This is a genomic window from Methylobacterium sp. 88A (assembly GCF_000376345.1).
In the GTDB taxonomy this organism is placed as follows: domain Bacteria; phylum Pseudomonadota; class Alphaproteobacteria; order Rhizobiales; family Beijerinckiaceae; genus Methylobacterium; species Methylobacterium bullatum.
Genome location: NZ_AQVT01000001.1, coordinates 3,028,485 through 3,259,170, shown reverse-complemented (window position 1 = coordinate 3,259,170; position 230,686 = coordinate 3,028,485). Strand labels below are relative to the sequence as shown.

The following is a 230,686-nucleotide window of genomic DNA, read 5'->3' as shown; positions in this document are numbered from 1 at the left end:
TCCGCGAAAACTTGGATGTCGGGCAGCGGCTGCCAGATCAGTCCGAGCTTCGGGTTGATCCCCTGATAGGTCCGGTTGTCGAATTTCACCGCCGGGTTTGGGCCGAAGCCGCCCTTGTCGCTATAGGTCCGGTTCGAGGAGAACGCCTTCGCCCCGGTCATCAGGGCGACATCCGGCAGGAACCAGAACCGGTTCTCGCCATAGGCCTCGTAGTTCGAGGAGCTCTGAAGCGCGTTCAGGGTCTGCGCGCCGCGCTGTCCGGCGACGTTTCGGAACTGCAGCGCCGAGTTCTGTCCGGCGAAGGCACGAAGGCCGAGGATCGTGTCGTTGCGGTATCCGCCGATGTCGAAGGTGCCGGTCCAATGCGGGGAGATGCCGTAGGTCCACCCGTCCTGGTCAATGACCTCAAAGATCGGGTGATAGAGCGATTTGTGGATCGCCCAGGTGTCGATATCGAGCTTGCCCACATCGAGGGCGAACGACGTGCGATTGGCCACCCGCTCCGTCTCGACTTTGCGCGACTGGTTGCCCGAAATGGCGCTCGGATTGGCCATGGTCGGGTTGTCGAGCGCGTCCCAGAGTCTGAGCGTTCCGGGCAGCTTCTGATCGGTGAGGTAGATGCCGACGTAGAACCGCGTCTCGACACCGGGTGCGAGCCGGTAGCCGACATTGGCGTTGAAATTCTGGGTCCGCTGGGTTTCGTGGTCGCGAAAACCATCGGAATTGGTCAGCGTGCCACTGATGAGGAAATCGGCTGGGCCGGAGATCCGCGAGAATTGGAAGTGCTCTCGGATAGTGCCGAAGCTGCCGCCATCGACGCGCAGGATGTTTGGCGCGAAGGCCGTCTGGGCAGTGGGCGTGACAAAGTTGATTGCGCCGCCCAGGGTCGTCGCACCGAAGGTGAGCGCGTTGCCACCCTTATAGACTTCGACAGAGCGCAGAGCGAGCGGATCAATCTGGTAGAAGTCACCGCTGCCGTCCGCCGAGTTCATCGGGATGCCATCCTGCAGCAGTTCCAATCCACGCAGATGGAAGCCGCGCGAAATGCCCGAGCCGCGCACCGACAGGCGCATTTCCTGACCGTAGCGCTGCTGCACGAACACGCCGGGCGTGTCCTTCAGGACGTCGCGTAGGGTATTGGCGTAGCGATTCTGGAAGTCCTTGGCATCGACGAAAGCCACGGAACCGACAGTAGCGTTCACCGCAGCCCGCTGTGCGGCAACGCTCGGCACGGTGAGTGAACCGGGCGTTGTCCCTTGAACGCTAAGCTCGGGCAGTTCTGCATTCGCCACGCCCTGAGCGAAGGCGGATGTGGAGGAGAAGAGGATGAGCGCGAACGCCCCCGGAAGACGTGACGACGGCATGGCAGGAAGCTCCGGATCCCACGCCATGAAACACTCCGCCCTATCGAGGCAGAGGAGCGGCGGGTCCTGAAAGAGAAAGGGAGTGCGCGCGATTGGCGAAACCGCCAAAGCGCGAAGCCGGTCCGGAATCGGACGCTCAGTGCTGGTGTTGTCCGGCCGCCGGTTCGCTTGCTGCAGGCGCGTTCGGTGCCCTGGCACCAATGGGCGCGACGGCGAAGGTGACCGGTACGGTGCCCGCGCGCTCGAACACCAAGTTCCCCGAGATCGTTTCGCCGACTTTTGGCGATGCCTTCAGCCCCTCGAACATCAGGTGATAGCTGCCGGGCTTTAACTCCACGGTCTCGCCGGGCTTCAGGAGAAGTCCGCCTTCCACCACGGCCATCTTCATCACCCCGCCATCCATCGTCATGGAATGGATCGACCCGGATGCAGCGATGGAGACGGAAGCGGAGATCAACTTATCCGCCAGTTTGCCGGTATTGCTGATTCGGACATATCCACCAGCGACGGTGGCGCCGCCGGGCGTGGCGCGCATCCACGGCGTATCGATGGTGAGGTCGCCGGCCTTGATCTGGCCCGAGGAGGATGACGCCGCGCGCGACGGTGCCAGGGCCTGAGCCGCGACGATGGTGACGCCCGGTGCGGGGGATTTCAGCGCATGGGCGTCCTGCCCCGGCGCGGGGATGTCTCTCCAGCGATGATTGCCATTCGTGCAATCCTGCTCGACCGGGAAGTACACGGTCTCGCCGGGTGCGAACGCATCGGAGATGCGGGCAAGGAAGGTGAACTCGTCGACCTGATCGTCCGGCAATTGGCCACCACTCCAGGTGATGGTCTTCACCCCTTTGGAAATGTCGCCGTGATAATAGGGATAGGGCTTGGCGTAGGGTCCTATTTCCGTTGTCACACTCCAGCCCGGCTTCGGCATCGGCTTAGCGCCGATGACACCCTCAGGAATCGTGACGCTCACCCGATTGGTCGGTTCGCCGTTGCAGCCATGGGTGACTTGGAGCACGCCGCGATAGCTCGCGTTCGGGCTTGCCTCCGTCCGCTCCATCGTGGCGTGAGAGAAGGCAGCGCCGGTAGGGAGGGTGACGAGGAGCGCCGCGGCAAGCTCCGACCACAAGATCCGTTTCATGATGAATGTCCGTGTCTGAAGGAATCGAAGTATCGAATCGCTTCAGGCTGCGGGTGGACCTCGCGGATGGGGGATAGAACCCGGTGGCCCGCGTGCACCGAGGTCGGCTACGTCGCGCCAGATCAGATGGATGACGGACGGGGCCGGCCAGACGATCGCGCTCGACGCGAGCACCGGTTGATCAGCTGACACCATCGCGACTGCCGACGTGCAGCAAAGCTTGTGGCCGATGTGGGACGAACCGTCCGGCTGCTGCGCGGCGAGTTCGCCATCCATCAGGCCAGAACAGATCGGATCGGCATGACCAGCCGCGGGCAGCGGCATCAGAGTCGCAAGGAAAACCTGCAGCACGAACGCATAGAGCGCGATCACCGCCGTGATCACGCGTCCGCCGCCCGCCGCTGAATCTCCCGACATCATACCTCCAGCGCTTACCCCAACGGACATGATCCCGCCATACCGTCGACGAGGCGTGGCGCCGTGATGTTGCATGTGCGCTGCAGTACAGGACAAGCGGAGATTTAATCTGACGGCGCCACATTCTAGCCCGGACCGCATGACTTCTTAACCGTGCCCCGACACGTTCGCGGCACAGGACTTTCGGTGGCCGTTCTCAATCACGGCCATGCCCCGACGGCCTCGTGCCGCTTCACAGGTCAGATCAGAGTTTCCGTCCGATGCTGAAACAGGCTTACCCCATCCGCTCATTGGGTCTCGTACTCCTTGCCGGTGTCGCCGCCTTCGCCCAAACCGCCTCGGCACGGGAGCAGGCCGGTTTCGCCCAGGCCGAGTGGGCGCAGGATTACGCTGCACCCTCGGCTATGCAGGTGCAGCGTTCCTCGACGCCGATCCTGTCGCCGCAGACGATTGCGGCCACGGAACAGATGGTCGAGCGCTACAAGGACATCGTGGCGCGCGGCGGCTGGAGACCGGTCTCCGGCGCCGACCGCCTACGCATCGGCAGCAAGGGACCGGCAGTGGCGGCTCTGCGCCAGCGCCTCACGGTGACGGGAGACCTCGACTCCGCCTCCGGCGGATCGAACGTCTACGATTCCTATGTGGCCGCCGGCGTGAAGCGCTTCCAGGCTCGGCATGGCTTGAGCCAGACCGGCTCCATGAGCCCGGCCACCCAGCAGGCCATGAACGTGTCGGCCGACATTCGCCTGAAGCAGCTCGAGGTAAATGCCGTCCGCCTACGCTCGTATTCGGGCAACCTCGGCAACCGCTTCGTCATCACGAACATTCCCGCCGCCCTGGTCCAGACGGTGGAGAACGGCCAGGTCGTGACCCTGCACGCCGCCGGTGTCGGCAAGATCGATCGCCAGTCGCCGATCATGAACACCAAGGCGACGCAGATTAATTTCAACCCCTTCTGGACGGTGCCGGCTTCCATCGTGAAGAAGGACCTCATCCCCAAGATGCAGAAGGACCCGAACTACCTCACCGAGAACAAGATCCGCATCTTCACCGGTGAGACCGAGATCTCGCCGGCCTCGGTGAACTGGAATTCGGACGAGGGCACGCGCTACCGCTATCGTCAGGATTCGGGCGCCGACTTCAACTCGATGGGGATCGTGCGCATCAACATCCCGAACCCCCACGGCGTGTTCATGCACGATACGAACTCCAAGGGCGTGTACGGCGACGACTTTCGCTTCATTTCCTCGGGCTGCGTCCGCGTTCAGAACGTGCGCGAGTACATCACCTGGCTGCTCAAGGACACGCCCGGCTGGGGCCGCGACCAGGTCGAGCAGGCCATCGAGAGCGGCAAGCGCGTCGACGCCACCCTGAGCACTCCCGTGCCGGTTTACTGGACCTACATCACCGCTTGGGCGACCCCGGACGGCTCGGTGCAGTTCCGCGACGATATCTATAAGCGCGACGGCGTGAACGTTCCTTCGACCCTCTCGGCCCCGACCCCCGTGGCCAGCGCCGAGCAGGTGCCGAGCTTCGAGCCGGGCGACGAGGAAAACTGATTTCCCGACGCGACAACCGAAGTCTGATTATGGGCGAGATCCGGCACCGGGTCTCGCCCAAGTTGTTATGGATTGAGCAAACCAATCCTCCGAGCGTTGCGAGGCGTTCCTTGGCTCCTGCGGCGGATAACGTGATTTCGGCCGCCGCAAGGATGGCGCGGATGCAATCGAAACGAGAGCCCTTCAGCTACAGAACCGACCCGAGCGTCCCATCATTCGCGGATGACTGTCCGATCATCATTTTCGACGGGCATTGTGCGCTCTGCGTCGGCTGGATCCGGTTCGTCATGCAGCGTGATGACGCCAAACGATTCCGGCTCCTGCCGGCTCAGTCAGCACTGGGACGGGCTCTACGCACATTACGGCCTCGTTACGGACCGATTGGAGACGAACATCCTGCTGTGCGAAGGGCGGGCTTGGTTCAAGCTGGAGGGATCGATACGGATTGCGAGCAGGCTCGGCTTTCCCTGGTCCTTGGCTGCGACGCTGCGGCTCATTCCAACGCGTCGGCAGACGGCATTGTACGATCTCATAGCCAACAGCCGCTTCGTGCTATTCGGGCGGGAAGACGTGTGTCATCGGCCCGCCCGTACCGACGCGGATCGCTTCCTCGCCTGAATGACCGGCACTGGCTCGGCCAGCGCCCAATCCCCCCTTGCCAGGAGCCGGCGCGGTTGCTTCCACACTCGACACATAATCTGCGACCCAAAGCTGCAGGCCGCGACGTGGCAGACCCTGCAACGCCTTGTGCCCCCTGGCATTCACCACCGTGAATACCGAATGCACCGAAATTTTTTTGGCCGAGACTACAAATTAGCTGTGCTTGGCCTCTCTCGCTGGCCCGTGTAGTAAATTGCACATCGAGCGTCCGCCTGCTTAACGCCAGCGGATAACGGACGCCTTCGCCCGTTCAACAATCGAGGCTTTCCATGAGCGCCGGTACCGCTGCCGACAAGCACTTCTCGAATTCCTTTTTCAATGCGTCCCTGGCCGACGCCGATCCGGAAGTGGCCAAGGCCGTCAGCCAGGAACTCGGCCGGCAGCAGCATGAGATCGAGCTGATCGCCTCCGAGAACATCGTCTCGAGGGCGGTGCTGGAGGCCCAGGGGTCGGTCCTCACCAACAAGTACGCAGAAGGCTATCCCGGCCGTCGCTACTATGGTGGCTGTCAGTTCGTCGACATCGCCGAGAACCTCGCCATCGAGCGCGCCAAGCGCCTGTTCGATTGTGGCTTCGCCAATGTGCAGCCGAATTCGGGCAGCCAGGCGAACCAGGGCGTGTTCATGGCCCTCATGCAGCCGGGCGATACCTTCCTCGGCCTCGATCTCGCCGCCGGCGGCCACCTCACCCACGGCGCGCCCCCGAACGTCTCGGGCAAGTGGTTCAAGCCGGTCTCCTACACCGTGCGCCGCGACGACCAGCGCATCGACATGGAGCAGGTCGAGGCCCTCGCACACGAGCACAAGCCCAAGGTGATCATCGCCGGCGGCTCGGGCTATCCGCGCCACTGGGACTTCGCCAAGTTCCGTGAGATCGCCGATGCCGTCGGCGCATATTTCTTCGTCGACATGGCCCATTTCGCAGGCCTCGTGGCAGCCGGCGTCCACCCGTCGCCGTTCCCGCACGCGCATGTGGCCACCACCACCACCCACAAGACTCTGCGTGGCCCGCGCGGTGGTATGATCCTGACGAACGACGAGGCGCTCGCCAAGAAGTTCAACTCGGCGATCTTCCCCGGCCTCCAGGGCGGTCCGCTCATGCACGTCATCGCCGGCAAGGCCGTTGCCTTCGGCGAGGCGCTCAAGCCCGAGTTCAAGATCTACGCCAAGCAGGTCATCGAGAACGCCAAGGCCCTCGCCGACACCCTGATCACGGGTGGCTACGACATCACCTCGGGCGGAACCGACAACCACCTGATGCTCGTCGACCTTCAGAAGAAGGGTCTGACGGGCAAGGCGGCGGAGGCGGCCCTCAGCCGCGCCGACATCACCTGCAACAAGAACGGCGTTCCGTTCGATCCGCAGAAGCCCACCATCACCTCGGGCATCCGCCTCGGCACCCCGGCCGGCACCTCGCGCGGCTTCGGCGTCGCCGAATTCAAGCAGATCGGCGGCTTCATCGTCGAAGTACTCGACGGTCTGGTGGCCAAGGGCGATGCCGGCGATCCGGCCATCGAGGCCGCGGTCAAGGACAAGGTCCACGCCCTGACCCACCGTTTCCCAATCTACGGCTGAGACGTTCGACGGCGGGTGCACCCGCCGTCACCGACATGATAGAGACGGCCGCGGATTCCCATATCCGCGGCCGTTCTCGTTTTCTCACCAACCATGCAGGTATCCGCCCGATGCGGTGTCCCTATTGCGGCGGGCCCGACACCCAGGTGAAGGATTCGCGACCCAGCGACGATTCTGCTGCGATCCGACGCCGTCGGGTCTGCCCGGATTGCGGAGGCCGCTTCACGACCTTCGAGCGCGTGCAGTTGCGCGAACTCACCGTGCTCAAGCGCTCGGGCAAGCGCGTCCCGTTCGATCGTGACAAGCTGCAGCGCTCCATCGGTGTGGCCCTGCGGAAGCGCCCTGTAGATCCGGAGCGGATCGAGCGGCTGGTCAGCGGCATCACCCGGCAGTTGGAAAGCGGCGGCGAGGCCGAAATCGCCAGCGAGGCGATCGGCGAACTAGTGATGGAGGGGCTCAAGGGTCTCGACGACGTGGCCTATGTCCGGTTCGCCTCGGTCTACAAAAATTTCCGCGAGGCCAGTGACTTCAAGGCGTTGCTCGGCACCCTGGGGGAGACCTCCGGCATTGAACCGCTTCAAGAGGAAGAGGCAAGCGATGAAGCCCCTCTCAGTGAGGTTCTGCCGCCCAGCGCGAGTCCGCCGGCCAAACATCCATCGAAGCGCGCAACGCGGATGCGGTCATGAATGCACCTGAGGCGAACACTCACCAAGATCGTCGCTTCATGCGCCTCGCCCTGGCGATCGGCAGGCGAAATCTCGGGCGGACCTGGCCCAATCCGTCAGTCGGTGCGGTTGTGGTCGCAGGAGAGACGGGCAGAGAGCGCGTGATCGCACAGGGCGTAACGGCTCCAGGGGGGCGCCCGCATGCCGAGCCTCTCGTTCTCGCCATGGCCGGCGAGGGCGCGCGCGGGGCAACGCTTTACGTCACGCTCGAACCCTGCTCACATCATGGAGCCACCCCTCCTTGCGTCGACGCCATCATCGCGTCGGGGATCACCCGCGTCGTCACGGCGATAGAAGATCCGGATTCCCGAGTGGCGGGCAGGGGCCATGCGCGCCTCGCCCAGGCCGGTATCGCCGTGACGCAGAATGTGCTCCGGGACGAGGCCGCGAGAGATCATCGCGGCCATTTCACCCGCGTCACGAAAGGGCGCCCTAGCCTGCATCTCAAGCTCGCCCGCACGCAGGACGGCTTCGCGTCTGGCGCGCCGGATGAGCGCCTGCGCATCACCGGTCCCATCGCCGATGGCGCGGTCCATCTGTGGCGCGCGCATGCCGACGCGATCCTGGTCGGGATTGGTACGGCACGTGCGGATGACCCGTCCCTGACGGTGCGGCTGCCCGGCCTGTCGCAACGATCGCCGCTGCGCATTGTCCTCGATTCGACGCTGCGTCTGTCGCCGGCCTCGCACCTCGTGCGTAGTGCGCGCGACATCCCGACTCTGGTGATGACGACACGGTCGGCCCCGATTCATGCCAAGCGGATGCTTGCATCCTTCGGCGTCGAGACGATCCAGGTGACAGCGTGCTCGAGTGGCCGGATCGACCTGTCTGCCGCTCTCGCACGTCTGGCAGAGCACGGGCTGACTCGAATCTGTTGCGAAGGCGGTCCGCATCTTGCCGATTCCTTGGCAGCTGCTGATCTGGTCGACGTCTGCACCCTCGTTACCGGCCCGCGCGCTATCGGTGGAGGGGGCCTGCCGGCCGTTGGTGAGGCGTTGAAGGCCCGCCTGCTCGAGCCCAGCTTCAACGTCACCGAAACTCGCGCGTTCGGACCGGACCAGTCTGTCACCTACGAACGGAGCGTCTAGATGTTCACCGGCCTCGTCAGCGATGTAGGAACGGTCCTCAGCGTCGAGGGGGATGAGCGTCTGCGCCGCATTCGCATCCGATCCTCGTACGATCCGGCGACCCTCGCTATCGGTGCGTCGATCGCATGTTCCGGCCCCTGCCTCACCGTGGTGGCGATCGAGCCAGACCCCCAGGGTTGTATCTTTTCTGTCGATGCAGCTGCCGAAACTCTCGCGCGGACCACCGTCGTCGGCTGGGCTGAGGGCACGCGGCTCAACCTCGAACGTTCGCTGAAGATTGGCGATGAGCTCGGCGGCCATCTTGTCACCGGGCATGTGGACGGAGTGGCAGAGGTCGTCGCCCGCGAGAGCGTGACCGGTGGCACAGGCGATCCGCAATGGTCGCCGAGCGACCGTTTTCTTCTGCGCGGACCGTCGTCCGTGTCGCGCTTCATCGCGGAGAAGGGGTCGGTCTGCCTCGACGGCACGTCGCTGACCGTCAATTCCATCGATGGCGACCATTTCTCGGTCCTTCTCATCCCCCACACCCTGGAGGTGACGACCTGGGGTGAGCGCCGAATCAGCGACCGGCTGAATCTCGAGGTCGACCTCATCGCCCGCTACGCGGCCCGGCTGTTCGAGAAGCGTGCCTCATGATGCGCTATCTTGTGATACCGCACCCTTCGGTCTATCGCTCGCCAAGCGGCCGCCAAGTCGCCGACCCAAGCTCCTGATGCAGTCGGTCGCAAGATTTCGAACCGGGCCAACCCGGTCGTACTGGGTGGTGACGCCAACGATCCGCGCTCGAGGCTCACTCGTCACGTCGGTGCCGATGTCGCCCTCCGCCACTACAGACAAGGCCCACGATGGTTTCGCCTTCACCAGCCGCTCGCCCGGCCCCCCCCACCAACGTAAAGGGCGCGCGTGTCCTCGTGGTGGAAGCGCGCTACTACGACGACATATCCGATGAACTCCTCGCTGGCGCGCAGGGTGCGCTCGACGCGGCGGAAGCGGAGGGTGTCGTCGTGACAGTGCCGGGTGCTCTCGAGATTCCCGCAGCCATAGCGATCCTGGTGGAGGAGGCAGCTCGCGCGGGGCAGCCCTACGACGCCGCCGTCGCCCTTGGCTGCGTCATTCGTGGTGAAACCGGCCATTACGACATCGTGGCAACCGAGAGCGCGCGAGCACTCATGGATTTGTCGGTGATCGGGCGACTGCCCCTCGGCAACGGCATTCTGACGGTGGAAACGATGGAGCAGGCGCTCGCCCGTGCTCGCGTTTCCGACCTGAACAAGGGTGCGGGCGCCGCGGATGCGGCCTTGGCCGTGCTGGCGCTGAAACGCGCTGCAGCCGCCGCACCCGTGGGAGAGGATTGAGAAGCCCATGGCCAAGACGATCGAGCGCAGCGGCGCACGCCTCACCGTTGTGCAGGCCCTCTACGAGATGGAAATTTCCGATAAGGGCGTCATCGAAGCGCTCGCCGAGTTCGAAGCCTATTGGATCGGCCGAGACATCGATGGCATCGAGCAGCCGCCCGCGGAGATCGCTTTCTTCCGCGACCTGCTGCGTGGCGTCGTCGAGGAGCAGCGCGCCATCGATCCTCAGCTGGACAAGGCCCTGTCCAACGGCTGGCCTCTGAAGCGCATCGAGGCAGTCTTGCGCGCCATCCTCCGTGCTGGAGCCTACGAAATCATGTTCCGCAAGGACGTGCCGGCACGTGCCGCTATCTCGGAATATGTCGATGTGGCTCACAGCTTCTATGCCGGCGACGAGCCCGGCATGGTCAACGCCGTCCTCGACAAGGTCGCCCGCGAGGTTCGTGGATCGGAATTCGCCGGGCTTCCCGGTTCCGGGCGCGCTTGAAGACAAATCCCCCCGCCTCCCGCCCCACGGAAGATGGGCTGATCGCGCGCTACTTCGCGCCTTTGGCGGGGCATGGCGCGGACGGGTTGCGCGACGACGCCGCCACCCTGGCGCCGAGTCCCGGCTGCGATCTCGTCCTGACCGCCGACGCGATCGTCGAGGGCGTCCACTATCTGCCCGATGATCCCCCTGCCTCGATCGCACGCAAGGTGCTCGGGGTGAACCTGTCCGACATCGCGGCGAAGGGCGCGACGCCGCGCGGGTTCCTCCTGACCCTCGCCTTGCCCGACGATTGGACCGAAGACTGGCTTGCCGGCTTCGCCACTGGCCTGAGCGAGGCGGCAATGGCGTTCGGCTGCCCACTCCTCGGAGGCGATACCGTCCGCTCGGCCGGTCCCGCCCTCATCGGGGTCACCGCCATCGGCGAGGTATCGCACGGCGGTATGGTCCGGCGGATGACGGCCGAGATCGGCGACATCCTCTGCGTCAGTGGCACGATCGGTGATGCGGCGCTTGGCTTGCGGCTTCTCGACGGCTCCATGCCGAAATGGGGCGAGCACCTCGGATCGGCAGCGCGCGGCGTTCTCATCGACCGCTACCGCCATCCCAGGCCGCGTATTTCCCTCGCGCGGAGCTTACGCCGCCATGTGCGTGCTGCGATGGACGTGTCGGACGGACTCGCCGGCGATCTGACGAAGATGCTGGCGGGTGGTGGCCGCAGCGCCGAGATCATCCTCTCGGACGTACCCCTGTCCGATTCCGCACGGGAAGCGCTCGCTCTCGACCCTGGGCTCATCCACACCATCGTCACCGGTGGCGACGATTACGAGATCCTCTGCGCCGTGGCACCGAACCAAGTCGACGCCTTCATCGACGAGAGCCTTGCCGTCGGCATCCCGCTCGCACGGATAGGGACTGTGGTGGCCGGCGATCGGGCGCCCGTTTTCCGTCGGCCGGACGGCAGCGAACACGCCTTCACCACGCGGTCGTTCAGCCACTTCTGATCGCTCGGAGCCTGGCGGAAAGAGCGCCAATATCTGGCAAAACGCCTGCGTCGTCGCGTCGACCTTGCCAGCGTCCGGAAAAGAACGCCACACTCCGTCCTAAAGTGGCCGTCAGGCTACAAGTCCGCGCTGCTTCGATCCGGTCTGCCGGCGGAGCGGCAAACCGGGATCGAACTCATGACTTCAGGCTCCACACCGGCCCCGGCCACCTCCCTCGACGATGGCATCGTTGCCACCGCGGAGGCGTGTCTCGGCCAGGTGGGACAGGCGCGGGACGCCATTCACAAGGTCATCTTCGGCCAGGAAAAGGTCGTCGACCTCGCCCTCATCACCATCCTGGCCGGGGGCCACGGTCTCCTCGTCGGCCTGCCGGGCCTCGCCAAGACCAAGCTGGTGGAGACGCTCGGCACCGTGCTCGGGCTCGACGCCCGCCGCGTGCAGTTCACCCCCGACCTGATGCCCTCCGACATCCTCGGCACCGAGATTCTCGACGAGGACCAGGACCGCCGCCGCTCGTTCCGCTTCGTGCGCGGCCCGGTCTTCACGCAATTGCTGATGGCGGACGAGATCAACCGGGCCAGCCCGCGCACCCAATCCGCTCTGCTGCAGGCGATGCAGGAGAATTTCGTCTCCGTGGCGGGCGAGCGGCACGACCTGCCGCGCCCGTTCCACGTGCTGGCGACGCAGAACCCCATCGAGCAGGAGGGCACTTACCCGCTCCCCGAAGCGCAGCTCGACCGTTTCCTGCTCGAAATCGACGTCGGCTATCCCGACCGCGCCGCCGAGCGCCGGATCCTCATCGAGACCACGGGCGTCGGCGACCACACCCCACAGGCGGTGATGTCCACGGAGGCGCTTCTCACGGCGCAGCGCCTCGTGCGCCGTCTGCCGGTGGGCGATGCGGTGGTGGATGCGATCCTCGATCTCGTCCGCTCCGCGCGGCCGGAAGGGGGCGATCCTTCCCTGAAGGGCAAGCTCCTGTGGGGGCCCGGTCCCCGCGCGAGTCAGGCGCTGACGCTGGCGGTGCGGGCCCGGGCCTTGATCGAAGGCCGCGTCGCCCCCTCGGTGGCCGATGTGAAGGCGCTGGCCGAGCCCGTGCTCAAGCACCGCATGGCCTTGAGCTTCGCGGCGCGCGCCGACGGTGAGACCGTGCCGGGGATCATCGCCCAGCTGGCCGCGAAGCTTTAACGGTATGATCGCCACCCGGGTTCTCGACGCGGCCCAGCGCGCTCCTGGGCGACACGAGACCGAAGGCGCACTCTCTCTCGCCGAGCGGATGCCGCGTCTGATCCTCGAATCGCGCCGTGTCTCCTCGACGCTGGCGCATGGCCTGCACGGCAGACGGCGGGCGGGGCAGGGGGAGAGTTTCTGGCAGTTCCGGCCCTTCGTAGCGGGCGAAGCGGCGGCGCGGGTGGATTGGCGCCGCTCCGCCCGCGACGATAAGTTGTACGTGCGCGAGCGCGAATGGGAGGCGACCCACAACATCTGGTTCTGGATCGACCGGTCCGCCTCCATGGGATTCTCGTCGAGCCTCGGTCAGGGCCCGAAGGTCGAGCGCGCCCTCGTGCTCGGCCTCGCCGTTGCCGACGCCCTGGTCGAGGGGGGCGAGCGGGCGGGGCTTCTGGGTCTCACCAGGGCCACGGCCTCACGCCGCATCGTCGAGACCATGGCGCAGGCTCTGGTGGCCGACAAAGCCGGTCTTGAGCAGGACATGCCGCCGCGCGCCACGCCGGGCCGCTTCGACGAGGCGATCCTCGTCAGCGATTTTCTCTCGCCGCTGGAACAGCTTAGAGAGGCGGTGGGCTCCCTGGCGGGCTCCGGCACGAGAGGCCATCTCGTCATGGTGGTCGACCCGGTGGAGGAGACCTTTCCCTTCGCGGGCCAGGCCGTGCTGCACGACCCCGAGACCAAGATTAGCCTCGATATCGGCGACGCGGCGTCGTGGGGGGTGGCCTATCGCACCCGAATCGCCGCGCATCGGGACGGACTCGCCGAGATCGCCCGTGCCCAGGGCTGGACCCGGACGATCCATCGCACCGACCGGCCGGCGAGCGAGGCGGCCCTGCGTCTCCTCACGCTGGTCGCCGCCGCGCGCGGGACGGGGTGAGGAGCAGCACATGTTCGGATTGCCCCTGACCTTCGCCGCGCCGCTGGCGCTCGCGGCGCTTATCGCATTGCCGGCATTGTGGTATTTTCTGCGGGTGACGCCGCCTCGGCCGCAGCGGATCGAGTTTCCACCCCTGCGGATCATGGCCGACCTGCTGGCCAAGCGCGAGACGCCGGCGCGGACCCCTCCCTGGCTGCTGATCCTCCGGATGATCGCCGCGGCCTGCCTGATCCTTGCGGTCTCCGGGCCGGTCTGGAACCCGTCTGGCACCGGCGCGACCTCCGGGCGGACGCCGCTCATCGTCATGATCGATAACGGGTTTTCCGCCGCGCATGACTGGCGCGAGCGCATGCGGGCCGCCACCGACGAGATCGAAGCGGCCTCGCGGGACGGTCGCCCCGTGGCCGTGGTCGCCCTCGCCGACGCCCCGGCGGCGTTGGAAGCGAAGACGCCCGCCGCCGCCCTGGACCGGCTCCGGGCCGTCGCGCCGCGCTCCCATCTACCGCAACGCGACGTCCATTTGACCGCCATCGGAGCCTTCCTCGACCGCCATCCGGCGGTCGCTGTGGTCTGGATCACCGATGGCGTTGCGGGTGCCGCATCCGATGCGTTCGGCAAGGGTTTGTCCGATGCGTTGAACAAAGCCGGCGCCCGTCTCACCATCCTGCGCGCCGACCGGCCACCGGCTCTGGCCCTCACCGCGGCCGAGAGCGGCGGCAAGCTCAGCGCCCATGTGCTGCGCGCTTCGGCCAATGGCCGCGATGCCGGCTTGGTCCGCGCCCTCGACCAGAAGGGCCTGCCCCTGGCCGAGCACGATTTCCGCTTCGCCGACGGGGCCACCGAAACCGAGGTCACGTTCGAGCTCCCCGTAGAGCTCCGCAACGGCATCAGCCGGCTGGAGATCGCCGCCGAGCGCTCGGCCGGCGCGGTGACGCTGATGGACGAGCGCGGCAAGCGCCGCCGCGTCGGCCTGGTCTTCGGCGGCACCAACGATCAGGCCCAGCCGCTCCTGGCCCCGACCTACTATCTCTCCCGCGCGCTCACCCCCTTCGCCGACGTCCAAGAAGCACGCGGGGCCAAGGGGGTGGCCGAATCCGTCGGGCAGCTCCTCGACAATCAGGTCTCGGTGCTGGTCCTCGCCGATGTGGGCGCCCTCGACGAGGCGACCATGCGCCGGGTGGCGAGTTTCGTGAACGAGGGCGGCCTGCTGCTGCGCTTCGCCGGGCCGCGCTTGGCGGCCGGCAACGACACCCTGGTACCGGTGCGCCTGCGCCGGGGCGGCCGGACCCTGGGCGGCACCCTGTCCTGGGACAGCCCCAGGACGCTCGCGACCTTTGCCCCGGAGAGTCCGTTTGCCGGGCTGGTGCCACCGGCGGATATCGGCGTGCGCCGCCAGATCCTGGCGGAGCCGGATGGCGACCTGCCGGGGCGGACCTGGGCCTCGCTGCAGGACGGCACGCCCATCGTCACCGCCGAGAAGCGTGGCAAGGGGCAGATCGTGCTGTTCCACGTCACCGCAGACACGACCTGGTCGAACCTGCCGCTCTCCGGCCTGTTCATCGACATGCTGCGCCGCGTGGTCGCCCTGTCGGGCAGTGCGTCTCCGAATGGAGGGGAGGGGTCGACCCGGCCCGCCGCCGCCGTCCTGGCGCCTCGCCTCACCCTCGATGGGTTCGGGGCGCTGGGCAGCCCGCCTGCCGGTGCCACGGCGGTGCCGGACGATTACGGCGAGCGCGCCAGCCTCGAACACCCGGCCGGCTTCTATGGCCCGGCCGATGGCGGAGTCGCCGTGAACGCGCTCCGGCCCGACGACCGCCTGAAACCCCTCGACCTGTCGGCCTTCACCGACGCCCGCACCGGTTCGCTCACCGGGGGAGACACCCTCGACTTGCGCGCCACGCTGTTTACCGTGGCGCTGATGCTGCTGATCCTCGACACCCTCGCCGGCCTCTGGCTCGGCGGTCTCTTCAACCGCTCGCGCGGGGGGCTGCTCGGACGCTTCGCCGGACGGGCGGCGGCGGTGCTCATCGTGGCCGGCATCGGCATCATGGGTGCGCAGCGAGGCGCGCATGCTCAGGAGGGCGCGCGGCCGAACACGTTCGACTCCGCCCTCGCCACCCGTCTGGCCTACGTCGTCACCGGCGACGAGGCGACGGATACGGCCAGCCGCGCCGGGCTCAACGGCCTGACCCAGATGCTGGCCAGCCGGACCGCCCTCGAGCCGGGCGACCCGATCGGCATCGATCCGGGCAAGGACGAGCTCGCCTTCTATCCGATCATCTATTGGCCCATCGTCGCGAGCCGCCCCCAGCCGAGCGAGGCCGCGATCCGCCGGATCGACGCCTTCATGCGCAACGGCGGGACGGTCCTGTTCGACACCCGCGACGCGCTGACCGCGCGGCCGGGCGGCCCGCCGACACCGGAGGGGGCCTATCTGCGCAAGATGCTCTCCACCCTGGAAGTGCCTGAACTGGAGCCGGTTCCGGCGGACCACGTGCTCACCAAGGCCTTCTACCTCGTGGACAATTTCCCCGGCCGCTACGCCACCGGCCAGACCTGGGTCGAGACCCTGCCGCCCGCCGGAGACGGGGCCGAACGCCGCCCCGCGCGGGCCGGGGACGGCGTCTCCCCCATCGTCATCACGGGCAACGACCTCGCCGCCGCCTGGGCGGTGGGCAAGCGCGGCGAGGCGCTCTACCCCATCGTCGGCGGCGACCAGCGCCAGCGCGAGATGTCGTTCCGCGGCGGCATCAACCTCGTGATCTACACGCTGACAGGCAACTACAAGGCGGATCAGGTCCACGTCCCGGCCCTGCTGGAGCGGTTGGGACAGTGATGGCCTTTCAGACTGCGTATCGGGTCGGGCTCGTCCCTCCCCCCTTTGCGGGGGAGGGTGGTCGCGGAGCGATCGGGAGAAGGGGCGACCTCTCCGGAGATGGACCACACCTCACCCCAGCCCTCTCCTGTCAAATAACCATGAGCGATATCCGTCCCTCCGACCTCATCCTGAGGCCCCGGAGCGCAGCGGAGGCCTCGAAGGAGGCCTCCAGTCCACTCGGAGGGTACTGGAAGGCTCCTTCGAGGCCCGCCATGCGGGCACCTCAGGATGAGGTGGTTGGGTTGGAGACCGTGGGAAGCCGAAACTCGGAGGCCGCTAGCCCATGCTGAGCCTCAGTTTCACCCCGCTCATCCCGTGGCCGGTCATCGCGGGCTTGGGCGTTCTGGTGGCGATCTTCGTCGTTCTCGCCTTCGTGGCGCGGGGGCGCACGGCGGTCCTGCGGGCGCTGGCCCTCGGGCTCGTGCTGCTGGCCATCGCCAACCCGTCCCTGGTGCGCGAGGATCGCGAGCCGGTGAAGGACATCGCGGCCATCGTCGTCGACCGGACCGGGTCGCAAAGTCTCGGTGACCGCCCGGCCATTACCGATACGGTCCGGGCCGAATTGCAGCGGCGCTTCGGCTCGCTCACCAACATCGAGCCGCGCTTCATCGACGTGCCCGACGCCAAGGACGGCGACGACGGCACCAAGCTGTTCACGGCCCTGTCCCAGGGCCTCGCCGACGTCCCGCCGGATCGGCTCGCCGGGGTGGTGATGCTGACGGACGGCGTGGTCCATGACATCCCGGCCAACGTCGCGGCGCTCGGCATCAAGGCGCCGCTCCATGTCCTCGTCACCGGCCATCCCGACGAGCGCGACCGGCAGATCAAGCTGATCGAGGCGCCGCGCTTCGGCATCGTCGGGCGCGATCTCACCATCCGCGCCGAGGTGATGGAGCGGGGTGGCACCGGCAGCGCCACCGTCACCGTGCGCCGCGACGGCGAGGAGATCGGACGCCGCACCTTCCCCACCGGTCAGCCCTTCTCGCTGACCACCAAGATCGAGCATGGCGGCCCCAACGTCGTGGAAATCGAGGTCGAGCCGCTGCCCGGCGAGTTGACCACGATCAACAATCGCGCCGTCTTGCCCATCGAGGGCATCCGCGAGAAGCTGCGCGTGCTCCTCGTCTCGGGCGAGCCGCACCAGGGTGAGCGGACCTGGCGCAACCTGCTGAAGTCGGACGCCAACGTCGATCTCGTCCATTTCACCATCCTGCGCCCACCGGAGAAGCAGGACGGCACGCCGATCTCCGAACTCTCGCTCATCGCCTTCCCGACGCGCGAATTGTTCGTCCAGAAGATCAAGGATTTCGATCTCATCATCTTCGACCGCTACGCCAACCAGAGCGTGCTGCCCTCGGCCTATTTCGACAACATCGTCCGCTATGTCCGCGATGGCGGCGCGCTGCTCATCGCGGCGGGGCCGGAATTCGCCTCCTCGGCGAGCCTCGCCCGTACCCGCCTCTCCCAGATCCTGCCCGGCGAACCCAATGGCCGCGTGGTGGAGCAGCCCTACAAGGCGGCGCTGACGGGCACCGGCACCCGCCACCCCGTCACCCGCGCCCTGCCCGGATCGGAGGCCTCTCCCCCGGCCTGGGGCGACTGGCTGCGCATCGTCTCGGCCCAGACCAAGCCCGGCATCCAGCCGATCCTGCAGGGTCCGAATGCCTTGCCGCTTCTTGCTCTCTCGCGGGAGGACAAGGGTCGGGTCGCCCTTCTGCTTTCCGACCACGCCTGGCTCTGGGCTCGCGGCTACCAGGAAGGCGGCCCCTATCTCGACCTGCTGCGCCGCCTCGGCCATTGGCTGATGAAGGAACCGGCCCTCGAAGAGGAGGCCCTGCGGGCGCAGACGACGGGTCATGGCCGCGAAGTCCGCGTCGAGCGCCAGACCATGGCCGAGACCACCGACCCCGTCACCGTGAAGGGGCCGACCGGACCGGAGCGGACACTGACTCTCACGGCCGGGGAGCCCGGCCTGTTCAGCACGACGTTCGAGGCCACGGAACTCGGGCTTCACACCCTGCGCTCCGGCTCCCTCATCGCCTTCGTCAGCGTCGGGCCGCCGAACCCGCGCGAACTCACCGACGTGTTCAGCGATACCGAACGGCTGAAGGCCCTGGCTGAAGGGACCGGCGGCTCGATCCGCCGCCTCGCCGATGCGGGCGGGACCACCGTCGTGCCGCGCCTTCAGGCCGTGCGCAGCGGGCGTCTGGCCGGTGCCGACTGGATCGGCTTCCGCCCGAGCGACAGTGCCGTCATCCGCGGCGTCGAGGTCTACCCCCTGGCGCTCGGCCTATGGGCGCTGGTGGCGCTGGCCGGTGCGGTGCTGGCGATGTGGCTGGTGGAGGGCCGGCGCGGGCGGGCGGCGTAGGTCTCCGACCCTCCCCCCTCTGCGGGGGAGGGTGCCTGCGGAGCAGGCGGGAGAGGGGGCGACCTCTCCGAAGATGGCGCTCCCCTCATCCGACCCGCTTCGCGGGCCACCTTCTCCCGCAGAGGGGAGAAGGAGTGGCGTGCGTCTCACCCTCTGGGGAGGGTCAGTCTCGCGTCTCGCCGCTGAGGGTTGTGGGCGGACGAACGGGCCTGACGATCCCCGATACCGTCTCCGAGGCGCCGGGACGGAGTTCGAGCCAGAGGAATCGCGCGGGATCCACCGGTCCCGGCGGCAGCAGGCGGCCCGGCGGCACGGGCGTGAAGCCGAAGCGGCGGTAATAGGGCGCGTCACCGACTAGAATGACGAGCCCGTGGCCGCCGGCCCGCGCGGCATCGAGGCTCGCCCGCATCAACGATCCGCCGATGCCGCGCTTCCCGAAGCTGGGATCCACCGTGAGCGGCCCCAGCACCAAAAGCGGCCCTCCCGCCTCCGCCGGAGCGACACGGACCGAGCCGACGAGATAGGTGCCCACCAGCGCGGTGAAACAGAGATCCGCCATGGGCCGGGCGCCTTCGCGCAGTCGATAGGCGGTGCGGGCGAAACGTCCCGGTCCGAAGGCGCGGGCATGGAGGCGTTCGATGGAATCGGCATCGCCCGGCCGCTCGGGCCGGATGACGAGGGGCAGGCTCGTCATGTGGCCCGAGCGGAAAAGTCGATGCGCGGATCGATCCAGGTGTAGATCAGGTCGGAGAGCAGGTTCACCGCGAGCCCCATCAGCGAGAAGATGTAGAGCGTGGCGAAGACGATGGGGTAGTCGCGCCCGACGATGGCGGTGAAGGAGAGAAGCCCGAGCCCGTCGAGGGAGAAGATCGTCTCGATGAGCAGGGAGCCGGCGAAGAAGGCCGAGATGAAGGCGCCGGGAAAGCCCGCGACCACGATCAGCATGGCGTTGCGAAACACGTGGCCATAGAGCACCCGCCGCTCGGTGAGGCCCTTCATCCGCGCCGTCATCACATATTGCTTGCGGATCTCGTCGAGGAACGAGTTCTTGGTGAGCAGGGTCGAGGTGGCGAAGGCGCCGAGCACAAGGGCGGTGAGCGGCAGCGTCATGTGCCAGGCGTAATCGACGATCTTGCCCCAGAGGGTGAAGGTCTCCCAGCCCTCGCTGGTGAGGCCGCGAATCGGGAAGACCTGCAGGAACGAGCCGCCGGCGAAAAGGATGATGAGGGCGATGCCGAACAGGAAGCTCGGGATCGCGTAGCCGACGATGACGATGCTGGAGGTCCACAGGTCGAAACGCGAACCGTCCTTCACTGCCTTGCGGATGCCCAGCGGAATCGAGATCGCGTAGGACAGGAGCGTCATCCACAGGCCGAGGGAGATCGAGACCGGCAGGCGCTCGCGGATCAGCTGCAGCACCGACACATCGCGAAAATAGCTCTTGCCGAAATCGAAGGTGGCGTAGTCCCACAGCATCTTGGCGAAGCGCTCGGGGGCCGGCTTGTCGAAGCCGAATTGCTGTTCGAGCTTTTTGATGAAGGCCGGGTCGAGCCCCTGCGCGCCGCGATAGCGCGAACTCGCCTCCGAGCCGCCGCCGGCCGAGCGCCCGCCGCCGCCGAGGTCGCCGGCGCCTCCCGTGACGCGGGACAGGCTGCCCTCGTTCTGGCCCTGAAGCTGCGCCAGCACGCGCTCCACCGGCCCGCCGGGGGCGAACTGCACGATGACGAAGGTGATGAGCATGATCCCGAAGATCGTCGGGACCATGAGGGCGATGCGGCGCAGGATGTAGGCGAGCACGTGTGGTCCTCAATTCCTGCCGATTCGCCGGGCCTTCTCGGCCTCGTGCCACCAGATCGCCGGGGCGCCGAGATCGTAGGCCGGTCCGGGCGATGGGTGGCCGTAGACGTCCCAGAGGGCAAGGCGGTGATCGGCCTTGTACCACATCGGAATCCAGTAGCGGCCCGAGCGCAGCACCCGATCGAGGGCGCGGGCGGCGACGGTGAGATCGGCGCGGGTGGACGCATCGAGCACCCGGCCGATCAGGGCGTCCACCGTGGCGTCGGAGATTCCGGCGAGGTTGTCCGAGCCCGGCGTTGCGGCGCTGGCCGAGCCGTAGACCTGCCTCAGTTCCGGCCCCGGCGTCGGCCCGCTGCCATAGCGGCGCGAGGTGATGTCGAAGTCGAAATCCTTCAGGCGGGACTGATACTGGGAGGTGTCCACCCGCCGGATGGTGGCCTTGATCCCGATCAGGCCGAGATTGCGGATGAAGGATTGGGTGTGCGGCTCGAGGGCCGGATCGGCGTCGAGGAACTCGATCTCCAGGGGCTTGCCCCCCGGCAGCGCGATGGCGCCGCCTTCCCGCGTGCACCCCGCCTCGCGCAGGAGCGCCACGGCGCGGCTGAGGAGCGCCCGGTCCTGGCCGGAGCCATCGGACTGGGCCGGCTGCCACGCCTCGCCGAAGACCTCGTCGGGCAGGCCGGCGCGCATGGGGTCGAGCAGCGCGAGCTCTTCGGGCGAGGGCTTTCCGGTGGCCTTGAGATCGGAATTCTCGAAGAACGAGACCGTGCGGATATAGGCGCCGAACATCAGGTTCTTGTTCGCCCAGGGGAAGTCGAAGCACAGGCCGATCGCCTCACGGACCCGGCGGTCCTTGAAGGCCTCGCGGCGGGTGTTGATCCACCAGCCCTGCGTGCCGGAGGGTCTCGCATCGGGCACGACCTCCTTGCGCACGCGGCCCTCGCGGAAGGCGGGGAAATCGTAGCCCGTCGCCCAGACGCGGGCGGTGAATTCCTCGCGGAAGGTGAAGATGCCGCTCTTGAACGCCTCGAACGCCACCTGGCGATCGCGGAAATACTCGTAGCGGATCTGCTCGAAATTGTTCTGCCCGACCATCACCGGCAGGTCGGCGGCCCAGTAATCGGTCACCCGCTCCAACTCGATGAAGCGGCCGGCTTCCAGGCGCCCGACCTTGTAGGGGCCGGACCCCATCGGCGGCTCCAGGGTGGAGGCTTCGAAATCCCGGCCGGCATAATAGGCCTTCGAGAAGATCGGTAGCGTCGCGACGAAGAGCGGCAGATCGCGGCTGCGGCCCTTCTCGAAGCGCACCACCAGCGTCTCGTCACCCTCCGGCACGGCGTCGGCCATGTCGCGGATCACCTGGGAGATTTCGGGATGCCCCTTCTCCTTCAGCAGAGTCAGGGAGAAGGCGACATCGGCGGCGGTGAGGCGCGAGCCGTCGTGGAACCGCGCCTGCGGGCGCAGGGCGAAACGGTAGGTCAGGCCGTCCTCGCTCGCCTCCACGCTGCGGGCGACGAGGCCGTAGAGCGAATCGGGCTCGTCCAGCGCCCGCACCATCAGCGAATCGAAGGTGAGGTTCATGCCGGCGGCGCCGTCGCCGCGCAGGACGTAGACGTTGAGGGTGTTGAACGTGTCGCCGGCCTGGTTGCCGAGGGTGGAGGAGAGCTGCGCAGAGAACCGGCCGCCGCGTGGCGCGGCCGGGTTCACATAGGCGAAATGCGGGAAGTCGGCCGGGTATTTCAGTTCCCCGAAACTCGACATGCCGTGGCTCGCCCCGGTGGGGGCGGCCCCCGCCCGCGTCGTCAGGGCGGTGGCGATGCCGAGGGCGCCGGCCCCGGCGACGAAGTCCCGGCGGCTCGGCGCGACCCTCACCGGGGCGCCCCGGTCTTGGCGGCCAGCGCCTCGTCGTACCACCACGTGGTCGGGAAGCCGGACGAGCCGTAGAGCGGGAGGGTGGCCGGGTGCCCGAATCGGTTCCAGCGCAGGGTCCGCGACACGTTCGAGGCCCATTGCGGCACGACGAAGTTGTGGGCGAGGAGCACCCGGTCGAGGGCATGGGTGGCGGCGAGCACGCCGGGCCGGTCCTTGGCGAAGATCACCGCCTCGATCAGCGTGTCGATGGCCGGGTCCTTGATCCCGATCAGGTTGCGCGAGCCCTGCTTGTCGGCCGCAGTCGAGCCCCAATATTCGCGCTGCTCGTTGCCGGGGGAGAGGGACTGCCCCCAGGAACTCGTGGTCACGTCGAAGTCGAAGGCGCGCAGCCGGTTCTGGTACTGCGCCTGGTCGATGACGCGGAGCGAGGTCTGGATGCCGATGAGCTTCAGCTGGGCCGAGAACGGCAGGACCACCCGCTCGAACACGCTCTGGAACTCCAGAAACTCGACGGTGAGCGGCTCACCGGTCATTACATTGGTCATGCGCCCGTCGCGAAGCTCGTAGCCGGCCTCCTTGAGGAGGCGCACCGCCTCGCGCAGGTTGGCGCGCACGGCATCGGGCGTGCCGTTGACCGGGTTGGTGTAGGGGGTCGTGAAGACGGACGGCGGGACCTTGTCCTTCACGCCGTCGAGGATCGCCAGTTCCGCGCCCTGCGGCAGGCCGGAGGAGGCGAGTTCCGAGCCGAAGTAATAGGAATCGATCCGCTTGTAGAGGCCGAAGAACAGCGCCCGGTTCATCTCCTCGAAGTTCATGGCGAGGTTGAAGGCGCGGCGGACCCGCTCGTCGGCGAACTTGGCCTTGCGGGTGTTGAAGACGAACGCCTGCATGATGCCGTTGCCGCGGTCGGGGAATTCCTCCTTGATCAGGCGGCCCTCCTTCACGGCGGGGAAGTCGTCATAGGCGGTGGCCCAGTTGCGGGCGATATTCTCGGCGCGGAAGTCGAACAGGTCGCCCTTCAGCGCCTCGATCAGCACGGTGGCGTCACGAAAATACTCGTTGCGCATCGTGCCGAAATTGTTGCGGCCGACATTCACCGGCAGGTCGGCGCCCCAGTAATCGGGCACGCGCTCGTAGGTGACGCTGCGGCCGGCCTCGAACTTGGCGAGGCGATAGGGGCCGGAGCCGAGGGGGATCTCGAGGGTGGTCTGGGTGGCGTCGCGCTGGCGCCCTTCCGCGTCCTTGCCCGTCCACCAGTGCTTGGGCAGCACGCGGAGCTGGCCGAGCACCTGCGGCAGTTCGCGGTTGCCCTTCTCGGTGAAGGTGAAGGTGACCTCGCGCGGGCCGGTGACCTCGCCCTTCCCCACCGTCTGGTAATAGGCCGCGTAGAACGGGCTGTTGGCCTTCAACGTCTCGTAGGACCAGACCACGTCCTCGGGGGTGATCGGCGTCCCGTCGTGCCAGCGGGCATTCTCGCGCAGGCGGTAGGAGACGGAGGAGAGGTCGTCGGCGATGCGGACCCCTTCGGCGAGGAGCCCGTAGGAGGTGAACGGCTCGTCCAGCGACTCCGTCATCAGCGTATCGTAGATCTGCGCGACCCCACCTTCGAGATCGCCCTTCAGACCCGCCACGACGAGGTTGAAATTGTCGAAGCCGCCCTGGGCGCCGAGGCGCACGAGCCCGCCCTTCGGGGCCTTCGGGTCGGCATAGTCGAACTGCTTGAAATCGGCCGGGTATTTCGGCTCGCCCATGAGCGTGAAGGCATGGGCCCAGGGGGCACCGTCGGGGGCGGCTCTGGCACCACCGACGAAGGCGGCGATCGCGAGGGAGGCGGCGAGAAGGCGTCCGATCAGGGCTGTTCGCATCACGAGGCGGCTGTCTCCCGAATTCCGTTGCCCGTGCCGTCGAGGGCGCAGGCGCGATGTCCTTCTAGGACGTCGGGACGGGCCACGCCAAGCGGTCAAGTCCCCGGCGCGTCGGTTGAACGCGTGGGAGGATCGCCTCGCGAGGAACGGCGGAGTGCCTCGCGGTACTCCCGATCACGGTCGATACCCCCCGGTGTACGACGCAGCAGCGGGAGTTTTCCGAGGGACACGAAGATCCGGTTCGAGTTGGTAGTCCGACGCTCCACCTCATCCCGAGGTGCCGCGCAGCGGCCTCGAAGGAGGCCTCCAGCACCCACTGAGCAGACTGGAGAGCTCCTTCGAGGCCCTTCGCCGAGGCGAAGGGCTCCTCAGGATGAGGTGATCTGATTGGATGATGGACTTCAGCGGATGATCTGCTCCCGCATGAACATCCTCCGGACAAATCCGATCAACCGGATGTCAGACGATCTGGACGCTCTTCGGCGTGATTTCGGAGAGCTTAGTGGCGCCGACCTGGCGCATGATCGTCTCGAACTCGCGCTGCATCAGGGTGAGCACCATCTCGACGCCGGGCTGGCCGAAGGCGGCGAGGCCCCAGACATAGGGGCGGCCGACGCAGACGGCGGTGGCGCCGAGCGCCAGTGCCTTCAGCACGTCGGTGCCGCGACGGAAGCCGCCGTCGATGAGGACCGGGACCTTGCCGTTCACGGCGGCGACCACTTCCGGCAGGGCGCCGATGGTCGATTGCAGGCTCTCCTCGGCGCGGCCGCCGTGGTTGGAGACGATGATCGCGTCGACGCCGTGGGTCAGGGCGATCTTGGCGTCTTCCTGGGTCACGATGCCCTTGAGGACGAGCTTGCCCTTCACGATGCCGCGCAGGCGCTTCACGTAGTCCCAGGTCATGCCGGTGCCGTAGAGGTTGGTGACCTTCGACACGTCGATCTCGTCGAACATCGGCTTGCGGCTGACTTCGTTCTTGAAGCCGGGCGTGTGGCAATCGGTACAGGTGCGGGTGTCGGCGCGGCGCTCGCGGAACAGCGTCTCGGTGTTGCGGCCGCCCTGGCGATCGACGGTGAGCACGATGGCCGGGGCGCCGGCCGCCTCGGCCCGCTTCACGAGCTTCTCGGTCACGGACCAATCGTCGGTCGGGTACAGCATGTACCAGACGGGGGCGCCACGCTCCTTGATGACGGTCTCGATGGAGGTGCTGCCCACCGTGGACAGGATCATCTGGTGACCCTTCACCTTGCAGGCGCGGGCGGCGGCGGCCTCGGCCTCGGGGTGGAAGGCACCCACGCTGCTGACGGGAGCGAGCGCGATCGGGCTCGCCCAGGTCTCGCCGAAGATCTTCACGGTCGTGTCGATCTTTCGCACGTCGATCAGGCGGCGGACGCGGATATGGATCTTGTCGAAATCGTCCCGGTTGGCCTTCAGCGTCTTGTCGGCATCGACGCCGCTGGCGAGGTAGCCGTAATGCGCCGGGGGCAATTCCTTCTTCGCCACGGGCTCGAAATCGAACACGTTGAGGGCCTGCGCCGGGGAGGCGATGAGGTCGCCGTTCATCACGGGGGCGGCGCGCAGGACGTCGTAGCTCTGGGCCACCGCTTCCGTGGTTCCGAGGGCGGCGATTCCCGCCAGGGCGCGTGCGGCGCTCGGCGCGAACAGCGGGCTGGACGAGAAGTAGGCCAACAGTTTCCGGCGGTGGATCGATGCGTGTTCACCCATGGCAGACTCTCCCTCGACACCGTTCGACATACGTCTCGCTCTCGCTTGCTTCGATTTGCCGAACCTTCCTGCACCAATTCTATTGTGCGATGCAATAACTGTTATAATTCTAAATCGTAGCGTGCATGCCTTCCGCCGCCAACGCGATGAGGTCGGCCGATGCGGTACTTCAACGGGATTCGGGCTCAAAATCGCAGATCGGCGGCGATATATGTCGATTTGCGTCCTGCGCCGCGCTTTCACGATGGCGCGATCCGCTGGATCTCAGAGCTGAGCAGGCGACGTGATTCGCGCGGCACTACCGCACCGCAATATGAAAAGGGCCGGTCGACGGGTCGTTCGGAACAGGAAAGGCGCGGACATGCCGCGCCTTTCCGTCGAGCCGATGAAAACGTGTCGGCAAAGCCGAAATTTACTGCGCCGGCTTGTCCTCGGCGGCGGCCTTCTCGACGGCGGGAAGCGGCGCCGGGGTGTCGGCGAGCGAGCGCAGATAGGCGATCACGTCGGCGCGCTCCTGCGGGGCCTGGATGCCGGCAAAGGCCATCTTGGTGCCCGGCACGTAGGTCTTCGGGTTGGCGAGGAAGTGATCGAGCTCGTCGTAGGTCCAGGTGCCGCCCTTCTCCTTCAGCGCGGCGGAATACTCGAACCCGCTCTCATGGGCGCGCTGGCGGTCGACCACACCCCAGAGATGCGGACCGACCTTGTTGGGGCCGCCCTTCTCGAAACTGTGGCAGGCGGCGCACTTCTTGGCGGCGCCGGTGCCCTTCTCGACGCTGGCGCTGGCGAGGCGGACCGGAAGCGGCTCGACCTTGGCCGCGGCGGCGGCGCCGCCGCCGGCCGCCTCGGGCTGAGGCTCGGGCAGGGCGTAGCCGGCACTTCCCGCCGGCTTGGCGCTGTAGATCAATTCGGCGACGAAACCGGAGCCCATGGCGAGAAGAAGAGTGCCGAGTACGGCGCCCGCGACCTTGTTCAGCTCGAAAGAGTCCATTCTCGACAACTCCGGGGGCGTCCGCCGGTTGCGGCGGCAGGCGTGGCCCGGTGAGCGGATGCCCCGGACTCTGGAAATGTTCGAGGGTGAATAGCGGTTAAGGGCCGACCTTGACAATGGCGGAGCGGGCGGCCGTGTAGTCGCATAGCGCCGGATGTCATTCTCCCGCAGCCGCGACCGTGCGCCGATGACAACGCGCACCGCCCCTGCTACTCCCCCGGCTCACTGCGGAGATACGCCGGTCGATGTCGGATCCCCTCGTTCTCATTCCCGCCCGCATGGCCGCCACCCGGCTGCCGAACAAGCCGATGGCCGACATCGCCGGTGAGCCGATGATCGTCCATGTCTGGCGCCGCGCCGTGGAAGCCGGGATCGGACCGGTGGTCGTGGCCACGGATGCCGTCGAGATCGTCGAGGCGATCGAGCGGGTCGGCGGCCTCGCGACCCTCACCCGGGCCGATCATCCTTCCGGGTCGGACCGGCTGGCCGAGGCCCTCGACATCATCGATCCGCAGGGCAACCACGACGTGGTGGTCAACGTCCAGGGCGACCTGCCGACGATCGACCCGGCGATCATCGGCGCGGCGATCACGCCGCTGGCCGATCGCGCCGTGGACATCGCCACCCTCTGCGCGATCATCACCCGCGAGGAGGAGCGGCACGATCCCAACGTGGTGAAGCTCGTCGGCCACCATGTGGGGCCCAACCGCCTGCGCGCGCTCTATTTCACCAGGGCGCAGGCGCCCTGGGGGGAGGGGCCTCTGTTCCACCATATCGGCCTCTACGCCTATCGCCGCCGGGCGCTCACCCGCTTCATGGCCCTGCCGCCCGGCGAACTCGAGACCCGCGAGAAACTGGAACAGCTGCGGGCGCTGGAGGCGGGCATGCGCATCGACGCCACCATCGTCGACGACCTGCCGCTGGGCGTCGACACCCCCGCCGACCTCGAACGGGCGCGGGCGGTGCTCCTGGCCCGGCGCCTCAACTGACGAACCGAGTTGTTTCTCCCATGTCCGACACGACCGAATCCCGCACCACGATCTCCTACCAGGGCGAGCCGGGCGCGAATTCGCACATCATCTGCGCCCAGGCCTATCCCGACTGGACGCCGCTGCCCTGCGCCTCGTTCGAAGAGGCCTTCGCGGCGGTGAACGACGGCCGGGCCGCCCTGGCGATGATCCCCATCGAAAACTCCATCGCCGGGCGTGTCGCGGACATCCATCACCTGATTCCGAGCTCGAACCTGCACATCGTGGCCGAGCACTTCCTGCCGATCCATTTTCAGCTGATGGCGCTTCCCGGCACGCCGATCGAGGCGATCCGGACGGTGCACAGCCACGTCCACGCGCTCGGCCAATGCCGCAAGATCATCCGGCGGCTCGGGCTCAAGGCCATCGTGGCCGGCGACACGGCGGGCGCGGCGCGGGAAGTCGCCGAAGCCGGCGATCCGAGCCGCGGCGCGCTGGCCCCGGCCATGGCGGCGGGCGTCTACGGTCTCGACATCCTCGCCCGCGACGTGGAGGACGAGAGCCACAACACCACGCGCTTCGTGGTGTTCTCGCCCGAGGCGGCGGAGATCCCGGCCGCATCGGGGCCGACCGTGACGAGCTTCATCTTCCGCGTCCGCAACATCCCGGCCGCGCTCTACAAGGCGCTCGGGGGATTCGCCACCAACGGCGTCAACATGTCGAAGCTCGAGAGCTACATGGTCGAGGGCCAGTTCTCGGCGACGCAGTTCTATGCGGAAGTGGACGGCCACCCCGAGGATCCGGGCCTCGCCCGCGCGCTGGACGAACTCGCCTATTTCTCGCGGGAACTGCGCATCATCGGCACCTACCCGGCCCATCCGTTCCGCGAGACCACGCGGCTGGCGGCGGAGTAGCGCGCGGAACCCGCGCCTATTCCCGCTTGATCACCCGGTCGACCACGAGATCCGACCAGAAGCCCGGCCGGAACTCGCGCTTCAGGGCCTCGGGGTCGTAGACCGTCTCGACCCAGGTGAGGAAATCCAGCCCCTTGGCTTCCCCCTCGCGCAGGTAGAGATCGAAGAACGCGTCGAGGATTCCGGTCTTGGCGAAGCGGAAATGGCCGTACCGGGCCGAGAGCTGACCCATCGCCTCCGAGACGGGCACGCCTTCGTGCAGGATGAGGAAGAGGGCGGCACCGAGTCCGGCCCGGTCCGCCCCGGACTTGCAATGCATCACGGCGGGATACTGGACCCCGTCGAAGAAGGCCTTCGCGCCGAGGATCGTCTCCTTCGACGGCGCTTCACGCGAGCGCAGGACGAACTCCACGAGGGTCAGCCCCTGCTGCGCGCAGGCCTCGCGCTGGAGCGGCCAGGAGCCGTGCTCGCGGCCGCCGCGCAGGGAGATCACCGTGCGCACGCCCTGCCGCCGGAACCAGGCGAGCTGGTGCGGCGTCGGCTGGGCCGAGCGCCAGACCTTGCCGGTGCCGATCTTGTGGCGGTTGAGATAGGCCAGCCGGAACACGCCGTGATCCACGAGCAGCATGTTGGCCCAGGCCCGCATGCGCGCACCCCGGCCGGCGATCGGCTGCTCGAAGCGGGCGATCCGCGCCATGCGCCGGGCATAGCGGATCTCGGGCTTGATGAATCTGTTGAACACGGGTGGCGGCGGGAACCTGTCGAGAGGAGCGTGCGGCGGCTCTAACAGCCGGGACAGCGTCGGGCAAACGGATGTCGCAGAATTGCGCCACTCACGCTTCAGGAAGCACACTTTCCGGAACTCGGCATCCGGCTTGCCTTCATCATGCCCGTATCGTGCATTTCGATGCGAGATCGTTCCCGTTTCCACCAAGCGTAGGGACAGTCATGAAGACGAGCACCACCAGCATCCGCCGCGCCCGTCCGGGAGACGCCGATCGGTTGAGCGACGTCTTCGACGAAACCTGGCGGGAGGCCTATCGCGGCGTCATCCCCGGCATTTCCCTGGAACGGATGATCTCGCAGCGCTCGTCGCAATGGTGGGTCGGCGCGGCCCAGCGCAACCGCCCCCTGGTCGTGGTCGAGATCGGCGACGAGGTCGTCGGATACGCGATCTACGGGCAGGCGCGGGGCGGCGCCCTGAAGGCATCGGGGGAGGTGGACGAGCTCTACATCCTGCCGGCCTACCAGGGCCTGGGCCTCGGCCGGCGCCTGTTCCGCGCGGTCCGAAACGACCTCGCCGATCACGGCTTGACGCGGATCGGGGTCTGGACCCTGGCGGGCAACGAGCGCGCCTGCGACTTCTACGCCGGTCTGGGCGGCATCAAGGTGGCCGAGGCCGTCGACCGCATGGCCGGCGCCGTCCTCTCCAAGGTGGCCTACCGCTTCGAGTGAGGCCCGATCCCGTCATCAGGGAACCCGGAAGGCGGAGTGGTACGTTGATCCTGAGCCCGGACGTCGCCGTTCCCATATGGGGGAACGCGTCGCGACGTCCTCGCGCCGGATCCAGGGACCACGATGACCGCCAGCCAGCAGGATCTGCCACGCCGTGAGTGCACGGCGCAGGATTGGGACGACCGCGTCACGCGCCTTACCGAGAAACTGCCCGATCGGTTGCGGCGCGCCATCGAGTGGCTGCGCGAGCCCTCTCGCCGCTGGGTGAGGATCGGTGCGGCGATCCTGTTCATCTTGGGCGGCGTCTTCTCGATCCTGCCCGTGCTCGGGCTCTGGATGCTGCCCGTCGGGCTCGCCCTCCTCAGCCAGGACATCCCGGCCCTCAAGGTCCCCCTCGAACGCTCGGCCCGCTGGATCGAGGGCGTCTGGCGGCGCTGGTTCGGATCGGGCGATCAGAAATCCTGATCCGTGGCTCCGGCCCGACCGTATGGGCCGGGGCTTACAGCGCGGAAAGGGCGTGTGGCGGTTACGATAAGCCGCAAAAGCCCCGCGCATCGGGCCAAGGTCGATTTCCTTTAACGCGGAAGGGATTTAAGAGACGCCGAAACAGCGCCTTGGATTGCTGCAGGCTCGAGCGAGGACCCCATGATCATCGACTCCATCTCGATCGGAAAGAACCCGCCGGACGACGTCAACGTCATCATCGAAGTGCCGATCGGCGGCGATCCGATCAAGTACGAGATGGACAAGGAATCCGGTGCCCTCGTGGTCGACCGGTTTCTTTATACCGCGATGCATTACCCGGGGAATTACGGTTTCATCCCCCACACCCTCTCGGGCGACGGCGATCCCTGCGACGTTCTTGTGGCGAATACCCGCGCCATCGCTCCCGGCGCGGTCATCAGCGTCCGCCCGGTGGGCGTCCTCGTGATGGAGGACAATGCCGGCGAGGACGAGAAGATCATCGCCGTGCCGTCCCGCCACCTCACCATGCGCTACGACCGGATCGAGAACTACACCGACCTGCCGGACATCACGATCCAGCAGATCCAGCACTTCTTCGAGCATTACAAGGATCTGGAGCCCGGCAAGTGGGTGAAGATCAAGCGTTGGGGCGACAAGGCCGAGGCCCAGCGCCTCATCAACGAGGGTATCGAGCGCGCCAAGGCCGAGAAGGCCTGAGAGCCTTCGTCGATCGGATCTTTCCGCAGCGTGTGATTCCAAGGCGGCCCGCCTGCGAAAGTCGGTCGCCCAGACCAACCACCTCATCCTGAGGTGCCCTTTGCTTGAGCAAAGGGCCTCGAAGGAGCTTCCAGTTGCCACGCGATCCCTGGAAGCCTCCTTCGAGGCCGCTACGCGGCGCCTCAGGATGAGGTAATGTCTTGGAAAGACAACCCGAACAGGCGGTGAGACCGTCTCACAACGCCTCGCCCCGCATCAGCCTGGGCGAGGCGCCCCGCGAGGCCGAGGCTTCGCCGATGAAGAGCGACTTCAATCCCGGCATCCGGTCGACGAGGCCGAGCCCGAGATCGCGCATCAGCCGAACCGGCAGGATGTCGTTGGAGAACAGGCGGTTGAGCCCGTCCGTGGCGACCGCCATGGCGAAAGTGTCGAAGCGCCGGCTCCGCTCGTAGCGCTGCAGCACATCCTTCGCCCCCGGATCGAGCCCGAGGCGCAGGGCCTCCGTGATCTCTTCCGCCAGGGAGGCGGCATCGGCGAGGCCGAGATTCAGCCCCTGGCCGGCGATCGGGTGGATGACATGGGCCGCATCCCCCAGCAGGGCGAGCCGCTCGCCCCGGAAGCTCCGTGCCATGCCGAGGGAGAGCGGATGGGCACTCGGCCCGTCCTCGAGCACGAGACGGCCGAGATTGAGCCCGAAGCGCCGTTCGATTTCCCCGAGGGTTTCCTCAGCGCTGCCGCCGATCAGCGCCTCCACATCCGCTGCCCGCTCCGTCCAGACGATGGAGGAGCGGTGGCCGAGCGCGCCACCATCCACCAGGGGCAGAATGGCGAAGGGACCGCTCGGCAGGAAATGCTCGAAGGCCCGGCCGCCATGGGGGCGTTCATGGCCGATCGTGGCGACGATGCCCGTCTGCGGATAGGACCGGCCGACCCATCCGATCCCGGCCGCCTCGCGCAGCCTCGACCGCGATCCGTCCGCGGCGACCAGTAACGTCGCGTCGGTCTCGCGCCTGTCGGACAACGCGAGGGCGATGCTCCGGCCGTTCGCCTGTGCGTGGCGGATGCCGACCGGCTCGAAGGCCACCCCGACGGCTTTCGATGCCTTCAGCAGGGCGTCGACGAGGTATTCTGCCTCCACCATATGGGCGAAGGGCTCACCGACGAGCGGCGATTCGCCGTCACCGTCCTGGCCGAAAGTCAGGAAGACCGGCCTCACCGGATCCGTCAGACGGCTGTCGCTGATCGCCATGTCGAGGATCGGTTCGGCCGCAGGGGCGACGCCATCCCAGATTCCCAACCGCGTCAGCATGCGCCTTCCGCCGGCCGCCACGGCGAAGGCACGCCCGCGATGCCGCAGCGCCGCGCGGTCGAGCCCCGGATCGAAGACGGTGACCTCCAGGGCATCGCCATGAGCCTGGCGCAGGGCCAGGGCCAGGCTGAGACCGGGAATACCGCCACCGGCGATGAGCACCTTGCGGATGGCGCCACCTTGCATCGATCCGCTCATCCCCGTTCCGCCCATGCCCGTTGCCTCGTCCCCATTCCCACGGCCTGCGATGAGAGACACGTGGAGTGGCACCCCGCCGCGCCGGAGGCAACGCGCGACAGCGAAGCACGATGCGTCACCGGATCGGCCGGGGGGCGCTTTCGAAGAGTGAGCCGTTCATTCCCCGCGAGTTTTGCATTCCCGATGAGTCTTGCATTCCGGGCGAGCTGTGGCGATTCCCTCTGCCGTGACGCCGTGATGCACGGCCGCATCGATGTCCTCAGCCCGGTGAAAGGCCCGCATGACCGGATCCGTCGACGAACTCCTCGCCTGCCTCGACCTCGCGCGCCTCGACGACGACCTGTTCCGGGGCCAGAGCATCGAGACCGGATGGTTCCGGGTGTTCGGCGGCCAGGTGCTGGGGCAGGCCCTCGTCGCTGCATCGCGCACGGTCGGGGCGAGCCGGCCGCCGCATTCCCTCCATGCCTATTTCATCCTCGCCGGCGACCCGGCCGCACCGATCGACTACGCGGTGGAACGCATCCGCGACGGGCGCAGCTTCGCCACGCGGCGGGTGGTGGCCCATCAGCACGGCCGGGCGATCTTCACCCTGTCGGCCTCCTTCCACAGCGACGAGGAGGGGCTCGTCCACCAGATCGCCATGCCGGACGTGCCGGGGCCCGAGGCGCTCCTCGATGCCCCCGCTTTGGCCGCCCAGGCAGGGCCGTCGATCCCGGCCACCATGCGCGCCTATCTCAGTCGCGCCACACCGATCGCCCTGAGGCCGGTGGAGGTGCAGCGCTACATGTCGCGCGACCCGCGCGAGCCTCGCTTCCACGTCTGGCTCCGGGCCGGCGCGCGCCTGCCGGACGACCCGGCCATCCACCGCGCCGTCCTCGCCTATGCCTCCGACCTGATGCTGCTGGACGCGACGCTGATCCCCCACGGCAAGACGGTGTTCGATGCCGCGATCCAATCCGCGAGTCTCGATCACGCCCTCTGGTTCCACCGTCCCTTCCGCGCCGACGAATGGCTGCTCTATGCGCAGGAGAGCCCTGCCGCTTCGGGCGGGCGCGGTTTCGCCAGGGGAGCGATCTTCACGAGGGAGGGAGAGCTCGTGGCATCCGTCGCTCAGGAAGGCCTGATCCGGCCGACCGCGAACGGCTCGTGATGCGCTGCGAGCTTTGCTTTATGGGCTTCCATTCTGCTCACGTTATCGTCTGAATGATCATTCTTTAGGCAATGATCGCGGAAAAATCGCACGATCACGCGTCAGTGATCGATCACTTTGTGTGCAGAACGAGGAATGAAGAAAAGTTCCCTTTGGCATAGTCCTTGAATGATGGGCGCCGATCGCTTGGCCATTCCGGCTGGTGCGAAATGCCGGATTACCGGGCCGCGACGCAGATCGGGCCGGTGACCGGGGGCATCCAGAACAAAAGGGGGCGCCGCCCATGAAGATCGTGATGGCTATCATCAAGCCGTTCAAGCTCGAGGAGGTCAGGGATGCGCTGACCGGAATCGGCGTCCACGGCCTCACGGTGACCGAGGTCAAGGGTTATGGCCGCCAGAAGGGCCACACCGAAATCTACCGCGGTGCGGAATATGCCGTGAGCTTCCTGCCGAAGCTGAAGATCGAGGTCGCCGTCGCGTCCGACCTCACCAGCAGCGTCATCGACGCCATCGCCGCCGCCGCCCGCACCGGCCAGATCGGCGACGGCAAGATCTTCGTCGTGCCCCTCGAGAAGGCCGTCCGCATCCGCACCGGCGAGACCGACGTCGACGCGCTCTGAGCCATCGCCCCGGCCGGACGACGCTCCGGCCCGCTTCCCCTCCTTTTCCTCACGTCACCATCGCACCGCGACCGGGAGTTCCGTTTCCATGAAACTTCGCAATGCCCTTGCGCTCGGGATGGGAGGCGCCGCGCTGGCCCTCCTGTTCGTCGAGCCATCCCTCGCACAGTCGCCGACCCCAGAAGTCGTCGCAGCGCCGGCCGCCGCCGCGCCCGTCCCCAACAAGGGCGATACCGCCTGGATGATGGTCTCGGCCGTCCTCGTGCTGCTGATGACCGTGCCCGGCCTCGCGCTGTTCTACGGCGGCCTCGTGCGCACCAAGAACATGCTGTCGGTGCTGACGCAGGTCTTCGCCATCGCCTCCATCGTCTGCCTTCTGTGGGTCGCCTTCGGCTACAGCATGGCCTTCACCAACGGCGGCGGTCTCAACGACTTCGTCGGCGGCTTCTCCAAGGTCTTCCTGAAGGGCGTCGACCCGTCCACCACCGTGGCGACCTTCTCGAACGGCGTCGTCATTCCCGAATACGTCTACATCTGCTTCCAGATGACGTTCGCGATGATCACGCCCGGCCTCATCGTCGGCGCGTTCGCCGAGCGCATGAAGTTCTCCGCCCTGCTCGTCTTCTCGGTGCTGTGGGTCACACTGATCTACTTCCCGATGGCGCACATGGTCTGGTACTGGGGTGGTCCCGACCTCGTCGGCGACGCCGCCAAGGCCCTGGCCGCAGCCACCGACGACGCCTCCAAGGCGACGGCGCAGGCCGCTCTCGACGCGGTCAACGCCGATGCGGGCATGATCTTCAAGTGGGGCGCCCTCGACTTCGCCGGCGGCACCGTCGTGCACATCAATGCGGGTATCGCCGGCTTCGTAGGCTGCCTGATGCTCGGCAAGCGTATCGGCTACGGCCGTGACCTCCTCGCCCCGCACTCGCTGACCATGACCACCATCGGCGCCTCGCTCCTCTGGGTCGGCTGGTTCGGCTTCAACGCCGGTTCGAACCTCGAAGCCAACGGCTCCGCGGGTCTGGCCATGATCAACACCTTCGTGGCCACCGCCGCAGCCGCCGTCTCCTGGCTGTTCGTGGAGTGGATGCTCAAGGGCAAGCCCTCGCTCCTGGGCATGCTGTCGGGCGCCATCGCCGGCCTCGTCGCCGTCACACCCGCCGCCGGCTTCGCCGGTCCGATGGGTTCGATCGTCCTCGGCCTCGTCGCCGGCGGCGCCTGCTTCATCATGTGCTCCACGGTGAAGAACGCCCTCGGCTACGACGACTCCCTCGACGTCTTCGGCGTCCACTGCATCGGCGGCATCCTCGGCGCCCTGGCCACCGGCATCCTGGTGAGCCCGGACTTCGGCGGCGTCGGCATCCCCGACTACACCAGCAAGCCCGGCGAACTCGCTGTCGGCGCCTACGACATGGCGGCGCAGCTCCTGGCCCAGGGTAAGGCCGTCGGCTTCACCATCCTGTGGTCCGGCATCGGCTCCGCCATCCTGTACAAGCTCGTCGACCTGACCATCGGTCTGCGCGTGACCCAGGACGAAGAGCGCGAAGGCCTCGACATCGCCGACCATGGCGAGCGCGCCTACAACTACTGATCCCGCCTAAACACGTTCTCAACCTAACCGAGAGGCCCCGGTCGGCATGCGACCGGGGCCTTTCTCATGTCCGTGACAGCCGTCGAGAACCGCATCGACGCCCCCGACCGTGAGGCAGAGCCGGCTCCCGCGGCCGGACTGGGGCGAAAATGTGATGCGAATGCAACACCCCCATGGCAAGTCCGACGAACGGCCGTATTTGCCTATTTCCTGGGCAATTGCATCAAAGTTAGTTTTGCGAAGCTCGGCCGGATTTGGCAACTTGCAAATCACAGAATAACTGGGGCTGAACTCTAATGACACTAAAGCTAACCGCACTGGGGACTGCCGCTTCCCTCGCCGCGTTCCTGAGCGTTGGCAGCGTCAGCGCCGCCGACCTTGCCGCGCCGAAGACCATGCCGGTCGAGGCGAAGGCGCCCGATCCGCTGATCGGCTTCTCGTTCGGCTCGCGCTACCAGACGGACTACAACTTCCGCGGTGTGTCGCAGTCGAACCGCCAGGGCAGCTACCAGTCCTTCTTCGAGGCCCAGTATTTCGGCGGCTTCGCCTATACCGGCCTCGCCACCTACCAGACCCGCCTGCCCACGCAGCCGGACATGGAGTTCGATCTCGCCGCCGGTATCCGCCCGACCTTCGACAAGTTCGCCCTCGATCTCGGCGTGCTCTACTACTTCTACCCCAATGAGAAGCGCCTGTTGGGCCCGGGCGGCGCGTTCCTGACCACCGCCAACACCGACTTCATGGAATACGCCGCCAAGGGCACCTGGACCGCGACGGACTCGCTGACCCTCGGCCTCAACGTGTTCTACTCGCCGAACTTCCTCGGCCAGCACGCCAACGGCACCTACACCTCCGGCACCGCCGCCTATACCCTGCCGGCCAACTGGTTCTCGTTCCTTCCCGAGGCCTATTCCGGTGGCTTCTCGATCTCGTCCGAGCTCGGCTACTACTTCCTGACCGCCGCGAAGACCTCCGCCACCGGGCAGATCGCCTTCAACCTGCCGAGCTACCTCTACGGGAACGTCGGCCTGTCCTACACCTACAAGAACATCGTCCTCGATGTGCGCTACCACAACACCAACCTGAGCAAGACCGACTGCTTCAACTTCACCGGCGACTACCGCGGCTTCAACAACGGCGGGACCTCCAAGTGGTGCGGCGATGCCGTCATCGGCTCCATCACCTTCCAGACCTCGACTGCGGCTCCCGGCATCTACGCCGAGCCGGGCGGTCTCCTGAACCTCTTCCGCTAAGCGCCAAGCTCAGCGATGGACGAAGAAAGGCCCCGGAGCGATCCGGGGCCTTTCTTCGTTGGCGGCGCGGACCGGATTCGACGAGGCGAGTCGTGAAAGCGTCCGAAAACACGGACATCTGTGCGGGCCGTGCTAACGATCTCTAAGCCTTAAACAGCCGTTAACTCGGTCGACATAGCGTTACCGGATCGTTTCTCCCTGCGTCTGGTCCCGTATGCGCTCGCTCCGCCGTTCAGCATCGCCCTACGACACTTTCGTCGACAGCTTCAGGCCATTCCTGGCGAAGCGGATGACGGAGATGGGCGGTCTTCTCCTGTTCGCGGGCGCGACCGCGCTCACGGTCGCCCTGGCGACGTGGTCCATCGACGATCCGAGTATCAACCACGCCACCGACCATGCCGCGCACAACGTGCTCGGCACCGGCGGCGCGGTGGTGTCGGATCTGGCGATGCAGCTCCTTGGCCTCGGTTCCCTGGCCTTCGCCCTGCCGCCCGCCTTCTGGGGCGTCCAACTCATGCGGTCCCGGGAACTGCCCCGGGGCGGTCTGCGGATCACCCTCTGGATCATCGGCTTCTTCGCCGCGAGCGCTGTGGCGAGCGCGCTGCCGCCCACCGCCCGCTGGCCCCTGCCCACCGGGCTCGGCGGCGTGGCCGGCGATGCCCTGATCCACACCGCTCGGCTCATCGTCGGCGCCATCGCGTCCCCGGCCACGGCCCTCGTCGGTTTCGCCTTCGCGGCGGTGGCGATCCTGTGCCTCACCGGCGCCTGCCGCGCCGGAGCCGAGCCGGAGGAGGAATCCTACGATCAGCCCGCTCCGTCCGCGTCCAACCAGCGTCCGCAACCCTCGGCACGGCATGACGGCCGTTACGAGGAGGACGAGCCGAGCCTCGGCATCGTCTCCCTCGGTACCCTGGCGCATCTCCTGATGGGCGGCCGGACCGCCATCGCCAGACGGATCGCCGAGTGGCGTGCCGACCGGGCGGCGGCGGCCACCGAACTCGCTTATGCCGGCGCCTCGCCGGCGCTCGCCGCGCGCCGCGCCTTCTCGGACGCGGACGACGCGCCATGGTCGACCCATGTGCCGCAGGACGCGGGACACCAGCCGAGAGGCGATGCCGCCTCGGCGCGTCGCGAACCGGTCTTCGAGCCGCAGCCCGTGGCGGAGCCCCGGCCGGTCACCCGCCGTCCCCTCCCTGAGCCGATCCTGCACGACGACGAGCCGGACGATGGCGGCGAGGAGTTCTACGCTCCCGAAGAACCGGTCGCATCGGCGCCGGCGCCGCGCTCCCGCGTCGCCCCGGTGGCACCGTCCCCCGCTCCGGCACCGATCCGGCGCGCATCTCCCGCGCCGGCCTATGGCGCTGAGAGCTATTCCCATCCCCCCCTCGACCTGCTCGGCGAGGCGCCGGGCTTGTCCCTGGCGAGCCAGGTCTCGACGGAAGCCTTGGAGCAGAATGCGACCCTGCTCGAGGCCACCCTCAGCGATTTCGGCGTGCGCGGCGACATCCTCGCCGTGCGCCCCGGCCCGGTGGTCACGCTCTACGAACTGGAGCCGGCTCCCGGCACCAAGTCGAGCCGCGTGATCTCCCTCTCGGACGATATCGCCCGCTCGATGTCGGCGGTCTCGGCCCGTGTGGCCGTCGTCCCCGGCCGCAACGCCATCGGCATCGAATTGCCCAATGCCAGGCGCGAGACCGTGTATCTGCGCGAACTCCTCGCCTCGGCGGATTTCGTCGAGACGAAGCAGAGTCTCGCTCTCTGCCTCGGCAAGAACATCGGCGGCGAGCCGATCATCGCCGATCTCGCCAAGATGCCCCACCTGCTGGTGGCCGGCACCACGGGCTCGGGCAAGTCGGTGGCCATCAACACCATGATCCTCAGCCTGCTCTACCGGATGAAGCCGGAAGAGTGCCGCCTGATCATGGTCGACCCTAAGATGCTGGAACTCTCCGTCTATGACGGCATCCCGCATCTGCTCTCCCCCGTCGTCACCGACCCGAAGAAGGCGGTCATCGCCCTCAAATGGGCCGTGCGCGAGATGGAGGAGCGCTACAAGAAGATGTCGAAGGTCGGTGTGCGCAACATCGACGGATTCAACGCGCGCCTCGCCGAGGCCCGTGGGCGCGGCGAAGTCCTGACCCGCACGGTCCAGACCGGATTCGACCGCGAAACCGGCGAGGCGGTCTACGAGACCGAGGAGATGGATCTCAATCCGCTCCCCTACATCGTCATCGTGGTCGACGAGATGGCCGACCTGATGATGGTGGCGGGCAAGGACATCGAAGGGGCGATCCAGCGTCTGGCGCAGATGGCGCGCGCGGCCGGCATCCACCTCATCATGGCGACGCAGCGCCCGTCGGTGGACGTCATCACCGGCACGATCAAGGCGAACTTCCCGACCCGGATCTCCTTCCAGGTCACCTCGAAGATCGACAGCCGCACGATCCTGGGCGAGATGGGCGCCGAGCAGCTGCTGGGCCAGGGCGACATGCTGTTCATGGCCGGCGGCGGGCGCACCACCCGCGTCCACGGCCCGTTCTGCTCGGATTCGGAGGTCGAGAGCGTGGTCGCCCACCTGAAGCGCCAGGGCAGGCCGTCCTATCTCGAGGCCGTCACCGCCGACGATGGCGAGGACGACGACAAGGGTTCGAAGGGCGGCGGGAAATCGGCCAAGGGCGCGATCGACGAGATCGAGGTCGACGGCGCGGTCTTCGACCAGGGCAGCTTCGGCGAGAGCGGCGGCGATCTCTACGCCCAGGCGGTGCAGGTTGTCATGCGGGACAAGAAGGCCTCCACCAGCTACATCCAGCGCCGCCTGCAGATCGGCTACAACCGTGCCGCCTCGCTCATGGAGCGCATGGAGGTGGAGGGCATCGTCGGCTCCGCGAACCATGCCGGCAAACGCGAGATCCTGGTGGAGCCCGATCCGCACGAGATGTGACGCGTACCGTCAGGCGCGCGGCGCGAACAGGATGATCCCGGTGCCGACGAGGCAGATCGCGGCACCGGTCATATCCCACCGATCCGGCCTCTGGCTCTCGGCGAGCCAGAGCCAGAGGATCGAGGCGGCGATGTAGACGCCGCCATAGGCGGCATAGGCCCGGCCCGCCGCGTCGCTCTCCACCCTGGTGAGCAGCACGGCGAAGAGGACGAGGGACACCGTGCCCGGCAGCGCCCACCAGGCCGACCGGCCGAGCCGCAGCCAAGCCCAGAAGGCGAAACACCCGGCGATCTCGGCCAAAGCGGCGCCGGTATAGACGAGGGCGGTGATCAGGGGTTCGCTCCATCACGAAGGGGTTTGCGCGCCGCGTTCCCAGGCCGGTCATTCTCCCGCGGGGACGACGGCCCGCGAGGACCGGGCTTCCGCCTCCCGCACGACATTCCGGCCCAGAATGGATCCGAGTGCCGATTCCAGCTGGGCATGCCGGAAGGCGAACCCGCTGGCGAGCGCTTTCTCGGGCAGCACCCTCTGCCCGCCCAGGAGCATCTCCTCGGCGAAGTCGCCGCCCAGCCGGCGCAGGAGCCGCGTCGGAAGCGGGAAGATCGCCGGGCGGTGGAGCTGCCGCGCCAGGGAGGCGGCGAAATCGGCATTCCGGACCGGCTCAGGCGCGGTCCCGTTCACCGGCCCATGCAGGGTCGGTGTCGCGATGGCGTGGCAGATCAGGCGGACGAGGTCGTCGCGGGAAATCCACGACATCCATTGCCGCCCGGAGCCGATCTGTCCCCCGAGGCCGAACTCGAACGGCATGAGAAGCCGCGCGAGGAGGCCACCCTCGATTCCGAGCACCAGCCCGGTGCGCAGGAGGACGACCCGTGGGCCGAGGGCCGCGATGGCCATCGCTTCCCGCTCCCAGGCCTCGCACACCCTTTGGGTGAAGGCCGGAGCCGCCGGGCTCGATTCGGTGAGGCTCTCATCTCCGCGCAGGCCGTACCATCCGACGGCCGAGCCGCTGACGACGACGGACGGTGGCCGGTCGAGGCGGGCCACCAGTTTGGCGAGCCCGCGAGTCATCCTCAGGCGCGATGCGAGGATCGCGCGGCGCTTGGCACGCGTCCACAGCCCGTCGGCGATCGGTTCGCCGGCGAGGTTCACGATGGCATCGAGCCTCGCGTCGTCCGGCACTTGGTCGAGGGAGGTGACGATCAGCAACGGCGCGGGCAATGCCGCGGCTTTCGCCCCGTCACGGGTCAGGACCGTCACCTCGTGGCCGGCCGCCACGAGGCTCGCCACGAGGCGCTGGCCGACGAAGCCGGTGGCGCCCGTCACCAGGATCGTCCGCGTCGGAGCGAGCATGTCCGCGAGCCCGGCCGGGGCGGGCAGGCCCAGGCGCTCGGACCGCCCGGCGGCGAACCAGTCGCGCAGGCCGAAGATCGCGACGGAGAGCGAGGCCGCGAGAGCGAGAACGCTCCAGACGCCGTGGCTGACCCAGGCAATGCCCGTGGCCTCGCCGGCCCAGCCGAGCAGCACCGGCAGAATGAGGACGAGGATCGCACCGTAATTCAGCGCCAGGAGCGTGTGGTTCACCCGCTCCGTGGCCGGCAGGCGCCGACTCAGATCCTCTTCCACGAAATCCATCAGCGTGATGACGACCTCGACGATGAGAACGCCCATAATGGCCCAGGCGAGCAGCCCCTTCGGCTCGGCGAAACCGAGGGTGAGGAAGAGCAGGGCATAGAGCCAGTTGCGCACGGCATGGAGGCGCAGTTCCCCGCGCTGGGACGGGCGCCAGGCCAGGCGCTCGGTCAGTTCGTGGTGGTAGAGCGTGTCGAACGCTCCCATGGCGATCTGCACGGCGATCAGCGACCAGAGCAGGGTCGAGGTCATGATGTCGGGTCTCCCGCGTGATGGATCAGGCGTCGACGACGTCGCGGAACTCCGCCTCCTGGCGGATCAGCGTGCCGAACCAGGGGTGGCGGATCGTGAGGGTGAAGGCGAAGCGGTTCGCACCGGTCTCGCCGTGGGTCACGGTGAGGCTGCCCGGCGTCAGGAAACCGGGTAGCGGCAGTTGCCATCGCCACAGCCGGAGGAAGTAGCGCCGGCTGGAGAAAACCAGCCGGCCCTCGACGACGGCGATATCGAGGCTCATGCCGAGACCGCCGCCCACATGCTCTTCGAGGCCGGTGGGGCCGGCGAAGCGCTTGGCCGAATTGACGGTTTGGGGAAATCCGCCGGGCCTGGCGTAGAGCCGCGTCCAGACCTGCCCGCCTCCCGACCGGTCTTCGGTGACGGAGACGACGCTGGCGAGGCCGGCCCCCCTGGAGGTTGGCAGCGGACCGCCGATGAGGCGGGCGGCCTGTGCCAGGAGCCAGCCGAGGCGGCTCATCCGGGTCTCGACCACGTGGCCGACATAGACGGCGCCGGTGCCAGGACGGAGCCGCTTGGTGAAGCGCCGCCTGATCGCGGGCGACAGCGTGGTCCAGTCCTCGTCCGCGATCAGGCTGCGGAACCGCAGGTCGCGGAGGTCGGCCTCGTGCGCACGGGCGATTACCGGGCTTTCGCCGATGGGAGGCGCCGTGCCTCCCACGGAAGGCCCCCTCAATGCCGTCATGATCATGATCGCGGCTCCCCGGTTCAGCCTTCGGGCTTGGAGGGCAGGAAGCGCACGATCCGGCTGCCGAGGCGGATCAGCTTGGCGAGGGTCGCGTGCGGAACGCCCAGCATCTGGCTGTGCCAGCGGTCCATGGTCTCGGTGAATTCGAGCATCGCCTTGAGGCGGCGGGAGGCGACGGCACCGATGGTCGGATCGCCCTCGGCCTGCGCCACGCAGGTGCGCAGGGCCGCGATCGCCGGATCGATTTCGCGCTCCTTGCGGCCGGCGGCGATGCGCGTGACCATCTCCCACAGGTCGGTCTCGGCGACGAAGTAATCACGGCGCTCGCCCATTACGGGGACGCGCCGGATCAGGTTCCAGCCGGACAGTTCCTTGAGCGATGTCGAGACGTTGGAGCGTGCGATGCCCAGCGTCGCCGCGATCTCCTCCGCCGCCAGGGGCTTGTCCGACAGGTAGAGCAGGGCGTGAATCTGGGCGACGGAGCGGTTGACGCCCCATTGCCCGCCGAGATCGCCCCAGTGGAGGATGAAGCGCTCCACCGCCACGGGGAGCTTTTCGGGAGTATCCGTAATTTCTGTCATGACAGAAATTACAGACATAAAAGAACCCGAGTCAAGCGACCGCCGCGTCGGGCGATGACAAGCGGCGTGTCAGTCTGCGCTGAACCGATAGGTCGTCGTCGCCGTGAAGACCTCGCCGGGGCGGAGCGTCGTGGAGGGAAAATTCGCCCGGTTCGGTGCGTCGGGGAACCCCTGCGCCTCGAAACAGACCGCGTCGCCGGCTCGGGACAGCCGCCCGCCGGACCCGATCACCGTGCCGTCGAGCATGTTGGCGGTGTAGAGTTGCAGGCCCGGCTGGGTGGTGGCGATGGCGAGCCGTCTCCCGCTCGACGGATCGTGGGCGGAGGCCGCGTGCCGCAGGCGGCCGGGGTCGCGCAGGACGAAGGTGTGGTCGTAGCCATGCGCCAGAGCGAGCTGCGGATCGGCGTCGCGGATGCGGGTGCCCAGGGCTTCGGGCTCGCGGAAATCGAAGGCGGTGCCCGCCACGGGCCTGATCTCGCCCGTGGGAATCTGCCCGGCATCGGTGGGGAGGTAATGCTCCGCCGCGATGGCGACGCGATGCTGCATCACGTCGCCGGAGCCCTCGCCGGAGAGGTTGAAGTAGCTGTGGTTGGTGAGGTTGACGATGGTCGGCCGGTCGGTCCGGGCCGTGTAGTCGATCCGCAGGGTCTCGTCGTCGCTGAGGGAGTAAGCGACTTCCACATCGAGAGTGCCGGGGAAGCCCTCCTCGCCGTCGACCGAGCGGTAGCCGAGGACCAGGGAGATATCGTCCGCCCGGATCACCCGCCAGATGCGGCGGTCGAACCCGTTCGTCCCGCCATGCATGGTGTTGCCACCGACATTGAGCGGCAGCCGGTATTCCTGCCCGTCGAGGCTGAAGCGCCCCCCGGCGATGCGGTTGGCGTAGCGGCCGATGATGGCGCCGAAATGCGCGTCGCTCGCCTCGTAGCCCGCCACATCACGGGCGCCGAGGACGACGTTGGCCCAATTGCCCTTGCTGTCGGGCGTATCGATCCGGCTGACCACGCCGCCGTAATCGAGGATGTCGGCACGCAGGCGGGACCGGGCGAGCCTGTATCGCGAGACGGGGCTACCGTCCTTCGTCCGTCCGAAGGCTTGTCCTGCCATGCCGGCACTCGTTTCGCCTCAGAGGAATCGTCGGGCCTCAACGCGCGGGATGAGGATCAGGGGGCGAAGGCCGGTTCGTCCGCATCGCTGGACAATTGCATCCGGTGCAGGCGCGCATAGCCGCCCTGCGAGGCGATCAGAGCGTCGTGCGTTCCGGTCTCGACGATGCGGCCGGCTTCCATGACCACGATCAAGCCGGCATCGCGCACGGTGGAGAGGCGGTGCGCGATGACGAGGGTGGTCCGCCCCTGCATCAGGCGCAGCAGCGCGCCCTGGACCAGGCGCTCGGATTCGGAATCGAGGGCGCTCGTGGCCTCGTCGAGGAGCAGGATCGGCGCGTCCTTGAGGAAGGCGCGGGCCAGGGAGATGCGCTGGCGCTCGCCTCCCGACAGGCGTCCGCCGGAAGGGCCGACGCGGAACTCGTAGCCCTCGTTCAGCCGGCTGATGAAGCCGTGCGCGGCGGCGGCTTCCGCGGCGGCCTCGATCTCGGCGCGGGTCGCACCGGGGCGGCCGAACCCGATATTGGCGGCGACCGTGTCGTCGAACAGCACCACGTCCTGGGAGACCACCGCCACGGCCGTGCGCAGGGACGGGATCGTCACGTCGCGCAGATCCGCGCCATCGATGAGCACGCGGCCTCCGGTCACGTCGTAGAGACGCGGAACGAGGTTGAGCAGGGACGACTTGCCGGAGCCCGAGCGCCCGACCAGGGCGACGGTGGCGCCGGCGGGGACGGTGAGGTCGATGCCCTCCAGGGCCGGCGCGTCCTCGCGATAACGGAAGCGGACGCCTTCGAACCGGATCTCTCCGCCGGTGATGACCAGCGGCACGGCATCGGGCTTCTCGCGGATGCGCGGCGCCTCGTCCATCAGCGCGAAGTAGCGCTGCAGAGCCGCGCCGGCTTCCTGAAGGATGGCGTTGAGGGTGCCCAGCGCGCGGGCGGGCTGCGCGGCCAGGAGCAGGGCGGCGACGTAGCCGGTGAAATCGCCCACCGTCCGGTCGCCGGACATGACGCGCTGGCCCACCAGAACCAGCACCGCCGCCACCGCGACCCCCCCGCCGATCTCCATCAGCGGATCGAGGCGTCCACGGGCATTGGCCGCCTTCATCTTGAGGCGGCGGACATTGTCGAAGGCGCCGGAAGCCCGGCCCTTCAGGTAGGATTCGAGGGCGTAGGTCTTTGCGATGCGGGCGCCCTGAAGGCTCTCGGTGATGAGGCTCGCCGTGAGGCCCATCTGCTCCTGCGTGGTGGTGGAGACCCGCCTCAGCTTCTTGCCGATGCGGCCGATCGGGCCGGCGACGAAGGGCACGACCACCGCCGCCACCAGGGTGAGCACCGGGTCCATCCACAGCAGCGCGACGACGAGGGCGATCAGCATGGCGAGATCGCGCAGGAGCACCGTGGAGATGCGCGTCAGTGCCTCCTTGATGAAGGCGAAATCCGTGGTGAAGCGCTGGGTGAAGGCCGCCGGGCTCTCCCGCCCGAGCTGGGCGAGGTCGGAATCGATGAGATGCCCATAGAGTGCCGCCTGCATGTCGGCCTCGACGCGGGTCACCACCCGGTTGGTGAGCACCGTCTGGCCGAACAGGGCAAAGCCCCGGATCGAGGTGATGGCGATGACGATGATCGGCCCATAGGTGAGGGCGGCAGGGTCCTTGTGGTCGAAAGCGTCGAAGGCGCCCTTGATCAGGGCGGGATACAGCCCTGTCGCGACCCCGATGATGGCGATCAGCACCAGGACGACGGCGAGGGTCGACCGGTGGGGCCGCAGCCAGTCGCGCCAGACACGGCCGATGAGGGGAAGGGTGTCACCCCTGAGAAGCGGCCTACGGCCCATGATCATCCGTTGTCTGGCGCGCGGGCAGGCGCCCGGCATTTAGACGGGGTTTGCCGGGCGATGAGGGGAAGATCAAGCGACGCTCTCCGCCTTGGCAATGTGATACTGTTACACTAGAGAATGCAGCCGTACATCGGGTGCCGGCTGAGTACACCATCCCGCCGCTTTTCGGTCGTGTGACGCATCGCACGGCGAGCATCGCCTTCGTCGCCGGGCAGACGCGTCTCGGGGTGGGGGAGCGGATGGAAGGGAATCGGTATCCGGCGGATGTGTGGTCAAGGAGCGAGACGAATGCAATCGAGGCGCCACATCGTGACATCGGCGGCAGCGGCCTGTTTCGGCTTCCTGCTCGCCGTCGCCCCGTTCGGGAATAAGGCGGATGCCGCCGAACCGCTGAAGGCGGTGGCGACATTCTCGATCCTCGGTGATCTCGTGAAGGAGGTGGGCGGCGACCGGGTCGAAGTGTCGACGCTGGTCGGCCCCGATGCCGACGCGCATGGCTACAACCCGGCCCCCGGGGATGCGCGCAAACTCACCGCCGCCAATCTGGTCGTGGTCAACGGCCTCGGCCTGGAAGGCTGGCTCGACAGGCTGATCAAGGCCTCCGGGACGAAAGCCCCCGTCATCGTCGCCACCAAGGGTGTGAAGCCCATCGAGGGTGACGACGACCATGGCGGTGGGCATGCGGGACACGCCCATCACGACGATCCCCATGCCTGGCAGAGTATAGCCAATGTGAGGATCTACATCGCCAACATCAGCGACGGGCTGGCGAAGATCGATCCCGATCACGCCGGCGACTACGCGGCGAACGCGAAAGCCTATCTCGCCACCCTCGCGGGCCTGGAATCCGATATCCGCGCGGCCATCGCGGCGATTCCCCCCGAGCACCGCAAGATCATCACCACGCATGATGCGTTCGGCTATTTCACCGCCGCCTACGGGCTCGACTTCATCGCGCCTCAGGGCGTCTCCACCGACAGCGAGGCGAGCCCGAAGGATGTGGCCCGCATCATCCGCCAGATCCGGCGCGACAAGATCCCGGCGGTCTTCCTGGAGAACGTGGCCGACCCACGCCTGATGCAGCAGATCTCGCGGGAGAGCGGTGCCACGGTGGGCGGCAAGGTCTATTCCGACGCCCTGTCGGGTCCCGATGGTCCTGCGGCCACCTATGCGGCGATGATGCGCAGCAACCTCGCCGCCTTCAGCGCGGCTCTCGGCAGGAAGTGAGCGGGCCGCGCGGCGTTGTGAGCCTCGACCCTCTCAGCTCTCATTCTCTCCGATGACTTTCTGCAGGCAGATCGTCCGGGTGTCGCGGTAGCCGAGATGTTCGTAGAATTGGCGGGTCGCGCCATTCTCCTCGCGCACGAGGAGCTGAACCTTCCAGACGCCACGGGCGACCAGCCACCGCTCGGCCGCTTCCATGATCGCCCTGCCCAGGCCGAGGTCGCGAAGAAGCGGGTCGACGGCGACGTAATAGACCCAGCCCCGGTGCCCGTCCTCGCCCACCATGGCGGTGGCGGCGACGGCCGCCTCGCGCTCGATCAGCAGGATGGTCGAATGCGGATCGCGCCGGGCGAAGGCGATGTCCCTGGCCGGATCGTTCCACGGCCGAGAGATTCCCGCAGCGTGCCAGAGGGTCACCACCGCTTCGGCATCGCCGTCCTGGAACTCGCGAATCACGGTGGTCATCGATAGGCGCGCCCTCGCGAAAGATCCGGCGAACGGCCGCTCAGCCGCCCGTCATCGGCGGGAAGAACGCGATCTCGGTGGCGCCCGCGATGGCGGCGTCCGGCTTGGCGTGGACCCGATCGATGGCCGCCCGCACGATCCCGGCATTCTCGAATGCATAGGCGTATTCCTCGCCCCGACCGCGCAGCCAGCCGACGAGGTCGGCCACCGTCTCGGTCCCGGCCGGCAGGTCCACGGTCTCTTCGGCCTTGCCGATGCGTTCGCGCACCCAGGCGAAATACACGAGCTTCATCATCTGCCCTTCCGGCTGCGGCATCGGCGGGTCAGCGCGGATCGTCCATCACGTGCCGGATGCCGGCTCTCATATAATCGTAGCCCGTGTAGAGCGTCAGGGCCGCGGCGACCCAGAGCAGGGCGACTCCGGCAAAGACGGTATGGGGCAGGATCGTTTCCCCCGCCCTGCCGGCCACGAGGAAACCGATCGCCACGAGCTGAAGGGTGGTCTTCCACTTGGCCACGCGGCTGACGGGGAGACTGACCTTCAACTCCGCCAGATATTCGCGCAGGCCCGACACGAGGATCTCGCGGCACAGGATGACGATGGCCGCCCACAGGCTCCAGTCGTGAATCGTCTTGTCGGCCACAAGCATCAGCAGGCAGGCGGCGACGAGGAGCTTGTCGGCAATCGGATCGAGCATGCGCCCCAGGGCCGAGCTCTGATCGTAGGTCCGGGCGACGTAGCCGTCGAGATAATCGGTGATGGCCGCAGCGATGAACACGCCGAGCGCCGCGAACCGCGCCGCATGCTCGTCCGGCCAGTACAACAGCGCCACCACCACGGGGACGGCGACCAGCCGACCGTAGGTCAGGCAATTCGCCAGCGTCCAGGCCGGTGACCGGCGTCGGAGGGGGAGGACAGTCATCGACGCGGTGAAACCATGGCCGGGGGGAGGGGTCAACCGCGATGATGCAAACGGCCATACCGCTTTCATACCGCCTCTGTCGTCGCGCCGAGCGCATTGCGCTGCGAATGTGCCGGGTCCGATTCTATGCTACCGGTGGGCGGATTGAGCAGGATGTCCGCGCATGCCGTCCGCAGACGAGATCAGCATTACCATGACGCCCGAGCTCCTTCGTGCGGTGCGTGAAAGCATCGAGGCGGGAGATTACACATCGACGAGCGAAGTCATGCGTGACGCGGTCCGTCTCTGGCAACGGCAACGGATGGAAGATGCCGGGCGTCTGAGCGAGATACGGTCTCGTGTTCGCCGGTCCCTCGATGACCCACGGCCGGACCTGACGACGACGGACGCGGACCGGCACCTGGCTCGCCTGTTCGCCGACGAGGGGACCGAGACTTCGGGTGCGTAGACTCGCGGTCTACTTCCGGCCGGACGCGCTGGACGACCTTGCCGACATTTTCCGTTTCGTTCGCCAAGCGAGCGGAAACACGTCGGTCGCCGCGTCGTTCGTACGACGCATCAAGGCGCGATGTGATCGGATCGGAGATGCGCCCCGTGCCGGTCGACTCCGTGACGATCTCGCACCCGGCCTTCGCACGGTGCCGTTCGAGCGTTGCGCCGTGATCGCTTATCTGGTCGAGGACGACAGCGTTCGTATCACCAACGTCTTCTATGGCGGGAGGGATTACGAGGCTCTATATCGCCGGTCTGACGACGATTCGGATACCGGCGCAACCTGACAGGCGGGCTTCGCGCTCACCCTCCGGCCTGGAAGTAATCATACACCGCACGTGCCGTGGCGGCGTTGACGCCGGGCGTGGTCGCCAGATCCTCCAACGACGCGCGCTGGATCGCCTTCACCGTCCCGAAATGGTGGAGGAGGGCGCGCTTGCGGGTCGGGCCGATGCCGGCGATCTCGTCGAGGGGGTTCTTGATCATCTCCCGCTTGCGCTTGGCCCTGTGCGTGCCGATGGCGAAGCGATGGGCCTCGTCCCGCAGGCGCTGGACGAAGTAGAGGGTCGGGTCGCGCGGCGGCAGCTTGAACGGGGCCTTTCCGGGCACGAAGAAGGTCTCGCGTCCCGCATCGCGGTCACGGCCCTTGGCGATGCCGACGAGGGCGACGTCGGTGACGCCGAGCTGTTCCAGCGCGGTGCGTGCCGCTTCGAGCTGGCCCTTGCCGCCGTCGATGAGGACGAGATCGGGCCAGGCCGGCATGGTCTCGCCGTCCGGTTCGGGGACAGGCTCGGGCACGCCGCCTTCGCTGGCCGCCAAAGCCGCCTCGTTGGGCGTGCGCGGGTTCTCCTTGACGAGGCGCTTGAAGCGGCGCTGCAGCACCTCCTTCATCATCCCGAAATCGTCGCCCGGCGTCAGCTCCTCGGACTTGATGTTGAAGGTGCGGTAATGCGTCTTGGCAAAGCCCGAGGGGCCGGCGACGATCATGCCCCCCACCGCGTTCGTGCCCATGATGTGGGAATTGTCGTAGACCTCGATGCGGCGGGGTGCGGCGGGCAATCCGAACGATTGCCCGAGGGCCACCAGCAGCTTGCCCTGCGAGGCGGTGTCGGCGAGCCTGCGGGCCAAAGCCTCCTTGGCATTGCGCTGGGCGTATTCCACCAGCGCCTTGCGCTCACCGCGCTGGGGCTGGTGGACTTCCACCCGGTTCTCGGCACGGCTCGACAGGGCGGCCGCCATCAGCTCCGCATCCTCGATGGCATGGGAGACGAGGACGATCCGGGGCGCCGGCTTGTCGTCGTAGAACTGGCTGATGAAGGAGGCGAGCACCTCGTCCGGCGTCATGGAGCGGTCGGCCTTCGGGAAATAGGCGCGGTTGCCCCAGTTCTGGAAGTTGCGGAAGAAGAAGACCTCGATGCAGAACTGGCCGGCCTGCTCGTCAAGAGCGAACACATCCGCCTCCTCGACGCCCTGCGTGTTGACCCCTTGCGTCCCCTGGATCGCCGAGAGGGCGGAGATGCGGTCGCGAAAGCGGGCGGCGCGCTCGAATTCGAGTTTCTCCGAGGCGTCCTGCATCTCCTCGCGCATGCGGTCCTTCACCGCGTTGGACTTGCCCGAGAGGAAGCCCTTCGCATTCTCGGCGAGCGCCTGATATTCCGGCAGGGCGATCTCTCCGGTGCAGGGGCCGGCGCAGCGCTTGATCTGGTAGAGCAGGCAGGGCCGGGTGCGGTTCTCGTAATAGCTGTCGGTGCAGGTGCGCAGCAGGAAGGCGCGCTGAAGCGCGTTGACGGTGCGGTTCACCGCCCAGACGGTGGCGAAGGGGCCGTAATAGCTGCCCTTCCGCCGCCTCGCGCCGCGATGCTTGACGATCTGCGGCGCTTCCGAATCCGCCGTGACCAGGATGTAGGGAAACGACTTGTCGTCCCGCATCAGCACGTTGAAGCGGGGCTTCAGCTGCTTGATGAGGTTGGCCTCCAGCAGCAGCGCTTCGGTCTCGGTGGCGGTGGTGACGAATTCCATCGCCGCCGTCTGCGATATCATCCGGGCGATGCGATTGGAATGGGCCTGGCCCCTCGCATAGGAGCCGACCCGGGCCTTCAGGTTCTTGGCCTTGCCGACGTAGAGGACGTCGCCCTTCTCGTCGAACATCCGGTAGACGCCCGGTCCCGACGGCAGCGTGGTCCAGAACCGGCGGATGATCTCCGTGCCGGCCTTGACCGCGCCTTCCTCGAAATCGAAATCGATCTCGGGGCCGTCGTCGATGCGTTCCGGGGTCTCGTCCGCATCCTCGCGTTCGTCGAACGAATCCGGCGGCAGGTCTTGCTGGGAAGAAGGGTCTTTCGCGGGCTGACGGCTCATGCCCGAGACTTAAGCGCCGGGGATTCGAGAGGGAAGGGGCTCCCGACCCCATCGCCCCCCGAAGGCCGGCGCCTTCGCGTCTTAATCGAACAGCGCGTCGATATCGCCCTGGTCCACATGGCCCGGGTCGCTGTCGAGCTTGGGTCCGTTGAGGAGGGAGCTCTCGTCGTCGATGCTGGGGCCCTGGGGCACGACGCCGAGGATTTCGCTGAACGAATTGAGGCCGCCCCAGGCCTCGATCATGCGGTCCAGATGCTCCTCGATGAACTTGAGCACGCCCACGATCTTGTTGATGCGCTGGCCGGTGAGATCCTGAAAATTGCAGGCCTCGTAGGCGACGATCACCCGCTCGAGGATCATGTCGATGTTTTCGCCGCCGGCGGCCTGCCGCATGGCCCGCAATGCGCTGGCATTGGTCTCGATCTCTTCCAGCGCGCCGAGGATCGTGCTCGTGGCGAGCTCGGTGGATTCCACCACCGCATCGAGTTCGCCGGCGACCCGCTTCATTCCCTTCCCGGTATTCTCGGAATGGTAGAGCGTCGCGATTTCCTTCTTCGTCCGGGTGATGGCTTCCTTCATCACGTCGAGTTCGGAGCGCATGGCGAAGGCCTCGTTGAGCTCCTTCCGGCAGGCTTCGATCGTCTCGACCGTGCTGGTCTGCGTGACGCGTCGAAGCTCCTGGATCGCCGTGAGGATCTCGTCGAGCTTCACGTCATTGGCGCCGGAACGCTCCTTGGCGTGCGCGACCTCCGCGACGGGTCGCACGCTTGCCAAACCGAGGCTGTCTTCGATGCGGTAGCGCTTCATGTTCATCGGGGATGATCAGCCGGCAGGAGTAACTGGGTCGAATGGCGGGCACGCGTGGCTCGGGCGCCATCGTCCTGACGAACGACGCGGCTCCCGAGACGAGAAGCCTTCGAGCCACCATGCGACCAAGTGGTTGCCATTTCTTCAACAGACAAAAGGTCGTGTGCAGTTTTACGGACGATTCATGCTGTTCTTGAAAGCGACCAATGGAGCCGCAATGGACTGAACGATTCACCACGTTCCTTCACGCGATTCTCGTCCCGTCCGGCCAGCCTGGAGTGCAGGACGATGATGGCCCGGAGTAGTCGCGTGTTGAAGCGTATCGGTTTGTGCGTCGCCATGGCTTGCCTGGCGACGGCGGTGACGGGGGGATCCGCACAGGCTCAGAGTTCGGCTGGCCAGTACGGTGGCGGCTTCATCGAATTCCTGGTGACGGGCAATGGAACGCCGCCGCGCGCCAGGCGTCCCGGCCTCGTCGATGACGGGGTGCTCCCACGCCATCCGGCCGCGCAGGGCTATGGCGGCGAGCCCATGCCGCGAGTGCTCTACTCGGGCGACCGTGTGCCCGACATCGATCCTTATCTCGCTCACGCGCGCACGCGGCTCGCCGCCCTGCCGTCGCAGGCGGCACCCGAGATGCAGGCCGCGGCGATCGAGCGGACGCCCGACCCGCGCTTTGCCCGGCAGGTCGTCCCCTTCGATGGGCGGCAGAAGCCCGGCGCCATCGTCATCGATACCCGGACGAAATTTCTCTATCTCGTCCAGCCCGGCGGCCAGGCCATCCGCTACGGCATCGGTGTCGGTCGTCCGGGTTTCGCCTGGTCGGGAATGAAGACGATCAGCCAGAAGCGCGAATGGCCGGATTGGACGCCTCCGGCGGAGATGCTGCAGCGCCGCCCCGATCTGCCGCGCCACATGGCGGGCGGCCCGGCCAATCCGCTCGGCGCGCGGGCGCTCTATCTCGGCTCGTCCCTCTACCGCATCCACGGGACCAACGAGCCGCACACGATCGGGCAATCCGTGTCGTCGGGCTGCATCCGGATGATGAACGAGGACGTCATCGACCTGTATGAACGGACCCCCGTGGGGACGCGGGTCGAAGTCCTGTAACCGACACACATAAAAAAGGCCCGGCGCGTGGGGACACGCACCGGGCCTTCCTCGTCAATGAACCATCACGCGCGGTGACGGGTACGGGTTGGGCTCACACCCAATCGTCGTCGCCGCCGCCGCCCAGGTCGCCGCCGAAATCACCGCCCGGATCGCTGTCGAACGACGCGTCCTGGAAGTCGTTGCCGCCACCGAGGGCCGAACCGAGGTCTTCGTTACCGGCCGCGGCACCGGCCGAGGGAAGGCCTGCCGCCGCCGCGCTGCCGAGGGCCGAATGCCCGCCGGCAAAGGCGTTGGACAGGGCGCTGCCGAGCAGCATGCCGCCGGCAGCACCCGCCGCCATCGGAAGCGCCGTCGCCATGAAGCCGCCGCCGCGCGCGGGAGCCGCCTGCTGGCCGGCCCAGGGGCCGCCCTGCTGCGGTCCGCCGTAACCGGGCTGCTGGCCGTAACCGGGCTGCTGCCCATAGCCGGGCTGCTGACCGTATCCCTGCTGCGGCCCACCCTGACCGCCCCAAGGCTGGCCGGTCGGACGCTGGGGTTCCGGCTGGCGCGAGCCGCCGCCGAAGATGCTCGAGAGGAAGCCGCCGCCGCCCTGGGGCTGCTGGGCCGCCTGACGAGCCTGTTCGAGCTGCTCGTTCAGGCTCTTGATCGCCTCTTCCTGGACATAGATCAGCTGCGCCATCGCATAGGGCGCATAGGGCTGGGCGCGGAGCTTGTCCGCGATGAAGCGCTCGGCATCGGCGTCGCGGGGCTGGCTCGCGGCCTGCTCCAGACGCTGGAAAATGCCGCCGATGACCTCGCGTTCTTCGCTGTTCATGGGGTCGTCCTCCTGAGAGAAGCCTGCGGGCCAATGCCGCCCCGGCGCCTCCGAGATGGGGTGGCGCCTCAGGCTTTGTCAGGGGGTCAACGCGAACTTCGCCGTTGCGGATGCACGGGAGCTCAGGTTCGGAGCATGAAATTTCGGAAAGGTGATGGAGCCGGAGGCCACTCGTCTTCCTCACGCAACAAAAAGAGCCCGGCTTTTCAGCCGGGCTCCTTCTAGAGACCTCGTGCTCCGCCCTGAGGCGAAGCGTCGGTTCTGTAAGGCCTAGTACGAGCCGAACTTGTAGTTCAGGCCGGCGCGGACGACGGCGAACTCGGACTCGCGAGCAGCAACCGAGGGGCTGATGGTCAGGAGGCCATTGGGGGCGGCAGCCGCGTTGAACACCGAGCGACCGCCACGGTTGTTCCTGTCGTTCTCGAGGTTCACGTACAGACCTTCGACCTTCAGGGTCACGGCCGACGACTTGAAGAAGTTGAAGAACGAGTCGGTGGGGAGAGCGTACTCGATACCACCGCCGGCGGTGTAGCCGGTGCGGAAGTCGTCGCCGCCCGTTGCGCCGTCGCCGTAGGCGAAGCCGCCGGTGCCGTACACGAGAGTGCGGTCGAAGGCGTAACCGATACGGCCGCGGACGGTGCCGAAGAAGTTCATCTCGTTGCCCGGGATACGGACCGAGGTGGGGCTGACGAGAGCGCCGGCGACGGGGCTGACGGTGCCGGCCACGGTGCGGCTCTTGTTGCCAAAGTCGGTGTACTGGGCGTCAGCTTCGATACCGACGACCACGCCCGAACCCGGGGTGAACTGGTAGTTGTAGCCGACCTGGCCACCGCCGACGAAGCCTTCGAGATCGTTGCCGCCGTTGGTCGAGACGACCACCGGGGTGCGGGTGAAGGAGTTCAGCACCGAACCACCCGGCAGGGCGTAGCGGTCGCTGTTGCTACCGGCGTCGAAGCCGTAGCCGGCGTTGATACCGAAGTAGGCGCCCGTCCAGGTGAACACCGGGACCGGCACGAAGACCGGGGGAGCGGCGCGACGCGGAAGGTCGGCGGCGAAAGCGGAACCGGCGATGACGATGCCGGCGAGAGCGGTGGTGCCGCGAAGGAAGGATTTCATGGTCTGGTCCTCTACTCGTTAGCGCGGCCGCCTTTTTGGGAGCGGTCCTGCGCAATTCCCCGTCTATAGCTCAGCATCCCTCAGGAAGCTGTTGCATCGCAACCACGCCGCGTGTGTCGAACACGGCCCCTTTGTGGCAGCGACCACCTCAGCAGAGGCAACGCATAGCCAGAACACCGCCGAACGGCCAAGGTTCACTTGCGGCCACGCTTTTTCACTACCTCGGCGAATGACAGATTGTCGCAGACCCTGGCCGCCACCGTCTCGCCTGTCAGGCGGCGAGAACGATCGCTGAAATCAGTCGGCCGTAATCGGCCTCTCCCCGGTGGGTCGTGCGCCGATAGCTATAGAAGCGTTCGGGATCGGCGTAGGTGCAAAGGCCCAGTGTCGATGCCTTCTCGATGCCGGCTTCCCGCAGGCGACGAGCGATGAAGCCGGGCAGGTCGAACTGGGCGTGCCCCTCGCGCTGGCCCGGCGCGAAATGGGCGTCCGAACCCGGAACCTCTTCGGCGAAGCGGGTGCGGAAATCGTCCCCGACCTCGTAGGCGGCTTGCGAGATCGTCGGGCCGAGCACGGCGGTGATGTCGCCCCGCGCCGAGCCGAGACGCTCCATCGCCTCCACCGTTGCGGCGATCACACCGGACAAGGCGCCCTTCCATCCCGCATGGGCGGCGCCGACGACGCGGCCCACGGGATCGGCGAACAGGATCGGACCGCAATCGGCGGTGGCGATGCCCAGAGCGAGGCTCGGCACGCGCGTGACCATGGCGTCGGCACGCGGGCGGTCGGCGAGGGCCATGGGGCCGTCGATGATGGCGACCTCGGCGGAGTGGACTTGATACAGGCTCACGAGATGACTCGGCGCGACGCCGAGATGCCCGGCCATGCGGCTCCGGTTCTCCGCCACGAGGGCGGGCTCGTCCTGCGAGCCGAGGCCGCCGTTGAGACTGGCATAGAGACCGTGGGAGACGCCGCCGGCACGGGTGAAGAAGGCGTGCCTGATGCCGGGCTGTCCCACGAGGCTGGGCGCTTCGATATACATGTGCCGTGTCCGTCCTTTGGCGATTGCGCGCCGAGCTATAGCATCGGCCCGGTCCGCTGGGTGGTCGCGCCCCCTCGACGAAAGCCGATGCCGGGGCGTGGCTCGGACTCTCTTATATCTGCATGATACGGCGGTCGAAGTGACCCTTCGGCAGGGACGACCCCCCCCCACGCGGCGCGCCCGTTTCCGCAAATCGGGACGAGGAAATTTTCTTAACCTTTACGGTTCGTTAAGCATGCTTTGATCGAATGCGTCTGCACACGAGGACGCGAGCGATGTCGGAACCAGCCCGTCACTACCAGGCACAGGATTTAAGCGGACGTCCGACGCCCGGACCGCTGCGCGATTGGCTGGCGGCCATGAAGGCGGCGACCACCTCCGCCGAGCAGGCCCCCGCCGCCGACAAGGTCGCGGCGTTCGAAAGACCGGCCGCGCCTGAGAAGGCCGAGCCGCAGGCCTCGTCCTGGTCGCCCCGGGTGGTGTCGCCGCCCGCGCGGACCGAGGCTCCCGAGGCCAGCGAGGACGGCGACGTCTCGGAACTGATGGCCGAGAACCTGATGCTCAAGGCCAAGCTGAAGGTCGAGAGCGACCGCTACGACCAACTCCAGGGGATCCTCGCCCAGGAACTGCGCCGCCTGCGGTCGCATGTGGAGAAGGAGATGGCCGAGCTCCACGACCTGCGCGCCGAGCGTGACCGCCTCGCCGAACTCCAGACCCTCTTCGTCGAGAAGCTGGAAGAGGCTCGCGCGCGCTCCGAGAGCGATGCCGAGGAACTGGCCCAGGCCTGTTCCGATCGCGACCTCTGGATGGCTCGGGCCGAGGCACTGGCCCAGCCCCTGTTCCAGAAGCGCTGAACCACTCACTGACCGAGACCCCAACGACGAAGGGCCGCCCCATGAGGGCGGCCCTTCCATTGCCGAACCGCTTGTCCGTTCGGCCGAACCCGGTAAGGGGTCCTCTAACGCGCTAGGCGTGCGCGTCGGAGGCGACGTTCCAGGTCCGGTAAGCCGAGGTAAGCGGCTGATTTAGGCAATGAGACACTGGATCACCTCCTTTCGTTCGTTGCGAGAACCCCAAGCTAGTCACGGATTCGCGGCTTGAAAAGCCCCGATGCGGCAGGCGCGGCGCCTCGCCGCTGGGGAGCTCCCGACCGCCCGCGCAGGCTCGATACGCGGACATGTCGGAGGCTGAAGGCGGGCCGCCCGCGCGCGGCCCAAGGGCGTTGACGCTAAGTGTTATACCAATCGGCGCGTATCATCAGCGATAGGCCCAGTTGCGCAGTCCGAGGGACATCATGCACCGAGGCTGTGCCACGAGCTTGTTCCAGGCCGCGCAGCATCGATCGGGAATGTCCTCGTGGGAGCCGAAGATCATGTCGCCGAGCCGGTTGTCGCGCACGAACTGGCAGACAGTCTCGACCGGGTTGAGTTCGGGCGCATGCGACGGCAGCGGCGACACGGTGATGGTGTCGGGGACCACGAGGTCGCCGGCGATGTGCCAGCCCGCGCCATCGAGGATCAGCATGGCGCGCGCCCCCGGATCAACGGGGCGGCTGATACGCTCCTTGCGGGCTGGGACGGTGTTTGATGGCAGAGACGAGACGGGAGTTTACGCCCGAGTTCAAACGCGAGGCGGTGGCCCTGCGATAAAGCAGCAGCCGGCCGCAGATGCAGATTGCCGCCGAACTCGGGATCCAACACTCCATGCTGAGGCAGTGGCGCACGGCGCAGATGGGTGGCCCGCCAACGGTCGCGACCAGCAGGATCGCCAGAATCCGTGCCAATGAGCCCGGTGGCATCCCCGTCCGATCACGCGGCCGAGATCGCCCGCCTGCGGCGTGAACTCGACCGTGAGACGAACAGGCTGCTGCTACGACAACGCCCCGAGGGAAAGTCCTCATCCTGAGCCTGTCGAAGGACTTCCACACGCTCAAGGTCGACCTCGTTCACCAGCGACGATGGGCGACCCGGGACGAGGCCAGACGGGACCTGTTCGCCTACATCGAAGGCTATTACAATCGACAGCACATCCACTCGGCCCTTGGCTACATCATGCCCGGGCAGGCCGAACGGAACGCGAGCTAACCCCCGTGTCCGTGAAACCGGGGGAGGATCAGTTCTCGCGGCGGTTTAACGGAATGGCTCCAAAAGCCTGCCTCGGAAAACGAGCCCCTTGAGGTCTATAGGAGCGTCCCTTGATCGAGCTGCGCATCCATCATGAGACGACGTATCGTTACCGACAGCCAGTCAGTCTGGGACCGCACCGCCTGATGCTGCGACCTCGCGAGACACGTGACTTGAGGCTCGTGTCGAGTGTCGTCACAGTGACGCCGGATGCAACGATCAAATGGGCCAACGACGTTTTTGGAAACGCCGTGGCGACCGCCACCTTCGCGACGCCCTCCGATATTCTCGTCATCGATAGTGTGGCCTGCGTCGAGCTTTCCGCGGTGGCCTATCCAATTTTCGACATAGCGGCCTCGGCCATTTCGTTTCCCTTCCGGTACTCCGACGACGAATGGAGCGACCTGGGAGCACTGGCAATCCGGCAATACCCCGATGGAGACGACCTGCCATCTTGGGCGCAGGGGTTCGTTGCGGGCTACCCAACAGACACCCTGTCGTTGCTCAAGGACATCAACGCTGGCGTAGGCAACGCAATCGCCTACCAGGCCCGCGAGGACGAGGGCACCCAGTCACCGAGCCAAACCCTGTCGCTGGGCATGGGCTCATGTCGGGATCTAGCCACGCTCTTCGTGGAAGCGGTCCGCAGCCTCGGCTTCGGCGCCCGCATCGTATCGGGCTATCTTCACGACTCGACACGCACCCTTTTGGGCTCTGCCGATGTCGGGTCCACTCATGCCTGGGGAGAAGTCTACCTGCCGGGTGCAGGGTGGGTTACATTCGACCCGACTAACCGCAGCGTCGGAGGCGCGAACTTGATCCCGGTTGCCGTCGCACGCGACATCCGTCAGGCGATGCCGGCGACGGGCAGCTTCGTTGGGTCGCCCGACGCATTCTTGGAAATGTCTGTTGCTGTCAGCGTCGAATCCTGATCAGCGATCAAGATCGGGAGGACCAAGCCGAACTGCTACATTTGCTTCGCAAATGAACGCTTCAATAAGTCGGCGGGTAGTATTCCTTTAAATCTATTGGGTGGCGGATCGCTACATTCAGCCCAAATATTATGTGGCCTTCGTGATCGACGTCTTCGCCCGTCGCATCGTCGGCTGGCGTGTGTCCCAAACCGCTCATGCCAGCTTCGTGCTGGATGCCTTGGAGAAGGCCCTGCACGAGCGTCGTCCGGTCCGGGGTGGCGGCCTCGTGCATCATAGCGACAGGGGCTCGCAATACCTGTCGATCCGCTACACGGAGCGGCTCGCCGAGGCCGGTGTCGAGCCGTCCGTCTGCAGCGTCGGTGACAGCTACGACAATGCTCTGGCCGAGACGATCAACGGCCTCTTCAAGGCCGAGGTGATCCATCGCCGTGGCCCGTGGCGCTCCTTCGAGGCGGTCGAGTTCGCCACCCTCGAATGGGTCGACTGGTTCAACACCCGCCGCCTGCTTGAACCCATCGGGAATATCCCTCCCGCCGAGGCCGAAGCGCGCTACTATGCCCACACCAAGGTGCACGCCTTGGCCGCTTGACCCAAACCAAATGGCCTCCGGGAAACCCGGAACGGTTCACATCATCGGAGGGTTCGCAACCCTGCTCGTGGCAGGCGGGGCTCAAGCCCTGCCCGCGCCGGCCGGCGGCATCGCTCTCGACGCCCCGATTGTGCAGGTCCGCGGCGGTTGCGGCTTCGGCGCCCATCGCAATCCGTTCGGGGGCTGCCGCCTGAATCGAGGGCGGAGCGGCGCTGTGCGGCGGGCCATGACAGGCGCACCGGGCGGTTGCCCGCCCCAACCCTATCGCGGTCCGGGTGGTCGCTGCCGTCCCTGACGCCGACGGTCCGGTCGTATCCCGACCGCGCACCGCGACGCTGACAGACCTCCGCCCGGTTCCCGCACCGGGCGGAGGTCTGCGACGAGCTGTCGCCAATGGCATACCCGCACGTATCGGGCAGCTCAACGACCGCTTATCAGCCGTTCAGGAAATCGGCCTAGAGCTGCGCCCGACCACGTTGGGTCGGGGCACATCTCCAGGCCTTTGTTGTGCCGCGCTCTTTTTCGCCGAACCGGCATCCACTTCGGCGGAGAGCGCTCTAGCCTCACAGTCGCTCCTTCGGGCTTCTCGTAGCACCCGAAACACCTGCAAGCGGGAGCAGCCCAAGGCCGAACCAGCGGCATCGACGCGATCATGCAACTCCTGGTGAGAGTTTTTCTTCACAGGGAATGTTGAGCACGGTCCCGCAGGCCATTCGGCCCACATCGTAGTCATGAAGCTGAGGCGGTCACCCGCGTCGCATCCGTCATCTCAGAACACGTGTCGCAGGATGAAGAAGAGGACGCCCGCCAGGGTGATGGCGGCGGGCAGCGTCAGCACCCAGGCCAATGCCATGTTGCGGACGGTGGACATCTGCAGGCCCGAGCCGTTGGCCGCCATGGTGCCGGCGACGCCGCTCGACAGGATGTGGGTGGTCGAGACCGGCAGACCGTAAAGCTCGGCGAGGCCGATGGTGCCGGCGGCGACCATCTCGGCGGACGCACCCTGGGCGTAGGTGAGATGGGTCTTGCCGATCTTCTCGCCTACGGTGACGACGATGCGCTTCCAGCCGACCATGGTGCCGAGGCCGAGGGCCAAGGCGACGCAGACCTTGACCCAGGTCGGAATGTAGCGGGTCCCGTCGTTGAGGAGGCCGGTATAGGCCTTCAGGGTGCCGGTCTCGGCCTCCGAGAATGTCGCGCCGTTCTTCGGCAGGAGCCGGATCGCGTCGGCGGCGAGATACATGTCGTTGCGCAGGTTCGAGGTCGCCGCCGCCGGCACCTGCTTGATGGCTCCGTAGCCCTTCACGTTGTCGGCGATGTCGGTGGAGAGCGCGGCGAGCGCCCCGTACACGGCAGGCCGGTTCAGGTCCTTGGTCTTCAGGGCTTCCGACACCTGCTTGCGGGCCTCGGCGGCATCGGGCTTCGGCCCGTTCCCGGCATGGCTCGCGAACACCGTGCTGGCGTTCTGGGAGGTCTGGATGAAGGCCGGGGTGGTGTCGTCCGACATCGTGCGGTTGAGGGCGTAGGCGGTGGGGGCCGCGCCGATGAGAATGAGCATGATCAGGCCCATGCCCTTCTGGCCGTCATTGCCGCCATGGAAGAACGACACGAGGGTGCAGGTCAGGATCAGCAGGCTGCGGATCCACAAAGGCGGCGGGGTTTCGCCCTTGGGGGCCTCGTAGAGGTCCTTCCGGCGCACCGTGAACTTGAGGGCCAGCAGCAGCAGGGCGGCGGCGATGAACCCGATGACGGGGCTGAACAGCAGCGCCTTGAACACGCCCAAGGCCTGCGCCCAGTCGACGCCCGATGTGGCCTGTCCCTCGGGGGCCATCAGCTGGTTGGCGAGGCCGACGCCGATGACCGATCCGATCAGTGCGTGGGACGACGAGTTCGGCAGGCCGAAAGCCCAGGTGCCGAGGTTCCAGAGGATCGCGGCGATGAGCAGCGCGAAGATCATGGCGTAACCGGCCGATGACCCGACCTGCAGGATCAGCTCCACCGGCAACAGGGTGACGATGGCGTAGGCGACCGCGCCGGAGGACAGCATCACACCGAGGAAGTTGAAGGCGCCGGACCAGATGACCGCGACGAGCGGCGGCATCGAGTGGGTGTAGATCACGGTGGCGACCGCATTGGCGGTGTCGTGGAACCCGTTCACGAACTCGAAGGCCAGGGCGATGAGCAGAGCCAGGCCGAGCAGCACGAAGGCACCGATGGCGAGGGGCGACTGGCCCACCGCGTTCATGTCGGTCACGAGGCTGTAGAGCGCGTAGGCCAATCCCGCGACCAGGACGAGCAGGAACGCGATGACCCCGCCCGGATGAATGCCGTGATCGAGCTTTGGCCCTGCGGCGGGCGCAATGGCGCCCTTCGGCAAGCCAGTCGGAGCAGCAACGGCGTCGGACATGATGGCCTCAGGACCCTAGGGATCAGTGATCCTGCCAGTAGGTCGCGCTCATAACAGTCCTGTGACACGTATTCGAAATTCTCCTCCCTCGACGGATTACGGCAGAGACCTCGAACGTAAGGCGCCGGCATTCCTCCCGAGCCTGGACTGGCGATAGGCCAGGTGACATTCGCATGAAGCCCGACCAGGCAACCGGCATGGCCTGCTCCAGCCGGACCGTCAGGATTCGCGAAGCACCCGATGAACCTGCATGCGGGAGCGGCCCAAGGCCACAGCGGTCGCTGCTGCTCCATTGCCGGCCTTCGACAACGTCATGATCCGGCAGCGGTCGACGCGGCGCTTACCGCCGGCATACACACCGCTGCCCGTCGCGCGCTCGATGCCCTCACGCTGGCGCTCCTTGATGAACCGCCGCAGGAACTCAAGCACCGTCGCCAACTCGACCCGGCCGTCGCGGCTGCCGCCCGAGATCTTCTCCGAACGGATGACCCCGCAGCCTTCGGCCTTCAACCGGGCGACTTGCCCATCAAGATCCTGTCGAGGGTGCTGACGCGAGCGTAACCGATGCGGGCAATAGCTTGTAACCTCAGGCTTTAGGCCTGAGGTTACCTTGTCATAAATAGCCGGTGTCACCCCAGATGTTACGATGACCGGCGCCAGCTATGTTACGTGACGCCAGGGTGTACCCTAATGTGACAACGAGCCGTGATCCCCTTTTGATTTTCGCAAGCCACCTCAATAAGTTCGTTTCACTGGGCGACAGTTTTGCTGAAATGAAGAAGCCCTAATATGTGAAGCCACATTAACAACGCGCGACGAGTTTTCATATTTCACTCTCATGCAGATGAATCTTTAAAGATGAACTCATCAAGCACTTTTCGGCCTTAAATCGCGGCAGATTTATTGTTGTATGGGACAACCGGACTATACCGCGCAGGCGGCATAATAAATGATTGAATTGACTGTCATCTATCTGAAGGTCAAATTTTTCTATCTTTAGTCATAAACGATTTCCTAGATTCTGAGGTTGTCACTCAAACAGGATTGAAATCTTACAAAAGTCTCGCCTACCGTCGCCCTGAGTGGAAGCGATAACGCCAACCCTCCTCCAGCCTGCGCTCCTCTGCGCTTTCCTCCGGGACGGGCTCCAGACGCAGCAGGATCATCGCGAAGCCGTTCTGCTGGAGATAGACCTGCTCGGAGAGACCCGGCGCGCGGAGGTCGCGCCTTACATCGATCCAGAGATCGGGACTGCACGGGGCGATGTCGCTCGCCGTGTTCGGCCGATGCGAACTGCTATGATAGCGCGAGCGTGTCGGGACCGGACTGCCGACCCCGCAGACGATGGTTGGAAAGGAGAGGCTGCGGTAGCACCGCTGCACCCGGCCGTTGCCCGCCACGACGATGGCGATCCGCTCGGGATGGTACTGCACGTAGGCCCGAGCCGCCGCCTCCTTGCCGACCGCAAAGTCGCGCGCGAGCGCAAGTACGTGCTGCAGGTCGGGCTCGCGAAAGGCAGCCATGGCCTCCCGCAGCAGGTGCGGTGGCATCAGCACGAGTGTGGCGAAGCGGTTGGCCTCGACTTCCCTAAGCTGTCGTTCGTCGCCCACCTTCGCTGTGAGGTGCAGTAGGTCGGAACTCTTGCAGAGGAACCGGCCGGGCTGATCCGGGACGTGGTGCGCCATCAGGAAGTGGCCGAGTTCGTGCGCGATGGTGAAGCGGCGACGCGGTTCGCCCCCGCGCTTGGCGAGGATGGTTCCTTCGGACCGCTTCGCGTCGGTGACGAGGCCGCCCTCGAACCCGTCAGGGTCCAGCTCCTCGATCCTGAGGATCCCGAGGCGTGCGCACAGCTCTTGGATCGGCACGGGCACCGGAAGGTTCGGCTCGGCCTGTAGAATGCGTTTGACGAGCGCCTCAGGTGTGCCCGCGTCGGCCAGATCCTTCCTGTTGATCGGCATCCTCGAAGCCCCTTCCAGTCCTTGAGCCGATCATCAGGCCGCCACGCACCAGCTATCCCGAAACCGGACGGTAGGCAGCTCGTACAGGAAGTAATCCGATGTGCCGCGTGGCTCGAGCGGTTGCCCGCTCTTCAAACGCATCCTCCTGGCCGGAAATCAGCGCCTCCAGCCAAAAAATCGCATTGATCGAAACGCTGCCATGAACCTCGAGCGCCCGGCCTCGCGCGCGCGGCGAAGTCCAGCGAGATCCCGCCATAGCCGGAGCAAGCCGATTCGAAATGTGGGGTGGATGAGGGGTACCGAGCCAGGATCGAACGGCTTTCGGCAGCAAAAACAACTACTTAGTAAGGCTAAAATGGCGGAGACGGAGGGATTCGCCGCCACCGCACCTAATACCCTATGAACAAACGGCTTCTTCAGTCGCTCAATGCCAACTTCGTAGCAGCGTTTCGGTGCACTCGTCAAACCCGTAATGTGACAGGGAGGCATGCTTGACAACCGGCAGACCAGGGCCGTGTGGGGTCGATCTTCGTTTTTGTGGCACCTCCATTCCTCGATGCGCTCGCGAGCATTGGCCAGCGATAGGAACCACGAGGCGTTCAGGCATTCCGCTCGTAGGCGGCCGTTGAAACACTCGATATAGGCGTTGTCGGTCGGTTTGCCTGGTCGAGAGAGCCGGAGGCGGGCGCAGAGCGACCAAGTCGATCTCGACCCCGTTCAGGTAAGCCCACTGGTCGAGCATGCGCCCGGCGAACTCCGGCCCATGTCGAACCTCAGGCTTTTTGGTCGACCTCGCAGCCGGAGCAAGGCGTCCAGAGCCTCGGTCACCTGGAAGGCGCGGATGTTAGCTTTCGGTGTGAGCGAGAGCGCCTCTCGCGTGTGGCAATCGACGACGGTCAGGATCCGGAACAGACGTCCGTCGAAGATGCGGTCGGACATGAATTCCATCGCCCAGACCTCGTTGGGTCCGCCAATCGCCGGTCGCCCCTGGCGATAGCACCAAGCCCGCTTACGCTTGGGCAGCTTGGACCGGATCGACAGCCCCTCATCCCGGCAGATCCGATACGTGCGCTTGTGGTTCACCTCCCAGCCCTTCCGTCGTAGTAGGATATGCAGCCGCCGGTAGCCGTAACGGACTCGCGCGGCAGCCAACTCCTTCAACCGCATCCGCAGCGCGACCTGCGGGTCCGAGCGTTTCCTGTAGCGCTGCGACGAACGGCCGAAGCCGGTAGCCTGACAGGCCCGACGCCCGCTGATGCATCTAGCCACCTGCAGGTGGCCGGCGACCTCACGGCGAGCGGGGGGGCCTCACCACTTTTGCTGAAGCTGCCCTTCGGGTCGCTTGAGCACATCCTGCAACATGGAGCCGTCCAGCGTCAGATCGGCGACCAGCCGCTTCAGCTTACTGATCTCGTCATCCAATTGCTTGAGCCGGCGAATCTCCGGCACGCACATGCCGACGAACTGCTTCTTCCAGCGGTGAAACGTCGGCTCGGACACGCCCATCTCGCCGCACAGACCTCGTCCACCGTGGCGCCATTCTCAGCCTGCCGCAGGGCAAAGGCGATCTGTTCATTCGTGAAACGTTTGCGGCGCATGGCATCCACCCTCCTTCAGGGTTCAAGATGCCCAAAAAACTTGAGCTCAGCGCGGACCAGTTTGGTGGGTCAAGGCCACAAGGTCACAGTCAGTCAGGAATTCTAACAATCAGGCCATTTCGACAGCAAAAAACACTAGATTTGAGCCAGACGCCCGATAATTAATGTATTTATCTATCGCTTCCGGCGCTATTATTTTTTTGATTCAATCTCGCAAAATACACGAGCGAGCTCCGCCAACAAGTATCTGGCACGGGGATCCTTGATTTTATCAAATGCGTCCTTAAAATAGAAATCTTCTAATGGCACCGTAACATCATTAATTTTCCGAACTACAGCAGTAGAACCGCTTTCAGATTGCATATCATAAAAGTAGCTGACGTCGACTCCCAAAGTCTGAGCTATCCTCTGAAGCTTATCTGCGGCAATTTTACTCTGACCGCTCTCATATTTTTGCACCTGTTGAAAGGTTACGCCCAAAGCGTTTCCTAGACTGGCTTGGCTTAGACCTGCCGAACGCCGCAAGGACTTGATGCGAACGCCAATTGCACCTGGGCTTCTATCTTTGTTATCGTCCGACATAGATCCCTGCGTAATATAACTTAAAGTCGCGTTGACGCCAAATTGGGCCAGAAAATGTGGTGTACTGCATCCCGCCTCATTCCAAAAGGCCCCACCGTTGCAAGGGTGATAAGATGCCCTGTCGGGACCAGTAGCAGCAACAGGAATCACTTACGTTCTTGACACAGCAAATTGGTTCACAATAAACGGCAGATTTTTGGCCTACCCGCGTGAGGTAACCTGTATCAAATATAGTGAATATTAGTTTTTGTATTTTGCCTTGTTTGTGATCCAGGACCAATGCAAATTCTTCGGCTGCGACAGCTTCGTTGGCGAAGGCTATCGGCGTAAAGCCGCCCGGATTCATAAGAGGTCGATCTTCGTTGTAGTGGCACATACCTTCCTCGATGCGATCACGCGCATCCGCCGGTGACAGGAACCATGGGGCGTTCAGGCACTCCGCCCGGAGGCGGCCGTTGAACCACTCCATTGTTGCCGTGGTCGGTCGGCTTCCCCGGCCGGGAGAGCCGGAGGCGGGCGCAGAGCGACCCATTCGATCGCAACCCCATTCAGGTCGGCCCAAAGGTCGAGCATGCGCCCGGCAAACTCGCTGCCGCAGTCCTTTGGTTCCGTTCCATGATCCAGCCGCAGGTTCTTGGGCAGCCCCCCCCCCCCCCCCGCAGGGCTGACCAAGGCGTCGAGCACCTCAGTCACTTGGTAGGCGCTGAAGTTGGCTCTCGGTGTGAGTGAGAGCATCTCGCGCTGGTGGCAATCGACCAAGGTCAAGATCCGGAAGAAACGTCCGTCGGAGAACCCGCCCGTCTCCCTGCGCAGTTCCCACACCTCATCGGTGGTAGCTGCACGAGCCGTGTCTCGGAAAGAGCGCGTCTTGCCAGCCTTCAGGAACTCCTTGAATCAGCCACCGTATATCGAGGCGGCGATCCCCTTCCGCCGGCAAGGCTTGGCGATGCAGCCAGCGGCACACGCACGTCTTCAAGCAACGCGCGAATCTTCTCCTCCGACGAGAATCGCGGCCATGTGGTCCGGCGAATATCCTTGCTCAACGCGTCTGCCGGCTTTCTGTCTGGGGCCGGACATCTGCTTCGTCTTCGGTCCCTTAGAGAACGATGAAGCAGTCGTCCTGCTTTCGCAAAGTTGCTCAATTTGCCCCAAAGGTGACGATGTATGGCAACCTTACCGTATCGAACTCGAATTCTGGCCAAGACATTGTTCTCTTTATCAATGATAATATTTAATCCTACAGCCTCGTGCAAATCCGCCACGTGCTGTAGATCGCCCCGTTGGCCTACCATGCATATGTCTTATGGCGTACCGATTTCATTCTTCTGTCGACGAGGCCAAAATAAATTTCAGAATTTTCGAGTCATTTGAGCATATAGAGGGAAAATAACTACGATAATATGTGACGTTTTCGCTGAAATTACGTTTGGCCGCATTGCTGGACCAAAAACCTAATTTGCGCAAGCGCAAGCGAACCTGCTCAGCCCGACCATGCTGGGAAAAGCATCGCCTGATGGATAAATCGATGAACTCCCCTTAAGGGCGAGTTAGACAACTCTGATGCGAAAAATTCATCCATTCGGAACTTTTATGCGCCATCCGTTGATCGCGCTGTGATCAACCAGCGCTGCCGTCTGGAGAAAACAATGGCCACTGTCTCAATCCTTACCGATGCCGGCTTCGACGTTCGTGACTTCTTCGTTCCAAACCTAGACAACGCCGACCTGTCGTTTACAGGGCTCGTCAGCAGCGTCGGGAACCTCCTTCTCGACGGCACCCGAACCGATACGTTCAACGTTCTCACGATCGAGGCGGACGGCCTCACCTACAACTACAGCGGCAATTGGGAGATCGAGGCCTCGACCGGCCTGTTGACCGGAGCGCTCTCGGCGACGGGCGGGTATGACGGAGTCGAGGTCAAGCTCGGCGATACGGTCCTGGCAACGCTCGACCTGCCGTTTCAGCCGGTCAACCTCGGAACGGAAAACGGCCCCGGTATCCTCGGAAACGTTGGCGACTTCCTGACGGATTTCGTCGGCGGCACCGTCGACATCCTCCTCGGAACCCTGGACCAGACCGTCTCCCTGGTCGGACTCAATCTCGACGCCACCCCCGATCTCATCGACATTGTCATCGATGCCGGCGGGACCCAGACGGGCGGCAACGGCAACGACACCCTGCGCGGCGGCATCGGCGGCGATACCCTCGACGGCGGCGCCGGCAACGATACCATGATCGGCGGCCGCGGCGACGATACCTACATCGTCGACTCACCCGGCGACACCGTGGTGGAGGATGCCGGCGAAGGCAACGACACCGTCCGTTCGTCGGTGACCTACACCCTTCCCAACAACGTCGAGAACCTCGTTCTCACCGGCAGCGGCAACATCGACGGAACCGGCAACGCACTCGACAACGGCATCACCGGCAACGACGGTGACAACCGCCTCGACGGCGGGGCCGGCAACGACCGCCTCACCGCAGGCGGCGGCGACGACGTCCTTATCGGTGGCACCGGCGACGACATCATGCGCGGCGGGGCCGGTGACGACGTCTACGTGGTGGATTCCACGGGCGATCAGGTCATCGAGAACGCCGGCGAAGGCAACGACACCGTCCGCTCGTCGGTGACCTACACCCTAGGCGCCAATGTGGAGAACGTCATTCTCACCGGATCCGCCGCCATCGACGCCACCGGCGGCAGCGGCGCCGACGGCCTGACCGGCAACGATAGCGCCAACCGCCTCGACGGGGGCGCCGGCGACGACACGCTCTCCGGATTCGGGGGCAATGACACCCTTCTCGGGGGCACCGGCGCTGACACGATGCGCGGGGGCACGGGCAGCGACACCTACGTGGTCGACGATGCGGGCGATCAGGTCATCGAGTTGACACAACAGGGCAACGATACCGTGCGCTCTTCGATCGACTACACCCTCGGGGCCAATGTCGAGCGACTCGTCCTTACCGGGACCGGAGATCTCGACGGGACGGGCAACGGCCTCGACAACGCCATCTTCGGCACCGGCGGGGACAACGTGCTCAATGGTGGCGGCGGCAACGATACCCTGTTCGGCAAGGGCGGAAACGACAGTCTCGACGGCGGAACCGGCAACGACGTCCTGCATGGCGGCCTCGGCGACGACATCTACTTCGTCGACAGGGTCGGCGATAAGATCGTGGAACTCCCGGGCGAGGGCAACGACACGGTTCATGCCTCGGTGAGCTACGGCCTCGCCGACAATGTCGAGAACCTCGTCCTGACGGGGACTCGCAACTTCAGCGGCACCGGCAACGGCCTCGACAACGACATCACCGGCAACGACGGCAACAACCGTCTGAGCGGCGGCGCCGGCGACGATGTCATCACGGGCAACGGCGGCAACGACACCCTGCTTGGCGGCAGCGGAGCCGACACCATGCGGGGAGGCACCGGCAACGACACCTACGTCATCGACAATGCCGGGGATCGCGCCATCGAACAGCCGAGCGAAGGCTTCGACACGATCCGCGCGACCGTCAGCCACACGATGGAAGCCAATACGGAGAAGATGGTTTTCAGTGGAACCGCAAATCTCACCGCCAACGGCAATGCCGGCAACAACGAGATCTACGGCAATGCCGGCGACAACCAGATCTACGGCGACGACGGACGTGACCTTCTCTATGGCCGCGCCGGGGCCGACACCTTCGTGTTCAAGGACGCCACCGACAGCGACGTCGCCATCGGCGGGCGCGACATCGTCAAGGACTTCGACTTCGCACAAGGAGACCGCATCGACTTCAGCGCGATCGATGCAAATTCGGGGCTAGCCGGCGACCAGGGCTTCCAGTTCGTCGGAACCCAGGCGTTCTCCGGCGAGGCCGGCGAGTTGCGGATGAAGTTCGGCGGCGGCAACACCCTCCTGCAGGGTGACACCAACGGCGACGGGGCGGTCGACTTCGCCGTCCTCCTCCAGGGCCACCATGTCCTCGACAACGGGTCGTTCGTCCTCTGACGCCATGTCACGTCAAGAAGGGGTCGTCGTTAGGCGGCCCCTTCTATCTGGAAGTAAAAAGACGGATCAGACCGTGACGGCGCGCAAATATTGCCGCCGTCACCGTATGCTCAGCAACCGATTGTGCCCGCATGATAACTCTTCGACCTTTGACGCATAGCTTGAGTCAACCCGCTCGTTGAGAGCGACCATCCGTGATGGAACACCCATGCCGCCGCTTCCGCCAAATGAGGGCGAGCGCCTCGCGGCACTGCGCGATCTGCGCATCCTCGATACGGCGCCTGAGGCCCATTTCGATGCCGTGTGCAGCACGGCCGCTGCGTTGTTCAATGTGCCCATCGCACTCATCACGCTCATCGACAGCGAGCGACAATGGTTCAAGGCCAAGTTCGGGATCGCTGCAGAGGGAACGTCGCGTGATATTTCATTCTGTGCTTATGCCATTCTGTCCGACGAAGTTCTCGTTGTAGAGAATGCGACGACGGACCCACGTTTTGCCCACAACCCCATGGTCACGGGTGAGAGTGCCGTCCGCTTCTATGTCGGCGCTCCTCTCGTTCTTCGATCGGGCATTCGGCTTGGCACATTGTGCCTCGTCGACACCAAGCCGCGAACGTTTTCCACGTTTCCGCGAACCCAACTCGAAAGCCTCGCTCAGATTGTCGTCGCTCACATCGAACTTCATCGCGCGCGGATCGCCGCTGAAGCCACGTCGGAGGAACGTATACGATCGGAGATGCTGATGAGAGTGAGTGAAGAGCGCTATCGGACGGCCCATGCGAAACTCGAGCAGACTGCCGATCTTCTCCGGCTTGCCCAGGAGGCCGCCGGAGCGGGAATTTGGCAGTGGAGCTTCGATGAAGACGTCGTGCAGAACTCACCTGAGAGCGCGCTCATGCTTGGGTTCCATGGCGAGTCGAGCTCCACGGACTGGATCGACATCAGCATCGCGGAATGGGCCGCTCGGGTACACCCGGAGGATCTTCCCCTCGTCCAGGCAGCGCACACGGCGGCACTTCGGGACGGGACGACCTACAAGGTCGAGTATCGGGTAAGGCGCCCCGAGGGCAGTACCGGGTACCGCTGGCTCATGAGCTTTGGCCGCATCATTCGCAATGAGGCAACGGGCGAGGCGCTGCGCATCGTCGGGCTCGATCTCGATGTCACTGAACGACGCACGACCCAGGACGCTCTCATTCAAAGCGAGATGCGCCTCCGCATGAGCGAGGAGCGTCTTGCCCTCGCCCTCGACAGTGGCAGCGACGGCCTATGGGACTGGAACGTCACCACGGGGCAGGTTTGGTACTCCGACCGCTGGTACACCATGTTTGGCTATGAGCCGGGAGAGGTCGAAGCGCACATCGACACATCCCTCAGGCTCACCCACCCTGCCGACCTGAAGCAGACACTGGCCCTCATTGCGGAGCATTTCGAGGGGCGGAGTGCCGCGTACGCTTCCGAGCGCCGTATACGAACCAAGTCAGGCGACTACACATGGGTTCTGTCGCGGGGCAGAGTGGTCTCGCGGAACGAGCAAGGCGTCCCGCTGCGCATGGTTGGCACGAATATCGACATCTCCGAGCGTAAAGCGTCTGAGCACCACATCTCCTACATGGCCCGCCACGATGCGCTCACGGGCCTGCCCAACCGGACTGTCTTTTACGAGCACCTGGAGCAACGGCTGGCCGAGGTTCGCCGCGGCAGAGGCCAGGCGGCACTGCTGTGCCTTGGCCTCGATCGGTTCAAGTCCGTCAACGATACGCTCGGCCACCCTGCGGGGGACCAACTGCTGTGCGAGATCGCCAGGCGCTTACGCGCAAACTTCTGCGACGGCGATGTCGTGGCACGGCTCGGCGGCGACGAGTTCGCTATCATCATCTCGCACGTCGACCATGTGCACCACGTCAGCTCTTTCGCACAGAGTTTGATCGATGCGGTCGGCCAACCGCTCGACCTTGGCGGCGTCCTCGCGACTGTCGGCGTCAGCATCGGGATCGCACTGGCCCCTGCCAATGGCGACATGCCGGAGATTCTGTTGAAGAACGCGGATCTCGCGCTTCATCGCGCCAAGGCTGCGGCGCGCAACAGCTACCGCTTCTACGAAGCCGGTATGGATGCGGCGATCGAGACCCGGATGCAACTCGAGTTGGAGATGCGTGAGGCTATTCTATGCGGCAGCTTTGCCATGCATTACCAGCCCGTGCTGCGTCTGTCCGACTACAGGATCGTCGGTTTCGAGGCGCTGATGCGGTGGCCTCACCCGACACGTGGAATGATCGCACCCGGCGCGTTCATTCCTTTAGCCGAGGAGACCGGACTCATTGTGTCGCTGGGGTCCTGGGCGCTCCATGAGGCATGCCGGGAAGCCGCGTCCTGGCCCGGTTATCTACGGATTGCCGTCAACGTTTCCGCCGTTCAGTTCCAGCAGCCAGGGCTCGAAGACAGTGTCATATCGGCTCTGACGACCTCAGGTCTCCCGCCTTATCGTCTCGTCTTGGAAGTCACCGAGAGCGTCCTCGTCCAAGACGCAGAGGCGGTAATCGCCTGCCTGCGTCGCTTGAAGAGCCTTGGCGTTCGTATTGCGCTCGACGACTTTGGTACCGGCTACTCGTCCCTCAGCTATCTGCGCCGCTTCCCTTTCGACAGCATCAAGATCGACCGATCCTTCGTCAACGAGATCGACGACCCGGCCGCCGCGGCGATTGTCCGGGCCGTCGTGGGGATTGCGTCGCAATTTGGAGCAACCGTGACCGCGGAAGGCGTCGAGACCCGTCATCAGCTCGAGCAGGTCGGTTTGGACGGCTGTACGGACATACAGGGCTATCTGGTCAGTCGACCACTGCCAGCCGATGAAACAGCAGATTTGTTAGAAGAAGTATCGTTAGATGTCTTCGTATCGAACTTCCAGAAACGTATCGGACTGACACAAGCATAAATTAGAACATATAATTTCAGAACATACCTATGAGCCGCTCACGTTCCACGGGGCGTCCGGAGATGTGAAAAAGATTTATAGCATTAATTCGATATCGGGCGCGCTGAAACTTGCTTTGATCTTCTTACGGAAGTCATATGGCTACCGCTGATCGACACTTTATCGGGATATTTAGCGGAAGCGAATGAACGACGGAGCTTTATAAATAGTCATGCTTGCCGGCCTGGCGAATGAACTTGATAAGGTGCTCGCGCTTGTTTGGGTCAAAGACGCGCACGAAAGCCTCAATAAAATCTAAGCAATTTTGGCGCATTGCCAAATCAACTCTCCGCTCGTCACAGATGACATCCTGCGTGTCGCGCAGGCCTGGCACGGAAAGACACAGTGTCTCTGCAGTCCAGGATTTCAGTCGAGCGCTTTACGATCTCGAGACTTTGACCTTTGCAACAGGGACGCTCGAGCCTCCTGTGAGCAACGGATCGGCTTCACCGATACGCAGCTTACGACCCCTATCGCCTCCATAATAACAACCTAAAATTGAATAATAATTTCCCTTGTCCTAACCCGTGCGGTAGTAAATTTCCACCGGTATCGCTTTTATAATTTTCTGGGCTTATCGTACTCTCAGGTTGCATGGAAGCGGATCTGTGGGGCACGAGTGGGTACAATCATATCTCGCGAGGCCCAGGTTTCGCAGGTCCTGCTGCAGCAGGCGCTCGACGCGTCCGACGTGATCGGGCGATGGGACTACGATGTTCCGAATGATCGCGTTTATGCTGACGCCCTGGTGGCGCTCGTGTTCAATCTTGACCCCGCTGAAGCAGCGGCCGGCACTTCGCTCAATGCCTTTCGCGCCGGCGTTCATCCGGACGATCGTGAGCGCTTTACCCGCGAGATCAAGCAAAGCACGGAGACAGGCCTGTGCTGCACGTTTGAGTACCGAGTTTGCTCGGCTGACGGTGTTGTCCGCTGGGTCCTCGATCGGGGGCGTATTGCTCTAGACAAGGCAGGACGACCTCAGCGTGGAAGCGGCGTGTTGATCGATATCACTCAATCGCGTCTTGGCAACCAAGATGAGAGTTCTCATCTGACGTGTCAGGCCCAGCACCCGTTAGAACGCGCTGCCGAGCATTGCCTTGCTGCCAGAGAAGCCATCCATGAGCTTCCTGAACCCCTCCTCCATAGGATGAGCGATATGCTATTATTGGAGGTTGGGCGTGCCCTCGCGAAGCTGTCGGATCGCAGGCGATACAGCGAGATGAACTAGAAGCCCGTTTAAGTAATACGCTCGACAACAGGTTGTGAGGCTGATTCATTGGGCTGCTGGCCAATGTGCTTCGCTTCTCGGATGGGAATCAGGGCTGGATCCTGCCGCCAGGGCGCATGGAGCACTTCGGCCATAATACGGTGTGGGAGGCGCTCTATCTCTCTGCCATCCTAGTGCGGTGACGCATACGGAGGATTCACCTTTGCGGTGAGGTATGCGTGTCTGAGGGGATGGCTCAGACTGTCTGTATTCTCCGTGACGAAGCCGCCCGGGCGCGGCGGACGAGCATCATCGGCGACCGCTGGCGTCCGTTCAAGCACATCCAGCGTGCCCGGATCGTGCTGCTCTCGGCCGGGCGCCTGTCGGTGCTGGAAGCGGCGCGGCGGTCTGGCGCTGGCAGCAGCACTTTGCCGAGGAAGGCGTCGAGGGCCTGCTGCATGACAAGACCCGCCCGGCAAGGAACAGCTGTCGGCGCGCACCGTCGCCGTGGTATTGGCCCTGACCTGCTCCGAGCCACCGGGCGAGGTCACGCATTGGGCAGGTCGCGCCGTAGCCGAACAGGTCGGCATCTCGCTGCGGTCCGTGCAACGCATCTGGGAGGCCCACCGCCTACAACCGCACCGCGTGCGCACCTTCAAGCGCTAGAACGATGCCGCCTTCGCCGAAAAGGTCAAGGACATCGTCGGCCTCTACATGGATCCGCCGCGTCACGCGGTCGTGCTCTCCATCGACGAGAAGTCCCAGATCTAGGCGCTGGAGCGCACATGACCCGCCCCGCCGCTCGGCTCAGGGCGCCCCACCGCCCAGACCCACGGTTACACCCGCCACGGCACCACCACACTGTTTTCCGTGCTCGACGTCCTGGAAGGAACCGTGCTCGGCCGCTGCATGCAGCGCCATCGCAACGGTGAGTTCATCCGCTTCCTGAACACCGTCGAGGCCGCCGTCCCGGCTGGCAAGACGGTTCATGCCATCCTCAACAATTATGCGGCCCACAAGCACCCGAAGGTCCGCGCCTGGCTGGCGCGCCACCCGCGCTGGACCTTTCACTTCACCCCGACCTCAGCCTCCTGGCTCAATGCCGTCGAGGGCTTCATCTCCGCCCTTTCGCGCCGCCGGCTGCGGCGCGGCACCTTCACCGGCATCGTCGATCTGCAAGCCGCCATCAAACGCTACATCGCCGAGCACATCCAGCGGGCAAGGCCCTTCCAATGGACAAAACCCGCCGACGCCATCCTCAGCGCTCTCAAACGCCTCCCTGCACCATCTATCTGAGTCAGAGCACCAGACAACGATGCCAAGGTATGCGGCAACTGCCTTGAAGTGCTTGATTGTGTTCAAGAAGCGTTCGACGAGGTAGCGGTTGCACATGGGGCGGACGTTGGCCAACGCGCCCTGTTTCGCCAAACGGTCTCGCCGTTCGTCGCTGTCGTAGGCCCGGTCGCCGAGGAGGGTCTGACCCGGACCGAGCGCGCCGAGCATATCGTCCGAGGAGCGGCCGTCATGAGTTTGACCCTTGGTCAGTTTGAGTGCGATGGGGCGGCCCTCGGCATCGACCGGGGCATGGATCTTGGTGGTCAGGCCGCTGTGCGAGCAACCCATACGACGGGATCGGGGGCGATGCGGCGCACACTTTCAACGGGCGAGAGCACGAGCAGCCTCCTTTGTCGTGTCGACGGCCCATGAGACCTCGTTAATAGATTCCGAGATCGCCAGCACGCTCCGTGAAATGTCTCGAACGGCTTCGGCCGCCCCCTGCATGCTCCGTGACATCTCACGCGTTACAACGCTCTGCTCCTCAACCGCAGCGGCTGTGCTGACCACGTAGTCGCGCATGGTCTCGACCGATCCCTGGATCGTTCCAAGCGTCCCGGCGACCTGCTCCGACGCTGTTTGTACGCTGTCGATCTCGCTGGAAATTTGGCTCGTGGCACGGGCCGCCTGAGCGGCGAGGTTCTTGACTTCCTGCGCGACCACCGCAAAACCGCGTCCGGCTTCGCCAGCCCTCGCCGCCTCAATGGTCGCGTTAAGGGCCAGCAGATTGATCTGACTGGCGATAGCATGGATCAGGGCCACGATGCCGCTCATCGCCGTGGCGGCTGCCGTGAGCTTCTGGGTGACCGCACCCGCTGCCTCCACCTGCGCATGTGCATCGTCCGTTGCGATCCGTGCCTTGCTCATGCTGTGTGAGATTTCGTCGACGGAGGCGGCCAGTTCTTCGGAGGCGGCGGCCATGGTCTGTACGTTGTCGGCTGTAATTCCCGCAGCCTCCGTGGCGGACCTCGACTCCTGTGAGGAGATCGAAATGGCCCCGTCGATCTCTGCAAAATTCTGTTCGATCAGGCGCTTGAGGTTAACCAGCAAAACGACTTGCGCCGTAATGTCGTTGGCGAACTTCACCACCTTGTAGGGACGTCCGCTCGCATCAAAGATGGGATTATAGGAAGCTTCAATCCAAACCTCGCGACCGTCCTTGCCGATGCGGTTGAATTGCCCCTTCTGGTACTCGCCCTGGCGCAGCTTGGCCCAGAACGCCGCATAGCCAGGACTGTCGCCGAAAGCTGGATCGACGAATATCCTGTGATGCTGACCGACGATTTCGGGGAGCGTGTAACCAACAACCGACAGGAAATTCTTATTGGCCTCGATAATGGTGCCATCTAGATTGAAGGCGATGACTGCTTGCGCCTTCTGGATGGCCTCGATCTGCCCTTTGCAATCCGCATCGAGTTGCTTCTGATGCGTAATGTCGGCCGCGAATTTGATGATCTTGTAGGGTTTGCCCCGACGGTCGAAAATCGGGTTGTAGGACGCCTCGATCCAGACCTCGCGGCCATCCTTACCAATGCGCTTGAATTGCCCGGCCTGGAACTCGCCGGCCCGCAGCTTCTCCCAAAACTCACTGTATGCGCGACTATCCCGCACGGCCGGCTCGACAAACCCTCGGTGGTGCTGCCCAACGACCTCCCCTGCGCTGAAACCGAGCACGGAAAGGAAATTCTCGTTGGCGCGAACCACCGTTCCATAAAGATCGAATTCGATCACCCCCTGGGACCGTTCAAGCGCCGCTATCTTGGCACAATTTTCCGTCCTCGGATGAAGGGGGCGACTGAAAAGCATTCTCAAATACTTTCGGGATTTCTTGCGTGACGTCGGCGCGTCGCGCCCACAATCTACGCTCCAGCTCTGACTGAATACTCGAACAACAGATCACCACCATCACGCCGCACCCGTTAACAATGGCTTTAACTCCTTCCATAACTCAACTGAGATGCGAGTTTTTGGTCCTTCGTTGGATTGGCCCGCGACCATGAGCCTATGAGGGGTGCCCACCATGAACAGCACCCAGGCCTCGGATCATCCGCTGCCAGTCAACGTCGAGGTTCCGCCCAAGCCCGCCATCATGCCCACCATAAGGCGGATCGAGGCTGAAGCGGCGCTGCTGGTGCTGTGCGAAGCCGACACCTCCTTACAATCAGCCGTTCTCCCACGGGCTGCCGGCTCGATGTCGGCGGCGGTTGATCAACCGCTCCGATCCAGTCCTGAACGGTCTCGGCAACGCACTCCGGCCCGTTGTCCGAGGGGATATAACCGGGCAACCCCGCGGAGGCTGAACAGGTCCGAAGGCACGTCGATCACGTACAGCGCCTCAAGCTTACGAGCGATCCGGATCGCGGTCGGCGGCACCGGCTTGATGACCGTCCATTCTACATCCGTCAGATCATATCAAGCCATTGGCAACTCCTTCCAAGGAGAAAAAGATCCGAGCAGGTTCGTCCCGATCCAAAAATCGTCATGGTTTCACGGCCTAGCGTGTGTCCACACTACTCGCATGGTCGCCCGCGAGGGAAGAAATCGCCTAAAGGTTGAGCCGCGGACAAAAATGAGGCGAGTTTTAACCTGTATGCAATGATCTTGATCGAATGTTGTAAGGGAAAGCAACGAGCGAACTCGTGCTACATTCGCGCCATTAGAGCTAGCGTGCCCCTGCTTCCGAAAACTGAGAAAGGCTATCCGGCCGTTGATACTCATTTCCGGAGGCCAAAACAGGTGGGACATGAACACGATGGGTATTCTGCTCGCTCCAAACAGCAGGTTAGGCAACTTGCGTTAACAGATGACTGGGAATGAATTTTATATTTTTCTAGCAATCATCTTTCGCTCCGCCTTTGATCGGGAAAATGTTTATAATTGTACAAATAATATGATTGTCTCGCGGAGGTGAATGATGATTGATAAACTCAAGGATAAGTGGGGAACTACTTTCGAGTCCGGGGCCATTTTTCTGACCGAACATACGATGGTACCTGTGCTCGTCTGTAGCCGCAGTGAGTTGAGCGTGCGACTGGTTCTGCTGGACGCAGACGTAGTTCCAGATATATTTTTATTGAAGCTTCCGAGTTTGAAAACCTTGCGGGTTTGCAAGACTGCTTTGCGAACGTCCGAAGTCATTGAGGCTTGGTACGACGGCGAAATATAGAAACGGCGTCAAATTTCGACAGTTAGCGACACAAAGTCAAAAGCGCGACGAATAGGCTGCAGTATGCTTCGAACGTTCGGCATTGACCGCTAGCGGACACATCATCGTGCCGAATTGGGCATCCCTTCCACTTACGTTGATTGCGTATCGTGCGATTGTATCGTACGCCGGTTATGAACGGTGATATTTCACGAATTGGGAATGGCCTCAAATTTTCGTCATATCAATGACTTAAGAGGCAGAAAAATATTGCTATTGCACCAGAGCTGCACCATTGCAGCGTGTCCCGTCTACGGAGACATCGGCGGTCCCAATCTGGATCCCCAATGTCGCCAGCAGTGCGTCGAGGATGGCATCGATGCTAGGCGCGGCTAACATAAGCACCGAGCCGATCAGTTGCTGCAGGTTGAGAATACCACCTAATGGGAGACCATTCACATCGAGATACAGACTCGAAAAAAGTGAGCGAGATAAAGACGACGTCAGCTTGTCCGAGGAGACGGTTTTTATTCGTCCGGATGTGATGTCTGCATCGCCAAAATTAACACTGCGGGTGGTCTGTCCCAATTCAAATTTTGAGGAAGCTCGCACCTCGAGGAGCGGGGCGCGCAGGATGACCGCTGGCGTTAGTGGAGGACGTGGTCCTTCAGGATCGAGATACGATAAGGGCGTCTCTCCAAGGGAAAGGTAGGCAGCGCCTGTTGTCACGTCCAACGTGACCGACCTCTGATCCTGCGAGTTCCAGGGGCATGTGAGCTTTGCCAGTTTCGCTGTCGCGCGCCCGACTTCCACATAAATTGGAACTTTCAATTCTCCAAGCCCAAGAGGAGCCGCGAGGGAGACCTCTACGAGAGCACGAACCTGCGATGTCGAGAGCGTGGTGCCGGGTAGAACAAAGCCTGACGTACGCCGAGCCTCGCCAACTCGAAACGTAACCTTAGACTTAAGCAAGCCCGGTATGTTAACACCCAAGTCGGCGCTTATTTGGTTCGTCCCATTGGCGAGAACCGCCCCCGCACTCAGCATGCCAAGCGCCCCGACAGTCAGTGGCGAGCCAGGAGATGTTAGGGGTTGTTGTGCCAGGTCTCCGACTGATAGCAGGTTTCCGAGCTTCACGCGCTCGGTTCCGCCTTTCCCTGCGGCAAGACGACTCAGAATTTGTGCGGCCTCGAACCCGCCGGGTGTCGCACGAGCGGTATCGGCTAAAGCGAGAGCCAACTCGCCGACGGTGACCGAACCGTCTAGTACATCTTTGTAGGTTGCGGCCTGAATATGGCCCCGAGTGGCTGCGTTCTTCAGGAAAGTGAGCGCATCGATCTTTAGACCGGCTAGGGCATGGTAATCGAGAACGGACAAGGATACGGACGTTCCTAAAATGCTTGACAGGAGGGCGTTGCCGATTCCCCCATCTAGGGCGGCGGCGCGAGAGCCAATGCTGAAGGCAGCGAGTTCGGCCCGTATAGCCGTTGCGCTTGCCGTCATCTCCATGGATCCAGGCCCGCCGATCAGGTGAGAGAAGCTGGTGATGATCGACGAATTGGCCGTAACCCGGGTCGCATTCGGGGAGGCCCCCCCCTCCGAGAACCGGGCCTCGGGACTGATGCTGCGGTCTGCCGTGTACGTCCCAGGCGTCACCGTAAGTTTTGACGGAACGCTGAAGCCATTGTCGATCATGGCGAGGGTGGCAGCACCGACCTTATCTTTGGCGCCCGTAGCGGCCAGGGCAGCTAAGTCCACGGCGGACTGAAGCTTACGCTTGTGGTTGAAGGCAACGCCGAAATCGATGCCGAGACCGCAAAAGCCAAGCAGCGCGAAAATCGCGAGGCCAACGAGGGGAGCAATCGCACCGCTGCGGTCAGATCGTAATGCCTTTAGCATGGTCCGCTTCACAGACCTCCCCGGCGAATACTAGCTGTCCTCATCAATGTTGTTGGCAAGGGGACGAACGTTGGTACGATCTTGAGTAGGTTCGCACTCATGTCGTAGCGGAGGGTGACCGTGAAGAGATCGGGATTTCCCGCATCCGCCCCGACATTCACCGTCAGTGAATCGGGATCGATCAAGGGATTGTCGGAGATTCTACGCTTGATGGTCGCTAATGCTACAGCGGACCGCTCGCTGACATCCATGCCCGCTACAGACGCTCGTGCAGATTGGGAGGCGGCTTCCTGTAGGCTATGAGCGATTCCCAGGAACCACCCAAAACCAACGATTCCAAACAGCAAAACCATGAGGATCGGTACGAGGAGAGCGAACTCGACGGCCGCGGCTCCTTCCTCGGCGACTTGAAAACGTCTCAGTGAGAAACGACTGTTCCTAGCCATTTTTCCTCAATCTTCGAGAGAGCGACCAATCCTGAGGATGGGGCTTCAGGCGATAAGGTCACCGAGAGCGCCCGCTGGGAGCGACAGACAGCGCGGTTGCACTTATCAACTTACATGAGAAATATGCCGCTACAAGCTACGGCCGATCAAAAAGATTCGCGATTTTGAGGAGCCACAGTGCGGCGTGGGGTATTTGACGGCGCACTCAAATATGAATTATTTTTATGGAAAATAATTACCTTTTTATAAACTATGCTTGTGCTGGAACCCATGCTTTATTTGTCTGATTTTATGAGCGTCATATTTAATAAATGAATATAAAATACTTCTCTAATAATATAATATTCTATTTTTGGCATAATTGTCAGCTTCAATAATCATAAGCTTGCTTAGATAAATGTATTTGCAGGGTTAAGGCCGTCATTTTGAAGTAAGCATTATTAGATGAGGTGGGGCGAGTGAGAGGCTTGGTGGGTATTTTATGCTGGTTCTCGTGAGGGCGACGGCATGGTGGTGACCATGGGTAGTCGAAGAGCCAGAATCGGGAAAATTACAGGCACGGGCGGTCGGCGGCCCAACGAGGAATGCGGTCGGATGCGGGTGTCGATGATCTGCCAGATCTCCCTCACGATCTGCGCATTCTTCAGCGAGCAGACGATGTCTCGGCGTAGGCTTTCGTCCGTCAGCTTGCCGTTGGCCCCCCCCCATTCTCCCATGCTGAGCCTGGGACGAGGTGCTGGATCTGTAAGCCGGTTTTGGCGAACAATTTTCGTCAGGCCTTCGCGATCCTCCTTCGGCGTGGTCCTTCGGTTATCCGATCATCCCGCCGGAAGTATCGACGAAAGACTGCCGCGGAACGGGACATTGGCTCAGCCCCAGCAGATCGCCGCCTGACGCACTGTCGGAATGACGACCGCGGCCGTCACCGGAGGCGTACCCGGAAACTCTTCAAGATGCGGGCTGACCGCTTGCCGTCGCGCCAAGCGGACATCAACATCGTTCATTCGGAGGCAGTAGCAGGTCGATCTGCTCACTTGCGCAGTGGGCGACGTAGCCCTCTCACATCGGGCCTGTCGTCGAGCCTATGAGCCCCGTGCCGAGGCTGCCTATTCGGCCAACTTGACGAAGTTCGCCACGACACCCGACACTTCAGCGCCTCTTCGAGCCGTCGCCGTAAGGCGAATTCGGTAACGTGCGCCGTCCAGTCCGTCGATCGTTCTCTCGCTCGTCTGTCTTTCGACCATCACTCTATAGGCTTCATCCGGCAACCACACCAACGAGAACGGAGCCGAGAAATTACTCAACAAACGTCCATGATCGCTTGGCACTATGTTGAATATATCCGCGGCGGCCCGTGTGAAAAGGCGAATCCGTAAGCTTTTGTCGAGGAATACACTTGCGAGCTCAGTGCTCTCAAACAGAGCCTCATGATCGTCGCTCATCTGATCCATGAGGTCAATTTTCAAGTTCAGTTCTGTATTGACCGTGTGAAGCTCTTCGTTAATTGACTGGACTTCTTCCTTGGAAGCCTCCAACTCCTCGTTTGCCGATTGTGCTTCTTCGTTGACAGAATGCATTTCTTCGTTTGACGATTTCAGCTCTTCAAGAGAGGTCTCATACTCTTCAACGATCGCCAGCATACGCTCGCGCGCATCAGTCAGTTCACGCTCCAGCCGAGCGATTTCCTCGCTCTGCTCGCCATTCATCTGCGCGCGCCGGAGGGTCGGATCGATGGGGGACGCCGCATCGTCGAAAACAACGAGAAACAGTGGCTCCGCTTCGGCTGTCATCGCAAGCGGCTTGACGATCAGAGATAGCTTTCGGATACGACCATCCGGCATGGTATATTCAAGATCATCTCGAACTGCCAACCGGTTCCCCTCGATGGCCTCACTGAGGACCATGCGAAGTTCCAGGCGCAGTCCGCGACGAGCCATCGCGGCTAAATCCTGCGTCGGTTGGCCTGAGGCGATCTCCAGATAGTCACCGATCCGAGGGGAGTAATGCACGGCTTCGCCTGAGCGCGTCACAACCGCATGCGGTGGACTGAACGTGATGAGTATCTCTGCCTCTACCACCTGCCGCAGCGTCGCGTGCGTCGTCCCGCTTCGGCGCCGGCCTTCACCAGCCGCAAGGATACCAGTCCTGTCAGGGTCGAGCATGGACGGCAAACGCACCGGTCGGATCGTGTTACGGGCCTGAAAAATTCGGTGCTTCTTCTCAACGGTGGCGAATAGATTTTCGAAGCGCGTGACGTTTTCAGCCATGCCGATGAACAGATACCCGGATGGGCGCAAGGCATAGTGAAGGATAGGTAGAACCTGCTCCTGGGCGGCAAGGCCGAGGTAGATCAGCAGGTTACGGCAGGAGACGAGGTCGAGGCGCGAGAACGGTGGATCGCGCAGCACGCTGTGGGGCGAGAATGTGCACATGTCCCGCAGCTTCTTACTGATGACGACGCTCTCCGCCTCCGAGACGAAATGGCGAGCAATACGCTCTGGCGAGACGGCATCGAGGTAGGCCCGCGGGTAGCGGCCAAATCGGGCGACGGTAAGCGAGCGTTCGTCGATATCGGTGGCGAAAATCTGGATACGTGGTGGGTTGGGCAACGTATCGGCGTGCTCACGCAAGAGTATGGCGATGGAATAGACCTCTTCGCCGGTCGAGCAGGCGGGCACCCAGACCCGTACCGTATCGTCGGGGCCACGTCCCTCGAATAGCAGAGGGATCACCAGGGCGGAGAGCGCGTCGAAAGCGGCAGCGTCGCGGAAGAACTTCGTCACGCCAATGAGCAGGTCCCGGAAAAGGGCGGCGACCTCCGCAGAGTTTGCGCGCAGCAGTTCGAGGTAGGCCTGTGGCCCGGCCGAGCCGCTGACGCTGATGCGCCGGGACAGGCGGCGGAGAAACGTGCTGGGTTTGTAGCCCGCGAAATCATGCCCAACCTGTCGGCGCAGGATGGCGTAGATGTCTGCGAGCAAATCCTCGGAAACAGTGGCATCCGCCGAATCGCCGTTGTCGAAACCGCTTAGTGAAGGCTCCCGGTCACCGAGATAACTTTCAGCAATCCGGGCGCCCATTTCGCTGGCCCGTAATCCGAAATCGATGTAGCCGGTCCGCATCGCGCTGAAAGGCATGTCCGGCGTTTCGGGGCCGTCTTCGTCTCCGACCTGAGCTAGAGTGAGGCCTCCGTGCTCCCGGATCGCTTTGACTCCGATTGCGCCGTCGCCATCACCGCCCGACAGAATGACGCCCACCACCCGCTCCCCCTGGTCGAGCGCGAGTTTGGTAAAAAAGATATCGACTGGTTTCGTCTCGCGGGTTCCAGGAGGGAGTGGCGTCGTGATGAGCCGAGCGTCTTGGATGCCGAGAGTGACGCCGGGGGGCATGACGTAAACGTGACGAGGCTGAACCAACACGCCGTCGATAATGTTCTCGACCTTCAAAGCCGTGAATCGCGCCAAGACTTCGGTCAGCAGGCTTTCACGCTCGGGGTTGAGGTGCGTCACGACGATTACAGCCGCATCGAGGCTCTGCGGAAACCCATTGAAAAAGGCTCTCATAGCCTCGATGCCGCCAGCGGATGCTCCAATACCGATGATCGGGAACCGATCCTGTGTGGTCATCGCCTATCCTAACCCCGCTACGTGTCGCCTCAAGGGACACAAAGGGCTTGGCGGATCAACCCCACGAAATCGAGGATGTTGATGACGTTCCTGCCAACTAAGCCAAACTAATTTTGCCGTTCGATTTCCCTTTTCACGAAATCCAGGCAACGCTCGCGAGCGTCGGTATCTTTCAGTTTGACAAAATTTCGAAGCATCTCCGTTGTCTGGGCGAGATTTTTTAACTCGGAAGCATTCAATGAGCCAATGGACGGCGAGGGTTGCGTCTTCGAAAAGAAAGTGGTGAGCGGTACGTCAAGTGTCTGGGCGATACGGGCCAGTATTTGAGTGGCGTGACGATCCATTGGATCTTCATCAAAATCCTGAGCCATCCCATTTTTCCGTTCCGCGATGATCAATGCAGGATCATTTGGGCCGCCTTCGGTCCAACCGCCGCAGCGATGCGTCCCCCCACATCATGTAACATGCTGCCTAGCAAGGCCTGTGTCTGAACATCATCCTCATCTATGGCGAGTTCGTAAGCCTGGATCAGGCAGCGGACGAGCTTCTCCGACGGGGGCTGGTTGGTGTGATGATCACACGGCTCAATCTCAGGCCGGTTTATCATTGCGCGCGTCTGCTCTTGCGATCTCTGTACGATTTCACGCGACGCCAGGATTGTCCGCCGCGCCTCCTCGGCCGCTGCGCGCAACGCCCGAGCCGTCTCGAGGGCGCGATCTCCTGTATTGGCATCACTCATTTTTCGTCCCGACCGAAATTTTTAGCGAACCTTCCAGTGTCTACGAAGCGACCTAGACACCTTCGTAGACTGCGCTGAGAAAAAGCATGACGCAAATTAATTCCCGGCGAGTGCCGTGGTTTGCGCTCATGTGGTAGCCGAGGTGGGACGCTTGTGCACTGACTCAGAGCCCGTCCGATAAGAGGCTGAGGCAGGGTTGAGTGGCCGGGATGGCGGTGATTTAAAGAGGGTGCTGAAACCTGACTTGGATCTGCCATGTGGACTCCGACCACCCGGCGGCAGCATAACCTTTTGAAGTCCGAAGCAGACTGAGAGCAGTTGGTTCTGCTCGCGGACAGTCCACGCACCGGCAAGCCCGAAGCCCTTGCGCAGCCATAGCATTGCCTCGAAACCTTGGATCGTGCGCCGCGCCGTGTTGAACGAGCGGAAGCCGCCGACCCGCGGCATCGACCGCTTCACCCGGAAGTGGTCGCTCTCGATCCCCTGCTGAGGTGCTTGGTCACGTAATGGACCGGCGTCCGAGGCAGTAGACCCGCCTTCCGGCTCTCGGCGATGGCCGGTGGGTACGGGCCGGCGCCATCCGTGCCGATGCGGACCGATCCGCAGTGCGGCTTGCGGAACTGTCGCAGTCGCTTCTCGATCAGGGGAGCGTAGGACAAGACCCAGCGGTTCAGGGTGGAGTGGTCCACCTCAAGCCCGCGCTCCGGAAAGATCTCCTCGATGTCGCGGTAGCTGAGCGGGTAGCGCAGGTACCAGGAGACGGCCTGCACGATGAGCGACGCCTCGAAGTGCCGGCCCTTGAAGTCGGCCTTGGAGCGCTGCCTCAGCTTCACAGCGATGGCGTGAAGGATCATGGCCGGCTCCAGGGCGGAGGCGACAAGCTGGTCAGGTATGCTTAACGACCCGTAAGAGGCAGCAGATTCGTGTTTGCGACAGGCCCAGGGAAACGCGCTCCGACTCGCGCGCCCTAAAAGACCCATTTTCGAGAGCGGGGGAGGGGGCGGCATTCGGTTTTGGGAGAGGACGACCCGGGCCGATTAGGCAGGCTCATCGCTCGGCCAGCCTCGTAGCCAGCACCTAGAACTGTTGCGTTGGATGGTACATTCCAATTGACGTCCTGTTGCATTGAGTGATACGTTGTATCAACGAATGCAACACAGACGGCACGATGATCCGCAGCTTCCACGACCGGATGACGGAGGCGGTGTTCCAGGGCCGCTGCCCGAGAGGATTCCCGGCCGACCTCTTCAAGGTTGCTCGTCGCAAGCTTCGCGCCCTCCACAACGCCGTTGACCTGAAAGACCTCAAGGCGCCGCCGTCGAACCGGCTCCACGCCCTGATCGGAGATAGAGCCGGTCAGCTCGCCATTTCCGTCAGCGACCAATTTCGCATCGTCTTCGTCTGGACCGATGCAGGACCGGAACGGGTCGAGCTCACCGACTACCACTTAGCTAAGGAGGGCTCTGTCATGTCCGACACGATCAGCATCACGACCCTTCGCCAGACCTTCGAGGCCGAGGAGGACGTCGTGCGCTTGGCGCCGCTCCACCCTGGGGAAGTCCTACGGGAGGAGTTCATGGTTCCGCTCAAGCTGAGCGCGGGGTCGGTCGCGAAGGCGCTCGGCCTCCCTCGCTCGCGCATCGAGCGCATCGTGAAGGAGGAAATCGGCATCAGCACCGATACTGCACTCCGGTTGGCCCGGTACTTCGGCACTTCGCACCAGTTCTGGCTCAACCTACAGGCCGATTTTGAGAGCGAGACCCTACTTTCCGAGATCGGCCCGGAGCTGGATCGCATCGAGCCGCTGCCGGCTGTTGCGGCCTAGTCCCAATCCGGGCCGGGCTGGTTCAGCCTGCTTGTTCGTCTGCTAACCAGCTCACCGGCATCCTCTCCGTCGAGCCAAGTTGCGTACCGGCTCAGCGTGAGATGGACGACCCACCCCGCCGGCCCCGTGATCAGATCGGGGCGGCGGGGCTGAGTCCGCCTCCCTTAACGTCCGTAGCTAGGCTCATGGACGGCCTAGGCGGCATCCATGAATGCCTATCAAGCAGCGGGCGCCTTACGCGGCCGACCCGCCTTCTTGGGCTTATCAGGAGCCGGAGGGGCCTTCTCGCTGACCGTCTCCTCCTGCACCGCTGACTTTGACGTTGCCGTCTTATTCCGCTGCTGTCCAAGTCCGAGGGACCGGGCAAGCTCCGAGCGCTGCGCCGAGTAGCTCGCAGAGGTCATCGGGTAATCCGGCGACAGACCATGCTTCGCGCGGTAGGCTTCAGGGGTCAGACCTCGGAGCGTCAGATGGCGGCGCAGCGTCTTGTAAGGCTTGCCGTCTTCGAAGCTGATTAGCGCGTCCGGTGTGATCGACTTCCTGATCTGGGCCGGCGTCGCCTTCTCGATCTTGTCAGCTTCCGCCGTGGCAGATCCCCCGTTGGCAAGGCCACTGACGGCAGCATGCACGCTGCTCAGCAGTTCGCCCAGTGATCCTATCGGAACCGAGTTGTTGGAGACGTAGGCGGCGACGATGTCGGCCGTGAGTTCGATGTGGTTTGCTTGGAATTCCTGATTGATATCGGTCATGCTGATTTCTCTGAGGGCTAATAAATACCCTATAGATACTTTCGAGGAGCTTTTACAATAGGGCAGGATATCGGCGGCTTAGAGAATTAAAATGGCTGCATATCGTGAAGTGAACAATTTCAATTCGATTTGCTGGTAATTACTCACCCCCTTGCGCGGGCGGGATTTCGCTGATTCCCTCACCGGATGGGCCGGAGCGATCTTGAGCGGCTGAGCCGCGACGAGCTGATCGAGTTGGTGCTGCGGCTGCAGCGCCCGGAGAAGACTTCGCGCACCTCGTCGAAGCCGCCCGCGACGGACCGCAAGGAGCGTCGGGAACAATCCAAGCCCGGTGGTGCCAAGCCTGGGCACGAGGGTCATAGCCGCGGGATGAGCGAGGATCCCGATGCCGTCGTCGCGCATCGCCCGGATCGCTGCGTTTGCTGCGGCGGCGGACTGCACGGGGATCTTCCCGCCGAGGTCGTCAGCGTCTCCGAGCGGATCGAACTGCCGGCGGTGATGCCGGTCGTCACCCAGCATCGGCGCCTCGCCGTGCACTGCCCGACCTGCGGGGCGCGGGTCGTCGGGCCGGTGCCGGAGGTAGCGCGCGGCACCCCGTTCGGCCCACGGCTGCATGCGGTGGCGACGTATTTGAAGACCTTCCAGGCGCTGTCCTACGAGCGGCTGCAGGCGGCGCTCTCCGACCTGTTCGGTTTGAGGCTGAGCCAGGGCGGGCTGATGAACCTCCTCCGCCGTGCGCAGGGACGCTTCCGTCCCGGCCGCGAGGAGGCCGTCTCGACCCTGCGCCGGGCCGCGGTGGTCGCCTCGGACGAGACCGGCGTCCGGATCGAAGGCAGCAATGCCTTCCACTGGGTGTTCCACGCGGCCGACGCGGTGGTGCACACGGCCTCCCCGACGCGGGGCGCCATCGTGGTTCGGGAGATGATGGACGGCCACCGGCCCGCGGTGTGGATCTCGGACCGCTACACCGCCCAGCAGGGACACGCCGCCGAACATCAGACCTGCCTCGCCCATCTCGCCCGCGACGTCGCCTATGTCGTCGAGACCAGCGACGATCCGGTCCCCTGGCGCCTTCAGCTCTGGCTGCAATCCGTATTCGCCCTGGCCGAGCGCGTCACCGATCTGGCTGCGTCGACGCTCGCCGCCAAGCGCCGAAGCCTGGATCGACAACTCGGCGCCATCCTCGCCACGCCGAGCCGCTGCGACCTGACCCGCGATCTGCAAGCCAAGATCGGCCGGGCTCGCCATCAGCTCCTGGTCTTCCTCGTCCATCCCGGCGCGGTCGAACCGACCAACAACGGCTCCGAGCGGCTGCTGCGCCCGTCCGTCGTCCAGCGGAAGGTCACCAACGGCTACCGCGCGATGTGGGCCGCCGAAGGCGAGGCCGCCATCCGCACCGTCGTCGATACCGCGCGACTCACAGGCCGCAGCCCCTTCGGCACCATCCTCAAGACCGTCGGAGCCTGAACCAGGCCGTCACAGGGGTGAGTAATTACATTTGCTGAGGGCGGAAACGTCATCACCCCCGGTATCATCGGAAAATTACAGCTGGCCTCACGAGCACATTGAGCCAGTGGGATGCACGCTTCCAAAGTATGATTCGGAGCGTGTTGGATTAGGGTGTAGGCATGAGCAAAGAAGGAAGCCACCATGCCGCGCAGGAAGACAACGCTTCAGCGCTCTGCACTCCTGGCGTTGGTCGCGGGAGGCCTCTGGCTGCCCGCCGGCATCGCTTCATCTCAACCATCGCCGAGCACGTCCGATGCCGATCGGGATAAGCGGATGGAAGCTATGCACCAGCAGCACGTCCTGAATTCCGCAGGGCAGGCAAAGAAGGATAAGGATCGGGACGCCCGCACCGATCGCCTATCGAGGTCCGTTTGCATCGGATGCGGCGGTGGCGTCGTTCCGTTCGATCGATCAGGCGGCGCTGCAAAGAAGGAACCGCGCAAGGCTCAGGCAGCGAAGCCCCGTCGTATCGATCCAGCGCAAGCTGACGGCAAGAGTAGCGATTGACGGCTCAAAACAGCCGGTGAACTACCCACCCATCAGATCGAACTCAGTCGCAGCAATTATCCATGGCAAAGCTAGCGTTCAATTTGATGCTGGAGGAGCCGCGCGAAACATACATTGTCACCAGCGCCGCATTGATCGTCGGTAGGATCGACTGTATTCAGGCCGAGCCTGTGACGGATCAGCAATGGGCATGGGCTATGCACCTCGACATTGGAGTGGCGCCATTCCGGCGCGGCGGAAACGCTGGTTCTGCCGACGAGGCGGCATCCAAGATGCGTGAGGCTTGGGAGGATTGGAAGGTCTGGGCCGGGCTGCAGGATGTCGAGGGAGCCGGAGGCACCACAACAGCGGTCGTTCAGGTGCCGATCAAATCGCTGACGAGAGGTATGGCAAAGTTAGCCAGCTCGTTGCCATAGCCTCGCGCTGACCACCATACCACCATCAGGCCCTCTATATGCTCGCGAGAGGCTCTGTCGCAGTCGTTGTCCGTGTTGGTTGCCGCCGGATGTCGTAACGGGAAGAGCTTTCCGCACCCGGTCGACGCTCAAGCAGGCACGATCTCGAATTCCATTCCCCTGCCCGGTCCCTGATCGGCATAGTCGACTAGCGCATACCCGCGCTCGCCCAAGCCGGCATCGAGGATGTCACGGTGCTTGCGGACCATCTGGCCAATCGCGAGGGGCGTTAGGCGGGGGTTGCCCCGCCGCAGCTGATCGACACCGATACTGACCGGCGCGCCCTCGCGATCCGCGATCCTGACGAGGGCCGATGCCAGATCGGTGGCCTTCGTTTCCGAGGCTGATTTTGCTTTGAACGCCATGTCGTCTCCCTGATCCGGCGGTGAGCCTACCTGCCCTGGAGGCTCTCGCCGAAATCATCCGGAATCTCGCCGAACTGGCCGAGGATTGTCGCGCTCTCCAGCTCGCGGGCCTCGGCATAGGCCAGCGGCCCATGAGCGGCGATGAGAGCCGTCGCCTTGGCCTCGATCTCGCGGCGGAAGCGCCCAGGTCGCAGCCGGTCTGTAAGCCAGCGCGCCACCCATGCCGAGCGATTGCCGAGCCTGTTCACCCCCGGGGCGCCCGCCAACCGGCCGCCCTGGCCTCGTCCTCGGAGCAGAACATGCGCTCGCCGTCCTTCTCACTGATCCGGGTGCGGTCATAGTCGCGCGATCCGGGGACGTGGAAGACCCTCTCGCCCTTCCGGCTGATGTTACCCTTGATCGCGCACCCGCCGGCCTTGGGGGGCGGCTGTGCCGAAGGTATGGGGCCATCCGGGCCGCCCGGCGCGGCGAACCCCATCGTCATGGCCCGCTCGCCCTTGCGCCAGTCCCCAGGCGTCGTGAAAGAACCGGCCCAGATCCCAAGCTTCCCCGCCTTCGCGGTGTCCTCGGCGGTGATGTAGTCCTCCGAGTACCGGCGGTACGCGACGGCATGACCCTGCGCGACTAGCCACGCGTTCAGGTCCTCCGCGCCCTTCCGGCAGACCGCGACGGTGCGCCCGTACTTGTCGATATCCCTAGGATCGCAGGAGACAGGCGCAGAGCCGATCCGGTCGGCTAACGCGAGGGCAGCGGTCTGCCCGCATCGGAAGGTCTCTCCTGCCTTTCTATTGCAGAGCTGTGCGCTCTCGGGCGCATCGATCCCGTGGAGCCGGATACGGGTGCCGCCGATGTCGAGGGTGTCGCCGTCTACCACCGAGGCCCCGCCGGTGATCGGCTCGGCCGCGAACGCAGGAGCCAATGACAGGACGAGGACAAGGGCGGGAACAAGTATCGATTTCATCAATACCGGATATCGATTTGATCTGTTGGAATGATGGTGCACCGCAGCGCATATTTCTCTCATCAGACGGGGCGCAGTTCCCGAAACACCAGTGGGATAAGTACCATGACCGTTCGCAAAATCGTGCTCGCCGCTCTCGCCGCTGCCACCCTGACCGGTACGGCGATGGCTGAGGATCGCGTCAACATCACGCCGACGCTGTACCGTGAACAGGCTCGCGTCACGGCATCGGTTCGTCCGGCTTCCGAACTGACAACTACGCCGTCCCTGGCCCCGCGTGTCCCCGCGACCCGGCGCCTTGTTGCCGATGCAGAAGCCTCGGCCCGTTAAGACGGCTTCCTGGCCGGCCTGGTCCCACCACCAGGCCGGCCGGGATGCGATCCTCATTCTGCCGGATCGCGCCGTGCGCCCGTCGCCACCACCTTCATCATGGCGTCGGGCAGCGGGCGCTGTAGCTCAAGGGCGACCTCTGTCGGCGCCTCGAGCCACGTCTGCCACTCTTCTGGCGTCGTCAGCAGGACCGGCATCGCCTTCGGGTGGACCGGCCCAACGATGCCATTCGCATCGCAGGTGAGGAACGAGAACAACCGGTGCTCGGCCTCCTCCCTATCGGGGTTCTCGGCCTTCGTCCCACGCACGCCCGTCCAAGGCCGCCAGATGCCGGCGAAGGCGAAAAGCGGCCGATTGTCATCGAGGGCGAACCACGTCGGTGTCTTCTTCGGCTTGGTGTCGGCGTACTCGCTGAAGGAGGAGACCGGGACGAGGCAGCGGTATTCCGGCTTGAGCCAGGGCCGCCAGTGCGGGCTCTTCACATTTCGGACGTTCGTGACCGGGTGCTCCCCGTACTGCTTCGGACCCGGGATGCCCCATCGGAGCATCTCAAGGGTCCGCTTGCCGTCCTCGATCCGAACGATGGGCGCCATCTGGTCAGGGAAGATGCCGGGCACCCTCGGCAGGTTGCCAGCGCGGTCCTCCTCCACACCGAACGCCTCACGGATCTCCGCTTGTGACGTGACCAAGCTGTAGAGGTTGCACATCGTTCACGTCCTTAGAGACCCACAGGTCGCCATTACACACCGAGATTGCCATGTATCTCGTGTGGCTCGAACCTCAGCCAACGAGCCTCAGCATGGAGCTCTCTGGCACCGACCGGACGGTAGGATTGGTTCTCGTCCCCAGCCTCAATGCCGCGCTTGGCCCCCATGTCCTGGCGCGGTCGATCCTCACCCCCTATCCCGTCCGGCCCATCACAGCCGCCGGACCTCATGTCAGCCTCGCCAGCCTTCAAGATCGAACCCGGCAGCCCCCAGGCGTGGCGCGAAGCCTTCCTCGGCATGAAGCCCAGCGTGGTCCCGTGCCCCGGTCTGACGCCCGCTGGCTGGCAGGCCGTTCATGCCGCGTCCCTGGACTTCCTCGACAAGCACGCCGACGAGGCCGGCCGGCTCGGCTGGACGACGCTGCAGCTCTTCGGCGTGCATCCCGACCTCGGAGTGATCCGTTCCGATTTCTGCGGGGCGATGGTCCTGAGTGGCGACCACGCGTCGGCCGTCGAGGCGGATTTCATCCGGTTCGAGCGCACGCGGTACTTCCGGAACGTGCCGGGCCGACCGAAGGGCGCAGTGCCGATCTGGGCGGTGAAGAGGTAGGCGGCGGGGGAGCCAGCCCTACCTCTTCGCAGTCGCAACAGAGACCCGATCATGAGCCACGAGCGCGAAGAAGGCTACTTTATCGCCCTGGCGAACATGCGAAGCCACCTACGGCGGCGTGTGAATGAACCCGACATCACGAACGACGCAAAGCTCGAACTCCTCGATCTGCTATCGATGTTGGACGACATGCTGAAGGGCGGGACGCCTCCCGAGGAACACAACAACGACGCGCCAGAGCCGCTAAGCGGGAGCTTTTAGCCAGAGCCACCCGCACCTCATGCGGATCAAATCTAGGCTGTGAGGCGCTTTTCGTCCTTGGAAGTGAATTCCTCAGTGATCGTTATTGAGATCTTCGACAACCACGCTTCTGCCGTGCGAGCTCGCTCTTCCGCTTCCTTGACGCGCGCATCGGCGGCTTTCAGCAGCGCATCGGACCGGGTTTGAATATCCTGGGCATGGCTCTCAGCCGCCCTGATGCGGTTAAGTGCGGCCGTCATATCCTCCCGAACCCGGTCAAGAAGCTCACGAACGCGGATTTCCTGCTCTTGAGCCTCTGCCTCAGCCTCCCTAACGCGATGCGCCGCGTTCCTAACCCTATCGATCAAGTCCGGCCAATCCTGCGGCGTCGAGTGATGATTGAGGGGAAAGTCGGCGGTTTGCCTGTCAGTCGGACCGATGACACGCAGGATGCCGGCCAGTGGAGGCGTGGGAGTTTGCTTTGCGTCGAATGTCTGCCGCTCGGCTTCGAAATCCTTGGTGAGATCACGCATGATCTTTTCGATCTGATCCACCGTATGATTCCTTACAATCAACCTAAGCGCATCTTCCGGGCTTCAAAAAAAGCCGAACTGAGAGCACTCCCTGATTTTCCGTAATCGTCAAGCGCGACAAAGTCGGTCAAACATATTCCGACAGAACCGACTACTCAGTGTTGCACATATATCTCTCAGTATCAGAGACGTCACTTCCCTGTCCTGGTGTTGCCCTGCTCACATGGGGCTGCTCAGCGCTTGTGACGTAGGTCGGACGGCATGCCTCGCCTAACTGGCGCAGCAAAGCGCGGCTTACGCCTGCAACCTATCACGGTCGCGCTCGACCACGGCAAGCAGACGCTGTAGCCGTTCCACCTCCGCGTGAAGCTCCCCCGCATCCACAGCCAGCTCGACGCACTGGTCCTGAACCTCCGCGAGTTGGGCGCGCAGCTCGGCATTCTCGGTCACCAGGGCGAGCAGGAGCAGGGTGTCGGAAACGACGGACCTCCCAGGGATCGAGCAGGCCGTGGGCGTCGCCGATGAGGGTTAGCGTTGACTTAACCGCCCCGCCCGGCCGACATGGCACCGTGCCCGCCTCTCACGCTTAGCGAGTCGTGAGCCGACCACCGTTGAGGATGATAGCCGCGAGAAAGATCTAGAGCCCCCAACGCGAAACGGCCCCACCCCTGGCAGGGCGAGACCGTTTGAAATCGCAGGGCTTGTGAGGCCAGTCACTTCCCCTCACGAGCCATAGCTCCCGCTGGGAGTCAATCGAGAACATGCTTCTCAAAGCGATATTGCTTGGCCTTCTGAAAGGTGCCCCACGACAGGGAGCGGCCCGCTTTGACGCGGCCTAAGCAGGGCTGTGAACGATGTTCGCTAACGAACTCCGGCGCTCGGTAGAGGCGGCGACGAGATCGAGGCTGCCTGACGTGGCGGCGGTGATGTGGCGCGCCTATGGGGCCGGTCAGATCAGCGAGACGGAGGCCGAGGCCCTGTCCGCCCTGATCGAGGCGCGGAAGGGCCCTGCCAGCCACGCCGGCTGCCCCCAGGAGGCCCGTGGGCTCGCGGCCCCGCTCAGATTGACAGCATGGAGCGCCGACGCCGCTGGGCGGCCTCTGGTAGGCTTCCGCAGGGCATCGCGGCTCGGTTCACGCTGGCCGAGACCGCCCGCCGCGGCGATTGCCGGATGTACGTCGACCACATTGCAGCCGTGGCAGGCGTGTCCCGCTCCACCGTGAAGACCGCGATCCGACAGGCCAGGACGCTCGGCCTCATCACCGTTGAGGAGCGACCGCAGACTGCCTTCCGCAACCTTTCGAACATCGTGAGGATCGTTTCGAAAGAATGGACCGCCTGGCTGCGTCTCGCCCGCTCTGGCGGCATAGGGGTCAAATCCTCGACTGGCACGAATACTGAAGCTCTAAAACTACGAGGAAAGCGGCCAGCGGAAGGGCAAAAAAAGCTGCCGGAAACCGGCGGTTTGCCTCGGCCAAAGAGACCACAAAGGAATCGGTGCGAGCGGCAAGAAGCGTGACGCCATGCAATGAAGGTATGCAGCCGGATGATATGACGAACGCCAGCTTGGCTGACCGCAGAATCACGACCACGGCGCAGAGCCATAGGGCATGATGATGGCTGGAGCCCGAACTGAGCTGTAATCAATCCAAGAAATCCGACACTGAGAACAGGCACATCGCGAAGAACAGGAGAGCAAGGGCACACACATCGAGCATGGCGTGGTGGTAGGCTGCTCCTTAACCTGTCTGTTGACGGTGCATCCGAAGCGTGGCCGTTAGCAGATGGTGACTATGAGCTACGGTGTTGCTATTTAGCATCATCTAAGCGAAGCATTTCTTTGCGACGCTCCTCTCGTTGAGCGAGTTCCTGCCCCACCTGCCAAAGGAGAGCACGCGTCATAGCAAGCATGGCGGGTGTACCCACTTCGATGACGGCCTCGTGCGCGGCCAAGCAAGCCTCGACCATGGAATTGAAACGCTCGTCGTCTTCCATTCTTCACGAGCCTCCTGTCCGACATCTATCTAACTATCTCAAGTTAGTAAGTTACAAAAATTATTCAGGAATCAACCCTGGTTTTATCCACGAGGCCGTGATTTGATTGATGCTTGAAAAGTAGGTAATTCGATTGCGCGCAATCGGAGATATCGATGTCTGAGTGGGATGCTTCTGGGGACGGTACGAACCAAAAGGCAGCCCTGTTAAATAAGCTCGCTACGGCACTGGATTGCCCAGTTTCGGCGTTCTCCGAGTCCTCATTGGGTGATCCGACCCAGACGGCCGAGCTGTTGCGGCTTTGGGCCATGGTTGACGACGAGCAGGATCGCCTGAACGTCCTGAGCTTCATCAGAAGCCTTGCTCATGGAACCGACGCTCGACAGAGCTGCTGACGTTCCAGCGTCATCCGCGGCCTGTCTTGGGGGGCAGAAACTTTCTGGGGCGGCAGGGCCGCCTTCACGCCAGCGGCTCGCGAGGCCCGTCGCGGGTGGCGAAGACCATGCAGTGACACATGATGCCGTTCGACAAGCCGCACACTGCCCTTCCGAACCGTCTGAGGCTTTGCTCGTAGCAGAACCGTATCCGCGCGAAGGAAGAGCTCTGATCGGTCAGATGCGAGGGACTGTTGGCTAACCGGTCTGCCGGACACTCAGCCGAGATGCGGTTCGCACAATCGACAACACGTCGCGGCGAAGGTCACTCTCCTCAATGGATGCATAGGCGGCAAGGATTTCAATGGCGCCAGGCTCAGCGAGGAAGGGGAACATCTCGTCCTGTCCCTGAGGCTCGCTCTCGCCGAAGAGGGCTGACATCGGCACTTCGAAAAATTGAGCGATCTGCTGTAGGCGGCCGCTGGCAATCCGATTCTGCCCATTCTCGTATTTTTGGATCTGCTGAAACGTAACGCCGGCGACCTCGCCAAGCGCAGTCTGTGACAATCCCTTAGCTTTACGGAGGACAGCGATGCGCAAGCCGACGGCACGATCAATGTCTGTCGTAGATTTAATGGTCATGCCGCGTCCCACCTCTGTTTGGAAATCATTAATCATGACGTCACTTCAAACATGAAATATTGTGCGCTTCTGCTCGTAGCGTATTGCGTCAGCTCTTGGCGGGTAAGCCGTAGGTCTGCAGTGTTGCAAGATCGCACTATCGCCACTGACGCTTTCAGGGCTCTGTATCGTTCAAATTCATCGCACGGGCCAACGACTTCCATGTTCAAGAAGCTCCTCCTCGCCACTGCGGCCACCGCTCTCCTGGCTGGCGCCGCTTCGGCCGCCGACCTGCCGCGTCGCGCCGCTCCCCCGGTCTTCGTGCCGGTCCCGGTGTTCACCTGGACGGGCGCCTACTTCGGTATCAACGCCGGCTACGGCTTCGACGCCGGTAGCAACAGCGACCGCTACGCCCTGCCGGGTGGTTCGGTGCTGAACTCCTTCACCCGCACCCCGGTGGTCGTCTCGACCAACGGCGGCAACGATCTCGAAGGCTTCGTCGGCGGTGGCCAGGTCGGCTACAACTACCAGTTCACCCCGGGTTCGGGCGTGGTCGTCGGTATCGAAGCTGACGCCCAGTACACCGACTTTGGCAACAAGAGCCGCACCGTGGCCGGCACCGTCAGCCCCGTCGCCGGCGCTCTCGTCAGCCCCACCTCGGTCCGTATCCCGGGCAACGAGATGAACTTCTTCGGCACCGTCCGCGGCCGTATCGGTTACGCCTTCGACCGCACTCTCGTGTACGGCACCGGCGGCTTCGCCTACGGCGACGGCGCAACGGGCGGCGACGACTTCCGCACCGGCTACACCGCCGGCGGTGGTATCGAGTACGCTCTCCCCACCGACTCGTTCTTCAACTTCTTCAAGTCGTCGGCCGTGACCCTGAAGGTCGAAGGTCTGTACGTGAACCTCGAGAACGAAGGCCGTACCGGCGAACGCTCGGTGTTCAACCCAGCTACCAACGTTCTTACGCTCAGCCGTTCGGTCACCGCTCGCGAGAGCGAGTTCGCCGTCGTCCGCGCCGGCCTGAACTACAAGTTCGGATCTTACTAAGGCTTTTCGCCTTATATCATCTGCCTGAGCTGATCTCGGACCCAATGTTCCGTTCTCGGAACCAAAGTTCGGTTTCAGCCTAACCTAAAGTTTGACGAGGCCGCCTTGGAAACGAGGCGGCCTCGTTTACGTTGAAAGGGCCGCCTTCATCTAACAGAAGCCCCCAAAGGTCCTGAGGCAAGCGCGTGCCACGGTCCCATCCGTCTCCCCCTGACGATCCCATCATCGGGGTCGGCAAATCACATGGGCGGATCAGGCCAACGGGGCTGCCGGAGATCCCGCCATCCTCTCCATGATCCGGCTCAACGTGACCGGAGCCCAATCCCAGCAATCGACGCCGACGTCGAGGCTTGTCCGGGTGGCCGGAATGGCACCATGGGAATGGCCATAAACATGAAGGTCGCCGTGCCAGGCATGGGGCCACGTCACGTGCGAATAGTGGCTGAGCCACAGGGCGACCCGCCGGGGCATCCCCGGGTCCTGGACGAAGACCCTTTGGACGTCGACGACGGGTCCCGCCCATTCGAGCCGCTCGCCCAGCCCGAAATCGTGGTTGCCCCGGACGAGATGGATGCGGCCGTGCAGGCGAGCCTGGATGGAGGCCGCGTAGTCGAGACTGCACCTGTAGGCGAAATCCCCAAGATGCCAGACGATGTCGTCGGGGCGGACGGCCTTGTTCCAGGCGGCCACCAATGCCTCGTCATGCGCCTCGATGGTCTCGAAGGGACGGGGGCGAGTCATCCGCGGACTGAGCAGGCCTCGGTGACCAAAATGGGTGTCGGCCGTCAGGAGGGTCCTCGGCATTCTCAGCCTCCGAAATAGTGGAGGCCTCGTACGGGACGCAGCGCTCCGAAGTCAGCGGGAAGGGTGTAAGTCTCTGGATTTCATTGGCTGAGCGCTCCTGATGCGACGTGTCGATTGCACCGCCTGGGTCCCACGGCAAGGGGCGGTTGAATGGGATCCACCGGTGAAGGCCGCTTTCCGCCCAATCCAGTTCGAGAGCACGAATTGCCCCCGCCCTCGCATGGTTAAGGAATCGTTGATTCCGGAAGTGGGGCAGAGGAAGCGCTTCACACGTCCCGCTTCTCTCGGAGTCGAGATCGATCCCACTTCAGGTCAGGTGGATCACTCCGCGTGATGGATCGCCTCGACGACCTGGTCCGCGCTGTACGGCTTGGGCACGAACAGGCCGTGGTCGGGGATTTCCCCGTCGGCCAAGCGCTGGCGGCCCGAGGTCACCACGAGGCGGATGTCGGGCCAGGCATCGTGCACGCGCCCGGCAAGCGTCACTCCGCACATGGAGCCCGGCATGTCGACGTCGGTGAAAAGCGCGCCGATGTCGGAGCGCTCGTGGAGGATGAACCACGCCTCGTCGGCATGGCGCGCCTCGACGATCTCGAAGCCTGCATCCTCCAACATTTCGACGGCGCAGAGGCGCACGAGGTCGTCATCCTCGACGACGAGGACGGCCGAGGCTTCCATGGAGCGCTTCGTCGACATGGTTTCGCAACACAAGTTATCGCGAATGGTTGCCTTCCATGACTGCGTCATCTGGGTTTGCAAAGGCGTACAATCCCCAGCGGCATTGGGAATTCCGACCGGCAAGCAGCCCCCGAACCCCATTCGAACGGCCTGGGCGCTCCCGCATTCTTGAAGCAGGCAAAGGCCAGGCGCGGCCGCCAACGCGACACTTTCAGGAGCAAAAAGGGACGAGGGGAGTTCTTACTGCCAAGGCAGGAGAGCGCCTCCACTCATCAAGCGCTCGGTTCGGGAAGACATATGGTCGAAGAGACGAACCTGGCCGGTGACGAGTGGACGCTTGAGAGCTTCACCGGGGCGATCCACCGGGGCGGTGTCGGCCTGTGGGCGTGGTCACCCGAGCGGCGCCTGGCCCAACTCGATAGCCTCTGCCGGGAGTTCTGGGGGACCAAGGGAGCGGTCGTCACCATCGACGCCCTGTTCGACAAGGTGGCCGCCGAGGACCGCCACGGCATGATGCTCGACTGGGCCGCGAGCGCCAGCGACCCGCAGGCCTACAGCTTCGATTTCCGCATCGGCGAGGGCCCCGACGCACGCTGGATCTCTGCCCGCGGCGTCGGCGGGGATGCCGGCAAGGTCGGTGAATGGGTGCAGGCCATCTTCCTCGACATCACCGACCGGAAGCGCGCCGAGGAGGCCGAGCACCTCCTCACCAAGGAGCTTTCGCACCGCGTCTCCAACATGTTCACCGTCGCCCGGGCGCTCACCGCCATCGTCGCGCGGGATGCGAAGTCGACCCCTCTCTTCGCCGAGGACCTGTCCCAACGCTTCGGCGTCCTGCACGAAGCCACGACCATGGCCACCCGGTCGCACAGCCTCGACCAGGGCAACGTCAGGCTCCAGGATCTCGCCGAGCGCATCCTGTCACCGTACCTGAATGGCGCGAACATCGCCGTCGACGTCGAGGCGGCCGCGGTCGCGAGCCCCGACAAGGTCAACGACTACGCGATGATCTTCCACGAACTCGCCACCAACTCGGCCAAGTACGGCGCCCTGTCCGGGGGCGGCAACCTCAGGCTCGTCGGAAGCGTCGTCGACGATGCCCTGACCCTGGAATGGACGGAGGGCGCCGCGCCGTCCGGAACGACCAAGGCGGAAGGCACCGGGTTCGGGTCTCGGCTCCTGAAGCAGACCATCGAGCGCAGCCTGTCCGGCAAGTTCGAGCGCACCATCGACGATGGCGGACTGCACTTCCGGATGATCGTCCCGGCAGCCTGACCCGACCGCTACGCCGGCGCATCCCACACTTGTGTATCCGATGCCCGTGCGCATTCGTCCACCCCGAACCGTGGTTCAGCACCCATGGCGAATTTGCTAGACGGCGTCGCGTGACAGATACGCTAGCCTCTCCCATGCCGGCCGAGTCCGAGTCGGACACGGTCCTCCGGGATACCCACCGCATCCTCTCCGAGATCGCCGGAGGGTCGGACATCACCGATCCGTTCGCCGCGGCGGTGCGGGCGACGCGCATGCCAATGATCATCACGGACCCGCGCCAACCGGACAACCCGATCATCTTCGTCAACAGGGCCTTCAGCCGGCTGACCGGGTACGCCCGAGAGGAGATCATCGGCCGGAACTGCCGCTTCCTCCAGGGCCCCGAGACCGACCGGAGCGACGTCACCCGTGTCCGCGAGGCCATCGCAGCCCGACGCGGCATCGAGATCGCGCTCCTCAACTACCGCAAGGACGGCACGACCTTCTGGAACCAGTTGCTCCTGGCGCCGGTGAAAGACGCCGCCGGCGAGGTCGCGTACTTCTTCGCCAGCCAGTACGACGTCAGCGCCGACGTGCTGCAACTCGCGGCCCTGCGTGGCGAGAACGCCGCCCTCTCTGCGGCCCGCGCCAGCGACGCCGAGCGCCTTCAGTTCAGCGAGATGGCCCTGCGGCTGGCCACCGAGGCGGCCGAGATCGGCACCTGGGACCTCGACCTCGTCGCCGTTTCCCTCACGTTGTCCGAGCGCACCCGCGGGCTGTTCGGCCTCGCCCCGGACGCGCTATGCGACCTCGACACGCTTCGCGACGGCCTGCATCCCGAGGACCGGGACGCGACCCTGGCTGCATTCGATGCCACCCTCGATCCGGAGCGGCGCGCGCCGTTCGAGGCCGAGTTCCGGGTCGTCTCCAAGGCGGACGGGACCGCTCGCTGGGTGGGGGCCAAGGGGCGCTGCCTGTTCGACGAGCATGGCCATGCCTTCCGGGCCCTCGGGACCATGGTCGACGCCACCGGCCGCCGCGAGACGGAGGCGCGCTACACCGCCCTGTTCGAGGCCGTCGACGACGGGTTCTGCATCATCGAGTTCATCGACGGCCCACACGGTCCGATGAGCGACTACGTCCACACCGTCGCCAACCACGGATACGAGCGCCAGACCGGCATTTCGAACATCGTCGGACGCACCTTGCGCGACCTGGCGCCCGACGAGGCCGAGGGCTGGCTCGACCTCTACGGAGGCGTCCTGCGCACGGGAGACTCGATCCGGTTCGAGCGGGCGTTCCCCGCGGCCGGCCGGCACATCGAGGTCTCGGCCGCGCGGATCGAACCGGCGAGCCGGCGCCAGGTCTCGGTGCTCTTCCGGGACGTCACCGCCCGCAAGCGCATGGAGGCCGACCTCCAGGCAAGCGAGGCGCAGTTCCGCGCCTTCGCCGAGGCCGTCCCTAACCAGGTCTGGGCGGCCCACCCCAACGGCACGCTGTACTGGTTCAACGGGCAAGCCTACGCCTTTACCGGTGTCGAGCCTGGCCGCCTGAACCGAGTTTCGACCTGGGTCGACCTGATCCACCCCGACGACCTGCCGACGGCGCGAGAGAGCTGGGGCCGCTCCATCGCGACCGGCGAGCCCTACGAGGTCGAGTTCCGCATCCGTGGTGCCGACGGCTCCCACCGCTGGTACCTGGCGCGGGCGCAGCCGGTCAGGGACGCGGCCGGTGCGATCACCCAGTGGGTCGGCACCCACACCGACATCGACGAGCGGCGCCGCCAGGCCGAGGAGCTCGAACGGCAGGTCGCCGCGCGCACCGCCGAGCGGGACATGATCTGGCGGGCGTCGTCGGACATGCTCTGCGTCGCCAACTTCGAAGGTTACTTCGTCAGCCTCAATCCGGCCTGGACGGCGACCCTCGGCTGGACCGAGGCCGAGATGAAGGCCGGCCCGTTCCTCGACTTCGTTCATCCCGACGACCGCGCCCAAACCGAGGAGGCCGCCGCGGGGCTGGCACGCGGCGACGCCCAGATGTCGTTCGAGAACCGCTACAAGCATCGGGACGGAAGCTGGCGTTGGCTCTCCTGGAACGCCGTCCCCACCTCAGGCCTGGTCTATTCCACGGTGCGCGACGTCACAGCAGCCAAGGCCCAGTCCGAGGCGCTCGCCCGTGCCGAGGAAGCCCTGAGGCAATCGCAAAAGATGGAGGCCGTGGGGCAATTGACTGGCGGCCTCGCGCACGACTTCAACAACATGTTGGCAGGAATCGTCGGCTCCCTGGAACTGATGCAGACCCGTATGCTCCAGGGCCGGATGGGCGACCTGGAACGCTATATCGGCGCCGCACAGGGCGCGGCCCGCCGCGCCGCCGCCCTGACGCACCGCCTGCTCGCCTTCTCGCGCCGGCAGACCCTCGCGCCCAAGCCCACCGATGTGAACCGCCTCGTCGAGGGCATGGAGGAACTCGTGCGCCGCACGGTCGGGCCGGCCGTGTCCGTCGAGGTCGTCGGCGCCGGTGGCCTCTGGCCGACCCTGGTCGATCCGAGCCAGCTTGAGAACGCCCTGCTCAACCTCTGCATCAACGCCCGGGATGCCATGCCCGACGGCGGCAATATCGTGGTCGAGACGAGCAACCGCTGGCTAGACCACGCCGCCGCCCGCGAGCGCGACCTGGACCCGGGGCAGTACGTGGCGCTCTGCGTCTCGGACAACGGCACCGGCATGGCGCCGGACGTGGTGGCGAAGGCGTTCGACCCGTTCTTCACCACCAAGCCGATGGGCGAGGGAACGGGTCTCGGCCTCAGCATGATCTACGGCTTCGCCAAGCAGTCCGGCGGGCAGGTGCGGATCTACTCCGAGCTCGGCAAGGGCACGATGGTCTGCGTCTACCTTCCCCGTCACCGCGGCGAGGCCGAGGCATCCGAGACGGTCCCGGACCTATCGGCGGCAGCGCGGGCCAAGGTCGGCGAGACGGTGCTGGTGGTCGACGACGAGCCAACGGTTCGGATGCTCGTGACCGAGGTGCTGGAGGACCTCGGCTACGCGGCCATCGAGGCGGCGGACGGAGCCTCGGGCCTCAAGGTGCTCCAATCGGACGTCCGCATCGACTTGCTGGTCACCGACGTGGGCCTGCCCGGCGGCATGAATGGCCGGCAGATGGCAGACGCCGCCACGGTTTCGCGCCCAGGCCTGAAGGTGCTGTTCATAACCGGCTACGCGGAGAACGCCTCCCTGAACCATGGCCACCTCGCCCCCGGCATGGAGATCTTGGTGAAGCCCTTCGCCCTGGAAGCGCTCGCGAGCCGTATTCGAAGCCTGATCGAGGAGCGGGCATAGGAGACGATCCTCCTCGGGAGCCCGGGATGCCGTCAACGCCGGGCATGTTTCGCTAAACCATTTCGCCAATAGGCAAAACTTGACGCTTGGTACCGTGTGCTTCCGGCCTTTTGCAGAAACCGGGAACGTCCGCTTGCAGGCTGTTCGATGGGGCAATGACCTACGACGGGGTCGGGTGGTGTTCCGCCGGTCCGCTTCTCATCCCATTTGGGCTGGAAGCGGACCTTCGAATGGTTGCCGTGCGTACTGGATCCACCGAAGCAAGGTTAGGCCGCGCGGACCGTCGCGAGGAAGCGACCGACCTCGGCGCCGAGATGCTCGGACTGCCTCGACAGTTCGGAGGCCGCCGACAGCACCTGGGTCGCCGCCGCCCCGGTCTCCTCCGAAGCCTGCGCGACCCCGGCGATGTTGCCGGTCACTTCGTTGGTCCCGGTCGAGGCGAGGGCGACGTTGCGCACGATTTCCTGGGTCGCCGCCCCCTGCTGCTCCACTGCCGCGGCGATGGAGGTCGCCACGCTGTCGATCTCACGGATCCGCCCGGTGATGCCGCCGATTGCCGTGACGGCCTGCGCCGTCACACCTTGGACCTCATCGATCTGGCGTCCGATCTCCTCGGTTGCCCTGGCGGTCTGCTCGGCCAGCGCCTTGACCTCGGAGGCGACCACGGCAAAGCCCCGTCCCGCCTCTCCGGCACGCGCCGCCTCGATGGTGGCATTGAGCGCCAGCAGGTTGGTCTGCCCGGCGATGCCCGAGATCATGCCCACCATGTTGCCGATCCGAGCCGAGGTGGCCTGTAGGGCGTGGACCAGCTGCATGGTCTGATTGGCTTCGCCGACGGCCGATTGGGCCAGCCGGGTCGAACCGGAGACCTGCCGGCCGATCTCCTGCACGGAGGAGCCGAGCTCCTCGGCTGCGGCCGCGACCGTATTTACGTTGGCGGCGGCCTCCTCCGCGGCGGCGGCGACGGTGGTGGACTGGCTCGCGGTCTCCTGAGCGGTGGCGGTCATCTGCTGAGCGGTTGCCTGGAGTTCGGTGGCCGAGGACGAGACCATCCCGACGATGCCGCCGACCGCGCGCTCGAAGCCGTCAGCGAGCTCGAACATGGTTCGCTTGCGTTCGGCCGCGGCGGCCTCGTCGGCGCGGCGCTTGACCTCGGCCTCCTCGGCGGCCTTCCGGGCGACCATGGCCTTGATGCCGTCGACCGCCTTGCCGACCGCGCCGATCTCGTCGCTGCGGACCGACTCCGCAATTTCGGCATCGGTCTCACCGCGAGCCATCCGCTGCAGCACGCTGACGAGCCTGCCCAGCGGACGGGCGACCTGCACGATGACCGTATAGACGCCGTAGGCGATGCTGAGCGCCGCGATGACGAGTGCCGCGAGGAGGGCGAGGCGGGACCAGCCTGCGGTGTGCTCGGAGCGATTGAACTCGGCCTCCGCTTCGTGGACCTGCAGCGTGGTCAGCTTGCTGAGAGGCGCGTTGGTGGCCTGCATGTTCTTCAACAGGTCCGCATGCGTCGCATCGAAATCCGGAGCACCGCCTTGCGCGATACGCCTGAATATTTCGGAGATGACGACGCCGTTCTGATCGATCCGGGCCTGCAGGTCCTTGGCAAGGACCTCCTCTTCCGCAGTCAGCGAAGTCGCCTTGTAGGCGGACCATTGAGCGTGCAGATTGGAGAGGTCGCGCTCGATCCTCTCCTTTGCCGTGGTGAACGCGACGGTCTTGCCGCGCAGCATTCGCGATACATCGATGATGTCATCGTAGGCATCCCGGATGATGCTGAATTGACGGAGGCAGACGACCCGGTCCTCATAGACTGTCTTGAGGCTTGAGTGGCTCCAGTAGAGCGCGAAATTCCCCAACGCCGCCGTGCCGAGGAGGATGAGGCCCAGCACGGCCAAAACTGACATGAGCCGCTGTTTGATGGTCATCGTCGATAAACTGCCTCTTGGATCGCCAAAGCCGACCCATGCATCACCGGACCCGGAATGGTGCCCGCTGCCTGAAAGCGCAAAATAGAGGCAATTGGTTAATATGACGGCTGCTCAACGTCCGAGAGCCATGCGCAGTGTGATGACGGGCAGTCACGATCAGGACACCGCTGGCTGCTCTTGTAGTCGCATATCTCGGCTGACGCTGACGTCGCATAAGCTTCGAATGCACGCCCCGTTTCACATCACTCCGATACCGATTGAAATCAGGGCGCCTGGAGAGCCCGAGTTGGGCTGTGACCACGGAATAATTTGCCGGCGCCACCTGCGCGATTGGCAGGCCGCTGGCAACAAGGCGCCGCTGAAACAGCTCTACATCAAGCCGAGCTTTCGCCGAAGCCGCTCGGCGGCCTCCTCGTAGGTGTAGCCTTCCACCTTTTCCTCTCGCCAATTAGCATCACTCGTCACAAGCGAGCATTTCGGAAGTGATGCTGAGCAGAGGTTGCCGGACGGCCAACGAACGGCTGCTTATGAGGGCGTGCTTGGCCCTACGGGCGGCCCGGTTGGGCCGAGATCCGACCATCCCCTCTGTGAACGGATCGGGACGAGTCAAGCCTTCACCTAATGTCAGAAATACCACCGGGTATCCGGCATATTGTCCAGGTTGGTATTGACCGTTCACGGACGCTTGGAACGTCTTGTGTGGATGGCTCCCGCATTGCAAGTGACGCATTGAGGTTCTGACGCGTTGGTCGGGTGCAGTCTTGTGTCCGGCCTGTTGATGCAGTCGTTTATGTTGACCGCTGGCCCTGATGGTATCCGCGAACTGGGTCCCACTCTGCTTCGCGGGCTATGATGCCCTGGACATTCGGCGGGGTGTCCCGGCTCCCGGTCTGACCGGTTCGCCATCAACTCTCATCGTCCTCGCAACCTGGAAAAGTGCTCCGCTTCCTGCGGTCAGGCGGCCGTGGCCGCGGGTGCGCGGTAGGTGCCGCCGCGGGTCATGATCGCCCAGGCGACCCGCGCCGTGCGATTGGCCGCTGCCACGGTCACGACACGCACTGGCTTGCGTTGCAGCAGCGCCGGCAGCCGTGGGTCGACCGACGTCGGCGTCGCCTTCGCACGTCGGATCAGAGAGGTCATGCCGACCACGAGCAGGCGTCGCAGATAACGGTCGCCCATGCGCGAGATCCGGCCCAGGCGCTCCTTGCCGCCGCTGCAGTTCTGCAGCGGTGTCAGGCCCAACGAAGCCGCGAACTGCCGACCGGAGCGGAAACGCTCGGGCTCGCTCACCGATGTCAAACAGCTTTGAACATTGACCCTGGATCGGCGTCGAACTTTGACCCCCTGAATGGGTATGGCGGGACGCCCCTGATCAGCCCGGCGAAGCGGGTCGGGGTGGCGCAGCCGGGCTGATCAGGGGTCCAGCAGGCGCGACGTGTGTGCCGGCCTCAGGCGCGGTTCTTGAAGCGCCAGCTCTCGTTGCCGGTCTCGACGATCTCGCAATGGTGGGTGAGCCGGTCGAGCAGCGCCGTGGTCATCTTGGCGTCGCCGGCGAACACGCTCGGCCATTCCCCGAAGGCGAGATTGGTGGTGACCACGATGGAGGTGGTCTCGTAGAGCTTGCTGATCAGGTGGAACAGGAGTTGGCCGCCCGACTGCGCGAACGGCAGGTACCCGAGCTCGTCGAGCACCACGAGGTCGAGCCGGGCGAGATGGTCGGCGATGCGGCCCTGGCGGCCGGCACGTGCCTCGGCTTCGAGCCGGTTGACGAGGTCGACGACGTTGTAGAACCGGCCCCGCGCCCCGTCTCGGATGCAGGCTCGCGCGATGGCGATGGCGAGGTGGGTCTTGCCGGTCCCGGTCCCGCCGACGAGTACGACGTTGCGCTGGTGAGCCAGGAACTCGCCGCCGGAGAGCGCGCGTACCAAACCCTCGTTGATCGGGGTGCCGTCGAAGGCGAACTCGGCGATGTCCTTGGCCAGGGGCAGCTTGGAAGGGCACCCATGCGATCAGGATCGCATGGGACCCGCGATCGTCATCTGGTAGCGGATCGAGCGTGCCTGCTTCTCGGAGATCTCGGCCTGGAGCAAGTCGCCGACGATCTGCTGCGGCTCGTGGGTGCGCTTGAGCGCGACCTTGATGATCTCATCGTAGGCGGCCTTCATCCCGAAGAGCTTCAGCTCGCCCATGGTGGCGAGGATGTTCTGGCGTTCCATCATGGGGGGCTCCTCAGGCTGTCGTAGCGGGCGCAATCCGCGACCGGCTCGTGGCGCAGCCGCAGGCTCTCGGGGGTCAGGATGGTGACGGGCGGGGTCGGCTCGCGCTGCCGGGCGAGGATGTTGAGGACGACGTCGGCCGAGTGGACGCCCTCGCGTAGGGCCTCGGCACACGCCGCCTCGACCGCCGGCAACCCGTCGCCGAGCACGGCGGTGAGGATCTCCACCATCTGCCGGTCACCTCCGGCACTGCCGGCGAGCTTGCGTCGGACCTGGTCGAGGGCAGCGGGCAGCACCCAGTCCTTGAACGGTGCGCCGTTCCGGAGCGCGCCGGGTTTGCGGGTGAGCACGGGGACATAGTGCCAGGGATCGAACACGGTCTGATCCCGGCCGAAGGCGCGCTCGTGCTCGGCGACGACGCGCCCGTCCTGCCGGATATCGACGCGCTCGGCGTAGGCCCGCACCTCGACCGGCCGACCGATGGCGGAGGCCATGACCGAGTAGCGGTTGTTGTCGAAGCGCACGAGGCAGGTCGTGGACACCGAGGCGGTGACAGCGTGGAATCCGTCGAAGCGGCCGGCATAGGGAACGAGGGCTGCCCGCTCGGCCTCGAACCGCTCCCAGACGGTGCGTTCGCGCTCCTCGGGATGAGGATGCGCCTTGGCGTAGGCGATCACCTGATCGAGCAGGAGGGCGTTCAACTCCTCGTAGCTCTTCACCCGGACGCGCGGGGTGAAGAAGCGCTCGCGCACCAGCCCGACCTGGTTCTCGACCTGCCCCTTCTCCCAGCCCGAGGCCGGCGTGCAGGCGACCGGATCGACGAGGTAGTGCGAGCACATCTGCAGGAAACGGCGGTTGTAGGCGCGCTCGCGCCCGACGAAGATCGTCTCCACCGCGGTCTTCATGTTGTCGTAGATGCCGCGCTGGCAGGTACCTTGGAAGAACGCGAACGCCCGGTCGTGGGCGTCGAACACCATCTCCTGGCTCTCGCGCGGATAGGCCCGCACGAACAGCATGCGCGAGTGGCAAAGCCGGACGTGGGCGACCTTGACCGTGACGGTCGTGCCGCCGATCAGCACGATCTCGTGGCTCCAGTCGAACTGGTAGGCCTCGCCCGGGGCGAACGACAGCGGCACGAAGGCTTGCGCCGTGACCGAGGCGCGCTCGCGCTTCCAGGTTTTGGCATAGCGCCGAACGGCATCGTAGCCGCCCTCGTAGCCGAGCCCGCGCAGCGCCTCGTAGATCCGGATCAGCGTCAGCCGCTCGCGGACGGACCTGCCGGCGTTGATGGTCAGCATCCGATCGAGATCGTCGCGCCACGGCCCGAGCTTGGGCAGCGGCTGCACCTCACGCTCGTAGGCGAAGGCGGTGGCCCCCGATCGGATGACCTTCCGGACCGTGTTGCGGGAGACGTGCAGGTCGCGGGCGATGTCCTTGATCGCGCGGCCGCGGGTGAAGAACTCGCGCCGGATGCGCGCAATCGTGTCCACGCCCTTCATCCCCCTACACCACCCTTCCAGCCGTACCGGAGGGCAGTCTGCGAGAACGAGGTTAGGGGGTCAGAATTGGACGCCGATCCCCCGCCTCACGGGGTCAAAGTTGCACGCCGAAACACAGCCATGACGACATCGAACAAGACCACCGCCAAGAGCACCGCCAAGACCGGCCGGAAGGCCAAGTCCGCCACCAAGCGCGTGGCGAGCGGCGACACCCTCGACGACTTCCTCGGTGACATCCCCGACGACCGGACTCCCCTCGACCGGATCGAACCCGAGATCAGGAGTTCGCGCTACAACATCGCCCTGCACGCCCTGAACGAAGCCCTGACGCCCAAGGATCGCCTCCGAATGCTCCGCTTCGGCGGGGCCGGAGTCGTGATCCAGGTGCCCTCCGCCGACTGGGTCCCGGCCATGAGAATGGCCGCCCAAACCCTGGTCCGGTTCAATCATACGGTGTGCAGAACCGGTTCTGCACGCACCACCGACCGACCCGACAACGGAAATCACGAGATCGGGGACTTCCTCGGTGCGGGAGGACGCGTTCTTGGCATCTCCCAAAACCCCGAGCAGTTCCTGCCGTCCGCGCTAGTCACCGCCGCGGACATCCGCATCAGGATCGATACCCCATCCAATGCGGTCATCCGGAAGGCCATCCTGAGCCTCACGGGGCGCAAGGCCGGCCGCATGCCACCGGACATCGCCCGTGGCCTCTCCTTCGACGTCCTCGCCGCATCCCTGCGCAAGGGCACGCTGCCCTCGGCGTGCGTCCGCCGACTGATCGCAGCCTCCCAGGCCAACGCAACCATCGATCCGACCCTGGCCGACGTCCCGCTGCTCAAGGACGTCCATGGCTATGGCCGTGCCGGTGAGTACGCCCGCACGCTCGCCGAAGAATTTTCGGAGTGGAAGGCGGGTCGCCGGGAGTGGAGCTCCCTGGAGGTCTCGTGCCTGCTGGCCGGAAATCCCGGCACGGGCAAGACTACGCTGGTGAGGAGTATCGCCAAGACCCTGTCTATCCCGATCATCAACACATCGGTCGCCGCCTGGTTCTCATCGACGAATGGCTACCTCAACGAGATCATCAAGGAGATCGACCGCATCTTCCTGAATGCTTCTCAGATGTCACCGGTGGTCTTGTTCGTAGACGAATGCGATGCAATTCCAAGTAGATCCGGCCTAGGTAACCGCAACCGTGACTACTGGATGCCCTTGATCAATCACTGTCTCACGACGTTCGAGGCTGCGATTTCAGGAAGTCGCGGCAAGATCATTCTCATCGGCGCCACCAACTACCCGGAATTGATCGACCCCGCCCTGCTGAGGCCAGGTCGCCTCGGCCGGGTCATCACCATTGAGCCCCCTGATGCGGCAGGCCTAGCCGGCATCCTGCGCCAGCACCTGGGACCCAAGGTGCTCGACGGCGTCGACCTGACCGTGCCGGCAACCCTGGGCGTCGGGGCCACGGGTGCCCAGGCCACCGCCTGGGTGGCGGGCGCCGAGCGTCGCGCTCGGGATGCCGGTCGGCCCATGAAGGTCGACGACCTCATCCGACAGATCGTGCCGCCCGATCCCCGATCCCAGGCCGAGATCCTGGCATGTTCGTACCATGAGGCTGCACACGCCGTCGCAGTACAACTCCTCGGGGTTGGTGAAGTCGTCTCCCTATCCAACGTCGCGATTGCCGGCCAGGGTGGTCTGACCAAGACCAAGATCGGTCAGACCACGACCCTGTCTCGGGCGGCGACCGATGCCTACGTCGTGTCGATTTTGGCCGGTCGCGCCGGGGATGAAGTCTTCACCGAGGTCAATTCGGGGAGCGGCGGCGCCTATGCCAGCGACCTCGACATGGCCACCGCGATGCTGGCGACGGTCCATTGCTCGCTCGGCCTGGGCGGATCGCTCATCCACCGTGCCTCGGAAACCGAGGCGCGTGAGGTACTCCGCCATGACCCGGAAATGCGAAAGCGCGTCGAGTCTGACCTGACCCGCCTCTACAAGGTCGCCGTCGCCTTCGTGGAGACCCACCGGGATACCATCGAGATCCTCGCCCGACGCCTCGTGGAAGCCCGCATCATGCCGGGCGACGAGATCCGCCGCCTGATCGGCCGTGCAGGGTCGCGTCATGACATCCTCGCCACCCTGGGAGGTCACGATGCATGAGCTCGACCTCGATGATCTCACGGCCGAGATCTTCAAGCGGGTCCTTCGGATGCGCAGCACCCTGGACGAAGACGAGTTCGACGACCTTGCCGGCGAGCTCATGATCTCGATGGGGTCCGCCGCCATGCGCAAGGCCGAGGATCAGGCCTTTCGACGCCAGGCCATGCGGCGGTCGGACCGCTCCGGGACGGTCGTCGCCTTTCCGAAGCAGGGGCAGCAGACTCGCGACGGGGCGTCATCGGAAAATCGATGAGGCCCCGTCGCAAAGTTCGAGATAGGCCCGCTTTTCACCATGGCCGGTAAGCCCTGGTTAGGAGATCACGGGTAAAAAGGATCCTGCGCAGAGTTATGCGCGACGGCCGCTACGGCGGCCACCAGCAGAGGAGGCCGCGATGTACACCGAGTTCGCAAACGCCCCTCTCGCCCTCAGCACCCCGTCGCCGTCGATATTACCGATAGCCACGACCGCACGCTGAGTACCGGCGCCAGACGCGCCCTCTCGTCCTTCCCAAAATCCGACCCCAACCTTCCCGGACCCGCCACCTGGCGTCGACCGGGGCAGGCGACCCTCTTAGGGCCTCGACGTACATCCCCTCCGACCCGGCGGCGCTTCCAAAGCGATACCTCCACGCCGGAACCGACCCTGGGCCCCCCTGCGGGTGTCCCAACCTTCGCAATCATCCGAAGGCCCGCCCCTGCACGGGGCGCGGTGTCCCATGTCCGATCACCAGGGAGGTCCCCATGCCGTCCAAGAGCAGCCTCATCGCGTCCCGCCTCGCGGACCGTCGTGCCGAGCGCCTGACCGGAGCGGTCGTCGCCCCCAAAGGGTGACAGGCTGACCCTTGCCAAAGGGAGAGACCGGGCAAGCCGTGCAAGCGGCCACCGGGCTCGTCGGCTACGACTGTTCGGACACGGACCCGGACCGCACCCCCACCCCCAAGTGGCGCGGCCCCTCCGTCGGCACCATCGTCGATCCTTTCCGGGGTACGGTCTACTCCTACGAGAGCGAGGTCGAGAGGGCGGTCATGACGGTGCTGACCTCGCTCCCGGGGGTCCTCCGCATCCGCGAGCAGCGGTCGGTCCGGTATCGCCTCAACGGGGTCGCCCGCATCTACACCTTCGACATCCTCGTCGATTGGGTGGGGGGCGCCCGGGCGGCCTTCGCGGTCAGGCAATCGACCAAGGCCCTGCACTCGGACGAGACGGTCGAGATCATCCAGGCGATCTGTGCCCAGCACGGGGTCGAGTTCGCCCATGATTACCGCGCCGTCACCTACGAGACGCTGGACCCCGTCGCCGTGCTGAACGGACGCCTCATCCTCCGGTGCGGTCGCGATCACGACCACGCCGCCATGGATGCGGTCCGCAAGGCTCTTACCCGCCTTGGTCCCGCGACGAGCCTCCGACAGGTCGCCGTCGCGACCGGCCTCGGACAACGAGGGGTCAGGGCCGCGGTGGCCCTCCTCCAATCCGGCACCCTGATGAACCCGCGCGGCAAGAGGATCACCCTCGACCTGCCGCTGGAGAACCGGGCAACGACCGGCACCACCCCAGAACAATAACCATCCCTCTTAATCGGAACGCCAACTCTAGGCGGGAAGGTCACGTCAGTCGACGCCTTCCCGCCGAAGTGGCGATGGAGCTCATTCATGTCCATTCAACCATACAAGCTCGGACGTCACGACCGGGTAACCATCGACGGGATGCATTTCCAGCCTGCAGGCCGGAAGGGGCGCGTCAATCTACTGCGACAAGTCCTCAACGATGCCGTGCTGGACACGATCATCAAGCCTCTCAGCGACGAGGAGTTCACGCACCTCAACGCCAGCAAGCTCATTCGCATCGAGGAGGGCTACTACTCCCTGGCCTACCAGCTTCTCCGTAAGCGCGCGGAGGGGACCGACCTCTCTGACCTGTCCGACCTGACGGACGAGCAACTGCGCACCATCGCCTGGAAGGTCGAGTGGTGCACCCGGTTCCGGCACGCCCAGAAGGGCCTCGCCGGCCATGAGGTGCGCAGGAACAAGACCCTGGCCTGCCCCCTGAAAAGTGGTCCTCCCTGAGGTATGGCTTTGAGCCATGTGGAGGATGTCATCATGGGACGGAAGAAGCATACGGCTGAAGAGATTGTTGCCAAGCTGCGCCAAGTGGATGTTCTGGTCTCGCAGGGTCGCAAGGTTGCCGAAGCAATCCGGTCCATCGAGGTAACCGAGGTCACGTATTACCGTTGGCGCTCTGAGTACGGCGGCCTGAAGGGTGACCAGGTCAAGCGGCTGAAGTCCCTGGAGACAGAGAACCAACGGCTTCGTCGGGCGATCTCTGACCTGACCTTGGAGAAGCTCATCCTCAAGGAGGCCGCATCGGGAAACTTCTGAGCCCGGCTCGCCGCCGGGCTTGTGTCGACTACGTCGTTGCTAAGCATGGCGTGTCGCAACGCTTTGCCTGCCGTGTCCTGGGACAGCATCGTTCGACCCAGCGCAAGTGTGCTGTGATGGTCGAGGACGAGGCCACTCTGACAGCCGCCATCATCGCCCTGGCTCTGCAGTATGGGCGCTACGGCTACCGTCGGATCACGGCTTTGCTCCGGCGTGACGGCTGGACGGTAAATGTGAAGCGGGTCGAACGGATCTGGCGACGAGAGGGGCTCAAGGTCCCGGCTCGGCAACCGAAGCGAGCGCGTCTCTGGCTCAACGACGGTTCCTGTCTGCGACTACGGCCGAAGCATCCCGACCACGTCTGGTCCTACGACTTCGTCGAGCACCGCACGCACAACGGGCGCAAGTACCGAATGCTAAATGTGATCGACGAGTTCACCCGCGAGTGCTTGGCAATCCGGGTCGCTCGTAAGCTCAAGGCGCTGGACGTGATCGACGTGCTCTCGGACCTGTTCAGTCTTCGCGGGGTGCCCGGTCACATCCGCTCGGACAACGGGCCGGAGTTCATCGCCAAGGCTGTTCAGGACTGGATCGCGGCGGTTGGATCAATGACCGCCTACATCGAGCCGGGCAGTCCATGGGAGAACGGGTACTGCGAGAGCTTCAACGCGAAGCTCCGCGACGAACTCCTCAACGGCGAGGTGTTCTACACCCTCAAGGAAGCCAGTGTCGTCATCGAGCAGTGGCGGAAAGACTACAATACTATCCGACCGCACTCGTCGCTGGGCTACCAGCCACCTGCACCGGAGGTCGTTATCTGGCCAACGGAACCGAGTAGCTCAGCGCCGCTCGCTCACCCCGCCATCGTCACGCGACCGACGATGCACTAACTTCGAACTTGGGCCACCGCATGGGGGCAGGCCACCTCCACGTCCACGCTTAGGAACCAGCGGGTTAGGAAGCTCGACATTCGCCTTGCCATGCAGGACAGCGCCAACGATCTGACACCCGTCCCCATGGTGAAATACGTACAGGGTATGAGGTCCCGAGCGCAGGATTTCCTGTACGAGCGACGTCTCTGAAGGGATCGCTTGCAGGACGCGGAGAGATTCGGGCAGCCCTGTGAACTGGATGTCCATAGCTCGAAACTCGATACCGCGCGTACTCCAAACCTGCCGCAAGACAGCCGCGCTGGTAATCGCAAAAGGTGCATCGAGGAACTTGGTCGCTTCGTCCAAAACGAAGCCTGCCATCATATCCCGAGCCTCAATATAGGAGGTGCTCAAGAGTGAGGCTGCAAGCTGGCGCTTCGTAACCGGCATCAAAGACTGAACCGCTCTCAGGACCCGACATAGCGTCAAGCTCGCATAAGACCGTGTGGGAAGCGAGCCAAGGAGCGAAATGAGGGCGACGGAACGCCAAGGAGACGGTGGCTAGCAATCAAAATCTGACGGATGGAGCCGATGCCCTGGGTCCGCTTCCGACCCCTTGCTGACCCTCGGAAGGTCCGCTTCCAGGCTGTTGAGATCGAGGCCAACGACCGGGTCGGGTGGACTTCAGCTGGTCCGCTTTGGGGCAGCGATGCGAGGAAGCGGACATCGTCGCCAAGCCCACTCACGACCCTTTGCGGAAGGTCGGAATGTCTGCTTCCGGACACTTGATAGGAAGGAACTAGTCGGCTGGATCCGGTGGATTTCCTGGGTACGGCCTCGGCCTTGACGATCCGAAAAGACCCGAGCAGGCTGGCAAGATGGAGAAACTTTCACCGGGCACCGTATATGACTCAGTTTTACTTTCACCTCCGTGGCCCAGACGGCCTTGACTGCGACGATATAGGCCTGGAGCTCGTTAGCGTTGAGGCAGCTTATCTTGAGGCCTTTAAGGCCGTGCCGGGAATGAGCTCTGATCTGGCCTCCACCGCGGAGAACCCGATCCGGTATGGCTTCGAGATCACCGACGCGCATGGTACCATTCTGATGGTGGTTCCTTTCGAGGAGGTTCTGGATCACGGGCGAAAGCGTCCAAAACAATTCTCTAAGCTACGCTTCCGGAAAGGACGGGCGGAGATGAGGCGCACAGCTGGGCTGATTGTGGAGCTTCGCGATGCGCAAGCGAAGCTGAATGTGACATTGGCAGAGACTCAGCGTCTCCTCGACATGGCGAAGGGGACCCGCTGCTAGCGGCAAGGGCAAGAAGAGGCCTTACCGATTGAAAGCAGAATAGCTGCTCCCGGGAGGTAGGTTAAGGTCCGCTTCTCGGCAATTTCTGAGGTGAAGACCTCAGTGCTTAGAGCATACTTACGTCTGCTCGCTTTATGCGAAAACTGCAAAAAGTCGACCTGCGCTGGATGCTGACGTTCGATACTCCCAACACAATCGATTTCGATCTCAGGATTTCCGCCTCTAGAAATTTAGTGCACGCTCTGAACCGTCTCACATTATTAGTCCATGTGCGAACATGGGACATAAACCGGAGCGCTCCTGATGGGCCGCCTACAAGCAGATCGGTGCCTTGAGGTTGCCCGTGAGTTGCGTGCTGCGGCCGAAGAGGCGCGGCAAACGCTTCAGGTCTCGCGCGATCTCGTGCGGCGCTCACGTGAGCAGTCCGCCGCAGGGCCGCTAGCATGCAGCAAAGATGACAACCTCGGCCCGTCGAACCAATTGGTGATGTCTCTCATCGAGGCCTACGAGGCCGCCGAAAACGAGTCTGACACCCAGACCCGTCTGCTCCTCGGTCACGTGCTACATCATGTCGGTCGTCGCATTGCCGACGTGATCGGACCGCGGATGGCCGGGATCGCAGTGCATTGACCGACGGGTCACAGAGATCGGCGAAAAGCCATGGCGAACGGTGACGATCCGCAGGACGACGGCCCCGATATGCTAGGCCGCATCGCCCAGACGCTGGGTGTTCCGGTCGCGACCTTCCTGACGGCCGACCCAGCTGAGATACCGGACAACGAAACCGCCATGGCGAGTCTAGATCATACCGCTGACGCAGTGGTGTTGCTGCGTCTGTTCGTTCGGCTGAAGAGCCCCGAGGCCCGGGCCCGCTGCTTTGCCTACGTCGTGCAGGAGGCCGCGAACGAAGGCTAATCCGTAGGTCCGTCCTCGACATCGGGCAAGAACGCATGATGCTGAGACGCAACGAACGGCGCGGCATCGATCCGAAGGCTCAGAACGCAGTGATGGACCAGGACCACTTCTTGATCGTCGGCATCGGCGCGTCCGCGGGCGGCATCGAAGCGATGCAAGGCTTCTTCCGCGGGGTGCCGGCGACGATCGGGGCCGCCTTCGTCGTCGTCACGCATCTCGGCCGGGAGCACAAGAGCCTGCTCCCGGACGTCTTGGCCCGGTTCACCCCGCTTGAGGTCGAGGCTGCCGCCGACGGTGTGTCGGTCCGACCAGGCCACGTCTACGTCATGCCGCCCGGTTTCGTCATGGGAATCGCGGGCGGCCGGCTGACGTTGACGCCGCTTGAGCCGAAGGTCCGCGAGACCAAGCCGATCGACATCTTCCTGACTGCCTTGGCTCTCGACCAGAGGGAGCGCGCGGTCGGGGTAATCCTGTCCGGCGGCGACGGCGACGGCGCCATTGGCGTCAAGGTGATCAAGGAGCACGGCGGCCTGACCCTGGCCCAGACCGCGGATGGCGACGGCCCGGACACCGCCGACATGCCTATCAGCGCGCTGCGGACCGGCTTCGTCGACTTAGGCGAGACGGCCGAACGGATGGGCGACCTGATCGCCGCGCATGTCGCCGCAGCGCGTGATGCGCAGGCCGAGTCGGTCGCGCGGGAGCCTGACGCTGAGCTACTAAACGAGATCTTCGCCATCCTCCGCTCGCAGGTCGGCCATGACTTCTCGGGTTATAAGCCCAGCACCTTTGTACGTCGCCTGCAGCGGCGCATCAGCGTCGTGGGTGCGGCCGGGCCGCACGGCTACCTCAAGCTGCTGCGTTCCAATCCGGCCGAGGTTGGAATGCTGTTTCGGGATCTGCTGATCGGTGTGACGAACTTCTTCCGCGACGCCGCCGCCTTCGAGGCTTTGGCCACCCACGTCATCCCGAAGCTGTTCGACGAGCGCGCGGCGACCGATGTTGTGCGGATCTGGGTGCCGGCGTGCTCGACCGGCGAGGAGGTCTACTCCCTAGCCATCCTCCTGCGCGAGCACATGCTGACCCTGGCGGATCCGCCGCGCGTACAGATCTTCGCTACCGACATTGACGAGCGCGCGCTCACGGTCGCCCGGACCGGCCGATACCCGACGGCCTACCTGTCCGCCGTCTCGCCCGAGCGGATCGCGCAGCACTTCGTCGTCGAGGGCGACAGCGCAGTGGTCGAGAAGGCCGTGCGCGACCTCTGCACCTTCGCTCCGCACAGCGTGCTGCGCGACCCACCGTTCTCACGCCTTGATCTCGTCTCCTGCCGCAACCTGATGATCTACCTCGGCGTAGAGGCCCAGCAGCAGCTGCTGCCGGTGCTGCACTACGCTCTACGCCCGCGCGGCTACCTGTTCATCGGGATGTCCGAGAACGTGACGCGATTCGAGGACCTGTTCGAGACGACCAATAAGCGGCACCGCATCTTCCAAGCCCGTGATACGATCCCGCCGGCCCGGTTGCCGTCGATGTCCGGGCCGGACACGCCGATCTTCGCGAGTGCCGGCCAGCTGCACCGGCGCAACGTCACGACGCATGCGGCCCTGCGGCACACAGTCGAGACGTTGATGCTGTCCGAGTTCACGCCGCCCCACGCCGTCGTGTCGCGGACGGGCGAGGCCGTGCACTACTCGCCGCGGATCGGCGATCACCTGGAGGTCGTGCCGGGTCAGCCGACCCGGGAACTGGCCGCGATGGCACGCAAGGGCCTGCGGCTGGATCTCAGGACGGCACTACGCGAGGCGATCGAGGGCAACACTCGGGTGGTGCGCGACGGCATCGGCGTCGCGCTGCCAGACGGCCGTTTCCAGTCGATCTCCCTGGTGGTCAAGCCGCTGGACACGCCCGGCGCGACCGAGCCGCTGTTCCTGGTCGTGTTCAACGAAGCCGCTGCGCCCGTTGAAAAGGAGCGGCAGAGGGCCTTGGTGGCGAACGATCGGGACACGGCGCTTCAGGGCCTGGAACGCGAATTGAGCGTGACGCGCGAACGGCTCCAGGCCGTGATCGAGGAATACGAGACCTCACTGGAGGAGCTCAAATCCTCGAACGAGGAGCTGTCATCGGTCAACGAGGAAATGCAGGCCGCCAACGAGGAGCTTGAGGCTTCGAAGGAGGAGACGCAGTCTCTGAACGAGGAGCTTCAGACGGTGAATGCCGAGCTGACGTCCAAGATCGAGGCCGTCGATCAATTGAGCAACGACCAAGCCACGCTGTTCGAGGGCATGGACATCGCCAGCGTGCTCCTGACGCCGGATCTCCACATCCGCATGTTCACCAGCGCCGCGGCGCAGATCTTCGGCCTTCAGCCAAGCGACATCGGCCGATCCCTGCTCAATTTCTCGGCGCCGATCCCCCTGACGTGGCTCTCGGACGAGATCCCGACAGTGCTGGCGACAAGCCGGCCCTCCGAGCGGACGGTCGGGGGCGCAGACGGTGCTCGCTACCATGTCCGGTTGATGGCCTCGTCCCGCAAGGGCAGCCGGACGCCCGGGATCGTCGCGAACTTCACGAACCTACTGGAGCAGGGATGAGCGAAGGGTTTGGGCTCCGCGCCCAGGACCCGGGCGGTCCATCCGCGCTGGCGTGACGCGGATACGGGTAGCTACGCAAGGGTAGCGGGCGACAGCACGCCTTTGCAAAGCCCGGCCGCCTCTGCTTCATGGGAAAGCGGATCGCGGCGCCGGCCTAATCCGATGGTCAAACGGCAGCTTTCTGGCAGCTGGCCAACGTCCGATTCCCACCCCGAGCCGAAGTTGCCGGACGCTCAACGAACGGCCGCTTATGGGAAACGTGCATGGCGACCTAGGCGACTGGGTTGGGTCGAGACCCGCCTGTCAGCTCAGCTGACTGGATTGGGTGGATTTCAGTTGGTCCGCTCTGAGGCATTGATGCGAGGAAGCGGACATCGTCGCCGAGTCCGCTCACGACCCTTAGCAGGCCTTGGGAAGCTCCGCTTTCAAGCCACCTAGGGGAAGGAAATCAGACGTATGGTACCCCGTTCAGGGCTCGTAGTCGTCCACGAGCTGTGGTTCTGTCAGATACCGCATATAGAGGTAGGGGAGCGTTAAGCTGCGCAATTCATTAGAGGGAAATGATGCACGCAATCGTGAGTGAAGCCGAACGGCTCGCATGCCTCAGGAGCCTCGGCATCCTCGACACGCCGCCCGAGCATGAGTTCGACACTTTGGTGCGGACGGCCGGGCAAGTGCTGGAATGTCCCATCGCCCTTGTCACGATGGTGGATGAGAACCGGCAGTGGTTCAAAGCCGTTTGCGGATTGAGTATCGACGGAACACCGCGTGAGGACGCGTTCTGCACTCATGCACTCAAGGCCAACGACCTGCTCGTCGTGTCCGATGCAACAGTCGATTCGCGCTTTGCCCATAATCCCCTTGTGACGGGGGACCCGCACATTCGCTTCTATGCCGGCATGCCAATTCGCGTCGAACGCCCGCACGGCGCCGGCCCCATCGCCGTGGCTACGCTCTGCGTTATCGACCGTCGGCCGCGGGAACTGGATGAGGCTGGCATGACGGTTCTGCGGGACCTCGCGCAGCTTGCCGAAGCCCTACTAACGGCACGCAGCAATACCTTCGCGCTCGTCCGGCTCGCGGAAGAGCGCCGTCGGACCCTGGAAGCACTTGACCGGAGCAACCGCCAGCTTCGTCAGGCAGAACGGATGGCCAGGATCGGCTCGTGGAGACTCTGCCTTCGCACGAAGGTCATGGCCTTCTCGGATCAGACCTATGCCATTCATGGAATGCCTGTAGGCAACGAAGTGCCCTTGGAAGCAGTCCTCGATTTCTACTCGGCACAAGGACGCATCATGATCGAGACGGCGGTCTCGCGCGCAATCTCAAGCGGTGAGTCCTTCGACATCGAAAGCGACTTTTGTAATGCTCAAGGCGAGGCCTTGCGCGTGCGCTTAAAGGGCGAACTGGAATTCCGTGCTGATGAGGCAGTGGCCCTGATTGGGGTGCTTCAGGACATCACAGACCGGCACGCCATGGAGCAGGCCCTTCGCCACGCTGCTCAGACCGATGACCTTACAGGCCTCGCCAGCCGAAGCCGCCTCAACCTGTTTCTCGATGAGCGAATTCGGCTGGTACGCGAGAATGATAGCGGCTTCGTTCTTCTGCTCATCGACCTCGACCACTTCAAGGCCGTGAATGACGCTTGTGGGCATCCTGCCGGCGATGACGTTCTGCGAGTGATGGCCGAGAAGCTCCAGGCCTCCTGCGGAGCGGACGGGCTTGCGGCTCGGCTAGGTGGCGACGAGTTTGCCCTCGTCTTGTCCGAGAGCCTTGACGATGCCGAATTAGAACGGCGCCTTGGGCATCTCCTCGCCACGTTACGCCATGATGTTGAAACGGACGGACGCGTCATCACCGTGTCGGCCACAATCGGGGCCTGCCACTTCGACGTGACAATCGCGAGCCGCAGCGGCTTGATGAAACGGGCCGACGAAGCCCTTTACCGGGCAAAAAATTACCAACGTGGGTCCGCTGCGGTCGCCGGGGAGGAACGCGTAATCGTCCCGGAAGACGTGGCACACCTGAGACCAAGGATTGGCAGGCACTAGCCGGCATCATGCTGGTAGACCCCGGGTCGCCACCGCGGCTCTAGATCGAAAAGTCGCAGACCAAACCGTCTCTTCCCTGCGTCCCTACGCTTCAACCGACTACATTCGACCCTTCCCAGACCGTTGGAACGTCTGCTTGGTAGCAACTTGGTGTAGGATGACCTACGCCCGGGTCGGGTGGTAAGCGGTCGGTCAGCTTTTGTGCGCGAAGAACCAGAGTCCGGACACGAATGGATGCGCCGTATCGGCGGCGAACCATCCAAAAAACTCAGAGATCATCACCCTGCTAGAAGCTGATTGACGTTTAGTGCTGCATCTCTCGGAATTGCGAATAGTCGTATGGCATCCGAATGTCCCCGGATCGTGTGAAACCCTCGGTCGGTGAACTGTCCGACGTCAGCACCTGTGGGACAGATTGAGGGTCTTCACGAACGGAGGATGGCTGGTTCATCGTAGCCCCTAAGGAGCGAAGATGAAGCAGACATCCGGACCGGCCAAGAAGCCGGCAGAAGCGGTGATCAAGGACATTCGTCGGGCCACACGTCGGCAGTTCTCCTCCGAGGAGAAGATCCGCGTGGTGCTGGAAGGCTTGCGTGGCGAGGACAGCATCGCCGAGTTGTGCCGACGTGAGGGGATCGCCGCCTCGATGTACTACGGCTGGTCCAAGGAGTTCCTGGAGGCTGGCAAGAAGCGCCTGTCCGGCGACACGGCGCGTGCGGCAACGACGGACGAGGTGCGGGATCTGCGCCGCGAGACGGGAGCGCTGAAGGAGGTCGTAGCTGATCTCGTCCTGGAGAACCGTCTGCTTAAAAAAAGCATGAGCGGGGCTGGGGGCGACGAAGCATGAGGTACCCGGCCCCCGAGAAGCTGGAGATCATCCGGCTCGTCGAGCAATCCCACCTGCCGGTACGTACCACCCTGGACAAGCTCGGCATCACGCGCTCGACGTTCTACCGGTGGTACGACGCCTACCAGCGCGGCGGCCCCGAGGCGTTGAATGACCATCCCTCGCGGCCGAGCCGGGTCTGGAACCGCCTGCCTGCGGAGATCCGCGAGCAGATCGTTGCCCTGGCTCTGGAGCAGCCTGAACTCAGTCCGCGTGAGCTGGCGGTGCGCTTCACAGACGAGCGTCGCTACTTCGTCTCGGAAGCGACCGTCTACCGGTTGCTCAAGTCTCAGGACCTGATCACCAGCCCGGCCTATATCGTCATCAAGGCCGCCGACGAGTTCCGCGATAAGACCACCGCGCCCAATCAGCTTTGGCAGACGGACTTCACCTACCTGAAGGTCGTTGGCTGGGGCTGGTACTACCTGTCGACGGTGCTGGACGACTTCTCACGCTACATCGTGGCCTGGAAGCTGTGCACGACGATGCAGGCCAGCGACGTCACCGCCACGCTCGACCTGGCGCTGGGTGCGGCTGGGCTCGATCAGGCGCGGGTGATGCATCGGCCACGCCTGCTCTCCGACAATGGGCCGAGCTACGTCGCCAGCGACCTGACTGACTGGCTCGGCAGCCGGGGCATGACTCACATCCGCGGTGCGCCATGCCATCCTCAAACGCAGGGCAAGATCGAGCGTTGGCATCAGACGCTCAAGAACCGCATCCTGCTCGAACACGCCTACTTGCCCGGCGAACTGGAGACGCAGGTTGCCGACTTCGTCGAACACTACAACCATGCCCGAGCCCATGAGAGCCTGAGCAACCTCACGCCCGCTGACGTCTACTTCGGACGCGGCGAAGGGATCCTGGCCGAGCGGGAACGCATCAAGCGCCAGACCCTCATGGATCGCCGCTTGCGCCACCACGCGCAGGCCGCCTAACCTCTTACCCCAGATGGACCAGAGCCTCCGCTCCTGAACTTCGCAGAATGTCCCAAATCATCTGACGACGGACACGGACACTCCTTGAACGCAGCCGGGGGCAGCGCCCCGGTTATCAGAACGGAATGTCGTCGTTCAGCAATGAAACGGCCGGGATCGCGCCAGCCGGCAGGGGGATATTGCTCGCGACGAATAGATCCAAAATCGTGTTGCGATCCATGAACATGACCTGTGCACGTTGCGTCGCATCCAGTTTCTCCCCTATCCAATTACGCGCCTGCTTGGTAATTTCGCCTCCGGCAACAATGAAAGCGTGATCAACCAACACTCTCTTACCGATCTCCGGATCAAAAATCTGATGGCCAATCATCATCAGTACCTACTGATATATTTCAGCGATATTTGCATTTCCTGATTTACTCATGCCGGCTGCATCGATTTTCCCCTTTTTGGCCTGAATACCAAAATAGATTACGTGCAGAGTCGGAAGCGTAAACTTCATCCAAATGTCTTTGCCGTATTCCAGCGCTTTATCTTTATGACCGGCTGAAGTAATCCGATGAAAACCGAGCTGTCGTAGCAATGGTAGTAGGATATCATCGATCAGATCGTCCTCTGAGCACTTATCTAGGTACGCGACCAGCTGTTCGCGGCGCTTGATCTCTGCAGGGGTAAACGGCCGATGGGGGTTTGTGGGTGTTGAGATGGCTTTCGTCGCCACATGGCGCACATGAGCAACACCGTTCTCATCGTAAAATGCCTCGAATCCCTCGCGCACCAGTTGGGTATTCAGAGCGGCGAGAGCTTTGGTTCGATTATCATCGCCCTCTTTAGCATCTCCCTTATCAAGGAGCGTCCGCAGAACGCGCACAAAGCCGTCTGGTAGCGTATTCGGCGCTGGCTTCGGTTCATTCAGGAGTTCACCGAGGCAATCAGAACCCAAGCCCACCGTGTAAAGCCACCGTGAACGTAATCGAGATCGCAGTCCCGGAAAAAATCGGTTAGATAGCTGCTGGATCGATAGGGAAAGAGTACACCGTATTCATCATTGCCGCATATCATGTGGGCTATGGCGCGCACAGTTCGAGTTTTGAATTGCATCGCCGATAATTAGCGCAAAGCTGACTACGCCTCAACAATCTCGTAAATCTCGGGATTGACGGAACGGCAAACCACGGCTCGATCTCCTCCAGGTCGAGGGTGTCGATATGGGCGAACAACGACGCTACACCGCTGCCATTCATCGATGGAGTGGGCGCCCCCGTCCCCCGTCGTCAAGAAACCCTGGTTCAGTCTGGGGCTGGTCAGAGTTTTACGTTTAGGACGCGGGCGCTTCAGGGTTGGTCCGGGCTGAGAACCGGTCCCGCGCGGTGATCCGATCGACCGGCAGATGGGCGACCGGTCGCTGAAACACCTCCTGCTGCAGGAAGGCGCGCTCGCCCTCCAACTGCTCCTCATCGCAGTCCATGTACCAGCAGCGCCGCGAACCGCTCCAGCGGAAGCCGCGTGCTTTCAAGGCATCCTTGGTTTCAAAGGCAGCCCCCTGCGCCCACAGGCGCACGGTCGGCTTGCGGGCAGTCTCCAGCAGGGATGAGAGCGCTAGACGGCCTGAGGCCTGCAGCGGACGCGCCAGTAGTGCCATCAGGGCATGGCAGTCGTCGATCGCCCGGTGGCCCTTGTGGAAGAACCCGTAGTCGATCAGCAGATAGCCGAGCTTCATGCCCTCATGGCCCTCGGCACGCCACGGGATCTGATGGCATGAGCAGGCCCAGTTCTTCTCCGCGAACACCGGCCAGCGACCCTCACACATCTGCCGGTCGAAACTGGCGTTGTGAGCGATCACCACGCCCACGTCGGCGGCGAGCGCCTGCACCGCGGCGTCATCAATGCGCTTCCCGGCCACGTCGGCATCGGTGATGCCCGTGATCCGGGTGATCTCGGCCGGGATCGGTTTGCGCGGCTGATGCAGCTGGTTGAACGTCTCCAGCACCCGGTAGATGCGCCCGCTGGCGCCATACTCGAACTTGAGAATGCCAAGCTCGATCACCTCGTCGGTGGCGTAGTCGGTGCCGGTAGTTTCGGTGTCGAGGACCAAGCCGATGAAGGTCGGCTCATTGGGCGCATCCGGATCGTCCGTCAGGGGTTCCAGCCGGCGCAGCACGCGGTAATCACCCGTGCTTTCGAGCACGGCGGCGATGCTGTCGAGGGGCTGGCTCACGGTCTGGTGCGTCCTGCTTGGTTCTCCGGGGCAGACGGCACTGAAGCCGGCCGTCATCGGACCAAGCTTAGGCTCAGGTCACGCGATCTGACCAGCGTGATCATGGGAATTCACAACGGGTGGCCGGTCATCCAGCTGGAAAGAGAATGGCGTCGTAGTCCTGCGCCCCGTTGCGCACGTGCAGCACCTCGACCAACGCCTCGGCGTCGCTGAGCCGGTAGAAGATCAGGTAGTTGCCGTGGGATCGGCGACGAATGCCGGCCTGCTCTCGGCCGGGCAGCAGCGGAAAGGCCCGCGCCATGCCAGCAAGCCCCTGACAGCGCTGTTCCAGCTCCTCCACAAACGTCACGGCGCGTGCGGGGTTATCCTCCTGGATGAACCGACCGATGCGGATCAGATCCGCGATCGCCTTTTCGGTCAGGACGACCCTCACGGGCGCTTGCTTTCATCGACCATGCCGAGGGCGGCTCGGATCCGCGCGAACGCGTCCTGCACCGGCACAACCCGACCAGCCTCGGCGTCGGCGATGCCAGCGGCCAAGGCGCTGTCCAGCGCCCGCAGCTTGGCCTCATGGTCCTGCTCGGCGAGGTAACGCTCGCGCACCAGGTCGCGGATGTACTCGCTGGGGGTGGCGAAGGCGCCGGCGCGCACCTTGTCGCGCACGTACTGCTCCAGTTCGCGGGTGAGGGTGACGGTCATCTGACCATTGGGCGTTGCCATGATCGGGCCTCCTGTTTGTAACTTTATAACACACAGTGATAATCACTGTCTAACAGTGTCAAGCGTCGATCAGTCCTGTTGCGACACAGAACCAAAACCCAAATTTTTACAATTCGCTAACCCTGTTTTGGCACCTATAAGGCGAGTAGGTGAGACCCAGAAAGTGCGTAGCGTCAGCGATCTGACCACAACGCCTCAGCCGATCGCGGCCAAGCCAGTGATTATGGCGCGTACGGTGCAGGTGGCCGCTGAGGCTGCCGCTGTTCGCTGAACGACGTTCGCGGGCTGAACATCATTGATGTGATGCGGGCAGCATGCCCGCATGCCTGCAGACGGCCGGGTTGCCTATCAAGCTCGTATGGTTAAGGTTCTACGTAGGAAGTGCGCATTCTCCCCGCGCCTTCCACGGAGAGACAATTTGCTAGTCAATCACGATCGCCGCATTCTGACCAAAGCTGCGGATGCGGTAGCGGGTCGGATTTCCGTTAAACGCGAGCGGGATCGGTCCTGGCCCAGCGATCACAGTCGTCTTTGCGCCCTCCAGAGCCAAGGCGATGTGCAGTGGATCGGCGAGCAAGCGGGGCCGCACATTGGCGGCGTGTTCGCGACTTGGCAGATCACTCAGGGGGGATTGGCCCGCCTCAAGTGGCTAACCACTCTGCCGTCTGACCCTTTAGGTTCTTCGGTCGTTGCTTAGCTCCGAGCGATGGACCTGCGAGGCGTAGGTAGTGCCACCCTTCCTATCGAAGGGCCCCGAGCGTCGCTTGTAGGAAGCCGTTAGCTACAGTGGCCTGCCTCCCAAAAAGTGGTCCTCCCTGAGGTATGGCTTTAAGCCATGTGATAGGCACTATTTTTTTAGCCCACCCGGCACGGGAATTTGCTTAATCGCGGCGAACAACATCTCAACTGAATAATCATCGCCATAGAGCTCGCTCGATTCGCCTTCACTATGGCCCATCAGTCTGTTCCTGATCTCCGGCGGAATTCCACAATTTTTGCATTGGGTTGAGAAACGGTGTCTGAAGGAATGGCTTGGGCTGATGCGAGGATCCGTAATCCCAATTTTATCTCTTACCCATCTACTAATCACCTTAGTTGCGTTTCCCCCACGATTGCCGAATCGATCCGGCGTTGCGTCGGAAAATAGATCGTTTGTTTTACACGACGCAACGAATAGTAAAAATCCTTCCTCTATTAACTGAGGATGGATTGGAATGTGGCGTTTCGAACTAAAGTTTTTGAGATTTTTCTTTGCAATTCTGATTTCTTTGGATGCTGCACCTTCTCCTTCGTTGTCGTATTCAACCGTCATCCGAAAATAGTGAATTCCCATAGACGAGGCGACGTCGGATTTTTCCAACTGGCAGATCTCTGAAATGCGTGCGCCCGTGAAACAGGCGATCCAGGGAACCCACCTTCGATAGCCGTTGCGGTCACGTGCGGCCATGAGGACGCGAACGGTTTCTTCGTCGGTGAAATCGCGTTTTGCTGATCGCCGTTGCCCTTTCATGCCGGCCCGAGGCTGCTTCAGGCCCGCGAAGGGATTAACTGAGCATTTTCCATTCGCCACGGCCCAGCTGTAAATTGCTTTGATGGCGTTGAGGTCATTCGAAACGCTTTGTGCCGACCGCTTGGCAGCAGAGGCGCTCTTCCAGTCAGAAGCATCCGAGAGGCTGGCATTGTGGAATGTCAAACCTCGTTCCGTGAGAAAGGAGGTCCATCGGTGGACCTTGCTGGAGAACGTATAGAAGGTCTTCTCGGCCGGCTTATGATCACGTTTCCAACCCTGCAAAATTTCTTCCGGGGTTGGTGCACCCACCTTCTCGCGGGGAGACCAAATCAAGCGCTCCGTCCGATCATCGAGTCGAGTGATCGCCGTCAGGGCAGGCGTGGGCCGGGTGGCTCCGCCTTGTCGATCCCTGAGGATCGTCATCACCTCCAATTCTGCTTCGACGAACGCCATATAGAGGCGCCGATCCGCCGGAGAACCGTATGCGATGTTCAATCCGGCATCGATGACGGTCATCATCGCATCGTGGCTGAAGTGAGTTGCAGCGCAGTCACCGCGCGCGTTGGCATCGCGCAGCTCAGCTTCCCTGGCAGCGATCTCCTGGCTGAGGGCAGTGAAGGCTTCAATGCTGAGCGGCACGGCTCCACGACGTAGGGCTTCGTCATTCGCGAGTTTGCGGTGACGGAAGATGGCGACCAGCTTCTGAATGGTCTCGTCGTCGAGTTGTGAGATCAACGGCTGCGAGCTTAGAAGAAGGCGGCGCTTGGCGAGACTGATGAGAGTGTCTGCCTCACCATCCAGACGGCGCGCTCGGCGGCGAGCCTCATCCTCATCGCGGGTCCCAAGGCTGACCCAGAACTCGCGGCCTGCTCTGCTCGCTTTCAGAGAGACGGGAGCGCCCTCGTCGAAAATTCCATGGCCTGCGGTTCCGAGCACGGCCGGCATGTTCGCGCGCAGCGCTCGCGGTATGGTGCGACGAAAATAGAAGATGCCCCGACGCTGGACCAGACCCACCATCTGCCTCATGACTTCGTAGCACTCCTTCGTAGCAGGAGCGCGCTCAGAAGCCTACGGCATCATAAAGATGCCGTAATCGCAAGGGTTTAGGGGCTATATGGCGGAGACGGAGGGATTCGAACCCTCGATACCCCTTTCGGGGTATGCTCATTTAGCAAACGAGTGCCTTCAGCCGCTCGGCCACGTCTCCGTAGGGGTGGCTCTAGAATTTCGCGTCGGACGGGTCAACCCGCTTGGCCGGTTCAATAGGCGGCAACGGGGTGGAAATTAGCGCGCTGCGCCGTTCGTAGTGCTTGGCCACCCGGAGATGGCGGGAGATCGCGTAGTTGGCGGCTGTGAGGAAGCCGTAGACGCCCCTCACGAAATGGCGCCGGCCGAGATAGGCCTTCAGGAAATTCAGCGGCAGCTCGACGAAGATCCGCCAGGTGGGAATCGTGACGCCGCGGGCTTCGAGGTCCCGGGCCTGCTGGTCGGAATAGCGGTTGAGCTTGTCGAGCTGATCGCCGAGCGAGCGCACGGAAAAATGATGGATGACCCCCTTCAGGCGTCCGACGCTGGCGCCGGGATCGAGCTCCACCCGGTCGTGGACGGGGGAGGGCGAGTAGCGGCCCCTGTCCTTGCGGTAGAGGCGCACGGGATGCAGGGCATAGGCCCAGGGATGGGGCCTCGACTCACCGGGGAAGATTTCCGCGATGGCGATGCGATAGGCCGGGTGGGCGGGTTCGCCGGCGGCGAAGAGGTCCCGGATGGCCTGGGACAGGTCCGGGGGCACCACCTCGTCCGCATCGAGGTTGAGCAGCCATTCGTGACGGCAGACGGTCTCGGCGAAGCGCTTCTGCGGGCCGTAGCCGGACCAGGCGTTGTGGATCACCCGCGCACCGAGGGAGGCCGCCAGGGCCTGCGTTCCATCGGTGGAGCCGGAATCGACCACCACGAGGTCGTCGGTCAGGTCGCGCACCGCACGGATGGTCGCGCCGATCCGGTCTGCTTCGTTGAAGGCGATGAGGAAGATCGAAAGCGGCGGCGCGGACATGGTGAGGGCTCTACGATATCGGTCCGGCCGGCCGATACACCTTTCTCGCCACGCTCGTCATGGAACGAAGACCCTGGACTCGGGATCGGCAGGGCTGGCCCGGCGACCTCGACTTCATGCCGCGACCGGCGGGTCGGCGAGCCGCTTGCGCTGGACCTTGCCATTGGCGGTGCGCGGCAGGGCATCGAGGAACCGGACCTCGCGCGGGCATTTGTAGGCGGCCAGTCTCTCGGCGCACCAGGCCAGGATCGAGGGTCCATCCGCCTCTTCCCCGGGCTTCAGCACCACGAAGGCGGCGATGACCTTCAGGTCGGCCCGGACGGCGAGTTCGGTGACGCCGACCTCCGCCACGGCGGGATGTCCCCCGACCACGCCCTCGACCTCGTTGGGCGAGACCCGGTAGCCGAGGGCGTTCATCAGGTCGTCGTTGCGCCCGTGGAACCAGAGGTAGCCGTCCTCGTCGAGGCTCGCGAGATCGCCGCCCGCGAACCATTCGCCGCGCAGGACGGCGGCTTCCTCCTCTGGCCGGTTCCAGTAGCCGAGCATCAGGCCGGGCTCCGTGCGGTGGATCGCGAGGAGCCCCGTCTCGCCCTCCGGCAGCGGCTCGTCCGGCCCGTCCACGGGCAGGATCGCCACGCGGCGCCCGGGCTGGGGCTTGCCGGGAGAGCCGGGCTTCACCGGGATGGTGGGGCCGCTGGAGACATAGGTGGAGATCTCGCTCATGCCGAGCGCCTCGTAGAGGGGCTTGCCGGTGGCGGCGGTCCAGGCGTCCAGCAGTTCGGCAGGAAGGGCCTCGCCGGCGGTGCAGCCGTGCCGCAGGCGGGACAGGTCGTGCGCGGACAGATCGGCGTATTTCAGGATCTGGCGGTAGAGGCTCGGCACGGCGGCAAACAGCGTCGCACCGTGCCGGGCGATGAGGGCTGGCCAGACGGCGGGATCGCGGGGCCCGTCGTAGAGGACGCTCGTGGCGCCGCAGGCCCAGGGATCGGTGATGCCGACGCCGAGCGTATAGGTCCAGTTCATGGTGCCGGCATGCAGCATGACGTCGGCCTCCGTCAGCCCCAGCCAATGCGCATGCATCGGGCGGCGCCCCCAGATCGCGCGATGGGCATGGAGCACGCCCTTCGGCCGGCTGGTGGTGCCGGAGGTGTAGACCAGGGTCGCCGGATCGTCCGCCGCGGTGTCGGCGTACTCCGCCACCGGCTCGGCACGCTTCATCGCGGCGATCTCGGAGGGGCCGAGGACGATGCGGCCCTCGGCCTCGGCCGGGTCGAGACGGTGGCCCGCCCCGGTCACCACGACGGCGGCGCCGGAATTCTCCATGAGGAACGCGGCTTCCGCCGGCGTCAGCTGGGGCGAGGAGGGGAGGGCCACGAGCCCGGCGGCGAGGGCGCCGAAATACACGAGGACGTAGTCCGCCTCGTTGCCCATCCGGATCATCACGCGGTCGCCGCGGCGCAGGCCGAGGGCGAGGAGACCGGCGGCGATGCCGCGCACGGCACGGTCGGCCTCGGCGAAGGTCAGGTGAAACGCCCCGTCCTCCGCGCCCGCCATGATCAGCGCGGTCTTGTCAGGCCGCAGGCGCGCATTCTCAGCGAGACAGTGGCGGGCGGCATTGAAACGGGCCGGTGGAGGAGCGTCCGGTCGGATCATGAAACGGTTCGGGTTCTCGCGTGGCGACGCGCTCAAGCCATGCCGAAACCCGCGGCCGGCAACAAGGGGCCGATCGCGGGACTTCGGAACGTTCGAGTGCGCGCTACCCACAAGGGGCGTCGATCACGCAGCCTTGACGGCGAGCAGCTCTTTGGCCGCCGCGAGCATCTCCTTCATGGCGGCGGAAGCGGCCTGATAGGCCGGCGTGCCCACGTCCCAATTGTTCGCGGCGACGGCGTCGGTCATCGTCTTGGCTTCCTCGAGCGCCGTCTTCTCGGCAGCGGCGAGACGGGCCAGTGCCGGATGATCGCGCAGCGGGCCATTCCGCAGGTCCGTGCAGACGCTGTGATCCGCGCGGCCGAGCATCGTCGGATCGGAGGACGCGGCCGGGGCGAGGCCGACGAGGATCCGGGCGAGCTTGCGCTTCCACATGCCGACATCCGCCGGCAGGCAGACCAGGCCATGGGCCTTGACGCGCCCGCTTTCCGCCGCGAGGGCGGTCCGGCCGAAATCCTCGGCCTTCACGAGACGCGTCGTGATCTTGTCGATCTCCTCATGGGTCTTGGCGGCCTTGCCGGCGATGTTCTGCACGCTGGTGGAGATTTCGGCGGTGGCCGAACGCTGCTGGGCGAGCATCTGCGAGATCGCCTGGTTCAGGTCGCTCGCCTGGGAGATCCGCTCGTTGGTCTGCTCGACCCGCGTTTCCAGTTGCTCGACGATGGCCCGGCCGGACGTGACCGCATTCCGGCTCTCGCCGACGGCGGTGGAAATGGCCGACATCTCCGATGTCAGCGTGCTGAGAAGCCCCCGGATCTCGCCCGTGGACTTGGCGGTCTGGGCGGACAGCGACTTCACTTCGGCCGCGACCACGGAGAACCCGCGACCGGCCTCGCCGGCGCGCGCCGCCTCGATGGTCGCGTTGAGGGCGAGCAGGTTGGTCTGGGCGGAGATCGACGCGATGGCGGTCGCCATGACCTCGATCTGGGCGATGGCCCGCTCCAGCACCACGACCCGCTCCGAGATGAGCGAGGTGCGGACGTCGATCTCCTGCATGGCGGACTTGGCCTCGCGCCCGTCGCCGATGCAGGCGCTCATGGCGGTCAGGGCGTCCTGGGCGACGGTGACGACTGTGTCGGACGTCTGGGAGACCTCGGCGATGGATGCCGCCATCTCTTCCGTGGCGCCGGCGATCGTCTGCGTGGCGCGGGCGACTTCGCCGACATCGTAGGTCATCCAGCCGATGTTGATGGCCGCCTCGGACGTCTCCTTCGCCATGGCGGCGATGGAGGAGAGGTTACGCTGATTGTCGTCCTCGCCACGGCCGTTGAGGCGCTCGATCGCGGATTTGAGCTTTCCGTCGGGCAGGTCGATCGTCGACAGCCCCTGGCTCGACATCAGCGCTTCCACCGCAGCACCGAGACGAAGGTCGTCGGCCTCGGTCTGCTGAGCCGCGGTAGGCACCGCAATCGTGTCGTTGGCCGGACGCTTTCGGGAGAAGCCAATCATAAAACTACAACCTTGAGATACCGATAAGACAAAGTCATAGACGCTATTGTTTAATGGCGCCTTAGCAGTCCCCCCTTCCGCGCCGGCCGGAACGAATGGTTCGTCGACTTCCCTGGTACCGGCGCCAGCAACCAATGGTAACCGTGCGCCATGTTGCGGACGATTTCTTTTCCATGGCAGTATCGAACACCGGAGCCCCAAGACAGAAGAGCCGACCGATCTAATGACCTAGTCTTAGCATGACGCGCAGATAAAAATCCTCGGTTTCGCCTTTTGCCCAATCACACCATTGAGCCAAAAGAATTAAACTCAAGCCAATGACAAGAGATCGGTGTACTTGTAGTTGAATTATAGCTCATAGGACGCCGCAACCCCTCAAGTAAATTTGTCGCGAACGTCGCGCCGATGCCGTGGGAGACACCTCCGCGCGGACGAACGAGGCACGACGGAGTACCGACGCCCCGAAAGTGTTCGGCAGAGCGCCCATCATGACTTGCTCGGATCGCTGAAAAGATCAGGCCGAATGGGGGAGAAGCGTCGCGGGTCGCAGGGGAACGAGGCCGGCCTTGCGCTCCAGCAGGGTCGGCGGAGGCACGGGCGCTTCGATGGAGCAGACCACCCCGCTAGCCGCGAACATGAGCTGGACCTCGCCGTCGAGCTCGCGGGCGAGACTGCGCTCGATGAGGCGCGAGCCGAACCCGGTGCGTGTCGGCTTCGTCACCGGTGGCCCGCCGCTCTCGCTCCAGCGCAGGAGGAGGCGGGTGTCCGGCTCCTTCACCACGCTCCAGCTGATCGTCACGGTGCCACCCTCCTGCGAGAGCGAGCCGTACTTGACCGCGTTGGTGCCGAGTTCGTGCAGCGCCATGGCGATGGAGAGCGCGAGCCGGGGCGGCAGGCGCAGATGCGGTCCCGATACGATGAAGCGGGATCGCCCCGCTTCGGTGGAATCGAGGGGAGCGGTGGCATCGGCCACCACGTTGCCGAGTTCCGCTCCCTCCCAGCTTTCGCGGGTGAGCACGTCGTGAACGCGGGCGAGCGCCAGGAGCCTCGCTTCGAACGCGGCCTTGGCCGCCGCCGCCTCCGGCGTGTCGAGGCCGCGCAGGGACTGGATGGCGATGGATTGGACGGTGGCGAGGGTGTTCTTCACGCGATGGTTGAGTTCATGGATGAGCAGGAGCAGATGCTCTTCCGCGCGCTTGGCATCGGTGATGTCGACGTTGCAGCCGGTGTAGCCGAGGAAGGTTCCTGTATCGTCCAGGCGCGGCACGCCTTCGCATCGCAGCCAGCGCACCACCCCGTCGCGATCCACGACCCGAACCTCCGCCCTCACGGGAACGCGGCCGACGAAGGCGTCAGAGAACTTGGCGGAGAACGCCGGCAGGTCGTCCGGATGGACGATCGTCTGCCACCCGCCGGCCGCCAGCGCGCTGGCCGGCTTTCCGAACAGGTGGTCGAAATGCAGGTTGGCGAAGCTGATCTCCCCGACCTCGTCCGTCATCCAGATCAGGGCGGGGGCCGAATCCGCCATGTGCCGGAATCGTGCCTCGCTCTCGCGCAGGGCCGAAAGGCCGCGTTCCGTCTCGGCGAGCGCCGTGTCGCGTTCCTCGCCTCGGGTGCGCAGGCGCAAGGAGGCGTCCGCCAGCACGTCGCCGAGACGGCGAATCTCGTGGATCGGCGAGGTGATGCGCGGGATCGCCTCGCCGCGCGCCAAAGCCGGCCCCGTCGCCACGAGGCGGCGCAGCGGCTGCGAGACCTTCGACCAGAGATTGATGGCCAGGATCGACGAGGTCGCGAGGACGAGGAGGCCGAAGCCGGTGAAGGCCCAGATCCATCCGCGCAGTCGCGCATCCACCAGGGCCTTCGGAATCACCGCGCTCACCGTCCAGCCGGTGAGGCGCGAGCGGGCCTCCACGACCGTGACGGGGCGCATGTTGAAATCCTTGCCTTCCCAGACCCCCGGCGTCTCGGTCTGGCGCTGGCGAAGGGTCGCGAGGCGCGGGCGCCCGACGATCGATGCCGGATCGGGGATGCGGGCAAGGGCGATGCCGTCCCGGTCTGACACGCCCGTCATCCAGCCCTGGACGTATTCCCGGCCGAGGATGCCCTGCAGCCGGCTCACCGGCGCGAGGAAGCTGAGGACATAGGCGACCTCGCCCTCGGTCTGGACCGGCACGGCGATGGCATAGGTCGCGCGGTCGGGCATGGTGCCGGACAGGATGCCGGAGATCATCGCCCGCTGCGTGCCCGATGCGATCTCGCGGTCGAAGGGCAGGGCGGTCTTCGGGAGCGGCGCTCCGCGCGGGACCGAGGTGTTCACCAGTTGCTGGCCGTCCGGCCGACGCAGCAAGATGTCGAGCCCGACGGTTTCCCGGACGAGCCGTGCCTGCGCGTCGAAATTCTCGAACTCCGAGTCCTTCAGGCGAGGCGACGTCGCCAGGGTCTGCAGCACGGAGACGAGCCCCGCCGTGTCGCGGTCGATGGAGAGGGCGATCCCGCGAACGTTCTCGCGCGCATCCTGCTCGAAGCGTGCCCGCTCGGTCCCGGCATAGCGAAACAGCAGGATCGCCGTGAACAGCAATCCCGGCCCGATCAACGCCACCACGAGGGCAACCAGATACACCTGCGTCGAGAACCCGCGCTGCCGGATGCGCGCGAACAGCCGGCCCGGGGCCGTGGCCTGCCACCCACCGCTCTTCGGCCGCTCGGAAGCGGGGTCGATGTGGTTCTCGGGCTCGGCGTCGTGATGGGTCTCGGCGGTCATGGCCTGTCGATGTGACCGAGGTCGCGGGACGGCGCCAGCCGATCGCGGACACGCTGTTTCAAGGTCTTCACGTCGGGAAATCCCCCGTCCCGCGTCCGGTCCCAGATCGTCTCCGATCCGCAGACGATCAGGAAGACGCCGCCATTCCCCGGGATCAGGGCGACCTCGCCGATATCGTCGCGGAAGGTGGAGAGGAGCTCCTGCGCCATCCAGCCGGCGCGCAGGAGCCACTGACACTGCGTGCAGTAGGTGATGGAAACCCTGGGTTTCTCGACCTGTGGGGCAGGTGGCGTTTCATCCATGGCCGGCACAGCGACCCATGCACGGTGCCTTGTCAACCTGCCAGCATAACAGTCGGCCCGTCGCTTGAACCGTTCGGCCCCCTGATCGACAGGGCGTTTGACGGCAGGAGCGCGCCCACCCGACCTTTCACCCGCGGCATCGCGCCCTATCTCAACGAGCGTAGCCGGGCGGCAGGGGCCTGGACCCGTCCATACCACGCCCGATGCCGCGCCCGTCCGCGAGGAGCCACCTATGCCGTCCGTTCTGCGTCCCGCCGCCGCCACGCCCTTCGCGCGCTCGCCCCGCCCATCGCTGATCCGCCGGATGCGGTCCGCGCTCGTCGCCGTCGCCCTGGCCACGACCCTTTCGGGCTGCGGCGCGATCAACCGGGTGCCCACCCTGGAGGAGAGCGCGAAATCCTCGTGGAGCGAGGTTCAGAACCAGTACCAGCGCCGCGCTGATCTGATCCCGAACCTCGTGGAGACGGTGAAGGGCTACGCGCAACAGGAGAAGGACGTGCTCGTCGGCGTCACCGAAGCCCGCGCGAAGGCCTCGAGCGTGAAGGTCGACGCCTCCACCGTCTCCGATCCCCAGAAGTTCAAGGAATTCCAGGACGCCCAGAACCAGCTCTCCGGCGCCCTGGGCCGTCTCCTCGTCACCGTCGAGCGTTATCCCGACCTCAAGTCGAACCAGAACTTCCTGGCGCTGCAATCCCAGCTGGAGGGGACCGAGAACCGGATCGCGGTGGCGCGCCGAGACTATATCGGTGCCGTCCAGGCCTACAACACCGAGGTCCGCACCATTCCGGGCCGCTGGATCGCCGCGTGGTTCTATCCCGAATCGAAGCCGATGGAGACGTTCACGGCGACGCCCAATTCGGACAAGCCGCCGGCCGTGAAGTTCTAGCGCGGTGACGAGGGCAGCGGTTGTTCGAGGGCGCGCGCCAGCGTCCGTCATGGCACTCGTCCTCGTCGTCCTGGCGGGGATGCTGCTGCTAGCGCACGGCGAGGCCATGGCGGCGGAGCCGACCTTCCCGGCCCTTAGCGGCCGGGTCGTGGATGCCGCCGGCATCCTCAAGCCGGACGAGACGGCCGCCCTCGAAGCGCAGCTGAAGGCCTACGAGGAGAAGACCTCCGATCAGGTCGTCGTGGCGACGGTGCCCAACCTCCAGGGACTGACCATCGAGGATTACGGCAACCGGCTGTTCCGCTCATGGGCCATCGGCCAGGCCAAGACCAACAACGGCGCGCTCCTCCTCGTGGCGCCCAACGACCGCAAGGTCAGGATCGAGGTCGGCTACGGCCTCGAAGGGGCGCTCACCGACGCCCTGTCGAAGGTCATCATCACCTCCACCATCGCGCCCCGCTTCAAGGCGGGGGATTACGGCGGCGGCATCAAGGCCGGAATCGATGCCATGCTGTCGATCCTGAGCGGCGACGCCGAGGAGTGGCAGCGCAAGGGGAAAGTGCGAAGCGACGAGGCCGAGCCGTCCCACGTCGTCGGCTTCATCGTCCTCTTCCTGGTAATTCTGTTCGTCGTGTACCGGATGAATCGGGGCCGCCGTGGCGGCGGGTTCATCATCCTGCCCGGCCCATCGTCGGGGGGATGGAGCGGCGGCGTCTCCGGCGGCTTCGGCGATGGCGGGGGATTTTCGGGCGGTGGCGGCTCATCGGGAGGGGGCGGAGCCTCCGGGGATTGGTAGGATGCTGAGCGACACCGACAGGACGCGCATCGCCGACGCGATCGCCACGGCGGAATCGACCACGTCGGCGGAGATCGTCGTTCTCGTGGCCGCCCGCGCCGGCCTCTACCGGTCCGCCGCTTCGGTGCCGGCCTTGGCCCTCGGGCTCGCGGCCCCCTGGCCGCTGATCCTGCTCACCCCGTGGAGCGCCGCCTCGATCGCCCTGGCGCAGGCCGCCATCGTCCTCGCGGCGCTCGCCGCCGCCGCCCATCCGCGAGCCCGCCTCCTCCTCGTTCCCCGCTCGATCCGACGGGCGCGGGCGCACGAGGCGGCATCGCGGGAGTTCACCGCCCGCGGATTGGCCCGGACGCGCGGGCGCACGGGCATCCTGATCTACCTCGCCGTCGCGGAGGGCCATGCGGAGATCGTCGCCGATTCGGGCATCGCCTCCCGGATTTCCCCGGCGGCATGGTCCTCGGCCATCGACGCGCTGCTGTCCTCTCTTCGGCGGGGCGCGGCGGCCGACGGTCTCGTCTCCGCCGTGGAGGGGATCGGTGCGATCCTCGCGCAGCACTTGCCGCGACGGGCGGGCGATATCGACGAATTGCCGAACCGGGTGATCGTCACGGACTGACATCGCCGGCGACTTCGTATTTTTCTCTCTGGCCCCGAAAGAATTTTTGAGCGAGAAGAGCCTTGACGATCCGCCATCAAGGACGGGTCGCGGGAGCGAGACGTCGATGGGTGCTATACAGAAGCACGGGCCGTGGGCCCTTGTGGGTGCGTTGGGCGCGGCGGCCCTGGCGATCGTCGCCACCAGCCGCGGCGAATCGATCAACGCCCTGTGGATCGTCGTGGCCGCGGTCTGCGTCTATCTCATCGCCTACCGCTATTACTCGCTCTACATCTCCGACAAGGTGATGCAGCTCGATCCGAGCCGCAAGACCCCGGCCCACCGTCACAACGACGGGCTCGACTACGTCCCCACCAACAAGACCGTCCTGTTCGGCCACCATTTCGCGGCGATCGCAGGCGCGGGTCCCCTCGTCGGCCCGGTCCTGGCCGCGCAGATGGGCTACCTGCCCGGCATGCTCTGGATCCTGGCGGGCGTCGTGCTCGCGGGCGCGGTGCAGGACTTCATGATCCTGTTCATCTCCATGCGCCGCGACGGGCGCTCCCTCGGTGAGCTGATCCGGGCCGAGCTCGGCGTGATCCCCGGCGTGATCGCGCTGTTCGGCACCTTCATGATCATGGTGATCCTGCTCGCCGTGCTGGCGATGATCGTGGTCAAGGCGCTGGCCGAGAGCCCCTGGGGCACCTTCACCGTGGCGGCCACGATCCCGATCGCGATCCTGATGGGCCTCTACGCGCGCTTCATCCGGCCGGGCAAGATCGGCGAAGTGTCGATCCTCGGCTTCGTCCTGCTCATGGCCGCCATCATCGGCGGCGGCCAGATCAACGAACACCCGGTCTGGGGTCCGGCCTTCACCTTCACCGGCACGCAGCTCACCTGGATGCTGATCGGCTACGGCTTCGTCGCCTCGATCCTGCCGGTCTGGCTCCTGCTCGCCCCGCGCGACTACCTCTCGACCTTCCTCAAGATCGGCACCATCATCGGCCTCGCTCTCGGCATCGTCGTGGTCGCACCGCATCTGCAGATGCCGGCCATGACGAAGTTCGTCGACGGCACCGGCCCGGTCTGGGCGGGCTCGCTGTTCCCGTTCCTCTTCATCACCATCGCCTGCGGTGCCGTCTCCGGCTTCCACGCGCTGATCTCGTCGGGCACGACCCCGAAACTCATCGACAACGAAGCCGACACCCGCTTCATCGGCTACGGCGGCATGCTCATGGAGAGCTTCGTCGCGATCATGGCGCTGGTCGCCGCGAGCGTGATCGATCCGGGCATCTACTTCACCATGAACTCCCCGGGCGCCCTGCTCGGCACCTCCGCCGAGACGGCGGCCGCCGCCGTGACCAATCTCGGCTTCCCGATTTCCGCCGATGTGATCACCCAGACCGCCAAGGATGTCGGCGAACACTCGATCATCTCGCGCACCGGCGGCGCCCCGACGCTCGCCGTCGGCATGGCCCACATCATCTCGTCCGCCATCGGCGGCAAGACGATGATGGCCTTCTGGTACCACTTCGCGATCCTGTTCGAGGCCCTGTTCATCCTCACCGCCGTGGATGCCGGCACGCGGGCGGGACGCTTCATGCTGCAGGACCTGCTCGGCCTGATCTCGCCGACCTTCAAGGACACCTCGGCCTGGGCGCCCAGCATCCTGGCCACGGCCCTCTGCGTCTCGGCCTGGGGCTACTTCCTCTACCAGGGCGTCACCGACCCGCTCGGCGGCATCTACACCCTGTGGCCGCTGTTCGGCATCTCGAACCAGATGCTGGCGGCCGTGGCGCTGACGCTGGCCACCGTGGTGATCTTCAAGATGAAGCGCGAGCGCTACGCCTTCGTCACGATCATCCCCACCGTCTGGCTGTTGATCTGCACGCTCACGGCGGGCTGGCAGAAGATCTTCTCGGCCGATCCCAAGATCGGCTTCCTGTCCCATGCGGACCGGTTCTCGGCGGCGATCGCCGAGGGCAAGGTGCTGGGTCCGGCCAAGAACATGGCCGACATGCACAAGATCGTCTTCAACGACCGGATCGACGCGGCGCTCGCCGTCATGTTCGTCGGCCTCGTGGTGGCCATCGCCGTCTTCGGCGTCCAGGCCTGCCTGAAGGCCTACAGGGCCGACCGCTGGACGGCGCTCGAGAGCGGCGGCCCGTCCCCCGTCCCGGCGGAGTAAGAACCATGGCGCTGTCGTCGACGGAATTGCGGGACCGGCTCAAGACCTTCTCGAAATGCGTCTGCAACGGCGCCCGCCTCATGGTGGGGCAGGGCGATTACGAAGCCTATGCCGCCCATATCCGCCGGACCCATGCCGACCAGGAACCGATGACCGAGCGGGAATTCTACCGCAACCGGGAGAATGCCCGGTTCGGCGTCGGTAACCGGAATGGTTTCCGCTGCTGCTGATCGGTGCGATCTCCTTCGATCATTCGACAGTCGGTGAGACAGATCTCCCCCTCCATCGCGATCACGCGATGAAAACGCTTCTAATACAGGTCTCCGGGCAGACATTCGAAGACCGGACGGGGGCTTTGTGACCATGGCGGCGGCCCCGTACTTCATCCGGGCAAGAGCAGGCCGATCTAAAGTCACGTCGGCGGGTAGCCTCGTCTGAGACGATAGGCTTATATGTCGCCTCCCGAGAGAGGAGGTATCATGTCGCAGCCGCCAATGACCGACACGCGATCCGGGATGGACCGCTCCGGCCCGATCACCTTCGACAGGACACTCCAGGGCCTCACCGGCATCGCCGTCCGTGGCTTCCTCCTGTCCCTCGTCACCTTCGGCATCTACCGGTTCTGGTACATCACCGAGTTACGGCGCTACTTCTGGAACCGGACAATCGTCAACGGCAGCCCGGGCGAATATACCGGAACCGGCAAGGAGTTGTTCCTCGGCTTCCTCGTCGCCGTCGCCATCCTGATCCCCGTCTACGTGCTGATCTTCATCGCGACGATCTCCGCGCCCTGGCTCGCGGCCTTCGGCAGCGTGCTGTCCTTCCTCGTCCTCTACGTCCTCGGCCAGTTCGCGATCTATCGCGGCCGGCGCTACCGTGCCTCGCGCACCCTGTGGCGCGGCATCCGCCTCGGGCAGGACGGATCGGCGATCACCTACGCGCTGATGGCCATCGGCTGGTCGCTGCTGACGCTTCTGACCCTCGGCCTCGCCTTCCCCTTCATGCGCGCGAGCCTGGAGCGGTACCGGATCAATCACACCCTGATCGGGTCGAGCCGGATGGAATCCACGGCGAGCGGGCGCTCGCTGCTGCTGCCCTGGCTGGCCTTCTACGTGGTGGTGCTCCTGCCCATCGGCGCCGCGCTGATCGCCTTCCTCGTGGCCGCCGATTTCACCATCCCCGACGACCTGTTCATCCCCAAGGAGGGGGGCAAGCCCGGCGAGACGGAGTTCAACAGCGATTACGAGGGCACCCCTATCGCAACGTTCGGGGAGCTCTTCCTCACGACGCTGGGGATTACCATTCCTCTCGGGCTGCTGCTCATCCCCTTCTACCGGGCGCGGGAGACACGGCTCTTCATGAACGCGGCCAGCCTCGGCCCCGTGCGCCTTTCGTCCACCCTGAAGGCCCGCCAGTTCTACTGGCCCTATCTCGTCTATCTCCTCTCCGTGATCGGATTCGTGCTGATCCTCGGCCTCGTCATCGGCGGCGGCGGCCTGCTCCTCCAGGCGCAGGGCATGGAAAGCGGATTTCATTGGGCGCTCTTGTTCGGCATGGCATTCGGCTATCTCGGCGGCGCGCTGTTCTTCGCGGTCCTCTATGTCCGGGTCATCACGGCGCGGCTCTGGGCCGCGGTCGCCATCACGACGGTGGTCGAGAATGCCGGCGGCCTCGATGCCGTGCTCGCGTCGAGCCGGCGCGTGGGCAGCGGCCTCAACGAGGGCCTCGCCGACGCGCTGGATGTCGGCGGCGCCCTCGAAGTGGGGTTCTAGTGCCGGCACAAGCGGTCCACGGCACGTACTACGATGGCTTGAGCGCCAGGGCCCATCCGGTGACCCTGGTCCTCGAGGACAGCCTGGAGATCACCGGGCGGGACCTACGCCTCGCCTGGACACTCGCCGACCTCGCGGCCGGCGACACGGCCGCCCCGCTCATGCGGGTCGGCCCGGCGGGACGTGCCGAGCGGGTCGATTTCACCGACGAGACTCTGGCCGCCGCACTGAAGGATCGCTGTCCGGACCTGTACCGAACCGACTCCTCCGCCTCGGGCGGTCGCCTGCGCCTCGTCCTGTGGTCGATCGCGGCCGGAATCTCGGTGATCGGTCTGGCGATCTACGGTGTCCCGGCCATTGCCGTGGGTCTGGCACCCGTCATCCCGGCGGCGATCGAAGCGCGGCTCGGCGGCGCGGTGGACGGGCAGATCGGCAAGATCCTGGGCGACCCGCCGGTCTGCGACGATGCCCCGGCGCGGGCCGTCCTCGACCGTCTGATCGAGCGGATGACGGCGGATGCCGGCCTGCCGGTCGATCCGGTGATCAGCGTCCGCCGGCACGCCATCGCCAACGCCCTGACCTTGCCCGGCGGGAGGGTCGTCGTGCTATCGGACCTCATCGATCAGTCCCGGACGCCGGACGAGTTCGCGGGCGTGCTGGCCCACGAATTCGGCCATGTCGCCGCGCACGATCCCATGCGCGCGCTGCTGGCGGCGAGCGGAAGCTCGTTCCTCCTCAGCCTCGTGCTCGGCGACCTGACCGGCTCCACGATCGTCGTCGCGGTGGGACAGGCCGCCATCTCGGCCGGCTATTCGCGTGAGGCGGAGAACGCGGCCGATTCCTATTCGGTGGAGGTCATGCGCCGGTCGGGCGGGGACGCCACGGCGCTGGCGACAATCCTCGAACGCATCGCCAAGGACGACGAGAAGCCCGAGTTCGCGGGCCTGCTCCGCAGCCATCCCTTCACGGTGGAACGCGCCAACCGCATCCGCGCGATGGCGGGCTCGGAGACGGTGGGCCGCCGCATCCTCGATGAGACGGACTGGACGACGCTCAAGGGCATCTGCCGCAACGTGCCGGCCAAACCCGCGAAATAGGCGCGGTCCTGGGCGGAGCGTCTCCGCGTACCGGTTACATCCGGAAACAAATATCCCGGCCCGGTCCGCCGCTTGCGTCGCGGCGTCACGGCTACAGATCACCTCGTCGCATGCGACGAACGTGGTACACCAGCCCGAACAGGTTGCGCGGATACCGTATGGGCCTCGTCCAGTATGCTCTGAAGTTTCGCATCACGATCTACGTGCTGGCCGTGCTGATGATGCTCGGGGGAGCGGCCTCGGTGATCGTGGCGCCCAAGGACGTGCTTCCCACCGTGGACATCCCGGTGGTCGTGGTGGTGTGGACCTATACCGGCCTTTCGACCTCCGAGATGGAGCGTCGCATCACGACCTATGCGGAGTTCTCGCTCTCGAACAACGTCAACAACATCGCCCGAATGGAATCGACGACGCTGCAGGGCACGGCGATCCAGAAGGTCTATTTCGACCAGTCGGTGAGCATCGATCTCGCCATCGCCCAGACCGTCTCGGCGATGAACTCGATCCGCTCGACCATGCCGCCGGGGGTGCAGCCGCCCATCGTCCTGCGGTTCTCGGCTTCCTCCGTCCCGGTGATCCAGCTCTCGCTCTCCTCCACCAGCGAGAGCCTGACCAAGGTCTACGATTACGCGCAGTACCGCATCCGCCAGCGCCTGACCCAGGTGCCGGGCTCCACGCTGCCCTCGCCCTTCGGCGGCACGCCGCGCCAGATCATGGTCGATCTCGACCTCCAGGCCCTGCGCGCTCTGGGCCTGACGGCACTGGACGTCACCAACGCCATGACGGCGCAGAACCTCACCGTGCCCTCCGGCCTCGCCAAGATCGGCGAGCAGCAATACCCGATCCAGCTCAACGCCACGCCGGACGCCATCGAGGCGCTCAATCAGGTGCCGATCCGGGTGGTCGGCGGACAGCCGGTGCTGGTGCGCGACGTGGCCAATGTCCGCGACGGCGGCCCGCCGCAGGTGAACATCGTGCGGGCCGACGGCCTGAACTCTGTGCTGATGCGCATCTTCAAGAACGGCACCGCCTCGACCCTCGACGTCGTCAACAACGTGAAGAAGGCCCTGCCGGACATCCGCGCCGCCGCCCCCGAGGGCATGGCGCTGCGCGAATTGTTCGATCAGTCGGTCTTCGTCTCCGCCGCCATCGAGGGCGTCATCCACGAGGCGGTCATCGCCGCCGCGCTCACCGGCCTGACGATCCTGCTGTTCCTCGGCTCCTGGCGCTCCACGATCGTGGTGCTCGTCTCGATCCCGCTCTCGATCCTGACCTCGCTGTCGATCCTCACGGCGCTGGGCGAGACCATCAACGTCATGACGCTGGGCGGACTCGCCCTGGCGGTGGGCATCCTCGTGGACGACGCCACGGTGGCCATCGAGAACACCTACCGGCTGTTCGAGGAGGGGGAGCCGTTCCGCAAATCCGTGGTGGAGGGCGCGGCCGGTATCGCCAAACCCGCGCTGATCTCGACACTCTCGATCTGTGCCGCCTTCGTCTCGGTCTTCGCCCTCACGGACACGCCGAAATACCTGTTCACGCCCCAGGCGCTCGCCGTCGTCTTCGCGATGCTGACCTCCTACGTCCTGTCCCGCACCCTGGTGCCGGTGCTGATCGACGTGCTGGTGGCGCGGGAATACGAAGCGCATCACCGCAAGGGCGGGCAGGCTCCGCGACGGGGCCGCGTCGCCCGTGCGCTGGGATGGCTGTTCGGGCCGCTCTTCCGCCTCGCGGGCTGGTTCCGGCGGGGATTCGAAGCCCGGTTCGCCCGCTTCCACCGTAGCTATCTCGGACTGCTCCACGTGGTCCTGCGCCGCCGCGTCGTCACGCTGGCCACCGTGGCGGTGATCTTCGCGGGCACGGCGGGCCTGTTCGGCTTCGTCGGCCAGGATTACTTCCCGCAGGTCGAATCGAGCCAGATGACGCTGCATCTGCGCACCCGCCCGGGCATGCGCATCGAAACGGCGGTGCAGACCTTCGCCGAAGTCCAGGCCGTCGTCCGCGAGGTCATCCCCGAGGGCGAGATCGACCAGGTTCTCGACAATCTCGGCCTGCCCGCGAACAACTACAATTTCGCCTTCTCGGACGGGTCGTTCGTCGCCAACAACGACGGGCAGATGCTCATCAACCTGAAAGAGGGCCACGGCTCGGTCGCGGGCTACACCAAGCGCCTGCGCGAGGTGCTGCGCGAGCGCTTCCCCGACCTGATCGTCTATTTCCAGCCATCCGACATCATCACGCAGATCCTCAATTTCGGGACGCTGGCGCAGATCGACATCCAGGTCTCGGGCCGCAACACCGCCAAGGACCTCGCCGCCGCGCAGAACATCGTCCGTCGCCTCAAGGAGACGCGCGGGGCGGTGGACGTCCATCTCCACCAGATCGTCGGCACGCCGCAATTCTTCGTCGATGTCGACCGGCGCCTCGCCTCCGAGCTCGGCCTCACCGAGCAGCAGATCGCGCAGGGCCTCAACGTCTCCCTGTCGGGCTCCTTCCAGGTGACGCCGAATTTCTGGACCGACCCGAAGACCGGCATCCCCTACCAGCTCTGGGTGCAGACCCCGGAATACCGCAACGACAGCCTCACGGCGATCCAGAACACCCCGCTCCTCGTCAGCGGCAATTCCGATGCGCCGGGCGTGCTGACACTGCTCTCCAGCGTCTCCACCATGCGCCGCGAGGGGTCGCAGACGGTGATCAACCACGTCAACACGCAGCCGACCTTCAACATCTACGCGGCGGTGCAGGATTCCGATCTCGGTTCGGTGGCCAGAGACATCCGCCGGATCGTCGAGGAAGAGCAGAAGGCCCTGCCGGCTCCGGACAAGATCACCGTGCGCGGGCAGATCGAGAACATGCAATCGGCCTTCTTCCGCATGGGAATCGGCCTCTCCATCGCCCTGGTGGCGGTCTATCTCCTCATGGCCGTGAACTTCCAGAGCTGGGGCGACCCGCTCGTGGTGCTGGCGGCGCTCCCGCTCGCCTTCTGCGGGATCGTCGCGAGCCTGTTCATCACCGGCACGACCTTCTCGATCCCGTCGCTGTTCGGGGCGATCATGTCGGTGGGGATCGCGTCGGCCAATTCCATCCTCCTCGTCACCTTCGCCAAGGAGCACCGGGAGGCGACGGGCTGCAGCGCGGCTGAGGCGGCGTTGCTCGCCGGCGAAACCCGCCTTCGGCCCGTGCTGATGACGGCGGGCGCGATGTTCCTCGGCTTGATCCCGATGGCCCTGGGCACCGGGGAGGGCGGCGAACAGAACGCGGCGCTGGCCCGCGCCGTGATGGGCGGCATCGCCATCGGCACGCCCTCGACCTTGCTCTTCGTGCCCTTCCTCTACACCCTCCTCAGGCGGGGCGAGGTCAAGCCGCTTCAGGATTACGCATGAGCGGGAACAGCCCTGGTGACGCGATCGATGAGAAGACCGGCACGGTGACGGCTCATGGTTCGAGTCATGGATCGGGGCGAGGCCCGGCGGAGATCCCGCCGCCGCCCGGGAAGGGGCCGTTCCTCATCGCCGGGCTCATCGCCGTCGGCCTGCTCGGCTGGGGCGGGTACGGTCATTGGCAGAAGGCCGCCGCGGCGCAAGAGACGCAGCGCAAGGCCAGGGATTTCGTGCCGAAACTGCGGACCATCCCGGTGGAGCGGGCCGACCAGCCCATCGACATCACCCTGCCCGGACAGACCGACGCCTTCGCCAGGGCGTCCCTCTTCGCCCGCGCCACCGGCTACATCGCCGAGCGCCGGGTCGATATCGGCACGCGGGTGAAGCAGGGCGACATCCTCATCCGCATCGCCGCCCCCGATCTCGACCAGCAGCTGGCGCAGGCCCAGGCGCAGGTGGGCCAACTCGAAGCCCAGCTCCTCCAGGCCAGGGCGATGGTCGATCAGGCGAAGGCCAACGTGAATCTCGCAACCGCCACCAACAGCCGTACCTCGACCCTCGCCGTGCAAGGCTGGGCCTCGAAGCAGAACGCGGACAATTCCCAGGCGAGCGTGCTGAGCCAGGGCGCGAGCCTCGCCTCGGCGGAAGCGGGAGTGAAGGTGGCCGAGGCCAACATCAAGGCGCAGCGCGCCACCGTGGACCGCCTGAAGGCACTGACCGGCTTCAAGGACGTGATCGCCCCCTTCGACGGTGTCGTGACTGCCCGCAGCGTCGATATCGGCGATCTCGTCCAGGCGGACGGTACCGGCACCGCCCTGTTGTCCATGGACCGGGACGACGTCCTGCGCGTGGTCGTCAACGTGCCCCAGAATCTCGCCGTCGGGGTCAGTCCGGGCGTCGCCGCGACGATCAAGGTGCCGCAGATCCCGGACCGGACCTTCTCCGGCAAGGTCGAGCGCAGCTCGGTCGCCCTGCTGACCTCGTCCCGGACCCTGACCACGCAGGTGGACGTTCCCAATGGCGACGGCAGCCTGCGGCCCGGCCTCTACGTCTACGTGACGCTGAAGGTGCCGCGGACGGGAAGGAACGCGGTCATCCCGGCCGAGGGCCTGGTGTTCAATCAGCGCGGCACCCAGGTCGCAATTTCCCGCGACGACGGCACGGTGGAATGGCGCGGCGTCCATATCCAGCGCGATCTCGGCACCACCATCGAGATCGACCAGGGATTGGACGGGGGCGAGCAGATCGTCCTGAGCCCGCCCGTCGACCTGCGCGATGGCCAGAGGATGGAGCGCCAGGCACCCAAGCAAGAGGGAAAGCCCCTGAAATCGGCGGCGCGGTAGCACCGGCTGGCCGGGGGCGCAGCCCAGCCCAGCCGTCCGGCAGGTTCCGTGGAAGGGGGATGATGGCGTAGAGCCTCACCCTCCATGCGCCCTCTCGCGCATCCCTCGGAACGGCCCTGGATCATGCTCGACCGCCCCGCCTCGGACACGCTCGATCGCGCGCATGTGGCGGCGATGAGCGCCGCGATCACCTGCGTGGCGGTGGTCGGCATCGGCCTCAGCCTGTCGATCCCGCTCCTCTCCCTCGAGATGGAACGCATGGGCGTGTCGAGCACGGTCATCGGCATCAATACGGCGCTGGCGGGTCTCGCCAGCATCGTTACCGTGCCGTTCGTGCCGCGTCTGGCCGCGCGGATCGGCGTCGTCCGCCTTCTCATTCTCGCGATCGTCATCGGCGCGGCCTCCCTCATCGGGTTCAAGCTGCTCCACGACATCCGCTGGTGGTTCCCCCTCCGCTTCGTCTTCTCGGCGACGCTGGGCGTGCTCTTCGTCCTGTCCGAGTTCTGGATCAACGAGGTCGCGCCCCCGGCCCGGCGCGGCCTCGTCATGGGCATCTACGCCACGGTGCTGGCGCTGGGTTTCGCGGTGGGACCGACCCTCCTCGTCGTCATCGGCACCCAGGGTTACGCACCGTATTGCGCCGGTGCGGCTCTCTTCCTCCTCGGGACCGTGCCCATCGCCCTGGCGCGCGGCCTGGCGCCGGTGATCGAGGGAAAGAGCAGCCGAGGCGTTCTCGGCTATATCCGGCTGGCGCCGGCCGCCATCTTCGCGGCCCTGGTCTACGGCGCCGTCGAGACCGGGGGATTCGCCATCCTGCCGCTCTACGGCCTGCGGATCGGGCTCGACGCGGAGAGTGCGGCCGGGCTCGTCAGCATGCTCGCGCTGGGCCACGTCCTGTTCCAGATCCCGTTCGGCCTCCTGGCCGACCGGTTCGACCGCCGCCACCTCCTCCTCGCCTCGGCGCTGGGTGGCGCCATCGGCGCGGCCTTGATCCCGGCGGCCTCGGCGTCCCCTTTCTGGCTCGCCGTCCTTCTACTGATCTGGGGCGGCCTGACCGGCACGCTCTACACGGTCGGCCTGGCCCATCTCGGGGCCAGCGTGCGCGGGGCCGAACTCGCGGGCGCGAACGCCGCCTTCCTGATCTTCTACAATGTCGGCCTGATGGTCGGGCCGCCGATCATCGGCGGCGGCATGGACCTGATGCCCCCTCAGGGGTTCGCCCATGCCATGTGCGGCGTGCTCGTCGCTTATGCCTGCCTCGTCCTGTGGCGGCTTCGGACAACCGCCCCGGCCTTGACGAAGTGAGCCCGATGAGGCAATGACCGCGCGGAATTCAGCCGGTCCGTGCCGGCCATTTTGCGTTTCGCTCAAGCGGAATGCCGCCACCTTCAGGAGCACCGCGCCATGGCCAAGGCCGTCACCGTTAAAGTCAAGTTGATCTCGACCGCCGACACCGGCTACTTCTACGTCACGAAGAAGAACTCCCGGACGCAGACCGAGAAGCTGTCCATGAAGAAGTACGACCCCGTCGTGCGCAAGCATGTCGACTTCAAGGAAACCAAGATCAAGTAAGCCGCGTCTCCTCATCGAGACGGCACAAAAAAGCCGCCCTTTCGGGCGGCTTTTTCCGTTTGGGATCGGTGCCGGTATTACAGCGACGCCGTGGGGTAGGAGCGCACACCCGGACGGGCTCCGGGGACCGTGGTGGCATCGGAGGGCGTCGTGGTCGGCGCGGTCCAGCCATCGGCCTTCCAGCCTTCGGCACGCTCGGTGACGTTCACCGAACCGTGCTCTTCGAGCACGTCCATCACATGCGATGCGCGCGCATCGTCGGCCTTGACGGTGACGAGGGTACCGCCCCGGCGCACGCCCTCGCTGTAGGTATGGGCATCGGCTTCGCTCAAGCCCGCGCCGGTCAGGCCGCCGACGAGGCCACCGGCCGCGGCACCGATGCCGGCACCGGCCAGGGTGGTGACGAGCCAGCCGGCGGCGACGACGGGGCCGACGCCCGGGATGGCGAGGAGGCCGAGCCCGGTCAGGAGGCCGGCCGCGCCGCCCAGCAACGTACCGACGCCCGCTCCGGTGCCGGCACCCGTCGATGCCGTCTCGGCGGTGTCGGTGCGGGTATGATCGGCGGTGGTCACGAGTCCGGCATGCCGGTCGTTCTCGTTGCTGCTGACGATGCTGATGTCGCTGTGGCTGATGCCCGACGCTTCGAGCTTGGCGACGGCCTTGCTGGCGTCGTCATACGAATCGTAGAGTGCCGTAATGGTCTGGTATGCCATGGGATCGTTCCTCTCACTGTATCGACAGGTCGGCAGCTTCAGGGACGCGGCTAGTTGGCCGCGACGTTGCCCTTGAAGTCGACGCCGACGGTGACCGGCTTGCCGTTGAGCGTCGCCGCCCCGCGCCAGATGCCCTTGTCGTCCTTCTTGAGTTCCTTCACGTCCTTGTAGCCCGCCTGCTCGAGCCGGCTGCGGGTCTGGCCCTCGGTGAAGCTGTTGGCGCCTTCCTCGAGCTTGGCGTTGGCCGCTGTCGCCTGTGTGGTGGCGGGGCGGTTCGCGTCGGGCTTGTCGGTGTTGGGCCGCGTCACGGATTCCTGTCCGCCGGACTTGGCGCTCGTCTCGGCGTCGGTGGCGGGCTTGCCGGTCACAGTGGTCTGCGCGTAGGCCGCGCTCGAACCAAGAATCGCCACAAAGGCGAGTGTAGCCAGCTGATGTCGCATGATAATCTCCCTCATCGGACCCATTCAATTCCGATGGAAGCCAAAGCGTTCCGTAGATATCACGCGATACACGGCCGCTAAGCGTAACTGGGATCGCGGCCGTCTCGAAAAATATTTAGCGTTACCATTGCAACCATGCTTCAGGCCGCCACCCATGGCTCAGATGCATGTCGATATCGCCAGGCTCCTACCTGCGATCTTACCGGAGCGACCACGTCGAAGGAGGCTTCGTCCCGGTCCGGCACGTCGCAATTGTGTGAATGTACAACGCTCTTAGGCCCGGATACCGAGCGCCCAGGCGATGATCCGGCCATAGGCACTGTCAGGCCCAGACATCGCTGCTCGAACACGGGTGGAAACGATGGCGACGTACAGCGTCTACGACAAGGTCGATTTTCGAACGCTGGATATCTGGCAACTCGATAAGACGGGTGGACTTTATTACGATACTGGCCCGACCGGATACGAGCTCGATTTCAACGATCGCACGGCCATCCTGGTCCAAGGCCACGATCTGACTTACGCGAGGAACGGAGACCCTACATCGGGGACGACGACGGCACTCGATTACGACGACGGCGCGGGCCTCTACAGCACGCTGCGCGGCATCGACGTGACGGTCGCCCACGAGAAGACATTCTTCGATCACAACGACACGCAATACGTGCTGAAGGACATCTTCGCCGGGAACGACACGATCAACGGATCGCGGTATTCCGACTATATCGATGGATATACCGGTGCCGATACGATGAAGGGCGGCGATGGTGACGACGTCTACATCGTCGATAATTCCGGCGATCGCGTCATCGAGCGGAGCTTGAACGGCGTCGACCTCGTCAAGTCCTCCGTGTCCTTCTCCATCGGCGGCCAGTTCATCGAGAACCTCACGCTCACCGGCACGTCGGCGATCAACGGCACCGGCAACACCGGGGACAACGTCCTCACCGGTAACGCCGCCGCGAACACGCTGAAGGGCGGCGCGGGGGACGATGCGCTGATCGGCGGACGCGGCCGCGACGTTCTTCTCGGCGGGGCGGGCGACGACACCTTCCAGTTCAAGTCCATCAGGGACAGCGCGGCGGGCGCCGAGCACCGAGACCAGATCTCGGATTTCACCATCGGTGCCGACCATATCGATCTGCACCTGATCCAAGCCGTGACGGGCGCGACGGGCGATCAGCCTTTCAGCTTCATCGGCGATGCCGCCTTCAGCAAGCAGGCGGGCCAGCTCCACGCCCTCGTTTCAGGCAGTGCGACGATCGTGGAGGGCGACGTGAACGGCGACGGCAAGGCCGACTTCCAGATCTCCCTCAAGAACGTGGTGGAGACCCTGCACGCAAGCGACTTCCTCCTGTAGCCGGCACCTCGATCGGACGTCGAGCCCCGGGCTGGGCAGCCATCCCAGCCCGGCGGAATCATCTGCGACGATGGATTCTCGGCGTTCGGCAATGACGGACATCGTGTTCCTGCGATAGAGCGGACGGAACCAGCCCCGCGTTCGGCCCGGACCGCCGAACCCCTATCCGTCACTGTGAGGAATCTGCCATGACCGACGAGTTCGACGTCGATCTGTTCGTCATCGGTGGTGGCTCGGGGGGCGTGCGGGCGGCACGCATCGCGGCCGGCTACGGCGCCAGGGTGAGTCTCGCCGAAGAGTACCGGATCGGCGGCACCTGCGTGATCCGCGGCTGCGTTCCGAAGAAGCTCATGGTCTATGCCGGGCGCTTTGCCGACGAGTTCGAGGACGCGGCCGGATTCGGCTGGTCGGTGGGCGAGCCGCGCTTCGATTGGAGCGTCCTGAAAACCCGCCGGGACGCCGAGGTCTCGCGCCTCGAATCGATCTACGACACCAATCTCGAACGGGCGGGCGTCACCGTCATCGCGGAGCGGGCCGTCATCGAGGACGCGCATACGATCCGCCTCGTCGCCTCGGGGCGCCGCGTGCGGGCGAAATACATTCTCGTGGCGGTGGGCGCGTATCCGGTGAAGGTGCCGGTCATTCCCGGCGGCGATCTCGGCATCACCTCCAACGAGGTCTTCGAGCTGGAGACCTTGCCCGAGCGCATCCTCATCATCGGTGGCGGCTACATCGCGGTGGAATTCGCCAGCGTCTTCGCGCATCTCGGGTCGCGCACGACCCTGCTGCACCGGGGCGACCGCCTGCTGCGCGGGTTCGACGAGGAGGTCCGTGACGCCCTCGGCCTCGCCTTCGACAAGCGCCTGGATCTCCGGCTCGACCAGACGGTGGAGCGCCTCGAACGGCGCGACAGCGGCATCGCCGCCACCCTGGGCGATGGCAGCGTCATCGAGGTCGACCAGGTCCTCGTCGCCACGGGGCGCAAGCCGGCGGTGAGCGGCCTCGGCCTGGAGAATGTGGGCATCGAGACCGACGAGAGCGGCGCGATCCCGGTGGACGCCTTCTCGCAGACCAGCGTGCCCTCGATCTACGCGGTGGGCGACGTCACCAACCGTGCCGCCCTGACGCCCATCGCCATCCGGGAGGGCCATGCCTTCGCCGACACCGTCTTCGGCGGCAAGCCTTGGGCAGTGAACCACGACCTCATCGCCACCGCCGTGTTCTCGACGCCCGAAATCGGCACGGTGGGCCTCACCGAGGATCAGGCGCGCGAGCGGTTCGAGGCGGTCGACATCTACAAGTCGAGCTTCCGCTCGATGAAAGCGACGCTCTCCAACAGCGCCGAGCGTGTCCTGATGAAGATCATCGTGGATTGCGCCAGCGACCGGGTGCTCGGCGTCCATATCGTCGGTCACGATGCCGGCGAGATCATCCAGGCGGTGGCCATCGCCGTGACGATGGGCGCGACGAAGGCCGATTTCGACAGGACCATCGCGGTCCATCCCACCGCGGGCGAGGAACTCGTCACCATGCGGGTGCCCGCCGTGACCAAACGGCCGGAGGGAGTGGGTTAGAGCCGCACCCCGGAACAGGGACTCGGCGCTGCCGTTGGCTTGCCAACCGACCCAGTGTCAGAGGCCCTGTGAATGACCGACAAGATGGCGGAGCCGAAGATCGAGGCCTATGACGGGCCGGCCGGCGGCTGGGGCTCGGCGCAGTCCCTCACCGAGATCCTCCTGCGGGAGGAGATCCCGGTGTCGGGCGCGGCGCTGCTGATGAAGCAGAACAAGCCGGACGGCTTCATGTGCGTATCCTGCGCCTGGGCCAAGCCCGCCAAGCCGCTGACGTTCGAATATTGCGAGAACGGCGCGAAGGCGACGGCCTGGGAGCAGACCGCCAAGCGCTGCGGCCCCGATTTCTTCGCCAGGCACACGGTGACGGAACTCCGCGACTGGACGGATTACGCCCTGGAAGAGCAGGGCCGGCTCACGCATCCGATGCGCTACGATGCGGGCAGCGATCGTTACGTGCCGGTCTCCTGGGACGAGGCGACGGCGGCGATCGGCCGGGAGTTGCGCGCCGTCGATCCGAAATCGGCGGTGTTCTACGCATCGGGCCGGGCGTCGCTTGAGACGTCCTACATGTACGGGCTCCTCGCCCGGATGTACGGCAACAACAACCTGCCCGATTCCTCCAACATGTGCCACGAGCCGACCTCCGTCGGCCTCAAGGCGTCGATCGGCGTCCCCGTGGGAACGGTGGTGCTGGAGGATTTCGACACCACCGACCTGATCCTGTTCTTCGGCCAGAATGTCGGCTCGAACGCGCCCCGGATGCTGCACCAGCTGCAGGAGGCGCGCAAACGCCGGGTACCGATCGTCACCTTCAATCCGCTGCGCGAGCGCGGGCTCGAGCGCTTCACCAACCCACAATCGGTGGTGGAGATGGCGACGCGCCACGCCACCGAGATCTCGACCCAGTACCATCAGGTGAAGGCGGGTGGCGATCTCGCGGCGATCACCGGGATGTGCAAGGCGCTCATCGCCGCCGACCGGGAAGCGCTGAGCGTCGGGCGCCCCGGCATCCTGGACCGAAGCTTCATCGACGAGCACACCCACGGGTTCGACGCCTTCGCGGCCTATTGCGAGTCACAGGATTGGGCGGCCCTCGAAGGCCGGTCGGGTCTCACCCGCACCGCCATCGAGGCGGCGGCCACCGTCTATGCCCGCGCGCGTGCCGTCATCGGCGTCTACGGCATGGGATTGACTCAGCATCGCAAGGGCACGGAATCCGTGCAGATGCTGGTGAACCTCCTGCTCCTGCGCGGGAATATCGGGCGGAAAGGCGCCGGTCCCTGTCCGGTTCGCGGCCATTCCAACGTCCAGGGCCAGCGCACGGTGGGGATCACCGAGAAGCCGGAACTCGCGCCCCTCGATGTCTTGAAGGAGCAATACGGTTTCGAGCCGCCCCGCGAGAAGGGCCTCAACACGGTGGAGGCCTGCGAAGGTATCGTGTCCGGGGACGTGAAGGCCTTCATCAGCCTCGGCGGCAACTTCGTCCGCGCCATCCCCGAGACGGTTCGGATGGAGGAGGCGTGGCGGACCATGCGGCTCACCGTGCAGATCTCGACCAAGCTCAACCGCTCGCACCTCATCAACGGTGAGGTCGCCTATATCCTGCCCTGCCTCGGCCGGATCGAGATCGACACCCAGGCAAGCGGACCGCAGGCGGTCTCGATGGAAAGCTCGACCTCGTGCTTCCATGGCTCGCGGGGCAAGACCAATCCGGTGAGCGACCAGGTCCGCTCCGAGCCCTGGATCGTCGCCGAGATCGCCAAGGCGACGCTGGAGCCGAATCCGAACGTTCCCTGGGACTCATGGGTCGGTGACTATTCCCGCATTCGCGGGGCCATGGAGGCGACCTACCCCTCGGTGTTCCACAACCTCGAAGGCCGGATGTTCGAGCCGGGCGGCATCCACAAGCCGCTGGCCGCCCGCGACCGCCGCTGGGAGACGGAGACGGGCAAGGCCAATTTCACGGTTCCGGAGGGAATCGAGGCCGATCCCGACATGCCGCTGCGGAGCGAAGATGCCCTCGACCTCATCACGTTGCGCTCGAACGACCAGTTCAACACCACCGTCTACGGCTATGACGACCGCTTCCGTGGCGTGAAGGGCACGCGGACGATCCTGTTCATGAATGCCGACGACATCGCTCGCCTGGGCTTTGCCGATGCCGAGATCGTCGACGTGACGACGGTCTCCGACGATAGGGTCCGTTCGGTGGAGGGGCTTCGCATCGTCGCCTACAACATCCCGCCAGGGAATTGCGCGGGCTACTACCCGGAGCTCAATCCGCTGATCCCGCTCTGGCACCACGACGAGCAATCGAAGACGCCGGCCGCCAAGGCGATCCCGGTGACCATCGCCCGCTCGACCTCGACCCTTCAGGGTTGAGGCCGCCGCGTCCTCCGGCGCCATGAAGTCGGCGATGCGGGGCTCTCTTGTTTCGAGCGGCTTTCGCGCTCCATAACGGGGCATGGCAAAGAACGACGACGCGCACGACCGGCGCCAGGCGATCATCGACCGAATGCTGGAACAGGCGCTGTTTCCGGATGTCGATCGTCGCCTGCCGAGTCACGACGCCCTGCCGGAGGACATGCGTGAGACGGTGGATCGCCTGCTCGCCAAGGCCGAAGCGCAGCGGGCGCGCCGCCTGACCTACGAGGATCTGGAGGAAGCCCTGCCGCCGCGCGACGTGACGGCCGAGGATCTCGAGGCGATCTTCTGGATCCTGTCGGAACACGGCATCGCCGTGGAGGACGGGGAAGGGGAATAGGGCGAGGCAGCCGCTCCCGCGTAAGGAGCGAGCGTGCCGTCCTCGACAAGTCCGGAGAAACGCAGTCTTAACGGGAACTCGTCCAAACTTGGTTGTAGACCAATTTCTGGACGACTCTTCCGTGATCGAGCGGCGCACGACGATCGATGCCATCCGTGGTCTCTGCCTCGTCAACATTTTCGTCAATCATCTCGATGGCGGCTATCTCTTCCACCTCTCGCCGTCCCGCCTCGGCTTCTCCGACAGTTCGGAGGTGTTCGTCCTGCTCAGCGGGATCTCGACGTCGCTCGCTTTCTCGAAGCGCCCGCATCCAGTGGACGTCGCCGGGCTCGTCAGACCCCTGTGGGTGCGGGCCATGCGGCTGCACACGTTCAATATTGCCCTTATTCTCGCGACCCTCGCCCTGCTCGCGCTCATTCTGGAAATCCGCGGGCCAATCGGCGAGGTCACGGGCGACGCGGCATTGCTGCGCGACCACGGCCCCTGGACGATGTTCTGGCATGCGGTGACGTTCCGTCAGACCGTCGGCTATTCCAGCGTCCTGCGCCTCTACGTAGTGCTGATGCTGATCGCACCCGTCCTGCTGCGCCTGGCCGTGTGGCGCTGGTGGACCCCGATCCCGCCCGCGCTGATCACCTGGGCCATCGCCGGCCATTTCGATCTCGTCTTGCCCAACAGTCTGTCCGGCCAACCCTTCGCCCTGACCATCCTGCCCTGGACCCTCCTGTTCGCGACAGGGATCGCCCTCGGCCGGGCGATGACGCTGGACGTCCCGTTGCCCCATAGCGGATCGGCGCTTGCCCTATCCCTGGCCTACCTCGCCACCTACCCGATGCTCGCCGCGATCGTGATCCGCGTCTCGCCGGACGCCCTCGAATGGGCGGAGCATCGCAACGCGTCGTTCTGGTTCGGCGCCAGCAAAACCTACCAATCGCCGCTGCGTTTCCTGCATGTGATGGCCCTGGCCTATGTCGTCGCCGCCGCGCCGCGCGCGCCGCTCATCCGCCTGTTGTATCGGATGGGGCCCGATCACCCTCTCAGTCGCCTCGGCCGGAATTCCCTTCTCGTCTTCACCGTCGGGGCCGTCGCAGCCGTGGCGGTGAGCGAAATGCTCCATCTCGTCAGGATCCACGTCACCGACGTCCTCGCCGCGAGGATCGCCATCGAGTTGGCGCTGACAGGCATCTTCATTCGCGCCGCGCTCTGCCTCTCACCCAAGGCCTCGCGCCCAGGTCGATCCGCTCCGGCGGTCCCCGCCATGGCGTGAGGCCCGAGGAACCCGGCCGCCTTCGGTCTCGCCCCCTCGATGTCACGGGCGAGGAACCCGCTCGCCGTTCCGCCGTCTCGCCGTCTCGCCGTGGCGATGACCTCGCGCGCGGGGCAGCCCGTCGATCCGAAGCGCTCGCTTCTCTCCGAGAACCGCTCTATAAGCCGCGCTCTTCGCAAAGGATTCCCCCTTTCGTGAAGCCGGCCGAGAGGTGGACGGGAGATCATCATGGGCGAGCGTTGGACATCGAGGACCGGTTGGACGCCGACATCTTGGCGCAACCTGCCGATCCAGCAGGTACCGGCCTATCCGGATGCCGCTGCGCTCCAGACGGTCGAGACCCAGCTCGCCAGCTTTCCGCCCCTGGTTTTTGCAGGTGAGGCGCGCAAGCTGAAATCCGCGCTCGCCCGCGTCTCCACCGGGGAAGCCTTCCTGCTGCAGGGCGGCGATTGCGCCGAGAGCTTCGACGAGCATTCGGCCGACAACATCCGCGATTTCTTCCGCGTCTTCCTGCAGATGGCGCTGGTGCTCACCTTTGCCGGTGGGTCACCGGTGGTGAAGGTCGGGCGTATCGCCGGGCAGTTCGCCAAGCCGCGTTCCTCGCCCACCGAGACCATGGATGGCGTGAGCCTGCCGAGCTACCGGGGCGACATCGTCAACGGCATCACCTTCACCGAGGAAGCGCGCATCCCCGATCCGCGCCGGCAGTTGGAGGCGTACCGCCAGTCGGCGGCGACGCTCAACCTGCTGCGTGCCTTCGCCACCGGCGGCTATGCCAATCTCGAGAACGCACACCGCTGGATGCTCGGCTTCGTCAAGGACAGCCCGCAATCCTCGCGCTACCAGGACGTGGCGGAGCGGATGAGCGACGCCCTCGACTTCATGCGCGCCATCGGCATCAACCCCGAGACGCATCAGGAGGTCCGCACCACGGATTTCTTCACGAGCCACGAGGCGCTGCTGCTGGGCTACGAGGAGGCGCTGACCCGCGTCGATTCCACCAGCGGCGACTGGTACGCCACGTCGGGCCACATGCTCTGGGTCGGCGACCGCACCCGCCAGGCCGACCATGCGCATATCGAGTATGCGCGCGGGATCAAGAACCCGATCGGGCTGAAATGCGGGCCGTCGATGACCTCGGAAGGGCTGATCAAGCTGATCGACCAGCTCAACCCGGAGAACGAAGCGGGCCGCCTGACCCTGATCTGCCGCTTCGGCGCGGACAAGGTCGGTGAGCATCTGCCCGGTCTGATCCGGACGGTGGAGCGCGAGGGCCGCAAGGTCGTGTGGGTCTGCGACCCGATGCACGGCAACACCATCTCGGCCGGCCGCTACAAAACGCGTCCGTTCGAGCGGGTGATGACGGAGATCGAGGGCTTCTTCGGCGTCCACCGGGCGGAGCAGACCATCGCCGGCGGCATCCATCTGGAGATGACCGGCAAGAATGTGACGGAATGCACCGGCGGCGCTCGCGCGCTGACGGCCGACGACCTGCAGGATCGCTACCACACCTATTGCGATCCCCGCCTCAATGCGGAGCAGGCACTGGAAGTCGCGTTCCTCACGGCCGAGCTGGTCAAGCGCGAGCGCGCCGAGATCGTCCGCCCGCGCCTCGACGCCGCCGAGTAACACTGCACCGAGGCCGGCATATGAAAGAAGCCCTCTCTCCCGGCAAGGGACAGAGGGCTTTTCCATTTCATACCCGCCGCGAGGCCATCGCGCCGGTGGATGTTTCCGTCCCAATGCGGCTCAGTGCAGCCAGGACGTGAAGAAGTAAATCAGCAGAATGATCGGCAATGGGATGCCGATCAACCACAGCAAACCGCCCTTCATCATGGTCGAACTCCAACTCTATCCTCGTTTGTTCAACGGAATGTGAGCGGGTCCGGTTCCTGGATCGTCTACAGAACCTCGCGGACGTTCCTGCCGTTACGCTCGTAGAAGAACGGGATCGGCAGGTAAGGCGCGAACCCGCCGGCGATCTGCAACTCCAGCTCATCGAGGACCACGCGGGTGATTCGCGGCAGGTCGAGTTCCCGCGCCTCGGCGAAGCTCACCCAGGCGAGTTCCACGAGTTCGGATGTCGGCGTGACGATCCCCGGCTGTTCGGCGGCCACGGCCTTGCGGTCGATGGTGAAGAAGCGCGTGTCGAACCGGCGTGGCCGGCCCGGCGGCGTGATCGCCCGCGCCACGAGGTGGAGCGCTTCGAGATCGGGCATCACACCGAACTGCTTGAACGCCTGCCAGCTTCCCTCCGGCACCGTCTCGGGCGGGCCGTATTCGGTGGTGCCGAGGAAGAGGCCGGTCTCCTCATGGGTCTCGCGGATCGCCGCCAGGGCGAGCGCCCGCCCGAGGGAGTCCGAGGCGCGGGGCACGCGCTTGGCCAAGGCATCCTCGGCCCGCGTCGAGAGGGCTCCTGCCACGCTCATGCGCCGGTCTCCGGGCTCGATCCTCCCGCCGGGGAAGACGAACTTTCCGGGCATGAAGGCGAGGCCCTCATGCCGCTTGCCCATCAGGAATTTCGGTTGGCGCGCCGTGCGGTCGATGATGATGAGGGTCGCCGCGTTGCGGGGCCGCAGAGCGGCGGCGCGCCTGGGGGATTCAGGCGCGGCCGAGGCCGGGGGTAGGATTGTCGCTTGGTCCAAGCTGAACCTCCTCGGAGCGGGCAATTGCCACGCTTGGGGCCGTCGGTAGCGTGGCAAAGCCCCCCATGCCAAGGGCGTACTGCAATCCGACCACGGCGCCTTTCACCGGCTGCAGCAGGGCAAGGGCCGATCCGAGAGTGACGATCGGCCAGAACGTGAGCTGAAACCACAACGGCACGTCGTAATTCGTCTCGAGTTCGAGAATGAAGTAACCGACGATGTGGCCGATGATGAAGATCACAACATAGGGAGGAAGGTCGTCGGCCCGGTGGTGGTGGAATTCGAGCCCGCACGCATCGCAGGCCGGGCGCACCTTCAGGAACTTGCCGAAGAGCTTGCCCTCGCCGCAATGCGGGCAGCGGCACACGAAACCGCGCGCCATGGATTTGACGAGGCCGATGCGCTCACCGGGCAGGGACTCGACGCTCGCTGTCATGGCTTCCCTACTTTCTGCTTCAAATCTCGAAAGCCGCAACCTCATCCCGAGGTGCCCGCGAAGCGGGCCTCGAAGGAGCCTCCAGCCACCACTGAGCCAGTTGGAGCCCTCCTTCGAGGCCGCTGACGCGGCCCCTCAGGATGAGGGGAGCGGTAGGGAGAGATGAACGCTCAACGTTCAGTGACCCTACACCAGCCGCCCTAGCGGCGCGACCCGCGGTGGCGCGACCCGGAGTTGCGGATGCCGGCGGGCCTGCCGGGCGCTCCGGCCTTGTGGAAACTCGGCGAGCGCGGAGATCTCGCCCCCCCGGCCCCGGGCCTCGTCTGGCCTTCGGAGAGCAGTTCGAAGCGCAGCGCTCCGGCCACGGCCGCCGCCTCCACCAGCCTCACCTCCACCCGGTCGCCGAGGCGATGGGTCTCGCCGCTGCGCGAGCCGACCAGGGCATGGCGGGCCTCGTCGTGGTGGTAGAAATCGTTGCCGATGGTGGAGATCGGCACGAAGCCGTCGGCACCGGTCTCGTCGAGCTTGATGAACAGCCCGGCGCGGGTGACGCCCGAGATCTGGCCGGTGAAGGTGGCCCCGACCCGGTCGGCGAGATGATGCGCGATGAGCCGGTCGATGGTCTCGCGCTCGGCCGCCATGGCACGACGCTCGGCGGCCGAGATCTGCTCCCCGATCTGGTCCAGGGCGCCCACCGTCACGTCGGAGGACAGGCCGTCAGGGCCGAGGCGGCAGGCGGCGATCAGCGCGCGGTGAACGATGAGATCGGCATAGCGCCGGATCGGCGAGGTGAAATGGGCGTAGCGCCTGAGATTCAGGCCGAAATGCCCGAGATTCTGCGCGGCATAGACGGCCTGCGCCTGCGAGCGCAGAACCACCTCGTTGATGAAGATCGCGTGCTCGGTCTCGGCCACGGAGCCGAGGATGCGGTTGAACAGGGCGGGGCGGAGTGCCCCTTCCTTGGGGATCTTGATGCCGATGGAAGCGAGAACCTCGCCGAGCGCGCGCATCTTCTCCAGGGCCGGCTCGTCATGGACCCGGTAGATCAGCGGCTGTTTCGCCTGTTCCAGGGTCTCGGCGGCGGCCACGTTGGCCTGGATCATGAACTCCTCGATGAGCCGGTGCGCGTCGAGGCGGGCCGGCACCACCACCCGGTCCACGGCCCCGTCCGGCGTCAGCAGCACCTTCCGCTCCGGCAGGTCGAGGGCGAGGGGGCCGCGTGCCTCGCGCGCTGCCGTCAGGGCCGCGTAAGCGGCCCAGAGCGGGCGCAGGATCGGCTCCACCAGCGGCGCGGTCGTCTCGTCGGTGAATCCGTCGATGGCCGCCTGCGCCTGGGCGTAGGACAGCTTGGCGCGCGAGCGCATCATCACCCGGTGGAAGCTGTGGCGCTTCTTCACCCCGTCGGGGCCGATCACCATGCGCACGGCGATGGCGGGGCGATCCTCCTTCTCCCTCAGCGAGCAGAGGTCGTTGGAGATGCGCTCCGGCAGCATCGGCACGACGCGATCCGGGAAATAGACCGAGTTGCCGCGCAACAGCGCCTCGCGGTCGAGGGCCGAGCCGGGGCGGACATAGGCGGCCACATCGGCGATGGCGACGGTGACGACGAAGCCGCCCTGATTGGCCTCGTCCGGGTCCGGCATCGCCATCACGGCGTCGTCATGGTCCTTGGCGTCAGGCGGGTCGATGGTCAGCAGCGGCTCGGCGCGCCAATCCTCGCGGCCCTTCATCCCCACCGGCTCCACCGCGTCGGCCTCGGCCAATGTGTCGGCAGCGAAGACGTGGGGGATGTGGTGGAGATGGAGCGCGATGAGGCTCACGGCGCGCTCCGAGCCGAGCGACCCGAGGCGCTCGGTCACGCGCCCTCGCGGCAGGCCGAACCGGCTCTCGCTCACGAGGCTGACGCTGACGAGGTCGCCGTCCCGCGCCTCGCCTTCCTCGCCGGCCGGGATCGCGATCTCGCGTCCCTGCGCCCGCTTCTCCACGGGCACGATGCGACCGCCATCGGGGCCGGAGCGGTAGACGCCGATCACCTCCGCCTTGTTCTTGCCGATCACCTTGATGACACGACCGGAATAGCGCCCACTCTCGCCGGGTATGAGTTCGACGCGCAGAAGGGCGCGGTCCCCGATACCGGGGGCTGCGCGGCCCGGCTTCTTGCCGCTGCGCGGTGAGGAGACCAGGATCTTCGGAGGCGGGCCCTTCGCATGGTCCCATTCCACGGGAACCGCGAAGAAATCGCCGTCGCGATCCCGCGACTTGATATCGGCCAGCGTCACCGGCGGTAGCCGGCCGGGCGGCACCAGCCCGGCCCGCCCGCGCTCGATCTCCCCTTCCTCCTCGATCTCCTTGAGGATGCGCTTCAAGCCGATGCGGTCGGCGCCCTTGATGTCGAAGGCCGCGGCGATCTCGCGCTTGCCGACCTTCTCGGTCGCCTGCGCGATGAAGGCGAGGATCTGCTCGCGGGAGGGAAGGGCGCTCTGCCCAGGGTTGGGATTGATGCGTCTGGCCAAATGTCTCTGGGCTCGAACTCGTATAACGCGCCGCTCATGTCTTGGCGGCGAGAGGTCGAAAGGCCTCAGGCTCGGGCCTTTCCACATCCGTCAACATGGGACCGCGCGAGGCCGGGGGCAATGTTCTTCCGGTGTTCATCAACCGGTGGACGCGGAACCGGCGATCCGCTCCACGCCGAGATCGACGTCGAAGCCTGGGTCGAGCAGGTCGGCGAGAGTAAACGGGGAAGAAGCCGGCAGGCCAAACGACACCCGGCCCTCCGAAGCCTGAAATTCGGGCGACTCGGCCTCGCCCACGGCCAGCGTCCAGATCCCGTCGATCTTGAGGGATTTCGCCGCCTCGGCGTCGGAGACGAGGGCGGCATGGGCGCGCCGCGCCTCCTCGCGCCAGCGCAGGCTTTCCGCATCGTCCGAGATCAGGGACGCCTTCACGAGGCTGGCGAGAAGGGTCTGAAGAATCGTCGTCATTGCTGCGGCCTCCGGCATCATGGAGGGTCAACGCGCAAGACCCGCGCCGGGCCTCGCATCGGCGGGTTCCCGGCACGGAGCACCACCCTCAAAGCCTGTTTGAGTTGCTTTTCCAACGCTCTAGCTCATCCTGAGGTGCCGCGTAGTGGCCTCGAAGGAGGCTTCCAGACATCGTGCGCCAACTGGAGGGCTCCCCCAAAGCCCGCTGACGCGGGCTCCTCAGGATGAGGCGGTCTGCTGGGATGCTCGACTCTGGCGTGAGCATCCGCTGAGAAATCCAATCGAACAGGCTTTCAATACGGGGTGCCCTTGGCGCGCTGCGCCTTCAGCGCCTCGGCGTGCCAGACGAGCTCGTCGAGGAACCGCTTGGCGGCCTTCGAGAGCCATTCCTCCTGCGGCACGCCCTCTTCGTCGAGCGCCTTGTGGATGCGGGGGATCGGCAGCAGCGAGGCGATGCTCGGCGCGCCGAGCTCGGCCATCATCGCCCGGAGCTGCATCGCCGCCCGTACCCCGCCATATTGACCGGCCGAGTAACAGACGATGGCCGAGGGCCGCCAGAAATACTCTTCGAGAAAGTGATCGAGCGTGTTCGAGAGGGCCGGCGGGATCGAGTGGTTGTACTCGGCCGAGACGACCACGAACGCATCCGACCGGCGGTAGAGCGTGGCAAGGTCCTCCAGCACCGCCGGCGCCTCGCCCTTGGGATATTCCTTGTACATCTTGTCGAGGAGCGGAAGCTTCAACTCGGCCGGATCCACGAGCGGAGCCTCGATGCCGCGTTCCTGCATTTGCGCCACGAGGAATCGCGCTGCGCGCAATCCCTGGCGCTCGCTGCGGACGGAGCCGAGGATGATGGGGATCACGAGGGACATGACGCTGCTCCGGCGAAGATGAATGCGGTGGGTTCATCGTAACGCCACAGGTGAAGGCTGTCGCGTCCTCGCGACCGGACCCGCCGGACCTTTACGGTCCGGGCCGATCCTCACCCTTCGTCAGGCCGCGTTGAGGCAGCACTTCTTGTACTTCTTCCCGCTTCCGCACGGGCACGGATCGTTGCGGCCGATCTTCACCGGATTGCGGATCGGAAGGCCCGCCCCTTCGGCGGTCCAGGCCAAGGCCCCGATGGGATCGTCGAACGTGCCGTAATTCTGTCCGTCGAACCGCTGCAGGTCGCTCGGCTTCGCGGTCGCCCGGCGAAGGGTGGTGTGAAACCACCCTGCATCGCTGAACTCGTCGCTCAAACGCCCGTCGGCCCTGGCCGCCGTGCTCCGCAGGGCAAGGTCGGCGAAACCGAGAAGCGCGATGGTCTCCTCCCAGCCGACCCAGGCGATGTCGCCCTCGACGGCGGCGCGCTTGTCGTCGAACCGCACGAGGAGATCGTGGGTCTGGGTCCGGTCGATCCGTCCGATCTGGGTCAGGTAGGCGAGGGCGGCGAAGACTTCGTAGCGGGCAAAGCCGTCCACCGTCGAATCGAGCAGCAGCGCATGCATCGGCGCCACGTCGCCGTCGAAGAGGCTGGTGAGCATCTTCGCCATGGTGATGGTGAGGGCGTCGCCGAGGAGCGCGTCCAGCCCGTCGGAATCCTCGCGCCGCAGGATGGTGAGAAGCGGGAGGAAGGCCCGCGTCTCGCCGGCCGCCGCCAGGACGTGTACTCCCCAGAACAGCAGGTTGCCCTGCGCCTCGTCGAGCTCCTTGCCCTCCGCCGCCATGCCGAGAACGGCGAGGACCGGCTCGGCGATGTCGGCGGGGCTCGCCAGGGCCTCAAGCATCGCCGCCTTCGGCAGATGCTTGGCGGCCGACAAGACGTCGATCAGTTCCTGGTTCGCCATGTGGTCGGCTTCCTTGTCTGGAGTTCCGAGCGCCGTTTCAAAGCCTGTCTGATCGGATTTTTCGGTGGCTGCTCATGCTCGAGTCGATCATCGAAGCAGACAACCTCAGCCTGAGGTGCCTTTGCCCCGGCGAAGGGCCTCGAAGCAGGCCTCCAGAGGCCGGTGCGTGATCTGGAGCCCTCCTTCGAGGCCGCTACGCGGCATATCAGGATGAGGTAAGGCCTTGGAAAAACACCTCAAACAAGCTCTCACCCCCTCAAAGTCGCGCCGGTCTTGCGGGCGACCTCGGCGACGATCTTGGCCGTCACGGCCTCGATCTCCGTGTCGGTAAGGGTCCGCTCCACCGGTTGGAGCCTCACCGCGATGGCGACGGATTTCGCGCCCTCGGGGATGCCCGTCCCCTCGTAGATGTCGAAGACGTCGATCCCGGCGATGAGCTTGCGCTCGGCAGCTTGCGCCGCCTTCACCACGTCGCCCGCCGCCACGTCGCGCCCGACGACGAAGGCGAAGTCGCGCGAGATCGGCTGGAAGTCGGAGAGGGCCAGCGCGGGCTTCACCTTGGTGGGGCGGTATTTCGGCAGGGGGATCGTATCCAGGGTGATCTCGAAGGCCACGAGCGTGCCCTTCAGGTCCAGAGCCTTCATCACGCGGGGGTGGATCTCGCCGAAATAGCCGATCTGGTTCTTCGGCCCGAACTGCATCGTGCCGGAGCGTCCGGGATGAAGCCAGGCGGGGCCACCCGCCACGATCTGGAGGCCGCCGGTCGGCACGCCCAGCGCCGTGAGGAGCGCCAGGGCGTCGGCCTTGGCCTCGAACGCATCGACGGTGGCGGCGGCCCCCGCCCAATGGCGGCCGGCGCCCTCGTGGCGTGCCGTTCCCCGGCGAATGGCCGTGGCGCGGATCGACTGGCCCTCGGGCTGGTCGGTCTCGAAGCACTGGCCGACCTCGAACAGGGCGACGTCGCCATAGCCCCGGTCGGCGTTGCGCTGGGCCGCCCGGAGCAGGCCGGGTACCAGGCTCGGGCGCATGTCGGAGAGATCGGCGGCGATGGGGTTGGCCAGCGCCAGATCCGCCTTGCCGCCGCCGAACAGAACGGCGTCGTCATGCGGGATGAACGACCACGTCACCGCCTCAACGAGGCCGCGCGTGGCCAGCGCCCGCTTGGCGAGGCGCGTGCGCTTCTGCAGGGGCGTCAGCGTCGCCTTGGCGATGGCGGCATCGCCGCGCGTCAGCGGCTTCGGCTCGATCCGGTCGAGGCCGGCGATGCGGATGATCTCCTCCACGAGATCGGCCTTGCCTTCCACATCCGGGCGCCAGGACGGGGTGAGAACCTTCACCCGGTCGCCCGAGCCGGCCACGTGGAACCCAAGGGTCTCCAACGTCACCTTCATCTCGGCGCGGGACAGCTCGATCCCGGCGAGCCGGCGGGTCTCGGTCCAGGGGAAATCGATGACACGCTCGGTCTCGGGCAAGTCACCGGCAATCACCGCCTCGCTCGGCGAGCCGCCGCAGATCTCGACGACCATGCGGGTGGCGAGGTCGAGGCCCGGCAGGGCGAAAACGGGATCGACGCCGCGCTCGAAGCGGTAGCGGGCATCGGTGATGATGCCGAGGCGCCGGCCGCTCTGGGCGATGTTCACCGGGTCCCACAGGGCGGATTCGATGATGACGTCCACGGTGGCGTCGTCGCAGCCGGAGGCCTCGCCGCCGATGATGCCGCCGATGGATTCGGGGCCGTTCTCGTCGGCGATGACGACGATGCCGTCATCGAGCGCATAGGTCTTGCCGTCGAGGGCCTTCAGGCTCTCGCCGTCGCGGGCGCGACGGACCGTGAGAGCGCCCTTCACCTTGGCCGCGTCGAAGACGTGGAGCGGGCGTCCGCGATCGAAGGTGAGGTAATTGGTGATGTCCACGAGCGCGTTGATCGGGCGAAGGCCGATGGCGCGCAGGCGGGCCTGCATCCAGTCGGGGGAGGGGCCGTTCTTCACGCCGCGCACGAGGCGCAGGGCGAAATACGGGCACAATCCCTGATCGAGGGGCTCGAAATCGAGGGCGACCGGCACGGGGCACTCGCCCTCGCCACGCACAGGCGGCATCGACTCGCGCTTCAACACGCCGATGCCGGCAGCCGAGAGATCGCGGGCGATGCCGTGGATCGAGGTACAATCCGGGCGGTTCGGGGTGAGGTTGATCTCGATGACCGGATCGTCGAGCCCGGCATAGAGCGCGTAGGCCTGGCCGGTCGGGGCGTCCGCCGGCAGGTCGAGGATGCCGCTGGATTCCTCACCGAGGCCGAGTTCGGCGCCCGAGCACAGCATGCCGAGGCTCTCGACGCCCCGGATGTTGCCGACCGCCAAGGTCTTGTCGAGACCGGGCACGTAGGTGCCGGGGGGCGCGAACACCGTCTTCATCCCGGCGCGCGCATTCGGCGCTCCGCAGACGACCTGCACGGGCTGCCCGTCGCCGGCATCCACGGTGCAGACACGCAAACGGTCGGCATTGGGGTGCTGTTCGGCCGTGAGCACATGGGCGACGACAAAAGGCGCGAGCGCCGCCGCCTTGTCCTCGATGCCTTCGACTTCGAGGCCGATCCGAGTCAGCGTCTCGGAGATGTTCTCCAAAGACGAGTCGGTGTCGAGGTGCTCCTTGAGCCAGGAGAGGGTGAATTTCATGAGTTCGTCTCTTCGGCTCAGAGGGGCCGGGTTCTGGCGATCAGGAGAACCGCAAGCTTCTTGCGGTCGAGCGTCGTGAGAGATTCGATCAACGTCACGGTCTGTTCCGCAAGCTCGATGTAGCGCAACGTCTCGTCATGACGAACCTTCAGAGTAGGCGGCGAATAGTCGGCGGCGTTTCGAGCTTCCTGCAAACTTAGGAAGTTATTGCCGATATCGGTAACGGTCGGTCCGATCAGGTTCGCATCCCGGCTGTTGAGACGCTTCTTTGCCGTTCCATGATCGAGCAGGCGGTAGATCGGTTCGACGATGTCGTTCTCCTGGGTCCACCCGATCAATTCACTCGCGCAAATGAAGCAGAGAGCGTGAAAGACAGAATAGTAGGCCCCGCTGACCGCCCGGCGCATCGCCGCTTTGCGCAGGTTCACCCGGCCGCGCGTGTCCGCGAGCGCGCGGGATGTTTCCAGGAGATCGTAGACGAGTGGATTTCCGAGCCTCGGCATCAGTGCCGGTCCGGTATTGATTCCGATGGGTCGTCGCCGAGCACTTCGTCGTCCGGATAATCGTAGCGAATGTACGGAAATCGCTCCTCGCCCTTATCGAGCAGCCGCTTCCGCAAGGCCGAGAGTGCCCTGGTCGAAGCGTCTCCGCTGGTCACCCCTGCCTTCGGCCTGAAATGCGCCGTCACATGGAGCGAGGGCTCGCCGTCGAAGTCGGGAGCCGGACGAACATCGGCGCTCTCGAACCCGTGCGGTCCGAGCGTTTCCCGCAGCACCTCGTTGGCGACCTGTCGGATCTCCTGCTCGGTCATGCGCGATCCCTCCCTCGGCATCCTAACTCGTCAGCCCGGCCACCAAGCTCGGGATGTCCAACGGGCGGAAGCCGTAATGCTCCAGCCATCGCACATCCGCCTCGAAGAACGGGCGCAGGTCGGGCGTGCCATATTTCAGCATCGCGATCCGGTCGATGCCCATGCCGAAGGCGAAGCCCTGGACGAAATCCGGGTCGTAGCCGCAATTCCTGAGCACGTTCGGATGGACCATGCCGCAGCCGAGAATTTCGAGCCAGTCGGTGCCCTCGCCGAAGCGGATCTCGCCGCCTTTGCGCGAACACTGGATATCGACCTCCGCCGACGGCTCGGTGAAGGGGAAGAAGGACGGCCGGAACCGCATCTTCACCGCATCGACCTCGAAGAAGGTGCGGCAGAACTCCTCCAGCACCCATTTCAGGTTGGCGATGGTGGCGCTCTTGTCGATCACCAGCCCCTCGACCTGATGGAACATCGGGGTGTGGGTCTGGTCGGAATCGTGGCGATAGGTGCGGCCGGGGCAGATCACGCGGATCGGCGGCTCCTGGGACCGCATGGTGCGGATCTGGACCGGCGACGTATGGGTGCGCAGCACCTTGCGCTGGCCGTTGCGGTCGGGCGCCAGAAAGAACGTGTCGTGCATCTCGCGCGCCGGATGGCCGGGCGGGAAGTTGAGGGCGGTGAAGTTGTAGTCGTCGGTCTCGATGTCCGGGCCTTCGGCCACCGAGAAGCCCATATCGGCGAAGATCGCGGTGATCTCGTCCATGACCTGGCTGATCGGATGGATGCGCCCGCGCGCTTCCGGCGCCTCGCGCACCGGCAGGGTGACGTCGATCCGCTCCGCCGCGAGACGGGCTTCGAGGGCGGCCTCCGCGAGCGCCTCGCGCCGCGTGGCGATGGCGCCCTGGACCCTGTCGCGCAGGCCGTTGATGAGCGGACCGCGCTCCTTGCGCTCGTCCGGCGTCATGCTGCCGAGGGTCTTCAGCAGGTCGGAGATCGAGCCCTTCTTGCCCAGAGCCGCGACGCGCACGGCATCGAGGGAGGCCTCGTCGGACGCGCTCCCGACCTGTCCGAGCAGATCGCCTTCGAGGGTTTCGAGATCGGTCATCGGTTCAAACCACCGGTTGGCATCTGGCCTTCGGATCGTGTGCGGCCCCCGCGAGCGGTTTTGCGGGTAAGCGCCGCCAATGCAAGCGCGCCTGCCGACGATCCTTTGCGAAAAACGAAGGCGCGGCACCTTTCGGTCCGCGCCTTTCGCATCGACGAATGAGAGGGCGTGTGAACGCGCCTCAGGCAGCCTTACGGATCAGGCAGCCTTGGCGAGGTCCGGGAGAGCGGCCTTGGCCTTCTCCACCACCACCGCGAAGCTAGCCGGCTCGTGAATGGCGAGCTCGGACAGGGCCTTGCGGTCCACCTCGATGCCGGACTTCGCGAGACCGTTGATGAAGCGCGAATAGGTCAGGCCGTGCTCGCGGACAGCGGCGTTGAGGCGCTGGATCCAGAGAGCGCGGAACGTACGCTTCTTGTTCTTACGATCGCGGTAGGCATACTGCATGCCCTTCTCGACCGCCTGCTTGGCGATCCGGATCGTATTCTTGCGCCGGCCGTAATAGCCACGGGCGGCCTTGAGGACTTTCTTGTGCTTTGCGTGACTGGTCACGCCGCGCTTGACGCGGGCCATGGGTTCTCTCCTGGATTACGAAAACAGTATCGGCTGCGGCGAAGGATTACCGGCTGTTGGGCAGGAAATACTTCTTCACGTTGGCAGCATCGCCCTCGAACAGGGTGGTGGTGCCGCGCAGGTTGCGGATCTGCTTCGTCGTCCGCTTGATCATTCCGTGGCGCTTGCCGGCCTGGGCATACATGACCTTGCCGGTGCCGGTGATCTTGAAGCGCTTCTTCGCGCCCGACTTGGTTTTCAGCTTGGGCATTTGGCTCTCCTGAACGCGCATGCCCTCCGACCCTGGGACAGGTCGAAGGCGTGCGCTCGGTTGATGCTTCTGATGGAGCAGCACGAACCGCCACGGCAGCCCTATCGGCCGGGCGGTTCAACGCGAGGGGGCGTATGACAGAAAAGAGACGTGGTTTCAATGGCGGCCGTGCTCGTCGAGCCGTCGCCCCGCCCGCGCGATCCCGTCTCGAAACGACGGTGACCGGATTTTCCATGGAAATGCGGCGTCCGGTTGCTTGACAGGCAGGGGTGCGGAAACTAGACCCCCGACACCGCCGGAAACGGGGCGGAACGCCGTGCGGGCGTAGCTCAGTTGGTTAGAGTGCCGGCCTGTCACGCCGGAGGTCGCGGGTTCGAGTCCCGTCGCCCGCGCCACGTCCATCATCGACCTGCATCATGTGGGACGATCCGAATGCCAAGCTACCCAGATACGCGGGCGTAGCTCAGTTGGTTAGAGTGCCGGCCTGTCACGCCGGAGGTCGCGGGTTCGAGTCCCGTCGCCCGCGCCATTCACACAACCCAAATCACCGAACGCGCAGCCTCGAGACGGGTCGCGCCGGGGATACCCTCGACACGGGACGTTCGCGCCCTAGCCTTTTCCCGAGCGCAACTCGCGAAATGGGCTGTCCGAACCATGGCAGGCTTCTTCTTCCTGTATTTCACCGCCTGCATGGCGAATGCGCCAGAAACCTGCGAATCGAAGCGGCTGCCGCTCGATGTCGCCGATGCGAGGGGCTGCATCCGCGTGGCACAGCCGCAGTTGGCACGGTGGATCGACACCCATCCGGATTACCGCATCACAGCGTGGCGCTGCGGTTCGCCGCCCCGGGACCTCGGCACACGGATCTGACCGGATCGGCGACAGGTTCGAACTCCGCCTGAATCCATCCGCACGGGCATCATGCGTGGCGGATCGGACACATCCGCCCGTCCAGCGCCTCGGTTCGCGCCGCCGCCGCGATTTCGCCCCATCGGACCCGGATGGCCGAGCCGACGACACCGCAGCGCAGCGAACCGGCACCGAGCGATGATCCCCTTTTCCATGTCTCCCATTCTGGCGCGGCTATGCGCCGTCGTCCTCGTGGGGAGCCTGCTGACGCTCGGCGGCTGCGGCGGGCCGACGATCCTGCCCGAGGCCGACAACCTCACCAGCCCGGTGATCCTCGACGAGGGTGCCGCCGCCGCGGCGATCTCCCGCTACAGGGCGTCGCACGGCCTCGGCCCGGTGGTGCTGGATTCCAGCCTGATCCGGGCGGCCTCCTACCAGGCGGAATCCAATGCCAAGGCCGGGAGGCTCAGCCACGAGATCGGCGGCACCTTCGAGTCGCGCATGGCGCGGGCGGGATTTGGCCGTTCGTTCGCGGCCGAGAACCTCAGCGCCGGCTCCAACACCTTCGACGAAGTGCTCGCTCGCTGGAAAAATTCGTCCGAGCACAACAAGAACATGCTGATGCCTCAGCTGAAGCGGATCGGCATCGCCCGCGTCGATGCGCCGGGTACGCGCTACAAGCGCTTCTGGGCCCTGGTCCTCGCCGGAAACTGAAGCGCGTAGATCTTCTCCGCGCGGCTCAATCCGGGATCTGGTCCGCTTCGGTCAACCCGTCCTGGATGCTGCGGATGATCGTGCGCATCTCGGGGATCATCGCGATGGCCCTGGCGATCCGCAAAGCCTCCTCGCGGGTCATGAGGCCGGTCGCCTCCCGCTTCTCCGCCTCGTCGGAAAAGTAGGTCCAGGCCACGGCGGCCCCGTCCGCATCCTCGATGCAGAAACTCTCGACCTTCTCGACGACGAGCCAGGGTGTGGGGAAGCCGCGCGCGGTCATCGCTGGTCTCTGTAGCCGGGGAGGGGCAAGGGAACGGGAAGAGGCGTGGTGGGCGGTGACGGGCTCGAACCGCCGACCCTCTCCGTGTAAAGGAGACGCTCTACCAACTGAGCTAACCGCCCGATGCGCGCCGCATCGTTAATCCAAGCATCGTCGGGATGGCAACCCTCAGCAGGCCACAAAGAAAAGGCCCCGGAGCCTACTCCGGGGCCTTTCCTTTTCAAAGCACCCTATCGCCTAATGGGCGATGACGGTGGCGGGCTCGTCCTCGCCGACGACGGGACGGCGCGGCGAGGGGAGGGGCTCCTCCCACTCGATCGGCACCGGCTGGCGCACGAGGGCGTGCTTCAGCACCTGATCCATCCGCGAGACCGGGATGATCTCCATCCCGTTCTTCACGCTGTCGGGCACCTCGGCGATGTCCTTGGCGTTTTCCTCGGGAATGAGGACGGTCTTGATCCCGCCGCGCAGAGCCGCGAGCAGCTTCTCCTTGAGGCCGCCGATGGGCAGGATGCGGCCACGCAGGGTGACCTCTCCGGTCATCGCCACATCCTTCCTCACCGGGATCCCGGTGAGGGTGGAGATGATGGCGGTGGCCATGCCGATACCGGCCGACGGACCGTCCTTCGGGGTCGCCCCTTCGGGAACGTGGACGTGGATGTCGCGACGCTCGAACAGCGGAGGCTCGATGCCGAAGTCGACGGCCCGGGAGCGGACATAGCTCGCCGCAGCCGAGATCGACTCCTTCATCACGTCACGCAGATTGCCCGTGACCGTCATCTTGCCCTTGCCGGGCATCATGACGCCTTCGATCGTCAGCAACTCGCCGCCGACCTCGGTCCAGGCGAGACCCGTCACCACGCCGACCTGATCCTCCTCGTCGATCTCGCCGTAGCGGAACTTCGGCGCGCCGAGGAAATTCGGCAGGTTCTCCTCGGTGACGGCGACGGCCTTCACCTTGGTGATGAGGATCTCCTTCACCGCCTTACGGATCAGGTTCGAGATCTCGCGCTCCAGGTTACGCACGCCCGCTTCCCGCGTGTAACGGCGGATAAGCATGAGAACGCCCGAATCGTCGATCTCCCATTCCTTGACCGTGAGGCCGTGCTTCTTCACCGCCCCCGGGATGAGGTGCTTGCGCGCGATCTGAAGCTTCTCTTCCTCGGTGTAGCCGGCGATACGGATCACCTCCATGCGGTCCATCAGGGGCGCAGGGATGTTGAGCGTGTTCGCCGTGGTCACGAACATGACGTCCGAGAGGTCGTAATCGACCTCGAGGTAGTGATCGTTGAACGTGCCGTTCTGCTCCGGGTCGAGCACCTCGAGGAGCGCCGCGGACGGATCGCCGCGGAAATCCTGGCCCATCTTGTCGATCTCGTCGAGCAGGATGAGCGGGTTCGAGGTCTTGGCCTTGCGCATCGACTGGACGATCTTGCCGGGCATCGAACCGATATAGGTCCGACGGTGACCACGGATCTCGGCCTCGTCACGCACGCCGCCCAGCGACATCCGCACGAATTCGCGGCCGGTCGCCTTGGCGATGGACTTGCCGAGCGAGGTCTTGCCGACGCCGGGAGGTCCGACGAGGCACAGGATCGGGCCGGTGAGCTTGTTGGCGCGCTGCTGCACGGCGAGATACTCGACGATGCGCTCCTTGACCTTCTCCAGACCGAAATGGTCCTGGTCGAGCATGGTCTGGGCGCCCAGCAGATCCTTCTTGATCCGCGACCGCTTCGACCACGGGATGCCGAGCATCCAGTCGAGGTAGTTGCGCACGACCGTGGCCTCGGCCGACATCGGCGACATCTGGCGGAGCTTCTTCAGCTCGGCCGTCGCCTTCTCGCGAGCCTCCTTCGAGAACTTGGTCTTCTCGATCTTCTCCTCGATTTCGGCGAGCTCGTCCTTGCCGTCCTCGGAATCGCCCAGTTCCTTCTGGATCGCCTTCATCTGCTCGTTGAGGTAGTACTCGCGCTGGGTCTTCTCCATCTGCCGCTTCACGCGGGTCCGGATGCGCTTTTCCACCTGGAGCACGGAGATCTCGCTCTCCATCAGCGACAGGACGCGCTCGAGGCGCTCGGCCACCGTGGGGATTTCGAGGATCGCCTGCTTGTCGGCGATCTTGACCGCGAGATGCGAGCCGACGGTATCGGCGAGCTTCGAGGGCTCGTCGATCTGGGTGACGGCGGAGACGACCTCGGGCGAGATCTTCTTGTTGAGCTTCACGTAGTTCTCGAACTCGGAGATGACCGAGCGGGCGAGCGCCTCGGCCTCGACGGGGTCGCCGAGCTCGTCGGTGAGCGTCTCGACCTCGGCCTCGTAGAACGAATCCGACTTGTTGAAGTTCGTGATCCTGGCGCGACCGGCGCCTTCGACGAGCACCTTCACGGTGCCGTCGGGCAGCTTCAGCAGCTGCAGGACGCTGGCCAGCGTGCCGATCTTGTAGATCGCATCGGTGGACGGATCGTCGTCGCTGGCATTGATCTGGGTGGCCAGCAGGATGTGGCGGTCGGTGCGGACGGCCTCTTCGAGGGCGCGGATCGACTTCTCGCGGCCGACGAAGAGCGGCACGATCATATGCGGGAAGACGACGATGTCGCGCAAGGGCAGAACGGCGTAGGAGCCCGTCGAACCCGGAACGACCGGCTGGCGAGATTTCGATTGGGACATGTCGGACTTCCTCTTGATGGACTCCGGGCTCTAGCTCCTCGAAATGAGCAAGCATCCTGCCACGGGCCGACCAGGCCGCATCGCGGGGTCGGGGACATCGTTGAACTGTGAGGCTGGAGGCGGACACCGCACCTCAGAAGGTGAGCGTGCGGCCGTCGCGTCTGACAATTCAGATGGAAGCCGGGGAGGACTTTTTCAAGAATTCTCCCCGGACCGTTTCGGCGGCTAACCTCGGCCGCCGAGTCGCACCCTCAGGCGCTGACGCTCGCCGGAACGTCCTTGTTGCGGTCGCCGTGGATGTAGAGGGGGCGCGACTTGCCCTCCACCACTTCCGGACCGATCACCACCTGCTCCACGGATTCGAGGCCGGGCAGGTCGTACATCGTCTCGAGCAGGATGGTCTCGAGGATCGAGCGCAGACCACGGGCGCCGGTCTTCCGCTCGATGGCCTTGCGGGCCACCATGGAGAGCGCCTCGTCCTGGAAGGTGAGGTCGACATTCTCCATCTCGAACAGGCGCTGGTACTGCTTGACGAGCGCGTTCTTCGGCTCCTGCAGGATGCGCTTGAGCGCGGTCTCGTCGAGGTCCTCCAGCGTCGCCAGCACGGGCAGACGGCCGACGAATTCCGGGATCAGGCCGAACTTCAACAGGTCCTCGGGCTCGACATTGCGGAAGATCTCGCCGGTGCGGCGGTCGTCCGGAGCCTGGACCGTGGCGCCGAAGCCGATCGAGGTGCCCTTGCCGCGCGCCGAGATGATCCGCTCGAGGCCCGCGAAGGCGCCGCCGCAGATGAAGAGGATGTTGGTGGTGTCGACCTGCAGGAATTCCTGCTGCGGGTGCTTGCGGCCGCCCTGCGGAGGCACGGAGGCGACGGTGCCTTCCATGATCTTCAGGAGGGCCTGCTGTACGCCTTCGCCCGACACGTCACGGGTGATCGACGGGTTGTCGGATTTCCGCGAGATCTTGTCGATCTCGTCGATGTAGACGATGCCGCGCTGCGCCCGCTCGACGTTGTAGTCGGAGGCCTGGAGCAGCTTGAGGATGATGTTCTCGACGTCCTCGCCGACATAGCCGGCCTCGGTCAGCGTCGTCGCATCCGCCATGGTGAAGGGCACGTCGAGGATGCGGGCCAGGGTCTGCGCGAGCAGGGTCTTGCCCGAACCGGTCGGCCCGATCAGCATGATGTTGGACTTCGCCAGCTCGACGTCGTTGTGCTTCGAGGCGTGGGCGAGGCGCTTGTAATGGTTGTGGACCGCGACGGAGAGAACCTTCTTCGCGAAATCCTGGCCGATGACGTAATCGTCCAGAACGCGGCGGATCTCCTTCGGCGTGGGCACGCCGTCGCGCGATTTCACCAGGGAGGACTTCGATTCCTCGCGGATGATGTCCATGCACAGTTCGACACACTCGTCGCAGATGAACACCGTCGGGCCCGCGATCAGCTTGCGGACCTCGTGCTGGCTCTTGCCGCAAAACGAGCAGTACAGCGTGCTCTTCGAGTCGTTGCCGCCAGTCTTGCTCATGTCGGTCTCCGTTCGCGGGTGCGACGCCAGCCCCGGGGCGCACGCGCATCTTTTAAGATCTAAGGGCGCCCGCCTAAAGAAACAGTCACCTGCGCGCTTTCTGCCGGTAGGTCAGACTCGCGATGCAAGCATGCTGCCGCGACGGGATCAAGGCAAAGCCGCACGCGCGGCCCGCCTCTAAAGGACGCGCCGGGGCCGCCAGGCGGCCACGGCGCGGTCGAAATCAGGCGGCGGCCGGCTCGGGACGCTTCTGGATCACTTCGTCGATCAGGCCGAATTCCTTGGCCGCGTCGGCGGTCATGAAATTGTCGCGCTCGAGCGCCTGGACGATGGTGTCGTAGTCGCGCCCGGTATGCTTCACGTAGATCTCGTTGAGGCGCTTCTTCAGCGCTTCGATCTCGCGGGCATGGATCAGGATGTCCGTCGCCTGGCCCTGGAACCCGCCGGAGGGCTGGTGGACCATGATGCGGGCGTTCGGCAGCGCGAAGCGATGGCCGGGCTCGCCGGCGGTGAGCAGCAGCGATCCCATCGAGGCGGCCTGGCCGACGCAGAGGGTCGTCACCGGGCAGCGGATGAACTGCATCGTGTCGTAGATCGACAGGCCCGAGGTGACCACGCCACCGGGCGAGTTGATGTAGAAGGAAATTTCCTTCTTCGGGTTCTCGGCTTCGAGGAACAGCAGCTGCGCCACGATCAGCGAGGCGCCGTAATCCTCCACCGGGCCGGTGAGGAAGATGATCCGCTCACGCAGCAGGCGGGAATAGATGTCGAAGGCGCGCTCACCGCGGCTCGACTGCTCGACCACCATGGGAACGAGTGCGCTGTTATAGTAGTCGACCGGATCTCTCATCATTATCGTGCCCCAGGCTTCAAGGGGTCCGGCCGCGCGAATCAGGGCGCGGGCCGGACGTGTCAGCGAACTACGGCGGCGGTGAACGCCGCCTTTACATCCAAGCCCGCCGCCCTTTTGGGAGCCTCGAGCTCAATCGACCTTGGCGACGGCCGGCAGATCGTCGCCCGAAGGAGCCTGGGATTCGTCCGCCTTCGACTCGGTCGATTCGGCGCTGGCCGCATCGGCATCCTCGTCGGCGAACAAAGCATCCTTCGAGACGGGCTCTTCGACCAGCTTCACCTGGGCGAGGACATGGTCGACGACCTTCTCCTCGAACAGGGGTGCGCGAAGCTCGGCCAGGGCCTGTGCGTTCTTCCGGTAGAAGTCCCAGACCTGCTGCTCCTGCCCGGGATACTGCCGGACACGGGCGATCAGGGCCTGGTTCACCTCGTCGTCGCTGACCTTGATATCGGCGGTCTCGCCCACCTGCGCAAGCACCAAGCCGAGACGGACGCGCCGCTCGGCGATCTTGCGGTATTCGGCCGTGGCCTTTTCCTCGGTGGTTCCCTCGTCCTCGAAGGTCTTGCCGCGGGTCTTCAGATCCTGCTCGACCTGTGCCCACACGGCGGCGAATTCCTGGTGGACGAGGCTCGGGGGCAGGTCGAAGGCGTATTTGCCGTCGAGCGCGTCGAGGAGCTCCTTCTTGAGTTTGCGGCGCGACTGGGCCTCGAAATCGCCGCCGAGGGCGCCGGCGACCGCCTCCTTCAGCTTCTCCAGCGATTCCATGCCGAAGCCCTTGGCGAGCTCGTCGTCGATCTTGGACTCGCCCGGAGCCTGGATCGCCGTGACGGTCACGTCGAACTCGGCGTCCTTGCCGGCCAGGTGCTCGGCACCGTAGGCCTCGGGGAAGGTGGACTTCACGACCAGGGACTGGCCGACCTTGGCGCCGACCAACTGGTCCTCGAAGCCGGGGATGAACGAGCCCGAGCCGAGTTCCAGATCGACACCCTCGCCCTTGCCGCCGTCGAACTCGACGCCGTCGATCTTGCCGACGAAGTCGATGGTGACGCGGTCGCCGGTGGCGGCCTCGGCGCCCTCGTCCTTCGGGGTGAAGGCGCGGTTGGAGGAGGCCATGCGGGTGATGGCCTCGTCGACTTCCTCGTCGCTGGGCTTGGCCACCTGCTTCGTCAGGGTGACGTCGGACAGGTCGGCGAGCTCGAAGCTCGGCAGCACTTCGAGGGCGACGTTGAAGGAGACGTCGTCCTTGGCGGCGAGCGCCCGGTCGACGATCGAGGCCTCGCCGGGGAATTCGATCTTCGGCTCGAGGGCGAGCTTCAGGTTGTTGTCGGTGACGATCTTCTGGTTGGCCTCGTTGACCGCGTTCTGCAGCACGTCGGCCATCACCGAGCGGCCGTAGAGCTTGCGCAGATGGGCCACCGGCACCTTGCCGGGGCGGAAGCCCTTGATCTGGGCCTTGTCCTTGAGGGTGGACAGCTCGGTCGTCAGGCGCTCTTCGAGCTCCTTGGCGGCCAGAAGCACCTGGAACTCGCGCTTCAGACCCTGGGAGAGTGTCTCGGTCACCTGCATCGTCGTCTTCCCGCTGTCGTCCGTGTGATCGGTCAAAAATTCTCGCGTGGCACCGCCGTCAGGGCGTGACACCACAGGCGGCGTTTGACGAAGCGCGCCCGACCGGAGGCCGACTCCGAGCGGCAGAGCGGGCCGGCCATCGCTGTGAGCCAATCCGTTCCCGACGGCGGAGGCTGGTGCGGGCGGAGGGGCTCGAACCCCCACGTCTTGCGACACTGGAACCTAAATCCAGCGCGTCTACCAGTTCCGCCACGCCCGCAAGCGCCAACGCCCGGCGCGCCTTTTCAGCCGCCAGAGCGCGGTCCTATAGCATGCGCGCGCAAGTCCGCAGCAAAAAAATAAGACGTCGTCCATCGGGCGCGCGGCGGCGGTTGGCGCCGCGCGGGAGCGCCGTCTACAAGCATGCCGGCGGGGCGGATGCGACCGCCCGTCCATCGACTTCCGTCCGAGGTGACATGCCGAGTTCCGACCCGAAGAATGGCCGTTCCCCCTCGGAGACCGGCGGCCTGTCCCGCCGTTCGCTGATCGGCCGGGCGGCGGCCCTCGGCCTTGCCGGACCGGCTTTCATCACGGGCGCGGAGGCGCAGACGGGGCCGGGGAAAGCCGCCCCCAGGCCGGCGCCCGCACCGGCAAAGCCGGCGGAATCATTGCCGGAGCCGCGCCCGATCGTCGCCGGGCCGGGGACGAACCGCCTGAAGCCCGAGCCCGCCGCCGAGACGCCGGTCTGGACCTTCGACGGCAAGGCGAGCCTCCCCGTCATCCGGGCGAAGCTCGGCGAGACCGTCCGCCTGCGCGTCGAGAACAAGACGGACAAGCCGCTCTCCCTTCACTGGCACGGGGTCCGCAACCAGAACGCCATGGACGGCGTCGGCGGCGTGACCCAGCCGCCGATCGCTCCGGGGGCGGACTTCACCTATTCCTTCGTCCCGCCGGATGCGGGCACGTTCCTGATCCGGCCCCTCGTCGTGGGCGGTTCGAGCGAACCCTCGGGGCGGGGCCTCGCCGGCGCGTTGATCGTCGAGGAGACCGCGCCGCCCTCCCTCGACCATGACCTCGCGCTGTTGATGCAGGATTGGCGGCTGGAGGAGAACGGCGCGCTGATGCCGTTCGGACAGCCGGCCTTCGCCGCGGCCTCCGGGCGCCTCGGCAACCTCGTCACCATCAACGGCAAGCCGGTCCCCGAGGCGATCGAGGTCCGTCCGGGATCGCGCATCCGCCTGCGGCTCGGCAATGTCTGCAACGCGCGCGGAACCCGCATCCGGTTCGAGGGCGCCAAGGTCTACGTGGTGGCGGTGGACGGCCAGCCCACCGACACGTTCGAGCCCCTGCGCGCGACGCTGCCCTTCCCCCCCGGCACCCGCTACGACCTGATGCTCGACATGCCGGCGGAGGCCGGCGCCAGCGTCACGGTCAATGCCCTGGTGGGCAACGGCCTCGTCCTGGCCACGCTCGCCGCCAAGGGCCAGCCGGTGACGGAAAAGCGTCCGCCGATCGCGCCGGTGGGCGAGAACAAGCTCCTGCCCGCCGAGGTCAAGCTCCAGAACGCAATCCGCCGCGACATCGCGATCACCGGCGGCGCCAAGCTCGACAAGGACAAGCCCAACGCCGAACCGGCCTATACCGGCGATCCGAACCGGGTCTGGGCCATCAACGGCATCACGGGCGCCTCCGGCGTGGCCCCCTCCTTCACGGTGAAGCGCGGCCAGGTGGTGGTCCTGGCTATCCGGAACGACACCGCCTTCCCGCAGGCCCTGCATCTTCACGGCCACGCCTTCCGGCTGCTCCATCCCCTCGACGACGGCTGGGAGCCCTATTGGCTCGACACGTTCCAGCTGCTCGAGGGACGCACGGCCCGGATCGCCTTCAAGGCGGACAATCCGGGCCGCTGGGTCATCGGCTCCACGGTGCTGGAGCGGTTCGACACCGGGCTGTGGACGAGCTTCGAGGTGACCTGAGGGACGAAGGGCCGCCTTTTACGGCCTCGCCGACCTGCTCGGAGCCTGTTCGAGGTGTTTCCCCAAGACTTCACCTCATCCGGAGGTGGTGTGCTGGGATGAGCGACTGCGCGCCGAGACATCCAATCCACAGCCCCTCAGGCACCGAACAGGAACAGCTCGTTTTGAGCGGCCTCGACGGTGGTGACGTTCATGTCGTGCAGGATGATCTTGTTGCCGGCCGCCACGCCCTCGAACGTCACCAGCGTATCGCGACCGCCGCTCATGGGGCGAAGCAGGATATCGGTGGCATCGACACCGGCGATGTCGACGACGATGTGATCGGCGTTCAGGTCCAGGCCGTAGAGGTTGTCGCGGCCGAACCCGGCCTCGAACCGGACGCTGTCGGCACCCGTGCCCGCGAAGAGCTTGTCGCTGCCGATACCACCGTCGATCGTGTCCCCACCCGTGCCTGCGTAGATCCTATCGCTGCCTGTGCCGCCGTCGATCGTATCCCCGCCTTTGCCGCCCTTGATCGTGTCGTTGCCTGCGCCGCCGTCGATCGTGTCCCCGCCCTTGCCCGCCATGATCGTGTCGTTGCCCGCCGTGCCGACGATCTCGACGGCGTGGCCCGAGGTCGATTGCGAGACGATCTTGTTCCCGGCCAGCACGTCGGTCATATCGAGATGGGTGTCGTTGCGGACATACACGGCCTCGATATCGGCGAACCTCGTCTCGGTGAGGCTGACGGTGCCGCCGCCCATCACGATGAGGACGTCCTTGTCGTCGCCACCGCTGATATAGAGGGGCGTCGAAGACAGGACGATCCGGTCGTCACCACCCCGACCGGCGATGTCGTCCTCGCCGCCATTGCCGCGAAGGGTGTTGTCGTTGTCGTCTCCGACCAGCGAATCGTCGAAGGTACTCCCGGTCAGGTTTTCGATGTCGATGAGTGTGTCCTGGCTGGCATCGCCTTCATAACCCATCTGCGCTTCCAGGCTGGCGTAGACCCTGCCGGTGGCATGCTCGTAGCTCGCCGTGTCGACACCCAGGCCGCCCTTGATCGTATCGGCGCCCGCGCCGCCTTCCAGCACGTCGTTGCCATTTCCTCCCTTCAGGGTGTCGGCGTCGGAGCCTGCCCGCAGGATATCGCCGAAATCACCGCCCTCCAGATAGACCGACGCCGTGTTGTCGGACATATCGGCCGAGACAGAGTATTCGGTCCCGGTGATTACGTATCCGGGAAAACCGAACTCGATCCTGTTCGCGTCGACAAAGAACGTTCCGCCCAGGCTGAGGTCCGGATCGTTATTGAAGATGAACCTAACGCCGTACTGAGGCCCGAAGGCGTGGATATTGTTCGTTCCGTTCGAATCTATAGATCCGTCCTGGCTCAATGTAACTGTGTTGAGGGGATCATAATCGCTGTTGTAGGTGAAAGAAAACGTCGGCATGCGGTATTTTCAGAATAGAGGCTGACAACTCTCCCCTTTTAGTTCAGATTCGTTGATAAAACCCTCCTTATTCCAATAGTTTTACCCGCGCCGGGACAGGGCGGCTCATCGATCCGGACGAGCCGGATCGTGCTCCACCCCCGTGCCGAGGCACTCCGCCGTCACCGCAGGCCGGAGAGCACCTTCGGCATCGTCTCCGGCAGATCCTCGGCGATGAGGCCCGGCCCATGCCGCAACCCGGCATCGCCATGGAGCCAGACCGCCGCGCAGGCGGCCTCGAAGGGCGGCATGCCCTGCGCCAGCAGGCCGGCGACGAGGCCGGCGAGGACGTCGCCGGAGCCGGCGGTGCCGAGATAGGGCGTGGCGTGGTCGTTGATGGCGGCGCGTCCGTCGGGCGCGGCGACGATGGTATCGGCGCCCTTCAGCACCACCACCGCCCCGGCGAGGGAGGCCGCCCTCAGCGCCCGTTCGAGCTTGCTCGCCTTCGGATCGACGGCGTCCGTGCCCGCGAAGAGGCGGCCGAACTCGCCGGCATGCGGGGTCAGCACCGCTTGGCCCCCGCCATCCGCGATGAGGCCGGCGAGTTGATCGACCTGCCCCTTGAAGCTCGTGAGCGCGTCGGCATCGAGGACGAGGCTTCGCCCGACGCCTGCCGCCACGGCAATGCGCTCGCGGGTCGCCTCGCCGCTCCCCAGGCCGGGGCCGGCGAGGATGACGTTGAGGCGCTCGTCCACGAGGAGATCGTCGAGGTCGTCGGCGGTCTCGCACGGGGTCAGCATGATCGCGGTGAGATGCGCGGCGTTCTCGGGCATCGCGGCGGTGGGGGAGGCGATGGTGACGAGGCCGGCCCCGACCCGCAACGCCGCCCGCGCGGCGAGGCGGATCGCTCCCGTCTTGAAGGCGGGACCGGACAGGGCCAGCACATGCCCCCTGGTGTATTTGTGGCTGACGGAGTCGAGCCTCGGGAAGGCGCCGCCCCAGAGATCGGGTCCGTTGCGCCAGACCATCGGCGTGCCGGCCAGCCCCTGTTCGAGGGCGGCGTCGCCGATGCCGATATCGGCCACATGGAGATGGCCGCAATGGTCGCGGCCCGGCTGCAGCAGGTGGCCGGGCTTGAGCGCGACGAAGGTCACCGTCTCGCGCGCCCTGAGCGCCACCCCGCGCAAAGCGCCCGTATCGCCGTCGATCCCGCTCGGAATGTCGACGGCGAGGACCGGGACGTCTGTGGCGGCGACCCGCTCGACCAGGGTCTTCGCCGCGCCGTCGAGGTCGCGGGACAGGCCCGCCCCGAACAGGGCGTCGATGACGAGGGCGGCGCCCGCCGGATCGGCCTCGGTGAGCACCACCCCCTGCCATTCCGCCGCCGCCAGGGCGGCATCACCCGTCAGGCTGTCCACCGGCACGGTACAGACGAGGTCGACCGCGTAGCCGTTCCGCTCGAGGAGGCGGGCCGCGACGAGACCGTCCCCACCGTTGTTGCCGGGTCCGCAGAGGACGAGGATGCGGGAGGGCGCGACGACCATCGTCGCGGCCCTGGCGGCCACGGCGGCGCCCGCCCGGCGCATCAGCTCGATTCCGGGAACGCCCGCCGCTATGGCGGCGGCATCCATCCTGCGCATCGCGTCGACGGTGATGAGACGGTGTGACGGCATTGCGAACTTTCGCCTTGTCTCGGGTGACCATGCCTCCGCACCGCTCATGCCGCGCCGCTATTTCAGGCGCAAAGCGGTCGTGGCTGAAACGATTTGCATTCAATGCCTACCGAATGGGCAATTTAACACCCGTCTCCGGGAAAACGGCGTGGCGAAGGCCGAGCCGCGATGGTAGGAAAAGGACCCGGAGCAGCATTCAGGTCAGGCCCGTTCGGCATGAAGAAGATCGAAGCGATCATCAAGCCATTCAAGCTGGACGAGGTGAAGGAGGCCCTTCAAGAGGTCGGCCTCCAGGGCATCACCGTGATCGAAGCCAAGGGGTTCGGCCGGCAGAAGGGCCATACCGAGCTCTATCGCGGCGCCGAATACGTGGTCGACTTCCTGCCCAAGGTGAAGCTCGAGATCGTCCTCTCCGACGCCCTGGTGGAGGGTGCCGTGGAAGCCATCCGCAAGTCGGCCCAGACCGGACGCATCGGCGACGGCAAGATCTTCGTCTCGACCATCGAGGAAGCCATCCGCATCCGCACCGGCGAGACCGGCACCGACGCCATCTGACGCGTCCTCCCGGCACGGCATCGGCCGGCCGGCCGGCCGGCGGCGATGGTCGGGCGGCAAGGATCTGACGGCAAGGATCTGCCGGCATGACGGGGTGCGAAGGCGTCGACCTGTCACTATACGGTGGCGCACGGCTCTAGCCTCGCGCCGCACCAGAAGCTAAGTCCCTTCGCGCACGCCCCTTCCCAATCCGCGGCACGCCACCGCGTGGTGCGGCAAAACCACGGCCGAAACAGGCCGAGCCTCGAAGGAGACACAGGGATGGCAAAGACCGCCGATCAGGTCCTCAAGGACATCAAGGACAACGACGTCAAGTACGTCGATTTCCGCTTCACCGATCCCCGGGGCAAGTGGCAGCACGTCACGTTCGACGTGTCCCTCGTCGATGAGGAAATCTTTGCCGAAGGCACGATGTTCGACGGCTCGTCGATCGCCGGCTGGAAGGCGATCAACGAATCCGACATGCTGCTGATGCCCGACCCGGCGACCGCCTGCATGGACCCGTTCTTCTCGGCCTCCACCATGTCGATCGTCTGCGACGTGCTCGAGCCCTCGTCCGGCCTGCCGTATTCGCGCGATCCGCGCAGCACCGCCAAGCTCGCCGAGGCGTTCCTCAAGTCCACCGGCATCGGCGACACGATCTATGTCGGCCCCGAGGCCGAGTTCTTCGTGTTCGACGACGTGAAGTTCGGCTCCGACCCGTACCATACCGGCTTCCAGCTCGATTCGGTGGAACTGCCCACCAACGGCTTCACCGATTACGAGGGCGGCAACCTCGGCCACCGCGTCGCCACCAAGGGCGGCTACTTCCCGGTGCCGCCGCAGGATTCGGCGCAGGACATGCGCGGCGAGATGCTGGCCGCCATGCAGTCCATGGGCGTCAAGGTCGAGAAGCACCACCACGAGGTGGCGAGCGCCCAGCACGAGCTCGGCATGAAGTTCGACACGCTGACCCTGCTCGCCGACCACATGCAGATCTACAAATACGCGATCCACAACGTGGCCCAGAGCTACGGCAAGACCGCGACCTTCATGCCCAAGCCCGTCTTCGGCGACAACGGCTCTGGCATGCACGTGCACCAGTCGATCTGGAAGGACGGCAAGCCGATCTTCGCCGGCGACAAGTATGCCGATCTCAGCCAGGAATGCCTCTGGTACATCGGCGGCATCATCAAGCACGCCAAGGCGCTGAACGCCTTCACCAACCCGTCCACCAATTCCTACAAGCGCCTGGTGCCCGGCTACGAGGCCCCCGTGCTGCTGGCCTATTCGGCCCGCAACCGCTCGGCCTCCTGTCGTATCCCGTGGACGACGAACCCGAAGGCCAAGCGCGTCGAGGTCCGCTTCCCCGATCCGATGGCGAACCCCTACCTCGCCTTCTCGGCCCTGCTGATGGCCGGCCTGGACGGCATCATCAACAAGATCGATCCGGGCCCGGCCATGGACAAGGATCTCTACGACCTGCCCCCGCGCGAGCTGAAGAAGATCCCCACCGTCTGCGGCAGCCTGCGTGAGGCGCTCACGAACCTCGACCGCGACCGCGGCTTCCTCAAGGCCGGCGGCGTGTTCTCGGACGACCAGATCGACTCCTTCATCGAACTGAAGATGACGGAAGTGATGCGCTACGAGATGACCCCGCATCCGGTCGAATTCACGATGTACTACTCGCTCTGAGAGCAGGCCGGCCGGGCGACTCGCCCGGCCTTTCGGACAATGCGCGACGCCGGGGCCTCGAAGGGGGCTCCGGCGTTTCGCGTCTCAGCGCCCCTATTTCGTGATTGAGATTAAGCTATTATTCCTTTATAGGCATAATAGCTTGATCTAGGGGGTGAATCCGATGTCGTCGAGCGCAACGGCCCTTCTGCGGGCGAGATGGCTGATCACGTCGTGCCGTGTTCAGGTCGCGTTTCAGCGGTTGCGTCTGTCGCTCCGTGCGTACCACGCCGATCAACCCCGCGTGCCGGCCGGACATCCGGACGGCGGCCAATGGACGGACGGCGGTGCGGGCGACGGATATGATTCCGGTGACGATGCGCGGATCGTCCACGTCTCGGATGACCTCAACCGTCGGTACACGGTCGTGCTCTCCGAAGAAGAGGTGCGCGGCGCGCCATACGCTTCGCGAGCATGTCGGTAAGACGGACGCGCAGATGATGCAGCGCGTCCATTCCAGCAAAAGGAGATTTCTGTTCGTAGACTATGGCCTCAGGCGAGATGGCACGTTCGAGTCTGTGGAGACCGCAAACGATCTCATCAACCGCACCTTGGAACAGAACGCCTCCGAAGTTGATGACGTCGCAACCGGGAAAAAGGCCAATGCATTCCTAAAGTCCCGATTTGGATACAAAACTGGTCGGGAAGCCTACACGGCGGGGCAGCTTGAGCCGTACATGCGTACGACTTACGGTGTCGGAATCTTTATCCTTCACGATCCGGGCAACCCCCGCGGGTACCGCATCCATACCGCCTATCCGCGCAACGACGGAGATTGACATGCGAGCGTCCCCGGAATTCCTGAAGTTCGGCCGTTGGTTCATGCAGGACATCGGTGGCGGCGCGCCGACGCTCGACGAGATGTACGATTTCGTTCTCAACCTCTTCCGCGGCGAGGAGCGCGTCCGGTTGCGGCAGTTCATCGACCGCGCCCTCCGCGAGGCGTCCGACGAGACGCTGAAGCAGCTGTGGAAGGAGACGGACGCCGACATCTACTTCCCCACCGCGCAGGACCTGCGCGCATTCCTGACCGGCGCCCGCGACCGGCTCTGAACGCCGTTTCGTTCGCCCTGCGCGACGCCGATCCAAATCGGCCGCCGATATTCACCCATCTGGCGGGCACCTCGGGTCCCCTCTCCTGGAAGGAGAGGAAGCCCGTCGCGCCTCATGTCGAACCCCAGTTGGATAGAGCGAGTAGCCCACAAGGGGGAGAGGGACGCGCTCCGCCTGTCCGAGGAGTGGTGTGAACCCCGTCGGTCAAAAACTCCGCGTCGGCCGGTCGAGGACGCTGCGTCCCATCAGGCTGGCGGCGAGATCCGTCATCAGGATCGCGGTGCGGCCGCGCTCGTCGAGGAAGGGGTTGAGCTCCACGAGGTCGAGGCTGCGGACGAGGCCGCTGTCGTGCAGCATTTCCATGGCGAGATGCGCCTCGCGGAAGGTCGCCCCGCCCGGAACCGTGGTGCCGACGCCCGGCGCGATGCCGGGATCGAGAAAATCCACGTCGAGGCTCACATGCAGCCATCCGCCGGCGGCGGCCACCCGTTCGAGGAAGGCTTTGAGCAGGATGCCGATGCCGAACTCGTCGATGGCGCGCATGTCGTGCACGGTGATCCCGGCCTCGCGGATCGTCCGCCGCTCCGCCGGATCGACGCTGCGCAGGCCGATCATGCAGACGTTGTGCGGTTTCACCGGCGCCACGGGCGGCGGCAGGTAGGGGCCGAACCCGTCCAGGCCGAGTGCATAGGCCATGGGCACGCCGTGGAGATTGCCGCTCGTCGTCGTCTCCAGGGTGTGGAGATCGGGATGCGCGTCGAGCCAGAGCACGTGCAACTCGCTTCCCTCCTCGGCCGCCCGCCGGCTCATGCCCGAGATCGTACCGGCCGAGAGGCTGTGATCGCCGCCGAGGAAGATCGGCAGGCCCTCGCCCCCGGCCCGATAGGCGGCCTCGCTGAGCGCCGACGTCCAGCGCGCGAAGTCGGAGAGGTTGGTCACGCTCGGATTGGGATGGGCGAGGGCCTCGCCGGGGGGAGGGGCGACGTTCCCGCGATCCTCCACGGCGAGGCCGAGGGCGGTGAGGGCGCCGCCCAAACCGGCGGCCCGGTAGGCGCTCGGGCCCATGTCGCAGCCCAGCCGGCTCGTCCCCTCCTGGACCGGCACGCCGATGAGGATGCAGCGTTTCTCGTCCATGGGTTCATTCTCCGGTCCGCCGACACGATAGGGGCCGCGCACGACACCCGTGTGAGGAAGGGGCACGGCCGCGTGGCAGGATCGGGACCAGTCTCGGCATCCGTTCGATCACGCCCTCGGAGTCGTGGGAGGCGGCATGGCGCTTGCTGCCGTTAGCAAAGAAACAAGATCGGCACCCCTCGTCCCGGTCGCTGTGAGGTCGTGTAGCGATGGGGTCGGTGATCGGATCGGACGAGGGACGAAGCGACTGGCGGCGGTCGGTGCTGCGGCGGAAACCCGTCTCGCCCACTGCACAGGATACCGACGCCGGAGCCCGGCCCCTCGAACGCTCCATCGGCCTGTTCCGCCTCGTCATGCTCGGGGTCGGCGCCACGGTGGGCACCGGCATCTTCGTGATCCTGAGCGCGGCGGTGCCCGAGGCCGGCCCCGGCATCCTGGTCTCGTTCGTGCTGGCCGCCGTCACGGCCGGCCTGACGGCGCTCTGCTACGCCGAACTGGCCTCGGCACTTCCGCTTTCGGGCTCGTCCTATTCCTATGCTTACGCCACCCTCGGGGAACTCGCGGCCTTCCTCGTCGGGGCCTGCCTCCTCCTCGAATACGCGGTCTCCGCCTCCGCCATCGCCGTCGGATGGGGCCAGTATCTCAACGAGGTGCTCAGTGCGCTCATCGGCTGGACCATGCCGGATGCGATCAGTCAGCCCCCCGGCAGGGGCGGCTACGTCAACCTGCCGGCCATCGTCCTCATCGGCCTGTGCACCCTGCTGCTCCTGCGGGGTGCCGCCGAATCCACCGCGATCAACGCGGTTCTCGTGGTCCTGAAGCTCGCCGTGCTGGTTTTCTTCGCCGTGGTCGCCCTCACGGCGTTCGAGCCTGCGAACCTCACGCCCTTCGCGCCCCTCGGCTTGACCGGGATCGGCACCGCCGCCTCGACGATCTTCTTCTCGTATATCGGCCTCGATACGATCTCCACGGCGAGCGAGGAGGTGCGCGACCCGGCCCGCACGCTGCCCCTGGGCATCCTCCTCTCCCTCGCCATCGTCACCGCGATCTACCTCCTCGTCGCCCTCGCGGGGATCGGAGCGCAGCCCTGGACGCACTTTGCCGGGCAGGATGCCGGGCTGGCGGTGATCCTGCGCAACGTCACCGGGACGGCCTGGCCGGCCCTCGTCCTGTCGATCGGGGCGGTGGCCTCCATCTTCTCGGTGACCCTGGTGACGATGTACGGCCAGACCCGAATCCTCTTCGCCATGAGCCGGGACGGGCTGCTGCCGGCGCTGTTCCAGCGGGTGGACCGGCGGACCCGGAGCCCGAACGCCAACACGCTGGTGGTGGCGCTCTTCGTCGCCGCGCTGGCGGCCCTCGTCCCCCTCGACGTGCTCGCCAACCTCACCAGCATGGGCACCCTCGTGGCCTTTTCGGCGGTCTCCCTCGGCGTCGTCATCCTGCGCCGGCAGCGACCCGACTTGCCGCGAGGATTTCGCGTGCCGCTCTACCCGCTCGTGCCCCTCGCGAGCCTCGCCTGCTGCCTGATGCTCATCGCGGCGCTGCCACGGGACACCTACCTGCTGTTCGCGCTCTGGATCGGCGCCGCCCTGGTGATCTATGCCGCTTATTCCCAGCGTCATTCGCGATTGGCTCGGGGCTGAGGAGGCGCGGACGATCGTTTCGCCCTATAGGTCAGGCCGTCAGGCCTTGCGCCGCCGCGCCGCAGCTTCCAGGTGATGGCAGCTGTTCCTCGAGCGGATCGAACGCGCCGATGCCCCGATTCTTCTTTCACACCCATATCGGCCGCGAGGTCATCGCCGATCCCACCGGCACCGAATTGCGGGATGCCGACCATGCCTGGGAGGTCGCCCGCGACACGATCCAGGCGACGATGGCCGAATCGGAGGCCCAGGCCCGCCTGATGGGAGCCATCTTGGTGGTCACCGACGAAGCCGGGGAAACGGTTCTCGAATTCCCGTTCTCCGAAGTCGTCACCCTCGCGCCGGAGGAGCCGGCTCCGACCGTGCATTGAGACGCCCCGGCGCCTCACCGGCTCTTCGCGGCCTCGCCCTCCGCCGTCACGGCCTGCCGGATCGCCGCCAGCAGGGCGCCTTCGAACAGCAGGGCGGAGCCGTAATGGAACTCGAGATCGAAGGGGCGCCGCGAGTTCATGGAGAGCGAGGCGCTCTGCATCGCCACGAGACGGCCCGACAGGTCGAACAGGCCGGAGCCCGAGCCGCCGAACCCGTCGTTGCAATTGTGCCGGGCGCGGCGGATGTCGTCCTCCGTCGGCGGATCGATCTGGTGGATCGCGCAGGTCTCGGTGCTGCTCGGCCCGCGATAGTTCTCGTGCCCGCCGGGTGAGACCATCACCACCGGGATCTCCGCGATGCCCGTGGCCAGAATCGGCGCGTCGGGGACCGGCTGCGGCGGCGCGCCGACCACCGCCTCGGTGAGATCGAGCAGGGCCCAGTCGTCGGTGATGTGCAGGGCCTTGGCATCGGGCGCCGCACCGAGGCGCAGGCTCGCCGGCACGAAGCCGTAGTTCCGCCCGCCGATCTGGAAGAAGCAATCCTCCACCTCCCGCGTCACCTCCATGCGGCGGTTGCGGAAATTGTGCGCGTTCATCACCACGAGACGCGGCGACCCCACGAGCCAGGCCGCCGCCGCCTTCTGGGGGATGCCGTCCGGCCGGCGATGGCAGAACAGGACGCCCGCGCCGGGATAGCGGGTGATGTCGGCGCCCGTGAGATCGCGCCGCCCGTCATGCGGATAGAGAGCGGCCATGCGCCCTTCCTCCGCCGACGCCGCCCCCGCCACCATGAGCGCGAGGCCGGCCAGGGCCGCTCCGGGTGTCAGGCGGAACCGGGCACGGTGCCTCCGGCGGATCGCGCTGTCGGCTGCGACATGGGTCATCTGCGATGTGAACCGATGCTGATGCTGCGCCATCGCCGCTCGATCCGGGGAGGAGGGCGGTTCGGAATCCGTGGCCTCGCGCCTTGAACACGGGCCTGCGCTAAGGCCGTCTATTCCGGCGGGTCCTTCTTCACGGACACGCACATCTTCACCGCCGATTCCAGCTTGATCTCGCCCGGATTGCCGATGTTCGCGGTCTCTTCCAGGCAGCGGATGAAGTAGTTCTTGTCGAGCTCGGCGTTGAGGCTGGAGAAGGCCTTGCCCATGCGCGTGGCGAAATCGATTTTCTCGTCCGTGGAGGCACGGGGCCAGCGCGACACCTTGTCATCCATGGTCAACCGTGCCGCATTGGCAATGGATGGCAGGACAATCAGGCAAATCACCAGCGCAGTTGTTCTTCTGATCATCGGCATGTCTCGTTTTTGTTTCCTACCCGGGCTTAGTTTAGCGCCGGTCCACATTGAGTAAAGCGTGGGTTCGAGGGCACAGGACGCTTTTCCTGACGCGGAACGGTGCAAAACTCTTGCGCATTATGACCGCCGGGGCTCCGCGCCCAGGCATGATGCCCTGCCGGACGCCGGATCGCCCCATCGCGCGGATCGCCATCGCCGAGCCGGCTAAGCCCTTCGACCCGCAGGGAAAGACCGGCCCCGCCCGCATGTGGCGCATCGACGGATGCCCTCCGGATCGACCCGGAACAGCTGCACAAAGGTATGGTTCAAGTTGCCAAATCGTCCTGTAAAAAAAGGTTGAAGTGGCTAAAGACATCAGGCAAAGCAAATGATTATATAGCTAGCCGATGGATCAGTAATAAGTCTTTTATAAGAGCGGCCAGCGTCAGGTTATTCTTATAAATACGTTCATAATATCGATCGACTGACTGTTTGCTGAACCGGCGAAAGCAATGGCTGCGGCCGATCCCCCGGGGTCGAGCACGCGGCAGAAGGGCAGGAGACGCAGAATGAACAGGTTACTGAATTCAGTCTCGGTGCTGGCCGTCTTGGCCCTGGCACCGATCGGACTGTCAGGGATCGCCTCAGCCAACGACAAGCTCATCGATCTGTCGAACAGCGATGAAAACTGGGTGATGCCGGGCAAGAATTACGACTCGGACAACTACAGCAAGCTCAAGCAGATCAACACGACGAACGTGAAGGACCTCAAGGTCTCCTGGACGTTCTCGACCGGCCTGCTCAACGGCCACGAGGGCGCGCCCGTCGTCGTCGACAACAAGATGTACATCCACACCTCCTTCCCGAACAACACGTTCGCCCTCGGTCTCGACGATCCGGGCAAGATCCTCTGGCAGGACAAGCCCAAGCAGAACCCGGCCGCCCGCGCCGTCGCCTGCTGCGATCTCGTGAACCGCGGTCTGGCCTACTGGCCCGGCGACGGAAAGACCCCGGCGCTGATCCTCAAGACCCTGCTCGACGGCAACGTCATGGCGCTCAACGCCGAGACCGGCGAGACGGTGTGGAAGGTCGAGAATTCCGACATCAAGGTCGGCTCCACCCTGACCATCGCCCCCTACGTGGTGAAGGACAAGGTCATCATCGGCTCCTCGGGCGCCGAGCTCGGCGTGCGCGGCTACCTCACCGCCTACGACGTGAAGACCGGTTCCCAGGTCTGGCGCGCCTACGCCACCGGCCCGGACAAGGACCTGCTGCTGGGTGCGGACTTCAACATCAAGAACCCCCATTACGGCCAGAAGAACCTCGGCACCTCCACCTGGGAGGGCGATGCCTGGAAGATCGGCGGCGGCACCAACTGGGGCTGGTACGCCTACGATCCGGGCACCAACCTGATCTACTTCGGCACCGGCAACCCGGCGCCGTGGAACGAGACCATGCGTCCCGGCGACAACAAGTGGACGATGACCATCTTCGGCCGCGACGCCGATACGGGTGAAGCCAAGTTCGGCTACCAGAAGACCCCGCACGACGAGTGGGATTACGCCGGCGTCAACGTGATGATGCTGTCGAACCAGAAGGACAAGGACGGCAAGGACCGCAAGCTCCTGACCCATCCGGACCGGAACGGCATCGTCTACACGCTCGACCGGACGGACGGCTCGCTCGTCTCGGCCAACAAGATCGACGACACCGTCAACGTGTTCAAGTCGGTCGACCTGAAGACCGGCCAGCCGGTGCGCGATCCCGAATACGGCACCCGCATGGACCACCTCGCCAAGGACATCTGTCCCTCGGCGATGGGCTACCACAACCAGGGCCACGATTCCTACGATCCCGAGCGCAAGCTCTTCTTCATGGGCATCAACCACATCTGCATGGATTGGGAGCCCTTCATGCTTCCCTACCGTGCCGGTCAGTTCTTCGTCGGCGCCACTCTGAACATGTATCCCGGCCCGAAGGGCGATCGCCAGAACTACGAAGGTCTGGGCCAGATCAAGGGCTACAACGCCATCACCGGCGAGTTCAAATGGGAGAAGATGGAGCGCTTCGCCGTGTGGGGCGGAACGACGGCGACCGCCGGCGGTCTCGTGTTCTACGGAACGCTGGACGGCTACATCAAGGCGCGCAACTCGGACAACGGAGACCTTCTCTGGAAGTTCAAGATGCCGTCGGGCGCCATCGGCTACCCGATCACCTACAGCCACAAGGGTGATCAGTACGTCGCCATCTACTACGGCGTCGGCGGCTGGCCGGGTGTCGGCCTCGTGTTCGACCTTCAGGATCCGACGGCCGGTCTCGGCGCGGTGGGCGCCTTCAAGAAGCTCGCCAACTACACCCAGATGGGCGGCGGCGTGATGGTGTTCTCGCTGAACGGCAAGGGTCCGTACGACGATCCGAGCGTCGGCGAGTACCAGACGGCAGCCAAGTAACGGCTGCATCGGGAAACGAGCGCGTCCCTCTCCCCCTTGTGAGGAGAGGTCAGGAGTGGGGGTGGTTGGGTGACCCGCAGGCCGCGGAGGCCAGCGGAGCCACCTCCAACTCCTCCCCGCAATCTCGACGGATCTCGGGCAGGCCCGAGATCCGCTGGGGAGGAGAGCGGCGCTCCGCTCACGCCGCCTCGATCCCAACGAATCCGACCCATAAAAAACAACGGAAACGCTCTCATGTCCTTCGCCAAAGGATGTCTGTCCGTCGCGGCTGTCCTCGCCTTGGGCGGTGCCGCGTTCGCGCAGGCCGACACGAAATCCGCGCCCGACGACAGCGTCCTCCGGGTCTGCGCGGCCAACCAGCCGCCGCTCTCGATGAAGGACGGCTCCGGGCTCGAGAACCGCATCGCCTCCGCCGTCGCCGAGGCCATGGGGCGCAAGGCGCAGTTCGTCTGGTCCGACAAGGCCGCGATCTATCTCGTGCGCGACAGCCTCGACAAGAAGCTGTGCGACGTGGTGGTCGGCCTCGACAGCGACGACCCGCGCGTGCTCGCCACGAAGCCCTATTACCGCAGCGGCTACGTCTTCATCACCCGCGCCGACCGGGACCTCGACATCAAGTCCTGGACCGATCCGCGCCTCAAGACCATCGACCACATGGTCGTCGGTTTCGGCACGCCGGGCGAGGCGATGCTGAAGGATATCGGCCGCTACGAGGAGGACATGGCCTACCTCTACTCGCTGGTGAACTTCCGCGCGGCCCGCAACACCTACACGCAGATCGACCCGGCCCGCATGGTCAGCGAAGTCGTCGCCAACAAGGCCGACGTGGCCGTGGCCTTCGCGCCGGACGTCGCCCGCTACGTCAAGGATTCGAGCCAGCCCCTGCGCATGAATCCGGTGCCGGACGATACGGTGCGCAGCGACGGCCAGAAGGTGCCGCAGAGCTTCGACCAGTCCATGGGCGTCCGCCGCGACGACCAGGCCCTGAAGGCGGCCCTCGATGCCGCGATCGCCAAGGCCCGCCCGCAGATCGAGGCGATCCTCCGCCAGGACGGCGTGCCCGTCACCCCCGTCTCCAACTGATCCTCCGAACCCTGTCCCGCGTCGCCGGTGCGCTGAGCACCGGTACGCCCACCTCGGCCGCAAGTCCGGGGATAAACAGAGCAAATCGATGCGTCACACGAACCGTGTCCTCGCCGCCTTCCTCGCCCTCGGATTCACCTCCATCGGCGTGGCGGCCCTGGCCCAGCCGAATGCGGGCCCGTCAACGGGGATGACCTTCCGCAACACCGTCACCGGTGAGGAACTCAACACCTCCGAGGGCAAGGAGGGTGGCCGCGACACTCCCGCCGTCAAGGAGTTCTTCCAGACCGGCAAGAACCTCTACATCGACGACAAGTCCTGCCTGCGTAACGGCGAGTCGCTGTTCGCGACCTCGTGCTCCGGCTGTCACGGGCACCTCGCCGAAGGCAAGCTCGGCCCCGGCCTCAACGACAATTACTGGACCTATCCGTCCAACACCGAGGATACCGGCCTGTTCGCCACCATCTTCGGCGGCGCCAACGGCATGATGGGTCCGCACAACGAGAACCTGACGCCCGACGAGATGCTGCAGACGATCGCCTGGATCCGGCATCTCTATACCGGCCCGGTCAAGGACGCCGTCTGGCTCAACGACGAGCAGAAGAAGAAATACACGCCCTACAAGCAGGGCGAGACCTTCCCCAAGGACGCTCCGGGCCAGTGCCCACCGCTGGAGTAGCGGTCTTGGGAAGTCACGTCGCGCGGGGATGCCTCGCGCGGTGAGCGAGAAGCGGCGGACGCCGTAGCAATCAAAACCAGAGGAGACGACCATGCGGACACTCATCACGGCTCTCGCAATCGGTGCGGGCGCGCTGCTCGCCGTTCCCGCGCTCGCCTATGACGGCACCAAGTGCAAGGCCGCCGGCGATTGCTGGCAGCCCAAGCCCGGCTTCCCCGAGAAGATCGCCGGCACGAAATACGACCCCAAGCACGATCCGAAAGAGCTGAACAAGCAGTCGGAGTCGATCAGGCTGATGGAAGAGCGCAACAAGAAGCGCATCGAAGCCGCCAAGAAGACCGGCAAGTTCGAATACGACGTCACCAAGATTTCCTCCAACTGACGTCGTCGCCGCCCATCGCTTTGGGCGGCCATCACGGTGACCGCGATCCCCTCAGGCGCCTGGACCGCTCCGTCCGGGGATCGCGGCCGCTGTCCTCAAAGGCAAACCCCATGAACGACATCCGCTCCGGCGACGCGATGCTCACCGATTGGCGCGAGGCGGCCGGCCGTTTCGAGCGCGCGGTCCGCGGCGCCGTGGTGGGCCAGGACCGGGCGATCCGGCTGCTCACCATCGCGCTCTTCGCCCGGGGCCACGTGCTGCTCGAAGGCGATGTCGGCGTCGGCAAGACCACCCTGCTGCGCGCCGTGGCGCGGGCGCTCGGAGGCGCCTACGAGCGCATCGAGGGCACGGTGGACATGATGCCGTCCGACCTCATCTATCACACCTATCTCGCCGATGACGGCCGCCCGCGCGTGGAGCCGGGGCCTGTGCTGCGGCAATCCGAAGACCTCTCGATCTTCTTCTTCAACGAGATCAACCGCGCGCGTCCGCAGGTCCATTCGCTCCTGCTCCGCCTCATGGCCGAGCGGAGTCTCACCGCGTTCAACCGCGAATACCGCTTCCCCAACCTGCAGGTCTTCGCCGACCGCAACCGCGTCGAGCGCGAGGAGACCTTCGAGCTCCCCGCCGCCGCCCGCGACCGCTTCCTGATGGAAATCGGCCTCGAAGCCCCGCGCGATGCCGAGGCGCGCCGCGCCCTCGTCTTCGATCCGCGCTTCCACGACACCGACGCCCTCATCGCCGGCATCGACGGCGGCGTCCTCGATCACGCCGCCATGGCGGGGATCGGCGGGGCGATCCAGCACGGCATCCAGGCGAGCCCGGCCATCGAGGCCTACGTGGTCGGCCTGTGGGAGGCCCTGGTCCGCCCGCACGAGGCCGGCATCCGCCTGCCCGGCATCGACATGGCGGCCCTGATCCAGGGCGGGGCCTCGCCGCGCGGCGTCGCCTTCCTCGTCCGCGCCGCCCGCGTCCGCGCCTGGCTCGAGGGCCGCGACTGGCTCGTCCCCGAGGACATCCGCGCGATCTTTCCCGAAGTGATGGCCCACCGCGTCTTCCTCGAGCCGATCTACGAGATGCGCCGCAGCACCATCGTGCCGGAGCTCTGCCGCGCCGTGTTCGACACCGTGCCCGCCCCGTGACGGCGCCCGAGAGAACGCCCCAGGAGCCGACGCCGGACATCGTCTACCGCCCGCGCGGCCGCGTGCCCGGCACGGTGGCGGGCGCCCATCGCGGCCGCGATGCCGGCGGTCTGGGCACCTTCCGCGATCAGGTGCCGTTCCTGCGCATGCCGGATGCCCGCCGCATCGACGTGCGCGCCACCCTGCGCGATCCGTTCGAGGGCACCTATGTCCGCCGCTTCGAGAGCCGCACGGCGCTCGAAGTCTGGGCGCTGGTCGACCTCTCCGCCTCCATGCGCTTCTCCGGCGAGGCGGACAGGATGGGGCTCGTCTCGTCCTTCTGCGGCTGCCTCGCCGCCTCGGCCACGCGCATCGGCGACGCTTTCGGCCTGATCGGCTGCGATGCCGCCCTGCGGGAGGACGTGTTCCTGCCCGCGAGCCGTCGCCGCAGCATGGCCGGCGACGTGGTCTCCCGGCTGACCGACGCCGCCTGTACCGGCGACCGCGCGGATGGGATGGGGCAAGCGGCCCGCCGCCTCGTCGGCCGTCCCAAGATCGTGTTCCTGGTCTCCGACTTCCGCTGGCCGGAGGCACTCATCGCCGAGACCTTCGCGAGCCTGTCGCGTCACGACCTCGTGCCCGTCGTCCTGGCCGATTCCGCCGAGGACGACGATCTGCCCGAATGGGGCCTGATGGAACTCGACGATCTCGAAGGCGCCGGCCGCCGCGTGGTCTTCATGCGCCCCGGCCTGCGCCGCCGCTGGATCGCGCGCGAAGCCGAGCGGGCCGAGACCCTGCGCCGGATCGCCTCCACCTACGGTCGTCCGCCCTTCCGCCTCGCGGGCCGCTTCGACCCCGACGCGATCAGCCGCCACCTCCTGGCGAGTTGAGGCATCCCATGCGCCGCCTCGCCCCGCTCCTGTTCCTGCTCTGCTCGTCGCTCGCCGCCCAGTCCCAGGTGCGGACCGTCGAGGTGCGCACGCCGCGCCCGTTCGGCTACTTCCTGGGCGATCTCGTCCGCGCCCAGGTCGATATCGTGGTCGAGCCGGGCTTTGCCCTACAGGCCGCCTCGCTGCCCCAGCCCGGCGCGATCACCTATTGGCTCGACCTTCGCACCGTCGCGGTCACGCAGGCATCCGCGGGCGGCGTCAGCCGGGTGCGCCTCGATCTCACCTATCAGAACTTCTACGCCGCCCTCGATGCCCGTGCCCTCGAGATCCCCGGCTTCACCGTCACCTTCGTGAGCGATACGGACAAGGGCGCGACGACAGTCAAGGCCCAGGTCCCGCCGTGGTCGTTCAACATCTCGCCCCTGCGCGAAGTCCAGCCGCCGGCTCGGGAAGACCCGAGGAACTACCTGCGTCCGGACGGGCGGGTCGCGTCCCTCGACACGCAACCCCTCGTGGTCGGAAGCGCCGGATTCGCCGCCATGGCCCTGCTGGCCTTCGCGGGTCTCGCCTGGGACCGGACATGGTGGCCCTTCGCCAAACGCGGAGGAAGGGCCTTCGCGCCGTGCCTGCGCCGCCTGCGCGCCCTCGCCGGACGGGGGGAGGACGAGGCGGCCTACGAGACCGCCCTTCTCGCGCTTCACCGGGCGCTGGACGAGACCGACGGGCGCCGGGTTCTGGCCGACGACCTGCCGGCCTTCCTCACCCGCCATCCCGCCTATGTGCGGGAGCGTGCCGGCCTCGCCGCCTTCCTCGACGCCTCGCGTCACAGCTTCTTCGGACCCGGTCCGGCCGCCGCCATGCGGCGTCTGCCCCTGGCCGACATCGTCTCGCTGACCCGGAAACTCACCGCCATAGAGCGGGAATCATGAACGGGCCGAAAACCCGTCCGATGGCGGTCGAAGCATGGGTCTGATGGCGGTGGTCTCATGCGCCTGATGGCGGATTTTCCCTGGGTCTTGTGGCTGCTGCCTTTGGCGCTGCTGCCGCTCGCCGCGTCGAGCCAGCGGGTCACCCCGCTCTCCAGCATCGCGGCAAGCCCCGTCGACGGCCTGTCGCGCCTCATCGTCTGGGGCCTGCGCCTCGCCGGCATCCTCGCCATCGGCGGCCTCGTCGTCGCCCTGTCCGGTCCCTATCGCCAGGGCGAGACCATCACCCGCACGGGCATCGGCGCCCAGGTCTCGATCCTGGTCGATCGCTCTGGAAGCATGAACGAGACCTTCGCCGGATTGCAGCCCTCCGGTGCCGAGGAATCGAAGGCGGCGGCCTCGCGCCGGCTCCTCGGCGAGTTCGTCGGCAGCCGCGCCCACGACCAGTTCGCCGTCTCTGCCTTCTCCACGGCCCCCATGCTCGTGGTGCCGATGACCGACCGGCACGAGGCGGTCCGCGCGGCCATCGCCGCCATCGACCGGCCGGGTCTCGACTACACCAACGTGGCGCGCGGCCTCGGCATGGCCCTCTCACAGTTCGGCGCCAGTACCGCCAATGTCTCGCGCGCCCTGCTCATCGTCTCCGACGGCGCGGCGGTGATCGATCCCCGCGTCCAGGGGACGTTGCGCGCCGAATTCGCGCGACTTCGCCCGAACCTCTACTGGCTGTTCCTGCGCACCAAAGGCTCGCCTTCGATCTCCGACAGGCCGTCGGGCGAGGACACCCCTCAGGCCGCGCCCGAACGTCATCTCGACCTGTTCTTCAAGAGCCTCGGGACACCCTACCGCGCCTTCGAGGCCGAGGGCGCCGAGGCGGTGGCCGACGCCATCGGCCAGATCGAGCGCCTGGAGCGCGACCCGATCCCCTATATCGAGCAGCGGCCACGCCGGGATCTCGCGGGATGGGCCTATGGAATCAGCCTGTTGGGCTTGATCCTGCTCGTCGCGGCCAAGCTCGTCGAGGCGGATCTCAGCCTGCGCCGGCCGGTGGTTTCCGCCTCCGCCGCGCCGGCTTCCCAGCCCCAGAGGCTCGCCGCATGAAGGCGTTTCTAAAACCAATATCGCCGCAGCGCGCCAACCCTCCCCCCTCTGCGGGGGAGGGTGGTCGCGGAGCGACCGGGAGAGGGGGCGACCTCTCCGGACAGCGCGCTCCCCTCTCTCGACCCACTCCGTGGGCCCCCTCTCCCGCAGAGGGGAGAGGGGGAGTCGGTGCCACGCTCGGCAAGGCTTTGCGCCGCGCCCGCCCGCATCTCCTTGTCGTACTTCCCATATTTCTGCTCGTCATCGCCCTCGGCTTCGGCGCGGTGGCTTGGCGCGCGGCGCGCGACAACGCCGCGATCGCGGCGCTCGCCGCCGGCAGGGACGTTCCCGTTTCCCTCGACGCACCGGCTCCGCTCCTGCTGGCGCGGGTTCAGCATCTCGCCCGTCGCGGCGTGACCGAGGAGATCGAGCCGCTGATCGAATCCCTCGACCGCCGGGGCGAGACCGACCTTTCCGCGCGCGCCCGTTATGCACTCGGCAATGCCCGCCTGCGCCAAGCCTTCGACCATCTGGAACGGAGCAACCTCGATCCGGCCGGACCGCTCATCACCTTGGCCCGTCAGGATTATCGGCGCGCGCTCCAGGGCCGGCCGGACCTGTGGGACGCCAAGTTCAACCTCGACGTGGCCTCGCGCCTGCTCCGTGACTTCCCCGAATTCGACCGCAAGACCGGCGACGAGCTGAAGGCCGAACCGAAGAAGATCTGGACCGAAATCCCCGGCCAACCGCGGGGGGAGCCGTGAGCGCGCCGGGCCTCGTCCGGCGAAACCTGCGCGACCGGCGGTTCCAACTCCTGGCCGCCGCGCTGGCTCTCGTGGCGCTGACTTTCGTCGCTCGCCCCCTGCCGCTGACCCGCAACGGCGTCGAGATCCTCGCGGTCCTCGACATCACCGGCAGCATGAACGTCCGCGACTACGTCGGGGCGGACGGCAAACCGGCAAGCCGTCTGGAGACGGCGAAGGCGGCCTTGCGCGAACTCGTCACCTCGCTGCCCTGCGGGTCGCGGGTGGCGTTGGGCCTGTTCACCGAGCGCCGGCCGTTCCTCCTGTTCACCCCCATCGAAATCTGCGCCGATTTCGCCCCCCTCGACGGGGCGCTGAGCGCCCTGGATTGGCGCATGGCCTGGGAAGGCGACAGCCGCATCTCCGCCGGGCTGTTCCGCTCGGTGGAAATGGCGGCCAGTCTCGGCACCGACCTCGTCTTCATCACCGACGGCCAGGAAGCGCCGCCCCTGCCCAGCACCGGCGGCCCCACCTTCGACGGCAAGCCGGGCGCCGTGCGCGGCCTCATCGTCGGGGCGGGGGCCTACGCCCTGTCGCCGATCCCGCGCTACAACGATCGCGGCCGCGAGACCGGATTCTATGGCTCGGGCGACGTCCAGCAGGAGAACCGGTTCGGACCGCCCCCCGCCGATGCCGAGAGCCGCGAGGGCTACAACCCGCGCAACGCCCCCTTCGGCGCCGCGGCGGCCTCGGGCACCGAGCATCTCTCCTCGGTGCGCGAGCCCTACCTCAAGACCCTCGCTCAAGCGACGGGCCTGACCTACGCCCATCTCGACGGACCAGCCGGGCTCGGCCCCGCGCTGGTCCGCGCGGCGACCCCGCGCCCGCTCCCCGGCAGCCTCGACCTGCGCCCCGTCTTCGGCGGGATCGCCCTCGCGCTGATCCTCGCCGTCTTCGCCGCCCCACTGTTCGGGGCCGGCCGTTTTGTCCTGGTAAAAAAGGTCTGATCGATGCGTTTTGCCCTGCCGTCCGCGTTCCTCGCTCCCCTGGCAGCCACCGCCTTCCTCGCAACCACGGCCCTCGCGCACGGCCCGACGCCGCAGAAAGTGGACCAGTCCATCGCCATCGCGGCAAAGCCCGATGCCGTCTGGGCCGTGGTCGGCGATTTCGCCGGCATCTCGAACTGGCATCCGGACGTGGCGAAAAGCGTCGGCACCGGCGGCAACGCCTCCGGCGGTCGTCGCACGCTGACCCTGAAGAACGGCGGCACCCTCGACGAAGGCTTGGACGAGTGGGACGCGGCCAAGCGCAGCTATTCCTACCGCCTCGGCGATGCCGACCTGAAGGCGCTCCCGGTCTCGTCCTACTCCGCGACGATCACCGTCTCGCCGGAGGGCGAGGGCTCGAAGGTCGAGTGGCTCGGCCGCTTTTACCGCGGCGACACCGGCAACGAGCCACCGGAGGAGCTCAGCGACGCCGCCGGCAAGGATGCGATGAACCTCTATTTCAGCAACGGGCTCAAGGGTCTGAAGGCGCGCCTGGAGGGCAAGACGGCGCGATGACTCCTGTGCGCCCGATGCTCCTTGCCGGTCTCGTCCTCACGCTCTCCACCCCTCGGGTGGAGGCCGGGCCCGTCTATGTGGCGAGCCAGGGAGCCGGGACGCTGAGCCGCATCGAGGCCGGGGGCACCACGGTCGCGGCCACCATCGCGGTGGGGCAGGGGATCGCGCAGGTGGCGGCCGGAGCGAACGGCCGCCTCTACCTGAGTCAGCCGGACCACGCGGGGATCGACGTGGTCGACGGGCGAACCCGTGTGGTCCTGCAACGCCTGCCGTTTCCCGGACAGGCCTTCGGCATCGCGGCGGCGCCGGATGGGGCGAGCCTCTTCGTCGGCGACTGGGCCGGGGGACGGGTGGTCCGCCTCTCCGCATCGACCGGAGCCGTCGAGAGCGACTGCCCCGTGGGCAAGGACCCGGCCGGCCTCGTCCTCGACCGGCGGGGCCGCCTCTACGTCGCCGACCGCGAGAGCCGGCAGGTCAGCGTCATCGACACCGCGCGCATGGAGCGGGTGGCGACGGTGCCGGTGGGCGAGGGGCCGTTCGCCCTCGGGCTGAGCCCCGCCGAAGACAGGCTCTACGTGGCCAATGTCCGCAGCGGCGACCTCAGCGTCGTCGACACGGGCAGCCTGACGGTGACGGCCACGGTGAAGATCGGCGGGATGCCCTACGGCGTCGCGACCAGCGAGGACGGCAGCCTCGTCCTCGTCACCAACCAGCAGGCCGGCACCGTGGCAGTGCTCGACTCGGGCAGCCTCGGCCTCAAGGCGACGATCCCGGTCGGGCGCTACCCCGAAGGGATCGCCGTCGACGGGACCTTTGCCTATGTGGCGAACTGGTTCTCGGATTCGGTCTCGGTCATCGACCTGACGTCGCTGGAGGAAACCGCCCGCATCCCCGTGGCGGAGGGGCCACGCAGCCTCGCCGTCGGCTCGAACCCGGAGGCGGTGCGATGAAACGGATCAGCCACGCGATCCTGTGCCTCCCCCTCGCCCTGGCGGCCTGCGACAAGGGCGACGAGGCCGGCAGCGAGGCCGCGAGCACCGGCGATCAGGCCCTCGTCGCCACGAAATCCGACGCCGACGTTCCGACCTGGCTCTCGCATACGGACCCGACCGAGCCGGCCCGGTGGCTCGCGAGCCGCGAGATCGGCAGGCCCGCCGCGGAGGTGGGTTCGCAGACCGAGCATCTCCGCCACAGCCTCGCCCGTGCCAAGGAGGTCTTCATCGAGGATCCCCGCATGATGGCCAACCGCATCGTCCAGCTCGGCGAGATGCTGGCCGAGGCGGGAAAGCCCGAACCCTATGCCGATCTTCTCGACGGTTTGGAGGAGGTCGCCGCCGCCACCCACCGCAAGCAGCTCTTCGGCGAGATGTGCCAGCACTATTACAACACCCGCCAGCAGGGAGCCGACCGGGCCACCGCCCTCACGAGGCTGAAGGAGCGCTATTCGCTCCAGGGCGAGGGACGCGTATCGCCGTGACCGCCGTTCTCGTGGTGGACGATCATCCCGTGGTCCTGCGCGGCTTCCGGCGCCTCATGGAGGATGCCGGCGTCGAGACCATCCACGAAGCCACCGATATCATGTCCGCCTACCGGATCTTCCACCGCCTGCGCCCGCCGATGGTGGTGGCCGACCTCAGCCTGCAGGGGGAGGGGCTGTCCGGCCTGTCGCTGATCCGGCGGATCCACACCCTCGCGCGGGAGACGCGCATCCTCGCCTTCAGCATGCACAACGACCCGGTGATCGTTTCGCGCGCCCTGGAGAGCGGCGCCATCGGCTACGTCTTCAAGGATGTTCGGACAGCGGAATTCCTCAAGGCGTTCGAAGCGGTACGCGCCGGGCGAAGCTACCTCGATCACGACCTCGCGGTAGAGATCGCAGTTCTGCAGGCCGGAGCCCGCCGCTCACCCCTGGCGGATCTGAGCAACCGAGAGCGTGAGATCCTTTCCCTCCTCAGCCGTGGGACCTCGTATCAGAGCATCGCCGACACATTGTCGATCAAGTACCGCACTGTCCTCAACACCTGCTCCGCCATGCGTCAGAAGCTCGGGTTGAGGACCTTGGCCGATCTCATTCGCTTTGCCGTGGACCAGGAAAAACGGGTGCGCTGAACCGCGTTCTCGACGCCCGGCGCATCGGCTATCCTTCGCCGTTCGCGAAGGATCGGTCGGCGATATCCGAATTGCGAACCACTCCAATTCGAGATCAATGTCCGCGCGGTGAGACGGGAGACCCATTCTGCCCGGCTCCAGCGGAGCATTCCCCGCAGATGCAGGCGGCGTCCATCCTCGCAGATGAACAGACGGTTCTCGTGACCGGGATGTTGCTCGTCGTTTGCATGGGCCTGTGGGCGACCGGCATCGTTGCCGAGGTGGTCACGGCGATGCTGTTCTTTGCCGCCGCGATGCTTCTGAAGCTCGCGCCTGCATCGACTGTCTTTTCCGGCTTCTCCTCGTCGGCCTTCTGGCTCGTGCTGAGCGGGATGGTGGTCGGCCTCGCGATCACCCGGACCGGCCTCGGCACCCGTCTGGCGCGCAGCCTGGCCGGCCGGCTATCGGGCTCCTACACGGGCTTCATCGGCGCCGTCGTCACCCTGTCCTTTGCCCTTGCCTTCGTGATGCCCTCGAACCTCGGGCGCATTGCGCTGATGATCCCGGTGGTGTTGGCGCTCTGTGACGCGTTCGGCCTGGGGCCCGGTCGCCCCGGCCGGAGCGGGGCGGTCCTCGCGGTAGCCCTGGCGACGCCGCTCTTGTCCGCGGCGATCCTGCCCGCCAACGTCCCCAACCTCGTCATGGCTGGCACCGCAGAGACGCAATACGGCCTGCACCTCGCCTATCTGCCCTACCTTCTGCTCCACGCACCCGTCCTCGCCGGCGTGAAGGGCATGATCCTCGTGGCAGCCATCGTGCGCTTGTTCCCGGACCGGATGAGCGCCGCCGCCGTGGATACGGACGAGCCCGCACTGGCATTCTCGCCGGAGGAGCGGCGACTCACGATCATTCTTGGTCTGACTTTGGCCTTCTGGGTGACGGACAGCCTCCACCATATCGCCCCGGCCTGGGTCGGGTTGACGGCGGCGGTGATCTGCCTCCTTCCCCGCATCGGCGTGTTGCCTGCGGAAGCCTTCGGCGCGGTGAACCTGCGGACCTGCTTCTACGTCGCCGCGCTCCTGGGACTGGTGGCGGTGGTCAACGAGACGGGTCTGGGCTCCAGGCTGGGCCATGCTCTGCTCGCGGTCGCGCCCCTGGAACCCGGAGCGCCGGGCCAGAATTTCGGCGTGCTGACGGCCATTGCGTCGCTCTTCGCGATCGTCGTCACGGCCAATGGCGCTCCGGCCCTCTACACGGCCTTGGCCGGCGAGATGTCGCGCGCGAGCGGACTGGACCTCGCCAACGTGGTGATGATCCAGGTCGTGGGATACTCGACCCTGTTCCTGCCCTACCAAGCCCCACCCATCGTGATGGCAATGGATCTGGGGCGGGTACCGCTCCGGTCGGCGACGATCCTGACCCTCGTGGTCGGCCTCGCCTCACTCTTCGTCATCGCTCCGCTGGACTACCTCTGGTGGAACATTCTGGGCCGTTTTCCATGAGCGCGAGCCGAATGACGATCAGCTGAGTGTGTCACACCGCAATGCACATCGATACGGCTTGCGCATTGGCGCGTGGGCCGTACCCCTTTAGAGACGGTCCAATCTGAGCAGCATCCCTGCTGGCATTGGCACCACAACGCCGAGGACTTTCGCAGAATGGCACCTACCGTCCGCCCCACGGTCGCCCAGCCGCTCTCGCCCCATCTCCAGATCTACCGATGGACCTGGACCATGGCGATGTCGGTGTTCCACCGCATCACCGGCACCGCGCTGTACGGCGGCACCGCTCTGGTGGCCATCTGGCTCGTGGCGCTCGCCTCCGGTCCGGCGGCCTATGGCTGGGTAGCGTGGTTCTTCGGCTCGATCATCGGGAAGCTGGTCCTATTCGTCTACACCTGGATCCTGATGCATCACATGCTGGGTGGCCTGCGCCATTTCATCTGGGATTTCGGCTACGGCTTCGACCGCGAGCAGCGCATGGGCCTCGCCCGCGCCACTCTGATCGGCTCCGTGATCCTGACCGTCCTGATCTGGGCGCTTGCCCTCATCTTACGCTGAGGAGCGATCCCCATGGCAGACAACCGTCAGAACACGAACGTGACCATGCGGACCCCACGCGCCCGGGTGAAGGGCCTCGGTGCTTCCGGCCACGGGGCCGGTCACTTCTGGCAGCAGCGCCTCACCGCCGCCGCCAACGCCCCGCTGATGCTCGCCTTCGTGGTGATCGTCGCGATGATGGCCAACCGCTCGTACCCGGAAGCGGTCGCGCTGATGTCGCACCCGCTCGTCGCGCTCGTCCTGATCCTCGCCGTGATCTCGGTCACGCTCCACATGAGGATCGGCATGCAGGTCATCATCGAGGATTACGTCCACGCCAAGGGACTGAAGCTCGCCAGCCTGTTCGCCAACAATGCCTACGCGGTCGTCGTCGCCGTTGCCTGCCTCTACGCAATCCTGCGCGTGAGCCTCGGCAAGCTCGTCTGACCCGCCCCAGAACCCGAAGGATCTGCCCATGGCCACCAACGGAACCAACGGCAACGGCGCGCCGGCCTATTCCATCATCGACCATACGTTCGACGTTGTGATCGTCGGCGCCGGCGGCGCTGGTCTGCGCGCCACCGTGGGCTGCTCGCAGGCCGGCCTGCGTACGGCCTGCATCTCGAAGGTATTCCCAACGCGCTCGCACACCGTGGCGGCGCAGGGCGGCATCTCGGCTTCCCTTGGCAATATGGGGCCCGACGATTGGCGCTGGCACATGTACGACACCGTGAAGGGGTCGGACTGGCTCGGCGACCAAGACGCTATCGAGTACCTCGTGCGCAACGCGCCCGCAGCGGTGTACGAGCTCGAACACTGGGGCGTACCGTTCTCGCGCACCGAGGAAGGCAAGATCTATCAGCGCCCCTTCGGCGGCATGACCACCGATTACGGCAAGGGCACCGCCCAGCGCACCTGCGCGGCGGCTGACCGCACCGGCCACGCCATGCTCCACACGCTCTACGGCCAAGCGGTGAAGAACCATACCAACTTCTTCATCGAGTACTTCGCGCTCGACCTCATCATGGACGAGGAGGGCCGCTGCCTTGGCGTCATCGCCATCGATCAGGCCTCGGGTGAGATCCATCGCTTCCGCGCCCAGATGACGATCCTGGCCACCGGCGGCTACGGCCGCTCTTACTTCTCGGCGACCTCTGCCCATACCTGCACGGGCGACGGTAACGCCATGGTGCTGCGCGCCGGCCTGCCGCTGCAGGACATGGAATTCGTGCAGTTCCATCCCACCGGCATCTACGGCGCCGGCTGCCTCATCACCGAAGGCGCCCGCGGCGAGGGCGGCTACCTGACCAATTCCGAGGGCGAGCGCTTCATGGAGCGCTATGCTCCCAGCGCCAAGGATCTGGCCTCGCGCGACGTGGTCTCGCGCTCGATGACCATGGAGATCCGTGCCGGCCGCGGCGTTGGCAAGACGAGCGACCACATCTACCTGCACCTCGACCACCTCGATCCGGCGATTCTGCATCAGCGCCTTCCGGGCATCTCGGAATCGGCGAAGATCTTCGCGGGCGTCGACGTCACCAAGGAGCCGATCCCGGTCCTGCCGACAGTCCATTACAACATGGGCGGCATCCCCACGAACTATCATGGTGAGGTGCTGACCCTGAAGAACGGCAATCCCGATACGGTGGTGCCGGGTCTGATGGCTCTGGGCGAAGCGGCTTGCGTCTCCGTGCATGGCGCCAACCGCCTCGGCTCGAACTCGCTCATCGACCTCGTGGTGTTCGGCCGGGCCGCCGGCCTGCGCTGCGCCGAGATCGTCGAGCCCGGCGCCCGCCAGATGGACCTGCCGAAGGATTCCGCCGACAAGGCGCTCGCCCGCCTCGACCGCTTCCGTTACGCGAATGGCGGCACGCCGACGGCGGAACTGCGCGCCGAGATGCAGAAGACTATGCAGAACAACTGCGCCGTCTTCCGCACCGGCGAAGTGCTGGAAGAAGGCAAGGCTCTGATTCACAAGGTCTGGCAAGGCGAGTCCGATATCAAGATCACCGACCGCTCTCTGATCTGGAACACCGATCTGCTCGAGACCCTGGAATTCGACAACCTGATCGGTCAGGCCGTCGTCACCATGGAATCGGCGGCCAACCGCAAGGAAAGCCGCGGGGCGCATGCCCGCGAGGACTTCCCCGATCGCGACGACAAGGAGTGGATGAAGCACACCCTTTCGTGGCTCGACGACAAGTCCCAGCAGGTGAATATCGATTACCGCCCGGTTCATACGTATACAATGTCAAACGAAATTCAGTACATCGAGCCAAAGGCTCGTGTTTACTAGGGAAAAGACTGAGATTTCTCCCGACGATGGTACTCACGAGACGGATTTAGGCACCTCGAACCATGGCCCAATTCAACCTTCCCAAAAACTCCCAGATCACCGAAGGCAAGACTTGGCCACGGCCGACGGGGGGCAACAATCTTCAGGAATTCCGGATCTACCGCTGGAACCCGGATGACGGCGCAAATCCGCGGGTCGACGTCTATCAGGTCGACCGCGACGATTGCGGGCCGATGGTCCTCGACGCCCTCCTATGGATCAAGGCCAAGGTCGATTCGACCCTGGTGTTCCGCCGCTCCTGCCGCGAGGGCATCTGCGGCTCTTGCGCCATGAACATCGAGGGCCAGAATGCGCTCGCCTGCACCATGGGTATCGACGAATGCCAGGAGCATGCGAAGGGCAAGAAGACCGGCGCGGTGCGGATCTACCCGCTGCCGCACATGCCGGTCCTCAAGGATCTCGTCCCCGACCTCACAAACTTCTTCGCCCAGCACGCCTCGGTCGAGCCGTGGCTCCAGACCGAGACGCCTGCGCCCGAAGGCGAATGGAAGCAGACCCCGGAGGATCGCGCCCAGCTCGACGGCCTCTACGAGTGCATTCTGTGCGCCTGCTGCACGACGTCCTGTCCGAGCTACTGGTGGAACGGCGACCGCTTCCTCGGCCCAGCGGCCCTGTTGCAGGCCTACCGCTGGCTCATCGACAGCCGCGACGAGAATACCGGCGAACGCCTTGATGCCCTTCACGATCCGTTCCGGCTCTACCGCTGCCACACGATCATGAACTGCGCCAATGCCTGCCCGAAAAGCCTGAACCCGGCAAAGGCCATCGCCGAGATCAAGAAGATGATGGTGTCGCGCGAAGTCTGATGCGCGACCGCCCGACAGCGGATTGATACCAAAGCCGAGATGGCCCGCATCTCGGCTTTGGCGTCTTTCGTCCCTAAGGTCGATTACTTTGTGATCTTAACCGAGACCGGGTCGCTGGACGGGAAGGTCTCTTCCAGCGCCTCGTCCAGTCGCTGGCTCATTTCGTCCTGATGATTTTCGGGATTCGTCTTGTCATTGCTGGGCGCCGGATCCACACGGCGCTTCTCGTCGGTGTCCGACGTGGATGTTGGCTTGGGGTCTGACATGGGTGCCTCCTCTGGCTCGCCTGACCGCCGCCAGGGGCGGCGGAATCACCTTGACCAACGCGAGGAGACGATGCCCGATCCCTTCCGTCGCCGCCGTCATGGCGGCTTGCCGCTCCGTCGGTGGCGTTTACCGGACGTGAGGCGATAGCCCCTAGCGTCGCTTTCGCGGCATGGGCATGACGGGCCCCGAGGCCGGCCGAGGTTCCGGGCAGGCCATGCATATCGTGATCCTCGCAGAGTTCGCCGTGGCGAGCGGCGGTGCCGAGAAGGTCGCGGTGGAATCCGCGTACGGCCTCGCCAGAGCGGGGATGGACGTCACCTTCATCCAGGCGATCGAGGGAACGGCGGATCCGCTCCTCGATCATCCGAAAATTCGGCGGGTCTGCCTCGGCAATACCGACATCTGGAACCGCCCGGTCCTGGAGGCGGCACTGTCCGGCATTTGGAGCCGGGATTCCGCCGCCCGTTTGCGCGCCGTACTCGGCGCCCTCCCGCGACCGGTGGATATCGTCCATCTGCATCAATGGACCCGCAGCCTGTCGCCGAGCGTGTTCCCCGTCCTGCTCGACAGCGGCATCCCGCTGGTGGTGACCCTGCACGATTACTTCCTGGCCTGCCCCAACGGCGTCTATTACCGCTTCGATCAGGATCGCCCTTGCGCGCTGACGCCGCTCTCCGCATCCTGCGTCGTGGCTCCCTGCGACCCGAAAAGCCGCCTTCACAAGGCAATCCGGGTCGGGCGGAGCATCACCCAGAACCGCGCCTTGCGTCGCCGCCATCTCCACGTGGTCCATGTCTGCGATGCCAGCATCCGTCGGATGGGCGATCTCCTCGGCTCCCTGTCCATCACCCATCACCGCATCGACAATCCCGTGCGCGTGGAGAAGGGAGTGCGGGCCGATCCGGCGGCAGCGAAAGCCATCGCCTATGTGGGCCGCTTGACCCGCGAGAAAGGTGCAGATCTCGTCGCCGAGGCGGCGCGGGATGCCGGCATGCCGGCGCTCTTCATCGGCACCGGCCCGCTGGAGGCGGAATTGCGGGCGCAGCCACATGTGGAGATGCTCGGATGGCGATCACCGAACGAGGTATCCGCCATCCTCGTTCGGCGAGCGAGGGCGCTGGCCGCGCCGTCTCGGTGGTTCGAGACCGGCCCTCTGACTGTCTACGAGGCCCTGGCTGTCGGGCTGCCGGTAGTCGCGTCGGATAGGTCCGGGGCCGCGGAGAAAGTGATCGACGGCGTCACCGGCTATGTGGTCGCGCCGGAGCGGGCAGCCCTCGCGACCGCGTTCCGGAATCTCGACGTGATTAAGGCGGAAATGCTCGGGCGCGCCGCTCACGCCCATTACTGGGACACTCCCATGTCCATCGACGCCCATGCGGATGCGCTCGGCGAACTCTATCGAAGGATCGCGCGAAACGTATCGCCCATACCGACCGACGTTCTCCGAAAACCAGGATAGCTGCCGTCGCCCAAGCCCCGCGCGGTGGTGCTTTGCGGCCGGACTCCGTCGCGCGGAATCATCCTGCTTGCCCGCATTCACAACACAGCCGCCGGCGTGTCATTACTACGCGCCTTTCGTTTGACGGCCCTCGCTGTGCTTGCCGAGACTGCACGTTCAAATCCTATCGTCTTCTCGTTTGATTGCGAACGAGGGCCCGGATTGCGCAGCTACAGACGGGCACTTGCTCGAAACCCGTCTTGACTCTTATATTGCGCCGCAACATATCGATGGTGCGGCGCGCCATTCCGTGTCGCTCCCGTTGATTCAGTGAGGAACGACATGAACGCGCCGACCTATGAGATCCCGGCCGAATTGCGCGACTTCGCGGAAAAGAGCGTCGATCAGGCCCGCACCGCTGTGACCAACCTGCTCGGCACGGTGGTGAAATCCGCCGAACAGTTCCAGACCTCGTCGACGACGGCGCATGGGGCGATCCAATCCGTGATCGCCAAGGGCCTCGACCAGGTTCAGTCCAATGCGAGCACGACCTTCGACTTCGCCCAGAAGCTGGCGCGCACCCGCGATCTGAAAGAGGCATTCGAGCTGCAGAGCCAGTTCCTGCGCAGCCAGATTTCGACGCTTCAATCTCAGGTCAAGGATCTCGGCGCTCTGGCTCAGTCCGCCGCCAAAAGCGTCTGATCCTAGCCCCTCCGCGCGGACTGGCCCGGTGCCGGTTCGCGCAAATGGCATGGACGCGGTAACGTGCCTGGAACACGGGCGCACGCCGGGGCCGGGCCATGCGCGGTCGATTGTGCACGAAGGGGACGCGAATCATGGCCACACGCCGACAAGCACGCTCGATCGGTCGCGGGGGAAGCAAGGCCGGACAATCGGCGCGACTTTCCAACGCTGATGCGGCTGCCACGACTGCCGACGACCTGGTGCCGGTTTCGCAGACCCTGGCTGTGGACGATGGGACGGTCTCAGTATCCACGCTCGACGTCGCTGCCACCGAGCCTGAGGCCTTGCCCGTGAGTGAGACCTTGCGAGCGCCTGAGACCTTGATGGAGACCGTGTCACCGGATGCGCTATTGACCGGACAGGGTATGGCGGACGTCATTCACGCCGCTCCGGAAACCGCCCCCGTGGGCTACGCCCCGTCTCAGGACAGTCCACCTGCCACCGATGTGGTGACCGCAGCCACTGAGCAGGAGGCGACGAGCCACACTCCTACAGGCAACAGCCCGCAAGGCGAGAGCGAGGTGGCCGAGGATTCCCTTCTGCCCGCCGAGATCGAAAGCGCCATCGCCTCGGCCCAGGATCTCGCCTCGCCGCCGACGAACACCGTCGCCGTCACCGCCTCGGCGTTGACCGAGATCACGGCCGCCAACGACACGCTGACGACCTATGTCCGCAACGAGAGCATCGCCACGTTCGCGCATTGGCGAGCCCTGTCGACGGCGAAGAATCCGGCCGATGCCCTGCGCCTCCAAGTTACGGAGATGCAGCGGGCAGCCGATGCCTCGTTGAGCTGCATCGCGAGTCTCGCACGCCGGGCAGGGCGCATCGCCGCAACGCTCCGCCGTCCGTGACACCCCTCGCGCTGACGCCCCGGCGCGTCTAGATATCCCGGATTCTGCAGCGGCTCCGCCGCCTGCCATCCGGGAGATCGCGATGTTTCATCGGCCGCTGCTCGCCTGCCTCGTCACCGCGACCATCGCCGTCTCGCCTAGTGCCCAGGCGCAGATGATGAAGACACCGGAGGCGCATGCACCGGCCAAGGCCGTGCCGAGTTCGAAGGGCGAGGTCGATCTCTCCTTCGCACCGGTGGTGAAGCGGGCGGCGCCCTCGGTGGTGAACGTCTACGCCTCGCATGTGGAGCAGCGCGGCACATCGCGCAGCGCCATGGACGAATTCATGCGCCGGTTCTTCGGTGAGCAGGGCTCGGGCCGCGGCCAGGGCATGCCGGGCGAGCGGGCGCAGAAGTCGCTCGGCTCCGGCGTCATCGTCGATGAGTCCGGCCTCGTCATCACCAACAACCACGTCATCGACAACATGAACGAAGTTCGTGTCTCGCTCTCCGATCGGCGGGAGTTCGAGGCGAGCATCGTCCTGCGCGATCCACGAACCGATCTCGCCGTGATCAAGATCAAGAGCCCCGTCGGCGGACTCGTACCGATGCCCATGGGCGATTCGGAAGCTCTTGAGGTCGGCGACTTCGTCATGGCCATCGGCAACCCGTTCGGGGTCGGCCAGACGGTGACGCAGGGCATCGTCTCGGCCCTGGCGCGCACCCAGGTCGGTTCATCCGACTATCAGTTCTTCATCCAGACCGATGCCGCGATCAATCCGGGAAATTCCGGCGGTGCACTCGTCGATCTCAAGGGTCGGCTCGTCGGCATCAACACGGCGATCTATTCGCAATCGGGGGGGAGTCACGGCATCGGCTTCGCCATTCCCACCAGCATGGTCCGCGCCGTGGTCGAGACGGCCAAGGGTGGCGCCACCACCGTGCGTCGCCCCTGGCTCGGGGCGCGGGTGCAGAACGTCACGCCCGACATCGCCGAGAGCATGGGCCTCGACCATCCGACCGGGGTCCTGGTTGCGAGCCTGCAGCCGAAGAGTCCGGCCGAAGAGGCCGGCCTGAAACGCGGCGACCTGATCCTCACGGTGGACGACAAGGTCGTCGACGATCCGGAAGCCTTCGGCTACCGCTTCGCCCTCAAAGGCATCAGCGGCACCGCGAAGTTCGGCATCCTGCGAGGCACCGCCCCCTCCACCGTCTCGGTCAAGCTCGCCTCTGCCCCCGAGACGCGGCCGCGCGACGCGGTGAAGGTGCGCACGCGCTCGCCCTTCTTCGGGGCCACCCTGGTCAATACCTCGCCGGCCGTGGCCGAGGAGTTGCAGAAGGACTTCGCCAGCGAAGGCGTCGCGGTCTCGTCCATCGACGAAGGGTCCATGGCAGCCCGCGCCGGCCTCCAGATCGGCGACGTGATCGTCGCCATCAATGGCGTCCCGGTGACCACCACCAAGGACCTCGAGCGCCTGACCCGGTCAAGCTCGGGCATGTGGGAGATCGCGATCAATCGGGGCGGCGCCGTGCTGACGTCGGTGTTTGGTGGGTAGGGTCTGACTTCGGTTCACGCGGCCGGCATCCGGGGTCATCCGTCCGGATGCGCTCGCGGGAGAGCCAGGCGGCTCAGTTCCCGGCCTGGCTCATGCCGAACTCATGGCGGAGGGAGACGACGACATGGCCATCGCATGGCCACGACTGACCTTCGACCAAACCCTGTTCATCCTGTTCTCATGGGGAGCCAAAAGGCCGCCCAGATGCATCATCCACGGGGCGGGCGGGTCACTCCTCGACCACGGCAAGGAGCATCCGCTGCACCGGGGCAGATCCGCCGAAACGCGGGGACGGAGCCATTTGCGGATTGCGGGATGACGCAGGCCACGTCTTCTATGCGTCGATGTCCGATCTCTTCGCTTCCGCCGGCCTGCAGAACGATGCGCCGCGCCCGCTGGCCGACCGACTGCGCCCTCGCTCCCTCGCCGAGGTGGTGGGACAGGAGCACCTGACCGGGCCGGACGGCTCCCTGACCCGGCTCCTCAGCGGAAAATCCTTCGGCTCGCTCGTGTTCTGGGGGCCGCCGGGCACCGGCAAGACCACGGTGGCGCGTCTCCTGGCCCACGAGACCGATCTCAAGTTCGAGCAGATCTCGGCGATCTTCTCCGGTATCGCCGACCTGAAGAAGGTCTTCGAAGCGGCGCGCCAGCGCAGGACGATGGGGCAGGGGACGCTGCTCTTCGTGGATGAGATCCACCGCTTCAACCGGGCGCAGCTCGACGCTTTCCTCCCCGTCATGGAAGATGGAACCGTGACGCTCGTCGGCGCCACCACCGAAAACCCGTCCTTCGAGCTCAATGCCGCGCTGCTCTCGCGCGCCCGCGTCCTGCTGTTCCGCTCCCTCGACGATGCGGCCATCGCCAAGCTCCTGGTTCGCGCCGAGGCGTTGACCGAACGGCCGCTGCCGCTGGACGAAGAAGCGCGCGGCGTCCTCGTCCGCATGGCCGATGGCGATGGGCGCGCCTGCCTGACCCTGGCGGAAGAGGTCTGGCGCTCGGCCAAGCGCGATGAGATCTTCGATGCCGCGACCCTGCAGGATATCGTCCAGCGCCGGGCGCCGATCTACGACAAGAGCCAGGAGGGCCACTACAACCTCATCAGCGCCCTGCATAAGACGGTGCGCGGTTCCGACCCCGATGCGGCGCTCTACTATCTCTGCCGCATGCTCGACGGTGGAGAGGACAGGCTGTTCATCGCAAGGCGTCTCGTGCGCATGGCGGTGGAGGATATCGGGCTCGCCGACCCGCAGGCCCTGGTCGTTGCCACCGCCGCCAAGGATGCGTTCGACTTCCTCGGCTCGCCGGAGGGTGAGCTCGCACTGGCACAGGTCACCGTCTATCTCGCCTGCGCGCCGAAATCGAACGCGGTCTACAATGCCTACAAGGCCGCGACGCGGGTGGCCAAGGAGCACGGCTCGCTGCCGCCGCCCCGGACCATCCTCAACGGCTCGACCAAGCTCATGCGCAAGATCGGTTACGGCGAGGGCTACCGCTACGACCACGACGAGCCGGATGCGTTCTCGGGCCAGGATTACTGGCCCGAAGCGCTCGGCCGGCAGCGTTTCTACGAGCCCACCGACCGGGGCATGGAGACCCGCTACGGTGACCGCCTCGCCCATTGGGAAGCCTTGAGGAAGCAGCGCCGTGACGAGGAGCGCTGATCTCGTCGTCCGCTCCTGAATCCCGTGATAGGGCGGCGCTCAGTCATCCAGAAGGACAGCCACGACCATGCACGCCTATCGTAGCCTCGCTACCCGCTTTGCCCGCATCGGCGCCGTCGAGGATGCCGCAGGCATCCTCGGTTGGGACGCCCAGACGCTGATGCCCAAGGGCGCGGCGGAAGGCCGGGCCGAGCAGCTCGCCCAGTTGCGGGTCATTGCCCACGAGATCCTCACCGCCGCCGAGACCGGTGACCTGATCGCACAGGCCTCGGACGACGAGGCCGGCCTTGGTGCCTGGGAGCGGGCCAACCTGCGTGAGATGCGCCGCGCCTACCTTCATGCCTCGGCCGTGCCGGGCGATCTCGTCGCCGCGAGTTCCAAGGCCTCGTCCCGCTCCGAGATGGTCTGGCGGGAAGCGCGGGCGGCATCCGACTTCGCGACGCTGGCGCCTCATCTCGCCGAGACCCTGCGCCTGCAACGGGAGGTCGGGGAGGCGAAGGGCGCCGCTCTGGGCCTCGCGCCCTACGACGCGCTCCTCGACGGCTACGATCCCGGCATGCGCCGGGCGGTGATCGACCCGCTCTTCTCCGAGCTTCGCGCGACCCTGCCGGGCCTGATCGGGACGATCCGTGACCGACAGGCGATGATGCCGACGCCGATGCCACTGCCGGGACCGTTCCCGGTGGAGGCGCAGAAGGCCCTGGGTTTGACGCTGATGCGCGCTGCCGGTTTCGATTTCGAGCGCGGACGCCTCGATATCAGCCTGCACCCGTTCTGCGGCGGGGCCACCGACGACGTGCGCATCACCACGCGTTACGACGAGGCCGACGCCACCCGCGCTCTCATGGGCGTGCTGCATGAGACGGGTCACGCCCTCTACGAGCAGGGGCGGCCGTCTGCGTGGCTGCACCAGCCCGTGGGGAATGCCCGAGGGATGAGCCTGCACGAGAGCCAGTCGCTTCTGATCGAGATGCAAGCCTGCCGCTCCGCCGAGTTCTGTGCCTATCTCGCGCCTCGTCTGCGCGATGTTTTCGCAGGCGAGGGGAGCGCCTGGGACGCGGAGAACCTGCACTGCCTCTACACGCGGGTGGAGCCGGGCCTGATTCGGGTCGATGCCGACGAGGTGACGTATCCGGCGCACATCCTCCTGCGCTACGACCTCGAAACGGCGATGATCTCCGGCGACCTCGCCATCGCCGATCTGCCGGGCGCGTTCGACGAAGGCATGCGCGACTTGCTCGGTATCGTCGTGCCGAGCGACCGGCTCGGCTGCCTTCAGGATATCCACTGGCCCGGCGGCAGCTTCGGCTATTTCCCGACCTATACCCTCGGCGCAATGGCGGCGGCGCAGCTGTTCCGCGCCGCCCGCGAAAGTCTGCCCGGCATCCCCGCCGATCTGGCGCGAGGCGATTTCACCGCCTTGCGCGGGTGGCTGCGCGAGAACGTCCACCAGCGTGGCAGTTTCCTGGAGACGGACGAGCTGCTCGTGGCCACCACCGGCAAGCCCCTGGGTGTCGAGGATTACATGCGCCACCTGCGCCACCGCTATCTCGGGGAAGGCTGAACGCTCGCATCGGCTGGTTGCGAATCGGTTGCGGCCTGGCGATCCTTCGCGGGGTCGGACGTCCCTCGGGGTTTGCCGCTGCAGCCAGGGCGCTATGCTCACGGCCGATTCAACCATCCGACCGGCCCGGCTCCGGGGAAAGGCGCGTTTACATGGTCGTCATCGTCGCAGTGATCGGGATCGTGGGTGCCGTCCTGTTCTGGATCATCCGCGCACATGGCACCGCGACGGCGCTGAGGGAGGTCAATCGCGACACGAAGGGACTTCAGCGCCGAGCAAAGTCGACCCTGGAGGAGATCATCGGCACTCCGCTGAAGCGAGTGCGGGACGTCAGGCTCGCTGCAGTGATCCTCATGATCCAGCTGGTGCGCACGGGCAGCCCCGTCACCGCCGCCGAGAAAACCAAGATTCTGGAATTCATGGATTCTCCGCTTCAGATCGATTCGATCTCAGCCACGTTCGAGCGAGCCTGGACCTATACCGAGGCCCGGCGGCCGTTCTCGCTGGTGGCCGACGAATTGCTGCCCCTGCTGCGGGACAACCTGACCGAGGCCGAGCGCCTGCACTTCATCGACATGCTCTCGCAAGTCGCCAGCGCCCATTCCGCCGCGAGCGAGCTGCAGCGCGAAGCGATCGTGCGGCTCAAGCGCCGGCTCACCGGTGGGAGCCCTGCGTTGAAGGCGAGCCGGGCCGGCGATTTCGGTCGTTGAGACCGGTGGACCCGGGGGAGCGCAGCCTGTAGGTCGGCGGCCCCCCTTTCCAACGGACAGACCGTCCGGAGATCTTACATGGCGGCCTGTGGCCTCGATTTCGGCACGTCCAACACCACGCTCGGCCTCGTTACCGAGAGACGGCCGGCCCTGCTGCGGCTGGAGGGCGACCACGTCACGATTCCCAGCGCGATCTTTTTCCCGCCGGGTGGGACGCCCCTCGTCGGCCGCGCAGCCATGGCGGAGTATGTCGAGGGCACACCGGGCCGGCTGATGCGCAGCCTCAAATCGGTGCTCGGTTCCTCCCTGCTCGAGGAGACGACGCCGGTGGGGCGTGAGCGCATCCGCTTCCGCGACGTCATCGCCCGTTACCTCTCCGCCGTGAAAACGCGGGCCGAGGCGCAGGCCGGAACGGCCATCGACACAGTGGTCCACGGCCGCCCGGTCCATTTCGTCGACGGCGACCCGGAGGGCGACGCCCGTGCCGAGGATGCCCTGCGCGAGATCGCCCGGAGCATCGGCTTCCGCCACGTCTCGTTCCAATACGAGCCCATCGCGGCGGCGCTCGATTACGAGCAGCAGGTGACGGGAGAGGAGATCGCGCTCATCGCCGATATCGGCGGCGGCACGTCGGACTTCTCCATCGTGCGGCTCTCCCCCGAGCGCCATGCCAAGGTCGACCGGTCCGGCGACATCCTCGCCAATGACGGCGTGCGCATCGGCGGCACCGACTTCGACCGGCGTCTCAGCCTCGGCACGGTGATGCCGCTCTTCGGCCTCGGCAGCCCGATGAACCGGGGCGATCTCGACGTGCCGAGCGGCTATTTCCACGATCTCGCCACCTGGTCGAGCATCAATCGGCTCTACAACGCCAAGACCTTGCGCGAGATCGAGGAAGTCCGCCGTGACGCGCGCCGGCCGGACCTGATCGCTCGGCTCTACACCGTCGTGGAGGCCGAGCGCGGGCATTCCCTCGCGATGGAAGTGGAGGGCGCCAAGATCGCAGCCTCGGATGCGGGCCAGGGCGGCGTGGCCCTCGGCTGGGTCGAGCCGGGCCTCGCCGCCACTCTCGACCATGCCGGCCTCGTGGCTCAGACGGAGGAGCTCTCGCGGCGCATCGCCGAAAGGATCGGTCGTTGCCTGAACCAGGCGGGATTGCCGGCGGAGGGCATCGACGCCCTGTTCCTCACCGGCGGGTCGACGGGTCTGCCGCATGTCCGCGCCGCTTTGGTGGCGGGCGTGCCGAACGCCCGCGTCGTCGACGGCGACACGTTCGGCTCCGTCGGGACGGGCCTCACGATTGAGGCGGGTCGCCGCGCGGCCTGACCTCCGGTTCACGCAGCGCTTCGTTCTCGAAGCGCTTTGCCGAGAGGGGCGAGGGTGTTACGAGCACCCGATGACCACCAGACCACCATCACGCGGCAATGCCGGACGCAAAGGTTCCGGCGCCGGCAAGGGCCGGCCGCCCGGCAGCGGCGGCAAGCCCTACCGTCCCGGCAAGCCCGGCGCGTTCCGCAGGCCCGATCGCGAAGGCACCGGCCCGCGCACGAGCGCCCTCGACGCCGCCCATCGCGCGGCGCAGTTGCGCGGCGAGGCCGACAAGCGCGCGCCCTGGCGCCCCGGCGATGCCCCTGAGACGCCGGCCGACGACGAAGCCTCGGTTCCCCGCTCTCCTCGGACGCGGGCGCCCCGCAACGAGGTCGCGGCGAAAGCCTTCGACGCGCCGCGTCCGCGCCGTACCGGCGCCAAGCCCACGGAACCGGCGGTCGAGGGACCAACCCGGCGCGAGCAGCGCGCGGCCGCCTCCGCGACCCTCGCCTCCGGCGTGCAGACGCTGATCGTCGAGGAGGACGAGGCCGAGATGCGGATCGACCGCTTCCTGACCACGCGCTTTCCGCAACTGCCCTTCACCCGTGTCCAGAGCATCGTCCGCAAGGGTGAGCTGCGGGTGGACGGCAAGCGCGCCAAGCCGAACGACCGCCTCCTGCCGGGCATGAGCGTGCGTGTGCCGCCCCTCAAGCTCGACCCCGTGGCGGAACGGCCGCGCAGTGTCGCGCGTGACGCCACCGACGCCGACTTCCTGCGCTCGCTCATCCTCTACGAGGATGCGGACATGATGGTGCTGAACAAGCCCTTCGGCCTCGCGGTCCAGGGCGGCTCCGGCACCGTGCGCCACGTGGACGGGCTGCTGGAGGCCCTGACCGGACCGGACGGGCAGAAGCCGCGCCTCGTCCACCGCCTCGACAAGGACACCGCCGGCTGCCTCATCGTCGCCAAGACACGCCTCGCGGCGGCAACCCTCGCCAAGAGCTTCCGATCGCGGTCCGCCCGCAAGGTCTACTGGGCGCTCACCGCCGGTGTCCCGCGCGTACCTCAGGGCCGGATCTCGACCTACCTCGCCAAGGAGGAAGCCCCCGACGGCGACGCCCGGATGCGGGTAGCCCAGCACGGCGACGACGGCGCCGCCCATGCGCTGACCTATTACGCCATGGTCGACAATGCGGCGCAGAAGCTGTCCTGGCTTTCACTGAAGCCCGTGACCGGGCGCACGCATCAGCTCCGCGCCCATGCCGCGCATATCGGCCATCCCATCGTCGGGGATCCGAAATATTTCAGCGTCGAGAACTGGGCCTTGCCGGGAGGTATCCAGAACCGGTTGCACCTGCTGGCACGCCGCATCGTCATTCCGCATCCGCGCACGCTGAAGCCGGTGGACGTGACGGCGCCGCTGCCGCCGCATATGGCGCAGAGCTGGAACCTGCTGGGCTTCGACGCCTCGCGCTACGATCCCATCGTCGAGGCGCCGGAGGCGTGATCCGCTTTGGCCGCATCGGCGGGGAGGACCCGCGGATGCGCCTTGGCAATCGGGCGCCATGCCTTATCCTTGTGGTCGACCTCACCCGTCGTTGCAGCGAGAACCAATGCCGATGACGTTCGCGACCATGGCCAGCACCGCCCTGATCGGCCTGTTCGTGTGCTTCGGATCAGCGTCGCTGACGTCTGAGGCTGTCGCGCAGGCGACGGGTCCACAGCAGAATCCGCCGAGTCCTGCGGCAAAAGCGGCTCCCGCTCCGGCGGCCCAGAATCAGGCACCGCCGCCTCCCTCCGTAGGCCGCCATGGATCGCAGGTGCGGGCGGGCGACCGCAGGCGACGGTCCTATGCCAGCTGTAATCGGTTGTCGCATGCGCGCGGCCTGCGCGGCGGCGTGCGACGTCGCTTCCTGATCCGCTGCAAGCTCGGCTACGAGCGCCAGAAGCCCGGACAGGTTCCGGCCCAGCAATCGCCGCAGGGGCGCCAGCCGTGATGCGGCCATGCGGGACGGTCCCGTGAAACTCGTCGTCTTCGACGTCGACGGGACTCTCGTCGACAGCCAGCACCTCATCGTCGCCGCGCAAGGCATGGCCTTCGCCGAACACGGCATTGAAGCGCCCGGGCGTGCGGTGGCCCTCTCCGTCGTCGGGCTCTCCCTGCCGCAGGCCTTCCGGCGCCTGGTCGGCGAGGATGGACCCGTGGAGGGCCTGTCCGAGAGCTACAAGCGCGCCTTCAACACCCTTCGCCTGGACGCGGCCTATGAGGAACCTCTGTTTCCGGGCATGGCCGACTTGATCGAACGCCTGCGCGCCCGCGACGACCTTCGGCTCGGGATCGCCACGGGAAAATCCCGACGCGGGGTCGACCGTCTGATCGAAAGCCATGGCTGGGGCGACGTCTTCGCCACCATCCAGACTGCGGACGACGCACCGTCGAAGCCCGACCCGGCGATGCTGCATCAGGCGATGGCCGAGGTTGGCGCGTTGCCGGAGACCACGGTGATGATCGGAGACACCACCTACGACATGGACATGGCGGTGAGTGCCGGCGCGGCCGCCATCGGTGTCGCGTGGGGCTACCACCCGCCGGGTGCCTTGCTCGGAGCCGGGGCGGTGACCGTGGTGGAAACCGCCTCCGCGCTGGCGGATATGTTCTCGGGAAATTTTCGCGAGTCCGGCGCGGGCACCAGCATCGACGGCCTCGCGCCCGACTAGACGCGGTACCGGAACAGCGATCTGACCCGGCTCAGCGCTCGCGGGCCGATGCGTGATGCGCTAGAACCCCGCCCCATGAGCAACGACGATCCCGCCGGCTGGCTCGGCGCCTCCGATGCCCCTCCCATTCACGACCCACACCGGGCCGTGCGCGCGCAGACGCGTGTCGCCCTGCCGAAGCGGTTCTACGCGGAGGCCGGTCTCACAGACGACGACGGCGGGTTTCGCCTAACCCTCGATGGACGGTCCGCCAACACGCCGGCGCGCAACCCGCTGCGCCTGCCGACGCGGGCGCTGGCCGAGGCCGTGGCCGCCGAATGGGCAGCGCAGGTCGAGTTCATCGACCCATCGACCATGCCGCTGACGCGCCTCGCCAACACCGCCATCGACGGCGTCGCCCCCCGCCGCGAGGCGGTGATCGACGACCTCTCGGCCTATGCCGGAACGGATCTCGTCGCCTACCGCGCCGCCGACCCGGAACGCCTCGTGGCCGATCAGGCCCGCGCCTGGGATCCGGTGATCGAATGGGCACGCGAGGCCTTCGATGCGCGCCTCATCCTCAGCGAGGGGGTGATGCACGTCACCCAGCCCGAGACGTCGGTGACCGCCTTGCGCGGCGCGATCGAAGCGGTCGACGGGCCGTTCCGCCTGGCGGCGCTCCACACGATGACCACGCTCACGGGCTCGCTCCTCATCGCGCTGGCCACCCTGCACGGACGCCTGACCCCGCAGGAATCCTGGGCGGCGGCGCATGTGGACGAGGCCTATCAGGCCAGTGTCTGGGGAAGCGACGCCGAGGCGGAAGCGCGCCATGTCCTGCGCAAGGCCGAATTCGAGTCTGCGGCGGAGTTGGCAAAGCTTGCCCGTTAAATCCATTTTCGCTGCCTGCCCTCCGTGCTAAGGCGCTTTTGACTCTGAACCGCCAAGCCATGCCCAAACATGCGGTATGGCGCCAATTCCTCGCACCCATCTCAAGGCTCACCGCGCATGAAGGACATTCTCGAGAAGCTCGAAGAGCGGCGCGCTCAGGCTCGCCTCGGCGGCGGCGAAAACCGCGTCGTGGCCCAGCACAAGCGTGGCAAGCTGACGGCGCGCGAGCGCATCGAGCTCCTCCTCGACCATGGGTCGTTCGAGGAATTCGACATGTTCGTGCAGCACCGCTCCACCGATTTCGGGATGGAGAAGCAGAAGATCCCCGGTGACGGCGTGGTGACCGGCTGGGGCACCATCAACGGGCGCACCGTCTTCCTGTTCTCGAAGGACTTCACCGTCTTCGGCGGCTCGCTCTCGGAAACGCATGCCGCGAAGATCGTCAAGGTCCAGGACATGGCGCTCAAGATGCGCGCCCCGATCATCGGCATCTTCGATGCCGGCGGCGCCCGCATCCAGGAAGGCGTCGCGGCGTTGGGAGGCTACGGCGAGGTGTTCCGCCGCAACGTCGCCGCCTCCGGCGTCATTCCGCAGATCTCCGTCATCATGGGCCCCTGCGCGGGCGGCGACGTCTACTCGCCGGCCATGACCGACTTCATCTTCATGGTCCGCGACACGAGCTACATGTTCGTCACCGGCCCCGATGTGGTGAAGACCGTGACCAACGAAGTGGTCACGGCCGAGGAACTCGGCGGCGCCAAGGTCCACACCACCAAGTCCTCTATCGCCGACGGCTCGTTCGAGAACGACGTGGAGGCGCTGCTCCAGGTCCGCCGCCTGGTCGACTTCCTGCCCGCCAACAACATCGACGGCGTGCCGGAGATCGAGAGCTTCGACGACCCCCTACGCCTCGACAAGTCCCTCGACACCCTGATCCCGGACAACCCGAACAAGCCCTACGACATGGGCGAGTTGATCCGGCGCGTGGCCGACGAGGGCGATTTCTTCGAGATCCAGGCGACCTATGCCCGCAACATCATGACGGGCTTCGGCCGCATCGAGGGCCGCACCGTCGGTTTCGTCGCCAACCAGCCGATGGTGCTGGCCGGCGTGCTCGATTCGGACGCCTCCCGCAAGGCGGCCCGCTTCGTGCGCTTCTGCGACGCCTTCTCGATCCCGATCGTGACCTTCGTCGACGTGCCGGGCTTCCTTCCGGGCACCGCCCAGGAATACGGCGGCCTCATCAAGCACGGCGCCAAGCTGCTCTTCGCTTACAGCCAAGCCACCGTGCCGCTGGTGACGATCATCACCCGCAAAGCCTTCGGCGGCGCCTACGACGTGATGGCCTCCAAGCACGTGGGTGCCGACATCAACTACGCGTGGCCGACCGCACAGATCGCGGTGATGGGCGCCAAGGGTGCGGTCGAGATCATTTTCCGAAGCGAGATCGGCGATACCGACAAGATCGCGGCACGGACCAGCGAATACGAGGACCGTTTCCTCTCGCCCTTCGTCGCGGCCGAGCGCGGCTATATCGACGAGGTGATCATGCCCCACTCGACGCGCAAACGCATCGCCCGGGCGCTCGGCATGCTCCGCACCAAGGAGATGGAGCAGCCCTGGAAGAAGCACGACAACATCCCGCTCTAAGCGGTGGAAGGCTTCCCCCCGGGGAAGCCTGTTCCCAGCGGCCCACCGCGAAGCGGACGGTGGGCCGGGATGTAGGGTGCGGGAGCCGCGATGACGTCTTCGGTTATCCCAATCTCCACCTCATCGTCAGGTGCCGTTGCACCTGACGATGAGAAAGGCTCCAGCCGGACCTGAGCGAACGAAAGAGCTCCTCGAGGCCCATATACGCGGGGCACCTCCGGATGAGGTGGTTCGATGGGATGGATGAGCGTGCTCAGCCGACCGTCCGCTCGAAGATCAGGTTCAGCCGAGTGCGGGCGATCTGCCGATAACCTCGGCCCTCGAGCAGACCGACGAGGTCGATCTGCCATTGTGCCGTCCCATCCTCGATGACGAGCAGACGAGGGTGCAGGGAGACCGGCGCCTCGCGGAAGAACGGCTCCAAGATCAGATCCTCGGCGCCCTCCACATCGAGCTTGATCGCGTCGATGCGGGTAATGCCCTCGCCCTGGGCGAGCCCAAGCAGGGTGACCGCCGGCACGCGGATCTGCGCGCCCTCGTTGGTGCCGACGATCTTCAGGCTCGATTCGCCACGGTTGCGTGGGTCCACGAACAGCGTCAGTTCGCCGGCCTTGTCGGCTACTGCGCAGGCCACCGCCTTCACTGTGCCGAACGGGTTCTGGGCGATGTTGTAGGTCAACCGGTCGAACACGTCGGGCTGCGGCTCGACGGCGAGGATGCGAGCACCCGGACCGGCGAAAGCAGCGACGAAGAGGGCGTAGGCGCCGATATTCGCGCCGATATCGAGGAAGGTGCAGCCCGGCTTCAGGCGTGAGGCCAGCAGCGCCCGCTCTTCGGGGTCGAAGAATTGCGGGGTAAACAGCACCTTCTTCTCGCAATTGTTATTGTAGGGGTGCAGCCGCATGCGGGCGCCGAACCGCTCCACGTCGAGGGGCCGTCCATGCAGCATCGTGATGGCCAGCCGGCGCAGAAAGAAGCCGATGCGCCGCCCCGCCCAACTCTTGCCGGAGAGCGTCACGGTGCGGTCGGTGATACGCGCCACCAGCCCTCGGGGCGCGTAGGTGCCGAAAGGCTGGATGGCGGAAGATTGCGTGTCAGTCATTGTGGTGGGTGATGCCAGCCCGACAGGCGCACCGCAAGCATCGCCTGTCGTTCGACGCTGTCGGCTAGACCTGCACAAATCGGCGTCGTGCCTACAAACAACGCAGCCTCGAGATTATCGCCTGCGCAAGCGATCATCGGAGAGGCACCATCGGCAACCCTCGAGACCTCTGGAATCATAGGTGGAAACGGGACCGTCCTAGGGAAAAAACGGGATGCTGCAGCGACATCTCAGAATCATCCGACCTGGCACGCGCCGTGCGAATGCCCCGACGTGGGCAACGGCGCCCGCGAGAGACGCCTCCGAAATCGGGCGGCTCGTGCTCACTGTGGCGTGAGCGACCAATCTCTCCCCACCCCGCAATGGGGGCCACTCGCACCGAGTGCCGGGAGACATCAGATCGCCTGGAGCCTCTCCGCATGCAGTCCCAAAAAGCCACCCGAATCGATCTGTTCAGTCTGGCCACGCCTCAGATGCGCGCGTTCCATATTACCTGGCTCGCGTTTTTCGTCTGCTTCTTCGCCTGGTTCGCGGTCGCGCCGCTGATGCCGGTGATCAAGGGCGAGTTCCAGCTCACCAACGATCAGGTCTACAACATCAACATCGCCGCGGTCGGCATCACCATCCTGGTGCGCCTGCTGATCGGGCCGATGTGCGATCGGTTCGGCCCCCGCCTGACCTATACCGGCCTTCTGATCCTCGGATCGGTCCCGGTGATCGGCATCGCCTTCGCCAACTCCTATGAGAGCTTCCTGTTCTTCCGCCTGGCCATCGGAGCCATCGGGGCGAGCTTCGTCATCACCCAGTTCCACACCTCGGTGATGTTCGCGCCGAACGTGGTGGGCACCGCCAATGCCACCGTGGGCGGCTGGGGCAATGCCGGCGGCGGCGTCACCCAGAGCGTGATGCCGCTGATCCTCGCGGCCCTCGTCAGCGTCGGCGTCGAGAAGACGATGGGCTGGCGTCTGTCGATGATCGTGCCGGGCGTGATGATGCTCGTCGTCGCCTTCCTCTACTTCCGGTTCACGCAGGACACGCCCGAAGGCAACATCATGGAGTTGCGCGCCCGCGGTGTCGCGGTGGATTCCGGCAAGAAGGGCGGCTGGGCGGTCTTCAAGCAGGCGATGACGAATTACCGGGTGTGGATGCTCGCCATCACCTACGGCGCCTGCTTCGGCGTCGAGATCTTCATCCACGCGGTGGCGGCGACCTATTATGTCGAGCGCTTCAACCTCGATCTGACCCAGGCCGGCATGGCGGCGGGCAGTTTCGGCTTGCTGGCCCTGTTCGCCCGCGCGCTCGGCGGCATCGCCTCGGACCGGGTCGCACGCTCGAAGGGCCTCGACGGCCGCACCCTGCTCCTGTTCGCCCTGATGGTCGGCGAAGGAATCGGCCTCCTCGCCTTCGCCTATGCCGGCTCGGTGGTACTGGCCGTCGTCGCCATGCTCGCCTTCGGCCTGTTCACCCACATGGCCTGCGGCGCTACCTACGCCCTCGTGCCGTTCATCGACCGCAAGGCGCTCGGCGGCGTTGCCGGTATCATCGGCGCCGGCGGCAATGTCGGCGCCGTGGCGGCGGGCTTCCTGCTCAAGGGTGTCGGCAACCTGCCCGGCGCTCTGTTCATCCTCGGCATCGCCGTGCTGATCTCGTCGCTCTGCGCAATCTCGGTGCGCTTCTCGCTCACGCACAAGGAGACCGAGCAGAAGCTCTACGACGAGGCGGTCGCCCAGCGCGCCGTCACCAGCGGACAGCCGGCCTTCGCCTGAGCGACGATCCCACTGGGGG

At 65.4% G+C, this 230,686-nt stretch carries 194 protein-coding genes, 5 tRNA genes and 14 pseudogenes (1 of these 213 running past the window's edge); 117 read left to right on the top strand and 96 right to left on the bottom strand.

Annotated features, from left to right (window positions below; translation table 11 throughout):
* From A3OM_RS0115655 to A3OM_RS0115645, 3 genes are all read right to left on the bottom strand, one after another.
* Positions 1–1,364 carry the 5' portion of a TonB-dependent receptor gene (locus A3OM_RS0115655; protein WP_026176089.1) on the bottom strand. It extends 724 nt beyond the left edge of the window, so 1,364 of the gene's 2,088 nt are visible here — the first part of the coding sequence; it begins with the start codon at positions 1,362–1,364; its stop codon lies off the left edge, out of view.
* Positions 1,365–1,500: 136 nt separating this feature from the next.
* Positions 1,501–2,502 carry a DUF1775 domain-containing protein gene (locus A3OM_RS24195; protein ID WP_018044706.1) on the bottom strand — a complete coding sequence of 334 codons (1,002 nt, stop codon included), beginning with the start codon at positions 2,500–2,502 and terminating at the stop codon, positions 1,501–1,503.
* 42 nt (positions 2,503–2,544) lie between these two features.
* The gene (locus A3OM_RS0115645; protein ID WP_244478899.1) at positions 2,545–2,886 is read right to left on the bottom strand and encodes a hypothetical protein; all 342 of its coding nucleotides are present in this window, start codon (positions 2,884–2,886) and stop codon (positions 2,545–2,547) included.
* A gap of 293 nt (positions 2,887–3,179) precedes the next feature.
* On the opposite strand from A3OM_RS0115645, the gene A3OM_RS0115640 reads away from it, so the two are divergent.
* The 13 genes from A3OM_RS0115640 (at position 3,180) to A3OM_RS0115575 (ending at position 18,724) form a co-directional block, all read left to right on the top strand.
* Positions 3,180–4,478 carry a L,D-transpeptidase family protein gene (locus tag A3OM_RS0115640; RefSeq protein ID WP_026176088.1) on the top strand — a complete coding sequence of 433 codons (1,299 nt, stop codon included), beginning with the start codon at positions 3,180–3,182 and terminating at the stop codon, positions 4,476–4,478.
* 222 nt (positions 4,479–4,700) lie between these two features.
* Complete coding sequence (locus A3OM_RS24190) at positions 4,701–5,096, top strand: DCC1-like thiol-disulfide oxidoreductase family protein (RefSeq protein WP_348625450.1); 396 nt, start codon at positions 4,701–4,703, stop codon at positions 5,094–5,096.
* A gap of 311 nt (positions 5,097–5,407) precedes the next feature.
* A complete protein-coding gene (gene glyA, locus A3OM_RS0115630) occupies positions 5,408–6,712 on the top strand; it encodes a serine hydroxymethyltransferase (RefSeq protein ID WP_018044703.1) in 1,305 nt (434 codons plus the stop codon).
* A gap of 110 nt (positions 6,713–6,822) precedes the next feature.
* Positions 6,823–7,398, top strand: a complete 576-nt coding sequence (nrdR, locus tag A3OM_RS0115625; RefSeq protein WP_026176087.1) for a transcriptional regulator NrdR — start codon at positions 6,823–6,825, stop codon at positions 7,396–7,398.
* 38 nt (positions 7,399–7,436) lie between these two features.
* Positions 7,437–8,525 carry a bifunctional diaminohydroxyphosphoribosylaminopyrimidine deaminase/5-amino-6-(5-phosphoribosylamino)uracil reductase RibD gene (gene ribD / locus A3OM_RS0115620; protein ID WP_026176086.1) on the top strand — a complete coding sequence of 363 codons (1,089 nt, stop codon included), beginning with the start codon at positions 7,437–7,439 and terminating at the stop codon, positions 8,523–8,525.
* Positions 8,526–9,161, top strand: a complete 636-nt coding sequence (locus A3OM_RS0115615; protein ID WP_018044700.1) for a riboflavin synthase — start codon at positions 8,526–8,528, stop codon at positions 9,159–9,161.
* 209 nt (positions 9,162–9,370) lie between these two features.
* Positions 9,371–9,880, top strand: a complete 510-nt coding sequence (gene ribH / locus A3OM_RS0115610; protein WP_026176085.1) for a 6,7-dimethyl-8-ribityllumazine synthase — start codon at positions 9,371–9,373, stop codon at positions 9,878–9,880.
* A 7-nt stretch (positions 9,881–9,887) separates the two neighbouring features.
* A complete protein-coding gene (nusB, locus tag A3OM_RS0115605; protein WP_018044697.1) occupies positions 9,888–10,367 on the top strand; it encodes a transcription antitermination factor NusB in 480 nt (159 codons plus the stop codon).
* Positions 10,364–11,371 carry a thiamine-phosphate kinase gene (gene thiL / locus A3OM_RS0115600; RefSeq protein WP_018044696.1) on the top strand — a complete coding sequence of 336 codons (1,008 nt, stop codon included), beginning with the start codon at positions 10,364–10,366 and terminating at the stop codon, positions 11,369–11,371. Before nusB ends, thiL begins: the two co-directional genes overlap by 4 nt.
* A 177-nt stretch (positions 11,372–11,548) precedes the next feature.
* Positions 11,549–12,559 carry a MoxR family ATPase gene (locus A3OM_RS0115595; RefSeq protein WP_018044695.1) on the top strand — a complete coding sequence of 337 codons (1,011 nt, stop codon included), beginning with the start codon at positions 11,549–11,551 and terminating at the stop codon, positions 12,557–12,559.
* Positions 12,560–12,563: 4 nt separating this feature from the next.
* Positions 12,564–13,478, top strand: a complete 915-nt coding sequence (locus A3OM_RS0115590; protein ID WP_018044694.1) for a DUF58 domain-containing protein — start codon at positions 12,564–12,566, stop codon at positions 13,476–13,478.
* 10 nt (positions 13,479–13,488) lie between these two features.
* On the top strand, positions 13,489–16,314 hold the full coding sequence (locus A3OM_RS0115585) for a DUF4159 domain-containing protein (RefSeq protein WP_018044693.1): 2,826 nt from the start codon (positions 13,489–13,491) through the stop codon (positions 16,312–16,314).
* A 325-nt stretch (positions 16,315–16,639) separates the two neighbouring features.
* Positions 16,640–18,724 carry a membrane protein gene (locus A3OM_RS0115575; protein WP_018044691.1) on the top strand — a complete coding sequence of 695 codons (2,085 nt, stop codon included), beginning with the start codon at positions 16,640–16,642 and terminating at the stop codon, positions 18,722–18,724.
* Positions 18,725–18,887: 163 nt separating this feature from the next.
* Here the strand turns inward: A3OM_RS0115575 and A3OM_RS24185 are convergent, their stop codons facing one another.
* From A3OM_RS24185 to A3OM_RS0115545, 6 genes and pseudogenes are all read right to left on the bottom strand, one after another.
* Positions 18,888–19,418, bottom strand: a complete 531-nt coding sequence (locus tag A3OM_RS24185; protein ID WP_018044690.1) for an N-acetyltransferase — start codon at positions 19,416–19,418, stop codon at positions 18,888–18,890.
* A complete protein-coding gene (locus tag A3OM_RS0115565) occupies positions 19,415–20,521 on the bottom strand; it encodes a microcin C ABC transporter permease YejB (protein ID WP_018044689.1) in 1,107 nt (368 codons plus the stop codon). The genes A3OM_RS24185 and A3OM_RS0115565 overlap by 4 nt, the downstream gene beginning before the upstream one ends.
* Positions 20,522–20,530: 9 nt before the next feature.
* Positions 20,531–22,393: an extracellular solute-binding protein gene (locus tag A3OM_RS0115560; protein ID WP_018044688.1), complete on the bottom strand. Its 1,863-nt coding sequence runs from the start codon at positions 22,391–22,393 to the stop codon at positions 20,531–20,533.
* Complete coding sequence (locus A3OM_RS0115555) at positions 22,390–24,258, bottom strand: extracellular solute-binding protein (protein WP_018044687.1); 1,869 nt, start codon at positions 24,256–24,258, stop codon at positions 22,390–22,392. Before A3OM_RS0115555 ends, A3OM_RS0115560 begins: the two co-directional genes overlap by 4 nt.
* Positions 24,259–24,717: 459 nt before the next feature.
* Complete coding sequence (locus A3OM_RS0115550; protein ID WP_018044686.1) at positions 24,718–25,983, bottom strand: alpha-hydroxy acid oxidase; 1,266 nt, start codon at positions 25,981–25,983, stop codon at positions 24,718–24,720.
* A 436-nt stretch (positions 25,984–26,419) separates the two neighbouring features.
* A pseudogene (locus tag A3OM_RS0115545) lies at positions 26,420–26,971 on the bottom strand (cytochrome c family protein); the annotation flags it as partial.
* Between the two features lie 245 nt (positions 26,972–27,216).
* Between A3OM_RS0115545 and A3OM_RS0115540 the strand changes: the two are divergent.
* Together A3OM_RS0115540 and A3OM_RS0115535 are read left to right on the top strand one after the other, a co-directional pair.
* The gene (locus A3OM_RS0115540; RefSeq protein ID WP_018044684.1) at positions 27,217–27,960 is read left to right on the top strand and encodes a 3-deoxy-manno-octulosonate cytidylyltransferase; all 744 of its coding nucleotides are present in this window, start codon (positions 27,217–27,219) and stop codon (positions 27,958–27,960) included.
* A 20-nt stretch (positions 27,961–27,980) separates the two neighbouring features.
* The gene (locus A3OM_RS0115535) at positions 27,981–28,853 is read left to right on the top strand and encodes a prephenate dehydratase (protein ID WP_018044683.1); all 873 of its coding nucleotides are present in this window, start codon (positions 27,981–27,983) and stop codon (positions 28,851–28,853) included.
* Positions 28,854–28,869: 16 nt separating this feature from the next.
* Here the strand turns inward: A3OM_RS0115535 and A3OM_RS0115530 are convergent, their stop codons facing one another.
* Positions 28,870–29,595: a tyrosine-protein phosphatase gene (locus A3OM_RS0115530; protein ID WP_018044682.1), complete on the bottom strand. Its 726-nt coding sequence runs from the start codon at positions 29,593–29,595 to the stop codon at positions 28,870–28,872.
* 206 nt (positions 29,596–29,801) lie between these two features.
* On the opposite strand from A3OM_RS0115530, the gene A3OM_RS0115525 reads away from it, so the two are divergent.
* The 3 genes from A3OM_RS0115525 to ppa all read left to right on the top strand — a co-directional run bounded on the left by A3OM_RS0115525 (position 29,802) and on the right by ppa (position 31,490).
* Entirely contained in the window at positions 29,802–30,308 is a 507-nt protein-coding gene (locus tag A3OM_RS0115525) for a GNAT family N-acetyltransferase (RefSeq protein WP_018044681.1), read from the top strand.
* A gap of 123 nt (positions 30,309–30,431) precedes the next feature.
* The gene (locus A3OM_RS0115520; RefSeq protein WP_018044680.1) at positions 30,432–30,773 is read left to right on the top strand and encodes a hypothetical protein; all 342 of its coding nucleotides are present in this window, start codon (positions 30,432–30,434) and stop codon (positions 30,771–30,773) included.
* A gap of 180 nt (positions 30,774–30,953) precedes the next feature.
* Complete coding sequence (gene ppa / locus A3OM_RS0115515; RefSeq protein WP_018044679.1) at positions 30,954–31,490, top strand: inorganic diphosphatase; 537 nt, start codon at positions 30,954–30,956, stop codon at positions 31,488–31,490.
* A gap of 235 nt (positions 31,491–31,725) precedes the next feature.
* Here ppa and A3OM_RS0115510 read toward each other — a convergent pair whose 3' ends face one another.
* Entirely contained in the window at positions 31,726–32,997 is a 1,272-nt protein-coding gene (locus tag A3OM_RS0115510) for an FAD-dependent monooxygenase (protein WP_026176081.1), read from the bottom strand.
* Positions 32,998–33,277: 280 nt separating this feature from the next.
* Between A3OM_RS0115510 and tesB the strand changes: the two genes are divergently transcribed.
* From tesB to A3OM_RS0115485, 5 genes are all read left to right on the top strand, one after another.
* A complete protein-coding gene (tesB, locus tag A3OM_RS0115505) occupies positions 33,278–34,147 on the top strand; it encodes an acyl-CoA thioesterase II (RefSeq protein WP_018044677.1) in 870 nt (289 codons plus the stop codon).
* A gap of 283 nt (positions 34,148–34,430) precedes the next feature.
* Complete coding sequence (locus A3OM_RS0115500) at positions 34,431–34,769, top strand: P-II family nitrogen regulator (protein WP_018044676.1); 339 nt, start codon at positions 34,431–34,433, stop codon at positions 34,767–34,769.
* Between the two features lie 88 nt (positions 34,770–34,857).
* The gene (locus A3OM_RS0115495) at positions 34,858–36,363 is read left to right on the top strand and encodes an ammonium transporter (protein WP_026176080.1); all 1,506 of its coding nucleotides are present in this window, start codon (positions 34,858–34,860) and stop codon (positions 36,361–36,363) included.
* A 296-nt stretch (positions 36,364–36,659) separates the two neighbouring features.
* Complete coding sequence (locus A3OM_RS0115490) at positions 36,660–37,616, top strand: TorF family putative porin (protein ID WP_156465629.1); 957 nt, start codon at positions 36,660–36,662, stop codon at positions 37,614–37,616.
* 214 nt (positions 37,617–37,830) lie between these two features.
* Positions 37,831–40,557, top strand: coding sequence for a DNA translocase FtsK (locus A3OM_RS0115485; protein WP_018044673.1), 2,727 nt, complete (start codon positions 37,831–37,833; stop codon positions 40,555–40,557).
* Between the two features lie 9 nt (positions 40,558–40,566).
* Here A3OM_RS0115485 and A3OM_RS0115480 read toward each other — a convergent pair whose 3' ends face one another.
* From A3OM_RS0115480 to A3OM_RS0115455, 6 genes are all read right to left on the bottom strand, one after another.
* Positions 40,567–40,890 carry a YnfA family protein gene (locus A3OM_RS0115480; protein WP_081612684.1) on the bottom strand — a complete coding sequence of 108 codons (324 nt, stop codon included), beginning with the start codon at positions 40,888–40,890 and terminating at the stop codon, positions 40,567–40,569.
* A 48-nt stretch (positions 40,891–40,938) separates the two neighbouring features.
* Complete coding sequence (locus A3OM_RS0115475) at positions 40,939–42,441, bottom strand: TIGR01777 family oxidoreductase (protein WP_018044671.1); 1,503 nt, start codon at positions 42,439–42,441, stop codon at positions 40,939–40,941.
* Positions 42,442–42,466: 25 nt separating this feature from the next.
* Positions 42,467–43,165: a DUF4166 domain-containing protein gene (locus A3OM_RS0115470; RefSeq protein WP_081612746.1), complete on the bottom strand. Its 699-nt coding sequence runs from the start codon at positions 43,163–43,165 to the stop codon at positions 42,467–42,469.
* Between the two features lie 23 nt (positions 43,166–43,188).
* The gene (locus A3OM_RS0115465) at positions 43,189–43,749 is read right to left on the bottom strand and encodes a MarR family transcriptional regulator (RefSeq protein WP_026176077.1); all 561 of its coding nucleotides are present in this window, start codon (positions 43,747–43,749) and stop codon (positions 43,189–43,191) included.
* A gap of 69 nt (positions 43,750–43,818) precedes the next feature.
* On the bottom strand, positions 43,819–44,856 hold the full coding sequence (locus A3OM_RS0115460; RefSeq protein ID WP_018044668.1) for an aldose epimerase family protein: 1,038 nt from the start codon (positions 44,854–44,856) through the stop codon (positions 43,819–43,821).
* Between the two features lie 56 nt (positions 44,857–44,912).
* The gene (locus A3OM_RS0115455; RefSeq protein ID WP_026176076.1) at positions 44,913–46,694 is read right to left on the bottom strand and encodes an ABC transporter transmembrane domain-containing protein; all 1,782 of its coding nucleotides are present in this window, start codon (positions 46,692–46,694) and stop codon (positions 44,913–44,915) included.
* A 291-nt stretch (positions 46,695–46,985) separates the two neighbouring features.
* Between A3OM_RS0115455 and A3OM_RS0115450 the strand changes: the two genes are divergently transcribed.
* Positions 46,986–47,924, top strand: a complete 939-nt coding sequence (locus A3OM_RS0115450; protein ID WP_018044666.1) for a metal ABC transporter substrate-binding protein — start codon at positions 46,986–46,988, stop codon at positions 47,922–47,924.
* A 33-nt stretch (positions 47,925–47,957) separates the two neighbouring features.
* Here the strand turns inward: A3OM_RS0115450 and A3OM_RS0115445 are convergent, their stop codons facing one another.
* The 3 genes from A3OM_RS0115445 to pgsA are packed head-to-tail and all read right to left on the bottom strand — an operon-like array spanning position 47,958 to position 49,309.
* Positions 47,958–48,386, bottom strand: coding sequence for a GNAT family acetyltransferase (locus A3OM_RS0115445; protein WP_018044665.1), 429 nt, complete (start codon positions 48,384–48,386; stop codon positions 47,958–47,960).
* 40 nt (positions 48,387–48,426) lie between these two features.
* Positions 48,427–48,678, bottom strand: a complete 252-nt coding sequence (gene moaD / locus A3OM_RS0115440; protein WP_026176075.1) for a molybdopterin converting factor subunit 1 — start codon at positions 48,676–48,678, stop codon at positions 48,427–48,429.
* Between the two features lie 31 nt (positions 48,679–48,709).
* Entirely contained in the window at positions 48,710–49,309 is a 600-nt protein-coding gene (gene pgsA / locus A3OM_RS0115435) for a CDP-diacylglycerol--glycerol-3-phosphate 3-phosphatidyltransferase (RefSeq protein ID WP_018044663.1), read from the bottom strand.
* 163 nt (positions 49,310–49,472) lie between these two features.
* Here pgsA and A3OM_RS0115430 point away from each other — a divergent pair, with 163 nt between their 5' ends.
* Both A3OM_RS0115430 and A3OM_RS0115425 read left to right on the top strand, forming a co-directional pair.
* Positions 49,473–49,757 (top strand): ribbon-helix-helix domain-containing protein, encoded by a 285-nt coding sequence (locus A3OM_RS0115430; protein WP_018044662.1) that lies wholly within the window; start codon positions 49,473–49,475, stop codon positions 49,755–49,757.
* Positions 49,750–50,088: a type II toxin-antitoxin system RelE/ParE family toxin gene (locus A3OM_RS0115425; protein ID WP_018044661.1), complete on the top strand. Its 339-nt coding sequence runs from the start codon at positions 49,750–49,752 to the stop codon at positions 50,086–50,088. The genes A3OM_RS0115430 and A3OM_RS0115425 overlap by 8 nt, the downstream gene beginning before the upstream one ends.
* Before the next feature lie 16 nt (positions 50,089–50,104).
* On the opposite strand, the gene uvrC is transcribed toward A3OM_RS0115425, so the two are convergent.
* Both uvrC and A3OM_RS0115415 read right to left on the bottom strand, forming a co-directional pair.
* Positions 50,105–52,159 (bottom strand): excinuclease ABC subunit UvrC, encoded by a 2,055-nt coding sequence (uvrC, locus tag A3OM_RS0115420; RefSeq protein ID WP_018044660.1) that lies wholly within the window; start codon positions 52,157–52,159, stop codon positions 50,105–50,107.
* 81 nt (positions 52,160–52,240) lie between these two features.
* Entirely contained in the window at positions 52,241–52,972 is a 732-nt protein-coding gene (locus A3OM_RS0115415; RefSeq protein ID WP_018044659.1) for a hypothetical protein, read from the bottom strand.
* Between the two features lie 333 nt (positions 52,973–53,305).
* On the opposite strand from A3OM_RS0115415, the gene A3OM_RS0115410 reads away from it, so the two are divergent.
* Positions 53,306–54,076 carry a L,D-transpeptidase gene (locus tag A3OM_RS0115410; protein ID WP_018044658.1) on the top strand — a complete coding sequence of 257 codons (771 nt, stop codon included), beginning with the start codon at positions 53,306–53,308 and terminating at the stop codon, positions 54,074–54,076.
* Positions 54,077–54,170: 94 nt separating this feature from the next.
* Here A3OM_RS0115410 and A3OM_RS0115405 read toward each other — a convergent pair whose 3' ends face one another.
* The 3 genes from A3OM_RS0115405 to pgeF all read right to left on the bottom strand — a co-directional run bounded on the left by A3OM_RS0115405 (position 54,171) and on the right by pgeF (position 57,051).
* Positions 54,171–54,893: a DUF2076 domain-containing protein gene (locus A3OM_RS0115405; protein WP_018044657.1), complete on the bottom strand. Its 723-nt coding sequence runs from the start codon at positions 54,891–54,893 to the stop codon at positions 54,171–54,173.
* A gap of 270 nt (positions 54,894–55,163) precedes the next feature.
* A complete protein-coding gene (locus A3OM_RS0115400; RefSeq protein WP_018044656.1) occupies positions 55,164–56,009 on the bottom strand; it encodes a porin family protein in 846 nt (281 codons plus the stop codon).
* Positions 56,010–56,280: 271 nt separating this feature from the next.
* On the bottom strand, positions 56,281–57,051 hold the full coding sequence (gene pgeF, locus A3OM_RS0115395) for a peptidoglycan editing factor PgeF (protein WP_018044655.1): 771 nt from the start codon (positions 57,049–57,051) through the stop codon (positions 56,281–56,283).
* 275 nt (positions 57,052–57,326) lie between these two features.
* Here pgeF and A3OM_RS0115390 point away from each other — a divergent pair, with 275 nt between their 5' ends.
* Positions 57,327–57,905 (top strand): hypothetical protein, encoded by a 579-nt coding sequence (locus A3OM_RS0115390; RefSeq protein WP_026176074.1) that lies wholly within the window; start codon positions 57,327–57,329, stop codon positions 57,903–57,905.
* Positions 57,906–58,308: 403 nt separating this feature from the next.
* Here the strand turns inward: A3OM_RS0115390 and A3OM_RS0115385 are convergent.
* Positions 58,309–58,608, bottom strand: a pseudogene (locus A3OM_RS0115385) (transposase); the annotation flags it as partial.
* A gap of 29 nt (positions 58,609–58,637) precedes the next feature.
* Between A3OM_RS0115385 and A3OM_RS25375 the strand changes: the two are divergent.
* From A3OM_RS25375 to A3OM_RS24180, 3 genes and pseudogenes are all read left to right on the top strand, one after another.
* Positions 58,638–59,135, top strand: a pseudogene (locus tag A3OM_RS25375) (transposase).
* Positions 59,136–59,245: 110 nt separating this feature from the next.
* Positions 59,246–60,106, top strand: coding sequence for a transglutaminase family protein (locus A3OM_RS0115380; protein ID WP_026176072.1), 861 nt, complete (start codon positions 59,246–59,248; stop codon positions 60,104–60,106).
* 91 nt (positions 60,107–60,197) lie between these two features.
* Entirely contained in the window at positions 60,198–60,698 is a 501-nt protein-coding gene (locus A3OM_RS24180; protein WP_348625462.1) for a DDE-type integrase/transposase/recombinase, read from the top strand.
* A gap of 769 nt (positions 60,699–61,467) precedes the next feature.
* On the opposite strand, the gene A3OM_RS0115370 is transcribed toward A3OM_RS24180, so the two are convergent.
* The 7 genes and pseudogenes from A3OM_RS0115370 to A3OM_RS26395 form a co-directional block, all read right to left on the bottom strand.
* Positions 61,468–63,105: an inorganic phosphate transporter gene (locus tag A3OM_RS0115370; protein WP_026176071.1), complete on the bottom strand. Its 1,638-nt coding sequence runs from the start codon at positions 63,103–63,105 to the stop codon at positions 61,468–61,470.
* A 219-nt stretch (positions 63,106–63,324) separates the two neighbouring features.
* Positions 63,325–63,680, bottom strand: a pseudogene (locus A3OM_RS24175) (recombinase family protein).
* A 492-nt stretch (positions 63,681–64,172) separates the two neighbouring features.
* On the bottom strand, positions 64,173–65,063 hold the full coding sequence (locus A3OM_RS0115360) for an ImmA/IrrE family metallo-endopeptidase (protein WP_018044648.1): 891 nt from the start codon (positions 65,061–65,063) through the stop codon (positions 64,173–64,175).
* Between the two features lie 510 nt (positions 65,064–65,573).
* A pseudogene (locus A3OM_RS25620) lies at positions 65,574–66,661 on the bottom strand (IS3 family transposase); the annotation flags it as partial.
* Between the two features lie 192 nt (positions 66,662–66,853).
* Complete coding sequence (locus A3OM_RS25360; protein ID WP_245257799.1) at positions 66,854–67,393, bottom strand: helix-turn-helix transcriptional regulator; 540 nt, start codon at positions 67,391–67,393, stop codon at positions 66,854–66,856.
* Positions 67,394–67,523: 130 nt separating this feature from the next.
* A pseudogene (locus A3OM_RS25615) lies at positions 67,524–68,029 on the bottom strand (integrase core domain-containing protein); the annotation flags it as partial.
* Between the two features lie 9 nt (positions 68,030–68,038).
* A pseudogene (locus A3OM_RS26395) lies at positions 68,039–68,358 on the bottom strand (hypothetical protein); the annotation flags it as partial.
* 531 nt (positions 68,359–68,889) lie between these two features.
* Between A3OM_RS26395 and A3OM_RS24150 the strand changes: the two are divergent.
* From A3OM_RS24150 to A3OM_RS25350, 4 genes and pseudogenes are all read left to right on the top strand, one after another.
* The gene (locus tag A3OM_RS24150) at positions 68,890–71,241 is read left to right on the top strand and encodes a calcium-binding protein (protein ID WP_018044645.1); all 2,352 of its coding nucleotides are present in this window, start codon (positions 68,890–68,892) and stop codon (positions 71,239–71,241) included.
* Positions 71,242–71,449: 208 nt separating this feature from the next.
* The gene (locus tag A3OM_RS24145; protein ID WP_018044644.1) at positions 71,450–74,176 is read left to right on the top strand and encodes an EAL domain-containing protein; all 2,727 of its coding nucleotides are present in this window, start codon (positions 71,450–71,452) and stop codon (positions 74,174–74,176) included.
* A 658-nt stretch (positions 74,177–74,834) separates the two neighbouring features.
* Positions 74,835–75,443, top strand: coding sequence for a PAS domain-containing protein (locus tag A3OM_RS24140; RefSeq protein ID WP_018044642.1), 609 nt, complete (start codon positions 74,835–74,837; stop codon positions 75,441–75,443).
* Positions 75,444–75,673: 230 nt separating this feature from the next.
* Positions 75,674–76,718, top strand: a pseudogene (locus tag A3OM_RS25350) (IS630 family transposase).
* Between the two features lie 33 nt (positions 76,719–76,751).
* Here the strand turns inward: A3OM_RS25350 and A3OM_RS25610 are convergent.
* From A3OM_RS25610 to A3OM_RS24130, 9 genes and pseudogenes are all read right to left on the bottom strand, one after another.
* Positions 76,752–77,045 (bottom strand): annotated as a pseudogene (locus A3OM_RS25610) (transposase); the annotation flags it as partial.
* A 33-nt stretch (positions 77,046–77,078) separates the two neighbouring features.
* Positions 77,079–78,563 (bottom strand): PAS domain-containing methyl-accepting chemotaxis protein, encoded by a 1,485-nt coding sequence (locus A3OM_RS0115310; RefSeq protein WP_018044638.1) that lies wholly within the window; start codon positions 78,561–78,563, stop codon positions 77,079–77,081.
* 404 nt (positions 78,564–78,967) lie between these two features.
* Positions 78,968–79,118 (bottom strand): annotated as a pseudogene (locus A3OM_RS25900) (IS3 family transposase); the annotation flags it as partial.
* A 1,057-nt stretch (positions 79,119–80,175) separates the two neighbouring features.
* Complete coding sequence (locus A3OM_RS25340) at positions 80,176–81,801, bottom strand: pilus assembly protein TadG-related protein (RefSeq protein WP_082494148.1); 1,626 nt, start codon at positions 81,799–81,801, stop codon at positions 80,176–80,178.
* 8 nt (positions 81,802–81,809) lie between these two features.
* Positions 81,810–82,247: a TadE/TadG family type IV pilus assembly protein gene (locus tag A3OM_RS25335; protein ID WP_056161208.1), complete on the bottom strand. Its 438-nt coding sequence runs from the start codon at positions 82,245–82,247 to the stop codon at positions 81,810–81,812.
* 1,106 nt (positions 82,248–83,353) lie between these two features.
* Positions 83,354–85,870 (bottom strand): CheR family methyltransferase, encoded by a 2,517-nt coding sequence (locus A3OM_RS0115295; RefSeq protein ID WP_018044635.1) that lies wholly within the window; start codon positions 85,868–85,870, stop codon positions 83,354–83,356.
* Between the two features lie 107 nt (positions 85,871–85,977).
* Positions 85,978–86,241 (bottom strand): hypothetical protein, encoded by a 264-nt coding sequence (locus A3OM_RS25895; protein WP_156465700.1) that lies wholly within the window; start codon positions 86,239–86,241, stop codon positions 85,978–85,980.
* Positions 86,242–86,264: 23 nt separating this feature from the next.
* Complete coding sequence (locus A3OM_RS0115290; RefSeq protein ID WP_018044634.1) at positions 86,265–86,609, bottom strand: hypothetical protein; 345 nt, start codon at positions 86,607–86,609, stop codon at positions 86,265–86,267.
* A 294-nt stretch (positions 86,610–86,903) separates the two neighbouring features.
* Positions 86,904–87,463: pseudogene (locus tag A3OM_RS24130) on the bottom strand (IS6 family transposase); the annotation flags it as partial.
* Between the two features lie 314 nt (positions 87,464–87,777).
* On the opposite strand from A3OM_RS24130, the gene A3OM_RS26665 reads away from it, so the two are divergent.
* Complete coding sequence (locus tag A3OM_RS26665; RefSeq protein ID WP_018044633.1) at positions 87,778–88,434, top strand: HigA family addiction module antitoxin; 657 nt, start codon at positions 87,778–87,780, stop codon at positions 88,432–88,434.
* Positions 88,435–88,652: 218 nt separating this feature from the next.
* Here the strand turns inward: A3OM_RS26665 and A3OM_RS0115275 are convergent, their stop codons facing one another.
* A complete protein-coding gene (locus tag A3OM_RS0115275) occupies positions 88,653–89,183 on the bottom strand; it encodes a MucR family transcriptional regulator (protein ID WP_018044632.1) in 531 nt (176 codons plus the stop codon).
* 186 nt (positions 89,184–89,369) lie between these two features.
* On the opposite strand from A3OM_RS0115275, the gene A3OM_RS0115270 reads away from it, so the two are divergent.
* Both A3OM_RS0115270 and A3OM_RS0115265 read left to right on the top strand, forming a co-directional pair.
* The gene (locus tag A3OM_RS0115270) at positions 89,370–90,650 is read left to right on the top strand and encodes an IS66 family transposase (protein ID WP_018044631.1); all 1,281 of its coding nucleotides are present in this window, start codon (positions 89,370–89,372) and stop codon (positions 90,648–90,650) included.
* A gap of 611 nt (positions 90,651–91,261) precedes the next feature.
* Positions 91,262–91,615: a hypothetical protein gene (locus tag A3OM_RS0115265; RefSeq protein ID WP_018044630.1), complete on the top strand. Its 354-nt coding sequence runs from the start codon at positions 91,262–91,264 to the stop codon at positions 91,613–91,615.
* 128 nt (positions 91,616–91,743) lie between these two features.
* On the opposite strand, the gene A3OM_RS0115260 is transcribed toward A3OM_RS0115265, so the two are convergent.
* From A3OM_RS0115260 to A3OM_RS0115250, 3 genes are read right to left on the bottom strand one after another with little or no spacing between them, the layout of a single operon-like run.
* On the bottom strand, positions 91,744–92,019 hold the full coding sequence (locus A3OM_RS0115260) for a hypothetical protein (RefSeq protein ID WP_018044629.1): 276 nt from the start codon (positions 92,017–92,019) through the stop codon (positions 91,744–91,746).
* A gap of 26 nt (positions 92,020–92,045) precedes the next feature.
* Positions 92,046–92,267, bottom strand: coding sequence for a hypothetical protein (locus A3OM_RS24115; protein ID WP_157196492.1), 222 nt, complete (start codon positions 92,265–92,267; stop codon positions 92,046–92,048).
* Positions 92,264–92,980 carry a thermonuclease family protein gene (locus tag A3OM_RS0115250; RefSeq protein WP_018044627.1) on the bottom strand — a complete coding sequence of 239 codons (717 nt, stop codon included), beginning with the start codon at positions 92,978–92,980 and terminating at the stop codon, positions 92,264–92,266. Before A3OM_RS0115250 ends, A3OM_RS24115 begins: the two co-directional genes overlap by 4 nt.
* A 105-nt stretch (positions 92,981–93,085) precedes the next feature.
* Between A3OM_RS0115250 and A3OM_RS25320 the strand changes: the two genes are divergently transcribed.
* Positions 93,086–93,310 (top strand): hypothetical protein, encoded by a 225-nt coding sequence (locus A3OM_RS25320; RefSeq protein WP_081612676.1) that lies wholly within the window; start codon positions 93,086–93,088, stop codon positions 93,308–93,310.
* Between the two features lie 53 nt (positions 93,311–93,363).
* On the opposite strand, the gene A3OM_RS0115245 is transcribed toward A3OM_RS25320, so the two are convergent.
* Entirely contained in the window at positions 93,364–94,017 is a 654-nt protein-coding gene (locus tag A3OM_RS0115245) for an SOS response-associated peptidase (RefSeq protein WP_018044626.1), read from the bottom strand.
* A gap of 228 nt (positions 94,018–94,245) precedes the next feature.
* Here A3OM_RS0115245 and A3OM_RS0115240 point away from each other — a divergent pair, with 228 nt between their 5' ends.
* The gene (locus A3OM_RS0115240; RefSeq protein WP_018044625.1) at positions 94,246–94,626 is read left to right on the top strand and encodes a hypothetical protein; all 381 of its coding nucleotides are present in this window, start codon (positions 94,246–94,248) and stop codon (positions 94,624–94,626) included.
* Positions 94,627–94,677: 51 nt separating this feature from the next.
* A complete protein-coding gene (locus A3OM_RS0115235; protein WP_018044624.1) occupies positions 94,678–94,887 on the top strand; it encodes a hypothetical protein in 210 nt (69 codons plus the stop codon).
* 32 nt (positions 94,888–94,919) lie between these two features.
* Here A3OM_RS0115235 and A3OM_RS0115230 read toward each other — a convergent pair whose 3' ends face one another.
* Complete coding sequence (locus A3OM_RS0115230; RefSeq protein WP_018044623.1) at positions 94,920–95,420, bottom strand: hypothetical protein; 501 nt, start codon at positions 95,418–95,420, stop codon at positions 94,920–94,922.
* A 1,051-nt stretch (positions 95,421–96,471) separates the two neighbouring features.
* On the opposite strand from A3OM_RS0115230, the gene A3OM_RS26170 reads away from it, so the two are divergent.
* Positions 96,472–96,918 (top strand): hypothetical protein, encoded by a 447-nt coding sequence (locus A3OM_RS26170; protein WP_187273454.1) that lies wholly within the window; start codon positions 96,472–96,474, stop codon positions 96,916–96,918.
* Positions 96,919–97,208: 290 nt separating this feature from the next.
* Here A3OM_RS26170 and A3OM_RS24105 read toward each other — a convergent pair whose 3' ends face one another.
* Positions 97,209–97,394 (bottom strand): hypothetical protein, encoded by a 186-nt coding sequence (locus A3OM_RS24105; protein WP_018044620.1) that lies wholly within the window; start codon positions 97,392–97,394, stop codon positions 97,209–97,211.
* Positions 97,395–98,026: 632 nt separating this feature from the next.
* Positions 98,027–98,446 (bottom strand): helix-turn-helix transcriptional regulator, encoded by a 420-nt coding sequence (locus A3OM_RS0115205; RefSeq protein ID WP_018044618.1) that lies wholly within the window; start codon positions 98,444–98,446, stop codon positions 98,027–98,029.
* A 165-nt stretch (positions 98,447–98,611) separates the two neighbouring features.
* On the opposite strand from A3OM_RS0115205, the gene A3OM_RS0115200 reads away from it, so the two are divergent.
* Positions 98,612–99,442, top strand: coding sequence for a porin family protein (locus A3OM_RS0115200; protein WP_018044617.1), 831 nt, complete (start codon positions 98,612–98,614; stop codon positions 99,440–99,442).
* Between the two features lie 252 nt (positions 99,443–99,694).
* On the opposite strand, the gene A3OM_RS0115195 is transcribed toward A3OM_RS0115200, so the two are convergent.
* Positions 99,695–100,246, bottom strand: a complete 552-nt coding sequence (locus A3OM_RS0115195; RefSeq protein ID WP_018044616.1) for a metallophosphoesterase — start codon at positions 100,244–100,246, stop codon at positions 99,695–99,697.
* Between the two features lie 321 nt (positions 100,247–100,567).
* Positions 100,568–100,942, bottom strand: a complete 375-nt coding sequence (locus A3OM_RS0115190; RefSeq protein ID WP_018044615.1) for a response regulator — start codon at positions 100,940–100,942, stop codon at positions 100,568–100,570.
* Positions 100,943–101,221: 279 nt separating this feature from the next.
* Here A3OM_RS0115190 and A3OM_RS0115185 point away from each other — a divergent pair, with 279 nt between their 5' ends.
* Together A3OM_RS0115185 and A3OM_RS0115180 are read left to right on the top strand one after the other, a co-directional pair.
* Positions 101,222–102,199, top strand: coding sequence for a sensor histidine kinase (locus tag A3OM_RS0115185; RefSeq protein WP_018044614.1), 978 nt, complete (start codon positions 101,222–101,224; stop codon positions 102,197–102,199).
* Positions 102,200–102,309: 110 nt separating this feature from the next.
* A complete protein-coding gene (locus A3OM_RS0115180) occupies positions 102,310–105,519 on the top strand; it encodes a PAS domain S-box protein (protein ID WP_157196491.1) in 3,210 nt (1,069 codons plus the stop codon).
* Positions 105,520–105,785: 266 nt separating this feature from the next.
* Here the strand turns inward: A3OM_RS0115180 and A3OM_RS0115175 are convergent, their stop codons facing one another.
* The 4 genes and pseudogenes from A3OM_RS0115175 to istA form a co-directional block, all read right to left on the bottom strand.
* The gene (locus A3OM_RS0115175; protein WP_026176067.1) at positions 105,786–107,453 is read right to left on the bottom strand and encodes a methyl-accepting chemotaxis protein; all 1,668 of its coding nucleotides are present in this window, start codon (positions 107,451–107,453) and stop codon (positions 105,786–105,788) included.
* 957 nt (positions 107,454–108,410) lie between these two features.
* Positions 108,411–108,749: pseudogene (locus A3OM_RS0115170) on the bottom strand (transposase); the annotation flags it as partial.
* Positions 108,750–108,904: 155 nt separating this feature from the next.
* A pseudogene (gene istB, locus A3OM_RS24100) lies at positions 108,905–109,675 on the bottom strand (IS21-like element helper ATPase IstB).
* Positions 109,602–111,171 (bottom strand): annotated as a pseudogene (istA, locus tag A3OM_RS0115160) (IS21 family transposase). Before istA ends, istB begins: the two co-directional pseudogenes overlap by 74 nt.
* Here istA and A3OM_RS24095 point away from each other — a divergent pair.
* From A3OM_RS24095 to A3OM_RS0115085, 11 genes are all read left to right on the top strand, one after another.
* Complete coding sequence (locus A3OM_RS24095) at positions 111,085–113,331, top strand: AAA family ATPase (RefSeq protein ID WP_157196490.1); 2,247 nt, start codon at positions 111,085–111,087, stop codon at positions 113,329–113,331. The pseudogene istA and the gene A3OM_RS24095 overlap by 87 nt on opposite strands.
* A complete protein-coding gene (locus A3OM_RS0115150) occupies positions 113,324–113,584 on the top strand; it encodes a hypothetical protein (RefSeq protein WP_018044606.1) in 261 nt (86 codons plus the stop codon). The genes A3OM_RS24095 and A3OM_RS0115150 overlap by 8 nt, the downstream gene beginning before the upstream one ends.
* Before the next feature lie 616 nt (positions 113,585–114,200).
* On the top strand, positions 114,201–114,893 hold the full coding sequence (locus A3OM_RS0115140; RefSeq protein WP_018044604.1) for a hypothetical protein: 693 nt from the start codon (positions 114,201–114,203) through the stop codon (positions 114,891–114,893).
* A gap of 87 nt (positions 114,894–114,980) precedes the next feature.
* Positions 114,981–115,394 carry a hypothetical protein gene (locus tag A3OM_RS0115135; RefSeq protein ID WP_018044603.1) on the top strand — a complete coding sequence of 138 codons (414 nt, stop codon included), beginning with the start codon at positions 114,981–114,983 and terminating at the stop codon, positions 115,392–115,394.
* Positions 115,395–115,427: 33 nt separating this feature from the next.
* A protein-coding gene (locus A3OM_RS0115125; RefSeq protein ID WP_085984275.1) for an IS3 family transposase occupies positions 115,428–116,596 on the top strand; the annotation gives its coding sequence in 2 pieces (ribosomal slippage) (positions 115,428–115,692 and positions 115,692–116,596; 1,170 coding nt in all).
* An 888-nt stretch (positions 116,597–117,484) separates the two neighbouring features.
* Positions 117,485–117,886, top strand: a complete 402-nt coding sequence (locus A3OM_RS0115115; RefSeq protein ID WP_018044599.1) for a hypothetical protein — start codon at positions 117,485–117,487, stop codon at positions 117,884–117,886.
* A 303-nt stretch (positions 117,887–118,189) separates the two neighbouring features.
* Positions 118,190–118,516, top strand: a complete 327-nt coding sequence (locus tag A3OM_RS25890; RefSeq protein ID WP_156465747.1) for a hypothetical protein — start codon at positions 118,190–118,192, stop codon at positions 118,514–118,516.
* Between the two features lie 30 nt (positions 118,517–118,546).
* Positions 118,547–118,801: a hypothetical protein gene (locus A3OM_RS0115105; RefSeq protein ID WP_018044597.1), complete on the top strand. Its 255-nt coding sequence runs from the start codon at positions 118,547–118,549 to the stop codon at positions 118,799–118,801.
* Between the two features lie 35 nt (positions 118,802–118,836).
* Positions 118,837–121,395, top strand: coding sequence for a CheR family methyltransferase (locus tag A3OM_RS0115100; protein ID WP_018044596.1), 2,559 nt, complete (start codon positions 118,837–118,839; stop codon positions 121,393–121,395).
* 575 nt (positions 121,396–121,970) lie between these two features.
* Positions 121,971–123,446: a diguanylate cyclase gene (locus A3OM_RS0115095; protein ID WP_198290811.1), complete on the top strand. Its 1,476-nt coding sequence runs from the start codon at positions 121,971–121,973 to the stop codon at positions 123,444–123,446.
* A 472-nt stretch (positions 123,447–123,918) separates the two neighbouring features.
* Positions 123,919–125,270 (top strand): IS3 family transposase gene (locus tag A3OM_RS0115085; RefSeq protein WP_085984209.1). Its coding sequence is split into 2 segments (ribosomal slippage): positions 123,919–124,255 and positions 124,255–125,270, totalling 1,353 coding nucleotides; the frame shifts between segments, so codons are not numbered across the junction.
* 115 nt (positions 125,271–125,385) lie between these two features.
* Here the strand turns inward: A3OM_RS0115085 and A3OM_RS26165 are convergent.
* The 12 genes from A3OM_RS26165 to A3OM_RS0115030 all read right to left on the bottom strand — a co-directional run bounded on the left by A3OM_RS26165 (position 125,386) and on the right by A3OM_RS0115030 (position 137,990).
* A complete protein-coding gene (locus tag A3OM_RS26165) occupies positions 125,386–125,643 on the bottom strand; it encodes a hypothetical protein (protein ID WP_018044595.1) in 258 nt (85 codons plus the stop codon).
* A 6-nt stretch (positions 125,644–125,649) separates the two neighbouring features.
* Positions 125,650–126,219 carry a hypothetical protein gene (locus A3OM_RS26160; protein WP_198290829.1) on the bottom strand — a complete coding sequence of 190 codons (570 nt, stop codon included), beginning with the start codon at positions 126,217–126,219 and terminating at the stop codon, positions 125,650–125,652.
* A gap of 369 nt (positions 126,220–126,588) precedes the next feature.
* Positions 126,589–127,488: a 3'-5' exonuclease gene (locus tag A3OM_RS0115070; RefSeq protein WP_018044593.1), complete on the bottom strand. Its 900-nt coding sequence runs from the start codon at positions 127,486–127,488 to the stop codon at positions 126,589–126,591.
* Between the two features lie 127 nt (positions 127,489–127,615).
* Complete coding sequence (locus A3OM_RS0115065) at positions 127,616–127,921, bottom strand: type II toxin-antitoxin system RelE/ParE family toxin (protein ID WP_018044592.1); 306 nt, start codon at positions 127,919–127,921, stop codon at positions 127,616–127,618.
* The gene (locus A3OM_RS0115060) at positions 127,918–128,208 is read right to left on the bottom strand and encodes a type II toxin-antitoxin system ParD family antitoxin (RefSeq protein WP_156652631.1); all 291 of its coding nucleotides are present in this window, start codon (positions 128,206–128,208) and stop codon (positions 127,918–127,920) included. Before A3OM_RS0115060 ends, A3OM_RS0115065 begins: the two co-directional genes overlap by 4 nt.
* Positions 128,209–129,055: 847 nt before the next feature.
* Positions 129,056–130,744, bottom strand: a complete 1,689-nt coding sequence (locus A3OM_RS25300; RefSeq protein WP_081612673.1) for a DUF6538 domain-containing protein — start codon at positions 130,742–130,744, stop codon at positions 129,056–129,058.
* A gap of 89 nt (positions 130,745–130,833) precedes the next feature.
* A tRNA-Ser gene (locus A3OM_RS0115055) sits at positions 130,834–130,925 on the bottom strand.
* A 12-nt stretch (positions 130,926–130,937) separates the two neighbouring features.
* Positions 130,938–131,768: a glycosyltransferase family 2 protein gene (locus A3OM_RS0115050; protein WP_018044590.1), complete on the bottom strand. Its 831-nt coding sequence runs from the start codon at positions 131,766–131,768 to the stop codon at positions 130,938–130,940.
* Between the two features lie 114 nt (positions 131,769–131,882).
* Complete coding sequence (locus A3OM_RS0115045) at positions 131,883–133,421, bottom strand: AMP-binding protein (protein WP_018044589.1); 1,539 nt, start codon at positions 133,419–133,421, stop codon at positions 131,883–131,885.
* Between the two features lie 123 nt (positions 133,422–133,544).
* Positions 133,545–134,882: a methyl-accepting chemotaxis protein gene (locus A3OM_RS0115040; protein ID WP_245257797.1), complete on the bottom strand. Its 1,338-nt coding sequence runs from the start codon at positions 134,880–134,882 to the stop codon at positions 133,545–133,547.
* Positions 134,883–135,441: 559 nt separating this feature from the next.
* Positions 135,442–137,586: an HWE histidine kinase domain-containing protein gene (locus tag A3OM_RS0115035; protein ID WP_051074414.1), complete on the bottom strand. Its 2,145-nt coding sequence runs from the start codon at positions 137,584–137,586 to the stop codon at positions 135,442–135,444.
* Positions 137,587–137,684: 98 nt separating this feature from the next.
* Positions 137,685–137,990 (bottom strand): SelT/SelW/SelH family protein, encoded by a 306-nt coding sequence (locus A3OM_RS0115030; protein ID WP_018044586.1) that lies wholly within the window; start codon positions 137,988–137,990, stop codon positions 137,685–137,687.
* Between the two features lie 304 nt (positions 137,991–138,294).
* Between A3OM_RS0115030 and A3OM_RS0115025 the strand changes: the two genes are divergently transcribed.
* From A3OM_RS0115025 to rpmG, 11 genes are all read left to right on the top strand, one after another.
* Positions 138,295–138,876 (top strand): LemA family protein, encoded by a 582-nt coding sequence (locus A3OM_RS0115025; RefSeq protein ID WP_051074413.1) that lies wholly within the window; start codon positions 138,295–138,297, stop codon positions 138,874–138,876.
* A gap of 49 nt (positions 138,877–138,925) precedes the next feature.
* Positions 138,926–139,672, top strand: a complete 747-nt coding sequence (locus tag A3OM_RS0115020) for a YgcG family protein (protein WP_018044584.1) — start codon at positions 138,926–138,928, stop codon at positions 139,670–139,672.
* A gap of 1 nt (position 139,673) precedes the next feature.
* On the top strand, positions 139,674–140,285 hold the full coding sequence (locus A3OM_RS0115015) for a TPM domain-containing protein (RefSeq protein WP_018044583.1): 612 nt from the start codon (positions 139,674–139,676) through the stop codon (positions 140,283–140,285).
* A gap of 106 nt (positions 140,286–140,391) precedes the next feature.
* Positions 140,392–142,452 (top strand): carbon starvation CstA family protein, encoded by a 2,061-nt coding sequence (locus tag A3OM_RS0115010; protein WP_026176064.1) that lies wholly within the window; start codon positions 140,392–140,394, stop codon positions 142,450–142,452.
* 5 nt (positions 142,453–142,457) lie between these two features.
* Positions 142,458–142,682, top strand: a complete 225-nt coding sequence (locus A3OM_RS0115005) for a YbdD/YjiX family protein (protein ID WP_018044581.1) — start codon at positions 142,458–142,460, stop codon at positions 142,680–142,682.
* Between the two features lie 249 nt (positions 142,683–142,931).
* Positions 142,932–144,224 (top strand): YjgN family protein, encoded by a 1,293-nt coding sequence (locus A3OM_RS0115000; protein WP_026176063.1) that lies wholly within the window; start codon positions 142,932–142,934, stop codon positions 144,222–144,224.
* The gene (locus tag A3OM_RS0114995) at positions 144,224–145,321 is read left to right on the top strand and encodes a M48 family metallopeptidase (RefSeq protein WP_018044579.1); all 1,098 of its coding nucleotides are present in this window, start codon (positions 144,224–144,226) and stop codon (positions 145,319–145,321) included. Before A3OM_RS0115000 ends, A3OM_RS0114995 begins: the two co-directional genes overlap by 1 nt.
* Positions 145,322–145,479: 158 nt before the next feature.
* The gene (locus tag A3OM_RS0114990) at positions 145,480–148,707 is read left to right on the top strand and encodes an efflux RND transporter permease subunit (protein WP_018044578.1); all 3,228 of its coding nucleotides are present in this window, start codon (positions 145,480–145,482) and stop codon (positions 148,705–148,707) included.
* Positions 148,704–150,047 (top strand): efflux RND transporter periplasmic adaptor subunit, encoded by a 1,344-nt coding sequence (locus A3OM_RS0114985; protein ID WP_018044577.1) that lies wholly within the window; start codon positions 148,704–148,706, stop codon positions 150,045–150,047. The genes A3OM_RS0114990 and A3OM_RS0114985 overlap by 4 nt, the downstream gene beginning before the upstream one ends.
* 123 nt (positions 150,048–150,170) lie before the next feature.
* Entirely contained in the window at positions 150,171–151,352 is a 1,182-nt protein-coding gene (locus A3OM_RS0114980) for an MFS transporter (RefSeq protein WP_026176062.1), read from the top strand.
* Positions 151,353–151,451: 99 nt separating this feature from the next.
* A complete protein-coding gene (rpmG, locus tag A3OM_RS0114975) occupies positions 151,452–151,619 on the top strand; it encodes a 50S ribosomal protein L33 (RefSeq protein ID WP_018044575.1) in 168 nt (55 codons plus the stop codon).
* A gap of 77 nt (positions 151,620–151,696) precedes the next feature.
* Here the strand turns inward: rpmG and A3OM_RS0114970 are convergent, their stop codons facing one another.
* Together A3OM_RS0114970 and A3OM_RS0114965 are read right to left on the bottom strand one after the other, a co-directional pair.
* Positions 151,697–152,332: a general stress protein gene (locus A3OM_RS0114970; RefSeq protein ID WP_018044574.1), complete on the bottom strand. Its 636-nt coding sequence runs from the start codon at positions 152,330–152,332 to the stop codon at positions 151,697–151,699.
* A 50-nt stretch (positions 152,333–152,382) separates the two neighbouring features.
* A complete protein-coding gene (locus tag A3OM_RS0114965; RefSeq protein WP_018044573.1) occupies positions 152,383–152,772 on the bottom strand; it encodes a hypothetical protein in 390 nt (129 codons plus the stop codon).
* A gap of 361 nt (positions 152,773–153,133) precedes the next feature.
* On the opposite strand from A3OM_RS0114965, the gene A3OM_RS0114960 reads away from it, so the two are divergent.
* The 6 genes from A3OM_RS0114960 (at position 153,134) to A3OM_RS0114935 (ending at position 161,366) form a co-directional block, all read left to right on the top strand.
* Complete coding sequence (locus A3OM_RS0114960) at positions 153,134–154,132, top strand: calcium-binding protein (RefSeq protein ID WP_018044572.1); 999 nt, start codon at positions 153,134–153,136, stop codon at positions 154,130–154,132.
* Between the two features lie 188 nt (positions 154,133–154,320).
* Positions 154,321–155,706 carry a glutathione-disulfide reductase gene (gene gor, locus A3OM_RS0114955; protein WP_018044571.1) on the top strand — a complete coding sequence of 462 codons (1,386 nt, stop codon included), beginning with the start codon at positions 154,321–154,323 and terminating at the stop codon, positions 155,704–155,706.
* Between the two features lie 84 nt (positions 155,707–155,790).
* Complete coding sequence (locus A3OM_RS0114950) at positions 155,791–158,088, top strand: FdhF/YdeP family oxidoreductase (RefSeq protein WP_026176061.1); 2,298 nt, start codon at positions 155,791–155,793, stop codon at positions 158,086–158,088.
* 82 nt (positions 158,089–158,170) lie between these two features.
* Positions 158,171–158,470 (top strand): RNA polymerase sigma factor region1.1 domain-containing protein, encoded by a 300-nt coding sequence (locus tag A3OM_RS0114945; RefSeq protein ID WP_018044569.1) that lies wholly within the window; start codon positions 158,171–158,173, stop codon positions 158,468–158,470.
* Positions 158,471–158,591: 121 nt separating this feature from the next.
* Entirely contained in the window at positions 158,592–159,737 is a 1,146-nt protein-coding gene (gene opgC / locus A3OM_RS0114940; RefSeq protein WP_018044568.1) for an OpgC domain-containing protein, read from the top strand.
* Between the two features lie 228 nt (positions 159,738–159,965).
* Positions 159,966–161,366, top strand: coding sequence for a 3-deoxy-7-phosphoheptulonate synthase class II (locus A3OM_RS0114935; protein WP_018044567.1), 1,401 nt, complete (start codon positions 159,966–159,968; stop codon positions 161,364–161,366).
* A 272-nt stretch (positions 161,367–161,638) separates the two neighbouring features.
* On the opposite strand, the gene A3OM_RS0114925 is transcribed toward A3OM_RS0114935, so the two are convergent.
* The 12 genes from A3OM_RS0114925 to rpmI all read right to left on the bottom strand — a co-directional run bounded on the left by A3OM_RS0114925 (position 161,639) and on the right by rpmI (position 173,039).
* Positions 161,639–162,382, bottom strand: a complete 744-nt coding sequence (locus A3OM_RS0114925; RefSeq protein WP_018044566.1) for an NUDIX domain-containing protein — start codon at positions 162,380–162,382, stop codon at positions 161,639–161,641.
* Positions 162,339–162,818 carry a DUF983 domain-containing protein gene (locus A3OM_RS0114920; RefSeq protein ID WP_018044565.1) on the bottom strand — a complete coding sequence of 160 codons (480 nt, stop codon included), beginning with the start codon at positions 162,816–162,818 and terminating at the stop codon, positions 162,339–162,341. Before A3OM_RS0114920 ends, A3OM_RS0114925 begins: the two co-directional genes overlap by 44 nt.
* Before the next feature lie 200 nt (positions 162,819–163,018).
* A complete protein-coding gene (rnr, locus tag A3OM_RS0114915) occupies positions 163,019–165,331 on the bottom strand; it encodes a ribonuclease R (RefSeq protein ID WP_018044564.1) in 2,313 nt (770 codons plus the stop codon).
* Positions 165,332–165,469: 138 nt separating this feature from the next.
* Complete coding sequence (locus tag A3OM_RS0114910; RefSeq protein ID WP_018044563.1) at positions 165,470–165,799, bottom strand: hypothetical protein; 330 nt, start codon at positions 165,797–165,799, stop codon at positions 165,470–165,472.
* 293 nt (positions 165,800–166,092) lie between these two features.
* Complete coding sequence (locus A3OM_RS0114905) at positions 166,093–166,671, bottom strand: NAD(P)H-dependent oxidoreductase (protein ID WP_018044562.1); 579 nt, start codon at positions 166,669–166,671, stop codon at positions 166,093–166,095.
* A 120-nt stretch (positions 166,672–166,791) separates the two neighbouring features.
* The gene (locus tag A3OM_RS0114900) at positions 166,792–167,628 is read right to left on the bottom strand and encodes a DUF1186 domain-containing protein (protein WP_018044561.1); all 837 of its coding nucleotides are present in this window, start codon (positions 167,626–167,628) and stop codon (positions 166,792–166,794) included.
* A 248-nt stretch (positions 167,629–167,876) separates the two neighbouring features.
* The gene (pheT, locus tag A3OM_RS0114895) at positions 167,877–170,300 is read right to left on the bottom strand and encodes a phenylalanine--tRNA ligase subunit beta (RefSeq protein ID WP_018044560.1); all 2,424 of its coding nucleotides are present in this window, start codon (positions 170,298–170,300) and stop codon (positions 167,877–167,879) included.
* A gap of 17 nt (positions 170,301–170,317) precedes the next feature.
* Positions 170,318–170,803, bottom strand: coding sequence for a hypothetical protein (locus A3OM_RS24085; RefSeq protein ID WP_018044559.1), 486 nt, complete (start codon positions 170,801–170,803; stop codon positions 170,318–170,320).
* Positions 170,803–171,111: a hypothetical protein gene (locus A3OM_RS0114885; RefSeq protein ID WP_018044558.1), complete on the bottom strand. Its 309-nt coding sequence runs from the start codon at positions 171,109–171,111 to the stop codon at positions 170,803–170,805. Before A3OM_RS0114885 ends, A3OM_RS24085 begins: the two co-directional genes overlap by 1 nt.
* A gap of 22 nt (positions 171,112–171,133) precedes the next feature.
* Positions 171,134–172,216 carry a phenylalanine--tRNA ligase subunit alpha gene (gene pheS / locus A3OM_RS0114880; RefSeq protein WP_018044557.1) on the bottom strand — a complete coding sequence of 361 codons (1,083 nt, stop codon included), beginning with the start codon at positions 172,214–172,216 and terminating at the stop codon, positions 171,134–171,136.
* Between the two features lie 198 nt (positions 172,217–172,414).
* Entirely contained in the window at positions 172,415–172,789 is a 375-nt protein-coding gene (gene rplT / locus A3OM_RS0114875; protein ID WP_018044556.1) for a 50S ribosomal protein L20, read from the bottom strand.
* Positions 172,790–172,835: 46 nt separating this feature from the next.
* Positions 172,836–173,039 (bottom strand): 50S ribosomal protein L35, encoded by a 204-nt coding sequence (rpmI, locus tag A3OM_RS0114870; protein WP_018044555.1) that lies wholly within the window; start codon positions 173,037–173,039, stop codon positions 172,836–172,838.
* A 318-nt stretch (positions 173,040–173,357) separates the two neighbouring features.
* On the opposite strand from rpmI, the gene A3OM_RS0114865 reads away from it, so the two are divergent.
* The 4 genes from A3OM_RS0114865 (at position 173,358) to A3OM_RS0114850 (ending at position 174,602) form a co-directional block, all read left to right on the top strand.
* A tRNA-Asp gene (locus A3OM_RS0114865) sits at positions 173,358–173,434 on the top strand.
* A 57-nt stretch (positions 173,435–173,491) separates the two neighbouring features.
* Positions 173,492–173,568 (top strand) — tRNA-Asp (locus A3OM_RS0114860).
* A 125-nt stretch (positions 173,569–173,693) separates the two neighbouring features.
* The gene (locus A3OM_RS0114855) at positions 173,694–173,909 is read left to right on the top strand and encodes a hypothetical protein (protein WP_018044554.1); all 216 of its coding nucleotides are present in this window, start codon (positions 173,694–173,696) and stop codon (positions 173,907–173,909) included.
* 192 nt (positions 173,910–174,101) lie between these two features.
* Positions 174,102–174,602, top strand: coding sequence for a CAP domain-containing protein (locus A3OM_RS0114850; protein ID WP_051074329.1), 501 nt, complete (start codon positions 174,102–174,104; stop codon positions 174,600–174,602).
* 25 nt (positions 174,603–174,627) lie between these two features.
* Here A3OM_RS0114850 and A3OM_RS0114845 read toward each other — a convergent pair whose 3' ends face one another.
* The 7 genes from A3OM_RS0114845 to A3OM_RS0114815 all read right to left on the bottom strand — a co-directional run bounded on the left by A3OM_RS0114845 (position 174,628) and on the right by A3OM_RS0114815 (position 181,750).
* Positions 174,628–174,882 carry a hypothetical protein gene (locus A3OM_RS0114845; RefSeq protein ID WP_018044552.1) on the bottom strand — a complete coding sequence of 85 codons (255 nt, stop codon included), beginning with the start codon at positions 174,880–174,882 and terminating at the stop codon, positions 174,628–174,630.
* A gap of 46 nt (positions 174,883–174,928) precedes the next feature.
* A tRNA-Val gene (locus A3OM_RS0114840) sits at positions 174,929–175,004 on the bottom strand.
* A gap of 115 nt (positions 175,005–175,119) precedes the next feature.
* A complete protein-coding gene (lon, locus tag A3OM_RS0114835; RefSeq protein WP_018044551.1) occupies positions 175,120–177,549 on the bottom strand; it encodes an endopeptidase La in 2,430 nt (809 codons plus the stop codon).
* Between the two features lie 251 nt (positions 177,550–177,800).
* Positions 177,801–179,072, bottom strand: a complete 1,272-nt coding sequence (gene clpX, locus A3OM_RS0114830) for an ATP-dependent Clp protease ATP-binding subunit ClpX (protein ID WP_018044550.1) — start codon at positions 179,070–179,072, stop codon at positions 177,801–177,803.
* 223 nt (positions 179,073–179,295) lie between these two features.
* The gene (locus A3OM_RS0114825; RefSeq protein WP_026176059.1) at positions 179,296–179,922 is read right to left on the bottom strand and encodes an ATP-dependent Clp protease proteolytic subunit; all 627 of its coding nucleotides are present in this window, start codon (positions 179,920–179,922) and stop codon (positions 179,296–179,298) included.
* A 132-nt stretch (positions 179,923–180,054) separates the two neighbouring features.
* The gene (gene tig / locus A3OM_RS0114820) at positions 180,055–181,491 is read right to left on the bottom strand and encodes a trigger factor (RefSeq protein WP_026176058.1); all 1,437 of its coding nucleotides are present in this window, start codon (positions 181,489–181,491) and stop codon (positions 180,055–180,057) included.
* A gap of 174 nt (positions 181,492–181,665) precedes the next feature.
* Positions 181,666–181,750 (bottom strand) — tRNA-Leu (locus tag A3OM_RS0114815).
* A gap of 196 nt (positions 181,751–181,946) precedes the next feature.
* On the opposite strand from A3OM_RS0114815, the gene A3OM_RS0114810 reads away from it, so the two are divergent.
* Entirely contained in the window at positions 181,947–183,446 is a 1,500-nt protein-coding gene (locus tag A3OM_RS0114810; RefSeq protein ID WP_018044547.1) for a multicopper oxidase family protein, read from the top strand.
* A 137-nt stretch (positions 183,447–183,583) separates the two neighbouring features.
* Here the strand turns inward: A3OM_RS0114810 and A3OM_RS0114805 are convergent, their stop codons facing one another.
* Positions 183,584–184,879 carry a hypothetical protein gene (locus A3OM_RS0114805; protein ID WP_018044546.1) on the bottom strand — a complete coding sequence of 432 codons (1,296 nt, stop codon included), beginning with the start codon at positions 184,877–184,879 and terminating at the stop codon, positions 183,584–183,586.
* A gap of 161 nt (positions 184,880–185,040) precedes the next feature.
* Positions 185,041–186,531, bottom strand: a complete 1,491-nt coding sequence (locus A3OM_RS0114800) for a bifunctional ADP-dependent NAD(P)H-hydrate dehydratase/NAD(P)H-hydrate epimerase (protein WP_018044545.1) — start codon at positions 186,529–186,531, stop codon at positions 185,041–185,043.
* Between the two features lie 216 nt (positions 186,532–186,747).
* Between A3OM_RS0114800 and A3OM_RS0114795 the strand changes: the two genes are divergently transcribed.
* The 4 genes from A3OM_RS0114795 to A3OM_RS0114780 all read left to right on the top strand — a co-directional run bounded on the left by A3OM_RS0114795 (position 186,748) and on the right by A3OM_RS0114780 (position 189,852).
* Positions 186,748–187,086, top strand: coding sequence for a P-II family nitrogen regulator (locus tag A3OM_RS0114795; protein WP_003600526.1), 339 nt, complete (start codon positions 186,748–186,750; stop codon positions 187,084–187,086).
* Positions 187,087–187,347: 261 nt separating this feature from the next.
* The gene (glnA, locus tag A3OM_RS0114790) at positions 187,348–188,760 is read left to right on the top strand and encodes a type I glutamate--ammonia ligase (protein WP_018044544.1); all 1,413 of its coding nucleotides are present in this window, start codon (positions 187,348–187,350) and stop codon (positions 188,758–188,760) included.
* 341 nt (positions 188,761–189,101) lie between these two features.
* Positions 189,102–189,578, top strand: a complete 477-nt coding sequence (locus A3OM_RS26155; RefSeq protein WP_348625461.1) for an RNase A-like domain-containing protein — start codon at positions 189,102–189,104, stop codon at positions 189,576–189,578.
* A gap of 1 nt (position 189,579) precedes the next feature.
* A complete protein-coding gene (locus tag A3OM_RS0114780; RefSeq protein WP_018044541.1) occupies positions 189,580–189,852 on the top strand; it encodes a hypothetical protein in 273 nt (90 codons plus the stop codon).
* Positions 189,853–190,056: 204 nt separating this feature from the next.
* Here A3OM_RS0114780 and rocF read toward each other — a convergent pair whose 3' ends face one another.
* Positions 190,057–190,986, bottom strand: a complete 930-nt coding sequence (gene rocF, locus A3OM_RS0114775) for an arginase (protein WP_018044540.1) — start codon at positions 190,984–190,986, stop codon at positions 190,057–190,059.
* 218 nt (positions 190,987–191,204) lie between these two features.
* Here rocF and A3OM_RS0114770 point away from each other — a divergent pair, with 218 nt between their 5' ends.
* Both A3OM_RS0114770 and A3OM_RS0114765 read left to right on the top strand, forming a co-directional pair.
* Positions 191,205–192,632 carry an amino acid permease gene (locus A3OM_RS0114770; protein WP_245257796.1) on the top strand — a complete coding sequence of 476 codons (1,428 nt, stop codon included), beginning with the start codon at positions 191,205–191,207 and terminating at the stop codon, positions 192,630–192,632.
* A 110-nt stretch (positions 192,633–192,742) separates the two neighbouring features.
* The gene (locus A3OM_RS0114765) at positions 192,743–193,003 is read left to right on the top strand and encodes a hypothetical protein (RefSeq protein WP_018044538.1); all 261 of its coding nucleotides are present in this window, start codon (positions 192,743–192,745) and stop codon (positions 193,001–193,003) included.
* Between the two features lie 14 nt (positions 193,004–193,017).
* Here A3OM_RS0114765 and A3OM_RS0114760 read toward each other — a convergent pair whose 3' ends face one another.
* Both A3OM_RS0114760 and A3OM_RS0114755 read right to left on the bottom strand, forming a co-directional pair.
* Positions 193,018–193,794, bottom strand: coding sequence for a trypsin-like peptidase domain-containing protein (locus A3OM_RS0114760; protein ID WP_157196555.1), 777 nt, complete (start codon positions 193,792–193,794; stop codon positions 193,018–193,020).
* Between the two features lie 203 nt (positions 193,795–193,997).
* The gene (locus A3OM_RS0114755; RefSeq protein WP_238253793.1) at positions 193,998–194,300 is read right to left on the bottom strand and encodes a hypothetical protein; all 303 of its coding nucleotides are present in this window, start codon (positions 194,298–194,300) and stop codon (positions 193,998–194,000) included.
* A gap of 548 nt (positions 194,301–194,848) precedes the next feature.
* On the opposite strand from A3OM_RS0114755, the gene A3OM_RS0114750 reads away from it, so the two are divergent.
* The 19 genes from A3OM_RS0114750 (at position 194,849) to A3OM_RS0114660 (ending at position 212,484) form a co-directional block, all read left to right on the top strand.
* Positions 194,849–196,729 (top strand): methanol/ethanol family PQQ-dependent dehydrogenase, encoded by a 1,881-nt coding sequence (locus A3OM_RS0114750; RefSeq protein WP_026176056.1) that lies wholly within the window; start codon positions 194,849–194,851, stop codon positions 196,727–196,729.
* Positions 196,730–196,963: 234 nt separating this feature from the next.
* Positions 196,964–197,812: a methanol oxidation system protein MoxJ gene (gene moxJ / locus A3OM_RS0114745; RefSeq protein WP_018044534.1), complete on the top strand. Its 849-nt coding sequence runs from the start codon at positions 196,964–196,966 to the stop codon at positions 197,810–197,812.
* Between the two features lie 88 nt (positions 197,813–197,900).
* Positions 197,901–198,491, top strand: a complete 591-nt coding sequence (moxG, locus tag A3OM_RS0114740; RefSeq protein WP_018044533.1) for a cytochrome c(L), periplasmic — start codon at positions 197,901–197,903, stop codon at positions 198,489–198,491.
* Between the two features lie 91 nt (positions 198,492–198,582).
* Entirely contained in the window at positions 198,583–198,873 is a 291-nt protein-coding gene (locus A3OM_RS0114735) for a methanol dehydrogenase [cytochrome c] subunit (protein ID WP_018044532.1), read from the top strand.
* Positions 198,874–198,983: 110 nt separating this feature from the next.
* A complete protein-coding gene (locus tag A3OM_RS0114730) occupies positions 198,984–200,015 on the top strand; it encodes a MoxR family ATPase (protein ID WP_018044531.1) in 1,032 nt (343 codons plus the stop codon).
* Between the two features lie 38 nt (positions 200,016–200,053).
* Entirely contained in the window at positions 200,054–200,884 is an 831-nt protein-coding gene (locus tag A3OM_RS0114725; RefSeq protein WP_244479028.1) for a DUF58 domain-containing protein, read from the top strand.
* Positions 200,885–200,892: 8 nt separating this feature from the next.
* Positions 200,893–201,813 carry a hypothetical protein gene (locus A3OM_RS0114720; protein WP_018044529.1) on the top strand — a complete coding sequence of 307 codons (921 nt, stop codon included), beginning with the start codon at positions 200,893–200,895 and terminating at the stop codon, positions 201,811–201,813.
* A gap of 57 nt (positions 201,814–201,870) precedes the next feature.
* Positions 201,871–202,911 (top strand): vWA domain-containing protein, encoded by a 1,041-nt coding sequence (locus A3OM_RS0114715; protein ID WP_018044528.1) that lies wholly within the window; start codon positions 201,871–201,873, stop codon positions 202,909–202,911.
* A gap of 188 nt (positions 202,912–203,099) precedes the next feature.
* Complete coding sequence (locus tag A3OM_RS0114710; RefSeq protein WP_018044527.1) at positions 203,100–203,654, top strand: hypothetical protein; 555 nt, start codon at positions 203,100–203,102, stop codon at positions 203,652–203,654.
* Entirely contained in the window at positions 203,651–204,640 is a 990-nt protein-coding gene (locus A3OM_RS0114705) for a vWA domain-containing protein (RefSeq protein WP_018044526.1), read from the top strand. Before A3OM_RS0114710 ends, A3OM_RS0114705 begins: the two co-directional genes overlap by 4 nt.
* A 3-nt stretch (positions 204,641–204,643) precedes the next feature.
* Positions 204,644–205,195: an SRPBCC family protein gene (locus A3OM_RS0114700; protein WP_018044525.1), complete on the top strand. Its 552-nt coding sequence runs from the start codon at positions 204,644–204,646 to the stop codon at positions 205,193–205,195.
* Positions 205,192–206,145 carry a YncE family protein gene (locus tag A3OM_RS0114695; RefSeq protein WP_043764340.1) on the top strand — a complete coding sequence of 318 codons (954 nt, stop codon included), beginning with the start codon at positions 205,192–205,194 and terminating at the stop codon, positions 206,143–206,145. Before A3OM_RS0114700 ends, A3OM_RS0114695 begins: the two co-directional genes overlap by 4 nt.
* Entirely contained in the window at positions 206,142–206,672 is a 531-nt protein-coding gene (locus A3OM_RS0114690) for a hypothetical protein (RefSeq protein ID WP_018044523.1), read from the top strand. The genes A3OM_RS0114695 and A3OM_RS0114690 overlap by 4 nt, the downstream gene beginning before the upstream one ends.
* A complete protein-coding gene (locus A3OM_RS0114685) occupies positions 206,669–207,304 on the top strand; it encodes a response regulator transcription factor (protein WP_018044522.1) in 636 nt (211 codons plus the stop codon). The genes A3OM_RS0114690 and A3OM_RS0114685 overlap by 4 nt, the downstream gene beginning before the upstream one ends.
* A 158-nt stretch (positions 207,305–207,462) precedes the next feature.
* Positions 207,463–208,785 carry an SLC13 family permease gene (locus A3OM_RS0114680; protein ID WP_018044521.1) on the top strand — a complete coding sequence of 441 codons (1,323 nt, stop codon included), beginning with the start codon at positions 207,463–207,465 and terminating at the stop codon, positions 208,783–208,785.
* 156 nt (positions 208,786–208,941) lie between these two features.
* Complete coding sequence (gene sdhC, locus A3OM_RS0114675) at positions 208,942–209,343, top strand: succinate dehydrogenase, cytochrome b556 subunit (RefSeq protein WP_018044520.1); 402 nt, start codon at positions 208,942–208,944, stop codon at positions 209,341–209,343.
* 12 nt (positions 209,344–209,355) lie between these two features.
* Positions 209,356–209,769, top strand: a complete 414-nt coding sequence (gene sdhD, locus A3OM_RS0114670) for a succinate dehydrogenase, hydrophobic membrane anchor protein (RefSeq protein ID WP_018044519.1) — start codon at positions 209,356–209,358, stop codon at positions 209,767–209,769.
* 28 nt (positions 209,770–209,797) lie between these two features.
* Positions 209,798–211,618 (top strand): succinate dehydrogenase flavoprotein subunit, encoded by a 1,821-nt coding sequence (gene sdhA / locus A3OM_RS0114665; RefSeq protein WP_018044518.1) that lies wholly within the window; start codon positions 209,798–209,800, stop codon positions 211,616–211,618.
* A 62-nt stretch (positions 211,619–211,680) separates the two neighbouring features.
* Entirely contained in the window at positions 211,681–212,484 is an 804-nt protein-coding gene (locus A3OM_RS0114660; RefSeq protein WP_018044517.1) for a succinate dehydrogenase iron-sulfur subunit, read from the top strand.
* Between the two features lie 83 nt (positions 212,485–212,567).
* On the opposite strand, the gene A3OM_RS0114655 is transcribed toward A3OM_RS0114660, so the two are convergent.
* A complete protein-coding gene (locus tag A3OM_RS0114655; protein ID WP_018044516.1) occupies positions 212,568–212,750 on the bottom strand; it encodes a hypothetical protein in 183 nt (60 codons plus the stop codon).
* Between the two features lie 215 nt (positions 212,751–212,965).
* On the opposite strand from A3OM_RS0114655, the gene A3OM_RS24070 reads away from it, so the two are divergent.
* From A3OM_RS24070 to A3OM_RS0114585, 13 genes are all read left to right on the top strand, one after another.
* Positions 212,966–214,210 (top strand): glycosyltransferase, encoded by a 1,245-nt coding sequence (locus tag A3OM_RS24070; protein WP_081612744.1) that lies wholly within the window; start codon positions 212,966–212,968, stop codon positions 214,208–214,210.
* Positions 214,211–214,531: 321 nt separating this feature from the next.
* Positions 214,532–214,891, top strand: a complete 360-nt coding sequence (locus tag A3OM_RS0114645) for a phasin (protein ID WP_018044514.1) — start codon at positions 214,532–214,534, stop codon at positions 214,889–214,891.
* A 407-nt stretch (positions 214,892–215,298) separates the two neighbouring features.
* A complete protein-coding gene (locus tag A3OM_RS24065; protein WP_157196489.1) occupies positions 215,299–215,784 on the top strand; it encodes a hypothetical protein in 486 nt (161 codons plus the stop codon).
* Positions 215,785–215,866: 82 nt separating this feature from the next.
* Positions 215,867–217,318: a DegQ family serine endoprotease gene (locus A3OM_RS0114635; RefSeq protein ID WP_018044512.1), complete on the top strand. Its 1,452-nt coding sequence runs from the start codon at positions 215,867–215,869 to the stop codon at positions 217,316–217,318.
* Between the two features lie 344 nt (positions 217,319–217,662).
* Positions 217,663–218,979, top strand: a complete 1,317-nt coding sequence (locus tag A3OM_RS0114625) for a replication-associated recombination protein A (RefSeq protein ID WP_026176052.1) — start codon at positions 217,663–217,665, stop codon at positions 218,977–218,979.
* Positions 218,980–219,046: 67 nt separating this feature from the next.
* A complete protein-coding gene (locus A3OM_RS0114620) occupies positions 219,047–220,543 on the top strand; it encodes a carboxypeptidase M32 (protein ID WP_018044509.1) in 1,497 nt (498 codons plus the stop codon).
* Positions 220,544–220,695: 152 nt separating this feature from the next.
* Positions 220,696–221,253: a TerB family tellurite resistance protein gene (locus A3OM_RS0114615; RefSeq protein ID WP_018044508.1), complete on the top strand. Its 558-nt coding sequence runs from the start codon at positions 220,696–220,698 to the stop codon at positions 221,251–221,253.
* 78 nt (positions 221,254–221,331) lie between these two features.
* Positions 221,332–222,579 carry an Hsp70 family protein gene (locus A3OM_RS0114610; RefSeq protein ID WP_018044507.1) on the top strand — a complete coding sequence of 416 codons (1,248 nt, stop codon included), beginning with the start codon at positions 221,332–221,334 and terminating at the stop codon, positions 222,577–222,579.
* A 70-nt stretch (positions 222,580–222,649) separates the two neighbouring features.
* Complete coding sequence (locus tag A3OM_RS0114605; RefSeq protein WP_018044506.1) at positions 222,650–224,068, top strand: RluA family pseudouridine synthase; 1,419 nt, start codon at positions 222,650–222,652, stop codon at positions 224,066–224,068.
* Between the two features lie 361 nt (positions 224,069–224,429).
* Positions 224,430–224,558 carry a hypothetical protein gene (locus A3OM_RS26600; RefSeq protein ID WP_280790499.1) on the top strand — a complete coding sequence of 43 codons (129 nt, stop codon included), beginning with the start codon at positions 224,430–224,432 and terminating at the stop codon, positions 224,556–224,558.
* Between the two features lie 7 nt (positions 224,559–224,565).
* Positions 224,566–225,279 (top strand): HAD-IA family hydrolase, encoded by a 714-nt coding sequence (locus A3OM_RS0114595; RefSeq protein WP_018044504.1) that lies wholly within the window; start codon positions 224,566–224,568, stop codon positions 225,277–225,279.
* A 75-nt stretch (positions 225,280–225,354) separates the two neighbouring features.
* On the top strand, positions 225,355–226,149 hold the full coding sequence (locus A3OM_RS0114590) for an ATP12 family protein (RefSeq protein ID WP_018044503.1): 795 nt from the start codon (positions 225,355–225,357) through the stop codon (positions 226,147–226,149).
* 117 nt (positions 226,150–226,266) lie between these two features.
* A complete protein-coding gene (locus A3OM_RS0114585; protein WP_018044502.1) occupies positions 226,267–227,799 on the top strand; it encodes an acyl-CoA carboxylase subunit beta in 1,533 nt (510 codons plus the stop codon).
* Between the two features lie 253 nt (positions 227,800–228,052).
* On the opposite strand, the gene A3OM_RS0114580 is transcribed toward A3OM_RS0114585, so the two are convergent.
* Entirely contained in the window at positions 228,053–228,901 is an 849-nt protein-coding gene (locus tag A3OM_RS0114580) for an FkbM family methyltransferase (protein WP_026176050.1), read from the bottom strand.
* Between the two features lie 419 nt (positions 228,902–229,320).
* On the opposite strand from A3OM_RS0114580, the gene A3OM_RS0114575 reads away from it, so the two are divergent.
* Complete coding sequence (locus tag A3OM_RS0114575; RefSeq protein ID WP_018044500.1) at positions 229,321–230,667, top strand: NarK family nitrate/nitrite MFS transporter; 1,347 nt, start codon at positions 229,321–229,323, stop codon at positions 230,665–230,667.
* The last annotated feature ends 19 nt before the right edge of the window (positions 230,668–230,686 follow it).

Bases quoted from the DNA above. Each gene is read 5' to 3' on its own strand.
- A3OM_RS0115590 (WP_018044694.1), top strand. From the start codon at position 12,564: ATGATCGCCACCCGGGTTCTCGACGCGGCCCAGCGCGCTCCTGGGCGA.
- A3OM_RS0115060 (WP_156652631.1), bottom strand. From the start codon at position 128,208: ATGGCAACGCCCAATGGTCAGATGACCGTCACCCTCACCCGCGAACTG.
- A3OM_RS0114810 (WP_018044547.1), top strand. From the start codon at position 181,947: ATGCCGAGTTCCGACCCGAAGAATGGCCGTTCCCCCTCGGAGACCGGC.
- A3OM_RS0115105 (WP_018044597.1), top strand. From the start codon at position 118,547: ATGGCGAACGGTGACGATCCGCAGGACGACGGCCCCGATATGCTAGGC.
- A3OM_RS0115465 (WP_026176077.1), bottom strand. From the start codon at position 43,749: ATGACAGAAATTACGGATACTCCCGAAAAGCTCCCCGTGGCGGTGGAG.
- A3OM_RS0115550 (WP_018044686.1), bottom strand. From the start codon at position 25,983: ATGGGTGAACACGCATCGATCCACCGCCGGAAACTGTTGGCCTACTTC.
- A3OM_RS0115460 (WP_018044668.1), bottom strand. From the start codon at position 44,856: ATGGCAGGACAAGCCTTCGGACGGACGAAGGACGGTAGCCCCGTCTCG.
- A3OM_RS0114795 (WP_003600526.1), top strand. From the start codon at position 186,748: ATGAAGAAGATCGAAGCGATCATCAAGCCATTCAAGCTGGACGAGGTG.
- pheS (WP_018044557.1), bottom strand. From the start codon at position 172,216: ATGACCGATCTCGAAACCCTCGAAGGCGATCTGCTCGGACAGGTCGGG.
- A3OM_RS0115240 (WP_018044625.1), top strand. From the start codon at position 94,246: ATGTCAGCCTCGCCAGCCTTCAAGATCGAACCCGGCAGCCCCCAGGCG.
- A3OM_RS0114950 (WP_026176061.1), top strand. From the start codon at position 155,791: ATGGCGGAGCCGAAGATCGAGGCCTATGACGGGCCGGCCGGCGGCTGG.
- A3OM_RS0114735 (WP_018044532.1), top strand. From the start codon at position 198,583: ATGCGGACACTCATCACGGCTCTCGCAATCGGTGCGGGCGCGCTGCTC.
- A3OM_RS0115495 (WP_026176080.1), top strand. From the start codon at position 34,858: ATGAAACTTCGCAATGCCCTTGCGCTCGGGATGGGAGGCGCCGCGCTG.
- A3OM_RS0115410 (WP_018044658.1), top strand. From the start codon at position 53,306: ATGGCTTGCCTGGCGACGGCGGTGACGGGGGGATCCGCACAGGCTCAG.
- A3OM_RS0115510 (WP_026176081.1), bottom strand. From the start codon at position 32,997: ATGAGCGGATCGATGCAAGGTGGCGCCATCCGCAAGGTGCTCATCGCC.
- A3OM_RS26155 (WP_348625461.1), top strand. From the start codon at position 189,102: ATGATTCCGGTGACGATGCGCGGATCGTCCACGTCTCGGATGACCTCA.
- A3OM_RS0115450 (WP_018044666.1), top strand. From the start codon at position 46,986: ATGCAATCGAGGCGCCACATCGTGACATCGGCGGCAGCGGCCTGTTTC.
- A3OM_RS0114855 (WP_018044554.1), top strand. From the start codon at position 173,694: ATGGCAGGCTTCTTCTTCCTGTATTTCACCGCCTGCATGGCGAATGCG.
- A3OM_RS25320 (WP_081612676.1), top strand. From the start codon at position 93,086: ATGACCGTTCGCAAAATCGTGCTCGCCGCTCTCGCCGCTGCCACCCTG.
- A3OM_RS0115235 (WP_018044624.1), top strand. From the start codon at position 94,678: ATGAGCCACGAGCGCGAAGAAGGCTACTTTATCGCCCTGGCGAACATG.
- A3OM_RS0114905 (WP_018044562.1), bottom strand. From the start codon at position 166,671: ATGTCCCTCGTGATCCCCATCATCCTCGGCTCCGTCCGCAGCGAGCGC.
- A3OM_RS0115445 (WP_018044665.1), bottom strand. From the start codon at position 48,386: ATGACCACCGTGATTCGCGAGTTCCAGGACGGCGATGCCGAAGCGGTG.
- A3OM_RS0115370 (WP_026176071.1), bottom strand. From the start codon at position 63,105: ATGTCCGACGCCGTTGCTGCTCCGACTGGCTTGCCGAAGGGCGCCATT.
- clpX (WP_018044550.1), bottom strand. From the start codon at position 179,072: ATGAGCAAGACTGGCGGCAACGACTCGAAGAGCACGCTGTACTGCTCG.
- A3OM_RS0114700 (WP_018044525.1), top strand. From the start codon at position 204,644: ATGCGTTTTGCCCTGCCGTCCGCGTTCCTCGCTCCCCTGGCAGCCACC.
- A3OM_RS0114655 (WP_018044516.1), bottom strand. From the start codon at position 212,750: ATGTCAGACCCCAAGCCAACATCCACGTCGGACACCGACGAGAAGCGC.
- A3OM_RS0114590 (WP_018044503.1), top strand. From the start codon at position 225,355: ATGAGCAACGACGATCCCGCCGGCTGGCTCGGCGCCTCCGATGCCCCT.
- A3OM_RS0114850 (WP_051074329.1), top strand. From the start codon at position 174,102: ATGTCTCCCATTCTGGCGCGGCTATGCGCCGTCGTCCTCGTGGGGAGC.
- A3OM_RS0115390 (WP_026176074.1), top strand. From the start codon at position 57,327: ATGTCGGAACCAGCCCGTCACTACCAGGCACAGGATTTAAGCGGACGT.
- A3OM_RS0115250 (WP_018044627.1), bottom strand. From the start codon at position 92,980: ATGAAATCGATACTTGTTCCCGCCCTTGTCCTCGTCCTGTCATTGGCT.
- A3OM_RS0114760 (WP_157196555.1), bottom strand. From the start codon at position 193,794: ATGGTGGCGGGGGCGGCGTCGGCGGAGGAAGGGCGCATGGCCGCTCTC.
- A3OM_RS0114635 (WP_018044512.1), top strand. From the start codon at position 215,867: ATGTTTCATCGGCCGCTGCTCGCCTGCCTCGTCACCGCGACCATCGCC.
- A3OM_RS0114580 (WP_026176050.1), bottom strand. From the start codon at position 228,901: ATGACTGACACGCAATCTTCCGCCATCCAGCCTTTCGGCACCTACGCG.
- A3OM_RS0114610 (WP_018044507.1), top strand. From the start codon at position 221,332: ATGGCGGCCTGTGGCCTCGATTTCGGCACGTCCAACACCACGCTCGGC.
- A3OM_RS0115400 (WP_018044656.1), bottom strand. From the start codon at position 56,009: ATGAAATCCTTCCTTCGCGGCACCACCGCTCTCGCCGGCATCGTCATC.
- A3OM_RS0115585 (WP_018044693.1), top strand. From the start codon at position 13,489: ATGTTCGGATTGCCCCTGACCTTCGCCGCGCCGCTGGCGCTCGCGGCG.
- moaD (WP_026176075.1), bottom strand. From the start codon at position 48,678: ATGAAGCTCGTGTATTTCGCCTGGGTGCGCGAACGCATCGGCAAGGCC.
- glyA (WP_018044703.1), top strand. From the start codon at position 5,408: ATGAGCGCCGGTACCGCTGCCGACAAGCACTTCTCGAATTCCTTTTTC.
- A3OM_RS0114595 (WP_018044504.1), top strand. From the start codon at position 224,566: ATGCGGGACGGTCCCGTGAAACTCGTCGTCTTCGACGTCGACGGGACT.
- A3OM_RS0114800 (WP_018044545.1), bottom strand. From the start codon at position 186,531: ATGCCGTCACACCGTCTCATCACCGTCGACGCGATGCGCAGGATGGAT.
- A3OM_RS0115275 (WP_018044632.1), bottom strand. From the start codon at position 89,183: ATGACCGATATCAATCAGGAATTCCAAGCAAACCACATCGAACTCACG.
- A3OM_RS0115500 (WP_018044676.1), top strand. From the start codon at position 34,431: ATGAAGATCGTGATGGCTATCATCAAGCCGTTCAAGCTCGAGGAGGTC.
- A3OM_RS24085 (WP_018044559.1), bottom strand. From the start codon at position 170,803: ATGCCGAGGCTCGGAAATCCACTCGTCTACGATCTCCTGGAAACATCC.
- A3OM_RS0114965 (WP_018044573.1), bottom strand. From the start codon at position 152,772: ATGCGACATCAGCTGGCTACACTCGCCTTTGTGGCGATTCTTGGTTCG.
- A3OM_RS0114645 (WP_018044514.1), top strand. From the start codon at position 214,532: ATGAACGCGCCGACCTATGAGATCCCGGCCGAATTGCGCGACTTCGCG.
- A3OM_RS0115290 (WP_018044634.1), bottom strand. From the start codon at position 86,609: ATGAGTGATGCCAATACAGGAGATCGCGCCCTCGAGACGGCTCGGGCG.
- A3OM_RS0115310 (WP_018044638.1), bottom strand. From the start codon at position 78,563: ATGCTTTTCAGTCGCCCCCTTCATCCGAGGACGGAAAATTGTGCCAAG.
- A3OM_RS0115135 (WP_018044603.1), top strand. From the start codon at position 114,981: ATGTCCATTCAACCATACAAGCTCGGACGTCACGACCGGGTAACCATC.
- A3OM_RS0114575 (WP_018044500.1), top strand. From the start codon at position 229,321: ATGCAGTCCCAAAAAGCCACCCGAATCGATCTGTTCAGTCTGGCCACG.
- A3OM_RS0115270 (WP_018044631.1), top strand. From the start codon at position 89,370: ATGGGCCGGAGCGATCTTGAGCGGCTGAGCCGCGACGAGCTGATCGAG.
- A3OM_RS25300 (WP_081612673.1), bottom strand. From the start codon at position 130,744: ATGAGGCAGATGGTGGGTCTGGTCCAGCGTCGGGGCATCTTCTATTTT.
- A3OM_RS0114750 (WP_026176056.1), top strand. From the start codon at position 194,849: ATGAACAGGTTACTGAATTCAGTCTCGGTGCTGGCCGTCTTGGCCCTG.
- A3OM_RS0115360 (WP_018044648.1), bottom strand. From the start codon at position 65,063: ATGCCGATCAACAGGAAGGATCTGGCCGACGCGGGCACACCTGAGGCG.
- A3OM_RS25335 (WP_056161208.1), bottom strand. From the start codon at position 82,247: ATGGCTAGGAACAGTCGTTTCTCACTGAGACGTTTTCAAGTCGCCGAG.
- A3OM_RS0114605 (WP_018044506.1), top strand. From the start codon at position 222,650: ATGACCACCAGACCACCATCACGCGGCAATGCCGGACGCAAAGGTTCC.
- A3OM_RS0115405 (WP_018044657.1), bottom strand. From the start codon at position 54,893: ATGAACAGCGAAGAACGCGAGGTCATCGGCGGCATTTTCCAGCGTCTG.
- A3OM_RS0115000 (WP_026176063.1), top strand. From the start codon at position 142,932: ATGTCGCAGCCGCCAATGACCGACACGCGATCCGGGATGGACCGCTCC.
- A3OM_RS0114920 (WP_018044565.1), bottom strand. From the start codon at position 162,818: ATGACAGCGAGCGTCGAGTCCCTGCCCGGTGAGCGCATCGGCCTCGTC.
- A3OM_RS0115010 (WP_026176064.1), top strand. From the start codon at position 140,392: ATGGGTGCTATACAGAAGCACGGGCCGTGGGCCCTTGTGGGTGCGTTG.
- A3OM_RS0114620 (WP_018044509.1), top strand. From the start codon at position 219,047: ATGCACGCCTATCGTAGCCTCGCTACCCGCTTTGCCCGCATCGGCGCC.
- A3OM_RS0115535 (WP_018044683.1), top strand. From the start codon at position 27,981: ATGTCCGACACGACCGAATCCCGCACCACGATCTCCTACCAGGGCGAG.
- A3OM_RS0115025 (WP_051074413.1), top strand. From the start codon at position 138,295: ATGCGGTCCGCGCTCGTCGCCGTCGCCCTGGCCACGACCCTTTCGGGC.
- A3OM_RS0115295 (WP_018044635.1), bottom strand. From the start codon at position 85,870: ATGACCACACAGGATCGGTTCCCGATCATCGGTATTGGAGCATCCGCT.
- A3OM_RS0115050 (WP_018044590.1), bottom strand. From the start codon at position 131,768: ATGTCCGCGCCGCCGCTTTCGATCTTCCTCATCGCCTTCAACGAAGCA.
- A3OM_RS0114715 (WP_018044528.1), top strand. From the start codon at position 201,871: ATGCGCCTGATGGCGGATTTTCCCTGGGTCTTGTGGCTGCTGCCTTTG.
- A3OM_RS0114960 (WP_018044572.1), top strand. From the start codon at position 153,134: ATGGCGACGTACAGCGTCTACGACAAGGTCGATTTTCGAACGCTGGAT.
- A3OM_RS26165 (WP_018044595.1), bottom strand. From the start codon at position 125,643: ATGATGATTGGCCATCAGATTTTTGATCCGGAGATCGGTAAGAGAGTG.
- A3OM_RS0115185 (WP_018044614.1), top strand. From the start codon at position 101,222: ATGGTCGAAGAGACGAACCTGGCCGGTGACGAGTGGACGCTTGAGAGC.
- A3OM_RS0114825 (WP_026176059.1), bottom strand. From the start codon at position 179,922: ATGAGAGATCCGGTCGACTACTATAACAGCGCACTCGTTCCCATGGTG.
- A3OM_RS24185 (WP_018044690.1), bottom strand. From the start codon at position 19,418: ATGACGAGCCTGCCCCTCGTCATCCGGCCCGAGCGGCCGGGCGATGCC.
- A3OM_RS26170 (WP_187273454.1), top strand. From the start codon at position 96,472: ATGGAGCGCCGACGCCGCTGGGCGGCCTCTGGTAGGCTTCCGCAGGGC.
- A3OM_RS0115205 (WP_018044618.1), bottom strand. From the start codon at position 98,446: ATGATTAATGATTTCCAAACAGAGGTGGGACGCGGCATGACCATTAAA.
- A3OM_RS0115415 (WP_018044659.1), bottom strand. From the start codon at position 52,972: ATGAACATGAAGCGCTACCGCATCGAAGACAGCCTCGGTTTGGCAAGC.
- A3OM_RS25895 (WP_156465700.1), bottom strand. From the start codon at position 86,241: ATGGCTCAGGATTTTGATGAAGATCCAATGGATCGTCACGCCACTCAA.
- A3OM_RS0114885 (WP_018044558.1), bottom strand. From the start codon at position 171,111: ATGACCGAGCAGGAGATCCGACAGGTCGCCAACGAGGTGCTGCGGGAA.
- glnA (WP_018044544.1), top strand. From the start codon at position 187,348: ATGGCAAAGACCGCCGATCAGGTCCTCAAGGACATCAAGGACAACGAC.
- tesB (WP_018044677.1), top strand. From the start codon at position 33,278: ATGACCGGATCCGTCGACGAACTCCTCGCCTGCCTCGACCTCGCGCGC.
- A3OM_RS0114780 (WP_018044541.1), top strand. From the start codon at position 189,580: ATGCGAGCGTCCCCGGAATTCCTGAAGTTCGGCCGTTGGTTCATGCAG.
- A3OM_RS0114690 (WP_018044523.1), top strand. From the start codon at position 206,142: ATGAAACGGATCAGCCACGCGATCCTGTGCCTCCCCCTCGCCCTGGCG.
- A3OM_RS0114805 (WP_018044546.1), bottom strand. From the start codon at position 184,879: ATGCCGACGTTTTCTTTCACCTACAACAGCGATTATGATCCCCTCAAC.
- A3OM_RS0114660 (WP_018044517.1), top strand. From the start codon at position 211,681: ATGGCCCAATTCAACCTTCCCAAAAACTCCCAGATCACCGAAGGCAAG.
- A3OM_RS0114985 (WP_018044577.1), top strand. From the start codon at position 148,704: ATGAGCGGGAACAGCCCTGGTGACGCGATCGATGAGAAGACCGGCACG.
- A3OM_RS0115190 (WP_018044615.1), bottom strand. From the start codon at position 100,942: ATGTCGACGAAGCGCTCCATGGAAGCCTCGGCCGTCCTCGTCGTCGAG.
- pheT (WP_018044560.1), bottom strand. From the start codon at position 170,300: ATGAAATTCACCCTCTCCTGGCTCAAGGAGCACCTCGACACCGACTCG.
- A3OM_RS25340 (WP_082494148.1), bottom strand. From the start codon at position 81,801: ATGCTAAAGGCATTACGATCTGACCGCAGCGGTGCGATTGCTCCCCTC.
- A3OM_RS24070 (WP_081612744.1), top strand. From the start codon at position 212,966: ATGCATATCGTGATCCTCGCAGAGTTCGCCGTGGCGAGCGGCGGTGCC.
- rpmI (WP_018044555.1), bottom strand. From the start codon at position 173,039: ATGCCCAAGCTGAAAACCAAGTCGGGCGCGAAGAAGCGCTTCAAGATC.
- A3OM_RS0114720 (WP_018044529.1), top strand. From the start codon at position 200,893: ATGCGCCGCCTCGCCCCGCTCCTGTTCCTGCTCTGCTCGTCGCTCGCC.
- A3OM_RS0114970 (WP_018044574.1), bottom strand. From the start codon at position 152,332: ATGGCATACCAGACCATTACGGCACTCTACGATTCGTATGACGACGCC.
- rocF (WP_018044540.1), bottom strand. From the start codon at position 190,986: ATGGACGAGAAACGCTGCATCCTCATCGGCGTGCCGGTCCAGGAGGGG.
- moxG (WP_018044533.1), top strand. From the start codon at position 197,901: ATGCGTCACACGAACCGTGTCCTCGCCGCCTTCCTCGCCCTCGGATTC.
- pgeF (WP_018044655.1), bottom strand. From the start codon at position 57,051: ATGTATATCGAAGCGCCCAGCCTCGTGGGACAGCCCGGCATCAGGCAC.
- moxJ (WP_018044534.1), top strand. From the start codon at position 196,964: ATGTCCTTCGCCAAAGGATGTCTGTCCGTCGCGGCTGTCCTCGCCTTG.
- A3OM_RS0115020 (WP_018044584.1), top strand. From the start codon at position 138,926: ATGGCACTCGTCCTCGTCGTCCTGGCGGGGATGCTGCTGCTAGCGCAC.
- A3OM_RS24145 (WP_018044644.1), top strand. From the start codon at position 71,450: ATGCCGCCGCTTCCGCCAAATGAGGGCGAGCGCCTCGCGGCACTGCGC.
- A3OM_RS0114680 (WP_018044521.1), top strand. From the start codon at position 207,463: ATGCAGGCGGCGTCCATCCTCGCAGATGAACAGACGGTTCTCGTGACC.
- A3OM_RS24190 (WP_348625450.1), top strand. From the start codon at position 4,701: ATGACTGTCCGATCATCATTTTCGACGGGCATTGTGCGCTCTGCGTCG.
- A3OM_RS0115470 (WP_081612746.1), bottom strand. From the start codon at position 43,165: ATGACGGCATTGAGGGGGCCTTCCGTGGGAGGCACGGCGCCTCCCATC.
- A3OM_RS0115475 (WP_018044671.1), bottom strand. From the start codon at position 42,441: ATGACCTCGACCCTGCTCTGGTCGCTGATCGCCGTGCAGATCGCCATG.
- A3OM_RS0115525 (WP_018044681.1), top strand. From the start codon at position 29,802: ATGAAGACGAGCACCACCAGCATCCGCCGCGCCCGTCCGGGAGACGCC.
- A3OM_RS0114980 (WP_026176062.1), top strand. From the start codon at position 150,171: ATGCTCGACCGCCCCGCCTCGGACACGCTCGATCGCGCGCATGTGGCG.
- A3OM_RS0115100 (WP_018044596.1), top strand. From the start codon at position 118,837: ATGATGCTGAGACGCAACGAACGGCGCGGCATCGATCCGAAGGCTCAG.
- tig (WP_026176058.1), bottom strand. From the start codon at position 181,491: ATGCAGGTGACCGAGACACTCTCCCAGGGTCTGAAGCGCGAGTTCCAG.
- A3OM_RS0115490 (WP_156465629.1), top strand. From the start codon at position 36,660: ATGACACTAAAGCTAACCGCACTGGGGACTGCCGCTTCCCTCGCCGCG.
- A3OM_RS0115485 (WP_018044673.1), top strand. From the start codon at position 37,831: ATGCGCTCGCTCCGCCGTTCAGCATCGCCCTACGACACTTTCGTCGAC.
- A3OM_RS0114585 (WP_018044502.1), top strand. From the start codon at position 226,267: ATGAAGGACATTCTCGAGAAGCTCGAAGAGCGGCGCGCTCAGGCTCGC.
- A3OM_RS24065 (WP_157196489.1), top strand. From the start codon at position 215,299: ATGGCGGACGTCATTCACGCCGCTCCGGAAACCGCCCCCGTGGGCTAC.
- A3OM_RS0115575 (WP_018044691.1), top strand. From the start codon at position 16,640: ATGCTGAGCCTCAGTTTCACCCCGCTCATCCCGTGGCCGGTCATCGCG.
- rplT (WP_018044556.1), bottom strand. From the start codon at position 172,789: ATGGCCCGCGTCAAGCGCGGCGTGACCAGTCACGCAAAGCACAAGAAA.
- sdhC (WP_018044520.1), top strand. From the start codon at position 208,942: ATGGCACCTACCGTCCGCCCCACGGTCGCCCAGCCGCTCTCGCCCCAT.
- A3OM_RS24195 (WP_018044706.1), bottom strand. From the start codon at position 2,502: ATGAAACGGATCTTGTGGTCGGAGCTTGCCGCGGCGCTCCTCGTCACC.
- A3OM_RS0115615 (WP_018044700.1), top strand. From the start codon at position 8,526: ATGTTCACCGGCCTCGTCAGCGATGTAGGAACGGTCCTCAGCGTCGAG.
- A3OM_RS0115520 (WP_018044680.1), top strand. From the start codon at position 30,432: ATGACCGCCAGCCAGCAGGATCTGCCACGCCGTGAGTGCACGGCGCAG.
- nrdR (WP_026176087.1), top strand. From the start codon at position 6,823: ATGCGGTGTCCCTATTGCGGCGGGCCCGACACCCAGGTGAAGGATTCG.
- A3OM_RS0115265 (WP_018044630.1), top strand. From the start codon at position 91,262: ATGGCAAAGCTAGCGTTCAATTTGATGCTGGAGGAGCCGCGCGAAACA.
- A3OM_RS0115195 (WP_018044616.1), bottom strand. From the start codon at position 100,246: ATGCCGAGGACCCTCCTGACGGCCGACACCCATTTTGGTCACCGAGGC.
- A3OM_RS0114765 (WP_018044538.1), top strand. From the start codon at position 192,743: ATGCCCCGATTCTTCTTTCACACCCATATCGGCCGCGAGGTCATCGCC.
- A3OM_RS0115430 (WP_018044662.1), top strand. From the start codon at position 49,473: ATGCCGTCCGCAGACGAGATCAGCATTACCATGACGCCCGAGCTCCTT.
- A3OM_RS0115540 (WP_018044684.1), top strand. From the start codon at position 27,217: ATGTCGGATCCCCTCGTTCTCATTCCCGCCCGCATGGCCGCCACCCGG.
- A3OM_RS0115030 (WP_018044586.1), bottom strand. From the start codon at position 137,990: ATGGATGAAACGCCACCTGCCCCACAGGTCGAGAAACCCAGGGTTTCC.
- A3OM_RS0115115 (WP_018044599.1), top strand. From the start codon at position 117,485: ATGACTCAGTTTTACTTTCACCTCCGTGGCCCAGACGGCCTTGACTGC.
- A3OM_RS0115555 (WP_018044687.1), bottom strand. From the start codon at position 24,258: ATGCGAACAGCCCTGATCGGACGCCTTCTCGCCGCCTCCCTCGCGATC.
- ppa (WP_018044679.1), top strand. From the start codon at position 30,954: ATGATCATCGACTCCATCTCGATCGGAAAGAACCCGCCGGACGACGTC.
- A3OM_RS0114730 (WP_018044531.1), top strand. From the start codon at position 198,984: ATGAACGACATCCGCTCCGGCGACGCGATGCTCACCGATTGGCGCGAG.
- A3OM_RS0114615 (WP_018044508.1), top strand. From the start codon at position 220,696: ATGGTCGTCATCGTCGCAGTGATCGGGATCGTGGGTGCCGTCCTGTTC.
- A3OM_RS25890 (WP_156465747.1), top strand. From the start codon at position 118,190: ATGGGCCGCCTACAAGCAGATCGGTGCCTTGAGGTTGCCCGTGAGTTG.
- A3OM_RS26665 (WP_018044633.1), top strand. From the start codon at position 87,778: ATGATCCGCAGCTTCCACGACCGGATGACGGAGGCGGTGTTCCAGGGC.
- A3OM_RS0114755 (WP_238253793.1), bottom strand. From the start codon at position 194,300: ATGCCGATGATCAGAAGAACAACTGCGCTGGTGATTTGCCTGATTGTC.
- A3OM_RS0115245 (WP_018044626.1), bottom strand. From the start codon at position 94,017: ATGTGCAACCTCTACAGCTTGGTCACGTCACAAGCGGAGATCCGTGAG.
- A3OM_RS0114945 (WP_018044569.1), top strand. From the start codon at position 158,171: ATGGCAAAGAACGACGACGCGCACGACCGGCGCCAGGCGATCATCGAC.
- sdhA (WP_018044518.1), top strand. From the start codon at position 209,798: ATGGCCACCAACGGAACCAACGGCAACGGCGCGCCGGCCTATTCCATC.
- ribD (WP_026176086.1), top strand. From the start codon at position 7,437: ATGCGCCTCGCCCTGGCGATCGGCAGGCGAAATCTCGGGCGGACCTGG.
- A3OM_RS0115175 (WP_026176067.1), bottom strand. From the start codon at position 107,453: ATGACCATCAAACAGCGGCTCATGTCAGTTTTGGCCGTGCTGGGCCTC.
- A3OM_RS0114695 (WP_043764340.1), top strand. From the start codon at position 205,192: ATGACTCCTGTGCGCCCGATGCTCCTTGCCGGTCTCGTCCTCACGCTC.
- A3OM_RS0114625 (WP_026176052.1), top strand. From the start codon at position 217,663: ATGTCCGATCTCTTCGCTTCCGCCGGCCTGCAGAACGATGCGCCGCGC.
- ribH (WP_026176085.1), top strand. From the start codon at position 9,371: ATGGTTTCGCCTTCACCAGCCGCTCGCCCGGCCCCCCCCACCAACGTA.
- pgsA (WP_018044663.1), bottom strand. From the start codon at position 49,309: ATGACTGTCCTCCCCCTCCGACGCCGGTCACCGGCCTGGACGCTGGCG.
- A3OM_RS0114910 (WP_018044563.1), bottom strand. From the start codon at position 165,799: ATGACGACGATTCTTCAGACCCTTCTCGCCAGCCTCGTGAAGGCGTCC.
- sdhD (WP_018044519.1), top strand. From the start codon at position 209,356: ATGGCAGACAACCGTCAGAACACGAACGTGACCATGCGGACCCCACGC.
- A3OM_RS0115260 (WP_018044629.1), bottom strand. From the start codon at position 92,019: ATGGCGTTCAAAGCAAAATCAGCCTCGGAAACGAAGGCCACCGATCTG.
- A3OM_RS0114990 (WP_018044578.1), top strand. From the start codon at position 145,480: ATGGGCCTCGTCCAGTATGCTCTGAAGTTTCGCATCACGATCTACGTG.
- A3OM_RS0115015 (WP_018044583.1), top strand. From the start codon at position 139,674: ATGCTGAGCGACACCGACAGGACGCGCATCGCCGACGCGATCGCCACG.
- A3OM_RS24105 (WP_018044620.1), bottom strand. From the start codon at position 97,394: ATGGAAGACGACGAGCGTTTCAATTCCATGGTCGAGGCTTGCTTGGCC.
- nusB (WP_018044697.1), top strand. From the start codon at position 9,888: ATGGCCAAGACGATCGAGCGCAGCGGCGCACGCCTCACCGTTGTGCAG.
- A3OM_RS0115595 (WP_018044695.1), top strand. From the start codon at position 11,549: ATGACTTCAGGCTCCACACCGGCCCCGGCCACCTCCCTCGACGATGGC.
- A3OM_RS0114900 (WP_018044561.1), bottom strand. From the start codon at position 167,628: ATGGCGAACCAGGAACTGATCGACGTCTTGTCGGCCGCCAAGCATCTG.
- rpmG (WP_018044575.1), top strand. From the start codon at position 151,452: ATGGCCAAGGCCGTCACCGTTAAAGTCAAGTTGATCTCGACCGCCGAC.
- A3OM_RS24150 (WP_018044645.1), top strand. From the start codon at position 68,890: ATGGCCACTGTCTCAATCCTTACCGATGCCGGCTTCGACGTTCGTGAC.
- A3OM_RS0115640 (WP_026176088.1), top strand. From the start codon at position 3,180: ATGCTGAAACAGGCTTACCCCATCCGCTCATTGGGTCTCGTACTCCTT.
- A3OM_RS0115045 (WP_018044589.1), bottom strand. From the start codon at position 133,421: ATGATCCGACCGGACGCTCCTCCACCGGCCCGTTTCAATGCCGCCCGC.
- lon (WP_018044551.1), bottom strand. From the start codon at position 177,549: ATGTCCCAATCGAAATCTCGCCAGCCGGTCGTTCCGGGTTCGACGGGC.
- A3OM_RS0115455 (WP_026176076.1), bottom strand. From the start codon at position 46,694: ATGGGCCGTAGGCCGCTTCTCAGGGGTGACACCCTTCCCCTCATCGGC.
- A3OM_RS0115150 (WP_018044606.1), top strand. From the start codon at position 113,324: ATGCATGAGCTCGACCTCGATGATCTCACGGCCGAGATCTTCAAGCGG.
- uvrC (WP_018044660.1), bottom strand. From the start codon at position 52,159: ATGAGCCGTCAGCCCGCGAAAGACCCTTCTTCCCAGCAAGACCTGCCG.
- A3OM_RS0114935 (WP_018044567.1), top strand. From the start codon at position 159,966: ATGGGCGAGCGTTGGACATCGAGGACCGGTTGGACGCCGACATCTTGG.
- A3OM_RS0115005 (WP_018044581.1), top strand. From the start codon at position 142,458: ATGGCGCTGTCGTCGACGGAATTGCGGGACCGGCTCAAGACCTTCTCG.
- A3OM_RS0115200 (WP_018044617.1), top strand. From the start codon at position 98,612: ATGTTCAAGAAGCTCCTCCTCGCCACTGCGGCCACCGCTCTCCTGGCT.
- A3OM_RS0114845 (WP_018044552.1), bottom strand. From the start codon at position 174,882: ATGACCGCGCGCGGCTTCCCCACACCCTGGCTCGTCGTCGAGAAGGTC.
- gor (WP_018044571.1), top strand. From the start codon at position 154,321: ATGACCGACGAGTTCGACGTCGATCTGTTCGTCATCGGTGGTGGCTCG.